197 protein-coding genes, 16 tRNA genes and 3 pseudogenes (1 of these 216 cut by a window edge) are annotated in these 230,686 nt (G+C 43.5%); 118 read left to right on the top strand and 98 right to left on the bottom strand.

The window, feature by feature from the left end; genetic code table 11:
• The 3 genes from nusA to L3V43_RS14930 all read right to left on the bottom strand — a co-directional run.
• Nucleotides 1-145: the 5' end (the start) of a transcription termination factor NusA gene (nusA, locus tag L3V43_RS14940; RefSeq protein ID WP_010607870.1), read on the bottom strand. It extends 1,355 nt beyond the left edge of the window; the window shows 145 of its 1,500 coding nt (coding positions 1-145); it begins with the start codon at nt 143-145; its stop codon lies beyond the left edge, outside the window.
• A 39-nt stretch (nt 146-184) separates the two neighbouring features.
• Nucleotides 185-640 (bottom strand): ribosome maturation factor RimP, encoded by a 456-nt coding sequence (gene rimP / locus L3V43_RS14935; RefSeq protein WP_010370818.1) that lies wholly within the window; start codon nt 638-640, stop codon nt 185-187.
• A gap of 270 nt (nt 641-910) precedes the next feature.
• Nucleotides 911-987 (bottom strand) — tRNA-Met (locus L3V43_RS14930).
• Between the two features lie 732 nt (nt 988-1,719).
• On the opposite strand from L3V43_RS14930, the gene L3V43_RS14925 reads away from it, so the two are divergent.
• The 5 genes from L3V43_RS14925 to L3V43_RS14905 all read left to right on the top strand — a co-directional run bounded on the left by L3V43_RS14925 (nt 1,720) and on the right by L3V43_RS14905 (nt 6,763).
• The gene (locus L3V43_RS14925) at nt 1,720-2,499 is read left to right on the top strand and encodes a delta-class carbonic anhydrase (RefSeq protein WP_102056360.1); all 780 of its coding nucleotides are present in this window, start codon (nt 1,720-1,722) and stop codon (nt 2,497-2,499) included.
• A 209-nt stretch (nt 2,500-2,708) separates the two neighbouring features.
• Nucleotides 2,709-3,179, top strand: a complete 471-nt coding sequence (locus L3V43_RS14920; protein WP_237116856.1) for a hypothetical protein — start codon at nt 2,709-2,711, stop codon at nt 3,177-3,179.
• 148 nt (nt 3,180-3,327) lie between these two features.
• The gene (locus tag L3V43_RS14915) at nt 3,328-3,840 is read left to right on the top strand and encodes a hypothetical protein (protein ID WP_010607867.1); all 513 of its coding nucleotides are present in this window, start codon (nt 3,328-3,330) and stop codon (nt 3,838-3,840) included.
• Nucleotides 3,841-3,899: 59 nt separating this feature from the next.
• On the top strand, nt 3,900-5,141 hold the full coding sequence (locus L3V43_RS14910; protein WP_237116855.1) for a DASH family cryptochrome: 1,242 nt from the start codon (nt 3,900-3,902) through the stop codon (nt 5,139-5,141).
• Nucleotides 5,142-5,203: 62 nt separating this feature from the next.
• Entirely contained in the window at nt 5,204-6,763 is a 1,560-nt protein-coding gene (locus L3V43_RS14905) for a cryptochrome/photolyase family protein (protein WP_237116854.1), read from the top strand.
• A 25-nt stretch (nt 6,764-6,788) separates the two neighbouring features.
• On the opposite strand, the gene L3V43_RS14900 is transcribed toward L3V43_RS14905, so the two are convergent.
• Together L3V43_RS14900 and L3V43_RS14895 are read right to left on the bottom strand one after the other, a co-directional pair.
• Nucleotides 6,789-7,187 (bottom strand): DUF3019 domain-containing protein, encoded by a 399-nt coding sequence (locus tag L3V43_RS14900; RefSeq protein WP_010607864.1) that lies wholly within the window; start codon nt 7,185-7,187, stop codon nt 6,789-6,791.
• Nucleotides 7,177-7,992 (bottom strand): MipA/OmpV family protein, encoded by an 816-nt coding sequence (locus L3V43_RS14895; RefSeq protein WP_237116853.1) that lies wholly within the window; start codon nt 7,990-7,992, stop codon nt 7,177-7,179. The genes L3V43_RS14900 and L3V43_RS14895 overlap by 11 nt, the downstream gene beginning before the upstream one ends.
• Before the next feature lie 212 nt (nt 7,993-8,204).
• Between L3V43_RS14895 and L3V43_RS14890 the strand changes: the two genes are divergently transcribed.
• The 3 genes from L3V43_RS14890 to L3V43_RS14880 are packed head-to-tail and all read left to right on the top strand — an operon-like array spanning nt 8,205 to nt 10,911.
• Nucleotides 8,205-9,215 carry a phospholipase gene (locus tag L3V43_RS14890; RefSeq protein WP_102056357.1) on the top strand — a complete coding sequence of 337 codons (1,011 nt, stop codon included), beginning with the start codon at nt 8,205-8,207 and terminating at the stop codon, nt 9,213-9,215.
• Nucleotides 9,215-10,393: a peptidylprolyl isomerase gene (locus L3V43_RS14885; RefSeq protein WP_237116852.1), complete on the top strand. Its 1,179-nt coding sequence runs from the start codon at nt 9,215-9,217 to the stop codon at nt 10,391-10,393. The genes L3V43_RS14890 and L3V43_RS14885 overlap by 1 nt, the downstream gene beginning before the upstream one ends.
• Nucleotides 10,390-10,911: a hypothetical protein gene (locus L3V43_RS14880; RefSeq protein WP_102056355.1), complete on the top strand. Its 522-nt coding sequence runs from the start codon at nt 10,390-10,392 to the stop codon at nt 10,909-10,911. Before L3V43_RS14885 ends, L3V43_RS14880 begins: the two co-directional genes overlap by 4 nt.
• A 56-nt stretch (nt 10,912-10,967) precedes the next feature.
• Here the strand turns inward: L3V43_RS14880 and L3V43_RS14875 are convergent, their stop codons facing one another.
• The 4 genes from L3V43_RS14875 to dapE all read right to left on the bottom strand — a co-directional run bounded on the left by L3V43_RS14875 (nt 10,968) and on the right by dapE (nt 14,008).
• Nucleotides 10,968-11,636, bottom strand: coding sequence for a hypothetical protein (locus tag L3V43_RS14875; protein WP_010607859.1), 669 nt, complete (start codon nt 11,634-11,636; stop codon nt 10,968-10,970).
• A gap of 27 nt (nt 11,637-11,663) precedes the next feature.
• Complete coding sequence (locus L3V43_RS14870) at nt 11,664-11,960, bottom strand: hypothetical protein (RefSeq protein WP_010607858.1); 297 nt, start codon at nt 11,958-11,960, stop codon at nt 11,664-11,666.
• A gap of 263 nt (nt 11,961-12,223) precedes the next feature.
• The gene (locus L3V43_RS14865) at nt 12,224-12,670 is read right to left on the bottom strand and encodes an Hsp20 family protein (protein WP_010607857.1); all 447 of its coding nucleotides are present in this window, start codon (nt 12,668-12,670) and stop codon (nt 12,224-12,226) included.
• Nucleotides 12,671-12,826: 156 nt separating this feature from the next.
• On the bottom strand, nt 12,827-14,008 hold the full coding sequence (dapE, locus tag L3V43_RS14860; protein ID WP_237116851.1) for a succinyl-diaminopimelate desuccinylase: 1,182 nt from the start codon (nt 14,006-14,008) through the stop codon (nt 12,827-12,829).
• A 259-nt stretch (nt 14,009-14,267) separates the two neighbouring features.
• Between dapE and L3V43_RS14855 the strand changes: the two genes are divergently transcribed.
• Nucleotides 14,268-14,918 (top strand): OmpW family outer membrane protein, encoded by a 651-nt coding sequence (locus L3V43_RS14855; protein WP_010607855.1) that lies wholly within the window; start codon nt 14,268-14,270, stop codon nt 14,916-14,918.
• A 74-nt stretch (nt 14,919-14,992) separates the two neighbouring features.
• Here the strand turns inward: L3V43_RS14855 and L3V43_RS14850 are convergent, their stop codons facing one another.
• Nucleotides 14,993-15,526: an acyl-CoA thioesterase gene (locus tag L3V43_RS14850; RefSeq protein ID WP_237116850.1), complete on the bottom strand. Its 534-nt coding sequence runs from the start codon at nt 15,524-15,526 to the stop codon at nt 14,993-14,995.
• 199 nt (nt 15,527-15,725) lie between these two features.
• On the opposite strand from L3V43_RS14850, the gene L3V43_RS14845 reads away from it, so the two are divergent.
• On the top strand, nt 15,726-16,292 hold the full coding sequence (locus tag L3V43_RS14845; protein ID WP_102056351.1) for a hypothetical protein: 567 nt from the start codon (nt 15,726-15,728) through the stop codon (nt 16,290-16,292).
• A gap of 29 nt (nt 16,293-16,321) precedes the next feature.
• Here the strand turns inward: L3V43_RS14845 and tyrR are convergent, their stop codons facing one another.
• Nucleotides 16,322-17,878 (bottom strand): transcriptional regulator TyrR, encoded by a 1,557-nt coding sequence (gene tyrR, locus L3V43_RS14840; protein WP_010607852.1) that lies wholly within the window; start codon nt 17,876-17,878, stop codon nt 16,322-16,324.
• A 290-nt stretch (nt 17,879-18,168) separates the two neighbouring features.
• Between tyrR and L3V43_RS14835 the strand changes: the two genes are divergently transcribed.
• From L3V43_RS14835 to pgsB, 7 genes are read left to right on the top strand one after another with little or no spacing between them, the layout of a single operon-like run.
• Nucleotides 18,169-20,373 (top strand): CapA family protein, encoded by a 2,205-nt coding sequence (locus L3V43_RS14835; protein WP_237116849.1) that lies wholly within the window; start codon nt 18,169-18,171, stop codon nt 20,371-20,373.
• A gap of 14 nt (nt 20,374-20,387) precedes the next feature.
• Complete coding sequence (locus L3V43_RS14830) at nt 20,388-22,361, top strand: hypothetical protein (RefSeq protein ID WP_237116848.1); 1,974 nt, start codon at nt 20,388-20,390, stop codon at nt 22,359-22,361.
• Nucleotides 22,362-25,466 (top strand): poly-gamma-glutamate biosynthesis protein PgsC/CapC, encoded by a 3,105-nt coding sequence (locus L3V43_RS14825; RefSeq protein ID WP_237116847.1) that lies wholly within the window; start codon nt 22,362-22,364, stop codon nt 25,464-25,466.
• On the top strand, nt 25,453-27,705 hold the full coding sequence (locus L3V43_RS14820; RefSeq protein ID WP_237116846.1) for a hypothetical protein: 2,253 nt from the start codon (nt 25,453-25,455) through the stop codon (nt 27,703-27,705). The genes L3V43_RS14825 and L3V43_RS14820 overlap by 14 nt, the downstream gene beginning before the upstream one ends.
• Entirely contained in the window at nt 27,692-28,444 is a 753-nt protein-coding gene (locus L3V43_RS14815; protein WP_237116845.1) for a hypothetical protein, read from the top strand. The genes L3V43_RS14820 and L3V43_RS14815 overlap by 14 nt, the downstream gene beginning before the upstream one ends.
• Nucleotides 28,423-32,646 carry a hypothetical protein gene (locus L3V43_RS14810; protein WP_237116844.1) on the top strand — a complete coding sequence of 1,408 codons (4,224 nt, stop codon included), beginning with the start codon at nt 28,423-28,425 and terminating at the stop codon, nt 32,644-32,646. Before L3V43_RS14815 ends, L3V43_RS14810 begins: the two co-directional genes overlap by 22 nt.
• Nucleotides 32,636-36,703, top strand: a complete 4,068-nt coding sequence (pgsB, locus tag L3V43_RS14805) for a poly-gamma-glutamate synthase PgsB (protein ID WP_237116843.1) — start codon at nt 32,636-32,638, stop codon at nt 36,701-36,703. The genes L3V43_RS14810 and pgsB overlap by 11 nt, the downstream gene beginning before the upstream one ends.
• Nucleotides 36,704-36,714: 11 nt before the next feature.
• Here pgsB and L3V43_RS14800 read toward each other — a convergent pair whose 3' ends face one another.
• Nucleotides 36,715-36,894, bottom strand: a complete 180-nt coding sequence (locus L3V43_RS14800; protein ID WP_010370747.1) for a hypothetical protein — start codon at nt 36,892-36,894, stop codon at nt 36,715-36,717.
• A 91-nt stretch (nt 36,895-36,985) separates the two neighbouring features.
• Here L3V43_RS14800 and L3V43_RS14795 point away from each other — a divergent pair, with 91 nt between their 5' ends.
• Nucleotides 36,986-38,032, top strand: coding sequence for a nitronate monooxygenase (locus L3V43_RS14795; protein ID WP_323054436.1), 1,047 nt, complete (start codon nt 36,986-36,988; stop codon nt 38,030-38,032).
• A gap of 113 nt (nt 38,033-38,145) precedes the next feature.
• Nucleotides 38,146-39,162 carry a UDP-N-acetylglucosamine 2-epimerase gene (locus L3V43_RS14790; RefSeq protein ID WP_102056344.1) on the top strand — a complete coding sequence of 339 codons (1,017 nt, stop codon included), beginning with the start codon at nt 38,146-38,148 and terminating at the stop codon, nt 39,160-39,162.
• 79 nt (nt 39,163-39,241) lie between these two features.
• Here the strand turns inward: L3V43_RS14790 and L3V43_RS14785 are convergent, their stop codons facing one another.
• The 3 genes from L3V43_RS14785 to L3V43_RS14775 form a co-directional block, all read right to left on the bottom strand.
• Nucleotides 39,242-39,400: a hypothetical protein gene (locus L3V43_RS14785; RefSeq protein WP_167310207.1), complete on the bottom strand. Its 159-nt coding sequence runs from the start codon at nt 39,398-39,400 to the stop codon at nt 39,242-39,244.
• A gap of 111 nt (nt 39,401-39,511) precedes the next feature.
• Complete coding sequence (locus tag L3V43_RS14780) at nt 39,512-39,679, bottom strand: hypothetical protein (RefSeq protein ID WP_017217813.1); 168 nt, start codon at nt 39,677-39,679, stop codon at nt 39,512-39,514.
• A gap of 244 nt (nt 39,680-39,923) precedes the next feature.
• The gene (locus L3V43_RS14775; protein ID WP_237116842.1) at nt 39,924-40,397 is read right to left on the bottom strand and encodes a VOC family protein; all 474 of its coding nucleotides are present in this window, start codon (nt 40,395-40,397) and stop codon (nt 39,924-39,926) included.
• A 197-nt stretch (nt 40,398-40,594) separates the two neighbouring features.
• On the opposite strand from L3V43_RS14775, the gene L3V43_RS14770 reads away from it, so the two are divergent.
• Nucleotides 40,595-43,147, top strand: a complete 2,553-nt coding sequence (locus tag L3V43_RS14770; RefSeq protein ID WP_237116841.1) for an Ig-like domain-containing protein — start codon at nt 40,595-40,597, stop codon at nt 43,145-43,147.
• A gap of 266 nt (nt 43,148-43,413) precedes the next feature.
• Here L3V43_RS14770 and L3V43_RS14765 read toward each other — a convergent pair whose 3' ends face one another.
• Together L3V43_RS14765 and L3V43_RS14760 are read right to left on the bottom strand one after the other, a co-directional pair.
• Nucleotides 43,414-44,478, bottom strand: coding sequence for a helix-turn-helix domain-containing protein (locus L3V43_RS14765; protein ID WP_235368727.1), 1,065 nt, complete (start codon nt 44,476-44,478; stop codon nt 43,414-43,416).
• On the bottom strand, nt 44,475-45,263 hold the full coding sequence (locus tag L3V43_RS14760; protein WP_102056341.1) for a CPBP family intramembrane glutamic endopeptidase: 789 nt from the start codon (nt 45,261-45,263) through the stop codon (nt 44,475-44,477). Before L3V43_RS14760 ends, L3V43_RS14765 begins: the two co-directional genes overlap by 4 nt.
• Nucleotides 45,264-45,642: 379 nt before the next feature.
• On the opposite strand from L3V43_RS14760, the gene L3V43_RS14755 reads away from it, so the two are divergent.
• Nucleotides 45,643-46,992 (top strand): MFS transporter, encoded by a 1,350-nt coding sequence (locus L3V43_RS14755; protein WP_237116840.1) that lies wholly within the window; start codon nt 45,643-45,645, stop codon nt 46,990-46,992.
• Here L3V43_RS14755 and L3V43_RS14750 read toward each other — a convergent pair.
• The gene (locus L3V43_RS14750; protein WP_174170757.1) at nt 46,973-47,878 is read right to left on the bottom strand and encodes a LysR family transcriptional regulator; all 906 of its coding nucleotides are present in this window, start codon (nt 47,876-47,878) and stop codon (nt 46,973-46,975) included. The two genes, L3V43_RS14755 and L3V43_RS14750, sit on opposite strands and share 20 nt — an antisense overlap.
• Nucleotides 47,879-47,969: 91 nt before the next feature.
• Here L3V43_RS14750 and L3V43_RS14745 point away from each other — a divergent pair, with 91 nt between their 5' ends.
• Together L3V43_RS14745 and L3V43_RS14740 are read left to right on the top strand one after the other, a co-directional pair.
• The gene (locus L3V43_RS14745) at nt 47,970-48,740 is read left to right on the top strand and encodes an NAD(P)H-dependent oxidoreductase (RefSeq protein WP_102056339.1); all 771 of its coding nucleotides are present in this window, start codon (nt 47,970-47,972) and stop codon (nt 48,738-48,740) included.
• 37 nt (nt 48,741-48,777) lie between these two features.
• The gene (locus L3V43_RS14740; protein WP_237116839.1) at nt 48,778-49,737 is read left to right on the top strand and encodes a hypothetical protein; all 960 of its coding nucleotides are present in this window, start codon (nt 48,778-48,780) and stop codon (nt 49,735-49,737) included.
• 7 nt (nt 49,738-49,744) lie between these two features.
• Here L3V43_RS14740 and L3V43_RS14735 read toward each other — a convergent pair whose 3' ends face one another.
• Nucleotides 49,745-50,977, bottom strand: coding sequence for an AraC family transcriptional regulator (locus L3V43_RS14735; RefSeq protein WP_237116838.1), 1,233 nt, complete (start codon nt 50,975-50,977; stop codon nt 49,745-49,747).
• Between the two features lie 50 nt (nt 50,978-51,027).
• Here L3V43_RS14735 and L3V43_RS14730 point away from each other — a divergent pair, with 50 nt between their 5' ends.
• The 3 genes from L3V43_RS14730 (at nt 51,028) to L3V43_RS14720 (ending at nt 53,758) form a co-directional block, all read left to right on the top strand.
• Nucleotides 51,028-51,861, top strand: coding sequence for a DUF2306 domain-containing protein (locus L3V43_RS14730; RefSeq protein WP_237116837.1), 834 nt, complete (start codon nt 51,028-51,030; stop codon nt 51,859-51,861).
• A 30-nt stretch (nt 51,862-51,891) separates the two neighbouring features.
• A complete protein-coding gene (locus tag L3V43_RS14725) occupies nt 51,892-52,461 on the top strand; it encodes a hypothetical protein (RefSeq protein WP_095727337.1) in 570 nt (189 codons plus the stop codon).
• 121 nt (nt 52,462-52,582) lie between these two features.
• A complete protein-coding gene (locus tag L3V43_RS14720) occupies nt 52,583-53,758 on the top strand; it encodes an alpha/beta hydrolase-fold protein (protein ID WP_237116836.1) in 1,176 nt (391 codons plus the stop codon).
• Here L3V43_RS14720 and L3V43_RS14715 read toward each other — a convergent pair.
• The gene (locus L3V43_RS14715; RefSeq protein ID WP_237116835.1) at nt 53,750-54,616 is read right to left on the bottom strand and encodes an alpha/beta hydrolase-fold protein; all 867 of its coding nucleotides are present in this window, start codon (nt 54,614-54,616) and stop codon (nt 53,750-53,752) included. The genes L3V43_RS14720 and L3V43_RS14715 overlap by 9 nt on opposite strands.
• A gap of 406 nt (nt 54,617-55,022) precedes the next feature.
• Between L3V43_RS14715 and L3V43_RS14710 the strand changes: the two genes are divergently transcribed.
• Both L3V43_RS14710 and L3V43_RS14705 read left to right on the top strand, forming a co-directional pair.
• Nucleotides 55,023-55,763 carry a VWA domain-containing protein gene (locus L3V43_RS14710; RefSeq protein ID WP_237116834.1) on the top strand — a complete coding sequence of 247 codons (741 nt, stop codon included), beginning with the start codon at nt 55,023-55,025 and terminating at the stop codon, nt 55,761-55,763.
• 195 nt (nt 55,764-55,958) lie between these two features.
• Nucleotides 55,959-57,734 carry a sulfatase-like hydrolase/transferase gene (locus L3V43_RS14705; RefSeq protein WP_237116833.1) on the top strand — a complete coding sequence of 592 codons (1,776 nt, stop codon included), beginning with the start codon at nt 55,959-55,961 and terminating at the stop codon, nt 57,732-57,734.
• A 54-nt stretch (nt 57,735-57,788) separates the two neighbouring features.
• On the opposite strand, the gene L3V43_RS14700 is transcribed toward L3V43_RS14705, so the two are convergent.
• The 5 genes from L3V43_RS14700 to L3V43_RS14680 all read right to left on the bottom strand — a co-directional run bounded on the left by L3V43_RS14700 (nt 57,789) and on the right by L3V43_RS14680 (nt 61,582).
• Entirely contained in the window at nt 57,789-58,691 is a 903-nt protein-coding gene (locus tag L3V43_RS14700; RefSeq protein ID WP_174170766.1) for a DUF808 family protein, read from the bottom strand.
• A 407-nt stretch (nt 58,692-59,098) separates the two neighbouring features.
• The gene (locus L3V43_RS14695; protein ID WP_237116832.1) at nt 59,099-60,034 is read right to left on the bottom strand and encodes an endonuclease/exonuclease/phosphatase family protein; all 936 of its coding nucleotides are present in this window, start codon (nt 60,032-60,034) and stop codon (nt 59,099-59,101) included.
• Nucleotides 60,035-60,046: 12 nt separating this feature from the next.
• The gene (locus tag L3V43_RS14690) at nt 60,047-60,685 is read right to left on the bottom strand and encodes a DUF1826 domain-containing protein (RefSeq protein ID WP_237116831.1); all 639 of its coding nucleotides are present in this window, start codon (nt 60,683-60,685) and stop codon (nt 60,047-60,049) included.
• Between the two features lie 23 nt (nt 60,686-60,708).
• A complete protein-coding gene (locus tag L3V43_RS14685) occupies nt 60,709-61,086 on the bottom strand; it encodes a MerC domain-containing protein (protein WP_102056328.1) in 378 nt (125 codons plus the stop codon).
• Between the two features lie 310 nt (nt 61,087-61,396).
• Nucleotides 61,397-61,582, bottom strand: coding sequence for a hypothetical protein (locus tag L3V43_RS14680; protein ID WP_029215937.1), 186 nt, complete (start codon nt 61,580-61,582; stop codon nt 61,397-61,399).
• Nucleotides 61,583-61,910: 328 nt separating this feature from the next.
• Here L3V43_RS14680 and L3V43_RS14675 point away from each other — a divergent pair, with 328 nt between their 5' ends.
• Nucleotides 61,911-62,882 carry a transposase gene (locus L3V43_RS14675; protein ID WP_237116830.1) on the top strand — a complete coding sequence of 324 codons (972 nt, stop codon included), beginning with the start codon at nt 61,911-61,913 and terminating at the stop codon, nt 62,880-62,882.
• Nucleotides 62,883-63,162: 280 nt separating this feature from the next.
• Here the strand turns inward: L3V43_RS14675 and L3V43_RS14670 are convergent, their stop codons facing one another.
• Nucleotides 63,163-63,627 (bottom strand): hypothetical protein, encoded by a 465-nt coding sequence (locus L3V43_RS14670; protein WP_235368647.1) that lies wholly within the window; start codon nt 63,625-63,627, stop codon nt 63,163-63,165.
• A gap of 1,002 nt (nt 63,628-64,629) precedes the next feature.
• Here L3V43_RS14670 and L3V43_RS14665 point away from each other — a divergent pair.
• From L3V43_RS14665 to L3V43_RS14645, 5 genes are all read left to right on the top strand, one after another.
• The gene (locus L3V43_RS14665; protein WP_102056323.1) at nt 64,630-66,051 is read left to right on the top strand and encodes a DEAD/DEAH box helicase; all 1,422 of its coding nucleotides are present in this window, start codon (nt 64,630-64,632) and stop codon (nt 66,049-66,051) included.
• Nucleotides 66,052-66,145: 94 nt separating this feature from the next.
• The gene (locus L3V43_RS14660) at nt 66,146-66,955 is read left to right on the top strand and encodes a peptidase S8 (protein ID WP_102056322.1); all 810 of its coding nucleotides are present in this window, start codon (nt 66,146-66,148) and stop codon (nt 66,953-66,955) included.
• Nucleotides 66,956-67,053: 98 nt separating this feature from the next.
• On the top strand, nt 67,054-68,442 hold the full coding sequence (gene dbpA, locus L3V43_RS14655; protein WP_010607250.1) for an ATP-dependent RNA helicase DbpA: 1,389 nt from the start codon (nt 67,054-67,056) through the stop codon (nt 68,440-68,442).
• 181 nt (nt 68,443-68,623) lie between these two features.
• Entirely contained in the window at nt 68,624-69,253 is a 630-nt protein-coding gene (locus tag L3V43_RS14650) for an SDR family oxidoreductase (RefSeq protein ID WP_237116829.1), read from the top strand.
• A gap of 398 nt (nt 69,254-69,651) precedes the next feature.
• Nucleotides 69,652-69,822 carry a hypothetical protein gene (locus tag L3V43_RS14645; protein WP_010607252.1) on the top strand — a complete coding sequence of 57 codons (171 nt, stop codon included), beginning with the start codon at nt 69,652-69,654 and terminating at the stop codon, nt 69,820-69,822.
• A gap of 61 nt (nt 69,823-69,883) precedes the next feature.
• Here the strand turns inward: L3V43_RS14645 and L3V43_RS14640 are convergent, their stop codons facing one another.
• Nucleotides 69,884-70,870 carry a tetratricopeptide repeat protein gene (locus L3V43_RS14640; RefSeq protein ID WP_237116828.1) on the bottom strand — a complete coding sequence of 329 codons (987 nt, stop codon included), beginning with the start codon at nt 70,868-70,870 and terminating at the stop codon, nt 69,884-69,886.
• Entirely contained in the window at nt 70,870-71,616 is a 747-nt protein-coding gene (locus L3V43_RS14635) for a hypothetical protein (RefSeq protein WP_237116827.1), read from the bottom strand. The genes L3V43_RS14640 and L3V43_RS14635 overlap by 1 nt, the downstream gene beginning before the upstream one ends.
• Nucleotides 71,617-71,808: 192 nt before the next feature.
• Between L3V43_RS14635 and L3V43_RS14630 the strand changes: the two genes are divergently transcribed.
• Both L3V43_RS14630 and L3V43_RS14625 read left to right on the top strand, forming a co-directional pair.
• On the top strand, nt 71,809-72,903 hold the full coding sequence (locus L3V43_RS14630) for a histidine kinase (protein WP_237123933.1): 1,095 nt from the start codon (nt 71,809-71,811) through the stop codon (nt 72,901-72,903).
• An 11-nt stretch (nt 72,904-72,914) separates the two neighbouring features.
• Entirely contained in the window at nt 72,915-73,556 is a 642-nt protein-coding gene (locus L3V43_RS14625) for a response regulator transcription factor (RefSeq protein ID WP_010607256.1), read from the top strand.
• 55 nt (nt 73,557-73,611) lie between these two features.
• On the opposite strand, the gene L3V43_RS14620 is transcribed toward L3V43_RS14625, so the two are convergent.
• A complete protein-coding gene (locus tag L3V43_RS14620) occupies nt 73,612-73,860 on the bottom strand; it encodes a DUF3297 family protein (RefSeq protein ID WP_102056316.1) in 249 nt (82 codons plus the stop codon).
• A gap of 132 nt (nt 73,861-73,992) precedes the next feature.
• Nucleotides 73,993-74,316 carry a hypothetical protein gene (locus L3V43_RS14615; RefSeq protein ID WP_010607258.1) on the bottom strand — a complete coding sequence of 108 codons (324 nt, stop codon included), beginning with the start codon at nt 74,314-74,316 and terminating at the stop codon, nt 73,993-73,995.
• 95 nt (nt 74,317-74,411) lie between these two features.
• On the opposite strand from L3V43_RS14615, the gene L3V43_RS14610 reads away from it, so the two are divergent.
• Nucleotides 74,412-74,597 (top strand): hypothetical protein, encoded by a 186-nt coding sequence (locus L3V43_RS14610; protein WP_010607259.1) that lies wholly within the window; start codon nt 74,412-74,414, stop codon nt 74,595-74,597.
• A 39-nt stretch (nt 74,598-74,636) separates the two neighbouring features.
• On the opposite strand, the gene L3V43_RS14605 is transcribed toward L3V43_RS14610, so the two are convergent.
• Complete coding sequence (locus tag L3V43_RS14605; RefSeq protein ID WP_029215910.1) at nt 74,637-75,050, bottom strand: GNAT family N-acetyltransferase; 414 nt, start codon at nt 75,048-75,050, stop codon at nt 74,637-74,639.
• A 102-nt stretch (nt 75,051-75,152) separates the two neighbouring features.
• On the opposite strand from L3V43_RS14605, the gene L3V43_RS14600 reads away from it, so the two are divergent.
• Entirely contained in the window at nt 75,153-75,989 is an 837-nt protein-coding gene (locus tag L3V43_RS14600; protein WP_102057846.1) for an SPFH domain-containing protein, read from the top strand.
• 71 nt (nt 75,990-76,060) lie between these two features.
• Here L3V43_RS14600 and dctP read toward each other — a convergent pair whose 3' ends face one another.
• Nucleotides 76,061-77,173, bottom strand: a complete 1,113-nt coding sequence (gene dctP, locus L3V43_RS14595; protein ID WP_235368644.1) for a TRAP transporter substrate-binding protein DctP — start codon at nt 77,171-77,173, stop codon at nt 76,061-76,063.
• Between the two features lie 168 nt (nt 77,174-77,341).
• Between dctP and L3V43_RS14590 the strand changes: the two genes are divergently transcribed.
• The 7 genes from L3V43_RS14590 to L3V43_RS14560 all read left to right on the top strand — a co-directional run bounded on the left by L3V43_RS14590 (nt 77,342) and on the right by L3V43_RS14560 (nt 85,020).
• Complete coding sequence (locus L3V43_RS14590; RefSeq protein ID WP_227387335.1) at nt 77,342-78,250, top strand: hypothetical protein; 909 nt, start codon at nt 77,342-77,344, stop codon at nt 78,248-78,250.
• 154 nt (nt 78,251-78,404) lie between these two features.
• The gene (locus L3V43_RS14585) at nt 78,405-79,037 is read left to right on the top strand and encodes a hypothetical protein (RefSeq protein ID WP_102056314.1); all 633 of its coding nucleotides are present in this window, start codon (nt 78,405-78,407) and stop codon (nt 79,035-79,037) included.
• 244 nt (nt 79,038-79,281) lie between these two features.
• A complete protein-coding gene (locus L3V43_RS14580; RefSeq protein WP_235368642.1) occupies nt 79,282-80,778 on the top strand; it encodes a cytochrome c peroxidase in 1,497 nt (498 codons plus the stop codon).
• A 20-nt stretch (nt 80,779-80,798) separates the two neighbouring features.
• Nucleotides 80,799-82,271, top strand: a complete 1,473-nt coding sequence (locus L3V43_RS14575) for an ATP-binding protein (protein ID WP_237116825.1) — start codon at nt 80,799-80,801, stop codon at nt 82,269-82,271.
• Between the two features lie 12 nt (nt 82,272-82,283).
• A complete protein-coding gene (locus L3V43_RS14570) occupies nt 82,284-82,982 on the top strand; it encodes a response regulator (RefSeq protein ID WP_039492087.1) in 699 nt (232 codons plus the stop codon).
• 132 nt (nt 82,983-83,114) lie between these two features.
• Nucleotides 83,115-84,197, top strand: a complete 1,083-nt coding sequence (locus L3V43_RS14565; protein WP_237116824.1) for an MBL fold metallo-hydrolase — start codon at nt 83,115-83,117, stop codon at nt 84,195-84,197.
• Between the two features lie 100 nt (nt 84,198-84,297).
• Complete coding sequence (locus tag L3V43_RS14560) at nt 84,298-85,020, top strand: hypothetical protein (protein WP_102056310.1); 723 nt, start codon at nt 84,298-84,300, stop codon at nt 85,018-85,020.
• 52 nt (nt 85,021-85,072) lie between these two features.
• Here L3V43_RS14560 and L3V43_RS14555 read toward each other — a convergent pair whose 3' ends face one another.
• Nucleotides 85,073-86,443, bottom strand: a complete 1,371-nt coding sequence (locus L3V43_RS14555; protein WP_235368638.1) for a hypothetical protein — start codon at nt 86,441-86,443, stop codon at nt 85,073-85,075.
• Between the two features lie 134 nt (nt 86,444-86,577).
• Between L3V43_RS14555 and L3V43_RS14550 the strand changes: the two genes are divergently transcribed.
• On the top strand, nt 86,578-87,963 hold the full coding sequence (locus L3V43_RS14550; RefSeq protein WP_102056308.1) for a hypothetical protein: 1,386 nt from the start codon (nt 86,578-86,580) through the stop codon (nt 87,961-87,963).
• A gap of 100 nt (nt 87,964-88,063) precedes the next feature.
• Here the strand turns inward: L3V43_RS14550 and L3V43_RS14545 are convergent, their stop codons facing one another.
• Complete coding sequence (locus L3V43_RS14545) at nt 88,064-88,312, bottom strand: hypothetical protein (protein ID WP_102056307.1); 249 nt, start codon at nt 88,310-88,312, stop codon at nt 88,064-88,066.
• 222 nt (nt 88,313-88,534) lie between these two features.
• A complete protein-coding gene (locus L3V43_RS14540; protein ID WP_237116823.1) occupies nt 88,535-91,216 on the bottom strand; it encodes a DUF2339 domain-containing protein in 2,682 nt (893 codons plus the stop codon).
• A 242-nt stretch (nt 91,217-91,458) separates the two neighbouring features.
• On the opposite strand from L3V43_RS14540, the gene L3V43_RS14535 reads away from it, so the two are divergent.
• A complete protein-coding gene (locus L3V43_RS14535) occupies nt 91,459-92,007 on the top strand; it encodes a carbohydrate binding domain-containing protein (RefSeq protein WP_237116822.1) in 549 nt (182 codons plus the stop codon).
• Nucleotides 92,008-92,203: 196 nt separating this feature from the next.
• Here the strand turns inward: L3V43_RS14535 and L3V43_RS14530 are convergent, their stop codons facing one another.
• The 3 genes from L3V43_RS14530 to L3V43_RS14520 all read right to left on the bottom strand — a co-directional run bounded on the left by L3V43_RS14530 (nt 92,204) and on the right by L3V43_RS14520 (nt 93,688).
• Entirely contained in the window at nt 92,204-92,770 is a 567-nt protein-coding gene (locus tag L3V43_RS14530) for a hypothetical protein (RefSeq protein WP_017217868.1), read from the bottom strand.
• A 128-nt stretch (nt 92,771-92,898) separates the two neighbouring features.
• Nucleotides 92,899-93,147 carry a hypothetical protein gene (locus tag L3V43_RS14525; RefSeq protein WP_010370628.1) on the bottom strand — a complete coding sequence of 83 codons (249 nt, stop codon included), beginning with the start codon at nt 93,145-93,147 and terminating at the stop codon, nt 92,899-92,901.
• A gap of 232 nt (nt 93,148-93,379) precedes the next feature.
• Complete coding sequence (locus tag L3V43_RS14520; RefSeq protein ID WP_237116821.1) at nt 93,380-93,688, bottom strand: hypothetical protein; 309 nt, start codon at nt 93,686-93,688, stop codon at nt 93,380-93,382.
• Between the two features lie 154 nt (nt 93,689-93,842).
• Here L3V43_RS14520 and L3V43_RS14515 point away from each other — a divergent pair, with 154 nt between their 5' ends.
• Nucleotides 93,843-94,979 carry a histidine kinase gene (locus L3V43_RS14515; RefSeq protein ID WP_233525211.1) on the top strand — a complete coding sequence of 379 codons (1,137 nt, stop codon included), beginning with the start codon at nt 93,843-93,845 and terminating at the stop codon, nt 94,977-94,979.
• Entirely contained in the window at nt 94,976-95,590 is a 615-nt protein-coding gene (locus L3V43_RS14510) for a response regulator transcription factor (RefSeq protein ID WP_237116820.1), read from the top strand. The genes L3V43_RS14515 and L3V43_RS14510 overlap by 4 nt, the downstream gene beginning before the upstream one ends.
• 160 nt (nt 95,591-95,750) lie before the next feature.
• Here the strand turns inward: L3V43_RS14510 and L3V43_RS14505 are convergent, their stop codons facing one another.
• Together L3V43_RS14505 and L3V43_RS14500 are read right to left on the bottom strand one after the other, a co-directional pair.
• Complete coding sequence (locus L3V43_RS14505; protein WP_010607278.1) at nt 95,751-95,933, bottom strand: hypothetical protein; 183 nt, start codon at nt 95,931-95,933, stop codon at nt 95,751-95,753.
• Nucleotides 95,934-96,145: 212 nt separating this feature from the next.
• Nucleotides 96,146-96,745, bottom strand: coding sequence for a hypothetical protein (locus L3V43_RS14500; RefSeq protein WP_237116819.1), 600 nt, complete (start codon nt 96,743-96,745; stop codon nt 96,146-96,148).
• Between the two features lie 393 nt (nt 96,746-97,138).
• On the opposite strand from L3V43_RS14500, the gene L3V43_RS14495 reads away from it, so the two are divergent.
• The 6 genes from L3V43_RS14495 to L3V43_RS14470 all read left to right on the top strand — a co-directional run bounded on the left by L3V43_RS14495 (nt 97,139) and on the right by L3V43_RS14470 (nt 106,643).
• Complete coding sequence (locus L3V43_RS14495; RefSeq protein ID WP_237116818.1) at nt 97,139-99,409, top strand: TonB-dependent receptor; 2,271 nt, start codon at nt 97,139-97,141, stop codon at nt 99,407-99,409.
• A gap of 2 nt (nt 99,410-99,411) precedes the next feature.
• The gene (locus L3V43_RS14490) at nt 99,412-100,362 is read left to right on the top strand and encodes an alpha/beta hydrolase (protein WP_237116817.1); all 951 of its coding nucleotides are present in this window, start codon (nt 99,412-99,414) and stop codon (nt 100,360-100,362) included.
• 9 nt (nt 100,363-100,371) lie between these two features.
• Entirely contained in the window at nt 100,372-101,613 is a 1,242-nt protein-coding gene (locus L3V43_RS14485) for a lipase (RefSeq protein ID WP_237116816.1), read from the top strand.
• A gap of 121 nt (nt 101,614-101,734) precedes the next feature.
• Nucleotides 101,735-102,787: a helix-turn-helix transcriptional regulator gene (locus tag L3V43_RS14480; protein WP_237116815.1), complete on the top strand. Its 1,053-nt coding sequence runs from the start codon at nt 101,735-101,737 to the stop codon at nt 102,785-102,787.
• 48 nt (nt 102,788-102,835) lie between these two features.
• Nucleotides 102,836-104,461 carry a Na/Pi cotransporter family protein gene (locus L3V43_RS14475; RefSeq protein WP_237116814.1) on the top strand — a complete coding sequence of 542 codons (1,626 nt, stop codon included), beginning with the start codon at nt 102,836-102,838 and terminating at the stop codon, nt 104,459-104,461.
• Nucleotides 104,462-104,603: 142 nt separating this feature from the next.
• Nucleotides 104,604-106,643: a prolyl oligopeptidase family serine peptidase gene (locus L3V43_RS14470; RefSeq protein ID WP_237116860.1), complete on the top strand. Its 2,040-nt coding sequence runs from the start codon at nt 104,604-104,606 to the stop codon at nt 106,641-106,643.
• Nucleotides 106,644-106,710: 67 nt separating this feature from the next.
• Here L3V43_RS14470 and L3V43_RS14465 read toward each other — a convergent pair whose 3' ends face one another.
• Nucleotides 106,711-107,376, bottom strand: a complete 666-nt coding sequence (locus L3V43_RS14465) for a hypothetical protein (protein WP_237116813.1) — start codon at nt 107,374-107,376, stop codon at nt 106,711-106,713.
• 200 nt (nt 107,377-107,576) lie between these two features.
• Between L3V43_RS14465 and L3V43_RS14460 the strand changes: the two genes are divergently transcribed.
• Entirely contained in the window at nt 107,577-108,755 is a 1,179-nt protein-coding gene (locus L3V43_RS14460; RefSeq protein WP_237116812.1) for an acyltransferase family protein, read from the top strand.
• Nucleotides 108,756-108,829: 74 nt separating this feature from the next.
• On the opposite strand, the gene L3V43_RS14455 is transcribed toward L3V43_RS14460, so the two are convergent.
• The 3 genes from L3V43_RS14455 to L3V43_RS14445 are packed head-to-tail and all read right to left on the bottom strand — an operon-like array spanning nt 108,830 to nt 111,240.
• Entirely contained in the window at nt 108,830-109,438 is a 609-nt protein-coding gene (locus L3V43_RS14455; protein ID WP_237116811.1) for a glutathione S-transferase family protein, read from the bottom strand.
• Nucleotides 109,439-109,461: 23 nt separating this feature from the next.
• Complete coding sequence (locus tag L3V43_RS14450) at nt 109,462-110,523, bottom strand: NADP-dependent oxidoreductase (protein ID WP_010607289.1); 1,062 nt, start codon at nt 110,521-110,523, stop codon at nt 109,462-109,464.
• A 24-nt stretch (nt 110,524-110,547) separates the two neighbouring features.
• The gene (locus L3V43_RS14445) at nt 110,548-111,240 is read right to left on the bottom strand and encodes a type 1 glutamine amidotransferase domain-containing protein (RefSeq protein WP_237116810.1); all 693 of its coding nucleotides are present in this window, start codon (nt 111,238-111,240) and stop codon (nt 110,548-110,550) included.
• A 158-nt stretch (nt 111,241-111,398) separates the two neighbouring features.
• Between L3V43_RS14445 and L3V43_RS14440 the strand changes: the two genes are divergently transcribed.
• Entirely contained in the window at nt 111,399-112,304 is a 906-nt protein-coding gene (locus tag L3V43_RS14440; RefSeq protein WP_237116809.1) for a LysR family transcriptional regulator, read from the top strand.
• Here L3V43_RS14440 and L3V43_RS14435 read toward each other — a convergent pair.
• The 3 genes from L3V43_RS14435 to L3V43_RS14425 form a co-directional block, all read right to left on the bottom strand.
• Complete coding sequence (locus L3V43_RS14435; protein WP_237116808.1) at nt 112,280-112,510, bottom strand: hypothetical protein; 231 nt, start codon at nt 112,508-112,510, stop codon at nt 112,280-112,282. The genes L3V43_RS14440 and L3V43_RS14435 overlap by 25 nt on opposite strands.
• Before the next feature lie 165 nt (nt 112,511-112,675).
• Entirely contained in the window at nt 112,676-114,520 is a 1,845-nt protein-coding gene (locus L3V43_RS14430) for a hypothetical protein (RefSeq protein WP_237116807.1), read from the bottom strand.
• 279 nt (nt 114,521-114,799) lie between these two features.
• Complete coding sequence (locus tag L3V43_RS14425; protein ID WP_237116806.1) at nt 114,800-116,326, bottom strand: LytTR family DNA-binding domain-containing protein; 1,527 nt, start codon at nt 116,324-116,326, stop codon at nt 114,800-114,802.
• Between the two features lie 146 nt (nt 116,327-116,472).
• Here L3V43_RS14425 and L3V43_RS14420 point away from each other — a divergent pair, with 146 nt between their 5' ends.
• The 5 genes from L3V43_RS14420 to L3V43_RS14400 all read left to right on the top strand — a co-directional run bounded on the left by L3V43_RS14420 (nt 116,473) and on the right by L3V43_RS14400 (nt 120,655).
• Nucleotides 116,473-117,945, top strand: coding sequence for an alpha/beta hydrolase (locus L3V43_RS14420; RefSeq protein ID WP_237116805.1), 1,473 nt, complete (start codon nt 116,473-116,475; stop codon nt 117,943-117,945).
• 128 nt (nt 117,946-118,073) lie between these two features.
• Nucleotides 118,074-118,382 (top strand): hypothetical protein, encoded by a 309-nt coding sequence (locus tag L3V43_RS14415; RefSeq protein WP_010607296.1) that lies wholly within the window; start codon nt 118,074-118,076, stop codon nt 118,380-118,382.
• Between the two features lie 297 nt (nt 118,383-118,679).
• Entirely contained in the window at nt 118,680-119,453 is a 774-nt protein-coding gene (locus L3V43_RS14410) for a hypothetical protein (protein WP_237116804.1), read from the top strand.
• 237 nt (nt 119,454-119,690) lie between these two features.
• On the top strand, nt 119,691-120,005 hold the full coding sequence (locus L3V43_RS14405; RefSeq protein WP_010370561.1) for a DUF6172 family protein: 315 nt from the start codon (nt 119,691-119,693) through the stop codon (nt 120,003-120,005).
• A gap of 146 nt (nt 120,006-120,151) precedes the next feature.
• The gene (locus L3V43_RS14400) at nt 120,152-120,655 is read left to right on the top strand and encodes an RNA methyltransferase (protein ID WP_237116803.1); all 504 of its coding nucleotides are present in this window, start codon (nt 120,152-120,154) and stop codon (nt 120,653-120,655) included.
• Nucleotides 120,656-120,676: 21 nt separating this feature from the next.
• On the opposite strand, the gene L3V43_RS14395 is transcribed toward L3V43_RS14400, so the two are convergent.
• Both L3V43_RS14395 and L3V43_RS14390 read right to left on the bottom strand, forming a co-directional pair.
• Nucleotides 120,677-121,684, bottom strand: a complete 1,008-nt coding sequence (locus L3V43_RS14395) for a fatty acid desaturase (protein WP_237116802.1) — start codon at nt 121,682-121,684, stop codon at nt 120,677-120,679.
• Nucleotides 121,685-121,801: 117 nt separating this feature from the next.
• The gene (locus tag L3V43_RS14390) at nt 121,802-122,239 is read right to left on the bottom strand and encodes a thioesterase family protein (RefSeq protein ID WP_095727389.1); all 438 of its coding nucleotides are present in this window, start codon (nt 122,237-122,239) and stop codon (nt 121,802-121,804) included.
• 410 nt (nt 122,240-122,649) lie between these two features.
• On the opposite strand from L3V43_RS14390, the gene L3V43_RS14385 reads away from it, so the two are divergent.
• Entirely contained in the window at nt 122,650-122,964 is a 315-nt protein-coding gene (locus tag L3V43_RS14385) for a hypothetical protein (protein ID WP_010607301.1), read from the top strand.
• Nucleotides 122,965-123,407: 443 nt separating this feature from the next.
• Here L3V43_RS14385 and gcvP read toward each other — a convergent pair whose 3' ends face one another.
• The 4 genes from gcvP to L3V43_RS14365 all read right to left on the bottom strand — a co-directional run bounded on the left by gcvP (nt 123,408) and on the right by L3V43_RS14365 (nt 128,700).
• Nucleotides 123,408-126,308 carry an aminomethyl-transferring glycine dehydrogenase gene (gene gcvP / locus L3V43_RS14380; RefSeq protein WP_237116801.1) on the bottom strand — a complete coding sequence of 967 codons (2,901 nt, stop codon included), beginning with the start codon at nt 126,306-126,308 and terminating at the stop codon, nt 123,408-123,410.
• Between the two features lie 182 nt (nt 126,309-126,490).
• Nucleotides 126,491-126,880 (bottom strand): glycine cleavage system protein GcvH, encoded by a 390-nt coding sequence (gene gcvH, locus L3V43_RS14375; protein WP_095727220.1) that lies wholly within the window; start codon nt 126,878-126,880, stop codon nt 126,491-126,493.
• A 76-nt stretch (nt 126,881-126,956) separates the two neighbouring features.
• Nucleotides 126,957-128,039, bottom strand: a complete 1,083-nt coding sequence (gene gcvT / locus L3V43_RS14370; RefSeq protein ID WP_237116800.1) for a glycine cleavage system aminomethyltransferase GcvT — start codon at nt 128,037-128,039, stop codon at nt 126,957-126,959.
• 85 nt (nt 128,040-128,124) lie between these two features.
• Nucleotides 128,125-128,700: a hypothetical protein gene (locus L3V43_RS14365; RefSeq protein WP_237116799.1), complete on the bottom strand. Its 576-nt coding sequence runs from the start codon at nt 128,698-128,700 to the stop codon at nt 128,125-128,127.
• A gap of 129 nt (nt 128,701-128,829) precedes the next feature.
• Here L3V43_RS14365 and L3V43_RS14360 point away from each other — a divergent pair, with 129 nt between their 5' ends.
• Nucleotides 128,830-129,675: a LysR family transcriptional regulator gene (locus L3V43_RS14360; RefSeq protein WP_010370532.1), complete on the top strand. Its 846-nt coding sequence runs from the start codon at nt 128,830-128,832 to the stop codon at nt 129,673-129,675.
• A gap of 356 nt (nt 129,676-130,031) precedes the next feature.
• Here L3V43_RS14360 and L3V43_RS14355 read toward each other — a convergent pair whose 3' ends face one another.
• The gene (locus L3V43_RS14355; RefSeq protein ID WP_237116797.1) at nt 130,032-130,340 is read right to left on the bottom strand and encodes a hypothetical protein; all 309 of its coding nucleotides are present in this window, start codon (nt 130,338-130,340) and stop codon (nt 130,032-130,034) included.
• Nucleotides 130,341-130,891: 551 nt separating this feature from the next.
• Here L3V43_RS14355 and L3V43_RS14350 point away from each other — a divergent pair.
• Nucleotides 130,892-131,524 (top strand): annotated as a pseudogene (locus L3V43_RS14350) (LysR substrate-binding domain-containing protein); the annotation flags it as partial.
• A 197-nt stretch (nt 131,525-131,721) separates the two neighbouring features.
• Nucleotides 131,722-132,153: a transposase gene (locus tag L3V43_RS14345; protein ID WP_237116796.1), complete on the top strand. Its 432-nt coding sequence runs from the start codon at nt 131,722-131,724 to the stop codon at nt 132,151-132,153.
• Between the two features lie 279 nt (nt 132,154-132,432).
• Here the strand turns inward: L3V43_RS14345 and L3V43_RS14340 are convergent, their stop codons facing one another.
• The 6 genes from L3V43_RS14340 to radA all read right to left on the bottom strand — a co-directional run bounded on the left by L3V43_RS14340 (nt 132,433) and on the right by radA (nt 139,179).
• Nucleotides 132,433-133,602 carry an FAD-dependent monooxygenase gene (locus L3V43_RS14340; protein WP_237116795.1) on the bottom strand — a complete coding sequence of 390 codons (1,170 nt, stop codon included), beginning with the start codon at nt 133,600-133,602 and terminating at the stop codon, nt 132,433-132,435.
• A gap of 10 nt (nt 133,603-133,612) precedes the next feature.
• Nucleotides 133,613-134,785, bottom strand: coding sequence for a 2-octaprenyl-6-methoxyphenyl hydroxylase (gene ubiH, locus L3V43_RS14335; protein WP_237116794.1), 1,173 nt, complete (start codon nt 134,783-134,785; stop codon nt 133,613-133,615).
• 12 nt (nt 134,786-134,797) lie between these two features.
• Nucleotides 134,798-136,108: a Xaa-Pro aminopeptidase gene (gene pepP, locus L3V43_RS14330; RefSeq protein WP_237116793.1), complete on the bottom strand. Its 1,311-nt coding sequence runs from the start codon at nt 136,106-136,108 to the stop codon at nt 134,798-134,800.
• A gap of 1 nt (nt 136,109) precedes the next feature.
• Nucleotides 136,110-136,673, bottom strand: a complete 564-nt coding sequence (locus L3V43_RS14325; RefSeq protein WP_026000986.1) for a UPF0149 family protein — start codon at nt 136,671-136,673, stop codon at nt 136,110-136,112.
• Nucleotides 136,674-136,869: 196 nt separating this feature from the next.
• Nucleotides 136,870-137,793, bottom strand: a complete 924-nt coding sequence (locus tag L3V43_RS14320) for a DUF945 family protein (RefSeq protein ID WP_237116792.1) — start codon at nt 137,791-137,793, stop codon at nt 136,870-136,872.
• Between the two features lie 15 nt (nt 137,794-137,808).
• On the bottom strand, nt 137,809-139,179 hold the full coding sequence (radA, locus tag L3V43_RS14315) for a DNA repair protein RadA (RefSeq protein ID WP_010370516.1): 1,371 nt from the start codon (nt 139,177-139,179) through the stop codon (nt 137,809-137,811).
• Nucleotides 139,180-139,307: 128 nt separating this feature from the next.
• Between radA and L3V43_RS14310 the strand changes: the two genes are divergently transcribed.
• A complete protein-coding gene (locus tag L3V43_RS14310; RefSeq protein ID WP_235368612.1) occupies nt 139,308-141,809 on the top strand; it encodes a PilZ domain-containing protein in 2,502 nt (833 codons plus the stop codon).
• Nucleotides 141,810-141,881: 72 nt separating this feature from the next.
• Here the strand turns inward: L3V43_RS14310 and ampE are convergent, their stop codons facing one another.
• Both ampE and ampD read right to left on the bottom strand, forming a co-directional pair.
• A complete protein-coding gene (gene ampE, locus L3V43_RS14305; protein WP_095727228.1) occupies nt 141,882-142,733 on the bottom strand; it encodes a beta-lactamase regulator AmpE in 852 nt (283 codons plus the stop codon).
• A gap of 6 nt (nt 142,734-142,739) precedes the next feature.
• Nucleotides 142,740-143,282, bottom strand: coding sequence for a 1,6-anhydro-N-acetylmuramyl-L-alanine amidase AmpD (gene ampD, locus L3V43_RS14300; RefSeq protein ID WP_237116791.1), 543 nt, complete (start codon nt 143,280-143,282; stop codon nt 142,740-142,742).
• 1,495 nt (nt 143,283-144,777) lie between these two features.
• Between ampD and nadC the strand changes: the two genes are divergently transcribed.
• The 6 genes from nadC to pilB all read left to right on the top strand — a co-directional run bounded on the left by nadC (nt 144,778) and on the right by pilB (nt 151,416).
• The gene (gene nadC, locus L3V43_RS14295) at nt 144,778-145,620 is read left to right on the top strand and encodes a carboxylating nicotinate-nucleotide diphosphorylase (RefSeq protein WP_237116859.1); all 843 of its coding nucleotides are present in this window, start codon (nt 144,778-144,780) and stop codon (nt 145,618-145,620) included.
• A 660-nt stretch (nt 145,621-146,280) separates the two neighbouring features.
• Nucleotides 146,281-146,694 (top strand): prepilin-type N-terminal cleavage/methylation domain-containing protein, encoded by a 414-nt coding sequence (locus L3V43_RS14290; protein ID WP_237116790.1) that lies wholly within the window; start codon nt 146,281-146,283, stop codon nt 146,692-146,694.
• A 19-nt stretch (nt 146,695-146,713) separates the two neighbouring features.
• Complete coding sequence (locus tag L3V43_RS14285) at nt 146,714-147,979, top strand: type II secretion system F family protein (RefSeq protein ID WP_237116858.1); 1,266 nt, start codon at nt 146,714-146,716, stop codon at nt 147,977-147,979.
• A gap of 133 nt (nt 147,980-148,112) precedes the next feature.
• Nucleotides 148,113-148,991, top strand: coding sequence for an A24 family peptidase (locus L3V43_RS14280; protein WP_237116789.1), 879 nt, complete (start codon nt 148,113-148,115; stop codon nt 148,989-148,991).
• A gap of 9 nt (nt 148,992-149,000) precedes the next feature.
• Nucleotides 149,001-149,630 carry a dephospho-CoA kinase gene (gene coaE, locus L3V43_RS14275; RefSeq protein ID WP_102056262.1) on the top strand — a complete coding sequence of 210 codons (630 nt, stop codon included), beginning with the start codon at nt 149,001-149,003 and terminating at the stop codon, nt 149,628-149,630.
• A gap of 109 nt (nt 149,631-149,739) precedes the next feature.
• Complete coding sequence (pilB, locus tag L3V43_RS14270) at nt 149,740-151,416, top strand: type IV-A pilus assembly ATPase PilB (RefSeq protein WP_237116788.1); 1,677 nt, start codon at nt 149,740-149,742, stop codon at nt 151,414-151,416.
• Between the two features lie 840 nt (nt 151,417-152,256).
• On the opposite strand, the gene rlmM is transcribed toward pilB, so the two are convergent.
• The 12 genes from rlmM to hemA all read right to left on the bottom strand — a co-directional run bounded on the left by rlmM (nt 152,257) and on the right by hemA (nt 163,677).
• Entirely contained in the window at nt 152,257-153,342 is a 1,086-nt protein-coding gene (gene rlmM / locus L3V43_RS14265) for a 23S rRNA (cytidine(2498)-2'-O)-methyltransferase RlmM (RefSeq protein WP_237116787.1), read from the bottom strand.
• Between the two features lie 13 nt (nt 153,343-153,355).
• Nucleotides 153,356-153,724 (bottom strand): DUF423 domain-containing protein, encoded by a 369-nt coding sequence (locus L3V43_RS14260; RefSeq protein ID WP_102056260.1) that lies wholly within the window; start codon nt 153,722-153,724, stop codon nt 153,356-153,358.
• Nucleotides 153,717-154,355 carry an alpha/beta family hydrolase gene (locus tag L3V43_RS14255; protein ID WP_237116786.1) on the bottom strand — a complete coding sequence of 213 codons (639 nt, stop codon included), beginning with the start codon at nt 154,353-154,355 and terminating at the stop codon, nt 153,717-153,719. The genes L3V43_RS14260 and L3V43_RS14255 overlap by 8 nt, the downstream gene beginning before the upstream one ends.
• Nucleotides 154,352-155,257: a transcriptional regulator GcvA gene (locus L3V43_RS14250; RefSeq protein WP_088531408.1), complete on the bottom strand. Its 906-nt coding sequence runs from the start codon at nt 155,255-155,257 to the stop codon at nt 154,352-154,354. The genes L3V43_RS14255 and L3V43_RS14250 overlap by 4 nt, the downstream gene beginning before the upstream one ends.
• Nucleotides 155,258-155,342: 85 nt before the next feature.
• The gene (gene kdsA / locus L3V43_RS14245) at nt 155,343-156,197 is read right to left on the bottom strand and encodes a 3-deoxy-8-phosphooctulonate synthase (protein ID WP_010370475.1); all 855 of its coding nucleotides are present in this window, start codon (nt 156,195-156,197) and stop codon (nt 155,343-155,345) included.
• A gap of 10 nt (nt 156,198-156,207) precedes the next feature.
• Nucleotides 156,208-157,458, bottom strand: a complete 1,251-nt coding sequence (locus L3V43_RS14240) for a DUF819 family protein (RefSeq protein ID WP_237116785.1) — start codon at nt 157,456-157,458, stop codon at nt 156,208-156,210.
• 36 nt (nt 157,459-157,494) lie between these two features.
• Nucleotides 157,495-158,361 carry a tetratricopeptide repeat protein gene (locus L3V43_RS14235; protein ID WP_017217935.1) on the bottom strand — a complete coding sequence of 289 codons (867 nt, stop codon included), beginning with the start codon at nt 158,359-158,361 and terminating at the stop codon, nt 157,495-157,497.
• A 149-nt stretch (nt 158,362-158,510) separates the two neighbouring features.
• A complete protein-coding gene (locus L3V43_RS14230; RefSeq protein WP_029215915.1) occupies nt 158,511-158,885 on the bottom strand; it encodes a SirB2 family protein in 375 nt (124 codons plus the stop codon).
• Between the two features lie 8 nt (nt 158,886-158,893).
• Entirely contained in the window at nt 158,894-160,435 is a 1,542-nt protein-coding gene (locus tag L3V43_RS14225; protein WP_010607350.1) for a response regulator, read from the bottom strand.
• A gap of 47 nt (nt 160,436-160,482) precedes the next feature.
• Nucleotides 160,483-161,325, bottom strand: coding sequence for a peptide chain release factor N(5)-glutamine methyltransferase (prmC, locus tag L3V43_RS14220; RefSeq protein ID WP_237116784.1), 843 nt, complete (start codon nt 161,323-161,325; stop codon nt 160,483-160,485).
• Nucleotides 161,325-162,413: a peptide chain release factor 1 gene (prfA, locus tag L3V43_RS14215; RefSeq protein WP_010607352.1), complete on the bottom strand. Its 1,089-nt coding sequence runs from the start codon at nt 162,411-162,413 to the stop codon at nt 161,325-161,327. The genes prmC and prfA overlap by 1 nt, the downstream gene beginning before the upstream one ends.
• 7 nt (nt 162,414-162,420) lie before the next feature.
• Nucleotides 162,421-163,677, bottom strand: a complete 1,257-nt coding sequence (gene hemA, locus L3V43_RS14210; protein ID WP_010370453.1) for a glutamyl-tRNA reductase — start codon at nt 163,675-163,677, stop codon at nt 162,421-162,423.
• 83 nt (nt 163,678-163,760) lie between these two features.
• Between hemA and lolB the strand changes: the two genes are divergently transcribed.
• From lolB to L3V43_RS14120, 18 genes are all read left to right on the top strand, one after another.
• Nucleotides 163,761-164,345 (top strand): lipoprotein insertase outer membrane protein LolB, encoded by a 585-nt coding sequence (lolB, locus tag L3V43_RS14205; RefSeq protein ID WP_158299104.1) that lies wholly within the window; start codon nt 163,761-163,763, stop codon nt 164,343-164,345.
• Nucleotides 164,342-165,190: a 4-(cytidine 5'-diphospho)-2-C-methyl-D-erythritol kinase gene (gene ispE / locus L3V43_RS14200; protein ID WP_237116783.1), complete on the top strand. Its 849-nt coding sequence runs from the start codon at nt 164,342-164,344 to the stop codon at nt 165,188-165,190. The genes lolB and ispE overlap by 4 nt, the downstream gene beginning before the upstream one ends.
• 92 nt (nt 165,191-165,282) lie before the next feature.
• Nucleotides 165,283-166,230, top strand: a complete 948-nt coding sequence (locus L3V43_RS14195; protein WP_010370444.1) for a ribose-phosphate pyrophosphokinase — start codon at nt 165,283-165,285, stop codon at nt 166,228-166,230.
• A 161-nt stretch (nt 166,231-166,391) separates the two neighbouring features.
• A complete protein-coding gene (locus tag L3V43_RS14190; protein WP_102056255.1) occupies nt 166,392-167,000 on the top strand; it encodes a 50S ribosomal protein L25/general stress protein Ctc in 609 nt (202 codons plus the stop codon).
• A 19-nt stretch (nt 167,001-167,019) separates the two neighbouring features.
• A complete protein-coding gene (gene pth, locus L3V43_RS14185; protein ID WP_010607356.1) occupies nt 167,020-167,604 on the top strand; it encodes an aminoacyl-tRNA hydrolase in 585 nt (194 codons plus the stop codon).
• Between the two features lie 96 nt (nt 167,605-167,700).
• Nucleotides 167,701-168,792, top strand: coding sequence for a redox-regulated ATPase YchF (ychF, locus tag L3V43_RS14180; RefSeq protein WP_010370435.1), 1,092 nt, complete (start codon nt 167,701-167,703; stop codon nt 168,790-168,792).
• A gap of 310 nt (nt 168,793-169,102) precedes the next feature.
• Nucleotides 169,103-169,179: transfer RNA gene (locus L3V43_RS14175), tRNA-Met, on the top strand.
• A gap of 200 nt (nt 169,180-169,379) precedes the next feature.
• Nucleotides 169,380-169,464, top strand: a tRNA-Leu gene (locus L3V43_RS14170).
• 39 nt (nt 169,465-169,503) lie between these two features.
• Nucleotides 169,504-169,578: transfer RNA gene (locus tag L3V43_RS14165), tRNA-Gln, on the top strand.
• 41 nt (nt 169,579-169,619) lie between these two features.
• A tRNA-Leu gene (locus tag L3V43_RS14160) sits at nt 169,620-169,704 on the top strand.
• A gap of 162 nt (nt 169,705-169,866) precedes the next feature.
• Nucleotides 169,867-169,941: transfer RNA gene (locus L3V43_RS14155), tRNA-Gln, on the top strand.
• 41 nt (nt 169,942-169,982) lie between these two features.
• Nucleotides 169,983-170,067, top strand: a tRNA-Leu gene (locus tag L3V43_RS14150).
• A 39-nt stretch (nt 170,068-170,106) separates the two neighbouring features.
• Nucleotides 170,107-170,181, top strand: a tRNA-Gln gene (locus L3V43_RS14145).
• A 2-nt stretch (nt 170,182-170,183) separates the two neighbouring features.
• A tRNA-Met gene (locus L3V43_RS14140) sits at nt 170,184-170,260 on the top strand.
• 9 nt (nt 170,261-170,269) lie between these two features.
• Nucleotides 170,270-170,354: transfer RNA gene (locus L3V43_RS14135), tRNA-Leu, on the top strand.
• Between the two features lie 217 nt (nt 170,355-170,571).
• A tRNA-Gln gene (locus L3V43_RS14130) sits at nt 170,572-170,646 on the top strand.
• A gap of 41 nt (nt 170,647-170,687) precedes the next feature.
• Nucleotides 170,688-170,772 (top strand) — tRNA-Leu (locus L3V43_RS14125).
• A gap of 86 nt (nt 170,773-170,858) precedes the next feature.
• Nucleotides 170,859-171,413: a hypothetical protein gene (locus L3V43_RS14120; RefSeq protein ID WP_206471296.1), complete on the top strand. Its 555-nt coding sequence runs from the start codon at nt 170,859-170,861 to the stop codon at nt 171,411-171,413.
• A 117-nt stretch (nt 171,414-171,530) separates the two neighbouring features.
• Here L3V43_RS14120 and L3V43_RS14115 read toward each other — a convergent pair whose 3' ends face one another.
• Nucleotides 171,531-172,697, bottom strand: a complete 1,167-nt coding sequence (locus L3V43_RS14115) for an FAD-dependent oxidoreductase (protein WP_237116782.1) — start codon at nt 172,695-172,697, stop codon at nt 171,531-171,533.
• Between the two features lie 230 nt (nt 172,698-172,927).
• Here L3V43_RS14115 and miaB point away from each other — a divergent pair, with 230 nt between their 5' ends.
• Genes miaB through lnt form a run of 5 tightly spaced genes read left to right on the top strand, consistent with a single transcriptional unit; the run spans nt 172,928 to nt 178,362 of the window.
• Complete coding sequence (gene miaB, locus L3V43_RS14110; RefSeq protein ID WP_010607359.1) at nt 172,928-174,361, top strand: tRNA (N6-isopentenyl adenosine(37)-C2)-methylthiotransferase MiaB; 1,434 nt, start codon at nt 172,928-172,930, stop codon at nt 174,359-174,361.
• 54 nt (nt 174,362-174,415) lie between these two features.
• Nucleotides 174,416-175,450, top strand: coding sequence for a PhoH family protein (locus tag L3V43_RS14105; RefSeq protein WP_010370423.1), 1,035 nt, complete (start codon nt 174,416-174,418; stop codon nt 175,448-175,450).
• A gap of 3 nt (nt 175,451-175,453) precedes the next feature.
• The gene (ybeY, locus tag L3V43_RS14100) at nt 175,454-175,912 is read left to right on the top strand and encodes an rRNA maturation RNase YbeY (protein WP_102056250.1); all 459 of its coding nucleotides are present in this window, start codon (nt 175,454-175,456) and stop codon (nt 175,910-175,912) included.
• Nucleotides 175,913-175,934: 22 nt separating this feature from the next.
• On the top strand, nt 175,935-176,813 hold the full coding sequence (corC, locus tag L3V43_RS14095) for a CNNM family magnesium/cobalt transport protein CorC (RefSeq protein WP_010607361.1): 879 nt from the start codon (nt 175,935-175,937) through the stop codon (nt 176,811-176,813).
• The gene (gene lnt, locus L3V43_RS14090; protein ID WP_237116781.1) at nt 176,791-178,362 is read left to right on the top strand and encodes an apolipoprotein N-acyltransferase; all 1,572 of its coding nucleotides are present in this window, start codon (nt 176,791-176,793) and stop codon (nt 178,360-178,362) included. The genes corC and lnt overlap by 23 nt, the downstream gene beginning before the upstream one ends.
• A 150-nt stretch (nt 178,363-178,512) precedes the next feature.
• Here the strand turns inward: lnt and L3V43_RS14085 are convergent, their stop codons facing one another.
• Entirely contained in the window at nt 178,513-180,669 is a 2,157-nt protein-coding gene (locus L3V43_RS14085) for a tetratricopeptide repeat protein (RefSeq protein ID WP_237116780.1), read from the bottom strand.
• Between the two features lie 101 nt (nt 180,670-180,770).
• Here L3V43_RS14085 and L3V43_RS14080 point away from each other — a divergent pair, with 101 nt between their 5' ends.
• Nucleotides 180,771-181,430 carry a hypothetical protein gene (locus L3V43_RS14080; protein WP_010607364.1) on the top strand — a complete coding sequence of 220 codons (660 nt, stop codon included), beginning with the start codon at nt 180,771-180,773 and terminating at the stop codon, nt 181,428-181,430.
• 18 nt (nt 181,431-181,448) lie between these two features.
• Here L3V43_RS14080 and L3V43_RS14075 read toward each other — a convergent pair whose 3' ends face one another.
• A complete protein-coding gene (locus tag L3V43_RS14075; RefSeq protein ID WP_029215916.1) occupies nt 181,449-182,174 on the bottom strand; it encodes a Sir2 family NAD-dependent protein deacetylase in 726 nt (241 codons plus the stop codon).
• Nucleotides 182,175-182,206: 32 nt separating this feature from the next.
• Entirely contained in the window at nt 182,207-182,713 is a 507-nt protein-coding gene (locus L3V43_RS14070; RefSeq protein ID WP_102056247.1) for a winged helix-turn-helix domain-containing protein, read from the bottom strand.
• Nucleotides 182,714-182,974: 261 nt separating this feature from the next.
• On the opposite strand from L3V43_RS14070, the gene L3V43_RS14065 reads away from it, so the two are divergent.
• Entirely contained in the window at nt 182,975-183,346 is a 372-nt protein-coding gene (locus L3V43_RS14065; protein WP_102056246.1) for a hypothetical protein, read from the top strand.
• Nucleotides 183,347-183,483: 137 nt separating this feature from the next.
• The gene (locus L3V43_RS14060; protein ID WP_010607368.1) at nt 183,484-184,077 is read left to right on the top strand and encodes a porin family protein; all 594 of its coding nucleotides are present in this window, start codon (nt 183,484-183,486) and stop codon (nt 184,075-184,077) included.
• A 55-nt stretch (nt 184,078-184,132) separates the two neighbouring features.
• Here the strand turns inward: L3V43_RS14060 and uvrB are convergent, their stop codons facing one another.
• Both uvrB and L3V43_RS14050 read right to left on the bottom strand, forming a co-directional pair.
• Entirely contained in the window at nt 184,133-186,136 is a 2,004-nt protein-coding gene (gene uvrB, locus L3V43_RS14055) for an excinuclease ABC subunit UvrB (RefSeq protein ID WP_102056245.1), read from the bottom strand.
• Nucleotides 186,136-187,512: an MATE family efflux transporter gene (locus tag L3V43_RS14050; protein WP_010607370.1), complete on the bottom strand. Its 1,377-nt coding sequence runs from the start codon at nt 187,510-187,512 to the stop codon at nt 186,136-186,138. The genes uvrB and L3V43_RS14050 overlap by 1 nt, the downstream gene beginning before the upstream one ends.
• Nucleotides 187,513-188,773: 1,261 nt before the next feature.
• On the opposite strand from L3V43_RS14050, the gene L3V43_RS14045 reads away from it, so the two are divergent.
• The 12 genes from L3V43_RS14045 (at nt 188,774) to nth (ending at nt 198,902) form a co-directional block, all read left to right on the top strand.
• A tRNA-Asn gene (locus L3V43_RS14045) sits at nt 188,774-188,850 on the top strand.
• Nucleotides 188,851-188,869: 19 nt separating this feature from the next.
• Nucleotides 188,870-188,946 (top strand) — tRNA-Asn (locus tag L3V43_RS14040).
• Between the two features lie 34 nt (nt 188,947-188,980).
• Nucleotides 188,981-189,057: transfer RNA gene (locus L3V43_RS14035), tRNA-Asn, on the top strand.
• A gap of 47 nt (nt 189,058-189,104) precedes the next feature.
• Nucleotides 189,105-189,181 (top strand) — tRNA-Asn (locus tag L3V43_RS14030).
• A 187-nt stretch (nt 189,182-189,368) separates the two neighbouring features.
• Nucleotides 189,369-191,312, top strand: coding sequence for a GGDEF domain-containing protein (locus tag L3V43_RS14025; RefSeq protein ID WP_102056243.1), 1,944 nt, complete (start codon nt 189,369-189,371; stop codon nt 191,310-191,312).
• A 598-nt stretch (nt 191,313-191,910) separates the two neighbouring features.
• Nucleotides 191,911-192,492, top strand: coding sequence for an electron transport complex subunit RsxA (rsxA, locus tag L3V43_RS14020; protein WP_010370383.1), 582 nt, complete (start codon nt 191,911-191,913; stop codon nt 192,490-192,492).
• Between the two features lie 2 nt (nt 192,493-192,494).
• On the top strand, nt 192,495-193,049 hold the full coding sequence (gene rsxB, locus L3V43_RS14015) for an electron transport complex subunit RsxB (RefSeq protein ID WP_010370380.1): 555 nt from the start codon (nt 192,495-192,497) through the stop codon (nt 193,047-193,049).
• Between the two features lie 9 nt (nt 193,050-193,058).
• Complete coding sequence (gene rsxC, locus L3V43_RS14010; RefSeq protein WP_237116779.1) at nt 193,059-195,785, top strand: electron transport complex subunit RsxC; 2,727 nt, start codon at nt 193,059-193,061, stop codon at nt 195,783-195,785.
• Nucleotides 195,782-196,843, top strand: coding sequence for an electron transport complex subunit RsxD (rsxD, locus tag L3V43_RS14005; RefSeq protein ID WP_237116778.1), 1,062 nt, complete (start codon nt 195,782-195,784; stop codon nt 196,841-196,843). The genes rsxC and rsxD overlap by 4 nt, the downstream gene beginning before the upstream one ends.
• Complete coding sequence (gene rsxG, locus L3V43_RS14000) at nt 196,840-197,475, top strand: electron transport complex subunit RsxG (RefSeq protein ID WP_102056240.1); 636 nt, start codon at nt 196,840-196,842, stop codon at nt 197,473-197,475. Before rsxD ends, rsxG begins: the two co-directional genes overlap by 4 nt.
• Nucleotides 197,472-198,170, top strand: coding sequence for an electron transport complex subunit E (locus L3V43_RS13995; RefSeq protein ID WP_010370368.1), 699 nt, complete (start codon nt 197,472-197,474; stop codon nt 198,168-198,170). The genes rsxG and L3V43_RS13995 overlap by 4 nt, the downstream gene beginning before the upstream one ends.
• Before the next feature lie 99 nt (nt 198,171-198,269).
• Nucleotides 198,270-198,902, top strand: coding sequence for an endonuclease III (gene nth, locus L3V43_RS13990; protein WP_237116777.1), 633 nt, complete (start codon nt 198,270-198,272; stop codon nt 198,900-198,902).
• A 39-nt stretch (nt 198,903-198,941) separates the two neighbouring features.
• Here the strand turns inward: nth and L3V43_RS13985 are convergent, their stop codons facing one another.
• The gene (locus tag L3V43_RS13985) at nt 198,942-201,152 is read right to left on the bottom strand and encodes a hypothetical protein (protein WP_237116776.1); all 2,211 of its coding nucleotides are present in this window, start codon (nt 201,150-201,152) and stop codon (nt 198,942-198,944) included.
• Nucleotides 201,153-201,279: 127 nt separating this feature from the next.
• Between L3V43_RS13985 and L3V43_RS13980 the strand changes: the two are divergent.
• A pseudogene (locus L3V43_RS13980) lies at nt 201,280-201,549 on the top strand (endonuclease III); the annotation flags it as partial.
• A gap of 149 nt (nt 201,550-201,698) precedes the next feature.
• On the opposite strand, the gene L3V43_RS13975 reads toward L3V43_RS13980, so the two are convergent.
• The gene (locus L3V43_RS13975; protein WP_237116775.1) at nt 201,699-202,694 is read right to left on the bottom strand and encodes a YncE family protein; all 996 of its coding nucleotides are present in this window, start codon (nt 202,692-202,694) and stop codon (nt 201,699-201,701) included.
• A gap of 300 nt (nt 202,695-202,994) precedes the next feature.
• On the opposite strand from L3V43_RS13975, the gene L3V43_RS13970 reads away from it, so the two are divergent.
• Nucleotides 202,995-204,905, top strand: coding sequence for an aminotransferase class V-fold PLP-dependent enzyme (locus tag L3V43_RS13970; RefSeq protein WP_010607380.1), 1,911 nt, complete (start codon nt 202,995-202,997; stop codon nt 204,903-204,905).
• A gap of 501 nt (nt 204,906-205,406) precedes the next feature.
• On the opposite strand, the gene L3V43_RS13965 is transcribed toward L3V43_RS13970, so the two are convergent.
• Nucleotides 205,407-206,117: an SIMPL domain-containing protein gene (locus tag L3V43_RS13965; protein WP_010607381.1), complete on the bottom strand. Its 711-nt coding sequence runs from the start codon at nt 206,115-206,117 to the stop codon at nt 205,407-205,409.
• A 145-nt stretch (nt 206,118-206,262) separates the two neighbouring features.
• Here L3V43_RS13965 and L3V43_RS13960 point away from each other — a divergent pair, with 145 nt between their 5' ends.
• Together L3V43_RS13960 and L3V43_RS13955 are read left to right on the top strand one after the other, a co-directional pair.
• Nucleotides 206,263-208,932, top strand: a complete 2,670-nt coding sequence (locus tag L3V43_RS13960) for a bifunctional acetate--CoA ligase family protein/GNAT family N-acetyltransferase (protein WP_010607382.1) — start codon at nt 206,263-206,265, stop codon at nt 208,930-208,932.
• A gap of 32 nt (nt 208,933-208,964) precedes the next feature.
• Nucleotides 208,965-209,912, top strand: a complete 948-nt coding sequence (locus L3V43_RS13955; RefSeq protein ID WP_237116774.1) for an ion transporter — start codon at nt 208,965-208,967, stop codon at nt 209,910-209,912.
• Nucleotides 209,913-209,927: 15 nt separating this feature from the next.
• Here the strand turns inward: L3V43_RS13955 and L3V43_RS13950 are convergent, their stop codons facing one another.
• From L3V43_RS13950 to L3V43_RS13940, 3 genes are read right to left on the bottom strand one after another with little or no spacing between them, the layout of a single operon-like run.
• Nucleotides 209,928-214,382, bottom strand: a complete 4,455-nt coding sequence (locus L3V43_RS13950) for an EAL domain-containing protein (RefSeq protein ID WP_237116773.1) — start codon at nt 214,380-214,382, stop codon at nt 209,928-209,930.
• A gap of 19 nt (nt 214,383-214,401) precedes the next feature.
• Nucleotides 214,402-214,797 carry a GNAT family N-acetyltransferase gene (locus tag L3V43_RS13945; protein ID WP_235387605.1) on the bottom strand — a complete coding sequence of 132 codons (396 nt, stop codon included), beginning with the start codon at nt 214,795-214,797 and terminating at the stop codon, nt 214,402-214,404.
• A 29-nt stretch (nt 214,798-214,826) separates the two neighbouring features.
• Nucleotides 214,827-215,030, bottom strand: coding sequence for a DUF3283 family protein (locus L3V43_RS13940; RefSeq protein WP_010607386.1), 204 nt, complete (start codon nt 215,028-215,030; stop codon nt 214,827-214,829).
• 167 nt (nt 215,031-215,197) lie between these two features.
• Between L3V43_RS13940 and L3V43_RS13935 the strand changes: the two genes are divergently transcribed.
• Complete coding sequence (locus tag L3V43_RS13935) at nt 215,198-215,887, top strand: hypothetical protein (RefSeq protein ID WP_010607387.1); 690 nt, start codon at nt 215,198-215,200, stop codon at nt 215,885-215,887.
• On the opposite strand, the gene L3V43_RS13930 is transcribed toward L3V43_RS13935, so the two are convergent.
• From L3V43_RS13930 to pdhR, 5 genes are all read right to left on the bottom strand, one after another.
• Nucleotides 215,871-216,119: a DUF1289 domain-containing protein gene (locus L3V43_RS13930; protein ID WP_010607388.1), complete on the bottom strand. Its 249-nt coding sequence runs from the start codon at nt 216,117-216,119 to the stop codon at nt 215,871-215,873. The genes L3V43_RS13935 and L3V43_RS13930 overlap by 17 nt on opposite strands.
• Nucleotides 216,120-216,261: 142 nt before the next feature.
• Complete coding sequence (gene lpdA, locus L3V43_RS13925) at nt 216,262-217,686, bottom strand: dihydrolipoyl dehydrogenase (protein ID WP_010607389.1); 1,425 nt, start codon at nt 217,684-217,686, stop codon at nt 216,262-216,264.
• Nucleotides 217,687-217,897: 211 nt separating this feature from the next.
• The gene (gene aceF / locus L3V43_RS13920; RefSeq protein ID WP_237116772.1) at nt 217,898-219,790 is read right to left on the bottom strand and encodes a pyruvate dehydrogenase complex dihydrolipoyllysine-residue acetyltransferase; all 1,893 of its coding nucleotides are present in this window, start codon (nt 219,788-219,790) and stop codon (nt 217,898-217,900) included.
• A gap of 11 nt (nt 219,791-219,801) precedes the next feature.
• Nucleotides 219,802-222,468 carry a pyruvate dehydrogenase (acetyl-transferring), homodimeric type gene (gene aceE / locus L3V43_RS13915; protein WP_206471282.1) on the bottom strand — a complete coding sequence of 889 codons (2,667 nt, stop codon included), beginning with the start codon at nt 222,466-222,468 and terminating at the stop codon, nt 219,802-219,804.
• A gap of 70 nt (nt 222,469-222,538) precedes the next feature.
• Nucleotides 222,539-223,288: a pyruvate dehydrogenase complex transcriptional repressor PdhR gene (gene pdhR, locus L3V43_RS13910; RefSeq protein ID WP_010370324.1), complete on the bottom strand. Its 750-nt coding sequence runs from the start codon at nt 223,286-223,288 to the stop codon at nt 222,539-222,541.
• Between the two features lie 237 nt (nt 223,289-223,525).
• Here pdhR and L3V43_RS13905 point away from each other — a divergent pair, with 237 nt between their 5' ends.
• Nucleotides 223,526-223,669 carry a hypothetical protein gene (locus L3V43_RS13905; RefSeq protein WP_157782819.1) on the top strand — a complete coding sequence of 48 codons (144 nt, stop codon included), beginning with the start codon at nt 223,526-223,528 and terminating at the stop codon, nt 223,667-223,669.
• Between the two features lie 202 nt (nt 223,670-223,871).
• Here the strand turns inward: L3V43_RS13905 and L3V43_RS13900 are convergent, their stop codons facing one another.
• Nucleotides 223,872-224,624 (bottom strand): transporter substrate-binding domain-containing protein, encoded by a 753-nt coding sequence (locus L3V43_RS13900; protein WP_237116771.1) that lies wholly within the window; start codon nt 224,622-224,624, stop codon nt 223,872-223,874.
• A gap of 229 nt (nt 224,625-224,853) precedes the next feature.
• On the opposite strand from L3V43_RS13900, the gene L3V43_RS13895 reads away from it, so the two are divergent.
• Entirely contained in the window at nt 224,854-225,972 is a 1,119-nt protein-coding gene (locus tag L3V43_RS13895) for a DUF1570 domain-containing protein (RefSeq protein ID WP_237116770.1), read from the top strand.
• Nucleotides 225,973-226,755: 783 nt separating this feature from the next.
• Here L3V43_RS13895 and L3V43_RS13890 read toward each other — a convergent pair.
• The 6 genes and pseudogenes from L3V43_RS13890 to L3V43_RS13865 form a co-directional block, all read right to left on the bottom strand.
• The gene (locus L3V43_RS13890; protein ID WP_102056229.1) at nt 226,756-227,016 is read right to left on the bottom strand and encodes a hypothetical protein; all 261 of its coding nucleotides are present in this window, start codon (nt 227,014-227,016) and stop codon (nt 226,756-226,758) included.
• A gap of 84 nt (nt 227,017-227,100) precedes the next feature.
• The gene (locus tag L3V43_RS13885; protein ID WP_102056228.1) at nt 227,101-227,778 is read right to left on the bottom strand and encodes a GAD-like domain-containing protein; all 678 of its coding nucleotides are present in this window, start codon (nt 227,776-227,778) and stop codon (nt 227,101-227,103) included.
• A gap of 106 nt (nt 227,779-227,884) precedes the next feature.
• Nucleotides 227,885-228,313, bottom strand: coding sequence for a hypothetical protein (locus L3V43_RS13880; RefSeq protein ID WP_237116769.1), 429 nt, complete (start codon nt 228,311-228,313; stop codon nt 227,885-227,887).
• A gap of 100 nt (nt 228,314-228,413) precedes the next feature.
• Complete coding sequence (locus L3V43_RS13875; protein WP_237116768.1) at nt 228,414-229,205, bottom strand: PoNe immunity protein domain-containing protein; 792 nt, start codon at nt 229,203-229,205, stop codon at nt 228,414-228,416.
• A 9-nt stretch (nt 229,206-229,214) separates the two neighbouring features.
• A complete protein-coding gene (locus L3V43_RS13870; protein WP_237116767.1) occupies nt 229,215-229,967 on the bottom strand; it encodes a PoNe immunity protein domain-containing protein in 753 nt (250 codons plus the stop codon).
• Between the two features lie 12 nt (nt 229,968-229,979).
• Nucleotides 229,980-230,686, bottom strand: a pseudogene (locus L3V43_RS13865) (hypothetical protein); the annotation flags it as partial.

The following is a 230,686-nucleotide window of genomic DNA, read 5'->3' as shown; positions in this document are numbered from 1 at the left end:
TAGTAACACGTACTTCGATCTCACCGCCGTGCTTCTTTTTTGTTGCTGTCGCTAGTGCGAACTCTAATGCTTCAAAAATCTTTTCTCTTGGGACCGCTTTTTCATTGGAAACAGCTTCTGCCACCAACAATATTTCTTTTGCCATAGGTAATGCCTCGCTTGCCCTTGTCCTTCGCACTCAAAGTTAGAATTTTGCGATGATATTGGCACGCTCAATGTTGCTTAACATCAGGATAAAGTCCTGAGCGTCAACTTTTAACGTGATCATATCGCCATTAACTGCTACTAAGTCGCCTTTAAAATTACGGCGACCTTCTTGCGGAAGTTTAGTACGCAAACGTACTTCCTCTCCCACTGCTGCTTCATAGTGAGCTTGTTTGAATAATGGTCTGTCAACACCAGGAGAAGATACTTCCAAACTATATTCGTTCGTAATCGGGTCTTCGACATCTAAAATTGCACTAACTTGACGACTCACTTCCGCACAGTCATCTACATTAATGCCGTTTTCATGATCGATATATACACGAAGTGTAGAATGACGACCAGCTTGCACAAACTCAAGACCGAGTAATTCAAAGCCACACGCAGCAACTGCAGGCTCCAACATTTCAGTCAAATCTTGCTCGAGTTTTGACACAGAACTCCTCCATACAAACAAAAAAAGGGCCTAAAGCCCCAAATCATAGCTGCTTGATCTTGGGCTCAGAATACACCTTGCGCCAGATACAACAACGCCCCGAACCAAGCGGGGCGTCACACGAATAACAAACTGTGTGGCCAAAGGCCGTGCTTGGTTTGCGAGCTATCTCAGCCAAATTAATCATCAACTTAAACAAAAAAGCCGATGCTTAAACGCAAAACGCGCATTACAAGGAATGCGCGAAATCAAAGAACTCAATCTTTAACTTGGTTGCGGGAGCCGGATTTGAACCGACGACCTTCGGGTTATGAGCCCGACGAGCTACCAGGCTGCTCCATCCCGCGCCAACACATAAAATTGTTTTACTTCTACTTTTCAAAGAAGTGGAAGTCGGATTTGAACCGACGACCTTCGGCACTTCACAAAATCAAGCGCCCGACCATCTATCAAGCAACTTCATTCTACACCGAAACATAAAATTGTTTTACTTCTACTTTTCAAAGAAGTGGCAATCGGATTTGAACCGACGACCTTCGGCACTTTACCAAATCAAGCGCCCGACCATATATCAAGCAACTCCATTCTACACCGAAACATAAAATTGTTTTACTTCTACTTTTCAAAGAAGTGGAAGTCGGATTTGAACCGACGACCTTCGGCACTTTACCAAATCAAGCGCCCGACCATCTATCAAGCAACTTCATTCTACACCGAAACATAAAATTGTTTTACTTCTACTTTTCAAAGAAGTGGCATCTAAAAAATGCCATTTTAATGGGCAATGTATTGCCCATGCTTAAAGCCAATTATACTGAAAAACGAAAGTTTCAGTTCGATTGACTAAATATGCTGCGTATTATAAAGACAGTATGCCTAGATAGCAACCTTGATTTAGAACTATCTTCTGACGTTTCAGCTCGTTGCTGAGATGTAATCAGGTATTTTACTTTTCACATACAACACCGTGATGCCCAACTCATCGGTCCAGTTTCGTCTCCTTTCATTTTTTTGTAACAAAAAAGAAATATTTAATCCATAATTGGGGACAAGAAAATCACGAAAGAAAGGAAAACCAAATGAGAACGGTTATAAAATCAAGCAAATTGACAGCGCTGTCTATATTTAGTTTTGAAGCGTTTGCAGCGCAATGTGAATCAGCAGGACCACAAACACCGAGAGATATTGATAGTTTGCAGGGTCACAACAAACGGGTTTTTGCTATGGCTCCACCAAAAGAAAAACTCAACCTATGTAACATCCACTTTCATAAAAATGCAGAACATAAAGCCAAAGACTTCTCTGTCGTTTCCAATGACCCAAAGTACGGCGGATTCCAATGTAATGCAACTGCAAGCCTCACCCCAGCAGAGCTTGCTCCTGTAGAAGATAAAGTATGTAACAACGTAAAGCCCGGCGATACGATTGAAGTACACTGGGTTCATAGCTCTTGTGATGTAAAACCGGGCCCGACCCTCGGTGCTTGCTTAAATGACAGCTGCGCCAACCCCGATCTACGCGTCGAAACTCAGGTGTTTTTAGTGGTTAATGATGAAAATGCGCAAGACTTCACTGAGCTTGATTATCAAGGCCAAGTTGGCGGTTACCATCAAGCAGGTGTTTTACCAAGTGATACAGGCACACCAGTTGAGTTTTTAGGTTCGACGACTGGACCTAGCTATAACAACCAACAGTGCTCACCTTTACAGGTAAGTTGGAGTGTACGCCCAAGCTGTGCCAAAGTTGATATAAATAGTCTCGCGCGTTGGTGTAAAGACAATGCTTTTGAAGAGGACCATGCGCATGGCATTCGTAAACTCGTGACAGATCCACAGTTGCTTTCACCAATTAAGCACTAATATTTTTAAATCAATGTGGGCCGTTACTCAATCTCGGCCTACTATAGCTAGGTCCAGCATATTGAAATTCAATTGATTATTGCAACGTAAGAAAAAGCCCACAAAAAAATATTAAAAAGTCTCGCATTTTAAAAAAACAGCTATACTCAGACTTAGGCTATTTGTTTTTGAGCAAAGGATCCGCTCTTCATCAGTTTGAAGAGGCGTCTATGAGCATTACTCCCTATCAATATCAACTTTTAACTCAAACGCTTGCGAGTATTCGTCCGAATTTCCATGGCTTTTGCACTTCTTGGTACAACCAAATTCAACATTACGATTTGCGCATGCAAATTCCAACAAATGTGGGACAACTCATAATCTGGGAGCATCAAATATTTGATTTTGTTCAAAATTGTGTGATGCGTATCCCACAGCAGTCAAACTTATTACATTATCTGCAAAAACAACGCTGTACGCTGTTATTTATGGGAACGTCAGAAAAAGATATCAGTGTCTTGTTGTTTACCTTTACAGCAACGCTGAAAAGTCATCTTGGCAGGCATTTTACCACAGCAGCAAAAAACGCTTGGAACAAAGCACTGTTACTCATCGAAAATATGCTGCGCTTTGAATTATTCAAAGAAACCAATATTGTTGGTCTACAAGAGTTCAAAAGAGCGCAGCAACAAGCAAACTAACTTGAGCTGCTAAACGAAGAGACAACGGTAGCCACTAAACATTACTCTAAGATCAAAGTCATGCAGAGCTTACAAAACCAAACTCTGCGTGACTTCTGGCTCTCAGCTCTTTAGACTTTCACAAAATCTTTATATAGGAAGTGATAAAATGCTAAGAGCGATTGCCTTTGCGTCTACTATGGTCGTTTCACTTACCGCATGCGATATGCTGGAAGACTCTAAAGCCCAAATCGAGGCACAATATTTATCTGAACATCAAGAACTACAACAAGTGGTTGAGCAGATCCGTGATAAAGGAATTGAGTCAGTGCAAGCATCAGCAGAGGCTGGCAGTGTTGCAGCTTGCGTTGCAAATAATCTAGATGCCGATCCGATGGGCGCGCTTATTGCGGTTGAAGGCGCATTGCAAGACAGTGCAAATTTAAGCGACCTACTCAACTCTATTTCTCGCCTAAGCCAACAGGAAATTTCCATCGAACAATTTCCTGATTTGCTTCAGCAAGGTGCTGATACAGTTAGATATTTAAGAACTTTGCTCGAGCAGTATGATTTGGCGGAACTAAAACAGCAAGCGAGCCACTTACTTGAGCAAGGCCAAACCAAAACACAAGACGTTGGTGCTCACTTGCGTACACTTATAGAATCTTGCCAAACTAACTGAGCAATTTAGTTGATCGTTACGTATAGAGTCTTATTCGTTCATGACTGTTAAGAATAAACGTGAAAGTAGGACTCTATTTATTTGCAAACGACTGCCGCCTTAGTGATAACCCCGCACTTACAAAGCTGGCGTCTCTAGTTGATACACTTATCTGCATTTATCTACCCACTGTAAACCTTTGGACGGCTCGCAAAGCGCAGTGCTCAACTTCTTTTGCTGTCGAATGTTATCGCAATCAGACGCTCAACGCCTTGCATCAGTCACTAACGTCACAACAACAGAAGCTGTATATGCTACGTAACACAGCTCAGCTCAAAGCACTGACTGAGATTATTCATACACAGCAGGTAACTCATATTGGCCGCGCAGCTCATCCAGGATTCGATGAACAAAAGCTTTGGTTAAAATTACAAGATAACTTTCCTTACATTCAATACGTTAGCGCTTATTCTAGTACGCTGTTTGAACCAGATACACTACCACTCAAAATCGGTGAGCTGCCACCGAGCTTTACGCCATTTCGCAAAGCTGTAGAGGAAATTGAACCTAAATCACCTATTGCAACCGCTACGCTTCCACCAAGACCGAATCGGGTTTTAGATTTAGCTGAATTTAAAGCAAACTCTTCATACAATATCAAAGTAGCCGCAGGCGAAGCGCAAGCCCAGCAACAGCTACAACAATACTTCCAAACGGATGCGGCTCTCACATACAAAGAAACTCGAAACGCCTTGTTCGGTGATCATTTTTCCACTCGGTTTAGTCCAATACTAGCCTCTGGCGCTATCAGCTCTAGACAGATCAAGCAAGCACTTACGCAATTTGAGCTACAAAGAGGCGCAAATGAATCAACCTATTGGATTTGGTTTGAACTGTTGTGGCGTGAGTATTTTTATTGGTATGCCCTCAAACATCAACACACGCTATTTTGCTTTTCAGGCGTCAAAGCCAAAACACCAAAAACCAGTTTCTATCCAGAGCGCTTTTTAAAGTGGTGCCAAGGCCGAACACCCAGCGCACTGGTCAATGCCATTATGCACGAATTGACTAAAACCGGCTGGATTTCCAACAGAGCGAGACAAATAGCTGCGAGCTACTGTGTTAATGAGCTACAGCTAGATTGGCGCTACGGCGCCGCTTTTTTCGAGCAACATCTTATCGATTACGACGTCGCAGCGAACTGGGGTAATTGGCAGTATATCGCTGGTGTTGGAGCTGATCCTCGTGGTGGTCGCCGTTTCAATATCACAAAGCAACAAGCACTATTTGACCCAGATGGTGAATATATAAAATTATGGTAAGGAGAAGCCACTCTACAACTCGACAGCCAAGATCATGTTGGTTGGCCTTTGGAGGATAACTAATGACACAACAAAAGCCTCAATATAAAGGCCTCAGATTAATTCTTGGCGACCAACTCAACGCCAAGCATAGTTGGTTTGCTGACGATAAAGCTGAGTACCTTTATCTGATTGCAGAACTCAAACAAGAGGCCGACTACACCAAACATCATATACAAAAAGTATGCGCATTCTTCAAAGCCATGGAAAATTTCGCCATCGCACTGAATAAGGTAGGCTTTCATGTGCTACATCTCACCCTCGATGAGACTCAGGACTATTCTGATCTCCCCGCTTTAATTGCTCATTTATGTGATAAATATCAAGTGTCGAGCTTTGACTATCAACGACCTGATGAATATCGCTTACTGAAGCAAATGATGGAATTAACACTCGACCAGTTACAGGTTCGTTGCTATGACACTGAGCATTTTCTAGTCCCTTACGAAGAGTTGGATGATTATTTAACGCCAGGAAAACACACCACAATGGAGTTTTTTTATCGCAAGCTCAGGCGCCGTTTTAATGTATTAATGGATGACGGTGAACCGCTTGGCAAGCAATGGAATTTCGACAGTAAAAACCGTAATAAGCTCAAGTCAAAAGACATAGACGCTATCCCACAGCCGCTTTGTTTTGCCAACGATGTTAGTGACATTTTAAAGCGGATAAAACGGCATAAAGTGAAGACCATTGGTAACAGCGAAGAATCATTGCTGTGGCCGGCTAACCGTGCGCAAGCTCACGATCTTTTGGCCTTTTTCTGTGAACACCTATTGCCTTTATTCGGTCAATTTCAAGATGCAATGACCTGTAAAAGTGTCGATAAATGGACACTGTATCACTCACGACTCTCTTTTGCGTTGAATACAAAAATGCTTCACCCCAAACACGTTATCGATAGCGCGATAGCGGCTTACCAAGACAACTCACAAATTGATATTGCACAGATTGAGGGATTTGTTAGGCAAATATTGGGCTGGCGAGAGTATATCCGAGCCGTCTATTGGCTTAATATGCCGGACTACCGTCATAAAAATTACTTGCTTGCTCAGCGCAATTTGCCGGGCTATTTTTGGCATGGAAAAACGAAGATGCGCTGTTTAAGTGAAGCTATCAATCAAAGCCTTGATTATGCCTACGCTCACCACATTCAAAGATTAATGGTCACGGGAAACTTTTGTCTGCTAACCGGAATACACCCTGATCAAGTGGATGAATGGTATTTAGGTATATACATCGACGCCATTGAATGGGTAGAAATGCCAAACACCAGAGGCATGACACAATTTGCAGACCACGGCATAGTAGCAACCAAACCCTACGCTGCAAGCGGTAACTACATGCAAAAAATGAGTGATTATTGTCAGCATTGTCACTACGACGTCAAGCAAAAATCTAGTGATGATGCCTGCCCACTAAATAGCCTCTATTGGCATTTTATGCACCGCCATGAGGATAAGTTTGCCAATAACCACCGGATTGGCATGATCTATCGAAATTGGCAAAAACAAGATGAGAAAACACGGCAGGAAGTGCTCGCAAGGGCTCAGTGGTGTTTAGATAACATCGAGCAACTTTAGGCTACGCTCGCACGCAGCCTTCGGATCAAAAGAGGCGCCAACGCCTTTTTTTTGTTTTTACTTTGTGAACCCAATTCACCTCAATAGTGGTCACAGCTAGCACATCTCGAGACTGTTTTGAGATAAGCTCATAGCTCAAACTTTCATCCGAACTAAAGTCTAGCTCATATTTAAAGGTATCCGCTTTGGCCCAACATTGCAGGATCTTCTTCGATAAACTTTCTCGAATGCAGTAATCCCCTTCAGAAGGCGCATTCACCGTTACTTTGACATCCGCATAGCAAGTTCGCCCTTGGTTCAGGGCTACACACTTGCTCGGCACGGCATGAAGTATTCCCACTGGATTAGTTTCAGCAGCACGGAGTTGTTGGCTCAGTGAAATACTCCAAAACAGCACTGTCCATGTGATTAATTTAGAAAACATATTTCACCCCAGTAAAGAATACTCTGGCGTGACGAGAGCGAACTAAAGGACTATCTAACGTGTCTTGAGAACCAACTAACCACGATGCACCTGCGCTAAACACCCAATCCTCTGCAATTGGGTAATTAAGTTGCATTTGCATAAACGCAGAAGCTGAAGCACCAGGTGTATAGGGGGTTAAATAATCATTGACTTCGGATTCTAAAACACCATAAAAGTAATTATGAAAATTACTAGAATAATAGTTAGCGCCAAAATTAAGCCATAAATCCCAGTTTCTCAGTTCAAAATTACGTGTCGCTTCGAGGTGAAAAACCCAACCGTTTGTTTCCCCAAAGACATCGTAAACAATCTCAGCAACAGCAAGAAATTCACCAACATGACGGTAATAGGAAAAGCCCAATGAATTATCTTGATCGCGTTTGCGTATTCCTCTCAGTTCAGGCACGACATCATCAGTGTCATAGTAACCACGTTCAGAAAAAGGCAACATATAACTGCCATAGATAGCATCTATACCCCATTCTCCATTATTGATAATTTGGTAACCTATATCCGAGCCACCAAAAAAATCACCAGAATGGGTATTCAAGTAAAAGCTTTTATACTCTATCTTTGCATCGACTAAAAAAGTGCCATGTTTGAATGTCGAGTCCGTGCCAATTAAAGCAGGCATTGTCATATCAACGTAAAAGGCACCGACACTCAGCTGCCAAGCAAACTCGTCATCAAGTTCGTCACTTTGTTCTTCGCAAATTCCATAAAACGGTAACAATAAACTGATTATTATAAGTAGTTTTTTCATAGTTCCATTCGTTTAGCGCAGGTGTGCCTAAATTCTCCCCGAGATCATACCTGACCCATTTGTGACCAACAAGCATCTTCTTTGAATTTTAACACAATCAAAATTTAACTTTATTTTAATTAAAAATTCACATAAATTATTTTAAATAGCGCACTTCGTTTTTTAAGTAGAAAAATTGCGTTCACACAAATTAAAATTTATAGAGGCAACTCATGAAAAATTATTTACTTCCTATAGCCCTTTTAGTCGCAGCAGGGCAAAGCCACGCGTTTAGTCAAGAGACACATAAGCGCATCGTCATCGACGCCGTAAATTACATGGCACAGAATCCAACTACAACACAGTACGCAAAGTTACAAGCATATGCTCAAGCTAACGGCATGTCAGTTTCTCAACTAGCCAATTTGCTGGGCCAAGCTGCGTATGATGTTGATGATTTTGAGGATACATTCTTCTGTGGCGCCATTACGGGTGACTGTGTACAAGCACCGCTTTGGGGTGCAGCTGAAAGCATCGTGAAATACACCAGTTACTGGCACTTCCAAAACCATACTCAAGGTGCTGATACTCACGGCAATGACTTCGGTGGTTATAATTATCAGAAACTTACCGTATCAGGCTCTGTTGATTCAATGGCTGCCACTTGGCTGAAAGGCGATTATTTAGACGATGGTCATGGCGGCGAAACAGGTTGGTTTAGCGCTGATGATACTGAATATGATAGTTATGGGATCACAGAAAAACACTATCGTATCGATAGCCACTCAACGTATAGCATGTACGATGATTTTGAAGAAATGCCTTTTCAGCCAATTGATAACTTAGGCCAGTACTGGTATCAAAGCTATGTACAGAGCGGTAACCCACAGGTACTAGGCTTTGTTTTTCACACTACAGATTTACTTCAACCGCATCATACTTGGACAACATCAGATTTGAATCATGCAGGTTGGGAGTCTTGGGTGAAAGACTACTATGACCAAGAATCATTGAACGATTTTACCTTAGTAAAGCAAGCGATGAATAGTTTCAGCGCTGTTGATAGCAACTCAACAGATATTCGCCCATTACTAACACAAGGCGGTTCTTTCTCTTATTCACAAGGTGGTATCGTGTTAAATTCAGAGGATCATTACGATCGTGTAAATACAGGTAAGCAAGTGATCCCTCACGCAATAGCCATGGTCGTTCATTTGATAAATCATGCGATGGACGTTAGGTAATGCGTCTAGTTCTATTTTTCTTGGTAAGTAGCTTTTGCTTACCAAGTTTTGCCTCACCGAGCATACCTAAATCTCTGACGCATTTAGTTCATCAACTCTATCTTGAGCAAGGCCGAGAGTTATCAAAAAAGCAAACTACTGCGCAATTGCTTGAAAATCAATTCTTGCTATTCCAAGCAAAGCAACTTAATCCAAGTATTTTAGAGCGCCAATCCAGAGTCGGTTTCAGCACCCAATATCATGTCGATAAGTTTCTCGCCAGTTCACTCCTTCACTGGTTTCCTGCACTTACTCAGCTTGAAAAGAAGCACTACCCTTTGGTATTTGATAAGGAGCAGATGCTGTCTTTACTAGGACAGTACCCCGCTGACGGGCAATACACTGCTGAGCAATTACTCAAATGGCAACAGCTGCAACTAACAAAATCAGCGCCACTGACACTTGCTCAAGTATTACATAGCCAATCAATGCAAAACCGCTTTAAACTTCACCAAGGAGAACTCTCGTTATTGCAAGCTATTGTCAATCAACATCTCAATCAACAGGCGCTATTTATTGCCGCAAAACCTTATGTGGCAAAGCAAGGTCTGACAATAGAACAGTTACGACAAGTGGTAACCGCAGAACTATTGAGGCCGAGCATGCTGGCATTTCTTGGTGTTAAGGAAGAGATGCACGGTGCAACGAGCCAGTATGTTGATACCCTAAGAAGTGAAATTCCAGAAAGCGCTATCGCGAAGTATTATGAGCGTCATAAGAAGAGGTTTAAATACATCAAACAAGTCAGTGCAAGCGCAGCAAAGTTCCCCGAACAAAAAGCCGCACAGCAATTTAACGAATATGCAAATGCACACTCATGGCAACAAGCCGTCGCTAAATATACTCCCAATTTAATATGGCAAGCCAAACTCATTCCGCTGACGCGCCAAAGCACGCCAAAATGGGAAACACAACTGGCATTTAGTAGTAAACAGGGCAAGATCACGCCTAGTATTCGCACGCCAAATGGCGAGTGGCTAGTATTGTATAGCCAGTCACCGGTATATGATTACTACGATGTGAAAAGTGAGACAGTACGCTACCAAGCGCTGCGAGCACTGACCCGAGAGTTTGCTCAGCACAAATTCGAGCGAGATTATATGGCTTGGAAAGCGGCAAACAACGGAGCGGTGATATGAAGTACTGGCAAGCATTGATTGTCATACTCCTTGGAGCAGTGATCGCTGTATTCACACTGCGTTTTGCCAACATAGGTTGGCAAAACCCCACATATAACGCCCCCTCGCAGGCTGAGCTTGAGCAAGAGGAAAAAGTTGTAGCATTAAGTCCCCCTATCAATACTTATACTGCTATCAAACCAAATGCCGAGACCTCACGCAAAGCCGTTAAGCCAATCACGAAACCTGAATATCTGCCGCCAATAAGCCAAGCCGAAAAACAAATAGATGATTTTCAGGGCGATTTGTCGGATACCGAAGCTTACCAAGCATATTTGGATCAAAAAGACACCAAGCTAAAACAACAGTATATTGCGGCTGTTGATGGCAAAGTAGAACAAATAGAAACGCTGCTAGCACGTGGGATTAAAGAGGGATTACCACAGCAACAGTTACAAGAAGCAAGAGATAAAATCACAGCACTTAAAGACATGCAAAGTAAACTACGTACTGAATTGAGCGAACGTGATAACAAATAAAGTTAGGCAGTGGCTCCTCTCGCGTCTCCCATACGCTCAGTCATAGAACAAAACGATTAACGTACCTGCAGCTGAACCTTGCCGCTAGCCACATTAGGGTTTTTCATCACCGCATTGAGGACTACATCTTGTTGTCCTCCGTGATAATAGCTAATAATTTCTTCTAGCACTTTTTTGGGAGTACTTGGATTCATGGCAAGTGCTAAGTGCGTAGCAAAGTCTCGTTTTAGACTCAAGTAAGTTAGCGTGTTTGGTGCCGTCGCGGGATTTTGTGCAACAGCAAGATCTATCACATCACCACTTTCAGGCAGATAAGAAACCAACGCTTCAAGTTGCTGAGCTGAAGTGTGGCTGTCTTTGGCTTGTTTTAACACCAAAACATGTTGATTCATGTGTAATAAGATATAAATCGCAATGCTGACAACACCTCCCCAAAGTACTAAGTGTGTATATTTTATGCTCAGAACTAAGCCATCGACATGCATATCATGACGGGCAGCATGCATTTTCAAAAAGAAATAGCTAAAAATGGCACTAAATAGAAAAACCAAGAAGCTATAAATTAGCATCGCGTTTACGCCAATATCCTGCGAGAAGGGCGAAAATTGCACTTGGTGATGAAATTGTGCAGACATGTAAAACAACAAAGTATAAAATCCACCCGCGATGAGTAACGATAACCCACCTGATTTCAACAACAATATCAGCTTATCTTTTAATTCCATTCTTCATCTCAACGCAATATTTTTCTTCTACCATACAAGTAACTCGCTAAAAACACTACTTAGATAAAAACTAAACACAATGATCGAACCGTTAAACAAAGGTGCAATGAGAAAGTGCTGACTCGAATAACGATAGCCCGTCACTTTGAATCCAAGCGCAGTAGCCCCAAGTACAGCAAAGAATGGGGTAAATGTAAAAATCGCTTCTCCCACCACTAATCCAACAATGACGTCATGCAATGCGCCACTCACTATGAAAGTAAACCAATAGCCAAGTTTTTCCCCCACTTTCGCTGCGCATGGACGAAATACGAAGCGCGCCAAGTAATAACTCCAGATAGGATTCCAATACACCCAGAAACCATCGAAAGACCGAGCGCCGAAAGCCCGCCGAAACATGTTTCCTAGTGACTGACTATGACCCAGTGGTACACCATTTCGTCTTTTTACGTATTGTCTTAGTCCAAGTTTCATTTTCTGGGGGATAACGACTGAAGCATAACTTTACTAATAACAAATGCTTTGTATTTAGGCAAAAAAAAGCCGCCTGACGGCGGCGGGTTGGAAATCAATAAATTAGATTGATATTACTTGCTTTCAAGCAAGTTGCCCGAGCCAATTTCTATTTTTCTTGGCTTCAGTGCTTCTGGGATCTCGCGTTCAAGGTCAATAACCAGTAAGCCGTGCGCTAAGTCTGCACCTAATACTTTGACGTGATCGCCAAGTTGGAATTTGCGCTCGAACCCGCGCTCGGCGATCCCTTGATGAATAAATTTACGCTCGTTGGCTTCTTCAGTTGCTTGCTTTTGTCCCTTTACGGTCAACGTATTGTTTTCTGATTCCAGCGTTAGCTCTTGCTCGGTAAACCCTGCAACAGCCATGGTAATTTGGTACTTGTCTTTACCTAGCGCTTCGATGTTGTATGGTGGATAGCTAGGTTGTTTATCTGTTCTTGCAGCAGCATCCATCATAGAAGCTAAATGATCAAAACCGATAAATGAACGATATAATGGTGATAAATCTACTGTACGCATAATTTTGTATCCTCTTAAAGCTATACATAGGTGCTCACTCTTCAAAAAAGAACCAATAAGCACTTTTAAAACAAATAGTTATTTAATTCATGAGGCCCTGTCGGCGTCCTCATAAAGCTATTTATGGTCAGCAAATTTATTTTCAAGAAAATTCTTTTAAAAATTTTCAACTTTTTTAAAAAACCTATTTAAAACAGATAAGTATATTTTTTCTATCGCATGTAGATCGCTGAGGGATAGATGTTCATTCACTTGATGAATTGAATCATTCTTTACCCCACATTCGATCACTTGCGTTTTTCCGGTCGCAAAGAAGCGACCATCGGAGGTGCCGCCTGCAGTACTTAAACTCGGATACTGCCCCGTTGTTTCCTGGATTGCTTGCTCTACCAGCGTTAAGAAACAGTTTTCTTGCCTCGCGCCGGTATAAAACGACTCACAAGGCCGCTCCCAACTGATCGCTAACATAGCACCGGATTTAGCCAGCGACTCTTGAATATAGTGCACAACTTCTTGGCTCTTATAGGCATGGCTGTAACGAATATTAAAGGTGATTTCACACTCTGCTGGTACTAAATTATCCACGATATTTGGAACAGTGATCCCAGTAACTTGCAGCGTGGTTTGCGATCCCGCTTCATCTTTCCACCAAGGTAAAAGCGCGAGTTGACTAACCAACTGGCCTGCGATGTGAGCTGCATTAACCGTTTGTTCTGGATAAGCCACATGCCCCGTTCTTCCTTTAACCTGAATACGCCCAGAAATCGCACCGCGACGACCATTTTTAACCGTATCTCCCACTACTTGATGTGAAGTCGGTTCACCTACCAAACAAGCATCTAGCTCGATGCCATTTTCAGCTAATCGCTCTGCAATCAATTTGGAACCAAACTCCGCTTCACCTTCCTCGTCAGAAGTGAGTAACCAGTAAAGGCTTCCTCGTAATTTTTCACGATGCTGTAGTAATGTTTTGGTTGCAGCAAGCATTGCCGCAACGCCACCTTTCATATCAGCAGCACCACGTCCATACATCACGCCATCAATAATCTGCGCACTAAATGGCGGCACAATCCAGCCTTTATTATTTGCAGGCACGACATCCACATGACCAGAAAAAGCAAAAGTTGGTCCCAAAGAGAAACGATAACTTGCAATCAAGTTTTTTACTCCCTGCACCTCAAACTGCTCAATAGTAAAACCCAGCGCGGCGAGTTGCTCTGACATAAAAGCGATAGTGCCTGCATCACACGGTGTAACCGAAGGCGCTTGGATCAAATGCGTTAATATCTCGGTTGCGTGAGACGCGCTAAGATTTTGATTCTGTGTTGCTAATGACATAACTGAGAATGACTTGTAAGTGAAATCTAGCAATTATTTAAAGATGAAACTTTGACCACAGCATTGCAGTTTTAATGCAAATTAATGACATCGAGAAAACTTAATCTAAATCAAACTTTCAAAAATTTCTGAAATCTTACAATTTAAAAATTGATCTAGAACAGTTTTTCATTTTTTGAACCCTTTTAAGATGGCTTCATTGAAAACACACACTGTTTCACAGTTTAAAAATGTCCTCACATAGGGTTAGGAGAAGAAAATGAAAACTTTAAGCGCTGCACTTTTATCTACTCTGCTAGTTGCTGCTCCCTTCGCACACGCAAATTTCAGTGTTAATGTTGGTGCTATTAATGTAAACCCTGACAACACGGCTTCTGCCATTGATCAAGATAACTCGCTAGGCTTAGTCGCTGATTCAAACACCCAGCTTGGTATCACTCTTGATTACCACTACAGCGATAACATCGTATTTGAGCTAGTTGCGGCAACACCATTTTCTCACACCGTAGACGGTGCTGGTGGCTTAGCAGGGGCGGAAATCGCTGACATCAAACACTTGCCACCAACGCTACTTGCGCAGTATCACTTCTTTGATGCGAGTGCTAAGTTCCGCCCATTTATCGGTGCTGGTCTAAACTACACAGTATTCTTCGATGAAGAGCCAAGTGCAGCACTAAAAGCAACACTAAAGACTAACGATGTCGAAGTTGATTTGGATAGTTCTTTTGGTATCGCACTACAAGTCGGCTTTAACTACGACTTAAATGAAAAATGGGGTCTACACGGTATGATCTCTAAAATGGATATCAATACCGATGCAACTGTATACGCAAATGGCGTAAAAGCATTAACTTCAGACGTAGAGCTTGACCCAATTGTGGCCATGTTCGGTGTGAAATATAAGTTCTAACACCTAAATGGTTTAAATCACAGATTTACTGTTACTTTCTCAATCCCCAAGGCCACTGATGTGGCCTTTATAGTTTATAGATTACTGTTTTTCTTTGCTTCTAACATAGCTTTCCAATGCATAATCTCAGGAGATAAAATAGGTGCTTCACCGTTAAACCCAGCCACTTCTAGCATTTCCTCAACAGAAACTACACCACCCTTACGCTTGAATACCCCACGAACATAGGCAATTGCATGCAGCCCACGCTTAGAATGAAAGCGCTGTTCAATGTAAAAATATTTGTGATCCCACCCAACAACTTTAGTGGTAATAGTAAATTTTTGCAGTGGTTTGATATCGCGAATATAAGTAATTGCCGTCGCGTTAACAATTGGAAACCAGCGGCGTTTCATCACAGCTGCAAATAACCCAACTCGCTGTGTCATCCAAGTGCGCGCCAAATCCATAAATGCTAAGTATCGTGAATTGGTCAAGTGCATATTGATATCGCAATCACTTGGCAGGGCGCGGTACTCGATATCTATCGGAGACAAAATGGAATCTGCGATTTGTTTATTTTGTCTTATTCTCCAAAACAGCAGCAGTAAACGAAAATATAAATTCATAACAATGGTCTTACCAGTTTATAATTTTTCGATTCTAGCATAGCAATTCATATTCTAAAGTGATTATTTTGCTACGCTTACGTCTATAACTGATACATTACTTTGCCCTTAGTTGCGGTAATGCTGTCAGTAAACTAGATTAATAACCTGAGCTTCAAAAAATGAACGCCTTTCTAGCATGACAAGAAAAGACCATAAAATGAGCTTAAAAACAATGAGTTCGGTTACTACATACGCGAACCTCAAATTAAGTAAAATAGCTGAAGTGAAGTCAATGAAAAAATTATCCCTTGTTACCTGTTCCACCTTATTTGTCTTTTCCAGTATGTGCTACGCAGACTTCGACTTTAAAGGAGAAGGCACGCTAACCTACCCAACCGGTGTAGAGAAAGCGTTTGAGTTTGGTTTTGCTTGGAACAAACAGACTGAACAGTTTCGCATCGGTGCAAATCATTATGACATGTCTGAACTACCAGAGTCTTACTCAGTTGCCATTACACTGAGTAAAGACGATACCCGCGTGTGGATCCAAGAATTCAATCAAGGTTTTATTTCTGAATTTAAGTGGCAAATTGCAGATCATCAAATCTCTCTTGTGAAAAAAGAATTTAGCGACTCTGTAAAGGGTAATTACGTCTTGACGGTAAATGGGATAGATTACTTCTTTGCGCGAGATAACGTGAGTATCACACTCTCTTTTGAAGAAGATGGCGTTAAGAATATTAAGGTAGATGGCGTGACAAAAGACATGGGAACTAAATCATAAAGGCCACACTCATTGCGTAGCCTTATATATCATACTTTGACTGTTTTTCTATTTATCCCATACTCACGCAGCTTGTTGGCAACGGCTGTGTGGCTTAATCCCAAACGTTTAGCCAGTTGCCTTGAGCTCGGATAAGCGGGGTAAAGCTTGCGCAACAAGGTTGCTTCAAATCTCTTCACGGCTTGATCTAACGTCCCTTCAAAATCAGACTCCAAATAACCTAAGTCATGGGTAAAGGTCGGTAGGTTTAGATGCTCAGTACGAAGCTCTTTATCATCAAGCAACGAAACCGCACGATAAATAGCGTTTTCTAACTGCCTCACATTACCAGGCCACGGGTAATTCTCTAAAAATTCAATGCATTCTCTGGCAAATGTTGGCGCTGGATGACCATTTTGCTGGGCATATTTTTGCACAAAGTGTTCAGCCAAAGGACCGATATCCGCTTTTCTATCTCTCAGCGGTGAAATTTCGAGCGTTAGCACGTTAATACGATAGTAGAGATCTTCTCTAAATACACCTTCTTGAACCATTGCTGGCAAGTCTTTTTGCGTTGCAGCTATGATGCGAACATTGACCTTAACTTCATTCTCATCACCGACTTTTCGGAAAGTACCGTCTTGTAAGAAACGCAGTAACTTAGTCTGTAACTGGGTTGACATTTCACCCACTTCGTCGAGGAATACCGTGCCGCCATCCGCTTGCTCTAATACACCGCGTTTTGGCGCTGCATTTTCTTCATATCCTGCATACCCAAACAACTCGGACTCAGCAACGTCATCAGGCAGCGAAGCACAAGAAAGTGCGATAAAAGGCTTTAATGACCGGTTGGAAGCATAATGACATGCTCTGGCAAGCAGTTCCTTACCAGTACCTGTTTCACCTGTGATCAGAATTGGCGCTTCTAGCTGTGCCATTTTTCTGGCTTCACGCACGACTCTACGCATGGCTGTGCTGTGGTTATGAATCGTCGCAAAACTTTCTTGACCATAACGACGAAACGCACTGACTTGCTGCCCTAATCGCGACTGCGATTTAATGTTAATCACCGCACCGGCTAATACATCGCCTTCGATCCCTTGGGGCACCGAAATTGGCAAAATATCAGCAATAAAATCTTCCCCGCCCACTTCTACACGGGTTGTCTGGCCTAACACCTCTTTACCTTCTAACCAACGGGTAAAGTTAAACCCTTTCAAAAGGTTGTTAATGTTGGCACCGATCACTTCCTTTTCAACCATGTTAAGGTCGCGACAAGCTGCGTCATTGCAGTGACGTACCCAGCCTTTAGCGTCGATAGAAATTACACCATCAGGCAACGCACTGAGCAAAGTATTCAGCTCATTATGTTCACGTTCTGACGGTAAAAACGCTGTAGTACGAACATCTTCAACGCCATCGATTAGGCGGATCTCAGGCATAATCTTCTGAAACTGTTCAAATTCGATGGGTGGAAAGCTCACGTACATTCGACAATTTACTGAATCGACTTCTATACCTTTCAAGTCGACACGGTAACTCACCAAGATATTGAGAATTTCTTGGGCAATACCAATACGGTCAGCGCAATGTATCTCTAGACGCATTTGTTCCTCAAAGCGGGTTTTCACAATTGACGAGATCATACTCTAAGAATAGCTGTCCGACTAGAAAAACGTAAAGAATATTGAACAGAATTTTAGCTATCTTCGTAAATTCTTGTCCTATACTAATGAAGAACTGAAAAAAGTTGTTTTTTAAGGCATTTTTCAGCGCTTGTTAAGTTTTTGATTTGGAAACTTACATTCCATTTCAAAGGATTGCAACACATAAAGAGTTACAGATATAATACTAAAGAATTAAATAATGTATCTTTTTTGAAAGCAGGCTGGCCACAATGAAAAAAATCTTAAATGTAGTATTGCTATTTGCACTCACAGCCTGCTCAGTCGAGGACCCAAATGAAACAGGTCCTTCACAAATAGATAAGGATGAAGATAAAAGCCAACAAGATAGGGATAGCGAGACGCCCAATTTAAGCATACTTTTGCACGACGCAAATGCAACCCCCATTGCCAATGCTAGCCTCACGATAAATGATCAGTTATTTACCTCAAATAACAATGGTATCTTTGACCTGTCGGCCTTAGCATACGGCGCTTATGTCGCAGAAATATCCCACCCAGATTATTTGCCCTTGGTTTTTACCTTAGCGAATCAAAATAACAATGAGCAGCAGCTCACGCTTGAACTAAAAGCTAAGTCGAGCACGCTAAAAACCTTACTTTTTGCCGGTGATACCATGTTTGGGCGTCGTTATTTCAACCCTGCTCTCATTACTATGGGGAATTCATTGCCCAGCACCCCTGACGGACTTATCCAGCCCCAAAGCGCAGGACCTGATGCCCAAGCCCTAGTGCAGTTTATGCATCCTTTATTTAAACATGTCGATTTCGCTTCGGTTAACTTGGAATCTCCAATCCTAAAAAACCCAAGCACGGTCCACCCAAGCAAAGAGTTCGCATTTTTTAGTCTGCCGGAGTCATTAATTGCCCTCAATGATTTGGGTATTGACTATGTAGCACTTGGCAATAACCACGTCTATGACTATCGAGCACCTGGACTGAACGATACCTTGAAGTATGTCGAGCAGGCAGGGTTTAAACACAGTGGCGCAGGCACAAGTGCGGCAGAGGCATTTAAGCCCTACAGCCTAAGCCTTGGTGAAACAACGATAGACTTTGTGTCTGCGACTTCTATTACAGGCGATCAACATACCGTCACTTATGTGGCATCAGACGCTAAAGGGGGAGCTGCCGATCTAACAGATACCAATGGCATGAAAGAAACGGTGATGCAAGCCAGTACCAACGGCCGCTTTGTTGTGGCTCAGCTCCACGGTGGCGATGAGTATTCATACGCACCAACGGCGTATATTTCAAATCGCTTTGATTTACTTTCCAAAAATGGTGCTAACTTGATGATTGCGCATCATCCTCACGTTGCACAAGGGTTTGGCTTATACAATGGCGTACCAAGCATACTTGGGCTAGGCAATTTTGTGTTTGAACAAAATCGTCTTGAAACCTTTTTAGGACTGATAGCTGTGGTAGAGTTAGAAACCGCAGGCACACCTAAAATCAGTGCATTAAAAGCCTATCCTGTTTATCTAGAAGACTATGTTCCTAAGTTTGTAAGTGGCGATCTTGCCAATGCCCTACTAAAACGCATCGCTGAATTTTCTTCACCCGAAGTTGGTATCTCATTGCGCTCGGGATTTGCAGAAGTCACCTTTGATAAACCGGTTCAAGCAAAAGCAACCGAGCAAAAAGTCATTACCTTGGAAGCTGGTGAGCATATTGTCGATTTACGCCAATATTCAAGCAGTGCTGAGTTCCTTAGCAAACTCACGGCTAGTGATCCTCAAGCAGAGATTGTGCTTGGACGGGACTTATTGTTCTTTGGGGATTTTGAAGACTGGGACAGCGATAACGAACAGGGGGAAGTCTCTCGTTGGTTAATTGAGGCCGACGATATCGCGCCCTGCTTAGTCGGCAAATATCGTGGCGTACAAGGGCTTTGTCTACAACGAACACAATTTAACGAAACGCCAACACGTGTGCCGTTCAAACATACAATTCGTACCATGCCGATTACGCCAGCGCCGAGCACGGCACAGGCTTACCATGAGCTCTCGCTCTTTGGTTATGCCAAAGGAGAGAACGCTGGTGAGTTTAAGGCTGATATTCGTATCTTAACATCAGAAGATAGCCTTATCTTTTCTGAGTCAACGCCCCAATTAAAACCTGCAGGTAGTTATGAGTGGCAAACATTTAGACAAGATATTACCTTACCTGACGATTCCGTTGTGCTTGGCGAAGAAGGATTGCCCGCTCGTGGCGTCCAGTTTGGCCTCTCCATGGCGCCACCAAGTAGCGGTGAAAGTGCCTTATTTTTAGATGATATTGCGATGATTTCGTGGCAGCGTCCAGTGCAACTTCAGAGCGCTCAGTGGCAAAGCGAGCAAATTCATGGCTTAGAATTTATTAAAGTAAAAACAACGAAGACGACTGAGCTGACTCTCACTTTCAGCCAGCAATAAGAGAGTGAAAAAGCATGTCGATTTTTAGTCAATTAAACTTTATAAAACGCCAACGTGAGTTTTGGCTATTTATGAGTTTATTCGCTATTTTGTTGATCGCGTCAGCATCAGGCTTATATAAACAGGTAAACCTAATTGGGTTACAATGGTTTTCCAAGCTCAACACCACGCAAGCAACGCAAGTAGTCGTGATTGAAGCGGAAAACTTACAGCAACAACATCAGCAGTTAGCAAAAATACTCTCTGGCTATCAACCAAAAGCCGTTGTGTTCTTTGCAAATACCGAACTTTCGCCACAACAAAACAATGACTCAATTTACTATCCATTCAATACGCAATCGGTTTGTTTATTGGAGACAGAAAATTGGTACGGCAGCGCAATTAGTCTCGCACCACCAGCAGGCGCGTGTGACATATTGTGGGATAAAATATTTCCGCAGCATGGTGAATACCTCAACAAAATCATAGACTACTCGCTGCCTTATTATTCACTACCAAAATTTAGTGCGCAGAGAGTGCTTGATGGTGACTTATTCACCGCACAACTTAGCGAAAAGGTCATCTTAGTTGCTCAGCACTCAAAATTTTCACGCTTGAATAGTAATGCTTATTTTGGGGCGCAAGAACTTCCGCCTGTTTACCTACAAGCATTTATTGCCAATAGCTTTGCATCCGACAGTTTTATCCAACCTTTAAATAAAGTGACAATAATCGCAGTGATGGTACTGGCATCAATATTTTTCTTAGTGGGCTACCAAAGAAGTGCGACAAAAACCAATGTAGTCATTGCAGTATTCACCAGCATGTTACTTATTATGTGTGGCATTGCTGCGCATCATTGGTATTCCGTGTTATTGCCGCTTGGTGAGTTGTTTTCCTTGATATGGCTATCGCTAATTTGGGTGTTTATTTCACTGAAGTGGTCAGAAGAGGAAAACTTAAAATCACTGATAGCCCTAATCCAGCAACGTATGATGGGTCGATACTTACCACGACATTTTCTTGAGCATAATGAACCTTGGGATGCAATCATCCAACTTGTAAATCAACAGCTCAACCTGAAAAGAAGTATCTTTCTCACCCGCTTAGAGGGGGACCACAGAGTAACTGAAATACGTGCAATACACTGTCAGCTCAGCGATATCTTAGAGATGCGGAGAGACTACGAGCGAGTACCCTATTCAGATGCAATCAAAGCGTTTGGTGCCATCAAAATTACCCGCCCTTTCTTCCAACATCTAGCTGAAGATGAGCAGCAGTACATCGCCCCCTTAATGTACGCAGGAGATGTTCGGGGTTTTTGGGCGCTAACCGTCACTCCTCAAGACAACTTTGATGAGCAAGCATTTATTAAAAATGTAAATCTCTTTGCGCATCAAATTGGTGAATTATTATTCCACTATAAGGTGTTTGCTGCTGAGCAAAAAAACCTCAAAAGCACACTGATTCGGGCGCTGACTTTTTCTCTAAAGGAGCCACTAAGTCATAAAATCAAAAATGCAATTAGTGAGATGGATCAAAAACTCACCTCACTGGAGCATGTCTTCAACCAGCTTCACAGTGCCAGTATTTTATATAACTTATTTGGCCAAATTGTGCAGGTAAATGAATCTCTTGAACGCTTTGCTAGAGAACATAAGCTGTCTATTTTCGACATGTCCGCCTTAGACTTACTTTGCCGCTGTACCGAGATGGATAGTGAACAAGCTAAAGGAAAGTTGCGCTATTTAACCCTAAAACGTGGCAAAATCGTATTACCTGTGTATTTAGACAATCGAACTTATTTACTAAGCATTCGAGCCTTACTCAAACAATCAACCAGCCTTAACACCAGTACCCCATTTGAAACCAGCGGGGTGTTGTTTGAATTTATCGACCTTGGCGAGCAATTATCTCAACTAGATGATAAAGAAGCTTTTTTAACACACTTGTCAGAGCAGCTTGCGGTTAACGAGCAACTTTTGCCTGAAAAGTGGGATGACGAATAAATGGACTGGACGCTAATGCTATTCCCAAGTGCGGGCGGACTTGGGCAATCCGTTATCACGTGTGTTTGGATAGGCATCGCGGTTGTCGCATTTTTCAATCTTAGGTTTGGCTTCCCGTTAACTGGTTTAGTGGTTCCAGGTTACCTAGTCCCTTTATTTATCGTGAGCCCAACATCGGCTTGGGTGATCATTGTTGAGGCCATTGTTGTTTATGGCTTAATGCGGTTTTTTGCCAAAACACTTGTTGAGCGACTAGGCTATGCAGAAATGTTTGGCCGTGACCGATTTTTTGCCATCGTTTTGTTAAGCATTATGGTTCGAGTTACCATGGATGTGCTATTTTGGCCGCTGGTCGCCGCGTACTTAACACAATGGGACATCACTTTTGATTACGCCGCACAACTTTATAGCCTCGGGCTGATTATCATCGCATTGACCGCCAATGTAATGTGGAATGGCGGCTTTAAATATGGCATAAAAGTCACCGCTATTCAGTTGGTTGTTACCTATATCATCATTCGTTTTGGATTGATGGCGTTTACCAACTTTAGCATTGCCAATCTTGCCGTCATGTACGAAGCTGTTGCAGCCTCAATTATTGCAGCCCCTAAAGCTTATATTATCTTGGTGATCACCGCTTTTATCGCATCAAGGGCTAATTTAAAGTACGGCTGGGAATTCAATGGCATTATGCTGCCAGCGCTGCTAGCACTACAACTGATGCAACCCACTAAGCTGCTCACATCATTCGTAGAAACAGCGATTATTTTGGTCTTTGGATATGTAGTCTTAAACTTTACCCGTTTAAAACACGCCAATATCGAAGGCGCGCGACTCATGCTGCTGTTTTTTAATATCGGCTTTGTCTACAAACTGATTTTAAACTACGTCGTCGTCGGTTACTTCCCAACCTTAAAAGTGACCGATACCTTTGCTTTTGGCTACATGCTATCGACCTTACTCGCCCTTAAAATTTACCAAAAAAATGCGCTAGGCCTTGTGATCCGTGCAACTTTTCAAACTTCAATTGTTGGTGGCTTTATCGCCATCTGTATCGGTTTTGCAATTATGGTTATTCCAAGCCTATTCGTACAAAGTAATACATTAGCGATAAATGAAACAGCCAGCGATTTAACGCTCGGCCAAGTGATCAGTAATTACAAGAGCCAGCTGTATACTCAAAATGCGGCTAACGTTAATGTCAGTCAATATGTGACCGAGCAGCAACGTAGCCACTTTAAACAAGCAATTAGGTTGCTTAAGCAGGATAGTGAGTCACACTATGTCGAGGCCGCCACCTTACTGCGTCAAGCCGACTTTTCTTTGCAACGTACAACACAATTTTTAGTAATAAAAGACAATCAACAAGATCACAAGCGCGGTCTGTTTATCATTAATTTAACTGCTCAAAAAGCCCATATCATCAGCGTCCCCTACCCCACTGCAGAGCGGCTTGCCAGTGAGGCGGGTGGGATATTGTTTTCCTATTGGCAAAGCCAGGCAATGGCGTTTGGCAATGCGCGACCTAACCAAAGTGGCGATAAGAACGGTAAACAAAGCGAGTTCTATAGTGACTTTTTTATGGCGATGGATATTCCAGAGGTCGTCCAACTCAGAGAAATTAATCGGCAAGTAAGCCAGTTGATGCACCAACACAGTTTAAAAGAAGACGCACAGATGTGGATATTTAACAGTGTGCCAAGCTCAGTACAACAATCTGAACTTGCTACCTTGTTTAACATCAACGATGCACACTTTGGTCTCGCGGCAAATGCACCTTTACCTTACAACCAGTTCCATGGCCAGATGATTGAGGCGTATTTAAACTCGGATAGCTATTCGTCGTTGCTAAGCGCATATGGCCTGCAACGTATCGACAAAGACATAGATAGAATAAGCACAAGTGATGAGAGCATACAGGCACTTATTGAAGCATTTTCTAGTCACATTAGCGCCAAGGGTAGCGGTGCATTTAGCGCACTGAGCGATACCAGTGCTGCACTGTGGGAATATGAAGTGTTAAGGCCGCTATTTGCCATCACCCAAAACCTCGAGATAGTAACAACGCCGGAAACGCTTGAGGTAAGGTTGAGCCAGATAAATCGCGTAGCAAACCTATTACAGTATCAATTAACTTTAGTTGAAAATAACCAAGGGCAATTCGTTGCAATTTCTCCTTTAGATACCAAATCTGCCTATAATTTGGGTCAAGGGGTGTACTTTATTGCCTTGCTGGCTAAACCATCCCTCACCATTGCGGTGCCTAGACCACTCTTTGAAAGTAACACCTTGGAGTTCTCTGGGCAGTTGTTTACGGCCACCCATGCAAAGTTACTGGCAATCGCTGGTGCTCATCCGTATACCAGCATAGATGCAAATGTAATGGCAGCCGACAACGTGCGGTCATTATTTAATGTGGTGTATCAAAGTGCACAGCGCTACTTTTACGACAACCCCTTACTTAATTTACAGATCCGCAGTCATAGCGCGCCAGCAAGCATCAGACCTTCAGCGCTTGCATACCAATTCACAACGCCTAACCCTATTCATAATGACACTATTGCTACACTACAAAGGGTGCTAGCTGATCTTGGTGTTAATACTCAAACCGTATTGGGACAACAAGCAACCAGAGGATTAGAACTCGGTACCACACCGCAGTCGGGGTATCAGCTGTTCGCGCCAAAAAGTGAGTTAGCAGCACTGTGGTTGGCATCAGATTTTAAATCGCACTTTGCCATTACCAACGATGCTTTATTGCAACGCCTTTTAGCCGTTGCACACACACCTAAACTCAAAATAATCGATTTGCTTGCCCTCTCTCCAAATGATTGGCATGAGGCCAGTGCACAATTTATTGACGCACTTAATGTGGCCACTGGGCGTTATGCCACCACCCAACATTTACCGGTGCTCCAAGCACTTTGTCAATTTGAAAGCCAATGTAAAATAAGCGCCTTTAGCACGCATAGAAATGGTGAGCTGGGATTAATGTTTACCCGTGACAACGCACTGCTCGCGCTATACTTACCAAGAAGAAATCGCATTATTGATTTAGCCACTTATGCAAAAGCGGTTCATGAGGGGCGTTATGTACTGGATTAAGCAGGTATTACGATTTGCTATTTTTACGGCTTTGCTGCTACTTTTTGTTTGGTTCGCCGTCACTTTATTTGTGTGGGTAAAATCGGCGGAGCCTTCAAATACCTCGACCTTGTTTAATATTCGCTCCAATGTTCATTGGCTAAAAACCGACAGTGCACTGAAGTTTTCCTTTTCTCCGTCTCGGACCATGTCTGTTCGGGTGTTGTCCAATGGGATATTCGAATCGCAACCACTGGATGATCAGCCCGTCAACTATGCTATTGAATATCAGTTACTTGATGCAAAAGGAGCGATTATTTATCGCGGTACTTATCACCATGCAGCTAAAGCCGCCTCGAACGACTTTCAGCAACAAGTAAAACAGATCATTGAAAACCGTGAAGCGTTGGCCGTGGCGTCTGGACAATCCTTTTATTTAAATCGTGAAGAGTTACAACAGGCTGCAACCATCACGTTAAAGCTAATACCAGAAAATGCTCAGCTTAAAGGCGTGGTAGTACGCGTCCATGCCCAAACCAGTAACAGTATTATCGACCCTGCCAAAGCATGGCTGAAAAGGCCAACTGAGTGGCGTGAACGCATGACGAATTACCACACCATAGGTGAAAACGCCTTAACCAACGAAGAAAAATACAATTCGGTCATGTTAGATTGGCAAAAGCTAGCGCCACAGGGCGTGCCTAACATCGACTTTCGTGCTGACTTGTTATATGAGTCACTCCCCTACAATGTGCTTAATCATGATTTTTCGACCCAGCTAGACTTAGACAGTTTGTTGATTTCGGAGCAGCTAAGCGCCAGTTTTCGTGTCTATGAACACACTGAATATTTATTAAGCCATCCCGAAAATGCAAATCTTACTTTTGTTTGGCATGATTTACGCCAACTCAGCGCGCCTAAGCGACTAACTCCTGAGATGCTAGCCACTACCCAATCTAGACTGAGCAACTTACCTACAGGCCTTGTTACCATTAGCGCAAACGCCCCCACCAGCATTCGGGTATTTAGCAATGGCGTCGACCCTATAGTCCCGCTGCATAGTTATTATTATATGCTCAACGCGCAAACGCCGGTTTACTATCAAGTCTCTCCTAAAAGCGATATCGCTTTAGAGTGGCGCGCGCCCATGGGCAGCACTCTCTCTGTGAGCCTCTATAACAACAGTGAGCGGATCAAGGACTACGTTTTTACCGCAACGGCGGAGCAAGCTTTGTTCGATAGACTGATAACTGAAACCACGGAGCGACAAACCTTACCAACCGCAGAGAAGCGTTATTTGGCAATACCAGATAACGTTAATCAAATCAAAATTGAAGCCGAAGATGCGATGGTGAAGCTGCAAGCCCGCAGCCCAACATTTAATTACCTGAGCCATCGTTGCTACCCAGTGTGTGACCCTGAAAGTCCAATTTATCAAGGTATTGACGCATGGTTTAGCCAAAAGGCCGACAACCATTACCTCTTTCACACACAAAAGCAGATAGCATCGGTGCGCTTATTTGAAGCACCACCAGAAGTACCTGAGTTGCTGCCTCAATACCGCTCCAAAGACTTAGATCAGTTTTTAGCTGTCTCGGATATCGCGTTGGTGCCCATTGAGCAAGCTTACTTTGATAACTCAGTACCGCAAATGGAGTTTGAATATCGTCAGGTAGCCAAATCTGCGCTCTTTAAGCTCGGTGAAGCAACAAGCTACCCAAGCAGTGTGATTGTGAAGCAAAAGCGTAAACCAACACTATTTGAAGTTCCGCTAAACAGCTTACAAATAGAGGAGTTAGCTAATACCCAAGCACTTTTCATCAATCAAGGGATCCCAAGAACCGTGCGGAAGATCCGCCTGTACAAAGTAGCGAAAGCAACGCCACTCACTGTTGCTGTTAGCGAGGATAACTTGCAACCTAACGCTTTGGTCGTCAAAGTGTTTAGTGCCGACCCTGAAGATGAAATTACGGTAGCAACCGCTCTGGATAGCACTAAGGTAATCACCCCAAGCGATGAATACACCATTTTAACTAAACACTTTGTACTACATCTAAACCCAGCACAAACGAGGATGTTTTTTAACCCTAATCACGCGGAGCTGTACGAGTACCCAAGTATTACTTTGCCGCTGTTTCAAGACTTAACATCGCCTAAAACCATGACGCTTCGCTTTTCACATGATGTTTGGATAAGTGTACTAGAGGAAAATGAACAGCCTGATGCAACATTAAACTGGTGGCAAGATGAGACACCTTAGTCGCTACGCACTTTACATGGCATTGTGCTTGTCATTGAATGTTAACGCTGCGGTTCCCGATAGCAGCAAAATGGCGCACTGGTTTAAGCAACCTGTAGCACTTGATGGCTGGCAATTTACGCACCAAGCAGAGCAGTTTACATTGACGCCAAAGCCTCAAAGTGAAGCGCATGGCGAAGTCACGTATGCGCCTAAGCACCGGCCTTGCGTGGTGTCTGTTCCACATCGCTTTCATGATAAACATACGCTGACCATTGGTGAGCACATTTTCCAGCACAGTTGCCAAGTGTTACTGAACAACACAAAACACAGATACGATAACAATGACACTGGTAAAACCTATGATTACGCCAAGCAACCTCACAATATTCACGCGTCAGCTATCATAGCTTTTACATCTTTACACCCAATAGCAAAAGTGTTCCAAATACATGGGTTTAGTCAGAAGAAGCGAAAAACCGACGCCGGTAAACTAAGCGAAATAATTTTAAGCCAAGGCAAAACAAATGACGACACACTATGGAAGTTGAAGTCTTGTCTTGTTAAGCAAGGTTATCGGGCGCTGATTTACCCTCAAGAAGTGCAAGAACTTGGCGGGACGCAAAATATCATGCATCAGCTTGCGCTTCCTGAATATAGCTTTATCCATATTGAGCTAAGCTATCAAACAAGAAAGCAATTAATTAATAACAATCAACAACTAGAGCAGTTTACTAAATGCGTGCAATCACTTTTATAATGACACTACTGCTGTTTGCAACGATATCCCGAGCCAATGAGGTAGGGATACAGACGGCTGCCCAATGGATTGATCTGTCACGTATGCAATTTATCCAAGCCAATGCTAACAAGCACTTTGCACCGCAGCAAAAAGCGTGGCTGTTTTTGCCAAGTCACGCGTGGTTAGTCACAACGCCAAGTGCCCTCGACACATTCGAATTTTTTGCGGGGCAAACCCCAGAGCTACGACGTGCCATTCCAACATCCGATTGGTTATGTATTCAATCCCGCTGCCAACTGAGTGCAATAGCACAAAACCGCTTAATTCAGGTTGCTTACACCGGTGATAACGCTCAATCTCTCGCGCTTTGGCAAGGCAGCATGCATAGCCACAGAGATCCGTATCGAAGCGCACTTAGACTGCCAGGGCTTGACGACCAAACACTGCAATTAGCGCAAGATACAGAGCGCTGGTTCCACCTACAACCTACACAAATGACAAGCTTGTTCTTTGAGCACGCCAAAAAGCTCAAACTAGAAGTTCGAAAAGATCTGCACGCGATTGCGCAAAATGGTACTGTCACAATTAAAGTCAACGGTGAGGTTATAAGCACCATTGCAATATCAGACATCCAAGCGGATGAGTACCTTGAGCCTAAAGTCGGCTTGTCTAACCAAGATTATATTGCTGTCCCGCAAGGTAGTTATCTCACTATCACAACATCGGTGCCTGCCTACCTTAACTTACTACAAATGCACCGTGGTATTTACGACGATAATGCAGGAATAAAGCAGCAGGAGTCGCTATTTAGTCCGTATTGGAATAAACAGCTGAACGAGCAGCTCAGCGCCCTTTACATGAATGGTGATACTTCTCCACTCACTTTTAACGCTTCTGACACGGCGTTAGCGGTCAAACGTAAGCAAATGCTTAACGATATTGCCTCTACGGTGTATTTTTTAACGCCAAGCTCCCCTCAACCGCTCACTCATCATGTTGCGATAAGTGGAGTAACACTGGGCAGCCGCAGCGCCGCTGGGCAAGTGCTGCTCACTTCAAGCGCTCAGCGAGTCAATTACATTACATCGCCTCAGCCACTGAAGTATCATCTTGAGAACATACTGAGAATTGATAATGCAATTACCTTGTATGTTCGAGCAAGAACACCAGAACGCTTAACCATCACCAGCGAGCATGGCCAACATACGCTGCTTGTTGCGCCTAGCAGTCATTTTCAAAGACTTACCCTACACATGAATCCAGCATCCAAAGTTGTGATGATTGAAGGGGCTAAGCAAGCGCTTGATATCGCTGTAGCAATAAACCGCGTACAACCATTTCCCGACTTCTTAACCATGACGCAAGAAGCGCTAGGCCAAGGGTCATTGGTTCAAGGTCTGCTGGCAAGAAGCAAACAAAATCGAGCGGACACTTACTATTTATCTCTTAGCGGGCTGAGTGCACCGGAACTAAGTGTTAAGACAGACAGCCACGGCCAGTTTACCGCCACCAAAGTGCTTGCGGAGCTGCAAATCGTAGCAAAGACCAAACCACTCATGGCACTTGCGAAACTGAAGCCGTATTTGAGTGGGCATAGTGAGCAAGTTGCGTTAATGGCTTGGCAACTGAATATTACTATTTTGACTCAGCTAGAACGCAGTGGAAACGCCGAGGTATTACTAAAATCACTGCTAAAAAGCACCGCTCAATCTTTAAGAGAGTACGCTGCCAATGAACTACTCGCGAGATATTTAGCACAGAATGAATATATCCAAGCTAGCCTATTATGCGCTGCCCACGAAACTGATATCACGCAATATCAATGCGATGATATCCTGTTGACGTACCTGCTTGACTCTGGGCTTCAGCAAGAAGCGCTGTGGACAAGCCAGCAAATGGCATTAACACCAAAACAGGCCGAACAAGTCGCGGCAATTCAAACAAACGAACTGACCCAGCCTCAATACAGCCTTAATCACTATGACCTACAAGCCGTGGAGTCACTGGATAATCAAACTGAGCTGTACCCGCTAGGTTCAGGTAAACCCATCAAACTGGTTGCTAAAACGCCTTTGACGGTCAAGCTAAGTGCACGTGCTGCGTACCAAGGACAAGAATACAAAAATACTCAATGGCTGCTATATGAACACAACGCCAAAACCCGGATTTTACCCATATTTAGTGATATTGCAGCAAACTTGCAATTGCAGCCACAAGCGACTCGATTATCTGTTGCATCGCAGCAATATATTCAATTAGCGGCAAATGAAAGCCTCACACTTTTCAGTAGTAATGAGTTGTTTGTAGAGATCCGGGTGCAACCAGAAACCGCTAACACTCCGGCTTTTGCAGATAAGTCTGCGCACTTGGTTAGTAGCACTGATGCGAACATAGCAGATGAGCTCAGTGCTAAAGAAATTGCGATAAATGCCTTGTATCAACTGAGTCAGCAAACATTGTCTAACGAAAGCTATAACAGGGTCCTTCAACGTCTGCACCCCAGTTTATCGGATGATGCCGTTTTAACCGATTTATATGCCCGCTTGATGCGCTATGGTCAATGGCTTGCTGCGGAACAATACACGAGTTATGTGGGCACACAAAAGGTAAAAGTTGATACGCTTGCGGCGCAAAGCGTTGGTGACCAGATCACCGCACACCTCACAGAAAATCAGCCGTCAGGCCTGCCACTCAGAGCAAACGAAATACTGACTATTGATTTTTCTGAGTATCAACAAGTTCAAGTAAGAGTAAAGTTTGCCTACTCTGCTGCCAAGCAAATCGTGGCACCGCCTGCTAATGTAGAGCTGGTGGGGCCAAGTCAAGGTGATGTGATCTCGCTGCAGCCAACGCAACCGCTCTATTACGGCATTAAACAAGTTGAGACGCGACAAGGACTATTGCAATTGCGTTGGCTCAACCCTTTATCGGGGCAAAGCGTTAGCGTACGTCCGCAATACTTTGGCCAAGGTCAATGGCATGATATCCCATTGGATACGAGGCAAATTTTTTATCGCTCTGATGAAACAACCCCAATCACGGCGAAATTAACTAGAGATAGTCTGATTAAAATTGAAACCTTTGCCAATGGTATTAGAAATGAAGCCACCTATTTTCACCCGGCAGGACAAGTCTCACTAACTGGCCAACAACAGCAAACGTTAGCACGCATGTCTATCTGGACGTTAAGTCCAACTTTGCATCGCGTTAACCTAGTACCTGAAGTGCCAATGTTCTTAAAAGCCAAACAACAGTTAACACCAACAAATGCTGAGCCCAAATTTCAGCAAGCTCGTATTGAAACTGATGAAAGTCGCACTGGCGTCGAAGGATTTTTGAATATTGATAGCGACGACATTGTACAGACAACGGAGCCTAGCCCCAGCCGTACCACACTCGATTTAGGTTTATCGTTGAGAGTGAAGGATGAGAATAACTGGTACCGCATCGATACTTTCTTCACGATGGATAATCATCACCAAGACACCTTCTCTATCAATGGTCAATACGATTGGCTCTCTCAGCAGTCGAACTGGTTTGCAGAAGCGAGGGTGCGTAATCGTTGGCAGGATGCAACGGCTATCAGTGAAACCCATTTAAGCTCTAGTATTTCGGCAAAGTTTGGCCAAATTCACCGTTATAACAGCGGTTTTAGAAGCATTTGGTGGTGGCAGCCTTTTTACACTTACACCAGTATCAGCAAGGACGAATTTATTGCAGATGAGCAAATTGGCCCTGATATGTACACCTTTTACCGTAATAATCATAAGCACGGCTGGCAAGCGCATGCTGGGCTGCGCTATCAGCCTTGGGTTGATAGTTACTTCAGCTCCGGCGTTACACTGACGTCAAATCAAGATTGGCAAACGCTCGACAATGCACTGTTTTCATTTGATTGGTATCAATTTTATCAAGGCCATATTTTCCACGCTGGATTAACATCAAGCTATGTATTTGCCGATCAGAACCGTCCTAATCCAACCTGGCAATACTTAACTCAATTGGGTTGGCAAACGGGTTTTGACTTTAGTCATAACACAGCGGGTTGGTTAGGTGTAACTTGGACTCAAGACTGGTTTAACAATACCCATCAGGTTGGGCTACAAGTACGTTTAGGCAATTTACAGCAAACCGCTTTTGCCCCCTATGCTCACGATGAAATTATTTTTGAATCGTTACAGCTAAGTCATTTATTAGAGCAAGATTTACATGAGCGTTGAAGCCTTAAAGAGTCAATTAGAAGCCCTATTTTTTGCCGAAACTGAAAAGTTTTGGCTGAACTTGTATCAACATAAATACAGTGCGTTGATCGACGAATTGTGCGCATGGGAACTCATTTACAATCGCCCTGAAAACGAGGATGAAACCGACTGGCTGGTACTTCAATCTATCGCCTTTTTGCGGCATAAAATTGAGACCCTACATGAGCAAATTTTGCTGCTCGAGGTATCCCACACCGGATTTGTACAGCGTATCGCTAAGTCTGAATTTGCCAGTGAAAAAGAGCTACATATTATCGCCTATGCTCAAGAACTTGGCACCACTAAAGTCGCGTTAGAACAAGATAAAAAAGCATTTTCGCGATGGTTTGACGAAGGCGCTGTAGTTGCTCGATATCAACATCAAGTTGCCACGATAGAACAGCAAATTAAGTTTTTAATTGCCAAACTTGGCGCCCTAACTAACCGATATTTACGTGCTCATCACGATACTCTAGAAAATGCTTGGCAACGTTTGGATTTGCAGCCATTTTGCTTAAATTTACTCGCCCATAGCCAAAATCAACATATTCGTCATGGCTTGATCCGTGCACTAGTCAATATGGTCGCAACCTTGAACAACTATGAGGTTGACTCGGAATTAGACGCAGAGCTTATCGCCAAACTTATTGAGTTGCTTGAGTCTGACAATATGCCCTATCAAGCCACCGTCGATATTCTAGAGATCTTAATACATCAACGCCCCACCTTTATTCGTGCCTACATGTGGGCTTTGCTTGAAGAAGCGAACGACATTGAAAATAGTCAGCAAGTTGATGCAGAAGTGCTCTATATTTTGAGTATCTTCCCTAAAATTATTGTCAGCCAGCCAAAGCTTACAGAAAAAGATCTCAATATGCTTTGTGCACTCAGCGAGCACACCTTGCCCAGAGTGCGCCAAGTTACGCTAGAGTTTGTCGAGTTTTATCCCACATCCTTTGCACAAGAGTTAATCGCCAAACGGTTTGAGCAAGAAAGTGAAAATGCCGTACTTTTCACCTTGATAAAACAGTTATCCGCAGACCGCTTTTGCCAGCAGAACTTTGCATTTTTACTGTGGCAACGTGTGCTAACAGGCGACTTTAGTATGCAGCTCAAGCGCTTAGCGCTTGAGCAAAGCGCACGTATTATGCTGAATATGCAACTTGAATCAAATCAAGCCGAACTCTGCTTCAAACGGTTTATTGATACCTTAAATGACTGCTTATCGAACGAAACAAACATCGCCGTTTGCCGTTATATCACCAGAGCCAGGGAACAGCTAGGTAGCTTCTATCATCAAGCCATCATCGCGCAGCTCAATGCTTCTCTTGAAGCCAACGAACAAAGTGACGCATTGGCAACTTGGTCTCGTGATGAACTGGGCCGCTCACTTTCTTATATTGCACAGCGCGGTCAAAGTCTTAATGCCTCAAAAACAAAAGCTGGCTGGCGTATCCAACAAGGATATCGTCAAGCAAGAAGATTATGGCGAGTAATACACGAAATAAGACAACCAAGTACCGATAAACGTCAAAGCTATTCCCATACCAAAGCGAAAAAGCCCAGCGTATCGATCCACGTCCCTAGCTGCACTACCGCGGAAATTAGCGAAACAAAAGTGCCGGGGGAGTTGCTCTTTAATATCGCCGAACAAACGAGTCGACCACATCTACCATTACTCGACTTTTTGCTAAGTGTACTGACTAATGACCACAGTAAAGAAGACGCCAAAACCTATACGCCGGATGGTATTTTAGCCGTTACTCCGCCATCGACTTTGTGGCGACGCCTTAAGGCGTACTGGACCATAACATGGCAGTTTGCAGAGCTAGACCGCTTACGAAAGGGCAACGAACTTGAGCAAGGTAAGTATTTGGATACACTTAACACGCTGGGGTTTTCTCTACACTTTAGTGCCTATGGCGACATCGCAAAAACGCCATTTCCTGTCGCGAAAGACATTCAGCAACTTTATACTCGCTCTGGTGTCACCTCTGCGCTACTCACCATTTGGAGCAGTTTTAAAGAATACGTCGATGCCATTTATCAAAATAGTATTTCGCAGCTGGTTTTCTTTGTGCTTGCATTTATTAGCTACTTTTGGACTCGGCATATTTATGTCAGTAAAAGAATAAAACAAAATCGAAAACACATTCCGGTGTCCATTGGCGGCTGGGGAACACGAGGAAAATCAGGAACCGAGAGGCTGAAGTCGGCCTTATTTAGCAGTTTGGCGCTGAGAGTCGTGAGCAAGACCACGGGCTGTGAAGCAATGCTTATCTATTCAAAAATTTCTGGTGAGCAATATGAGATCCCACTATTTCGGCCTTTCGACAAAGCGAGTATTTGGGAGCAAGCTGATGTGCTACATTTTGCAAAGCAGGTAAAAGCGGACGTTTTCCTGTGGGAATGTATGGGCCTGACTCCGAGATATGTAAAAATTCTAGTGCGCTGGATGAAAGATAACTTCGCCACCATTACTAATGCCTACCCAGATCATGAAGATATTTTAGGCCCAACAGGCTTGGATGTAGCAAAAGAGATGTCTGCCTTTTTGGGTTACAACACCCAAGTGTTCACCGCCGAGCAGAATATGGCTTCAGTACTCAACTTGGCGGCGGAGCAAAAAAACACGTCACTCATTCAGATTCATTGGGGTGATGGGTATCAAATAACGCCTGACATTCTCGCAAAATATCCCTATGTTGAGCATCCGGATAACATCGCCTTAGTCTGCAAAATGGCGCAATATATTGGCATCAATAAAGACTATGTGTTCAAAGAAACGGCTTCTAGGGTTATTCCCGATGTTGGCGTGCTTCAGCAGTTTACGACTGCAAAGATTGGTGCAATCAGTCAAAGTTTTATCAACAGCATGTCTGCCAACGAACGCCTAGCAACGATAGAAAATTGGAAACGCTTAAACATCGTCGAACAGGGAAAGCAGGCGCAAATTGTTGCATTAATTAATAATCGTAACGACCGTGTAGCGCGCTCGCAAGTATTTGCGAACATTCTGGCCAATGATCTGCATTTTGATGCCATTGTGGTGATCGGCACCAATATCGATGGCTTCTTTAAGTACTTTATGGTTGCACTGGAAAATCTCTTACACAGTATTTTCAGCAATAACGACCACAACGCACTGCGCGATTTACTCAGGCGCCTTAGGCTCACATTATCGCGAGATGCGCTGATCGCATCATTAAATACTACGACAGACAAGCTACCTGAGTCTGCGTTTTCAAGCCTCGACTCGCTGCAGTCGCAACTTAATAATGAGGACGACACACATCCCCCTACTCTAAAGCGTTTTGAAGCGTGGACAATTGCCCAGTCGCTTTTGGAAGTTGAAGACCTGAGCACTAGGCTTTCGCAAACCGCAGCGCTTGCAGAGCAACTTGCCTCTCTCAAATGTACGTTAGTGCATGATAGCGACATCAAGCCTGATGCTTTAAACCAAATCATCGCAAAACAAGCACTGCCAAATGAACATCAAATTATCGTCGGCATGCAAAATATCAAAGGCGCGGGACTGGGCTATGTTTACATGTGGCAAAAGTGGCAGTTGTTTAATCAGCATTGCGAGCGTCTGAGCCACCGCAGCGTGACACAAACTGAGTTTAGAAATGGCTTAAGTAGAATTTTACAACAAGAGGAACTCAGCGCGATTGAATGCCAATACTTAGCTGACAAGCTCGACTTGTTCGAAGCGTTGCCCAATGCCCAAAGCGAATTTAGCCAAGCCGAATTAACGCAAATAAAGCGCAAACTAGAGCAACAAATACAACGCTTAGGAAGTAAAGATAATACCCGAGCTCACTCGCCGCTAACACGCTTTTTGAATAAATTGGTCGAGTCATTTTTAGATGCCGGCGCGGCGGTAAAAAGAAAGAAAATAGCAGTTCAGGTATACAAAGATATCGCCGACTTTAGGATCACAATAGAAAAGGCAACCCTTATTTTAAGTGAATTAAATCGTTCGCAAAAACCAGGATGGTTGAAGTTACAAAATGGTAAGCGCCGCAAAAAATAGCTCGGCGCTTGTTACCCGACTACCAAAACGTAGATAAGTTTAATGATCAGCGTCACCATTAATAAAGGCAGTACATATTTGGCATACTTTTGCATTTTATCTAGCCCTAAGCGCTGCTGATACTTTTCCAATAACGGTATCAAGACAACCAATGCGATGACTAAACTCACTAATAATATAACTACGTTCATCTTAGCTCCTCTTTCTAAACAGGTATCTTACAACCAGTATTCACTTCAAGCAAAATTCCAGCTATGCTCATAAACACATCTGACCAGTAGAATAACAATGATGAAAACTGCTATCACCGAATTATTTGGCATCGAAAAGCCTATTATATTACCCGGCATGAGCTGGATTTCTGTCCCTGAGCTTGTTGCGGCAGTGAGCAATGCTGGTGGCTTAGGTATTTTAGCCACGGGCCCGCTCAGTCAGGACGAGACACGTCAAGCAATACGAAAAATTCGTGCACTCACCGATAAGCCTTTTGGTATTGGTGTGACGTTAATGATGCCAGGCGCCAAAGAAAATGCCAAAGTCGCATTAGAAGAGCAAGTGCCTGTTATCAATTTTTCTTTAGGAAAAGGCGATTGGCTAGTACAAGCAGCTAAAGCCTACGGCGGAAAAGTCATTGCCACAGTGGTGACGCAAAAGCATGCATTAGCAGCACAAAAATCTGGCGTTGATGCGCTATTAGTTACAGGTCATGAGGCCGCAGCCCATGGTGGTGAAGTGACTTCACTGTGTTTAGTGCCGAGCATAGTCGATATCGTCAATATACCTGTAATTGCCGCAGGGGGATTTGCCGATGGTCGAGGACTTATCGCCGCGCTAGCGCTTGGCGCAGAGGGCGTTGCGATGGGCTCTCGTTTTGCAACATCTAAAGAAAGCCCTTTGCATCAACATGTCAAAAATACCGTTGTGGAAAAAGACGTTGAACAGACGATTTATTCCAAAAACTTCGATGGTCTTTATGCTCGAGTAATGAAAACCCCCATGGCTGAAAAGGCAACGCGCCGCCCGATGAACTTTTTCATGGCCATCATAAAATCATTCAAGGCTGCAAAAATGGTCGACATGCCCTTATGGAAGCTACTACTAGGACTGTTATCTCAATTCGATAAAATTAAGATGCTGTCACTCTTTGGTGCCGCCACCGAAAAGCTTGAAGCCGCCACAATCCACGGAGATTTAGACCATGGCGTGCAATTTATTGGTCAATCTCAAGGCTTAATTCGAGAAATCGAATCAGTACAAACCTTAATGGATAACATGATGGCTCAAGCCACTGAGGTGCATTCACGTATCAGCAACAGTACAGCCAAGTAACGGATGTTTGGTATTGATGCGGTAAAAGCGGTATTATTTGCTTAATATCGCTCTGGCCCTAGCTGCGCCATTCAAGTGCTGGCCATAAACTCTGATTTTATAAGTGACTTTCAATGCCTAAACATTATCTTTTCTACATTGAGCAGCCATATAGCTTTGCCATTCTAAGACCCCTCCAAAATGCTATCCGTGCAAACGGTGATGTGGTGAAATGGTTTTTAAAAGGTAAAGATGTAAACTCAAGTTCACTTGCACCAGACGAATCAGAGTTACTGAGCGTAGAGGACGTCAAGGCGTTTAACCCCAGAGCAGTATTTGTACCTGGAAACGTTGTTCCTGACTTTTTTCCAGGCGCCAAAGTGCAAGTATTTCACGGATTGGAATATAAAAAGAAAGGTCACTTTGGGATCCGCGGTTTCTTCGATTTGTATTGTACTCACGGCCCAATTACCACTGCGCCATTTAACCAACTTGCACAAAAACATGGTTATTTCTCAGTGATTGAAACTGGCTGGCCAAAACTCGACCCTTATTTTGATTACACCAAGCAAGAGAATGAAAAGCCAGTCATACTGTACGCTCCCACTTTTTCACCCAATCTCACGTCGCTTGAAGCATTACATGCACAAATCAAACAGCTCGCAGAATCAGGAAAATACAAAGTCCAACTTAAGTTTCATCCTAAGACGAAACAGCAGTGGCAACAGATGTACATAGAACTTGAAACCATCAGCGACTTTGAAATCGCCGGAAATGACAATCTTATTCCACTCATTCAGCAAGCCGATGTGGTGATTTCTGATACCTCTAGCGCCGTTGATGAGTCACTATTAATTGGTAAACCGGTTATCACTTTTAATAATCACCAACCTCAAGATGCCTTAATCAATATTACCGACGCAGGCCAATTATCTGCAGCGGTTGAACAAGCACTCAACCTCTCCGACGCACAAAGTGAACGTATTGAGCAATATATTCAGCAAGTGCACCCTTACCGCGATGGTAAAAGCGCCGAGCGCATACTCGCTGCAACAGAGACCGTAATTGCTGCTGGATTAAAGCGTAAACCGCTTAACTTATTGAGGCGTTACAAAATACGTAAATCATTGAATTATATGAAAATAAAATAAAATAAAATAAAATGGTAACTTTCGGAAATAAAAAAGCTCACTTTACTGTGAGCTTATGCAAGTTAATTTATCACTAACCTTAACACTCACACTGCCAGTATTGGTTACCAGTTTCCGTCAAAGGCGGACGACAACGAATACCTGTCGCACCACCAGCGATGTTTGGTGTTTGCTCTTGAGGCAAGCTTTGTTGTTTATCTAATTGTTTTAATGCTGTTTTTTTAAATTTCAATTTCATCTTATTATCCTTGAGTTAATCTTAATTTATAAATTATGTTGTTTAAGGTTGATAGTCCAACAAGTAGATTCTCCACCTCATCAGGCTAACCTAAAACACTGCTCGACTATACTAACAACGGCACTGACCATAATCCGTACCAGTCAACGTTTCCGTTAAACGGCATGGGATTCTGGTATTTGGCTCAGCACCGCCAGCTACTTGAGGGGTTTGCTGTAAAGGTAGGTTTTGGTTTTTATCTAGTTGCTTCAACGCTGATTTTTTTAATTTTAATTTCATTATCATTTCCTTGAAATAGTCGTTTAGTGATCAAAATTTATCACTAATTCTTAAGCTGCCATGAAAAAATAAAAAATTCAACATTATTAACAATAAAATCAACTTTAAAATTCACTCACCACAAATACAACACTTAACCACATGTTAAATAATAACTTCTAACCAAGCACCTCAAAGAAACGCACCATCAAAAACAAACAAAAAATTAATAAATCTGCAATCTAATGAGATAAGCTTACCTCAACTAGGCATCTTGTTGCTTATCCATAAAATCAGCCATACGCGCGAGTAACTCGGTTTCTGTGAGATCTTCTTTATGCGTGCCAATCGTCCAGACATGACCAAATGGGTCTCGTAGCGTTCCCGCCCTATCACCATAAAACTGATCACAAATGGGCGTGACTTGCTGTGCCCCCAATTCAATTGCCCCCGCAAACACAGTGTCCACATCGTCAACATACAACATCAAGCTAACGGGCGTACCACCAAGCTCATTGGGATCTTTAAAGTGCATATCAGGGCACATATCTGAAAGCATCACATAAGAGTTACCAATCAGCAGCTCCGCATGTGCTATTCCTCCATCTGGTATAGGTAACTGAAGCTTTACGCTCGCGCCAAAAGCAGCTCGGTAAAATTCGATAGCTTTTGCTGCACCAGCCACAATGAGGTAAGGCGTGAGTGAATGATAACCGGAGGGAATTGAAGAAGTCGCCATTATATGGATCCTATAAAGTCCGTTAAATTCCCTCTAAACCTAGCCGATTATTTGAAATATGCGAATTAAAATTGCGATGCTCAGGTTATTGCAGCGATGAGATTTACTCATAACTCGAGTGTTGATTAACGAATTATTTACCTATATGCTAATTTGGTTTTGTTCATAAAACACACAACAACATGTAAGGGATCAGTATGAAACCAACTTCTATATTACGATTGGCTTGGACGAGTGGTGCTCTCATCCTCGCAGGCCAAGCAAACGCCTACGACTGTAGTAATTTAAGCCCTTGGTCTGAACAACAAGTCTACAGACAAGGGGATATCACACAGTCCCAAAACCAAGCATATGAAGCAAAGTGGTATAGTCAGAACGACAATCCAGCAGGCCACTCCGGTCCTTATGATGTCTGGCGGTCATTGGGGACTTGTGCAATGGGGTCAGGTCAAGCGCCGAGTGTCGTACTCACCAGCCCAAATAATGGCGCGGTGCTGGGCGAAAATGACAGCGCTGTTTTTTCCGCTGATGCCAATGATGTCGATGGTGACCTGGCTTATGTCGAATTCTTAGTAAATGGGCAAGTTATCGCTACGGACACTACCGCGCCATTTCAAACCACTTGGAACGCAGTACTTGGCGAATACGATATCAGTGCAATTGCCACCGATGCCCAAGGGCTAACCGGAAGTTCGCAATCAGCACGGATCACAGTAAAACCGGGCGGAGGAAATTTACCACCGAACGTATCCATTGTAGCGCCAGCCAACGGCCAGCAGTTCTATCAAGGCGATATGGTAGGGATCAGCATCACAGCTGAAGATAGCGACGGTACTATTGCGAGAGTGGAAATTAGCGTGAACAATCAGCTTGTCGCGAACCTAACAACCTCTCCTTTTGAGTTCCAATTCCAAGCGGAGCAAGTTGGCGTGAACCAACTAAATGTAAAAGCGATGGACAATCAAGGCTTGGTAAGTGAGGCAAACCTTGCCATCGATGTGCTAACAAAAGTGGGAGGTGGCTGCCTAGGCCTTAGAGCATACAGCGCTGGACAAAATTACCAGGCTGGTGAACTCGTCGCTCATAATAATCGTAAATATCGCTGTGATATTGCAGGTTGGTGTAGCTCAAACGCGCAATGGGCATATGAGCCAGGTGCAGGCCAGTATTGGAGCGATGCATGGAGCGATTTAGGGATCTGTGCAATCGCGCCAACCGTAACGTTCGAAAGCCCGTCCAATAATGGTACTGTTTTGGTCAATGCGCCCACCACTATCTCTGTCAGTGCTCAAGATACAGACGGCAGTATTGCTACACTGTCACTCTATGCCGACAACACACTCCTCGCCACAGCCAATCAGGGAACGCTTAGTCACAGCTGGACACCGACAGCCGTCAACCCGGTGAGCTTAAAAGCCATTGCCTTCGATAACGAAAGTAATCAAAGCGAGCAAACAATTACAGTGAATGTTACAGATAAACCGATTGCCGTTGATTTACTCGCCCCCACTAGCGGCAGCCAAATTACCTTGGGTAATTCCACTCAATTGATTGCACAAGCATCCTCTTTTGTTGGACAAATCACTCAAGTACAGTTTTATGCTGATGGCGTGTTACTCAATACAGACACAACGCCACCCTACGAATATAGTTATGCACCGGCCTCAATCGGCACAAAAACACTTTATGCCACGGCCATCAACGACAATAATGATCAGCTGTCCAGTAGCGGCGTGACTGTTCAAGTCATCGACAAACCCATCGGTAAAAAGCACAAACTGATTGGCTATTGGCATAACTTTGTCAATCCAGCTGGTTGCCCTATTCCACTTGATCAGATGTCTACTGCTTGGGACATCATAGATATTGCCTTTGCTGAAAATGATAGAAATTCGAATGGTACAGTGCACTTCACACCATTTGAAAAAGACATTCGCTCTAACTGCCCGCCTATCGACCCGGTAAAATTCAAATCCGACATGCAGGCACTACAAGCGCAAGGTAAAGTTTTTGTGCTAAGCCTTGGTGGTGCAGAAGGCACAATTACCCTCAATACGGATGCCGATGAAGCGGCATTTGTCAGTAGCCTCACCGATATTATTCAACAATGGGGATTTGACGGGCTCGATATCGACTTAGAGAGTGGCTCGAACCTTGTGCATGGCTCTCAGATCCAAGCTCGGCTGCCTAGAGCATTAAAGCAAATTGAACAAAATATTGGTGGCAATATGGTACTTACCATGGCCCCCGAGCATCCCTATGTACATGGTGGCATGATTGCCTATTCAGGTATTTGGGGCGCTTATATTCCACTTATAAACGAGCTACGCGATACATTAGATTTACTTCACGTACAGCTATACAACAATGGCGGCCTACCTAACCCATACGAACCGGGAAGCGCCCCTGAGGGCTCAGTGAACATGATGGTTGCCCATGCAAAAATGTTGATTGAGGGATTTGATCTTGCTGATGGCACCCGCTTTGCACCACTTAGGGATGACCAAGTAGCCATCGGTCTACCTTCTGGTCCACAGTCGGCAAATTCAGGTCAAGCGCCTATCGGCAATATCATCAATGCCTTAGATTGTTTAACCAAAGGTACAGGATGTGGCACTATCCAACCAAGTAAGACTTATCCGAACTTTGGTGGCGTGATGACATGGTCGATTAACTGGGACAAATACGATGGCTATAACTTCTCTCAACCCATTGGTGATAAATTAACGCAGATGAATCAGGGGAATTAATACCAACTGCTCAGGGTGAGATGCCCTGATTGTGTGATTTTTATACCAGCTATTTTAAGTATTGGAGTATTACTTCAATTGGTATTATTCCTCGAACAGGACTGATACTAAGCCACATAAATATCACTATTGTTTATGAACACAAGGAAGTGTTCATTTTCAAGCTGGCTTTTACAACAGTCCACTCAGCCCGGCAGGCTGGCAAAATGTAGAAATGCCAATCAAGCACAGCTCTTGAAATTTGCAAACTAGCCTGTCATCTTAAGCTAATTCAATACCGACTTTTTACGGTACTCTGTAGGCGTGCAACCCACTCGCTGCTTAAAAATATTATAGAAACAAGATTTAGAGTTAAACCCTGATTCATAAGCTATTGTTGTAACTTGTTGGGCTGGTGATCGCAGTAATAAACGCTTTGACTCTTCTACCCTAAGGTTGTTCATATAATCATAAAAGTTTGAATGATAGATCAGGTTTATCGCTTGAGACACTTCGTGGGTAGTCATCACACACGCATTGGCTAACTCGTTAAGCGTTAAACCGTTGCGCAGATACAATTTCTGCTTCTTAACTTCGCTATCTATTTTAGTAAACACCTTCTCAATGCCCTTTAACGCCTCCTTTTCTACCGTCACTTGAGTATCTAAAGGGGCAATTGCAGAAGGAGCAATAAAATCAACTTTGGTGCTTAGTAACAGAGCAAAAATAAACAACAGCCAATGTGTATCAAGCCAAAAGAGCTGAGGCATAAATGGCGATGTACAGACTAAAATCGCCATCGCCGTAATTAAGTAGAGCCACCACTTAAACCAGCTAACATCATGACGTTGCACGTTTGAGAAGTGTGCCTTAATAGAGTCGAGATATTCCTTCAATAGTGCAAACGTAAACATGAGATATGGCAATAAGCTTCCCAAAAAAAGTAAACTAAAAAAAGTGAGAAACAACCTATTTTGCTGTAATTCTGGATATATCTTTTGAGCGCAAATACTCAGTATGAAAAACATCATAATCGGACTTAGGTGCAGTACCACTTTACTCCAACTAAAACGTTTACATAGTGCCGATGCATATAAATAGGTCAAAGGCCCGAGTACTAGGTTTAGGCTGGTAATAAGTAACGCCCAATAACCCTGACCTTCCGTCAAAAGTCTGTTTTGAACAAAAAACTCATCCGCCAACAAAGTAGCCAAAACAACAAACAGTCCAATCAGGTGACCCGAGGTATGCTCATCATCAAGCTGAGCATACCTCAATCGCATTAGTCGCACAGCAAGTAGTATGTATAAAATACTGGCAATAAATAGCGGCAAGGTCTTCCAATCTATCAATTTACTTCCTTATTCACTAACCAACGCTTGAGCACCGCTTCTTCCGATTTATAAAGGATCATCACGCCGTAAACAAACAGCGGAAAACACACAATGATAGCAGGAACGGTGGCAATAAAAGAGGCAGCTTCAGCCTTCGTAGGATCATGACCCATAAAGCTAAACCAATTAATGAGTATATGTATAACAATAAGCGGAATTAAGCTTCTAGTTCTTAGGTAACATGCCGCAAACCCCATACCAATAAAGGTCGCATAAATAACCTGTCCAATTATTACACCAATTGAATCCGGTTTTTCAAACACGTTCACCAAATGAACTATACCAAACGAAAGCGCAGAGAAGAATGCAGCTTTCAACACTGGACGCCGAGCGCCACCACTGACATAACAGCAAAGTAATATGTACACTACAATACCTCGGCATAACACCTCTTCTAAAATTCCAGTGAAAAGGGTTGAGATACTACCAATAGCAATTTCCGAAAACGAATGCGGGTACCACTGAGAAATATTGATTGATACGTATGCCAGTGGCAATACAAAAAGATACCAGTATTGTTTGGCATCTACGGTTAACCAATATATTTTTTCCCAGACTTTTAAGTATCTAGCAATCAAAATGACAAACACTACACCGAGTAAATTCTCAGTAAAGTTACGCCAATGTGGAGATCCACTAAACCATCCTGCTAACTCCCACCCTAGTCGCTGTACTAAAATAGCTCCAAGATATGCTAGAAAGACCTGAATATAAATTGCTCGCTGCGAAAAATTGAAACGCATTCTGTTACTCCTTTATAAACTTGAGCAAAGAATCTACCGCACTAGCTCAGTTTATACGTCCTGCTAGTTAATTGGAGTAAATATAAAAAAGTAACTTTCTATTTCAATTAGTTAAAAGAGCTTTAACTCATACATTTTCTCCGCCTATGCACTCGTTACTTTGGTTTTTGAGCACAGTTATTTTTAAATGCTAGCCCTAAAGAAGGTTCACTCTCGTTATTCAACGCCTTATCAGATACCCCAGCAACAAGCTGAAAACCTGAACAAAAATGTACTAGGTAGAACCTAAGCCAAACACCAAAGATTGCTTGGAAATAAACTATTTGTCCCCTACTATTATAGCGTTACACGCAAATCCATAATGAGTCCCAAGGTCGATATGAAATCTTTTCCATCGCTTTATTTAACAAATCTATTCTTAGTCGGTGGGACAGGCCTGCTGACTACTTACTTAGCGCTTTATTTAGGCCAGCACGGCGTCAGTACGTTTTGGATTGGCTTGCTTACCTCGTTTTATTACTTAGGTTTGTTGCTCGGTGCCAAATTAGGCTATCACCTGATCAAATCAGTTGGACATATTCGCGCGTTTGCGGCAAGCACAGCGGCAGTGACAGCCTGCGTAGCAATACATGGGGTGAGTGACAATATCTATCTTTGGCTTGGACTACGACTTGTGGTGGGTCTTGGCATGATGTGTAACTTTATGGTGCTCGAAAGCTGGCTAAATGAACAAGCAGCGCCTGAGCAGCGGGGACGAGTATTTTCTTTTTACATGCTCACCTCCTACCTCGGTATGGTAACAGGGCAATTTGCGCTTTCTAATTTTCCTGAGCTTGGCTATGCGCCGCTGTTTTTAATTGTTGTTGCCTTATCCTTTGGAATTATCCCTATTTCAACGACGAGGCGGATCCACCCTAAGCCACTTAAGCCTATTCAAGTAAGTCTGTTTACCTACTTCAAAAAAGTGCCTCAGTCTCTCACTGCGGTCTGTTTTGCCGGAGTGATTAATGGTAGTTTTTATGGCCTTGCCCCGACTTTTGCCAGCCAGTCAGGATTTAATGCCGAAGAAATTGCTATGTATATGTCGGTAACGATTTTTGCAGGTTTGCTTGCGCAGTGGCCAATGGGCATTATCTCTGACCGAGTTCGCAGAAGTATCTTACTGCGCAGTAACGCTGTTTTTATCGGTTTGATTTCTCTTTGTATATTTTTGCTTCCACTGAGTCCAAGCTACAGTCTCTGGCTGACTTTTGGCTTTGGGTTATTCGCATTTACCATGTATCCACTTTCTTCGGCACTAGCAAACTCCCGCGTTGATGATGAAGACCGTGTTGGCGTTTCTTCTGCACTGTTGGTGGCATTTGGCGGAGGTGCCTGTGTTGGCTCGGCCGCTATTGCACAGATCATGTCCCATTTTGGTCATCAAGCCCTATATGCTTCGTTAAGCGCACTAACCGTTGTCATGTTCTTACTGCTCCACTTTATCAACGCCAGACAAAAAGCTGAGCAACCAGAGCCTAGCGACTATGTTGCTGCGACTTCTGATATTACCAGCTCACCGCTCGCAGCCACCATGGACCCGCGTATCGAAGAAAAAACAGCACACGAACAGCTGCTTGTCGTTGACGAAGACAGGCCTCGCGATAACGACGATGAACTCGACGACAATGAGCAAAATAGTGAGCCAACCGAGGAGCTGGACGAAATAACTAACAAACCTCAGCCATAGTCTGACTGATAAACGCTCGTAACCAACGAAGTGCAGGATATTGATGCTGTACTTCGTGCCACACCATAGCGACGTCAAAAGCACAGTCAGGTATCGGATTTTCAACGAGGGTAAAATCTGCTTCGAGTTTTGATGCCTGACGAGCCGGAATCAGTGCAACCAACTCGGTATTTCTCACCAGTTCCGGCACCAATAAAAATGAGGGCACTGACGTCATCACCTGCCTCGATACACCATATTGCTGCAAGATTGAATCAACGAATGTTGAGGTGCTATTTCCTTCAAAAGACACCACAATATGCTCAAGCTTTACATAATCTGCTATTGTCATTTCTGACGTTAGCTGTGGATGGTGTTTTCTGCCAATCAAGACATACTTCTCTTGATATAAGGTTTTAAATCTTAACGAATCAGGCCCACATTCCGGCGACATTAATGCCAAATCGAGTTCTGAGTGTTGTAGCTGGGCTGCAAGTGTTGCTATTGTTAAGTGGCAAAGCACGACCTTGATATTGGGCGCAGCTATTTTTAAACGCCGTATCACCTCTGTCATCACCACCAGCTGTAAATAGTCGGTACATGCCACTTTAAAGGTTAAATTGGCCGTTTCAGGGATAAAGTCTTGATGCTCTACTAACACGTTACTTACAAGCTTCATCGCAGCGCGAAGTTCCGGCAGCAAAGCAAGCGCTTTGGCAGTTGGTAGCATGCCTTTATGAATAGGGACTAATAACTGATCATCAAATAGCCCGCGCAGCCGACTTAGCTGAGTGCTTACTGCTGGCTGGCTGAGGTTCAGCCTATCTGCCGCTTTGGTCACATTGCACTCTTCCAGTAGCACCACCAAAGTCTGAAGCAGGTTTAAGTCCACCTTTTTGCTATCCATTTAATTTATACCTAGGGTAAAAATATTCAATTTCATTTATAGCAAGATTACAGAGATAGTAACAACTCCTATTCGTTACAGAGCACTTATCATGACCAAATCCGCACTAGTGGTATCGGCACATCCAGAGCCGACTTCCTTAACCCAGACACTCGCCAAAACAAGTGTCGAAACCTTAACGCGCATGGGCTTGCAAGTTCAAACTTCAGATCTATACCAAATGGACTGGAAGGCTGTGGTTGACGCAACCGACTTCCCGCAAGATGACTCTCAAGCACCACTTGCGATTATTGCAGCGTCTGGCAAGGCATATCACTCAAACACCCTAACCGAAGACGTTATTCAAGAGCAGCAAAAATTGCTGGCTGCCGACTTGGTTATTTTTCATTTTCCGCTTTGGTGGTACAGCGTGCCTGCCATACTTAAAGGCTGGTTCGATAGAGTCTATGCCTATGGCTTTGCTTACGGCTATCAAAACAAAGGGAATCAATTGCGCTACGGCGAGGGAGTTTTACAGGGAAAACGAGCGTTAATTTGTGTAACCACAGGTGGTGGATATGAGGATTACTCTCCTTTAGGGATAAACGGCACAATGGACGAATTACTATTTCCGATCACGCACGGGACTTTGTTTTTCCCAGGTATGGACGTTCTACAAAACCATGTTATTTTCGACGCAAAAGGCGAGCCTAATCAACGTATAACTGATGAAATTGCCAATTGGTCAGAGCGCTTAACACACGTATTTAGTGAAAAGCCAATCCCCTACCGAAAGCAAAATAGTGGCGATTACATCAACGGCCAAGTACTAAAAGCCGAAGTCGCTATGGGAAAATCGGGTATTGCTGCACATATTGCTTAATCAAGGTGTTATCAGCTATGTTTATAGAATGTAGCTGATGACTGATGAGTATTGTGATTTGCAAAACACTTGGATTGCCTTTGGTGGCGTTATGTTGCTCGCGGCTTGTACCATAGCCAATAGCTGTGAGCTTGCTGTACTTGATGGTAGTGTCGTGCTCAATTCCTCAAAGATACAGCCTAAATGTCGTTTTAAACAAGATCAAACCGGCCTGTTGTCTGCTGCGGCTAAGTTCACCTCAGCGCTAACCCATCAAACGCCAAATTCTAAAATAAAGCGGTTATCACAGGAGCAAGTTCAGCAATCATGCAACATCGACGCTACACAAGGCAGTTTGACTTGTACATTTAATGGTAAAAGCGACCACTTCACGCTGACTAACACCGTTAAACAGGGGAAAATCGCATCAATAAACTGGCAAGATGATGAATATGTTTACCTTGGCTGGATGACCAACACTGAGGTATTAATGGGCTATATTGCGTTTGGCGCGCTTAACAAGCACAGCGCTCCCTTTTTCATTCCCGCCTCCCAGTTTTGCCAATATGGTCTAAGCTCGCATATTATCGACCTTGGTAAGGGCGACTTATTGTGCCAAAACCACGAGGGGCTTTGGTCTCATAGCCGTTTACTGCCCCTACCACAGCCCTGCCAACAACCACAACAAATGATCCAAGATAAAGGTGGGATTTGGGCGCTGGAGTTTATCAAAAGTAGCTATCAATGGCGGATCTGCAGATACAACGATAACGCAGGTAGCCTATTAGCCGCATACGAATACAGTATAGACTTAAAGGCAACGCTGGCTCGGTATGACTTACAGCCCAGTGATTACACCCAACTTACTTTTTTATCCAATGGCGATACAAACGCTATCGCGAATGCGGTGGAAATTGATAACGTCTTTCCGGTCAGTGATATTACGCCAGAGCTTGACCCACAGACGATAGAGCTACCTATTCAGCAGCTACAATACAAACTGACTAAGCTAGATTAATCGCCACTTACTCTTGTGCTTCACGTAGCACCTGCGTTTGGCTATTTTGCTTTCTAAATTGGTTTGGTGTGGTTCCCGTAGCGATTTTAAATGCTCTAGTAAATGGTCCAACCGACGCAAAACCACTTTCCAGGCCAACGACAAGCACTGGCCAATGCTGTTTAGCGGGGTCTTGTAACAGCACTTTGGCATGCTCAACCCGCAACTCATTGACCAATTGGCTGAAATTTCGCGCTTGCAGGTTTTGTCGTATCACTCGACTTATCTTGTATTCAGGTTCATTAAATTGCTGAGCTAAGTCAGCAACTTTTAACCCTTCTTTGAGGAAGCCTTTTTGCTCGATAAGAAAATGTTCCACCTGTTGCTGGAGCGCAATATCATCCTCGGTTTGTGTTGGTTCATTTGATTCGACGCACCTAATGGATGTACTTGTACGTTGAGATGAAAATCGCCAATACAGTAACACTTGCGCCGTCAATATAATGAGGATAGCTGCGCTTGTCATCGCCCATTCTTGAACCTCACGATTATCGGCAAAGCGATTTTCGATTAGTTTAGTGCCTGCGACGCAAATAAAATAAGCGGATAAAAATAGCACCCTTTGTGCTTTTTCTTGCCCTTGAGACTGCGAGAACCCTCGGCACCCTTCCCAAAATGCCAGCATGAGTACACTAGATGACAACAACAAAGTAAGCTCATACGCCGCAATGTTAAGCCACTCAACTAATCCGCTAGCAGCCATGTGTAATTGACTGTCGATAAACAAATAGCCTTGCCGCCACACGACTAAGGCAGCAATGGCGATTGCAAACACAATATGCCTTTTTAAAATGGCATGTTTTTCTCTAAATAATGCCCTTGCAAGCAACCAAAACCCATTACAGGTCACACAAGCGCCCATGCCAATTAAATACTGATATCCATTTAAGGAGTCCTGCGTCAGCTTTTTGGTGGTGGCCAAAGCTATTGAGCCGCATACTAAAGCAAAGAGTAAATGTGCTGCTTTTTTCTCTTTTACAAAAAGCTGAGCAACAACCAAAGTGCAACATAGGCTAAGCAAAAGTAGGTAATAGTTTTCAATAGTCATGGCGATTGAAGGAATATTGATAGACGCAGAAACTCTAACAGCCACACCAAAAGCATTCAAATTAACTTTGTAAGCAAACTTAACACCAGCATTTTTAAAATTCGGTCTACTTTCTTTGCTTCGATTTTCAAAATCAAAGCGACGAGATAGCAAAACCTTGTCATTTTATATACCAAGTTTATTGATTTATAAGGATAAGTATTTTGTCTTCCCTCAATCTAACCAAAACAACAGGGGTTTTCTTTAGTCCCTTTAGCGTATTGAATGGTGCCGCAAAGAGCTGGGTGTGTGTCGCACTGCTCGGGCAATGGATGTTTGCTGTTTATATCTTAGGCCTATATGCCATCCCGCTTATCGTGGGACTCACAGAGCATAGTGCAGCGGTTTCACCAGCAAGTGGACACACAAAAGATGCCAAGGTGTTTTTTAGCCATGTTTTACCCGCTGTGATTTTAGCCACCAACGGTTTATTACAGCTTATTCCTGCGGTGCGAAAACGCTTTCCACGCTTTCATCGCTACAACGGACGCGTATTTTTTATTCTCGGTATTTCGGGCGCACTCACAGGGTTATATCTCACTTGGGTAACCGGTCTTAGGCTAAGCGATGTTGGTGCCATTGGGATAACACTCAACGGTATATTAATTCCCATTGCGATATTTTTTGCTTGGCGCGCTGCCATACAAAAAAATATCGCCGCACATCAACGTTATGCCGCACATAGTTTTTTCTTGGTTAATGGGGTGTGGACGTTTCGTCTTTATTTGTTTGGTTGGTACATGGTCAATCAAGGCTTCAATGGCAATACCGTAACCTTAGATGGCCCTGTCGATATATTTATTTCGTTTGCCTGCTATCTGCTACCAATGGTACTCGCAGAGCTCTACTTTTGGGCAAAACGCCAAACCAACGTCAGCGCACCGGTTTGGATAATCGCGGTGATGATGAGCCTAGGTTTTGTGATCACCGCGATTGGTGTCTGCGCGGCCGCTGTCATGATGTGGTGGCCACGCATTTCAGCCGTCTTTTTTAGTTAAATTACAGTTTAATCAGTTAGGAGTAGAAACATGCTTTCAGTCAAAGCGAACAAAATCAACAAAGGCCTAATTACATCGGCAATCTTGCTCGTGATATTAACGCTGATGTGGCAACATTTAAATGGCGGAATAGTGAGTCACCACTTACTTCACAGAGCTGATTTTCCAGCAGTATCTAACGCATGGGGCATTATCATAATTCCCGTATTAGCTTGGCTTACTGCACTGCGGCTACATAAAGCAATTGGCACAGAGCGCATTAAAAAAACAGCACCCGTGGTTATTCCTACTGAGTTTTTGGTCGCATTCTTTGTGATGTTACTCTTTAGCTTGTTGCAATCAGCCCTTTGGGAGTTCGGTTATCAAAGCCTCACCATGTATACAGCCTTAGGACTTTTGATAGCTGGATTATTTTATCCAATCTACCGCGCAGAATGCATATTGGGACACGTGGTCGGTGCTAGTTTTACCTTTGGTTATGCTATTCCACTAGTTGGCATTTTAGTGATGGCAATTGTTTCAGTGTTTTCTCTTTTTTGCTTAAAACCTATCTTTTCTAAATTACTTAAGAAGACACAAACACCAATGAGAATGGAGTAATAGTGACCTTAGAAGGCTCAAGACAACACAAATAATTCCTAGGCGCTGCTATATAACTCGTTCCTTGTCGTTTTGACTCGTGTTAAATTAGTGATGATTTTTAAGCAAGGAACGAGCGGTTATGCAAGCTAGGTTAGTTACTCACATTGTTATCGTGGCTATTTTTACGTTGCTGTCAATTGGTAGCGCTATTGCTAATAAATCAGTAGATTCGAACTCGACACTGCAGCTTTCGTCCGCTTATTTTTCGCAAAAAAGAACGGTTCATATCGTCCTGCCACCAAGCTATGAGCAAGGCAATACAGGCTATCCAGTGTTATATCTAACTGATGGTCAGAGCAATCTTGAACATACCGTTTCAGCGGCTCGCTTCTTGGCACAACAACATAAAATACCGGAACTTATCATTGTTGCCATCGAAACCAACGAACACCGCACTCGAGATCTGACCCCGTCTTATCGCAAAGGCAGCCTTGCCGTACTGGGACATTTTGCAGCTCCAACACGGCAGCAAAATCCAGGCGGTGCAAAAATGCTACTGCAATTTATCGACAAAGAACTCATCCCTTACGTAGACAAGCATTATCGCACATCAGGCTATCGCGCGTTAGCAGGACACTCATTCGGTGGGCTGTTTGCAACCTATGCGCTACTTGAAAAACCCGATTTATTTAATGGTGTGATGTTGGCAAGTCCAAGCCTTTGGTGGGATAAAGAGCGATTATTAAATGACTTACTGGCAAAAGCGTTAATCAACAAGTGTATCTACATCAGCATGGCTGACGAAAGCGCAATCATAACGCAGCCATTTCAACGTCTTAATGATGCTTGGCGAAAGCCAAATGGAATTGACTTCAAAGCGCAGCACTTTAGCGGCGAATCCCATATGAGCGTCGTCTACCCAAGCTATTATCATGGTCTGCAGCACCTCTTTAACCATTATCAGCCATCCTTGAAGGTAGCCGCCGCGGGTGTCACTCAGCTGGAAAATCATGTTGCCATCGCTAAATCGCTATACGGACTCAAGACTTACCCCTACGACGCACTGACTTCGCTCGGGTATGGCGCCCTATTCGAACGTAACTTCACTGCGGCCATCAACCTGTTCAGCTTTGTGAGCCAGCACAACTCAGCGTCCCTCAATGCACTGCAGCAATTGGCCATGGCTTATCACCAAAAAGGAGATAAGCCATCACTATTAAAGACCTACCAAGCCATGCTTAAGCTTGAAGGGCTAAGTGAAAGTGAACAAAAACATTTGCTCTCTGAAATCAAAGCATTGCAACACTTACATTAACTGATTTTTTCTAAAGTGATGATACTCACTCAAGGCAAGTGGCACGGAAACCACTGGATTTTGTGAATGCCCCGCGCCCTCGCTAATGCTGTGTCCCCAACGCACATTGGCAGGCGCATGCTGTTCAAGTGCCTCTAATAAACCGCGAAATGACCCCGTAATGATGTCATTCTCAGCACCGCCTATGGAGAGGTAAATATACTTAGGTTTGCCTTGAATATTGGCTAGGCTTTTTGCGAATTCTTTTACGACAACCGAGTCGTCATACCACGCAGCGGGACTAAAAGCAAAGTAGCCATCAAAAAGCGCAGGTTTAGTCACCATGGTATAAAGTACAAAACTTCCACCAGCAGAGAACCCACTTAACACACGGTTGTCGTTAATTGAGTAGTTAGCTTCTAAATAGGGTAACAGCTCGCTTTCAACAAATTGCAAAAAACGATCTGCACGACCAAAAATGGCAGGATCATTGTCACTCTCTGGACGAGCCTCAATCGCAACATCTTGTCGAGCATAAGGCGGTACTAAGTCGCGGTTGCGGGTCTCAGTCCAAAATTGATTGGGAATAGACACTAAAATGGCATCTTCTACCCTACCTTGTTCGGCAAGGCTGCTTAGTACCTCATCCCACCGCGCGAGATTAAAGTTGCCGTCGGTGCGAATAATGAGTGGATAACTATGTGCTTTGTCATATCCTTTTGGGAGGCGAATAAAGACCTTTCGATCTTCATTAAGCACTTGTGAAGACAACACTACATCAACATAATCTGAAGTGTAATAAGACTGATACTGGGTAAACTTCCAACCAGCAGCGACGATTGCAATTAAACCTAAAAGAGAAAATAGATATCGCTTCATAAAACTTCCTGTCATTGTTTTTATTATTTCGTACTTTTGAATACAGCTTACTTCATCCTACTGTATATTTTTTAGAAACTAAATCGCAACCGCTATAATATCAAGCAGCTAAACATAACATACTGAAAACACTGAAACTTACTTCACAATTCAATGTAACATTATGTTTTAAAAATAAATTATCGCTGTAATGTGGTGTAATGGATAAAATTAGAATCTACCCTACCCTTACGCTGCGCAACAAATTTGCAACCAATCAAGCTCATTTTTTTTTACTTGCGCAAATCATGTATCTGCATCAGCAGTACAGCCAGATACTTCTTACACCATTTGAACAATATCTTGTCGCTGCCGTGAGGTTCCCGATTAGATAATGCAAATGGTATCTTTTGACATGGAGTTCACGATGATGAAAATCTTAGTATCTGCCATTGTATTGGCAACCACAATGTCGAGTTTCAATTCGCTCGCTGCGCCTGAATCTTATGGCGTGCTTTTTTTAGACCGCAGTAGTTCAATGAACACGTTGCGCCCAGATGGACAAAGCCGATGTTCATTCTCAAAGCAACAGGCAGTGCAAAAAGTATCAAAGTTCTTTTTAGATGCCACAATTAATGGCCAACAGTTAAATGTGAAAACGTTTGCTAGTGGCGGTCAAATTCAATCTCTAACTAACGGGTTTGTCGGTTTCAATGCGGCAATGATGGCACTCTATCAACTAGATCCAGAAGGGTGCACGGGGCTAACTGCACTTGCACAAGCTATGTGTGATGGCGCTGATGAGTTAAGAGCAAATTACTCAACGGAAGCCGCTAATGGCGCACTGCTAAGAGTGTATGGTTCTACTGATGGCGGCGAAAATGACAGTCCAGTCTCTAGCTGTGGCGGCTCAAATTGGCAAACGAGCGTAACCTCTAAATACCTGTTTGAGTTACCACCAGTGCAATTCAATGCCACAATCTATACAGGCACAGTGCAAAATATTCTGGCTAATAAAGATAAGATGTATGTATTAGATGTTTCATCTGCATCTCAGTCGGTATCTAGTCCCCCTACATTTCAGTTTCTTAAACAGCTGAGTATTGACACCGGCGGTACTTACGAAGAGATCAGCGACTCAGATGGCGGCGACCCAGGCGATTGGTAACTCACCAAATACCAAAGCATATAAAAAGGCCGATAAGGCCTTTTTTCTATTCGCCGTTGAGAAAATACAGAATGTTGTTTTTACACATTATTTAAAATAAAAAAACAATTAAATTACACAAAACGCAAATACCTAAGGATCTTCAACTACACTCTCCGTGGGCATTTGCCCTGTGCAAGTTAAAAGGAGATTGTAATGAAGATTAATGGCAAACAACCGAATTTTCTAATCATTACCACAGATGAAGAGCGTTTCCCTCCGCCTTACGAAAATTCACAAGCAAAAGAGTATCGACTCAAGCACAGTGCGTGCATGGCAGAAATGCGCCGCTGTGGCATGGAATTCATGAATCATAATGCAGCAGCGACGGCATGCGCACCAAGTAGAACATCCATTTACACGGGACAATATCCATCCCTACACGGCGTGAGCCAAACTCCAGGAATTGGCAAGTCGTCATTTGATCAAAACATGTTCTGGCTGACTCCCAATACTGTGCCAACCATGGGATCTTGGTTTCGCGAAGCGGGTTATCAAACCTATTATCGTGGTAAATGGCACCTCTCCGATGAGGATATTATCGTGCCGGGGAGTCAGCAAGCGCTGTATAGTAACTCTGAAACTGGAGAGCCTTACCCAGCAAAACAAGCTCTCTATGAGCGCGCAGAGCGTCTAGATAAGTTTGGCTTTAGTCAATGGATAGGTCCTGAACCTCATGGCGCTGCAGAGAACAATTCAGGTACGTCTCGAGATCCGGGATTTGCCAATCAAGTTTGTGAAACCCTTAAACAACTTGAAGAAAAGGCACAAAACGGCGACCAAACACCATTTTTACTGGTTTCTTCATTCGTAAACCCTCATGACATTGTATTAATGGGACAAAAAGATTGGTTTTCCAACTTTTATGCCGAAAAAGAAGCCGGTAACCTTCCAAGTGTTGCGCCAGCCCCAAGCCAAACTGAAAGCTTAATGGACAAGCCTAGATGCCAAAAAGACTATCAGCTTATGTACCCGCATATGTATCTACCACAGCCACCAGATGAAACCTATCGACAGTTTTATTACTACCTTATCGCAGAAGTGAACAAGCATATAGAACAGGTATTTAACGCATTAAAGCAGTCATCTTTTTATGAAAATACTATTGTCATTTTTACCTCAGATCATGGTGAGCTACTGGGTGCTCACGGCGGTCTACATCAAAAATGGTACACCGCGTATCAAGAAGTATTAAACGTGCCGTTTATTATTTCTAATCCTGTGCTTTTCAATCAACCTAAGCAGCTTGATATCACCACATCGCACATCGACTTACTGCCTACCCTGCTTGGTCTAGCGGATATAGATATTGAGCAAACTCGTACTCAGCTTGCTAAAGATCACAGTGAGGCACAGCCACTCGTTGGCAGAAACCTAGCCAACGTCATTTTAGGTGAAGCGTCGCCCAAAGAAGAAGCCATTTACTTTATGACCGATGACAACATCGAAGTTGGCAGTGATATGACGAATATGCTTACCGGTAAAGCTTACAATAGTATTATCCAACCGAACCATATCGAAGCTGTAATAACGCAACTACCGGATATCAGCGGTGATACGAAATGGAAGTTTGTGCGTTATTTTGATAACGCTCGATTCTATGAGCAAGACCCGAATTTAGTTGATCTTGGTGGTAACGATGAGCCTACCACGCAATCGTCTGTGAGTAATGTCATTGGCGTCAGCAACCCAGACGGAATAACAACCACTCAGTTCATTCCCAGTGAATACGAGTGTTATAACTTGAGTGAAGATCCGACGGAAGAGAACAACCTGTTAAGCCCGTTTTGCAAAACGCCATTGGATGCGCGGATTTTAAAAGCGCTGCAATTTACGCTACGGGAGCAGCGTAAAGCCAAACGTTTATTACCACAAAACCTCAATGAAGCACCGCAAAAGCCAGTCAACCAGCAAGTGCCGATTAGAAGGTAATCGAAAGGCTCTGCAAGTAGCCCTGAAATATACGGCTACTTGCGATATAGATATTTATGCTTTTTTAAACATTGCCAACAACTGACTTAACACCGCCGCAATAATGACACCAATCACTGCACCCAATCCAAGCTTGGCGATAATACTCAAAAGCCAGCTCAATGCAGGGATCAGATTTTCAATAGCGTGAACAATTTCTTCAAGTAAGTGGAACTGGTGAGCCAAAATATCAACGCCAACTAAAAGCATTGCCAGCACACCGGCGACTGACAAAAACTTCATCAGACCGTTAGCAAAATAAAGCAGCCCTTTACCCACCCCACGTTTTATCGCTGCAAGTGTAGTCTTACTTGCGTCCTTAATCATGGCTAAACCAATATCATCAAGCTTAACAATCAGGGCCACAATTCCGTAAACCCCGATTGTCAGTGCAAGTCCAATTAACGAAAGGACTATTGCTTGCTTTTCAAAAGGCTGATCAGCAATCGCCCCCAGCGCAATAATGATAATTTCCGCCGATAGAACAAAGTCGGTAACGATAGCGCCCTTGATTTTGTCTTTTTCAAACTCGACTAAGTCAACACGCTCATCCTCAAGCGCTTTGACAAACTCATCGGTTTCTTGCTGTTGTTCCCGACGGTGAAAAATAGCGTGGAGAATTTTTTCGCCACCTTCAAACAGCAAGTACAGCGCCCCCAAAATTAGCATAATGGGGATCATAAACGGCGCAAAGTAACTGCAAGCCAAAGCAGCGGGCACTAAAATAAACTTGTTTAGCAAGGAGCCTTTAAACACCTTCCATACCACTGCAAGCTCCCGATCTGGTTTGATCCCGCCCGAGAGTTGCTCTGCGTTGACGGCGAGATCGTCTCCTAACACCGGAGCGGTTTTGGTTGCGGCTAATTTTGTTAGCGCAGCGACATCATCGAGCAAGGCAAGTAAGTTTGCGGATGGCATAGCACACTCCTTTCGTTTAAGTTATTCATTAAGTGCGGTTGTCAAATAGCTGCTTATGTTAGCAACAGGCCCTAATACACAATATTTTTATCATAGGCCAAACATGATATTGCAGGCATGACCGCTTCAAGACAACTTAAATGTTGTTTTAATTCTCTCGGCTCGGTAATTTTTTATACCGGATCCAAGGGATCAAAGGCGTAGTGTCGCCCTGCTATGCCGTTAGATAAGCCTCATACCCTTTTATCCAATCATGACAACAGAAGCCGTTAGCAAAAGCAAATAAGGTCTAATTTCAACACTAAAGTTACCATTAAAGATGCTGCTTTTGGTGATTAGACCTTGATAATATTTGCACGGCAGCGGTTGACTATATGCGCTCCCTTTTAGTACAACTAGCAACAGTCTTAACGCATGCTAATTGACACCGAAATAGCGCAGTGATCGCTGAGCATTTTCTCTTCAGACATATCCGCAAAAAAGTGTACGCTGGGGGCGAATTTTACCGTGTTTGCAAGTTTGTTGCTCAGTAATATATGGTCAATCGGCACAGGGTAACGAGGGTGACAACCTGTCAGCGTCTTAGTTGCATTTATCAAAGGTGTAGAGGCGTTATTTTGGTGCTTGGTTAACTGCTGCCAAAATTGATTGTCGCCATGGCTTAAACGATGATTAAAGTCGCCCAACACAATGGTGTTGCTATTTGCGTGTTTCTTCAACCAGGACTTGAGTACTGGTAATTGCTCTGCCAGCAATCGACAGGCTTTTTTATCCGATGTCGAGTAGTTATCAACAAAACAGCCGCTTTTAAGATGGACATTAAGCAGTGAAAGCTCACCAAACTGAGTATCTAAGGTCACAACTAGACCATGTCTTAGCCCTTCAACATCCACGCTAAGTTCGCTCACGTTATCCACTTTGCTTGAGGCAAGGCTATTTTTAATTGCAAAAGCGGTTTTCTGCTGTGTAGAGACGTTGCCACTTCCTCTACAGTCGTACGTCGCGCTATCAGCTCTACTTGAAATCAGTAATTGCCACTCACTACTTGGAAAGACCTGCTCTAATGCTTTAACCGATGCGACTTCTTGCAGCGCAATAACATCTGCATTAAGCCCTTTTGCATAATCGCGCAGTGCGCTTATCTCCTGCTCATCACGAGGCCTACACCCTGTGTTCGATGGATATGCTAAATGCTCCATGTTCCAAGTCGCGATTTTAAGCGGAGCGACGGTTGCTTGGCCACTTACCGCGGAGGTACCGATATTTGTAGGCTCTGACTGGCATCCCAAAAGCGAGAGGCTAAAAATAGCGCTAAATACAAATGCAGTTAATTTTGTTGTCATAATAAATCCAGTCTATGCGATAAAATCTAATGTCAGTAGCAATCGTCTTTCCCCTGTTACTACTGCTGGTGAGCGATGCACTAAGCCACGGCCTTCATTGCCTTCCCAACGCTCACCTTTTAATAATGCCACATCCCCACAGGCAAGCTGTATTGCATCAGCTTCAGGAGAAATAGTCAGTTTGTTGCGATCCCTTGATACATGCTGGTTTCTAAGCCACTCGCTGCCAGCGCCTGCGAGTGTAGTCACCAGTCGTACTGGCACTTTATCAACATGAAATTTCGGGCACATTGCAGTCTCGAGCATTTTTAACCGTAAACCAACGACGCGAAGTTCAAATAAGCAGCTAAACATATCTACTATTTCAATAATATGCGCCACCATCGCATCACTAAAATTCAAACGCTTTAACGACTCACTGACTTCGCAAGTGATCTTGCTAGTCGCAATTTGTAGCGCTAACTCTAGCTCTTTTGCTGTTTCTAAGTAGCGGCCAAACTCTGCTTTTAAAGCAGATGATAATGCATGTTGCCAAATCACAATATTGGTGTTGGGCTCATAAATTTTGGTTAACACGGTGGCATGTTCTGACTGCTGATGATGCACTGAGTCCACGTCAAGCAAGGGTTCTATAGGCATAAGGCTATTCATAGTAACTCCAAATAGGGTTTTATTTAGTGAAAATTGCGACGCAGCGCATAGTTTCGAAGATGAGCGTAGGTGATGAGCATAGAGCCAAGCACTGTGAACAAGGTTTCTCCGCGTTGTTCACCTAAAATAGTTGCTAGCACCAAGAATGTGCAGCCTACTAACCCCATGCCCACAACAAGACCTGACTTATGCCGCAAATAGCCAAATCCAAGGGCCAATACGCTAATGGGTAGCACGGCTATGAGTAACCATTCGTGAAAAGCTTCATCAGAAAGCGTTAATAACCCCGCTAAGGGAGGAAGTACAAATAATAACAAAGGTAATATTAAGCAATGGACTAAGCACAACATAGATAACCCAATTGCTGCTTTGTCTCCAAGCGACTGTACTTTTACGTTCACGCTTTCTCCTTTGTCATGCTCGCCCGCAATTGATACAATATAACATACCAATCAAAAAAGAGTAAAACGTTAAAAGCCATACTACAAAAGAGTGTTCGATACAAAGCCCAACATATAAAAGTGACGTATATTTAAAGCACTCAGAGAGTCAATCTCTACTTGTCGTGATTTTTCTGTGTTGTAGCAAGTACACGCAAAGGCACTTTGGAAGGTGTTTGATAAAATAGGAATGCACTGAATTACAATTCATAAGTTTGAGATTCAGAACAAACCTATGAATTGATGAGTAATCGCCAACTATGGAGCAAGGTTACGCGTTACACCCCATAGTTTCACACTCTGGATACGCAGATGGACAATGCGTTGTCCCACAAAAATAAAAGTCTGTATAACCTCGATTATAACCACCAGCAATTTGCAAAGTGACATTTTTAACAACGTGGCTATTGTCTTTATTGAGTACTTTCATGTTCCTTTTCTTAAGGCTTAGTTTCATTTTATTTCCTTGATAATCATTGTTTAAAGTTTCCAAATCGGAAACTTACTAATGGCTATACTGGCAGCGAAGAAACAAAAAATCAATATATAAAACATTTATTAAACACATTAATAACGTGATCTCCAAGCCTAAACAATGCTGTAATGTGGCAAGCGCTAAAAGCCCCATGTATGAGCACTTTTGACTCCCTATGAATTAAATAGCTTAATTGAATTAAATAGCTGACACCCATAATTAAATAGCTGACACCCATCACTAATTTGCACCTTCCTAAAATTCCGCCTAAGCTTAAATTCTGCACTCAAAGGATTGAGGAAACCAAACTATGGCAACTGCCCGTAAAAAACAAATTAGTTTAACCGACACCAAATATTATCACTGTATCTCCCGTTGCGTGAGGCGCGCCTTTCTGTGCGGTGAAGATAAATTTACTGGCAAATCATACGAACACCGCCGTGATTGGGTTGAAGAAAAGCTCCTGATGCTGGGCTCCGTGTTTTGTATTGATATCTGTGCTTATGCCGTGATGAGTAATCACACCCACATTGTTTTATATGTTGATGATAAAAAGGCTAAGCGCCTGTCTGATGAAGCGATTGTGATACGGTGGCACAAGCTGTTTAAAGGCAACTGGATAACCCATAAGCTCGTTGAGGGTGAACCACTCAATGAATCGGAACAATTGATATTCGATGAGCATGTCGCCAAGTACAGGGAAAGGCTCGCAGATATTAGCTGGTTTATGCGAGTGCTTAACGAAGACATCGCCCGCCGAGCAAATAAAGAAGATAATTGTACAGGCCGATTCTGGGAAGGACGATTCAAATCCCAAGCATTACTGGATGAGGCAGCACTGGCTGCTTGTCTCGCTTACGTAGACTTAAACCCAATTAGAGCCAAAATCGCTGCAACGCCTGAGACCTCAGACTACACCAGCATCAAAAAGCGCATCGACCACGCTAAACGGGGTAATCAACCAAAAAGTCTACTACGTTTTGCTGGCAGCCCACGAAAACATATGCCTAAAGGCCTGCCCTTTGAACTCAAGTCCTATATTGAATTAGTTGAGCTCACGGGCAAATGCATTCGGGTCGATAAACGCGGTTATATAAACGAAGCACAAGTCATTCTCACTCGATTAAATATAGAACCAGAGAACTGGATAAAACTCACCACGCAATTTTCACAGGTATTCCACGGTGCAGTTGGTCGAGAGCGGACAATAACCGCTTACTGTGAAACACTGCAAAAAAGACGGCGGGCAAACCTAACAAACTGCGAGCGTTTGTTGGCTTAGCAGAGCAAGCTTTTCAACTCTAGAATTTCTTACTGTTGTATTTACAGCGCCTTGTCGTGCGCGATAAACCTGTTTTGTTGAATAGATACGCCTGAGCGCTAAAAATTAGCCTATCTATAAACGTTTTTGACCAAAGTGGTTGAAGTATTTTTATACTTTTTTACTTCACTTCCTCAGCTTGGATATTAATAGTGATGGATGTCACTTATTTCTTTTATCTATTTATTAGCTTTTCATTGGCCAACTCAATCTGACCACTATTTTTAACCTCAGATGCAGCCTAAATTTGATAAGTCTTTAACTGGCTTTTTAAAGCCTTCAACTTTGCTTCTAGATCACCGTAGATATCCGCATCCTCATTAAAAAAAATAGTGTTACGCGTTAAATAGTCCACCGCGCCTTTGGATTGCCTGACGAGTTCTGAGCTAGCAATAGAGTTTGAATCCAGCTTCTCTTTGAGAAGGGATGCAAAACAGCTCGCTACCTCAGAAGCGTCGAATGGTTCATGATCTGTGTTCATTAGGAAGTCAATGAAGAAGTAAAAGTACTTATTAAATAACACATTAGGCATAACTCTTAGTTCATTTGCCCTTTCAATTACGCTGCGAGAAAATGCTGCTGAAATAGACTCGTTAGACTGGTTAAAAAACGTATTTTTGGCATAAGCTAAATCGGGATCACAGCCATAACCTGAAAGCTGCTCTTGCCAGATACTTTCGATTGATTGTGTTTCTGTATTATTCATAAAACCTCTTAATAAAAAGAGTAGAAAGCCTACTCCTGCAGCAATTGATAATTAAGGCTAGTCAAACATGCAGCCGATTTATAGTGATGGGTGTCATTGATTTATTCTTATTGATTTATTCTTTCTTGTTTTCTGTTTTTGATGCAAATAGTAGTGGGTGTCACTTGTTTTTCACTTCACTTGTTTTTCACTTGTTTTTCATCACTTGTTTTTCATCACTTGTTTTTCAACTTGTTTTTCATAGGCAAGGCATTCAATGCCGCGTGGGCGTATTCTACTTTTTGGGTGACTAGGTTCGAAACTCATTAGGGGCGCTGAAATTCAGTTAAGCCCGAATATATGTCAGAGCAGCACCTTATTTAGGGTGACTCAAAGTGACTGTTTATCAATACATACAAATAGTAAATGAGAGATAAATAAAAGAAGCAACAAGGCTGTTAAAACAACCTTGTTGGATGAGTATTACTTGACTGCAGCTGAGCGTCCATATATGTCACTTATTTTTCCTACTTGTTTTTCTTGTTTTTACTTTCACTTTTTTACTTGTTTTTTGCTTTGGCTATTAAACTTGAGTTTATTGTCTTTCAGCTGTTCCACCTGGAAAATGTTTTTTGCCAAGTCGATAGCAATTAAATTAGACTGTGTCATGTATGGACTCCTTATTTGGTAAAAGTGTTTTGCAATATCTTTATACCGTACTCTCCCGATAAGGGGGAGGAGTCCATACATCTCCTAAGTTAATCCAGTTTGCCAAATTAGTGACTCAGATACAGAGCAAACTGGTCGTGAATAACTAATGCCATCAATAGACCTCTAGTACGAACGTTTCCTTTCACTTATTTTGATTGTAATCCTGATGTTTACATTCTGCTTTTAACGCTATGCCTTGTTATCTACCCGCCTATCGTTATTTAACCTGAGGCTATTTAACAACACGGCGAAATTGCTTAAGCGGAGTAAATACTGTACTCTTGCCCGCCGCCCAATACAGAGTACAAAATCATGAGCTTTAGCCACCTAGGTTTAGCCCCAGAAATAAATCAAGCCGTTGTCGAACAAGGTTACGACAAACCGACTCCCATTCAAGAACAAGCCATTCCTGCCATTTTAGAAGGTAGAGACGTGATGGCTGCAGCGCAAACGGGAACGGGCAAAACAGCGGGCTTTACATTACCTTTGTTGCAAAAGCTGATTGCCGGTACTAAACCACGTGCGAATAATGTACGCGCGTTAATTCTAACACCAACCAGAGAGCTTGCTGACCAAGTATGGCAAAGTGTTGCGCTTTACAGTAAACACCTGCCTATCAGCTCTGAAGTCGTTTACGGCGGTGTGAAGATCAATCCGCAAATGATGAAGCTGCGTAAAGGCATTGATGTTTTAGTGGCAACACCTGGGCGATTACTCGACCTTTACCAGCAGAATGCTGTCAAATTTGATGACCTTGAAGTACTGGTATTGGATGAAGCCGACCGTATGCTAGATATGGGCTTTATTCACGATATCAAACGCATCATCAAAGTATTGCCAAGCCGCAGACAAAACTTGATGTTCTCTGCAACATTCTCTGAAGAGATTAGAGCCTTGGCGAAAGGGCTAATTCATGATCCGGTAGAGATTTCTGTGGCACCAGCAAACAGCACCGCAAAAAGCGTGACTCAGTGGGTGTACCCGGTAGACAAAAGTAAACGCACCAACTTACTCAAGCATTTAGTGCAAACGCATAATTGGCAACAAGTGTTGGTATTCACCCGCACAAAACACGGTGCCAACCGCTTGGTAAAGGATCTAGAAAAAGACAAGATCAATGCCGCAGCAATCCATGGTAATAAAAGCCAAAGCGCTCGCATGAAAGCCCTTGCTGGCTTTAAAAATGGTGAAGTGCGTGTACTTGTTGCCACTGATATTGTAGCAAGGGGCTTGGATATTCAAGAGCTGCCTCATGTCGTGAACTTTGACCTGCCAAATGTTTACGAAGATTATGTTCACCGTATCGGCAGAACAGGCCGCGCTGGTGCGACAGGTGAAGCTATCTCGTTTGTTACCCAAGAGACCGCAAGCGACTTATTTGGCATTGAACGATTAATTCAACAGCTGGTGCCACGTAAAGTGGAGCCAGGGTTTGAGCCGCAACTTGCCGTACCTGAGTCAAAATTAGATACACGCCCAATCAAGCCGAAAAAGCCAAAGAAACCTAAAAAGCCAAAGGCGACAGACGCTGAGCAAACACCTTCCGCTCAGCCGAAAAACAAACCTAAGCAAAATTCAGGCCCTCGCAACAATAAGCCAAGTAGCAACGGTAAACCTGCTGGTAATAACAATGGCAACCGTAGACGCCGTCCATCATCGTCTGCAAACAAGCCAAAGAGCCAACACGCTGGAGAAAAGCGTACACCACGTCAGAAGCCCACTTCTGGCAATTAATGGTGTAAGCAGGTGTAATAGCATTTGCAACTCCTTCTCCTAAGCTAAAAGGGCTGTTAATCGTAACAGCTTTTTTAGTCAAAGGAGCTAGACAATGAATATCTTGAAATTGATACTGTTCACATTGTTTGGTAGTACATTTTTAGCGCACGCTGGTACGCAATATGTGACCCAAGCTGCGAGCAATATCACAGAAACCTCCGCTCAATTAAACGGCTATTCCGCCTCTACTATTGGTTTAAGTGGAGAAACGTTTGATTATGGCCCAACTACTAATTACGGCTACAGCGTACTCGCAACACCGGGTGGTGTGAATGGCCCGGTTAGCGCACAAATAGCGAACCTAGATTGCGGCAGCGAATATCATTTTCGTTTTCGAGGAGATCCAAAGCCACCTCGCACCACCATTCAAGGGGAAGACTTAACCTTCACTACAGCCCCATGTGGCCCGACGATTTTTACTAATGTGTCGTTTGAAACCGGCGGACAATACTACTTCGTTGCAGAAAACAATGGCGGTAATACAGTAAACGCCAATCGTATTGCGATTGGCCCTTGGGAGCGGTTTAATCTTATCGATGTCAACGGCGGTAACCTGTTTGATGGCGACACCGTCCACATTCAAACAGCCACTGGCTATTACTTTGTTGCAGAGCAAGGTGGTGGCGCTGAGTTAAATGCCAATCGAACGGTGGCTTCTATTTGGGAAACCTTCACGATTGAGTTGCCGAATAACCCCGGTGCTTTGATCCAAAATGGCGATAAAGTGGCGCTTAAGTCAATCAATGGTCACTATATCCAAGCCGCAGGTAATGGTGGCGCGGGAGCCAATGTGCATCCTACCGTCATAGGCTGTAATGCCACTTATCCCTGTTCATGGGAAATGTTTAAGATTATTTTTTAACGCACTTGGCCGTGGTAAAAATTTTATCACGGCCTTACACGCGCTATCCGTTCGAGCCATGTTATAATTGCTGTTTTAGAACTACAGAGACAGCGACTTTGACTCAGCCACTTTTTTCAAGTACCTCACTTTCTAGCGCCTTACTCGATAACCTCGCGTCATTGGGGTATCACACCATGACTGACATTCAAGCACAAACCTTACCGCTTATCTTGGCGGGTAAAGATGTCATTGGCCAAGGTAAAACGGGCTCAGGTAAAACCGCCGCTTTCTCTTTAGGACTATTACATAATTTAAACGTGAAACGCTTTCGCGTGCAGGCGCTTGTGGTATGCCCAACTCGAGAGCTTGCCGATCAGGTTGCGGCTGAAATTCGCAAGCTTGCCCGTGCAGTTCATAACATCAAAGTGTTAGCGCTGTGCGGTGGTGCACCTATGGGTCCACAAATTGGCTCTCTTGAACACGGTGCGCACATCATTGTGGGTACGCCAGGGCGTATTGAAGAGCACCTCCGCAAAGGCCGTTTGTCGCTAGATGAAGTGAATACCTTTGTACTGGATGAAGCGGATCGCATGTTAGAGATGGGTTTTGAAGAGTCGCTGCAGTGCATCATAGATCACTGCCCTACAGCACGCCAAAACCTGTTATTTAGTGCAACTTTCCCGCCAAAAATAGAGCAGCTCGCGCAGCACATCATGAAAGATGCAGCCAAAGTCACGGTTGAAGCAACGCATGATGATAGCTCAATTGAACAGTACTTCTATGAAGTCGACAACAACGATGCGAGATTGCCTGCGGTACAAAAGCTGTTAATGCAATTTCAACCAAGCTCAGCGGTTATCTTCTGCAATACCAAGGTAGAATGCCAGAACGTATGCGACAGCCTATATAGCCTAGGTTTTGATGCAGCAGCACTTCACGGTGACTTAGAGCAAAAAGACCGTGACCGCACATTGGTTCGTTTTGCGAATAAGAGCGTGACCATTTTGTTGGCAACGGATGTCGCAGCCCGGGGTATCGACGTCGACCATGTAGATATGGTGATCAACTACCATATCGCCCATGACCCAGAAGTGCATGTTCACCGCGTTGGCAGAACCGGACGTGCAGGCAATAAAGGCGTGGCATGCTCTTTAATGAGTTATAAAGAATCGCATAAAGTAAATGCCCTCGAAGACTATTTAGGTAAGACAATTGAGCCCAATACCCTGCCAAGCGACCAAGTGTTAAATAACAAAATTAACCGAGCGCCGATGGTAACCATTCAAATCGACGGCGGTAAGAAAGCGAAATTAAGACCGGGTGATATCTTAGGTGCACTGACCTCAAATCAAGCGTTAAAAGGTGATCAAATCGGCAAAATCAAAGTCACTGCGATGTCTTCATACGTTGCGGTTGAGCGTAGTATTGCCAACGTGGCGCTTAAAACAATCTCAGAAGGAAAAATGAAAGGCCGAAATTTTAGAGCTCGCAAAGTAACAAAGTAACAGGTCACTCTCCCCTCGCCCTAAGGTGGTCAACTTTTCCCTGACCACCACGTCTTTAGATTATCCCAGCAATTACTCGCCTATTAATAAGCTATTTGTAACCTATTTCCACCACAGGGGTTTAAATCTGCGACATGATCCCAAGGTCTTAGTTAAGCAAACACTTTAAAGGAGTTTATCTATGAAGACCTTAATCATTGGTGCCAGTGGTCAAATTGGAAAAATGACGACAAAGAAAATGCTGGAACAAGGCCATGACGTCGTGGCGTTAGTGCGTAATAAAAGCAAGCTAGCTGATATTCAGTCTGAGCAACTTACTATCATTGAGCAAGACCTTGAAGGCGATTTTAGCTCAGCCTTTGACAACGTCGAGCAGGTAATATTTAGCGCAGGCTCTGGTGGAGAGACTGGTGCGGATAAAACCCTACTTATTGATTTGTGGGCCGCCATTAAAGCCATTGACTATGCTGTGAAAGCAAACGTTAAGCATTTTATTATGGTCAGCTCTATTGGCGCCGACGATCCTGATAACATTGAAAGTGAAATCAAACCATACTTGGTAGCCAAACACATGGCCGACCAACATCTACAAAGAAGTGTCGTAAACTACACTATCGTTCGGCCAGGTGCATTACAAAATGAACCTGCAACCGGGGGGTTCTCTACTTCACGCCCTACAAATAGAGAAGACGCCGTAATAAGTCGAGAGAATGTCGCAGACGCGCTAGTTTACCTTGCCACTCAACATCCTCAGAATCTAACGTTCGAGCTATTTGACGGCAAGCAGTCAGTCGAACAAACGCTGTGCTAATAGGGCAGCTATGTCTCGGGGTTTAAAGCCTCGGGGCAAACTTAGGTGCTTTAATTTGGCTAAGTGTTGAGAGTATTTATCGCTCTGCCGACATAAAAAGCTTGCTTTAAAAAATGCAATTCTATATTATCCCTCCCTTGCTTTAACTTCCTCTCAAAATAAAGCAAACCTCAAGTAATGCCTCCTTGCCTTGATCCAGTAAGTCCGCATAAAAAATACAAGTAGAGCTTAATATAGTCAGGCGAAAATCAAGCCAATCAAGAAAATTGGTATAAGCTGTTATACCCGTATCGGGTTGTTGCGAGGACAGTGTCTTCTGTTCGCTAAACTGTAATGAAGCTCATCTACTATCAAAAGCATCAGCTAATTTGCTGTGCATTATAAAAGTGAGTTTTATTATGTCATATACATATAACGGAACAGAGATCCGTGTTGAGCAACCAATTAGCTCAATTTCGGTGAACAAATCTAAAGTGATCTTTGCTGACGGCACAGGCCGTAAAATCACACAATTCGCCAATGGCGGCGAAGCACGTCAATTTCTGAGCTGGTTAACTTCAGCTCAGTAATCGCTAAAACGTCGAGCTTGCTCGACGTTTGCCATCCTAATAAAACAAATGAACTAAATACTCAGATTCGCAGCTGTCTAATCGCTTTGATTAGGTCTTTGTCGCTGATTCGCGTTGACTTTAATTTGCCGATTAACTTTTTAGCACCTAGGGTATTTCCTTGGAGCGTATAGAGCTGGCTTAAACGTAACCGTGCCCAGTTTTTATCTGGACCATCTGTACTGATCTCAAGTGTTAAATACGTTTGTAATGCTGCGATCCCCTCGTCTACATTAACCTCTGAAAACACCGCCGTCCGACCAATTTGGTAAAGCCCCGCAGCGTAATGCTTTGCTTCCTTAATTACTATTAAAGTTCTAAAAAACGCAAATGCACCATCGTAATGTTTGATACTCTGTAGCGCTATTCCAGCTTTAAACAACACTGTTTCATCAATAGTTTTGCGTTCGAGCAAGGTGTTAGTATATGTTATCAACGCTTCATCATTGCCAGTCTGCAAATAAAAGTCGATCCATAGTTTCATTGCGGCATGGGAAGATAAGGCTTCTATAGCCCTTATCTGTCGCACCGCCTTGGCCTCAGAGCCACCTGCAATGCTTGGTGCTGAAAGGTAGAAATAGAACAACCCTTGCAGCGCTTTGATATGCGTTGCGTCTTTGTCTATTGCCGCTAAAAACGCATCTTCTGTGTTGCTGGCATAACTCAGTTTTGAAAATATAGAAGCATGCTTTATCTGCTCTGCATTTACCTTGGCGTACCAATAATACTCATCCGCACTGTTAGGCTCGAGACGCAGTGCTTTTTCAAGGTACTCTTCTGCTTCATCAAATTGATTCGACGCCAACTTAACTCTGCCAAGATAATAGAACGACTCATTTGGATGCGTTTCTTGCAGCGCCAGAAAAGCTTGCTCAGCATCCACTATCGCCTGTTGCTCAAATAGTATTTTGGCATGCTCCAATGCATCGGTAATATTCGGCATCGCAAACACTTTTGGAGTTACCACTAGTATCATCATTAAACAAAGTACTTTATTCATCTGAAACATTATTTGCTCCCCCTTGCTTGACAGTGATTAAGCTGTTTTTTGTAAAACAGGATGCCCAAGGTGCCAACCACAGCGGGTAACAACCATGGTACTAGCTGCCAAGCCCCAGGCATTAGCTGCGCTAACCAATGACGTCCACCCACCGCAAAAAATGCCGTATATACTGCAATCCCAGCGCCTAAAATGGTACTCATATGCTCCAGCACCCACTCTCGTGGTTTGAGTGTTGGTTTAAATATGTAGAACAACATAGTAGCGACGGTAGAGAACACAATAAGTGAAAATATTAGATAGAGCGTACTGCCAAATGTAAGCGCAGTGTACAACACTCGCCCACCCGTTGCCGCTAAGAGCCCAATCAGCAATAAATGAGACCCGCTTCTTAATCGCTCTCGGTGTTGTTTAGCCGCTAAAACCAAGCTCGAATGACGAATATTTGCCAACACCAATACTGACAGCATCAGTAAAAATTCACTTAATTGACGTTGCTTCAATACCAGCTGTTGCCCTAGCGCCTGATCAATGTGTTGAGAGGGGTAACGGATCGCCAATGGGTCGTAGATCACAATTAGGCACATGACAATGCCACTGACGGAAACTAGCCATATACACCAAGTAAATATTTTTCCCCATAGTCTATGCTGTGGGCTGCCTTTTACGGTCACGACTGGAACCCAAAATACAATTAGCGCAATAGCACCAATAATTATGTGCAAATACAAAGCAAACTGATGAACAATAAGCATAACAATTTCTCTTTTACGATTTTGGTCTTTAGCTTAACGTCACTACATTTGGAGTGCCTGTCCCAGACGTCATGATGTAAAACCATGACTTTTGGCCTATAGGCACAACCTTGTTACTTTGTCATACTTAGTGAAGAAAACGGCACGAGGACATAAGCGTTGGCATTCAGCACATTAATCGCAAATCGAGATATGAGAGATTTACTAGCGCTGATCACATGGGCTGCCCTTTTCGCTATTTCAGTTTACATAACGAATCAACAGCCTGAAGCGCCCGAAATATCTCTCTTTAGCAGCTTCTTCTGTTTTTATGCGCTTGGCTATCTCATTGGCACCTGCGAGCAATGTCAACACAAATTACGATGGCTTGCCCTAGTCCTCATGCTATTTTCAGCCTTTGCCTGTGGCTGGATCCTGCAATTTGGATACCTATCCATTCTTACCATTATCTGGGTTGCCGTTGTCGCTTATTTGCTCCCCATTCGCGTATCAGCTTGCTTCACCCTCATCATCGTATTGGCCTGGTTTACAATGCAGAGTGTAAAGCAACAGCATCTACTTTGGATTGAGGGATTACTATATGGCTTGTTTCACTTATTCGCCTTGCTATTAGCCACCACCCATCAACGAGAACAGCAAGCTAGGGTTGAGCTACAAAATCAACATGCTCAGTTGCAATCCACACAACACTTGCTTTCTGAGCTGTCGAAGCACTCTGAGCGCACCCGCATCGCGCGGGACTTACACGATCTGTTAGGTCATCACCTCACGGCACTCAGTATTAAGTTGCAAATAGCGCAAAGAATGACTGCCGACGCACCAGCCCAGCAGCAAATCCTAGAATGTCAAAGCGTAGCTAAGTTACTACTCAATGATGTACGAGATGCCGTGGATATGCTCAGACAGCACAGAGATATTGATTTTCATCAATCGCTTACCTTACTACTCCAACATACTCCTGAGCTAAAAGTGCATGCAACCATTCCACAACATATTGCTGTTGACGATAGCCATATAGCACAAGTGCTGCTGCGCTGTGTTCAAGAAGCAATAACCAACAGCCTAAGGCACAGTCATGCGAAGCAATTTTGGATTGTAATGACGGAAGATGAAGAAAAGCTTTTCGTCAATATGCATGATGATGGCTATATCACTGAACAATGGCAAAAAGGGAATGGTTTAACGGGGATGTCTGAACGCGTATCTGAGTGTGGTGGCCACTTGCATCTCTATGAGCACAATCGTGCCCTACACTATAAAATTGAACTCCCGTTAACTCCACAGTAAGGACGATATTGATGAAAGTAGTCGTGGTTGACGACCAGAAACTCGTAAGAGAAGGCATTGTCACTTTATTACAATTTAACGAAGAAGTTGAAGTGATTGCCCAGTACGACAATGGTCAGACGTTACTTGATGGGCTATCAGAGGTTTCACCTGATATTATTCTACTGGATCTATCGATGCCAATTATGAACGGTATCGCTACTTTGAAGCAGCTAAATAGTCGCGGTATAACGATCCCAGTATTAGTGCTAACAACCTTTGATGACCCCAAACTCGTTCTGGACAGCTTAAGTAATGGAGCCAAAGGCTTTGTACTTAAAGATATCGCTCTGGATTCGTTGGTGAATGCAATGAAAACCATCCTCAATGGTGAAACCTACTTTCAGCCGGCAATTACAGAAACCCTATTAAAGTATGCACCAAAACTCGACAATGATTTTTCTGAGTTCAAAGCCACAGAGACGCTTAGCGTACGAGAAATAGAGGTATTGAGACTGGTTGCAAATGGTTATTCCAACAAGGAAATAGCCGAAGCCTTACACAAGTCAGAAGGCACAATCAAAAATCACGTCTCCAATTTACTTTCTAAACTGGGTGTGAGGGATAGAACCCGTGCGGTGCTATTAGCAATCGAGATGGGAATATTACAGTAGCTTAAACAAAGCGCACCAATTTACCCCTGAGCAGATTGGTGCATCGTCACAGCGCTTAGCAATAGTAAGCTTCAACCGTTCCTTTTGATTTAATTAGCAAAGGCTGACCTCGGCGATCTAGCGCTTTTGGCGCAGCGACTTTGATCCAGCCTTCACTAATGCAATACTCTTCAACATCGGTACGTTCTTTTCCATTAAAACGAATGCCAATGTGGTGCTCTAGTATTTCTTTAGCATAATGTGGGCTTCGAGGATTGATAGAAAGTCTATCTGGTAGTGCTGGTTTTTCGATTGAATCTGTCATCGTTTTTCTTCAATTATTTAAGCATGCTGTATTGTAGGTAATCCCACGCGTGCGCTCAATAGCTGAGCGTCTTATAATCGCAATTGAATTAAAAACTGTATCGATTTAAGAGCACTATGAGGCCTCTGAAGTTTAGCTAACGTTATTACTTAGAAATGCCTTGGCACATTCACCCACGTATCGACGGCCAGGATTATCTCCACTCAACCATTCTTCCACAGTAAACAGCTCAAATAGACCGATTTTACACAGCGTTGGGATTGCAAGCTTTAGCTCGTCCTCTACTTGTCCTCGCTCACCAGCATTGTAAAGGTCAATGTTATGCAACATAGTTGCTACTGTACCCGTTTGCACTCTACTACCATCTTTTAATTGTACCGATGGTAAGCACTCACCTTCTCTTACTACCTTTTGATTTACCGCAGCCAACTGCTCAGTGTTTTCTACATTTTTCATCAATATATGCTTCCTATAAATAAAATACCCATCCCCCTTGCACTCTCCACTTTTCTCGATAAGATAAACAATGAAGTTAACACAAGGAAACAAGTATGAAACTTAAATTAAACAAAAAGGCGATTAAGTCCCTTTCAAAAGATTTACAAGACTTACCAATGGCGCAAACCCCAAATATTGCAGGTGCTGGCAATCCACCTTTATACCCAGAAAGCAAGTTCGATCAAGGCTGTCCTTGGTTTACACACTTTCAGGTTCGAACTTGTCCAAATCCGTATTAATGCGCCATTGTGGGTAAGTACTCTTACCCACTAAACTTGTTATAACACCTTTACCATAAAATACTTACAGCCATCTTTAGGGTAATGTTCTTGGATCCATTGGGTCTCATAGCCATGCTTTTCATAAAATGGCATTGCCTGAAAATTTAAGGTATCGAGTAAGCATTTCACGCACCCTCTTTGTTTGGCTGCCGCTTCTAGGCTTTCTAGTATCTGTGAGCCGATATTTTGACCCCTTAGTGTCTCAGAAACCCACAAAGTATCAAGCAACAACCAGTTGCCAAAAGTACGCGCGGCTGCACCTGCAACAACCTCTCCAGACTCACCCTTTACTTCAACCGCCAATGGAAGACGCTCTGTGACCTCCCAATTAGCCCAGTTAAACTCGCTAATTTTACTACTTAAAAAATCGACAAATTGTTGCTCAGGATTTTCTACCACGGATATTTTCACTACTGCGCTCCGGTTGATATCGTTGAACTAAGGTAATTGTTGTTCGCTTTAGTATTGTCACCTATCATAGCGAACAAAGTACCTATAAAGGAATCATCTATGATGAAATCAAAATCTAGCATTGGAAGCTCAATTATATCTATTATCGTGATTGGCATTGTGTTACTTTTTTCCATCACATCTTGCACTAACCCCAGCACACCCGCAGGACATGAAGGCTATGTTTTTGAGCAACCTAGATTTTTTGGTTCTGGTGGTTACCAAGGTAGCTTAATCGGTCCGAGCAACTATGGTTTTTCCCCGCTTAGAAATCAAGTCGTCAATATCGATATGCGTCCAAACACGTATACTGAGCGCTTTGAGATCTTAGCCAAGGATGACTTGAATATCAGTTTTGATTTTCATGCAGTCATTGCAATTAAGCCAGACACAGTAAAAGATGTCGTCGAAAATTATGGTGCAGAGAATTGGTATCAGCGTTTTGTTCGCGAAACTTTCAGAACCTATGTTCGCGACGAAGTCCAACAATACGACAGCGGCGCATTAAAAAGCAAACGCGAACAAATTGCTGAAATCGTCACAAAACGTTTAAAAGGCTACCTACAGTTAGCGCCATTTGATATCAAGCAAGTGGTGATCGGTAACATTAATTATCCAGATATCGTGGCCAATGCTGTAGAAAAGAAACTCGCTGCGCAACAGCTGCTAGCAGAAAAAGAAACTCAAAAGGCCATTGCGAAAAAAGATGCGGAAATTCGGATTGAAGAAGCAAAAGGTATCGCTGAAGCGCAAAAGATCATCAACGCCACACTTACTGCAAACTACTTACAACATGAAGCGATAAATGCGCAGCTAAAAATGGCAGAATCTCCTAACCATACAACGGTTTATATTCCGGTTGGCACCAACGGCATTCCACTGGTTAAAGAGAGTCGATAACAGAGTACCAATAATTCGTTTGAGTTGGGAGTAACAATAGCGAGAAGGCCAGTTGTTGCTCTCAACCAGGGCTATTGAGTAAACTCTTTTTCTGTCGCATTTACCAGCTGTTGAAATGCGCGAGTACTGCCAAGTAGCTCTCGCTTTACCTTGTTCCACTGTGCATTGTGATGACCAAACTTTAATTGCCATTCGCGCTTTTCGTCCACACTTAAAGGGTGCAGCTTTGCGCCCAAGGCCATGAGCTCGCGCTCACAGCGTTTTTGCAGTTGCTCAATCTGCGCAATATGAGTATGAAATGTTTGCTTACTCGCGTCCTCGATTTCCCCTTTTAAGCGCAGTGGCAAACTATCTAACCAATGCTGATTTGCGACGGTCACCCAAGCATCGGGGACACTTTCGAGTAAAGCTACCTGCCCTATCTCGCTTTTAAGCAGATCAGGACCTGCGAACAAACCAATAACGCTAGGGTCAATAACCTCTATATGTTTTGTTCTTGCCATTTTGGCCACTTGCGCCCAAGGCACATCAATAACATTTGCCGACGTCATACTGTAAAAATGACTCAAAACCATAGAAGCAGGTACTCTTAGCACCACTCCTTTGAGTTTTTCAGGCAAGTTAATTAAGCGGTTGAACTGTTTTGTGCTTGTTAATGTGCGACCCCCAACGAGATGATGCATTAAGATATTCAGTTTTCCTTGTTCACTAATAGGCTTAATAACAAGTGACTGCCATTGTGGCGAACAAATTAGATTGAGAAACTCGCGATTTGAGCTCGCCCAAAATGGGATATTAAGGATATCTAGCACAGGTAACGCCCGAGACAGATTTGACACAGAGATAAGTGCGGCCTCCACATGTCCACGAGTCACTGCCGCCATTAACTCGCGGCCACTTCCAAGCGCGCCACTATGGTGAACATCAACATAGATTTTACCGCGAGTCATAGACTCAACATTCTTCTTAAACACTTGATGCATGTGCGGGATAAAGTCACTTTGATCCGCAGGGTATGGGGAAGCTAATCTTAAAATATGGAGGGCAGCACTGCGCTTAGCCATTTCTTGTTCTCGTTCATCTTCTGAGAGTAAATTTAGTGCAAGTACTTGGCTAACCGGAAATGAAGCACTCAAACATGCCGCTAGTGAAGCTTCAAGAAATTGACGTCTACTCTTGGACATGGCAGTACAACCTAAATTCCATACCTCAATTAAAGATAGCTGTTTGCTTTGCTGTTTCAACCTATAGTTACATAGCTTTAGCCGCACCTATCACAAAATTCATGCTCCTCTTACAATTGCTAACAGCGCCAGTCTATCTTCTAATTTATGGAAAATGGAGCCTTATCTATGCGTATGCCTCTTTGCTTTTTTGCTGTTCATTGTGCTCTGAGCTTCAGTGTGCTGGGATGTGAATTAGCTGTTGTAGCAAAAACGATTGCCGTCATCCCTTCTGTTTCAAAACCTGATTGCTATTTTTCACAGGATAAAAATGCAAACCTGCGCCCAGTGCGACAATATGTAGAACCTCTAACGCCAAACTATCCAGATGCTGCAATACCTCTCAATTTCGATAAGGTTCAGTCAGCCTGTAAACTGAAGAGTGACACCATCCATTGCCAGTTTGCTGACCGACAAGGCGCTTTGCCTTTAGCTAGTCAATACCAACGAGGTCGGTTAAGCTATGATCAGTGGCGCGTAGACAACCACTATTTTATTGGATGGACCTCGCACGACCCAGAAAGACCTGCCGGATTTATGGTATTATCCACCACCAAACCCGCTTATTGGTTACCAGTGGAAGATGCTTGTAAAGCAAGGCTCAGCACACGAGTCGTGACGCTTAATAGCAAAGAGAATCTCTGTCTGAATCATCAGGGTATTTGGCAGCGCAGTAACACACAGTCACTACCTGCGCCTTGTGAAAACCCATACTCTGTTGCTACCGATAAAAATGGGGTGTGGGCTTTGCAGCTAAACAATGAAAATCAAAGTTGGAATATTTGCCACTTTGATCACGCATTACAACTCGTGAAAGCATATCAATATCAACTTGACATACCGCAATCGCTAGCGCCATACAAGCTTGTACCTACGTCTTTTTCTCAGGTTACCGCCTTATTCGGCGAATATGACAATGCGCCAGCATACGCATTTGATATTAGCGCTGTTGAGCCGATGATTCTATCAGCCTTCCCAAGCTCAATACGTCGCATACAAATCCCACTTACACGAGCTAAATATCGGTTAAGCGAATGACTCAATAAAATACGTGGTGGGACTTCTTTAGCTTTAAATAGGAAATATGAATAAGATCTTAAAAACAAATAATATTCATTTTATTTACATATGTAAATAAATATGAAATGATGCCAAACTTCTTTGTTCATATTTTAATTAAAGGACTTATACTATGAAAAATAAACATATCTTGCCGGTCGCGGCTTTATTACTCTCACCGTTAGTACAAGCAAATAACTCGGGTTACTATATTACTGATGTCGATGTATATAAGTATGGTGAACGTGCAACTATGGTTCCTGAGCAAAACCCAATCCCAATGTTAATTCCTGATCACGTCTTAGTTGGCATTGGTGCTCGAGCCGGAAAAACAACGGTAACTACCATCACCTTGTGGTATCGTCAAATATTAGGCAATGGTGAATTTGGTCAGATTTACAGCAAAAACTACGGCAGCAAACCAAGTCACGAACTTGAATGTCAGTACGTAAATACATCCGACAATATCGCAATTACAGGTATGGAGTGGCGCATCAATGGTTCAGATGATATTGCAGCGCTGCGGGTGAGTTACCGAAAATTTGATAGTCAAGGAAATCTAGGCTCTGAGATATTCTACGGAACGGGAGTTAAATCAACGAACCAATCAAAAACCTGCTATGACCCAGGAAGTGGCGGTATTGAAGTTTCATATTTCCCACCAGCATCAGGTAATAACTCTGTTGTTACAGGTGTTGGCCTTGTTAATCACAATGAAAACATGGATTCAATGTGGCTATATCGCGGAAACTATGTAAACAGATAATACAGTGTAATTCTTTGCTAATTGCATAAGATCTTCACGCCACGAACAAAGTTAATCATCATAAAGCGTTCGTGGCTTATGCTAACACAATGTTTTAGCTAAAATAAAAACTAAAATACAAATCACTTCTAAATATTTTACGTTCGATAACCCTTCATCCAAAACAAAAATTTCCATTTTCACATTCTCTGCACTTTTGCCTGCCAATTTTAAAACTCGAATCACAATAAGGTTTGGAATAACGATGAACAACGCGAACTTTCTACGTGCAATGGCACTTGTTACCGCTGTGGCAAGTTTACCAATAGCAGCACAACATAAGCCTCTACCACCTCCGCCTCCAGGCCAGCCACAACCAAACTCAGCACTGGATGATGAACTCTCACAAATTATGCGCGCTCGCGGTATTACTGGCAGAGTCGCAGGTGCGCAGCAACTACCGAGGATCTCAGATCCCATTGCTCAGCTCGGCATGCAGTTATTCTTTAGCAAGGCCCTTGGGGGAGAAAAATCAGTCGCCTGTGCGAGCTGTCACGACCCAAGGCTCGGTGGTGCCGATGGCCTTTCGTTGCCAATAGGTACAAACGCACTAGAAAGTGATGTGGTAGGCCCAAGTCGCCAAGCAGTCAACGATAACATCAATATTCCACGTAACTCTCCCACCATTTTTAATACCGGATTTGCCAACAACGCTTTATTTTGGGATGGCCGTGTTCAACGTGTGACTATCACTGACGACCAAGGCAATGAAAGCAGTTTTATCAGTACGCCTGATTCAGGTTTTAACCAACCAGATGTAAACGCGGCAGATTCACTAGTTGCAACCCTGTCTCGCTTTCCTGTCACCTCTCGTGAAGAAATGCGTGGTGAGGCTTTCGAAAGTGCCGAAACCAATGAACAAGTCCGCTCACACTTAGCCCAGCGTATTGGCGATTACGGTGAAGAAGCAGGAGGTTTGGCCACCAATGATTGGCTTCAAGCCTTTAGAGAAGCATTCAACTCGCAAGCTGACGCGCAAACCTTAATTACCTTTGATAGTATCGCTTTTGCACTCGGCCAGTATCAAGCGTCATTTGTGATGGTGGATACCAATTGGCATCGCTATGCCCGAGGTGACCGTGGCGCACTCAGCGACAAACAAAAACGTGGTGCTAAACTCTTTTTTACTCCTATAGCTGAAGGCGGTGCAGGATGTGTTGGGTGCCACAGCGGTGAACGTTTCACTAACGATGGTTTCTTTAACCTCGCCTTTCCACAGTATGGTATTGGTACACAAGATAATCAGGCCGATATCGGACGCGCTGCAATTGACCCTTCGACTCGCAACCAATTTGCGTTTAGAGTCCCAAGCTTAATAAATGTTGCCCTGACTGCGCCATATGGTCACGCAGGAGCCTACGAGTCGTTAGAACAAGTGGTCAATCATTACTCAAACCCTGAGCAAACCGTCGAGCAATTTTTTCAACGTGGTGGTGCTTGTGGATTAAAGCAGTTTTCCTTAACCGCTCAGTGTGACACACTAAACCTACAAGCGAGAGAAAATAGTGAAGCGGCGTTAACGTTACTGCGCCAATCACCCTTTGTTGCCGCCAATTTAGCGCCACAACAAAAGCAGGATCTCGTTGCGTTTTTACATGCCTTGACAGACAAGTGTGCAAAAGACCAACGGTGCGTAAGAAAATGGATGCCAAACCGTCGCACACCAGACCCTGATAATTTACGCTTGCATGCACAACGTTAACCGGTGGAATAACAACAACCATGAAAATGACCATTCGCGTCAAACTATTGCTGATAATTTTGATAGCCAACACCACATTGGTGCTGGCTATCTATATCGCCAATAAATTAGCGTTTGAAAAGAGCTTTACTGCCTATCTTGAAAATACCTCTCGAGCACAGCTCAAAGAGGTGGTAACGCAAGTTGCCGAGACTTACGCACGCCATGGTTCTTTGGACTGGGTGTATCGAGGCTCAGAAGATTGGGACAGCATAGTACGTAGCTTTTATGGTCTTTCTGAGGATGAGCGACCGCGAGACAGGCTACATTCTCGTCCACCACCAAGACATCGTGAAAGAGGCGAAGGAGGGCCAAGAAGACGTGATGGCCCCCCACCGCGTTTTGACAATAAAAAACGCCTGCTGATCAAAGACGCACAAGGCAATATTATTATGGGCACACCGAAAAGTAAGCAGACTTCGCTGTGGTTCCCAGTCTATCAAAGCGACCATTTGGCGCAGCCTAAACGCAAACAGATTATCGCCTACTTAGGTGTCGAGCAAAGTGGCTTGGTACGCAATGACTTCGACCAACTGTTTGCAGAGCAACAACGTAAACAGTTCATCATCATTGCGCTCGTCGCCCTGTTGGTTACTTTAGTGATTGCCGTGCCTTTTAGTAAATATATGGTCAACCCAATCGTGTTGTTGCGCCGCAATGCAAAAACACTGACACAAGGAAATTACGATGCTCGCGTCGATATCGCGAGTAAAGACGAACTCGGTTTGCTTGCCAGAGATATGAACCGTTTGGCAGACACATTAGCGCAGAACCAAATAGCTAGGCAGCAATGGATAGCGGATATTTCGCACGAGCTACGCACGCCGATTGCCGTGATCCGCGCAGAACTTGAGGGAATGATTGATGGCATTATCGCAAGCGATCCTGAACAACTGATGTCGCTTAACGAAGAGATCCAACGATTGACTCGGCTGGTGGACGATTTACATCAACTATCGCTGTCAGACCGCGGTGCACTTACTTACAACATGGATAAAGAAAACCTTTACGACCTGCTATCACGCACATTTGCGAAAAGTAGTCACCAAATTGAAAAGCACCATCTTGCTTATTCCTTGCAATGCGATGAGCATATTACCTTAGAATGTGACGAGCAGCGCCTTGGGCAGCTATTCGATAACTTGTTGCAAAACACCTTGCGTTACACAGACTCCTCAGCTGAACAACCGGGAAATCTCGATGTAAAAGTCATACAACGACAAGATAAAACGATAATTTACTGGCAGGACAGCGCACCTTCTGTACCACAAGAACAGCTAAACAAACTATTTGATAGGCTCTATCGAGTAGAGGAAGCGCGGAGTAGAAAAACGGGTGGCTCTGGCCTTGGTTTAGCCATTTGCCAAAGTATTGTTGCTGCCCACAACGGAAAAATCACTGCGGACTTGAGCGAACTGGGTGGTCTCGCTATTATTATTGAACTGAAAAGATAATGAGTTTCCCCCGTGCCAAACAAACATATTTTAATCGTCGAAGATGAACCAAAACTTGCCGATATTTTAAGTAAGTATTTGGCTCAAGCCGAGTATACCAGCCATTGTGTTCACGATGGCGCTTTGGCTGAAGAGGCTTTTAAACAACAGCAACCTGCCCTTATCTTACTCGACCTCATGCTGCCTAATCTTGACGGTATCGAAATTTGCAAGCGGATCAGAGCTTATTCAAACGTGCCAATTGTCATGATCACCGCCAAAGTAGAAGAAATCGACCGTCTCCTTGGTCTTGAAGTGGGTGCTGATGATTATGTGTGTAAACCCTATAGTCCAAAAGAAGTCGTCGCAAGAGTGAAGGCGATTTTAAGACGCGTGACGCTAAACGAGCGCGGCACAGTGTCAGAAACCGAGAGCAAACTTAAATTGGACGAAGAGAGCTTGTTTGTCTCCTTCCTCGACGCGAGAGCGACACTCACTTATGTCGAGTTTATGCTCTTAAAGGCGATGTACGGACACCCATGCAGAATTTATAGCCGCGACTTATTGATGGATCACATCTACGATGACAGCCACATTGTTAGCGACAGAACCATAGATAGCCATATTAAAAATATTCGTAAAAAGCTGCAAAGCATCGCGCCTAAATACGACTTTATCCACTCTATTTACGGAGCGGGATATAAGTTTGAGGCGCAGGAACGTAATTCCTAGTCTCTAACCCACAATGAGCGTTGGGTTATGCACTAATCCAACTCCCACCTAAGGCTTAATTCACCGCTACACCCCATTCCCTTTTATTGGTAAACTCCAAAAAATAACTAATAATTATAAAAAGGAATGGGCATGAAAAGGCTTACTTTGGCAGTCATAATCACATTAACAGGCTGCAGTAATAGTAATGTTGTAGAGCGAATAAAATCTGAGTCTTCCGTGGTAAAACATAGCTCTGTAGAAGGGTATGAAGATAGATATTCCAACATCTACAATAAGTTTAAAGATTATCCCGTGACCTGCGAAAAAAACTGCTATCCAGTCACCCAACAAATTCAATGTCAGTCCGAAATGCAAGATTGCACGTACGTTGGCAACAACCCCACTCTCTCGCTCAATACCGGCTTTGCTATCCAATGGCTCGGACATGCGAGTTTTAAAGTCAACACCAAAGATGGGCAACAGTTTTTGTTTGACCCCGTCACGGCTCAATTTGACTGGCCTGTAAACTGGGCATTTCGCCTCTCAGAAGGGTTTAATCGCAATCAACCTGCACAGCTCAGTCAAACAGAGTTACAACAAACCAATGCCGTAATGTACTCCCACATTCATTACGATCATTTTAACAAGCGCGATATCGAAGCGATTGGTACTGGGCCAAATTACCTCACCCCACTTGGATTTGCAGAGCACTTTCCTGAAGATGGATACAAGGTTTCTGAAATGGAGTGGTATTCAAGCAAACAACTTGGTGAAGTAACTGCACACTTTGTGCCTGCAAATCACTTTAGCAGCCGTATTTGGGTGCCGTTTTTATACGAAGATCATGGCGCTGCACTATGGGGTGGCTGGATATTAGAACACCAAGGCAAGACTCTATTTTTTGCTGGAGATACGGGATATTCACCACATTTCAAAGATATTCAAGAAAAATATGGTGATATTGATGTGTGCCTACTTCCAATTGCCTCATACTACAGCGAAGAACATCCTGATTGGTATCGTAAAGTACACACCACACCAGAAGATGCACTGACTGCCGCAAAAGAGCTCGGCTGTAAAGTCATGGTGCCTTGGGGCTATGGCAATGCTAGTTGGAAAATGGGAGATAAAACCTCACATTCAGCGCTTTTCCGCTTACTGCATATGCAACAAGTGCTAAAAGCCAAAACGCCACTGTATATTTTAAATGAAGGCGAAAAAGTCCATCTCTAATCCAAAAAGGCACCATAGTCAGATTACATAAAAATAACATTAAACTATAATTCTAAGTTGTCGATAAAAGATCGTTACCTATACGTAGATAAGGAAATATATGAAGATTATAAATCAACCAAGAGAAACGTTGGTAAACAGTCTATCAACTGTAAGCTCAGATACAGTTGCTCAGACTAAAGTCGAGAGATCCGGAGACGCACTGAAAAATGATACATTTTCTCAAACAGCTAAGCATGTGACCCCACCAGTTTATGAGCGACCAATAACGATAGGTGTATCAAAAGAGGTCGAGCAAACGATAAAAAGTGCAAGCGTTATGACTGGTGAAGCAATCGCCGAGCTTTATCTGGGTGGCAGCATGTTTAAATCGGCGGATAGCATGTCTAAAGAATATGACAAAACACTCTCGGATATTGCCACTGAACGACCTGAACTGACTGAAAATGAGTGGGGGTTTTCAGTCAACGAACAGGGCGAATTGAAGGTGACAGGTAATATCTCGGCTGAAGATATTACTTATTTAGAAGGAAAGCTCAATAGCAATAAGGCACTAGTCAACCTTGCAAATGAAGTAAAAGCCAACTTCTTACAATATACGCAGATGGAACGAGACGATAATGGCGGCACCAGTAAACTCTGGGGAAAGTATGATGTTACTAGCGAAAATTTCGCAGATATAATCGACTTCAAAGCACTGATGGATGGTCCTAGAGAAACACAACAAACGACTCTAGCACTAGGAAGACAATTGACTGGGCATGGATTTATTCAAAATATTGCTGAGCAGCTGGGACAAAATGCAACGGTTAGGTATTCTTAATCTTTAATCAAGAGGCTCTAATATCCGTTAAAGCCTCTAATATACCTTTGGTCTATGAAGGCGTACTGGAAACTAACCTTTGGTAACATATATGTGCGAAATGTACCCATGGAAAGTTATCACCGCCAACACCTATCAAATCCACTTTTTCATCATCATTTAAGTCAACATTGGTAGGTATCTCGATTCGCCATGCACCTCGTTCAAATTGCGACTCCCAAGTATTTTTATAGCCCATACTATAGTCGACATGCCTAACTCGCGCTTCGTTTTCATCGCAGAGATTCAGATCAACTAGCCCGGAAATTATACCATCCGAATTAGAGGTTTGCTGATAACCTACCATACTGTCAACTGGGTTGTACCAATCCTTTACAAACTTCAATGTAGCCGTAGCTCCCTGAACCGGTGCTCCTGTAGAATCTTGTAGCACTAATGACCAATTCAGTTTGTGATAAGCTTGAGTTGTGAGGTATGGGTTACTAAATGCGGAATAAGGGATGCGAATTACACCATTTTCCCCAGAAACAACGTGATTGCTAAATGAGGTGATGATAGAAGCAACTTGCAAACTGTAGGTGTTACTCGGGTTAGCCGAAATAGCTGTGTTAGCCCTAACCCTGATGTTGATTGGTTGATTTTCCTGCAGACCTGTAACTGGGATATATTTACCTTTATCTATTGGCATCCACCCATTATTGTAAATCTCGAAAATATATTCATTAATGTTTGTACTTTCAAGCTTCAAAGAAAGATCTTGTCCTCGAACAGCTGTAAACTGAAAATAATCTATGTCCGTAATACTATCCATGTTCCCGACAATATTATTTTGTCTATCAGGTAAAATCGTTGATGAAGCGACTGTATCATTGAATTCATTTGCATCAAGCTCAGTTGCAACTGCAGCACCGAAGTTAAATGGTGTACCATCTGATTCCACAACTTCGATATACCAGTAATAATGCCCAGGTTCCGTCAATATAACAACTGATTCATCCTGATTTCCGGGATTTTTCGAAGAACCCAGTAACGTATATGTATCGTCATTGTTATGGCGTAGAATAGAAAGATCTACATTAGTAGCACCAACTTGATCCACTAAAATAGCAGTGGTCTTACTTCGTTCCGTAATTTCAAAATGGTAGCAATTTATATTCCCAGCCTGAGAATTTGTTAACGTATATAGGTTTCCAGTATGTAATGTTGGACATGCTGGTGTTATTTGCGCCACACTCTCTTTAATCGCAAATGATACTTTCTGAAGCGGCTTAACGTTTGATGGATTTGTAAATAGAGTTCGCATTCTTTCATCTACATTAAACTGTCCAATCTCTCCCATTGATGGGAGTTCATGCGCAGCAGCGACACAATTAAAACCCACACCAAAAGCCAAGAGACCAACTAGATGATATGATAATTTCATTTAACTTTCCTTTTAAATATAAGATTACATAAAATAAACAAAAAAAACAGGTAATTACAATTTAATTACACTCATTTTATCTAATATTTTATGGTAATATTTAAGCGCACAATATCAGGAGGCACCATACCCGAGTGAGCAGAGCCAAACTAAGTCAAGACGAAAGCTTATCTTTTAAAATCAACTATCAACTCCTTCCCAAAGAGACAAACCAACTCGACCTGTATTTTTCAATCCCAACCGATATGGGGATTAATACCAACACATTGAACGAAGTAGACTACTTTAATGCCAATATAAAAAGTCACAGTGCATATTACTCGGAGCAGCTTCATCTCCCCTTGGTACGTAGCCGCTTTATCAGCCAAAGCAAAGGTCAAAAAACCGATTACCGCGTTAATCTAAACCTATTTTGCTACCAGATCCGCATTGCGCTAGATGCCGATGTAAAACAGACATTGAAGCTAAAAGAGGCTGATGAGTTTTATCCAGCCGCACAATTATTAGTGGAAGAAACCGAACGCCTATTGAAAAAACTCAGGCGTTACACCCCGCCAGATAATAAGCTTAAGCCTTACTATCAAAACGCAGATAACTACCTCAGTTGGCATACTGAGCAAGCGTTTTTAAAACTCATCGCTAGCGGGCCTAAGTCAAGCGACTTTAGTCATGAGCGAAGCTGTATTGTTAGTTTCTGTCAACGAGAGAGCCAATACCGCGAGGAGCAGAGCTACAACTCGCAAGTCACGTTGGATGACCCAAACCGCATTACCAATAAAATGAAGTTGCTTGAAAGACTCATTGAATATGGTGTTGTTTTTAACAAACAAACCATCGACTTAAGTACCAACCTAAAGCGTTTAGTTCGCGGAGTGGTTACTGGTATTATCATGGCCTTTGTGATGTTTATTGTGCTCAACGCCCGCTCTAACTTTCAAGAAGTCACCGTCGCCCTTATTGCTTTGCTTGGCGTAATTTATGGCCTTAGAGAAACGTTCAAAGAAGACTTAACCCAGTGGGCATGGCGTCATATTCAACGCGGCCGGCCAAAGTGGCGCAACAAGTTTAAAAACTCAGTAACGGACGCCATCGTTTGTACACAAACGATATGGCTGGAACATATTCGCAAAAAAGACCTACCAGAAGACGTTGATAAGCTGCTAAAAAAACGTCGACAGCAAAATAAACAAGCTGCGCATCTACTGCATTTTTGCTGTAAAAACCAAGTACATATTGATGAGTTTTTACCCGGTTACGAAGAAGTACAGCAACGTATCACCTTTAACATGAGTTCGTTTGTACGCTATCTAAAAAAAGGCGCAGGAAAGCTTTATAGCCTTGAAGGGAAAAAGGTCTCGAAAAAGTCAGTTGAACGTCGCTATCAAATCAACTTGGTAATGCGGTTTAAATCTTCTCAAGGAATACAGTTAGAAAGGTATAAACTCACCATGAACCGCTCCGAAATCGTCGCCATAGAGCTTATGGCAAGCGATTCCGTCTATATTGAAAACGACGCTTAAGCACTGACGCAGCTTCGTATAACCACCGACAAAACGGATTGGAAGCAGGTTTATCCTGCACTCCAATCTTAAATCCAGCCATGCGGCTACTCAAAGGATATTAATGTGCTTTCTTTGGTCCGTAACGAACCATGTCTCTGCCGTTTTCATACACGTCTTGAGATACCCAACGACCCAACAACAATTGGTGTTTATCATCCAAAATCGCAATAAATGGTCTGCCATCGCTGTTGTTCGTTGCCAGTGCCACACCGGCCACGTTTTGCAACCCTAAGCCATCGTTATCAATTAGCAACAAAAAAGCTTCCAGCTCGTCCAAAGTTTCAATGATATCTTTATCGTTGATCATCTCTTTACTCTCACTTACTCAGTATGCCGCGTAGAATACCAGTTCTGCTGAAATGATTGAACCCAACACCAAATGCCGTTTAACCAGAGTGACCCATACAGAAATCCAAAACAAAGCAAGAATAAGCGAGCAATAAATAGTCGGGTTAAACGTAGGGTCAACAGCAATGCGCGGCGCGCACATCACTGTTGACGGTGGTTACTGCTTGTAAAAATGTAAGGATCAGTCCACCGTTGGTTTTACCTCTCTGGGCTGATCCTGCATTTTTTGAAACAGCCAACCAATTCCCACCAAACATAAGCCTAAACCGATAAAAGACAAGGCGCGCAGCAAGCCTTCGAGGTTTGCCATATCGACCACAAAAGCTTTTAAAATAACAATGGCTAGCCCTGCAAAACCGGCATTAATCAGCACTTTATGCTCTATCCGCTTGGCAACAAAAATTAATACGGTTGAAATCAATAGCCAAACAATCGAATAGGTATATAACTCGGATTGCTCCATCGGCATCGACAGCACAAGGAAACCCTCATGAAATAACGCCCGAATTTCACCATTGATAAACAAGACCCCTAGCAAGGCTATCAGCCCGTATACCAAACGCTTAAATTGCGGTGGTATTAACTTAAACTGGAGCATGAAAGCGAATACGCATGCTGGTACCAACCACTGCAAAAGTAACCAATTAAACACGCCGTCTCCAATATATTGCCTGTCAAAAAACGGATTATTGGCAAACGAAATATCGGCGTGGAGCAACGCGCTTCCAAGTAATAGCAAGCTAGCTGCAAGCGGATAAAGTCTGTTGCCCTTGTCGCTGAGCTGCCCTCGCCACAGATATACAGCGCCAAGCACCAGCCAATTCAAAGCAAGCAACACGGATTCTTGGAAACCGAGATTAGTAAAATCAGGGTAGTCACCAATCACGAGATAACTTGTTTCGGTCGTAACCAGAAGCGCCACAATATGCATTGCGACGCCCATAAACCAAGTGTTCAGGGCCTTTGAAGGGTTGTGTTTGGTAGCAAACCAAATGATGCCCAGCACCAGCGGATAGACCACAAGTGTCCAATGTATAGTTAAAATCGTTTCGTGCTTGTAATCTGCAAGCCAAGGCGCAAAAGTAAGACGGGTAACAACGGCAATAAGTGCAGCCTTATACAACCAATCAGGTATACGCACTTTGTACTTCCAGCTCAAATAACTCATAGACGCCACTTGTGCCGCAATCGCTAAAGTCAACGAGCTTGCCGAGAGTAACATCGTAAAACACAAACTCAGCATGGCATTCGCCAAAATAAGGTAAGTGACCTGCTGAATATTAGTATCCGTTTTCATCGCACAATACGAAGCGAAGAGCCCGATGGCCAACATCTCAACCGCCCATACAGGATATAAAATTGCTTCTGCGACTCTAGGAGAAATAGCGTAGCTTACACCGTAAAGCGCAAGTGGTGCCACGTTCAACAGCATCAAATAAGCGAGTCTTGATGGATATCGCTTAATCATCATCATGCTAAATAACATCGTGATGACCACTGCTACTTGGATAAACAAATACTTACCGGTGAAAGGAAAAAGTACGTCGTCGTAAGTGCCCACTTTGGGCATCAAGTAGAATGAGAGAAGTACAAACAATAGTAAATAAAATGGCCAACTATCCAATGCACTATGTCTATAAGCCGCACACAAAACCACGCTAGCAAATAAGACATTAGCCCAAATAAGCGTATCGATTTGGGTTTTTATTATTAGCGCACATGCGATAAGTAACAGTGGGAGTAAAATTCCCAACTGCTCTTTCCTTGGCATTAATAAATCTTTGACAGGCAACGGACTTATCATTGAATTCGTCAGTCGCCAACCCAGTACGTCTACCAACACATATAAGTACATAGAGATAAGCGCAAAAATCAGCAGCACCCAAAAGTCGCCGCTTCCACCAACCGCAACCGCGGTGCAAAACCATAAGAAATGCCCAACAAAGCTTTGCCACCACAGCCATTTGCGCTTCACATAATCCGCAACCCAAATCGCAGAGAGTGAAACAAAGCTGATATACAGCAGTAACGCACCGATATTATTAGAACCGGTCGATACCAAAGCAGGCACGACATACGCACCAACGATGCCGATACCTGCGAGCACAGGGCCAAATCTCAGTGCCAAAGAGGTCGCAGCCAATGAAATAATGGCGAGTAAAACAAAGGCCATATTAGCCGGTATAAAATGATAGAAATCAAAAGCAACCAATGTCATGGCAAAGCAAGTGATCACGCCACCACTGGCAAGTGCTGCAGAAATGTATGGCGTATTAATTTTTAGCTTTTCTTTGTAGCGATTTACAACTTCAGCGGCAGTAACCAAGCTAACTCCAAAAAGGGCCCCCAGTATCACTCGCACACTAGGGGGAAGAAGTCCGGCTTCAATAGAGTACTTCGCTAGAAAAACGCCGCCCAAGGCTAGCACTACGGCACCTATCCAAAAAAGTCCATTCCCTTTTAATAAAGAATCTAAAGTAAAGTCAAATTCAAAGGCTGGTTTACTCTTACTAGGCTTGGCTCTTGCGATAGTCACCATACTGTCGCTTTCAGGCTGCTGAGGTTGTGTAGGATTGGCTGTTGCCGTGGAGCCACCCAATGCTGTTCGTGCAGTTAATGATGTGCTATCAGCTGTTTCGTCATTCCTTTGTCCACGCACAGAAAGCTTCTTCTCTGAACGTGCTTGATCTGAGAATTCACGACCTTCAAGTGTCGAGATCCGGCGACTTTGCTGCTCTATCGTATTTTGTAACTGATGTACTTTTTTGACAAGTTGCTTAAGCCTTTGTCTATCTTGTAGAGCAAAAACAGCGCCAATAAATACAAAAAGATAAAAAATAAAAGAGATAAACTCCGTTTCCATACGATTCCTTATTTGTTTGCTAGACCCTAGCTAACCTGTATTAGAAACAGTATGAGATCAACCACACCAATAAATCAATCTCTCATGATAGGTGCCATAACTTTAGCAAGCCACATTAAAGTATGATGACTTGAAATTTTCTAACATTGGCCAAAAATGCACATGCGCCCCGTTGTCATATTACCCCCTTGTAAATAAACTAAAAAATTATATTTTAGGGACGTTGTTCTAAGGATCTTTCTATGCGTTTTTTATCACTTTTATTCGTTATAGCGGTTTCTGGCTGTAGCTATACTCAGCCGAACTTAAAGTCAAAACAATGGCGTTATGCGACCGATCCGCATGGCAGCCAAGCAATTCTGAATGGCCCACTTGTTCATGAAGATCAAGTTGCTATTCAGTTTAAACGCGTGCCGCGAGTCGATAAACAAAACAACTCTTGGGTAGAGCTTATTTACGACTTGCCCACTAAACAGCTCCCCTCTCAATTCAACATTGCACTGACGTATAAAAGTGATAACGCTTTGATAGTTAAGTTATCGCAGCAGGAGTATGGCGGCTCAGGTGATAAAAGCTATGCTCACTACCAATCTAAATTACCAGCATCAGATACTTGGCAAACAATCAACGTAGCTCTGAATGATTTTGCCAGACCCAACTGGACACCTGCTTGGTCAAAAGACAAAGGGGTCATACTCAAGCATGTTTCCGCACTTTACTTTGTACCAGACTTGACAGACACAGAAGGTGGCGAAGCAAGCCTTGCAATAAAGAGTCTTCGAATTGAGTAATTTAGCCAATTAAATTGATGTGCATCTACATGTGGGGTATTCCACTTTACTAAACAATCGCTGCCAATTTAAGGTTAAAGCGAATAACGTAAACGCAATGATTTGAATATGATTTTTCAATAACGCAGAGTGTAGCCAGCTCATATAATTGTTAAATTATTAGCGCTGGCTAATCAGGGAGTAATTAAGCGTTAGATTACGCACCTAACGCAGTTAGCTTTTCTTTTAATTCTTCTTTATTGATTAGACCCATTTCGTGCTGCTTTTTGGTTTTACGAATTTCATCGAAATTGTCCAGTTTCAAACGTGCTTTAGCCAGCTTAGTATCAAACTCGTCTTGTGAGATAACATCAAGCTTTAGCGCTTTTTCTAGTTTCTCTTTTTCACCATCAAATTCTTTTTGGAAAACCGCTTTTTCCTGGATAACTATCTGATCTTTTAGTTGCTTCTCGATAGCGATAACTTCCGCTTCCAGATCGTCTTTACGCTTAATTAACGGATCGATACGCTCGATAGTGTCTTGCAATACAGCTTCAAGATTTGCACCATCGTTTTTGATTAGGTTTTCAATATATTTGCGGCCAATATCTTGGTATGCAATATTAAGTTGACCATCGATTGACGCGATATCTGATTTCAAACCTGCAAGCTTTGCATTGTCTTTCGTTGAAGACACAATATCACCGCTTAGTTTACTGGTAGATTCACCAATACTACTGCCAATAGATTGCGCTTGAGTTTTGAATTTATTTAATAGACTCATGGTTATTTTTCCTTAAATAGATTGAGATTTTCAATTTATGTAATATCTAATACGGCAGACAAACCGAAAAAATATATTTCAGATTAATTACGTAATAATTATCAAGCCCAGAGTATCTTGATTTAACTTTAAGACACTCGTTTCTTGCGCTTCGACATGATGCGTTTAGTGCCACTCCACGCCATCCAACAGCCGAATAACACAGCTCCCACGACCAAAGAGTAAATAGCAAAAGAGGCGACTTTAATAATAAAAATGACGAGCAAGGTGATAAATAGCACAACAAACAGCAAAAGTTTTGGTGATTTAGCTAGTTGCTTGGCAATAAAAGAAGGTAAAAACGCACTTAATATGCGCTCCAATCTTTGAGCATTCATAACACTATAATCCTTGTGTTTAAGTGAGATTATTTTGAGACGGGCAATAGGTTATCAGCTTTATTTCTACCTGCCAAATTAATTATAGGTTAATTATCAAACTGAACAATCCCTTTCTTCAAACTAGTTACCAAATGAAACCAACCAGGAAAATAAAAATTAAAATTAAAAATTTACAACAACTTAAAGAAAGCCATCTATAAATTATGGGGTTTAAATCCTTTTCATTTAATCAACAGTCAATAGAATTGAACCACCTTACCCATGATTCAGGTTCTGATAAAATAAATTTGAACGTTTGATTACTCTTTAATGTAATTTGGATCGCTTGAGTTGTAAGAGGAAGCAGTCCTGCGCCTTTGCCAAGGCACTGTTCAACCTTAATCACATCAACGATATCAATTTGATATGGACCTAGCCCTAGCAAGGTATTGAAAGGAGTAAAATGCAGTGTATCTGCCGTCGCCCATAATCTTCCATCAGCACGAGCGACGCCACATTGAACAGTAGCCATTGAAGAAATCGATGCCATATCCGTCATAAATAAGCCTCATATGAATTACCGATATCCATCACTATCTTAGTAAAGTGATGTCACGTCACCAGTGATAAATCTCATATTTTGACTATGACAATTATCACTGTTCTCACCATAGCGATTCTGTAATAATCAAAAATAAAAACTTTGCGCAGAAATGATGGACTCTCCTATCCGCCATACAACAGACTGGCGTTTTTCAACACTTGCTTCTTGGTTAGGTGTCACACTTGCATGTATGTATTACCGTAACTCTCAGCTCGCATTGGTCGGCCAGCTAATCATTAGCGGTGCCATTTTGACATTGCTGTTTTTTATCATTCACAACCCAAATAAGCGAGTCCATGCGGCAGCCTGTACCTACCTAGTATTGATAGCGCTACTTATGCAGGTATCAACAACTTCATTAGTTTTTATTCATTTGGTCATGTTTTCTGCAATTTTTAGTCCGCACTTTTCATTCCCTAAAGTTCTGTCTGCCGTGTTACTTGCTATGCTGGTATACGGATTTACACACTATACAAGGTGGGAGGGTAGCGTACCTTGGATCACCTTTGCTGTTTGGCTATTTTTTTGTGCAATGAACTGGTTTGTCAGCAGACGCATAGTTGAGAGCCTCAATATGCACTACCAATCTCGGCAAAATTACAAAGAGCTTAAAGCCGCGCAACACATGATGGGAGCCATGTCAGCAGCGCAAGAAAGACTCAATATTTCCCGAGAATTGCATGATTCACTAGGCCATAAACTCACAGCACTGAGTATTAATCTTGATTTCGCAAAAAGAACGGCAAGCGAAGATATGGAGCCAACCCTAGCGAGTTGCCATCAACTAAGCCAAACTTTGCTTGAGGAAGTAAGAAGTATCGTATCCACTCAGCGCCACAATAAAACACTCTTGAAACAAGCACTAGAAGCAATTTTCACGGCCACACCCAATTTGCGCTACACCTTAAAGCTAGACCGTGGATCAGAACAAATCTCGCAAGCGCATTCACTCTGCGTGATCCGTTTTTGTCAAGAAATGGTAAGCAATACGCTCAAACATACCAAAGCAAATCATATCAATTTTGAGGTCGTAATTGACACAGCAAACCATAATCTAAAAGCTAGCGCCTTTCACAACCAAAGCGAGTCTAGCTTGCCAAAACAAGGCAATGGCTTATCTGGGCTACATGAGCGACTAGCACTACTTAACGGCTCATTCACACAAAAAATTGAAAATCAAAAGCTCATCAGCTCAATAACCATACCTGTACCCGAACTTAACCTTTTATCCGAGAATATTACATGATCAATTGCCTACTCGTGGAAGACCAAACCTTGGTGAGGTTAGGCCTAGCCAACTTGCTTAACCTTGACGAAAACATTTGTATAAAAGGGCAAGCTGAAGACGGTATACAGGCACTTGAGTTACTCGCTTCACAACAATTTGACATCATCTTACTGGATATGCGCATGCCTAATTTAGATGGACTAGGTGTACTTAATGCATTGCGCACTAACGCAATACCCACTCCAGTTTTGATTATCACTACCTTTGAAGATTGCGATGTATTGGTAAAGGCCATTAATCTTGGTGCACGGGGCTATGTACTTAAAAATATTGAACTAGAGGCATTAATCGACGCCATCCAACAAGTGATTGCAGGGAAAAAAGTGCTACAAAGCGCTTTGACGGCTTACCTTCTAGATCAGCAATTAGCACCACAAGAAAAATTGACTGAAAAAGAACAAGCAGTGTTGCGCTGTTTATCTCTCGGCATGTCAAACAAAATCATCGCCAACACCTTACACAATTCCGAAGGCACCATTCGCAACCATGTCTCTCAAATACTCGCAAAACTTGAAGTTAAAGACAGAACCCAAGCGGTCATAAAGGCGATTAACCAGAGTTTGATTTAAATGAAGCTTAACCGTGACGATAGCTGGTTATTGAAAGTGAGCTCAATCCGGTTAGCGCCAAAGCTGACGGCTAGGATGGCATTAACTATCCGAAGCTAAGGTTATTTATACAAAAAAGCATAAAACGTGATACGAACTAGGTCCGCATCACGAATCAATATTACATTTCCGTACAGGCAACTTTATCCGTAGGATAGCAAGTGCCGGTAACTAAACATTTTGGACCCATGCTGCACCACTCAGTTTGCTTCACGCCACCTGCAACTTGAGGAGTCGCTTGCGCATTGAGTTCGGTATTATTAGATAGAGATTTAAGTGGTTTTTTTTGTAATTTCAATTTCATTCTTTATTTTCCTTATTGATAATTTGTACCCTTTTTAAAAGAGTACCCCAAAGTATCACCTTTAGAGATAAAGAACAATAATTCAGCAAATACTAAAATTGTAAATAATTCTTTCGCTCAGTTTTAACTAAGGGCTTAGCATGCAATCTTTACATATCGGATAATTTGTTGCGTGCAATGGACTGAGCTCAACCCAGTCCAATGCCTTTAAACTAGTATAGTGCTCGGTCTCTTTGCCCATACCCATAATATGGAAAAATATCCCAGCAAAATAAACCATCTTCTCCCACCGCACAGGTTGAGTCTTCCATTAATTTCGTCACATTTTGAATCGAAGGAAGCGTTATCCCCTTTCCTTCATTACTCCCTAAGGGCCAGCAAGATAGACCGTTATCATCTACTGCACAAGCTTGGTAAGTGTATACTTTGAGTTGCGTCGGATTAACGAGTGGTTTGCTATATACATCATTAGCGCGATTCCAGCACACCGCTCTATCAAGTTCTAAAACACATGTTTCTATAGCACCAACTGAGACACTTTTTGTAGTTAATAAGTCACCAGGAACAAACAGTTCTTCATGAGTTCCCTCCTTGATACATTGCACAAAGCGAGAATTAATCTGCTGATAACCTCTAACCATGCAAATACGGTCCTCACTTAAATCCAGAGATAATATGTTATCAAAATACATACTAGGATAACTCCAATCAGCTCCAGAGTTGTCGCTGTCACACAAAAAGCCGCCTGTGTATAAAGCGCATACGCTAATACCTTCCCAACTAAGGTTGGGATTTTCTTGCTGCGCTTCCATTACTAATAGAATCTAAATTTGTTGGACGCGCTTGCAGTCGAATTTTAGGGTCTTCTTGGCTCCATTCTTTTACCAACTCGAAACACTCCAACTTACCATTTTCAACGATACATAAGTTGTCATCTCTCAAAGAAATGTCATCAGGATAGTATTGTTTATCAAACAAAACCTGACCGTAAGAATTACTTGAACACTCTAAGCCACTTTCATCAGCATCATAATATAAACACCCATTGAGCCGTAGAACAGGTTTGAGTTGAATGGATGAATAAGATATCCATGTTCGTAATGAGCTAATTTGCTCATTAAGTTGACTGTTTTTGTCCTAGCTATTGAATTTTCTTCATTCCTATACTGGAGAACATAATAATAACGACGAAAAGGTTACTCAGCATGATTGCAGCAACTCAATCACATAGAGTCAGTTCAACCAAAGGTATACCACGGCATACACTATCACTTCTGATAGCGGCTGTATTATCAGGCCATAGCTATGCCGAAGCAGAGTCCACGCTTAGCACTGAGCAAAACAAAAAAATTGAGCGGATCAGCGTTACCGCAACGCGGCAAACCGAAAATCTACAAGATGTCGCGCTTGCGGTGACCGCCCTCTCCGCCTCAGAGCTTGAGAAGATGAACGTACAAGATCTCGGTGACCTGGCATCTCACGTTCCAAACCTTAACCTGCACTCAGGTGATGCTTCCAACGCCGTCATTTATATTCGCGGAATTGGCCAAATTGACTCTATCTCGTTTAACGATCCCGGCGTTGGTGTGTATCTCGACGACGTATATCTTGGGCGCGTTCAAGGTGCCTTTTTAGATGTGGTCGACCCGGAACAAATCGAGGTATTACGTGGTCCACAAGGCACCCTTTACGGTCGCAACACCATAGGTGGCGCGGTGCGTTTCAGTAGTGCCAAACCTTCGCAAGACAACGAAGGATATGTCAGCGTGGCACTTGGAAATTATAATGCTCGGACGATAAAAGCTAGCGTCAACGGCGCATTGATTGAAGACACGCTCTCTGGGCGTTTTGCAATTGCCAAAAGTAGTCGAGATGGTTTTAGTGAGAATCGCTATAACAATAGTGACGACCACGACAAAGATACCCTAGCATGGCGCGGCAGTTTACTTTATCAACCAAGTGAGAATTTTTCGGCCTATTTAGTCGTCGACGGCTCGAACGCATCCCCCTCAAGCTCACGCACTCCACATCGAGAAACGCCTATCTATTCGGTGATAAAAGAAGGCTATTATGCACCTGAGGAAGACCCATTTGTCGTCGACGTTAACTACAACGATTTAGAAGAACTGGATACCTCGGGAGCGAGCTTAACGCTTGAATATCTCAAGGGCCACTCGGTATTTAAATCCATCACTGCTCGACGCGAAATGGAATACCGCACGCACTTAGACTTAGATGCCACCCCCGATGCATCATTTGGTATTTTTAATTTCGAAGATCAACAGCAAATAAGCCAAGAATTTCAATGGTTATACAAAGACGACCAGTTCTCCTTGGTATCTGGGCTCTATTACTTTAATGAGGACGATCTGAGTTTTGGCGGCTCCGTTGCTCCGGACTTTTTCGTTATGGTGGCACCAGACGTTTACCTGCCTTGGCCTGTGATTAACGCAGGAGAACGCGATCAAGAAAATACCAGCTCAGCCCTCTACGCTAACCTCTCTTGGTCTTTGACTGAAAAGCTCGACGTCACGCTTGGCGCACGCTACACCATAGAGAAAAAAGAAGTCACGTCCAAAGGCGAGGAGTTTTTTGGCACCGGTGTAACAACGGCTGAGGAAATGGAAGCGGTATTCGGCACAGGCATTGGCTATAGCCCTACAGGCTACAGCGCATCCAAGGAGTGGAAAGAGTTTACCCCAAAAGTGGTGTTCGATTACACCATATCTGACGACAGCATGGTTTACCTGAGCGCCGGAAAAGGGTTTAAAAGTGGCGGTTTTAACGGCCGGATCACCTCATTTGCACAACCTTTTGAACCAGAAACCTTGTGGAGCTATGAAATTGGCTCTAAGTCCTTATTAAATAAGCAGAATATTCGCTTAAATACCGCGGCTTTTTTCAATGACTACAAGAACTTTCAGCTCAGCCGCTTTTCTATCGACCCCGACACCGGCGCGTTTTTATCACTGTTTGAAAATGCAGGTAAAGCCACCATTTATGGCGCTGAAATGGAGCTCGAAGCCGTGGCTTCCGATAACCTCACTCTGAACCTCAACCTAGGCTATTTAGGGGGCGGTTATGATGAGCTCATCGGCGACTTTGGGAAAGAAGTCAGCGATGAAAGAGAGCTGGTTAATTCACCCAAATGGAATGGCCGTGCAGGCTTTGAATACTTCTTTAGCGCTTTTACGCAAGGCGAATTTTCGCTACGTGGTAGTGCCGCCTATCGCAGTAAAACCTATCTCACCGTGAGCAGCTCTGAGGTACTCGCACAGTCAGGCTACACCCTCTTTGATATGTCACTACACTACCGCTCCGCGGACGACAGTTGGGAAGCCAGTTTATACGGCAAAAACTTAGGCGATAAACGCTATCGTCAACACGGCTTCGATCTTAGCGCAGCACCTGGGGTTCAACTTGGTTATTACGGCGCGCCTAGAACGTACGGTATCAACCTTAAATATAAGTTTTAATTATGAAATTAGACAAACAAACACAAGCACTGTTAGACGACCTCGCGGCTCAAGCTGGCGACATTCATGACATAGAAATCTCCATTGAGACCTCTCGACAAGGCGCAAGAGCGATGTTTTTAGGACTCGCGGGAGAGATTGAAGCACAAGTAAGTAGCCAAGACCTACACATTGAACACAATGGTATTCACGTGGGCGTTCGCTGTTACCGCCCAGCGCAGCCTTTGGCAAGCCCCAGTCCCGCGGTGGTGTTTGTCCACGGCGGCGGCTGGTCTTTAGGAGATGTCGACTGCTATGACGGACTGGTAAAAGACTTATGCCAGCAATCCGGTGTCGTTTTTTTCAGTGTCGAATACAGCCTCGCGCCTGAGCATAAGTTTCCATGCGCCCTGCAGCAAGTGCTCGCCGTAGTAGATTGGCTGCAAGAAAACCACCAGCAGTTGGAGCTAGACCCCACTAAGATTTCACTGATGGGCGACAGTGCAGGTGGTAACTTAGCGCTTGTTGCAGCGCATAACTTACATCAACAACAGCCAAACACCCTAAGTAACTTATACCTAGTTTACCCTGTGGTTGACTCTTTTTCTCCCCATGAAACCTACCCGTCGCGCATGCAGTATGGCGATGGAAACTTGTTGCTAACCAGAGAGGCAATTAAAGACACCTGCAACTGGTATCTCGCACCCGAGCAAAGCGCGGCGGACGTCAATGTCTCGCCATTATTTATTGAAGACATGACGCACCTTCCTGCCACTAGTGTGTTGCTTGCCGGCTGCGACCCACTTTACGACGAAGGAATACTGCTCGCCAAAAAACTAAAGCAAGCGGGTGTGCTTAATACCCTAACCTGCTTTGAAAATACCATACATGCGTTTTTCTCCTTTGCCGTGCTCGACGTCTGCAAGCTCGCGCGCAGTAATATCGCCAATCAGTTAAAACATGACTTGACCTAGGATAAAAATATGAAAATCACAGACACAGCGTTGCGCGCTCACACTTATGGGTTGCTCGTTTCTATCTCACTCGCAGCAAGTGGTTTAGCGCACGCATCAGCGATACTTGAAGCCACCTATACCACGGGTATTAACAATGGCTGGCAAAAGATCGAAAGGTGGCGAGATAGCTCAGGGCATATCGGCAATGAAAGCTTTCCTGCCGACGGCCGTGGCGATCAATCAGGTCAGCGTGCTACTTTCTTTGCATCTAGCCAACCAAGTTCTGCGCAGTTTCTGCTTTATCATGCGCCGGGTTGGGATAGTAACAGCCGCCAAACACCGGTGTTGCTGATCCACGGTGCCAATCAAGATGCCGATTTAGCTTGGGCAAATCCAAACGAGGCAGGTAGTTACGGTTGTGGTCGACAAAACTGCCCTTCGCAAGGCTTAATGCAAGCGCTTGCCAATGATGATTACAAGGTTTTTGCCTTAAATCTGGCGCATAAAAATGGCGATGGCTTTATCTGGGCGGAGCAGATAGCCAATGCCATCGCTCAGGTTAAAAATAAGACGGGGGCAACGCAAGTCGATTTAGTCACTTGGTCAAAAAGCGCGTTTAATGCCCGCATGTATATTTCTTCTTTGACCAATGCTTGGAGCACTAAATTTAACAGTGATGTACGCAAACTGGTGATGCTCGGCGCCCCCAACTATGGCATTGATTGGTCATTTCGTCACGGCGTTAATCATACCTATGGTGCTTATTCGCAATGTGGCGGCAGCATAAATGGGCCTACTGCGCATGATCAAATATTATGTTTTGGCCTGTGGTATTCGAGTTCCGAGTGGGTTTACGACTCGCCTTACTTTCCCGGCTCCGCGCAGATGTTAAAAGCACTAGATGATAAATATGCACTGCCCACCACAGAGCAAGATTGGTACACCACTTACTACGGTGGCTTAGGGTTTGTGAGCAAAGGCCGAGGTATCGCAACGTTTACAGTCAACTCACTGGTAGACCAAGTTCGTAGCGCTGGCACCGACAGTAGCGTTCAAGTTTATAATCTTTGTGGCGATCAGGCCGATATGGCATTTATTCACAATGAACATACCGGCCCTTCCGATGGCGTTGTATTTATCAGTAGCTGCATCGACAGCACAGGAATAAGTAACTTGGCGGGCTCGGCGGTTGTGGCCACCAACCACCTAGAGCTTGGCTGGGAACCCAGTGCAATCAACCAAATCAAAAATTGGTTAAGTGCACCCTAGCAGCCCCCTCGGCGGATGGTGACAAAATACTGCACTAAAGTTGCAACGCAAAACTATTGCTATCTTGAGTTGATGTTGATTAACTGAATTGTTGAGAGTGACAGGATGAGCTTACGTATTTATGTCAAACACCGCCATTGCACCTTGCTACGTGCAATTGATGCAGCACACACTCACCGCAGCAAAACTGGAATTTGCTGCGGTCGCGCAGTATTTGGCTATCAATAAAGCTATTGACGCCCTAGATGCCATTGAGTTTATGCGCGTGATGGAACACTGTGCTGTCGAGCTCAATGACGAAAGCCTAAACCTCAACCGCAAAAAGCTTCTGCCTGGCACTAACGAATTTGTATTCAATAGTCTGCGCCATTGCCGCACCATTACTCAGCTCTTACAAGAGCTTGCCCGTGGCTATAACTTTATCCACGCGGGGACCTACAATTTCTGCGAGGTGTCACACTCTCAAGTGAGTTACATAATTGATGATGCAGCCTTTGACTACGCCACAGCCGCTGACGCACAATTTTCTCGCTGTATGTTAGATAGCATGCTGATATTGATCCATGGCCTCGTAAAATATGTGTGCGCCGAAACCACCCGAGTTCAACTGACACAAGTGCAGACCAAAAGTGACTCAAGCTCGCTGCTAAACTCGGTTATCACCCACATTCCCATTAAACCCTTAAGTAATCGCTACTTACTCACCTATCAATACCAAGAAACGAATCAATCATTGGATTTGGCGAAGCTAGAGCACCTAACACTCAGTACCATTTATCATTCGCTCGCAAACACACTCCATCACCAGCAATCGATCAACGACCATGCTAACTTGCTCGATAAAGTCTATAGTGAGCTTAACGCGGGAACACTGTGCCAAGAACAAATGGCTGACAAGCTCAATATCAGTCCGGCAACATTAAGACGAAGGCTCGCTGAGTATCAAACCAGTTTTAGACAACTCAAAAATAACGTACAGAACAAGCAGGCCAAACTGCGACTGACTCAAGGCAGTAGTTTTTATGAGGTGGCGCACACGCTACAGTTTTCAGATGAGCGTAGCTTTATCCGTGCGTTTAAGTCGTGGAACGGCGTAACGCCTATGCAATTTCTGCAGAGTTTGAGTTCTACGGTAAAAGTTGACGTTAAACAAAGCAAAGCACAACAAAAGTGATATTGTGCAACAAGCAAACAGAGTAAAAATGTAATACGTGGAAGGGATATGGAAACACTTCAACTTGCAGGAACGCTACTCGGCGGTTTGGGGATATTTTTAGTTGCGATAAGCATGATGACAGACGGCCTGAAACTAGCGGCCGGATCGTCACTGCGCCGAGTGCTTGGAGTGTGGACCAAAACCCCTCAGCGCGGTATTGCATCTGGCTTTTGCATGACAGCCTTAGTGCAGTCATCCAGTGCGGTTACCGTGGCCTCTTTGGGCTTTGTAAATGCCGGTCTTATTACCATGCATCAGGCGCTTGGTATTGTCTATGGCGCCAATGTTGGCACCACCATCACTGGCTGGTTGGTAGCCGCGGTTGGATTTAAATTTAATATCCAAGCTATCGCACTCCCCTTGATAGGCATTGGTGCCTTAATGAAGTTGCTACTTCCTCGCTCGCGACTGGCATCGGCAGGCATGGCCTTGGTTGGTTTTGGGCTATTTTTTATCGGTATTGATATTCTCAAAGGCGCATTTGAGCATATTGTCGCTGCGTTTGATTTAAGCCAATTTACCGCAGAGGGAATAAACGGCATGTTGACCTTTTTGCTGGTAGGTATGGTGATGACAACCCTTACTCAATCCTCCAGTGCTTCCATCGCCTTGACCATTACCGCCGCTGCTAGTGGTATGATTGGATTATATGCCGCAGGCGCGATGGTCATCGGTGCAAACGTCGGCACCACGTCAACATCTATGCTGGCATCCATTGGCGCAACGGCTAATGCCAAACGCGTCGCGGCGGCTCAGGTAATATTTAATGTGTTCACCGCGATGGTCGCTTTTGCGGTGTTACCTGTGCTGTTTTATCTCATCAACCATTTTACCGCGCTTTTCGGCGTCACTGCTGATCCTGCGTTGTCATTGGCACTCTTTCATACTTTGTTTAATATTTTGGGCGTGCTACTCATCTTTCCACTCAATGACAGGCTCGCGGGCTTTTTAATGAAACGCTTTTGCAGTGCCGAGGAGACGGCTTCGAGGCCACGCTTTTTAGATAATACCATCGCCCAAACGCCAGAGCTTGCAATCAATGCGTTATTGCTTGAGTCCAAACTCGTTGCAGATAAGGTGTTGGCCCAATTTGATAAATGCCTACTCCCGACCGATAAGCTCGCGGTTGAACAGGCACTTCATGCAGTTCAATCTCTGTGTCAGCAAATTAGCCTTTTTATTGTGTCGGTAGAGCAATCAGCATTATCATCACAGACTACCTCACTACTCGCTAAACTCATGCGTATTGAGCAGTATTTGTTTACTTGTAGCCACTGTGTAGAACAATTAACGGAACACGCTCCATATAAGCAACTCGCAGAGCATCATGACTTGCATGCACAATTGAATGAATACCAAGCCCAGCTTAGCCACTTCATGAAAACCAGCTTACATGGGCAAAGCGTAACACCTGCAGAGCTGTTGCAGGCGCAAGAGACATTGCAACGTTTACATGACGATGTGAAGGACGACTTAATTCTAGCAGGTACTCACGCATCACTGGCGATAGATAAGATGGTAAGCAATATCAATACACTGGCGGAGATGTGGCAACTTTCACAGCAGTGGCATAAAGCGATGTTGCTGATCCACGCCATTGAAGCACAACTCTCTCCATCGCAAGCAGATTAAGTGTGAATCGATGTAAGCAGATCACGTTTTTTTAATCAGCACACATTCCTATTTTGACGACTTGATGATAAAACGTAATAAATAACTATAAAATAGGGACTAAGTTTTGAGAAAAAAAATTACTAATATTGCGACACTATGTATGCTCACCACCTTTGCTGGTAAATCGATAGCATTAGAAAAAGATCCATACCTATGGCTTGAAGAGATTGAAGGCAAACAAGCGCTAGAGTGGGTAACGGCACAAAACGATAGCTCACTAAAACAACTCAAAAGCCACAGCCAATATAATCATATCTTTCAAAATACATTAGATATTATCAATGATCGGTCTCGTATTCCGTACGCAACTGAACGTGCAGGTTATTACTATAATTTCTGGAGAGATGCGGAGCATGTAAGAGGCATATACCGCAGAACAACTCTTGAAGAGTATAAAAAAGCGGATCCTAAGTGGGAAACCATTCTCGACTTAGATGCGCTAGCAAAAGCTGAAGACGAAAACTGGGTTTATGGCGGAATGAACTGTCACTATCCAAAGTATGAACGCTGTTTGGTATACTTATCCCGCGGTGGTGCTGATGCAAAAGTCGTGAGAGAGTTCGACATTCCAAGCAAATCTTTTGTAAAAAATGGGTTTTATTTACCTGAAGCAAAAACCTCAGTATCTTGGTTCAACGAGAATTCAATATTTGTTGCAACAGATTTTGGAGAAGGCTCATTAACTGACTCAGGTTATGCTGGAACGGTTAAAGTGTGGCAACGCGGTACGCTGCTGGACGACGCTAAAACGGTCTATCAGGCAAATAAAAGTTCTATCAGTGCCGGAGGCTTTACGGTATACGATCAAGGCAACACAAATCACTTTCTATACGATTCTACAAGCTTTTATACTCGCGACGTCTATAAACTCGAAGGTGATAAGCAGATAAAAATTCCAGTGCCTAGCGATGCAAGCCTCCTCGGATTAAACAATGGCATGCTCTTTATCCAGCTAAAATCTGCTTGGAAGCACTTTTCACAAGCAGAAGTAATATATGCCAACATTAACGATTTGGGTTCTAAAAATATCCAGTTTACAAGCTTAATCAAGCCAACAGCAAATCGTTCAATAGAAAATTTGAGTTTTACCAAATCAGCCATACTAGTTACCGTGTTAGATGATGTAAAGAATAAGGTTTTCCGCTATATGCCTAAAGCTAATGGGCAGTGGAAAATAGACCCAGTGAACTTTCCTGATACCGGTTCATTATCCGTTTTTGATACTGATCCCAATAGAGACGACTTTTTTGTCACCTACACGGACTTTTTATCACCGACTAGTCTTTACTTAGTCGATGGTAAATCACTTGGAACAACCAGACTCAAAGGTAATAAATCACATTTCGACGCAGATAAGTTTGTTACCCAGCAAAAATTTGCGACATCAAAAGACGGTACAAAAGTGCCTTACTTTATTGTTCATAAGAAAGATATCAAGTTAGATGGTAGCAATCCTACTTTATTATATGCCTATGGTGGCTTTGAAGTTTCTATGCAGCCGTACTACTCGGCATCAACTGGTAAAAACTGGTTAGAACAAGGCGGTGTTTATGTGCTTGCGAATATTCGTGGCGGCGGTGAGTATGGACCAAGCTGGCACCAAGCAGCACTAAAAGAAAATCGCCACAAGGCGTATGAAGACTTTGAAGCCGTAGCAGAGCAGCTGATAGCAGATAAAGTAACCAAGCCTCAACATTTAGGTATTAAAGGTGGTAGTAACGGCGGATTGCTAGTGGGCGCCGCTTTCACTCGCAGGCCTGAACTTTACAACGCCGTTATTTGCCAAGTGCCATTACTCGATATGAAGCGTTTTAATAAGCTACTCGCTGGCGCAAGTTGGATGGGCGAATATGGTAATCCAGATGTTCCTGAAGAGTGGGAATACATTAAAACGTACTCGCCTTACCATAACCTAAGTAAAGACAAACAATATCCGAAAGTATTTTTCACAACCTCAACCCGAGATGACCGTGTTCACCCAGGCCATGCACGTAAAATGGTTGCTAAAATGAAAGATATGGGATTTGAAGTTCTGTATTTTGAGAATACCGAAGGTGGCCATGCAGGCGCTGCAAACAATGAACAGCGAGCGATGGTAAATAGCCTTGAGTTTGTTTACCTCATGGACAGGCTCAAATAGCTTTAAATTTTACTATCTAGTACGTTAAAAGCGCTCAACTTCATATTGAGCGCTTTTCTCATTTCACCTACTCGGCAAAACTAAGCTCCTGAGATTCAAGCGAAAATTGCTCGCCGGTATCCAGTGAAATTTCAATATAAAATACATGGTTCTGTTTGTAAGTAGGTTCACTGTTCAGTGCAAACTGGATAAATTCGCTCGCATTTTTATCTTCCATATCTAAAAACTCGGATATTGAAAAGTAGTCATTTTCACCATTATCCAGCCTACGATAATCAACCTGATTAGAGTAATCGGAACCGATATACACGATGTCGAACACCTCATTTAAGCTTGAACCTGCAGGTAACTCGTCACTAAACGCAGCGCTAGAGGTAATATTTATATCCGTGATTTTTTCATTGGTATACGGGGGAACAGGTGAGCAGGCATAAGCGGTGCTAATTAAAGAAAACTTAAAACTCGGTGCACTTAACTGCGCTACAGACTGCGTGTCAGCTTTAAGCTGAAATACGAGCGTTTGATACGAAATAGGTTCAACGCCATCATATTCAGTGTTCACCCACTCATCTACCTGATCAGCGCTAAACTCACCGAGGTTAAAGCCGGTTATATCAAACCTTGAGTTACCAACACCACCACATTGACCATCATCAGGACCACTACTGTCGCTATTACACCCCACTAACCCTACTGCTAATGCTACGCTTGCAAATATCAATTTTGCTTTCATTCTGGCTCCGTTTCCAGCAAGATAAAGTCTCTATTTTGAGTCCAAGACAGGATAAAAATAAAGTCGGTCAGCCACTTTATTTGTTATTAAATGTTCTCGTAACAACGATTCAGCCTGAAGAGTCGCTTTTCTTCAATATTTTAGTAGGCAGAAAATATAGTATAACCACCTGATAAAGCATCCAATGTAGGGATAACAGAATGCACAATAACGCGCGGTTTCATTATATTGATAATATGCGAGGCTTGGCACTATTGCTTGGTGTTGTTTTTCATGCGGCCTTAGCATACGGCCCTTATTTTCATAACCTTTGGATCAGTGTCGATCCAGACAAAAATGTCTTTTTTAACTACCTCGCCATGTGGACGCACCTATTCAGGATGCCACTATTTTTTATCATCGCCGGCTTTTGTGCCGCCCTGCTTATTCAAAAACGTGGTGGTAAAGCTTATATTCAAAACAGGTTAAAACGACTACTCATTCCCTTTATTATTTTCCTACCGCTCACCTTACTGGTGTTATTACATGCGATGCATTGGGGCAGCAGTGTTGCCAGCACCCCACCACCGTTATTTGGTGTTATGCAGCAGATAAAAGAGCCACAGGTGACAAGCATGCATTTATGGTTCCTATGGTATTTAAGCCAGTTCTGTGTGTTATTTTGGCTGTTACACAAGTTTCCAAAGTTTTATCAACACACTCTCGCTATCGTTGTTAAACCAGTCTTTTTATGCGTTATATTGCCGGTTATCATCACGGCATCTATGTCCAATTTGATGGTGCCATTTCCAGCTCCTGATAAACTGCAACCTCATTGGTGGGCTTACGGGTTTTATGGCTCTTTATTTTTGTTGGGAGCAGGACTATTTCATCATCATGAAGTGGTAACTCGCTACTCAAAACAATTCAATTGGTTATTAATTACTGCCTGCACTTCATTGGTTGCATACTTTTACTTTTTGCCGCTATCACCGTCGCTTGAAAAAGTCATCATCGCGGTCAAAACAGGCGACGCAACGCCTGAAAAAATCAATTTGATCAGCGTTGTAGTTCAAACCATCGCCATTCTCAGTTGGACTGCTGTCGCTTATTTAGCTGGGTTCAAATGGTTAAATCAATTTAACAAACAAAGTCGCTATATTTCAGACGCATCCTATTGGATTTATCTCATCCATATTCCGCTCCTTGTGTATATTCAACTTCCTCTTACGAACCTTGAAGTACCTGTCTTCATCAAGTTTATTATTGCTCTATCTCTGACGGTGACGATAGGCATTATTAGCTACCATTATATGGTTAGAAATACGGTGATTGGTATCTTATTAAACGGCCGAAAAGCCAAGCAAAAAAATGTAAAAGCAGGCATGTTGACGGAGTGAACTTTAGTAGAGGAAGTCGGCGTGCGAAAGTTACTTTCGCAAAAGCCAGAGCAAACCTCTGGCTTTTAAACAGCCTAACCGTAGCTGCGTGCAGCTTGATATGCGGCGCGAGCTTGCACTTTTTCAAGATAAGCCTTGATATTGACATGCGCTGTGAGCAAACCGACTTTGTCTGCGATTTCTAGCATCACCGTCATCATAATATCGGCGGCGGTAAAGTCGTTGCCTGCGAAATAGCTTTGCTTGGCGAGTGTGGTGTCTATATAAGAAAAGTCGACATTGACTTCTTTAGCAATGTAACCATCCATTGGTTTATCGCCTGTACGCTGCTCCATCTTCATCATCAAAGATGCGATCACCGGCAGTGCCAATGATCCCTCAGCAAAGTGCAACCATTCTTGATATTGATAGTACTCAGGAGTCCCCGCACTTGGTCGCAAACTACTGTCTTCTGCCTTATCTAGCAGATATTCCATGATGGCTCCAGACTCACATAAAACTAGGCTGTCATCGACCAACACGGGGGCTTTTCCAAGCGGATGCACCTGTTTTAGGCTTTCGGGTGCAAGACGCGTTTCAGAGTTTCGCTCGTGCTCCACAAGGTCATAAGGCATGTCGAGTTCATGTAAAAGCCAAAGTACTCTTGTCGAGCGTGATTCGTTTAAGTGGTGAACAGTTAACATCTAATTTTTCCTGATAAATCTAATTATACGAGTTCGTCTGGACCTAAGCGCACGACAAGTTTGCCGAAGTTTTTACCTTCCAATAAGCCAATAAATGCCTCCACTGTGTTATCCATCCCTTCGACTAAGTGCTCTTTGTACTTAATCTTGCCCGCGTTTAACCATGGCAGCATCGCTTCACTGAACTCGTTGTATCTATGTCCATAATCGTCGAATACAATAAAGCCTTGCATTTTCACTCGCTTAATCAGCAGTGTCGCCATCAGCATCGACATACGATCAGGCCCCGATGGCAACTCAGTGGCATTATATTGAGAGATCAACCCACAAAGTGGAACCCGAGCACTTGAGTTAAGCAATGGCATAACTGCATCGAACACCTTGCCACCCACATTTTCAAAATAGACGTCAATTCCCGATGGGCATGCCTGCGCTAACTGCTCAGCGAGATCATCCTTGCGGTGATCAAGACAGGCATCAAAGCCAAGCGCCTCGGTAGCGTAACTGCATTTTTCGGCGCCACCAGCAATGCCTATTACTCTACAGCCTTGCAGTTTTGCTATTTGTCCAACAAGGCTGCCTACAGCACCGGTTGCTGCGGCAACGACTACAGTTTCTCCAGCTTTTGGCTGACCGATATCCATCAGTCCCATGTAAGCGGTAAGGCCTGGCATCCCTAACACGCCCAAGCTATATGATGGGTTAGGTAGATTGTTGTCTAACTTAAGTAAGCCAGTGCCATCCGAGACGCTATAGTCTTGCCAGCCACTCATCGCGAGTACCCAGTCACCTTTGGTAAATTTAGGGTTATTTGACGCTTCAACTCGGCATACTGTGCCACCTACCATCGCTTCACCAATAGCAACCGGCTCAGCATAAGATTTTGCATCGCTCATACGGCCACGCATGTATGGATCTAACGACAAAAAGACGGTACGAAGGAGCACCTCGCCCTCTTTTGGCGTTGGGATCTGTGCTTCTTCATAATTGAAATTTTCTTGCGTTGGTGCACCATGTGGGCGTGACGCCAAGGTAATGCGACGATTCGTTTGTGCGTTTTGAGCTTGGTTTATTGCGTTACTCATGATTTATTCCTTTTAATAAGCAGGTTACAGCTGGTTTAGGTACGTCAGCATTTTCTCAGCGACAAGTTCAGAGCTTGCTGGATTCTGCCCTGTAAAAATTAAGCCATCTCTAACAGCAAACACATTCCAATCATCGACTTTCTGGAAATCAGCACCTCGTTTAACCAGCTCACCTTCTAATAAAAACGGTACAACATCAGTCAGCCCAACGGCCGCTTCTTCGCTGTTCGTAAAGCCAGACACCACTTTACCTTTTACTAGATACTCACCCGACGTGGTTTTTACATCCATCAGCACAGCGGTTGCATGGCATACCGTACCAACTGGTTTATCTGCTGCTAAAAAGGCACTTATCAATTGGATTGAATTGGCATCTGTTGCTAAATCCCATAATGGTCCGTGACCGCCAGGATAAAACACAGCGTCAAAATCTGCCGCGCTCACCTCAGTTAGTGGTAGCGTATTTGCCACCAGTTCCCGCGTTTTTTGATCATCAAAATAGCGTTTAGTACTGTCGGTTTGGAAATCAGGCTGTTCACTTTTTGGGTCAATTGGCGGCTGACCACCTTTTGGTGAAGCAAGCGTTACTTCTACCCCTGCATCCACAAAGGCATAGTAAGGTGCGGCAAACTCTTCAATCCAAAACCCTGTCTTCTCACCTGTATTGCCTAGTTCTGCATGTGACGTTAGCACCATTAAAATTTTCTTTGCTGTCATCAAAGTTACCTCTCATTCTTTCTTAAAACTTCAGGCTATTTAACCTGCGGATAAATATAAAAGTATGAACTTAAGACAAGTTAAACAATGCAGACAAAAGCTAACTCTTTGTTCAAACAATTGATACAATCAATTCATCTCAGCCTGTGGAGTAATGCGTGGATATTTCGTTTGAGCAACTTAAAAGCATGGTCGTTTTTGCCCAAGTTATTGAGCAAGGCACCTTAAGCGGCGCCGCTAAGCATTTAAACTTGTCTCGTGCAGTGGTGAGTTATCATGTCAAAAAACTGGAGTCACAGTTAGGCATAAAATTGCTCAATCGCTCGACCCGCACCATTTCACTTACAGAGGCAGGCCGCGAATATTATCAGCGCTGCCGTGTGATTGCAGAGCAAGCCTTTGCTGCAAACCAGCAAATTGAGAATTTAAAGAAAGAACCAATCGGTCTAATAAAGCTTACCTGCCCTGTGAATGTTGGCCTGCAAACCATAGTGCCTGCACTCAATGAATTTAGAGCTATGTATCCAAAAATTCAGCTCGATATCATGCTTACAGATGAAGTCGTCAATATCATCAAAGAAGGGATTGATCTGGCCATTCGAGGCGCCCCACTTCCCGATTCAGGTTTGCAAGCCAGTAAACTTTCAGTGCTAAAAACCTGCCTGTGCGCATCACCCGACTATTTGCAAAAGTACGGCGTCCCCAAACACCCTACCGATCTCTACCAGCATCAATGGGTGATTTACAAGCTGACATCGGGGGCACTCACATTGAGTAAAGGGGCTCGAGCTTATAGCATCACGATGAAAGGCGATATAAGCACCAACAATGCCGCCGCTCGCACCGCTTTTGTGGAGGGAGGTCATGGTCTTGGACGAATTCCAACTTACGATGCATTACCAAAAATACAGGCCGGAACTTTAGTGCCTGTATTAGAAGATTACACGCTGCCAGACATACATGTTTATGGCGTTTTCCCAAAAGGCAATGCCAACTCTAAAAAAGTGCGACTACTGCTCGATTTTCTAAAAGGGTATTTTCAGCGCCAATTGGTTGAAGCGTAAAACATCACAACTATCGAAATAAACAAGGCACCTAAAATAGCAGCTCCAACACCTGTGCCGTATTGCTCAGTTACCCCAATATAAATGAGTAACCCACCAGCAACATAAAATGGAATACCAACGGAGATAAAATCCAAATGCTTGCCAATTGCAGCAAGCAAAAACTTCAGCTTGGTAGAGAGTGAAAACGCTCCTTCCTTGGTCATAACAAACAATGCTCATTGCATAAGATTTATACTGTTGTGATAATAAAGTGTTTAACCACTTTGGTCGAGTAGGTATCTCAGCTGGTGGATGAGATACTAATGTTGAGTGATCAATGAAATCACAAAGGTTAGAAGCTACTTTCTGACTTCATTGACTTTTGACACTTAAATGTTCTTAGCTATTAAATCGGCTTTCAACAAGCCACCTTTAGTAAACAATTTTGCTGAAAACTTAGGTTTTCTCCGTGCTCTATAGGCATCCAGAATTCGCTTAAGTCCATCAGCCTCCAGCAAAGAGATATTTACTTCAGTATCCATTTCCGCACTCTCAACAAAGTCATCAGAAAACGAGGGAGCAACGATTAAAACTTGAGCAACTCTTTTACCAGCACCTTCACATCTCCCTACGTATGACTTTACTTGTCTTGAGGTCGTCGAGTACTTTGCAAAATCCCCGTTTTTGCACGTCTTCGCTTCACCTACAATTACATCATCCTCACTCAATGAAATGAGAATATCAGCCTTATCTTTCGAGGTGTTGATCGAACGTCTCAAATCTTCATCTACTTCAAGACCTAATTGTTCAAATATTGCCTTAGTTACTTCTTCGAATTTAACTCCTAATTCGGCTTCAGCTACTTCTATATTTTCACTTTTCAATTTAGCCAAATCTCGTCTCGCTAGAGCACCATAATTATCAATCAGTTTGTCTGTTGCATCAGCAAAGCTGCTAAGGATATTTAGCCTTAAGTTTCCTCGTTTTTTAATCCCCATACTTTCAACAACACTTTTCACTTCATCATTGGTCAACATATATAAAATATCATATGGTGTAATACTCAGCGCCCGCAATTTCTCGACATCTAGCTCCTCTTGTTCTTCAAGCTCGAATTCTTGTTTCAATATTGTAGCTAATGAAGGGAAGTGATTTTGCAGCGTCGAAAATAGCTCTTTAAATCCTGTAGCACTTAAAGCATTAAACTCTCTCTCCGAGCTTTGATTTAGAGCATTTAAGATTAGATCTATACGTTCTTCTATCGTTGAACCAAATTTATCCAATTCTAGATCTAGATCTTGTATCAATGTTTTTAAGCGATCTTTACAATCGTTGACTGGCGTACCCTCGCTAAACATGTCCACTTTTAGGATTTGAGTGGCCGACAGCCCCAACTTGATTATATTTACGATCTTATCTTTTCTCTCAACACCACGAATTTTCTTTCTGTGGTTTTTAAGTACGTTTGAGAGCTCCGCATCAGTAAAGGTTCTAAGAATTCTTAGCAGATGCTTGTCGGCAAGTTCCTTTCCTTGTAGTCGGTGAAACAAACTTACAATTTCATCAGGAACGTATACGGTTTGCCTTTTTCTACTTACAAAAACCAGTCCAATTTCTCGTAAATCATTAATCGCATCTTGCACACCATTCTTGGGGATTTGATCAATCAAATGCTCGATTCCAGCTTGATTATCTGAGGTAACATCAAGGTGCTTAGCTAATACATTAAGAATACCGCGTTCATCATCCGTGATTTTCGCTTCTCTATTATTTCTTTCATCATTCGAATATGCTTCTTTTAGGCAAGCATGATAGATTCCTAACCGTTTTCCCTCGGAGAATATGTCATCATCACTGATACTTGCAATTTCAGAACGCAATTCGTTAGCTTTGGAGTCAATGAGTTCCCATTCTTTTGTATATAAAGACTCGATCCAATTAACCCTAGCAATGCAGTTTCCATCTCTACTTAGAATATTTGTCAAAAGAGTAGCTTGAGCTCCCAACATCGCTAATTGTTCTTTTACCGACTTTTCAAAGTGAGGTAATACAATTTTAAATAGCTGAGTAATATCATTACTTGTTGCATTTTTAATTTGACCATCAAGTTTATTTAACTGAGTTGCTATTTTGTTGTCGTGCTTTACAGCTTCTAGACAAATCCTATCTATAGCATTTATAAATTTTGACTTCTCGACTTGATTGACCAGTGAAAGTACACTCGATAATTTCATGCGTTTCCTTAGTTTTTGTTTTCCTTGGTTCTTCATTACACAACGAAACTTTAGCATCTTAGCTAGTAAGGTTGCGCTTATTTACTAAATACACTACTAAAGCCGCGACGCAAATTCACTATTTTTTTACATTTACATAAATAAAATTAGATTTAGATCTAACCAGTCAACTTTAGAGGCACAAAGATATATTTGTGAACAGAAAATGTCATATGAGAAACTTAAATCAAAAACTGTAATGTACTTTGTGATATGTGGTCTAATTACAATATTCAAGGTTTAACTGACGTTATTAGACGCTTTAAGCGTTGCCCTAACCGACGAGACAAGCCGACGACTGACGGGAACACTTGCTCCATTGGTTAATTTCAAGTTGCTCTGATTATTATCACTTTCTAATGACACCACTTCGTTTAGATTAGTTAAATAAGAACGATGTGTTTTTACAAAAATAGAGGGCAAAGTAAGTTCGAGTTGTTTTAGTGAGCCTGTAAACAGCTTCTGCGTGGTATCTTTCATGTGCAGCTCAACGTAGTCCCCTGCGGCTTTGCAAAACGCGATATCCGTGAGCACAACATAGTCAGTTTTACCTGCAACACTGACTTCCAGCTTAGAAGGAGATTGAAGTTGTTTGTTCTGCGCGAGTTTGAACTCAAGCTTGGCAATATGAGCTTGATCACTACTCAACTGTACTTGCTGAGCACGATACTCTTTAGCTTGACGAATGAAAAGGTAGACTAGCAAGACTGCAATGATCACAAAGTGAGTAATTTCGTGGAAGCTTGATGCAACAAAGAGTACGGTTGCAGCCACCAATAACTGCACCACAAACCAAACCGCTAAATTATTGTTTTTGGCGCGTCGCCAACAATAGCCTAGCAGAACTAAGCTAACGAGTAATGGCACAAAGACTCCGGCAGTGGTTTTAGCATCAAAGCCTGGTGCAAAAATAATAACAATAAGCGTGACAATAGTACCAATATAAATCCAGTGAAGAGCGTGCTTTTTTGCAACTTTTAAGGAGCTATATACAAGCAACAAAGTGCCAAATAAAAACGACAACGCCGTCACAGTCAACAGTCGAATATCATGCCACACATAGCCATAGTCAACTAATCCTCGCGATATTTCAGCACTGAGCTGCATTGTCGCAAGCAGGCACAGTGCGGAAAATATCCGAACGCTTGTATTGCCATAACGACCAAAGCTCAGACTTATAAAGTACAACGCGCCCAACAAAAAGGCACCAACCAGAATCAGGCCCAAACCACTAAATGATTGAATATACTGCTTAGGATCGCCAAATTGCCCTAGCCCAATAAAATGAATTGGGTATCCTAATGAAATAAGGCTATGCTGTGCAGACAGACCAAACACCAGTTGATTGCTTTTCTTTATAAGTGAGTCTGGCAAATAAAATACGCTGTCCATTTTGCCTATTTGCTCAGTTTTATCTACGGCAGGAAAACCGCTGCTCCCCACCTTACTACCATTTAAAAAGACTTCGCTTGATGTTTTAGCAAATAAATACAACCCTACGGGCCTTGGTATTGAGGCTAATTTCGCTCGCTCAAATTCGATTAACACCCAAACAGCCTGATTTTGCGGATCAACCTCAGATAACTTCGCTCGGTGACATTGCGGCTCAGTAAACTGTGGAATTTCTTTTGCCGAGACTGACCATGGGCAAACCGTCACGGCTTGCTCATAAGAAAATGGCAACAAAGGTTGACTGGCATAAGCCTTACCTAGAGCGCCCGAGCAACACACAGCCATCACTAAATAAAGTACAAGATTAATATTCACACTCTACCGCTTTTCCTTTTACCGTTCGTCGGCTTTTTACTACCGCTGAGCCTACAAGCCAATAAATATCGGCCTCTCATAGAAGTTCACTACCCCATAAAGTTGCCATGGTATTCAATAAAAACAAACTATTAAGGAGTAATACTATGCGATCAACACACACATTAATAGCCGCGTTAAGCTTATTCACTTGCTTATGCGTAAGCGCAGAGAAAGGTAGCGATAAGCAAGTGCTGTACAGCAATGAGCAACAAATCGAGTTTCAAGCCAACAGCGGAGAAACAACGGATGCCATAGCTGGGCACCTCTGGGTGCCTGAAAACAGGAATAACCCCAACAGCAACAAAATTAGAATTAACTATGTGCGCTTTCCTGCAACCGGCAGCAATAAAGGTTCCCCTATCGTATATTTATCTGGTGGCCCAGGCGGTTCAGGGATCGCGACTGCCAAGTGGCGAAGATTTCCGTTATTTCAAGCGCTAAGAGAGTTTGGTGATGTTATTGCGCTAGACCAAAGAGGTACGGGGCAGTCAGAGCAAACTGCTCCTTGCGTGTCTAGTGAACACATTGCGCTTAATGCTGTTACCACTGAAGCGCAAATTGCAGACCGTTACCGCAAAGCTGCATTAGAATGCTTTACTCAATGGAAGTCTCAAGATATTGATATATATGGTTATAATACCGCTCAGAACGCGCTAGATATAAACGACTTACGAAAACACCTAAAAGCTGACAAAGTATCACTTTGGGGGATCTCTTACGGCAGCCATCTGGCACTCAGTGCCATAAAAGCGATGCCAGCGCATCTTGACAAAGTAATTATCGCCAGTGCTGAAGGGCTCAATCAGACCGTTAAACTACCTCACCAAACCGATCAATACTTTGAAAGAGTTCAAGGAATTATCAATCAGCAAGCACTTAAACAACAAGTTTCGGATCTACCCGCTTTGATGCGCCGAGTGCACAGTAAACTTGAGCAACAGCCTATTGCACTTCAAATTACACAAAAAGACGGCTCAAAAACACCCATGTTATTTCAAAAGCATCATATTCAGTCGTTAGCTAGCATGATGATTGCCGATCCTAACCAATATCTTGCCATGCTAATTCATGTTTATTTAGGTTTAGATAACGGCAATACCGAGCTGTTAAAGCATGTTTTGCAGCGTGGAATGTTTACCGATGAGCCCATTACATTCAAATTGATGCCACTGGCGATGGATGTAGCTTCAGGGATCACCGCTAAACGCCTTGCAAAAATGACAAACCAATCGCCAACAGCCTTGCTTGGCGACAAGCTTAACTTTCCAATGCCAACACTTCACTTGATAGATAAAAAACTAGATTTAGGTGATGATTTTAGAACCGCTCCCCTATCCAACATCCCAACTTTATTGTTTACAGGTAGTCTAGACGGTAGAACGTATCCGGAAGAACAACTTGAAGCTGTGAGAGGACTTACAAATTTGACCCAGATTATGGTGAACAATGCGGGCCACAACCTTTATACAAGCTCACCCTTGGTGCTCGCCAGAATGCAAACATTCTTAAGCGGACAACCCGTCAGTGCAGAAGCAATCCAACTACCGCTACCAAAACTTGCGCTGTCAGCACCGTAATTCGAAAAAAACGACTCTAAGTGAATTGAAAAAGCAATTCGCTTTGAGCGTGCAATCATCGACAAAGTTGTTGATAGCCCACAAGCTTGAGTATAATTAGGCTTTTGGCCTCTTACATCCATAGCATTATGAAAAAGCTCTCAAAAGTACAAGAAAAACAACAAGCCTTGGTACTGACCATTGCAGACAAACTCGAAGAACAAGCTCGTGCAGAAATTCCCGGCATGGCGCAATGTTGGTTTGATGTGGAATATCACTTGTTCCCCGGCTCATTAATACTCTTTTTCCAATTTGAGAATGAACAAGCATTAGAAGCCGCAAAGCCAGATCTCCTTAAATGGCAAAAGCGTTTAAGCGCTGCCATGCTGAAAAAAGGGGTGATTTTAAAAGATATGCGTAAACATTTAACCTTTACTTTGCTTGGTCCCGAGGATTAAAACTGCCGATAAAATCTAGCCGGACAACTGAACGCTATTCGGCTAGTCGATATTAACAGCTCTCATTCGCCATAGTGTTGACGCCACAATTGATTGCTAAAACGATGATTGGGAATGAGTTCTTGCTTTAAAGCAAAAAATGCTTTTGCATTTGGATTGGATTGGATTGGATTTTTTCAGCTTATTGACTGCAATCCTCCAGCTCCAAAGGTTCTTATCGATTGCAAATTCCATATTGCGTTATTTTCAAGTAAGCTGCTAAAGCTCCTTATAAATCTCAAAAAAGAGGAAAGTACGTTGGATAAGAGAATTGAACCTGAGCTTCCCAGTATTACGCCAGATTTAGATCAGGTTGAAGCCTATAAAAACTCCACCACCCAAGCGAGCCGTAAAACCTCAGCACCAAAAGAAAGTACCAAACAAACAAGCCAGCCCGCCAAAGGTATGGGGATGATGAATTGGTTGGGTGCAATCTCGATTATTGCGTTGGCTGCTGCGGCGTTTGCGCTCTACCAACAAAACTTAACAACCCAGGCACAATTACTCGAGTCAACAAATCGCATTGCCGAGCTTGAACATACCCTCACCGCCACAGATGAAGAGATGGACTTGTCCGCGGGTGCAATGCAAGCAAAATTGAACACACTAACCGAGCGCACAGACGAGCTTTGGTCACAGATGGATAAACTATGGGCGTCAGCGTGGCGAAGAAACCAATCAGACATCAAAAAGCTCGAAGAGCAAGCAAGTAATAACGCTAAAAACCAGACCAGTACGACTACCAAAGTAGAAACACTATCGCAGAGTCAAACAGAGCTTGCTCTAAAACTATCGCTATTAGAAGAACAACAGCAAGCCGCTAGTATGCTAAAAAATCAAATTGCAGCCATTAATGGCGATGTTGATCAGTTAAAGTCTCAAGCGCAAAGCAGAGACTCTAAACAGATAGAGATCGGCGCAAGCCTTACCCAAATAGAGATGACACAAACCGCACTGGCAGAAAAATTAGAACGTTTGGAGCGTAAATTGGCAGCAGCCCCCACAACTCAAACGCAACCAAAAGCGAATTAATCCGTCATTATCAATGGTACATTAGCAATATGAGTTGGTAGCGAACTCGCGCAACCAACTCAGCTTTTATTCTCTTCGGCATTCACAAAGTCCCTCGCCAGTTCACAAAATATAACGTAAAATATCCTATTACATTCCTGTATTTATTCGCGCGTAAGCTTTACGCTTAAATCAATACACATTATCTACTCAGGCATACTGTTTTGCCGATTGAGTATTTCTTGCTTGAAGGCAACTATGAAAAAGACATTTGAACTAATTCACCCTAAAATCAAACTTGAAAGACGCGTTGACGCGGTTAAGCATGAGCTTAAAAAATACCTAAAGCGCGAGCGCAACAAAACTTTACCCGCGGGCGCTGATTATTGGGATTTTGATTGTAAGTTTGGTAACACAGAAGCTGAAGCCGAGCCGGTGCACCTATCACAACTAAACAAGTTGATTGATAAAACGCAAACTGAAAACCTCACTTCCTTTTATGTTGAGATTTTAGCAAAGCCAGGCTATAGAAAATCAAACGATTTATCTGACGATGAGTTAGAAGACTACTAAGCCCAACTTCTGTAGGTCGAGCTTTAGCTCGACAACATCACCTGCTCTCCCCCAACAATACCAACTGGCACAAAATCACGCGCATGATACAATCGCTCGTCGAATTTTTGGTGGCGCTACTGCCGGTATAGTGAGAATTAAAAAGTATGAGCGAGTCATTTGTAGCAATCGGATTAGTAAACCCTAAATCACCAACCAATGTGGGTGGCGTATTACGGGCCGCAGGTTGTTATGATGCGCAAGCCATCTACTTTAGCGGCAATCGTTACGCAAGGGCTGCAAAATATCATACGGATACAAAAAACGTTGCCGACAACATTCCCATCAAACAAGTTGATGATTTCATCAGTTTAAAAGTAGCAGGCCGTGCACTTGTCTGCGTTGAGCTGGTAGAGGGCGCAACCCCACTGCCACAGTTTGCTCACCCCGACAACGCGTTATACATTTTTGGTCCTGAAGATGGCAGCCTGCCACAAGAAATCGTGGATGCCGCTGATGCCGTGGTGTATGTACCAACCACAGGCTGCATGAACTTAGCCGCGACAGTCAACGTGTTGTTATACGACCGTATGGCAAAACGCTCAACGGGATTTGATGTTAGTCAGATACTCACCAGCCGTGATATCAATAACCGCCTAACAATTGGATAAGTTTTTGCTGTAAGCATCTTTTTATTTTTGACTAACCCGCTCTTTGACCGGGTAGTGATTTGCATTTTTTAGGCTTTGTAAGTCATCAAAACGTACTCCGTGCTGAGCCATAACTGGGCGTACTTTTTTACTTATCAATTGCCGAATATAAAACGGTTGATTAGGAACAAAGTGATGGATCGTGTGCGTACGGCCAAAATCAAAACAAAATAACTGAAACGGTAAAAACCAGCGACTGGTAATCACATGGGTCTGCTCTAACACATTACTCACGCCGCCATAATAATGCATTGAAGATGTGACGAGGTTTAAAGATGCTGAGCGGATCATATTAGGCACAATCAGCACCACCATTAAGAACTCAGCAACCGCTAGTAAATCTGCTCCCCATTTAGGTAATTCAAATAGTTGTATAAACTGCAGCACGTAGTAAGCAATCACACCATATAAAGTCGCAAAATAAGCCGTGGCAAGCGGAAAACCAGCATTAAAGACCTGCAAAAACTTAAAACCCTTGATTTCTCGACTAAACCGCTTGGCATTCAATAATAAACCTAGCAATCCATCTGTAACCACCACAGCTCGCAACCAAGGAGATTGGATACCATTACCCACCAAGCGCTCCTCTAAGTCTTGTTCAGTACCAGAAACTTTATGGTGATGTAAATGAATTTGCCTGCGATACCAAGGGTTCACCGTATTTGGCCGCATAAGCCACACCGTCAACATCATAAAATGATATACAAATGGGCGGTCACTAAAATACTGTTTATGGATCAAATCGTGCTCAAGTTCATGAGAAATAGAGGTAATAAAAGCCGCCAAGATAATACACAGCCATGCAGGAATAACGGCAAAATAGTAAAGCGAGGCAACGCCAATTAGCGCACTTAACGACAACAGCAAAATCACCATAGCAATACCGTTTTGCTGATTTAAAATAGGATAACGCGTTCGAAGCGTTCGCTCTTCAGCTTGGATAGCAGTCACTATCGCTTTGATATTCTGCCTCGCCGTTAATGTTGGCATAGATAACTTAATTCACCTTTTGATATCAAGATCATAACGAAAACTCCTACTACCGTAGCAGCGGCTTTACGCCGCGACAACTTTAAAACAGCAACGCAACACCTAAACTCCGCACTTCTATTGACTATCGTCCATCTCGTATTGCTTCAAAATGGCCAACATGCTCTCTGGAATTGGCGATTTTTTCCCTGTTTTCATATTAAACATCACCACATTCGCATACCCCGTTGTGCATACTGCTTGTTGCGATTCGCTAAACGCTTCATAGCGCATGGTAAAGCGATCTTCTTTGATATCAGTGATATATGAACCAATATGCAAGGTATCTGGAAACGTAACTGGTCGTTTATATTGCGCGTACGTATCACGTAAAACCGGACTATGGGTAGGTTCTGATAATACAGAAAGTAAGCCCGTTTGAGTCAAAAAATCGATTCGCGCGGTTTCAAAATAGCGAAAATACGACACGTTATTCACATGCCCCAACGCATCCATTTCTCCCCACACCACATTCACTTTAGTGGTGATTGCAAACTTTTCTAAAAATTCCTGCATGATGTTGCCTTTAATTTTGTTTATTGAACTCGAGAGTAACAACTCATCGTACCAGCAACAAGGTTAACGAGATAGTTTAAGGCAACTTGTCAAAACAAAGAAAGTAAAGCCAGCATTTCGCAGTGCAACCTTACGCCCCCCGTAGGTCGCCATTTATGGCGAAAAATAATGCCTCAGCTCCCTTCGTTTTCAGCGTAGCTTTAGATACAAACACAATTCAAGCGCAATCCCTATCATTCCATCTCACAAAAAATTGACGCCTTTTATAGGATCAACACCTAAGATAAATCACCAATGATTTTTCTCAATACTTTCAATATATAAGCAAACAGCAGAGCAATATTTATAAGCTTGGTTTAAAAAATGCATCTGAAATCAAAATCAGAATTAAACTTAAGCATGTCACCAATATGAACAAAAGCACAAATACAGTTTATGTGTTGAGCGGTTACGCTAAATGCGCCATCACTCAGCAAGGGAAATACAAACCCGGTAACAAACACTCCATCGGCCTGCTAACCACAGACGAAAACTATGAAGATAACATCAATAAACTTGAGGCCTTTATTAAAGATTTAGGTTGGGAGTCTATTACGTTTTGCATGGTCGAAACCGTTAACGACATCAGCACCCTATCCAACGACGTTTTGGTATCCAGTTTTCTTCGAGCTCAGCAAAATGGCCAATCGTTAGTAGTAAACGATCTCCCTATTACCGTCCATTAAGGCGGTAAATGCACACTACAAGGCCTGCAACTAAAGTATTAAGCAATTCTACATCGCGTTGAGCCAAACCGAGTAGGAGCGGCTTCACGCCGCGATCTTCAGGAGCTTGCCAGCGACTACGAACAATTTGTAGCAGCGACTTTATGTTGCGACTTGTTTTTGAATCCAGCCTTCAACTTTACCTGATATCGCTTCGCCGGCAAGGCAAAACCAGAGTGGTATATTATTTGTCGCCATAAATCGCGACCTACGCAGAGATTTGGTGTGAAGTCGCAGTTATGCGTCGTTATAAGAGATCGCGGCGTGAAGCCGCTCCAACAAACCAAGAAAAGAGTCAAACATGAGTCTTCACCATATTCACACCCACAAAAAAACCGCCCTTTTTTACAAAGGGCGGCTTTTCAATATTTGCTAAGTCGCGCTAAAGCGCGATTTACAAACCCTTACGCATCGCGGTAAGTATCAACCGCTGGGCAAGAACAAATTAGGTTACGGTCGCCGTATACGTCGTCGATACGGGTTACTGTTGGCCAGAATTTGTCTTTTGCTACGCTTGGTACTGGGAATGCAGCTGCGAGGCGATCATATGCACGGTTCCAGTCGTTGCTTAGTACGTCTGCTTGCGTGTGTGGTGCAAATACTAATGGGTTGTCTTCGATAGACCATTCGCCTGATGCAATCTTGTCGATTTCACCTTTGATAGAAACCATGGCTTCGATAAAGCGGTCGATTTCTACCTTAGACTCAGATTCCGTTGGCTCAACCATAAGTGTGCCCGCTACTGGGAACGACATAGTTGGTGAGTGGAAGCCGTAGTCTTGTAGACGCTTTGCAACGTCCATTTCAGTAATACCTGTGGCTTCTTTCAGTGGGCGAAGGTCAACAATACATTCGTGGGCAACACGGTCGTTACGGCCACGGTATAGAATTGGGAAGTGCTCGCTCAACTTAGCCGTTAGGTAGTTAGCGTTCACGATTGCCATTTCTGTTGCTTGTTTGAGGCCTTCGCTGCCCATCATCGCGATGTATGCCCACGAGATAGGTAGAATTGCAGCAGAGCCGTAAGGTGCCGCAGAAACCGCGCCGTTACCTACGTTTGTGCCTTCTACGTTGATCACGCTGTGGTTAGGCATAAATGGCGCTAGATGCGATTTAACACCGATAGGACCAACACCTGGGCCACCGCCACCGTGTGGAATACAGAATGTTTTGTGTAAGTTTAAATGTGATACGTCAGAGCCGATTGAACCTGGGCTAGTTACCCCAACCTGCGCGTTCATGTTTGCGCCGTCCATGTATACTTGGCCGCCGTGCTGGTGCACGATGTCGCATACTTCACGGATAGATTCTTCGTACACACCGTGTGTAGACGGGTAAGTGACCATGATGCACGATAGGTTTTCAGCTACGTCTGCGGCTTTCGCGCGTAGGTCTTCCATATCGATGTTACCGTTTTTATCACAGTCAACCACAACCACTTTCATGCTTGCCATTTGTGCAGACGCTGGGTTTGTGCCGTGCGCTGAACTGGGGATCAAACAGATGTTACGGTGGCCTTCACCGCGAGACTCATGGTACTTACGGATCGCGATAAGACCTGCGTATTCACCTTGTGCACCTGAGTTTGGCTGTAGTGATACTGCGTCGTAACCTGTGATGTTCACAAGCCAGTCATGCAGCTCAGTCATCATGATCTTGTAACCTTGTGCTTGATCGATTGGGCAGAACGGGTGTAGCTCTGCAAACTCAGGCCAAGTCACTGGGATCATTTCAGCGGTTGCGTTTAGCTTCATGGTACACGAGCCCAATGAGATCATTGAGTGGTTTAGTGCTAAATCTTTGTTTTCAAGACGCTTGATATAACGCAGCATCTCAGTTTCGCTGTGATAGCTGTTGAAGTTAGCATGCGTTAAAATTTCGTCGTCGCGCACTAGGCTTGCAGGAATACCTGTGATGTTCTCGCCTGATACTTGTGCGTCTAGCGCATCTACATTTAGGCCGTGGTCGTCGCCTAAAATGATGTCAAATAGCTCAGCTACGTCCGCACGCGTTGTGGTTTCGTTTACTGCAATTGAGTATTCGCCGTTGTGGTTAAGGGCAAAGTTCACGCCTTTTGCTACGGCACGCGCCACAACCGCTTGCTTGTCAGCGTCGTCCGCTTTAACAGTAATAGTGTCAAACCACGTATCGTGCTTAAGTGCCACGCCTTTTGCTTTAAGACCCGTTGCAAGAATGCTTGCAAGACGATTAATACGCTCAGCGATGATCTTAAGACCTTGAGGACCATGGTAAACCGCGTAAAACGCAGCCATGTTCGCAAGTAACACCTGTGCAGTACAGATGTTTGAGTTCGCTTTTTCACGGCGGATATGCTGTTCACGTGTTTGCATCGCCATACGTAGCGCGTCGTTACCTAAACGGTCTTTAGACACACCAATAATACGGCCTGGTAGTGAACGCTTGTAAGCATCACGCGTGGCAAAGAATGCCGCGTGTGGACCGCCGTAACCCATAGGTACACCAAAACGCTGTGCAGAACCAAGCACTACGTCTGCGCCTAGTTTACCTGGTGCTTTAAGTAGCATTAAACTCATGATGTCTGCGGCAACACAGGCAATCGCTTTTTTGTCTTGTACTTGTGCGATTAGGTCAGTAACGTCAACCACTTCACCTGATGTTGAAGGATACTGGAATAACGCACCAAAAATCTCGTGGTTAGCAGCGTCGCTAGCAGGGCCTACTACTACTTCAAAGCCAAACTGCTCAGCACGCGTAGATACTACGTCGATAGTTTGTACGTGTACGTCGTCGGCAATAAAGAAGATGTTTGCTTTTTTCGCTTTAGATACACGTTTTGCAAGCGCCATTGCTTCTGCCGCTGCGGTGGATTCGTCAAGTAGTGATGCACTGGCTAAGTCTAGGCCGGTAATGTCCATAGTCAGCGTTTGGAAGTTAAGTAGTGATTCCAAGCGACCTTGCGCAATCTCTGGCTGATAAGGGGTGTAAGCCGTGTACCAACCCGGATTCTCAAGTACGTTACGTAAAATAACATTAGGTACGTGAGTTGGGTGGTAGCCTTGACCGATATAAGATTTGAAAACCTTGTTTTTGCTTGCTACTGACTTCAGGTAACTTAGGGTTTCCACTTCTGTGCGGCTTTCACCGATCTGTAAGCCCTCTTCTAAACGAATTGAAGCAGGTACAGTTTGACCGATCAGCTCTTCAACACTAGATACTCCAAGAGCGCTTAGCATCTCGCTCACCTGTGCTGGGCTTGGCCCGATATGGCGGCGGATAAAATCTTGCTTTTGCTCTAACTGTTCAAGAGATTTGGCGTTTGACATTAGTCCAGGTTCCTATGATCCAAATGAAAAAGGTGAATACTGTTTTTATCTAAATGAGATACCTTGGTAACGGCAGTATTCTAAAAACGTTGGCATGATCTCGTCATACCTTGAGCAAGCACCCTTGCCCAAAAAGCAACAATAAAAGCCCCTAAAAAGGGGCTTTTATTACTATCAACAAATTAGTCTTCGTCGATTGAATTTGCGTAGCCTTCAGCGTCTAGTAGGTTATCTAGCTCAGACTCATCAGACGCTTTAATACGGAACAACCAACCGTCGCCGTAAGCATCGTTGTTTACAGTTTCAGGCGCATCTTCTAGGTCTTCGTTTACCGCAATGATAGTACCGCCGATTGGTGCGTAGATGTCTGATGCTGCTTTTACAGACTCAGCAACTGCGCAGTCTTCACCCGCGTCAACTTCATCGTCTACTTCTGGTAATTCAACGAATACCATGTCGCCTAGAAGTTCTTGTGCGTGCTCAGTGATACCTACTGTGTACTCGCCATTGCCTTCAGCGCGAACCCACTCGTGTGAAGTAGCGTACTTTAACTCGCTAGGAATGTTGCTCATTTTTTTGTTCCTTTGGTCGGTTGCGATGTCACCCCGTGAGCGACATCAATGTTATTCTATTTAGTATCTATAAAAACTAGATAATTGACTTGCCGTTACGAACGAAGCTTGGCTTAACTACTTTAACATCAACTAGCTTCTTACGCATTTCAACTTGTGCAGTCTCGCCAATTGAACGAGGTACACGCGCAAGCGCTACACTGAAGCCTAAAGTTGGTGAGAATGTACCAGAAGTAATAACACCTTCGCCACCTTCTACGATAACTTTAGAACCACCACGTAATACGCCTTTGCTTTCTAGGACTAAACCTACCAGCTTATCAGTGCTTTGCTCAGCACGTTGTTTAGTGATAGCTGCACGACCGATAAAGTCACGCCCCTCTGGCTCCCATGCAATTGTCCATGCCATGTTCGCTGCAAGTGGAGACACCGTCTCGTCCATGTCTGAGCCGTAAAGGTTCATGCCCGCTTCTAAACGTAGCGTATCACGTGCACCTAGGCCAGCTGGACGCACACCTGCGTCTAATAATTTTTGCCATAAGTCCGCCGCACCATCGTTGTGTACTACGATCTCATAACCCTCTTCACCAGTGTAGCCCGTTGTTGCGATAAATAGGTCGCCAGCTTGCACACCAAAGAATGGCTTCATGCCTTCAACAGCCGCTTGTTGTTGTTCATCTAGGATAGTTGCTGTTTTTGCTTTTGCGTTTGGACCTTGTACCGCAATCATCGCGTACTCAGGACGCTCAGTAACTGTCACTTCAAAATCTGCTGCTACCGCACCGATATGTGCAAGGTCTTTTTCGCGTGTTGCAGAGTTAACTACTAGGCGATATTGCGTTTCAGTGAAGAAGTAAATGATAAGGTCATCAATTACACCGCCCTGCTCGTTTAGCATGCCTGTGTATAGCGCCTTACCAGCCACAGTAAGCTTAGCTACATCGTTTGCAACAAGCTTTTGTAAAAATGCTTTTGCGTCTACACCTTCGATATCAACAATCGTCATGTGTGAAACGTCAAACATGCCCGCGTCAGTACGCACCGCGTGGTGCTCCTCAATTTGTGAGCCATAATTGATTGGCATTTCCCAACCGTGGAAGTCTACCATTTTCGCGCCAGCTTCTAGGTGCTTCGCGTGTAGTACTGTTTTAGAAGTCATACTTATCCTTCACTTTTTTACTCAGCCGCCATCGGTTGGCGCTGAGGGGGTTATTGTTATCGCGCTTACGATAACTGCACGGAATTTATGAAACGAGTTTAAAACCAGCGTCAGTGAGCGTCGTTTGCCACTTATCTAACACAGCAGCTTGCGCAATCAACTGATACTGTTGCTGTTCGTCCACCAGCAAGGTCGTAATAAATACTTCACCGCTTTGCTTGCCATAGCAGGCATTTTTATCTGAGATCCTAAGGCCTGGCGTTAACGTAAAGTCACTGACTAAACGCTCAAACGCAAGCTCACCGCTTATGGTGGCGGCAACTAAATCATGACGGCGAACCAGTTCAATATCAAACTCGTCAGCATGGCTATCAATCAGTGTTACCAGCTCAGCGGCTGCACTTTCACTTGCAACAAAACGGTAAGCCGTTTCACTAAAATAGTACACGGCGAAATTTTCGCCACTGTCTAGTTTGCCTTGAAAACCCAAGCCAGGTGCCATTAACTTATTCAAGTTAAGTGCAAGAATTTGGCTTAAGAAAGGCGTGGTCTCAAAGCCGCTGAAATCAAGTACAACAACAGCATCAGTTGGCATGTAATGGTTTTGCGCCGGAACACTGCCCTGACGGTGCTTTGCAAAGATAATTGGCGTGACGCTCATGGCACTACCTTAGTGAAATTTCGATGAGCAAAAGTATAAGGATGCGCAAACTCAACAACAAATTGTATTTACTTATCAATTGATAAATAATATTAATGTACTTGGGTTTTATAAATTGCATTTCCTTATATGAAAAACTTATCAATTGATGGATTAAGAACGCTGGTCACTGTGGTTGATGTCGGTGGCTTTGCCAAGGCGGGTGAGTTGCTTGGCTTATCTCAGCCTGCTGTTAGCTTGCAAATCAAACGCTTAGAAGACATGCTAGGTTGCAAGCTGTTTAAAAAGCAGGGTCAAAGACAGGTATTGAATCAATATGGTGAGCTACTTTTGCCCCTAGCCAAACAAATGTTGCAGCAGAACGATGCAATTATTCAACAATTTACCTCTGAGAGTGTGACAGGCCGAGTGCGTTTGGGCATTCCCAGCGAATTTGCAGCGAGGATCTTACCCTCGATTATTGGCGATTTCGTTTCTTTATATCCTGATGTGGCGCTGGAAGTTAAATCAAGATTGAGTAAACACTTACTTTCTGTAGTAAGGCAAGACCAGTTTGATTTGGTGCTAGCGCTTAATGAAGAGCTTAGCTCATCCAAGTACCCGGTGTTTATGCAAGACCAACTGGTCTGGGTTGGCGATTTATCGCTTGCGCAGCATTCGGTTGTCACTTTAGTCACCGCCCCGGAGGGCTGTATTTATCGCCGCCGCGCTATCGAGGCGCTGCAGCAAGCTGGATTACAATACCGTATCGTATATAGCAACGCCGACTTAACTGGCCTTACCGCCGCTTTAAAAGAGGGACTCGGGATCACTGTGCTAGCCAAAAGCACCGTGCCAGCAGAGCTGCCTTATCAGACCCAAACCCAAATATTACCCGAACTCGGTCAAATCGGTATCAGCCTTGTCAAAAACACCCAAGAATCCGCCCACGCCGTAGATAAACTCGCAGAGTTTATTGCATTGAGGTTAGGTTGATCACAATCTCAGGCAAGCTCATAAAGAAATTCAACAGCATGAGTACTGATTGTAGCAAGTACCAAACTGCAGAAGATAATTAAGAAAATTTTGAAATTCCCATAGAAGTCATCTGGAAAAGGCCAAGGCCCGAAAAGGCTGCATTTATATAGCTTTTTAAAGCCAAAAAGAATTACAGCTAAAAACATCAATTTGACAATTATAAAAGTTACTTCACTCATCATAAATACCTACCTTTAAAAAGGTGTATGGCTAAAAACACCAGACACCTATAGTTTAATACACCCTAAATTAAACTGAGCGTTGGGCGAGGCACAACTAAAAAGTGCTTGCTAATTACCCCAACCTCTTATTAATCAATAAGCTCTACTGAATGTCTGGAACATCCAACGATCAGAGTGGCGACCCAAATCACCAGCTGCTCCCCCACCAGCAGCAGCTCCACCTATAGTGGCAACTGCTCGCCCAACTGAGCTAACTGGACTTACCGCTCCCGCCACTCCTCCGGCAACAGCACCTCCAAGTATATCAGATCCAGTCGCTTGATTTCCTTTAGCTGTTATCGCTGCTAACCCTCCACCTATAGCTCCAACTACAGCGCCTACAACATTAGCCCAAATAGCACCATTTACTTCTTGAATTTCGTTTGTGTTTAATTCTTTCATATCATTACCTTTTATCTACCATTTATTAAAATAAAGTTATAGCAGCAAAGTCTCTCTGTACAATACTACAACTTTAAAAATGATAACCACATTTAAAAATAAAACACGGAAAAACAAACAGTTATAACTTAAAAATAAGATTCCAAATCCAAGCGAGCAAAAATAACCATTCTATAATTACTCTATAACATGTTAATAATACGAATTATCTTGACCAAGTAATATATTTTGAACCGTTAACACCCTATCGATAACAAGACGAAAATTTTGCCATTAGTCGACCCTGAGTATTAACATTTTGATACTCAAACTAACGGAGCTACATCAAGCCAAACTTAACATTAACTTTATCTACTAGTTCTGTTGCTACACGGTACTTTTCGCTCAGAGCAACCTCATACTCATGAATATTTATTAGCCACCTGACAACCGTAACTGATACCCCTTAAAGATACTATGTCTTCATACATAACATATTTCACTCCTTAGAATACTTAACTTTTAGCCTTCAAGATTGCAATATATTCAGTGTCAACTGCTTAAGAGCTGTCAAACAAATGCTGCAGCAGAACGATGCAATTATTCAGCAATTTACCTCTGAGAGTGTGACAGGCCGAGTGCGTTTGGGCATTCCCAGCGAATTTGCAGCGAGGATCTTACCCTCGATTATTGGCGATTTCGTTTCTTTATATCCTGATGTGGCGCTGGAAGTTAAATCAAGATTGAGTAAACACTTACTTTCTGTAGTAAGGCAAGACCAGTTTGATTTGGTGCTAGCGCTTAATGAAGAGCTTAGCTCATCCAAGTACCCGGTGTTTATGCAAGACCAACTGGTCTGGGTTGGCGATTTATCGCTTGCGCAGCATTCGGTTGTCACTTTAGTCACCGCCCCGGAGGGCTGTATTTATCGCCGCCGCGCTATCGAGGCGCTGCAGCAAGCTGGATTACAATACCGTATCGTATATAGCAACGCCGACTTAACTGGCCTTACCGCCGCTTTAAAAGAGGGACTCGGGATCACTGTGCTAGCCAAAAGCACCGTGCCAGCAGAGCTGCCTTATCAGACCCAAACCCAAATATTACCCGAACTCGGTCAAATCGGTATCAGCCTTGTCAAAAACACCCAAGAATCCGCCCACGCCGTAGATAAACTCGCTGAGTTTATCGCATTGAGGTTAGGTTAAAAGATCGCGGGGTGAACCCGCTCCTACCAACGATATAAAACCTTTGTGGGAGCCGCTTTATGCGGCGAGATTGTTGCAATGATCGCGGGGTGAACCCGCTCCTACCAGCAATATAAAATCTCTGTGGGAGCCGCTTTACGCGGCGATCTTGTCCTATACTTACGTGAGCACTTATTAATGAACTCAAGGAGGGAGTCATGCCACATAGCTGCCGTTTAAGGAAAGGCCGAGTTTCATCGGCTGGTCAATACTATGCAATCACCATTTGCTGTAAAAACAAAATAGCTGTTTTTAATAACCTCGCAGTCAATCAAGTTGTTATTCGCGAAATTTATCACCTTGAGCAGGATAACTTTATCAAATTAATTGCCTACACACTGATGCCAGATCATTTACATCTCCTGTTTCAACTAATGGATGTGTGTTCTTTGTCTGATGCCATTCGGTCTTTAAAAGGAAGAACGGCAACTAAGCTAAGAACAATGAACATTCGGCAGCTATGGCAAAAGGATTTTTATGACACCTGTATTTTGCATAACACTATGTTAAGAAACCAAGCAAGATACATAGTTGCAAACCCGCTTCGGGCAGGGTTGGTGATTATCCTTATTGGAATTGTATTTATTTAAGTAATGGGATTGGGGATTTATAAAGTTGGTGATACCTGTTTTAGGAAAAGATCGCGATGTAAAATCGCTCCTACCAGCAACACAAAATCTCTGTGGAAGCCGCTTTACGCGGCGAGATTGTTGAAATGATCGCGGGTGAACCCGCTCCTACCAACGATATAAAACCTTTGTGGGAGGTCCTTTACGCGACGATGCTGATTTAAGAAAAGATCGCGATGTAAAATCGCTCCTACCAGCAATATAAAACCTCTGTGGGATCCGCTTTACGCGGCGATCTTTTTATTTACCGCCTATCGCTTCTTTGGCGAACAGGTGTTTGATTGGGCCGAGGTTGTCGACCAAACTCAGGCCTACGCCACGTACTAGCTTTTTCAACGGGTGATTGCCTTCAAACAGCTCTTTAAGTCCTTGCATCATGGCAATATGCTTTTGAGCATCTGCTTTTCTGCTGCGCTCATATTGGCGCAGTATCCGTGTGCTGGCAAATTGCTCTTGCGGTGCTGATAACAAGGTGATCAAATAGGCAGCGTCTTTTAGCCCTAAATTCATGCCAAGACCTGCAAGCGGGTGAATGGTATGTGCCGCGTCGCCCATTAAAACGATGCGCCCTTGCCCCCATTGTTTTGCATAGCGCATGGTCAATGGAAAAACATGTCTTTCGCTAATCAATTCACACACGCCGCACTGCATATCAATTGCAGCACTCAACGCTTTATTAAACGCCTCTATCGGCATGGCTTGTAGCTGCTTTGCTTTATCCGGTGCGGTAGACCATACAATTGAATGGGTATATGGGTCATCAAGCGGCAAAAAGGCCAGCGGTCCATCAGGGAGGAACACTTGTCTTGCCGTTGCATCATGTGGCGCTGCGGTTTTTATCGTTGCAACCAGCGCATGGTGGTCATAATCCCAATACGTGATTGGCATATTAAACTGCTGGCGAATAGCAGAACGTGCGCCATCAGCCGCCACCACTAGTTTCGCCATCACAGGTTCACCAGTCGCTAAGGTTAACAGCACATCGGTGTCTGTTTGGTGCAAGCTTTGGTATTTTGTGTTCCACATCAGCTTGGCCGATTGCTGTGCTTCGAGTGCTGTTAACAAGGCATAGCGAATGGCGTCGTTTTCAATGATGTGACCAAGCTCAGGTAAGTCTAACGAGACATTATCAAAGGCAATTTTACCAAAGCTGTCTTTATCGCGTACATCCATACGAGTATATGCTGCGGCGCGCTGCGCTTTAATATCAGACCACACGCCCAAGCGCTCAAATAAAGCCTGACTTGCAGCGCTTATCGCGCTCACGCGTGCGCTGTATTCTTGTGCCAATGGTGTTGGCTTTTCACCACTGTCTAGCACTAATACCGAGATATTTTGCTGCGCAAGCCCTAGCGCCAGCGTTAAACCAACACATCCACCACCAACAATACAAACTTGAACTTGTTGCATGCCAACTCCTTTATCCTTTATATCCCATCAATTGCTTGGCCAACGGCGCCCTTGCTGTTTTGGACAGCGCCATGGTGAGTAGACCTAAACTACGGCCTAAGGCTAAGGTTCTTGATGAGTTTGAAAATAGTCGAACGAGCGCATCGGTTAATGTCATCACCGTATTAATATCTTGCGCTCGCGCCAGTTGATAAGCACGCGTAAATTGAAAACTTCCCCACTCATCAAGCACGTTCGCCTGACATTGTGAGGTTAGGACTTGAATATCTCGTAGACCTAAATTAAAGCCCTGTCCTGCAATGGGATGAATGGCATGCGCCGCATTGCCAATCACCACCACGCGATGATGAGTGAGTTGCTCTACTCGCCCAAGCACTAGCGGATAGCTTGCTCTCATACCCACTTGCACAAAGCGCCCGGCGCGATAACCAAAGGCTTGCTGCAATGCAGCTAAAAACTCGTGTGCTGTCATCGCTTCAAACTCGCTAAGGTGTTCATTTGGCATACACCACACCAGCGAATAACGATTATCACTCATTGGCAGCAGCGCCATCGGGCCATGTTTGGTAAAACGCTCGAACGCCTGACCACCATGAGCCGTGTCGATTTGCACATTGGCAATCAATGCGCCTTGCTCGTAGCCTATGCTATCAAAGCCGATATTGAGCTTAGCCCGCGTGGGAGATTGCGCGCCATCCGCAACAACCAATAATCGGCTTTGTAATTGCTCACCATTATCGAGGGTCAGTTCAACCTGTTCTGGTTGTTGATGTATATGCGCCACTTGGTTTGGGCAAAACAGTGCAATATCAAGATTGCTCAACTGCTCGTGTAAAAAGCTGCCATAGGGATTGACTTCAACTACATAGCCTAACGCTTTTTGGTTGTAGTCTTCAGGGTTTATCCACGCTTTACCGAAGTGACCTCTGTCTGAAACATTCACTTGTGTGATTGGCTCAACGTACTGCCACTCGGGATTAAATAGATTTAGCTCGCCCAAAAATGCGACCGATTGCGCAGCAAGCGCAATACTACGGTCGTCAAAACTTGGATGCTGTTTACCTTTTGGCGCAAAGGCTTCAATAACCGCAATCTTTGCCTGCGGAGAGACTTTTTTTATGGCGATGGCGGCGCTGGCTCCTGCCATACCACCACCAACCACGACGACATCAAACTGTTGCACGCAAAGTGTCCACTAGTTATTCATTAATGCTTCTATTTCTGCGATGGTTTTTGGCACCAGTGCGGTTAAATTTTCATAACCTGACTCGGTGACCAACAGATCATCTTCGATACGAATGCCAATTCCTTTATACTCGTCAGGAACTTGCGCATCTTCGTCAAAATACAGACCCGGCTCAATGGTAAGTACCATGCCAGGTTCAAATGGGCGATCCGCTTCATCTAACTTGTATTCACCGACATCGTGAACATCAAGACCTAGCCAATGACCTAAACCATGCATGTAAAATGCTTTGCATGCCTGTGCCTCTACGAGTTCATTAACGTCGCCCGCAAGAATGCCCAAATCAACTAGCCCTTGAGTCAATACAGTCATCGCCACTTGATTCGCTTTAACTAACGTACCACCCGGTTTTACTTCACCAAAGGCCGCATTTTGCGCCGCCAATACCAACTCATAAATCTTGCGCTGCGCATCAGTAAACTGGCCGTTTACAGGGAAAGTGCGAGTTATATCAGCCGCATAGCCTTCAAGTTCACAACCCGAATCAATCAGTACTAAGTCGCCGTCCTGTAGCGCATCACAGTTGTCGGTATAGTGTAAAATCGTCGCATTGATGCCGCTGCCAACAATGGTTCCATAGGCTGGGTGACGCGCACCGTTCATTGCATAATGATGATGAATTTCGGCTTCAAGCTGATATTCCGTTGCGCCCGGCTTTGCAAACTGCATGGCGCGTTTGTGCGCCTCAGCACTAATTCTGCCCGCTTCGCGCATGATGGCGATTTCAGCATCCGATTTAAATAAGCGCATTTCATGGACGAGTGGGCGAATATCTTTGATGATCTCAGGGGCACGATAGCCCTTTTTCGGTGCGCCACGCAATGTACTTAGTAACTGCCAAACCTTATCATCAAAGGCGTTATATGTGCCTTGTCCGTAGAATAATATCTTGCGACCATTCACGAGATTTAATAGCTCGTCGTCTAAGTCACTCAGCGCAAAGGTTTGGTCAAGTTCAAGTTGCGATTTAGCTTGCTCATAGCCCATACGGCGACCATGCCAAATCTCAGCAACCTTATCTTTATTACGACAGAACAACGTAGACTGACCATTACCCTCACGGTCTTTTGTTAATACTAAAACCGCATCAGGCTCTTTAAAGCCTGTGAGGTAAAAAAAGTCGCTATCTTGGCGAAATGGAAATTCAGTGTCGCGGCTACGGGTTAACTCTACGGCCGCAGGAATAATCGCTACGGCGTTGTTATCTAATGCCGCAATAAGACGCGCACGGCGTGCTACAAACTCGCTGTTTTTTATCATATTAATGTATCGTCTTTGATGTGCTAACGGACTGGGGTTCTTTACCCATCTCGGCAAAGCATAGCAGTGTAGAAACACGCACATATTCTACCACTTCGAGCAGTGCTTCTTTATCGTCATTGCTGTCTTCAAAACCAGTATCAAGCTTAGTTATTTCGCTAAAGTCGTTAATCACTTCTTTAACATCAGCAGATAACTTACCGTAATCTTTTTGCTTTAAACCAAAGCCAAGTAAAAAGCCTGATACCCAAGCAATCAGTGCATTAGCTTGGTCATGTAATGACTCATCTTCTGGCGGTAAATATAGTTCAAACTGGAACTCGCCGTCGTTGAAGTGCTCGGCAACTTGCTTATATAAATCGATGCAAAATTCTCTAATTGGCGCTGAAAATTTTTGACCGTCGTTGAATACGTCGCTCAATAGCCCTAAATACTCTGAATCTTCGATATTCAGACCACAGGCCAATAGCCCAGAAATGGTGCCGTGAACTTCGGCGGGGGCAATAAATAATTCGTGTTTTTCTAATAGCAATTGAGCTTGCTGGTAGTCTTTGAATTCGCTCATAAATACATTCCCAAGCAATTGATACTCCAATGCTACCACCGCAGCCTTTGCAACTCCAACGAATTGTATGATCAACCTCAAGGCTGCTTTAGATTTCACCAATTTGGTAAAACTAATATTGCGAATGAGTGGGCTTATGAGAGATGAAGGGATTTAGGAGCAAGCCCAAAATCCCTTTAACCATGCTGGATTAGCTTTACTTACCGCTCGCGTTGATCTCGATAAGTTCCGACAGTGTTTCTGGATTTTGCGCCATAGCCATAGATAATTGCTGCCCCAGAGCCATCATACTTTGACTTTGTGGTATCGAAACAGATATAGAAAGTGACTCCATTCCATTGGCAAAGTCATTCACAGCCGTTTGAATTTCAGCAGGTAGCATCATCATTTGTAGTTGCTGGGCAACAATCGCCTGAAAGTCAGCCTTGCTCATACCCTGCTGAGCAATTTCAGACTCAAGTAACTGAGGTAAGCTGCCTGCATTGTCAATATTAACAGCCAGCGATTTTAATTCGAGCGATTGCATTGCCGCCATCATTTGCGACTGCACTTGAAGCTCTTGTTCAAGGTTTGGTGTATCACTTTGAATTTTTGATGCCGCTAATGAAGCATCCATAAGGGCCTTACTGTTTCCAAGCGCAGCATTAAAAGAGCTCTTTGCAATGCCTTCTGCAGAAGATGCGAATGTAAACTCGCTGGCGCCAGATGCTTCATCATAAGCGAGACTTGTATTCAAATGGTACGTTGCATTCACCAGCTCCGGCGACATCCCTTGGGTAAACTCTTCAGCTTCTTTTGCTAATTTTAAACCGACTAGGTCAAGCTCGGTATAGGGGCTGATTTTGTCTTGCTCGTAACCCACAACATTTAACTTCTCAATGGTAAATATGGGAATATTTTCATCGGCATGTGAAATTGTTAGGTCGGTAATTTCTACACCACGGGTAAACAAATCAACAGAGCTGTTTGCAAAACTCACCGTAAGGCCACTGTCTTGTTCGAAGTTTTCTATTTGCTTGGTGATTTCTTGCTTCACTTGCTCATTTACATAATAGTTGGCGCCAACATACCCTGCGCCCGCTAGTACCACAACGGCAACTGCTAATGTGGACTTATTCATATTTCACTCCATTATTTAAAAAAGTGCCTCAAGCGCTTCGCTGAGGCTAGAGACGGCAACAATTTCCATCCCTTCAATATTTTCTTTTGGTTTATTTGCTTTTGGTACAATTGCTCTTGTAAATCCATGCTTAGATGCTTCACGCAATCGCTCTTGCCCACTTGGCACCGGGCGGATCTCACCTCCTAACCCCACCTCACCAAATACCACCAGCTGCCTGTCTAAGGTTTGGTTTTTAAAGCTTGAAACCAGTGCGGCTATCAAGGCTAAATCAGCACTGGTTTCGGTCACTTTGACACCGCCTACGACGTTTACAAACACATCTTGATCCGACACCTGCAAACCACCGTGACGATGCAGTACCGCAAGTAGCATGGCTAGGCGATTTTGTTCCAAACCAACAGTGACGCGACGCGGGTTGGCGAGCTGTGAATAGTCGACTAGCGCTTGGACTTCCACAAGGAGTGGCCGCGTGCCTTCCCAAATAACCATAACTAATGAGCCTGGTGTTTGCGCTTCACCACGATTTAAGAAAATGGCCGAAGGATTGTTTACTTCCTTTAGACCTTGGCTTGTCATAGCAAACACACCTAACTCGTTTACGGCACCAAAACGGTTTTTATTGCCACGCAATGTTCTAAAGCGGCTGTCGGCACTGCCTTCCAGTAAAATAGAGCAGTCAATACAATGCTCCAGCACCTTAGGGCCAGCCAGTGTACCATCTTTAGTTACATGCCCCACCATGATAATGGCAACCTGATTGGTTTTGGCAAAACGCGTCAAATAAGCAGCGCTTTCACGTACTTGAGAAACCGACCCGGGTGCCGATTGGATATCACTCATATGCATTACTTGAATCGAATCGATGACCATAATGCTTGGTTTTTCACGAAGTGCGAGCTGGCAAATCGTCTCAACATTGGTTTCTGCGAGTGTTTTTAACTTATTTGTAGGCAGCCCCAATCGTGTCGCACGCATGGCAACTTGTTGCAGCGACTCTTCACCGGTGACATACAAAGTGTTCATGGTTTCGGCAAGGCGACACATGGTTTGCAGCAGCACCGTACTCTTACCAGCGCCGGGGCTACCACCGATTAATATTGCACTTCCCGGTACAACTCCACCACCAAGGACACGGTCAAACTCTTTAAAGCCAGTTGAAAATCGCGGTAACTGCTCTAGGTTAACTTCATCTAAGGTTTGTACTTTAGCTTCAACAAGGCCGGCATAGCCTGACGTTGAACCGCCTTGAGGGACCGATTTTGCTGACGGAACGCGAAACTCCGTTACGGTATTCCATGCCTTACACTCCGAGCATTGGCCTTGCCAACGCGCGAATTCGGCACCACAATCGCTACATACAAATGCTGTTTTCTTTTTTGCCATAAATTACAGGTATATATCTTGCTTAAACACAATAATAGGTTAAGAATAAACTAATAAAGCGCCAATGTTGACATAATATTGGCGGTGACCCAACTGGTCACATAAAATGAGCGCGTGTAAAACTGTTTATGCCTGAAGATAGATTACAAAAATATCAAAGCTTAATTGAGGATTTAAAACTGGATCTTGGCGATCCGGCTTTTGATCGCATATTTAAGCAACGTACTGCGGACCTGTCCAAGCCGGACCAATTTCTATTAAAAATGGAAATGTCGCGGCTATCTCAGCCCGTGGCACGATTTATTGACCTCAGAGGACAAGTCGCAGGTCAAGTTAAGCCTTATGAATATGAAGGCAAACAGCATTTTATGGATGACTTGGCCATTGAGGTATTCGAGCGAGAAGTCGCTAAACACGGGGGTTATACCCTTGCAGTTTACGAATCCGTAATGAGTACCGACAATAATTATAAGGTCATGCAAAAGCAGGCCCAAGCACGCGAAGAAGAGGTAGAAAAGGACGCGGTCAATCATAACTACACTAAACTCGTTCGTTTCGCGTCATACGAAAGTCGCTCTGAAGAGCGCATGAATTACTCCATTAAGATCACAGTGGAACTGGCAAAAAATCGTCCTAAGGTTTCCGCTACTACCTCCGATATTTCCCTCAGCGGCGCTAAAATAAAATTACCGACCAATCAGCAAGTAGATCCCGGACAAATCATTTCGATCCGCTTGGTGGGTCTCGAGCAAGACTTTGAACTTGGCTTGAAAGAAGGTATTCAGTATGAAGTCGTCGCCGTAGAACCGGGTACGATTGAATATAATCAAGTTCGCTTAAAACGTACATTTATCGAGAAAAACCAAGGGTTTGATGACTTTTTAAATAGCTTTATTCACGGTAATAAGCGCCGTTATAAAATAAATCTCGACAACACTCTGGACGCCGTTGTTTGTAAGGGCTATGAGCAATACTATCTACCACGGGTCTGCTCTTTGTTTGTTTTCATCAGTGAGAAACAAAAACAACTTTATCCAAGCATGGTGCTTACCAACGAAAATAACGCTTACATCAATTACTACTTTGAAGACGAAAGAAAGCAATCAAGCCTATATTCCGTCTTCAACCAAAAACGAATGCAGCGACTGCTAACGCTTTGTGGCGCGGTAAAAGAAGCGGTATGCCATGTGTTTACTCACTCTAGTCAAGGTAAAATGTACTTTTACTCAGCCTTTGACTTTGAGCTGGAAGAAATGCAGCAGCTAAACGATCTGTTTTTTGCCTTTGGCAGCCAAAAAGACAGCTGGCGCACGTTTAAAGTTCAGTTGATGCCAAGTCACCATGAAGACGCCTTTATCCCACTTTCGCTTCCTGCAAGTGCAGGTAAAAATGTCGAAAAGCTAAATAAACGCCCCACGCCAAGGGTGCAAGGCTTTATCCAAGACGTAAAATATCTCATGTTACTGACAGATATCGGAAACCCGTCTATCACTGAGCGATTCCAACGTCTAAGTTATGAACAAAGCTTAGTTAATCAATTAAAGAAGTTCGGTCACGGCAAATCAGCCACCCCCCCGCCACTTGAGGTGGTTGCGTTAGAATACGTTAACTTGCGTGCACACAGGCGCTATCTTTATAAAACCAATGTCGTCGTTCATATTGATGGTCAAGGCACTTTCAACTGCGTTACCCGTGATTTTTCTGTCATGGGTTTACAAATAGAGTGCGGCCAAGAAATGCCGCTTAATAAAGGTGACTCGATACATTTGGACTTAGTTGATTTACAAAAATTGACGAAGCAGCATAATTTAACGAATTTGCGCTATGAAGTGATGATGGTCAATAAAACTAAAACTATCATTAACTTGAAAGTGCAGAAAATAGGTCAACTCGACCATTCTGCCATGGGGTTCTTTAAAGCCCTTATTGAGAGTAATAAAGACAAGCTAGTTGCTTGTGATGAAGCACCAAAGGTACCGGGACTATCACTTGCACTGCGTAACATGGTGACTAAATCCGTTTGTCAGTTTCCACTTTATTTACACAAAGAGACCTCACATAATGCGGTGGGAGCAATTGGACAGGGGCTTTACCCGACATCCCTTCACCACTTATTGCATTCGTTTAGTGATAATGACGATAACACTTTGGACGCCAAGGCGATTTTCCCTGAGCGTTTCGTCGAAGAAAAGCTAACAGAAATTCTAAAGGCGAAATCGCGACAAGATAAACCGCTTAAATACTTGGTGTTTATTAAGTTCAATCCAAACCAAACCAATCAACATGAGGCGGTTGGTGCGCAAGTTATCGCTCATGATGAGTCTATTGACAGTTTGTACTTGTATGCTAAAAAAGCACTGCGCAACGACTTACTCTTCGTCTATCAGCTCTATGTATCAAAAACCGGCCGCCCAGATATGGATTATCTTGCGAATGAGCTGCGCTATGTAAGCCACTATGCAATCCACAAAGCAAAAGACCTAGAAGAAGCGCTTTGGTCAGTAACTGGGGTGTGTGATTTGATAGACGTTACGGATTATGTGATTCGAAATATGGGCTTTGATGCGCCGCTTGTTACCAAAATGGAAGAGCAGAAAAAACGCTGGTTAGAGACCAACTTTAAACACTGATTTCAAATGCTCCCTATACGCTTACGGTATATGGAGCATTGTTATAAAGGTAGGTGTGATTTGCAGCTAGGGCTACTCCACCCAACCAAATAAGGTTAATACAGCAATAATCACGAGATAAAACAAAATATTGCGCTTCACGAGGCGCATCATACAGCTTGCTTCAAAGGTACAACCTAAAAACTGCTGTTCAATTTGCTCAGCCGCAAGTGCAGTGCTTGTGACGATTTGACGATTTGTGGTTTTAAAATCTAGCACATACTTCAACCAACTTGATGTACCTTTACTAAAGTTACCAATGATCAAAAAACCAAAGCTTGCGATCCGTGCCGGAAGCCAATTTAGCCAATAAAATAACCGACAAAACTGCTCAAACACATGCTGTAGCGGCGGATTTTCTTGCTCATGATGCCAATGCACAATTTGCCTTACCATCGCATATAGCACAGCACCCGGTGCGCCCAACGCCACAAACCAAAAAATAACTCCGCAGTAATGTTGAAAGTTGATCCACGAAAGCGTCTGACCAAACGTCTCGCCGCCCGGCTCATCTTCTAATTTGTCTTGCCCCATTTGTAACGCATAAAGCGTAGCCGCTTCGTTATCACCTCTGGTCAGCGCATTTAAATAGCCTTTATAAAGCTTGCGATATTTTGCACAACCAAAACAGACTAAGAGCACACAGATATTGATTGCAAACTGCCAAAATACAAAGTCACTTAGACTGTAAATAAAAGCAACGACCAATGCAGGAATAACTAACCAAAGCATCACACCGAAATGCGAGCCCAACATGGCATTTGGCTGGGTCCAAGATTTGGTTTTCGCATAGTAACTTTGCAGGTAATAGTCGACTTGCCAGTAGTTCGCCCGCGCGCCAAGTCGTTCAATAATAAGCGCGATGATGATAGAAATTAAGATCATGCTTGCCTAGCTCTCTTGGTTATTTAACAAGGTAAAATAATGCTGCCAATCAAATGCAGCCCCCGGATCTGTCTTTCTTCCAGGAGCAATATCATTGTGCCCTACAATACGATCATTCGTCAGCTTTGGATAGTGCTGCTGCAGCCAACGCGTTGTTTTTACTAAACTCGCATATTGTGCTTCGGTATATGGCGTGGTGTCTGTGCCCTCCATTTCAATACCAATTGCAAAGTCATTACAACGCGTTCGACCTTGCCACTGCGACACTCCAGCATGCCAAGCCCGTTCAATGAAGGGAACGTATTGGGTGATGCTACCGTCACGACGTATAACGCAGTGCGCCGACACTCTTACTCCCTCTAAGTCAGAAAAAGTTGGATGTGCGCCGCAGTCCAGCGTGCCCATAAATAAGTCTTCCACGTACGGCGTGCCAAAGCACCCTGCAGGCAGCGAGATATTGTGGATCACCAGTAAATCTATCTCACACGCTTGTGGTCTTTCATCGTAATACGGGGATTGCTTGTGTTTAGCAAAAGGTAGCCAATTCAAAGTATTAGTTCCAAGCCTTGGTTTGCATTCGATTATAAAGACAAAATAAGACAAAAGGTAGGGATGGGTTTAGTATAACAATAGTGTCGCGACATCAAATCACAACAAACAACACATAACCGTAGCAGCGGGTTTACCCCGCGACCTCCGTTTTAGCCGTCAACTCACTCTCTACAAACAAAGCTTTGTATTTCAAATATTCTATCGCGACATAAAGTCGCTGCTACGAAAACACACAAGGGTTTCGACATAAAGTCACAGCAAGCAATACATAATCGTAGCAGCGGGTTTACCCCGCGACCTCCGTTTTGGCCATCAACTCATTCTTTACAAACACGGCTTTGTATTTCAAATACTCTGTCGCGACATAAAGTCGCTGCTACGAAAACACACAAGGGCTCAACAGCAAACCACAACAAGCAACACATACACGTAGCAGCGGGTTTACCCCGCGACCTCCGTTTTAGCCGTCAACTCACTCTCTACAAACAAAGCTTTGTATTTCAAATATTCTATCGCGACATAAAGTCGCTGCTACGAAAATACACATTGGTTTCGACATAAAGTCACAGCAAGCAATGCATAATCGTAGCAGCGGGTTTACCCCGCGACCTCCGTTTTACCCGTCAACTCATTCTTTACAAACACGGCTTTGTATTTCAAATACTCTGTCGCGACATAAAGTCGCTGCTACAAAAATACACAAGGGTTTCGACATAAAGTCACAGCAAGCAATGCATAATCGTAGCAGCGGGTTTACCCCGCGACCTCCGTTTTAACCGCCAACTCATTCTTTACAAACACGGCTTTGTATTTCAAATACTCTGTCGCGACATAAAGTCGCTGCTACGAAAACACACATTGGTTTCGACATAAAGTCACAGCAAGCAATATGTACACGTAGCAGCGGGTTTACCCCGCGACCTCCGTTTTGGCCATCAACTCATTCTTTACAAACACGGCTTTGTATTTCAAATACTCTGTCGCGACATAAAGTCGCTGCTACAAAAATACACATTGGTTTCGACATAAAGTCACAGCAAGCAATACATACACGTAGCAGCGGGTTTACCCCGCGACCTTCGTTTTAGCCGTCAACTCACTCTCTACAAACAAAGCTTTGTATTTCAAATATTCTATCGCGACATAAAGTCGCTGCTACGAAAACACACAAGGGCTCAACAGCAAACCACAACAAGCAACACATACACGTAGCAGCGGGTTTACCCCGCGACCTCCGTTTTGGCCATCAACTCATTCTTTACAAACAAAGCTTTGTATTTCAAATACTCTGTCGCGACATAAAGTCGCTGCTACGAAAACACACAAGGGCTCGATATCAAGTCACAGCAAACAACACCTAACCGTAGCAGCGGGTTTACCCCGCGAAATAAAAGCCACCCCGCCAAATATCGTGAATTTTTCTCCATCAATTGTACTCCTAGGCAAACGCGCGTAAAATTCGGCCATTGCAGAAAAAATGAAAAGACAACCTATGATTGACCAAAACCTTATCAGCCAAATGGTAAAGCAGGCGCTAGACGAAGACCTTAATTATCAAACACCAAACGAAGGTGATATTACCGCAGCCCTTATCCCAGAGACGCAGCACGCAAATGCCTATGTGATCACAAGGGAAGATTGTGTATTCGTTGGCAAGGCGTTAATCGAAGAAGTTTTTCAGCAGGTCGACCCAAGTGTTAGCGTCAACGTACTTGTGAACGACGGCGACTTTGTTGCCGCCAACACTCGCTTGTTTACCGCAAGCGGCTCAGCCAGAGCGATTCTGACCGCAGAGCGCACGGCGCTTAATTTTGTACAAACGCTATCGGGCACGGCAACCACCACAGCAAAATATGTTGAGGTTTTAAGTGGTACGCAAACTAAACTGCTAGATACACGTAAAACCATCCCTGGATTAAGAGCACTACAAAAATACGCCGTTAAATGTGGCGGTGGTAAAAATCATAGAATTGGCCTCTTCGACGCGTATCTTATTAAAGAAAACCACATTGCCGCCTGTGGCAGTATCGCCAAAGCCGTTGCGACTGCACGTAATAACCACCCAGACAAACCGGTGGAAGTTGAAGTAGAAAACCTAGGCGAATTACAACAAGCCTTAGATGCTGGCAGCGATATTATTATGCTGGACAACTTCAGTGTAAGTGAAATTCAACAAGCGGTTGAAATCACGCAAGGCAAAGCCAAGCTGGAAGTCTCTGGTAATATGACCATTGAAATTTTGACGACTTACGCACAAGCCGGTGTTGATTTTATTTCAAGCGGCGCACTGACCAAACATGTACAAAGCATCGACCTGTCGATGCGCTTCGAATAACTTTCGCTAAATTTAAAAAAGCGCTCTGATAGGGCTGATTGCCGGGCCCTTTCTTTTTTTATAGTGCTATCAAGTAACCAGTAAATCACTCACCTCAGTTGATTTTTCCGCTCCTTAAGATATCGGATTTTTCATTTTTAAAAAGAATACCACTTTGTACCAGCAAATAATGTTGCACTCATTCTGTAACCCTCCGTAATAGAGAAAGTTTTCTATTTCGTTGACAAACCTACTTAAAACCCGTTAAATACGACAAAAGAACTAGAGTGTAACAAGATCTTAATGTTCAGTAACGATTAATTCCGTTCGTTTTTTGAACCGATATTAGGAAAGCTTGAGCTACCGCAAGAGAATCAATAATTTATTATTAAAATTCAATTGCTGAGCTCAGCGTTTACTATTAAAGTAAATGTTAATTGTGATCGCTGAAACTAAATCGGTGCTACACTTCTAGTTGATTAGGGAACGGTCACAAACTTAACGGGTTTAGCTTTTAAGATTTTTGAATGATGAACTTGTTACATCTTCTAGGTCACCGTTAAGTCAATTTGAGCACACCAGTTTGTTGATTCGATGGATTGGTAATTATTGCAAAGGTTTTAATAAACGCTTAACTTAAACATTGTACGGTTAAGTCACTTAAAATTTAGGAGACACATCATGACTCAAAAACAACAGGGTGGTTTTACCCTAATCGAACTAATGATTGTAGTAGCAATCATCGGTATTCTAGCCGCAGTAGCTTTGCCTGCTTATCAACAATATTCAGATAAGGCAAAATACACTGAAGTTGTTATGGCATCAAATGCTGTAAAAACAGCCGTGGAAATTTGTGCACAGGTTGAAGGTGGTTTAACTAATTGCAAGCAAGGTACGAATAGCGTTCCAGCTGATAATACCACTCCACAAGGCTATGTTACATCAGTAAAGTGGGACGAAGCCAAAGGAGAGATAACAGTTACTCCAGTTGCTACAGGTGGGATAGTCGCAACAGATACCTATGTGCTGAAAGCAACCTACGCCAACGGAAGAGTTACTTGGGCAGATAACTGTAGTACAACTCAACTTTGCTAATTTAAAACACCAGCCAATGATGATTATTTATTGGCTGGTACACTTTCAAACGATAGAGAATACCTTGACTAAACTGGACGAATTAAACACTTATATTTGGACTGGTGTAAATAATAGAGGCAAGAAATTAGAGGGTGAGCTAACAGGTCAAAGTGTAGCCTTGGTAAAAGCACAGTTACGAAAACAAGGTATCACTCCCTCCAAAGTTAAGAGAAAACCCAAACCTTTATTTAATTTTGCGGGCTCTCAAAAAATCAGTTCAGCTGATATAGCTACCACAACTCGCCAAATCGCAACAATGTTAATGGCGGGTGTATCTTTAGTGCAAACGTTAGAAATGCTAGCACGAGGCATAAAAAACAAAAGCCTATCAAAATTGATCAGTCATATTTGTGGTGAAGTCAAAGCAGGCCAGCCCTTTGCTAAATCCCTAAGAGCTTATCCAAGATATTTTGATGAACTCTATTGTGATCTTGTCCATTCAGGGGAGCAGTCTGGTGCACTTGATACCATATTTGACCGCATCGCACTCTATAAAGAAAAAACAGAAGCGCTTAAATCTAAAATCAAAAAAGCACTTTTTTATCCAATTGCTGTGATTGTTGTCGCGCTAATTGTTACTTCAATATTATTGATATTTGTTGTACCTCAATTTCAAGATATTTTTGCTGGTTTTGGTGCTGAACTCCCTGCCTTTACCCTAATGGTTATCGCGATTTCCGAATTTATGCAGGAATACTGGTGGGTATTTGTGCTTGGTATTGGCCTTTTTGGTTATACCTATAAAGAAATGCTTATTCGCAGTGCTGCGGTAAAGCATTTTAACGATCGTATGGTTTTACGTATTCCAGTGATTGGCGAGATCCTTAAAAAAGCCGCAGTAGCACGTTATGCTCGTACCCTTTCGACCACCTTTGCCGCAGGTGTTCCACTTGGTGATGCACTCGATTCTGCTGCAGGTGCATCAGGCAATATTATCTACAAAAATGCAATTAAAGAGATTAAAGCAGAGGTTAACTCGGGTAATCAAATGCACTGGGCAATGCATAACACCAAAGTCTTCCCAGATATGGTGGTGCAAATGGTGTCTATTGGTGAAGAATCAGGCTCTTTAGATGGTATGTTAGCAAAGGTTGCTAACATCTACGAACAAGAAGTCGATGATGCGGTGGATGGCCTTTCTAGCCTATTAGAACCACTCATTATGGTGGTACTCGGCGTACTGATCGGTGGCCTGATTATTGCCATGTACTTACCGATATTCCAACTAGGTTCAGTTATTTAATTTTGTTCACAAAATTACACTATTTAGAGGTGCAGTGCTGTGCCTCTCAATAGTGCTGTGTGGTAAACTGCAAAAACCTATACCGAGTATGCCTCGGTAATTTAAACAAAAAATATAAGCAAGCGCCCAACTTATGCAAGATATTATCAACTTGATGCAAACCCAGTTATGGTATTGGTTACTCACCGTAGGACTCGTTAGCCTTTGCATCGGTAGCTTTCTCAATGTGGTTATTCTTCGCTTACCTAAAATGATGAAGCAGAGCTGGCAATCAGAATGTCGCGTGTTGCTTGCCGATGAGCTACCTAAACAAACCACTGAAGCACCCGTATTTAATTTAATTAAACCAAATTCTCAATGCCCGAGCTGTAAAACGCCGATTAAAGCGTGGCAAAACATTCCACTGATCAGCTGGCTATTATTAAAAGGCAAATGCAACCACTGCGACGCGTCAATCTCTGTACGCTATCCTTTGGTAGAGCTAACAACCGCCCTACTCTCCATATGGGTTGCGTGGTATTTTGGTGCCACTTTAGAAGCCACTCTATATATTTTGATTACTTGGGTATTAGTCGCACTTACGGTTATCGATATCGACGAAATGTTGCTGCCCGATCAGTTAACGCTACCAACCTTATGGTTAGTACTGGTTGCCAGTTGTTTTGGTGTTGGCATCAAGCCCAATGATGCCATCATTGGTGCGGCCATAGGTTATTTGAGTTTATGGAGTGTGTATTGGCTCTTTAAATTACTTACAGGTAAAGAAGGCATGGGCTATGGCGACTTTAAACTGCTAGCCATCTTTGGGGCATTGATGGGCTGGCAAGCAATTCTAACCATAGTGCTACTTTCAAGCCTGGTCGGGGCAATTATTGGTAGCCTCCAATTAAGTGTTCAAGGCAGAGATAAAGCCACCCCAATCCCATTTGGCCCTTACTTAGCCATCGCAGGCTGGATCACCTTAATGTACGGCGAGCAGCTGCAGCTGTGGTACGTAAACTTAATAATGTAAAGTAAGACAATGCTAAAAACGAATAATTGGATTTTAGGGGTGACGGGCGGTATTGGTGCGGGTAAAACGGCCATCACTAACCACTTGCAGCAAAAAGGGATAGAGATTGTTGACGCCGATATCGTCGCACGAGAAGTAGTCGCGCTTGGCAGCGCTGGCCTGCAAGCAATTGCTGATGAGTTTGGCAGTGCCATTTTACAGCCTGACGGCAACTTAGACAGGGCCAAGTTAAGAGCCATTATTTTTGCTGATGCCGACAAAAAACAGTGGCTTAATGAGCTACTTCACCCACTTATCCGTAATGAAATACTCACGCAGTTAAACGCAGCGCAAAGCGATTACGTGGTTTTAGCGGCGCCCCTGCTGTTCGAAAATGGCTTAGAGCGCTACTGCGACGCCACTTTACTTGTTGATGTCGCGGTTGATACGCAAATCGCAAGAACAACCAGCCGTGATTCGGTAGATGCAGCGCAAGTAAACCGTATTATCGAGTCGCAGTTACCGCGCTCAGATAAACAAGCAAAAGCGGACTACATACTAGACAACGACCGACCGCTACTTGAAAGCCTGCAAGAGGCAGATAGATTACACAGTGAGTTTATCAATCTAGCAAAAGTGAAAGTAAGACTAAATAATTAGGCTAGACTTGGCTGTAAAACTTAATCTACACTCACAGTGATAACTTGGCATTTTTCCAACTTAATGATAAATATTGAATATGCATTCAATGTGAAGGCAAAGAGGTACTATGGAACATCATTCCCCGCTACTGCGTAAATTTATTACCTTAGGGCGAGTTACTGCTGAGCAAATAAAGTCTCGCCAGTCAGAAGCAAACACCACCGCCGAGTTGATTTGCCTAAGTTCAGGAATGAGCTCCAAAGAGCTAGCTGAAGAATGCCTAGACTTATTCAAAGTGCCCTTTTTTAATCTTGATCACTTTAACGTTAGTGAAATTCCACCGGCGCTAGTCAAAGAAAAACTGATCCGTAAGCACCATATTTTACCGCTGGTACAAAAAGGTAGAAAACTCTATGTAGCGGCTTCCGATCCTACTGATTTTGGCGCATTTGAAAACTTTGAGTTTAGTACTGGATTACAGTGTGAAGTCTTAGTCGCCGACTACAAAAAGCTCGAAGCAAAGATTGAGCAGCTGTTTGATGCAACGGGCGGTCTCTCGATCTCTGAAGAAGAATTTAAAGAATTTGCCGACTTAGAAGTTGATGACGAGCCTAAACAGCAAAACACCAACGAAGATAAAGACGATGCGCCAATCATCGTTTATATCAATAAAATCTTAATGGACGCGATAAAAAAAGGCGCGTCGGATCTGCACTTTGAGCCCTACGAAAAAAAATACCGCGTGCGTTTTCGTATCGATGGCCTGCTGCATGAGATGGCAAGTCCACCAAACACACTAGCGACTCGCCTCGCCGCCCGTATCAAAGTGATGGCACACTTAGACATAGCAGAAAAACGCAAACCGCAAGATGGCCGTATTAAATTAAAGATTTCCGAGCGCAAAAGTATCGACTTTCGTGTGAGTACGCTGCCTACCATGTGGGGCGAGAAAATCGTAATGCGTATTCTAGATTCGTCCAGCGCCATGCTCGGCATTGACGTGCTAGGTTATGAACCTGAGCAAAAGCAGCTTTACCTCGACGCACTAGAGCAGCCTCAAGGCATGATTTTGGTAACCGGCCCAACGGGTTCCGGTAAAACCGTGTCACTTTACACTGGCCTGAATATTCTTAATCAGCCAGAGCGCAATATCAGCACAGCGGAAGACCCTGTCGAAATAAACCTTGAGGGTATTAACCAAGTACAAATCAATACCAAAGCGGATATGACCTTCGCCAATGCCTTGAGAGCATTTTTGCGTCAGGATCCTGATGTGGTGATGGTTGGTGAGATCCGTGACCTTGAAACCGCTGAGATCTCAATAAAAGCCGCCCAAACTGGGCACTTAGTACTGAGTACGCTGCACACCAACTCTGCGCCTGAAACACTCACCCGTCTTTTAAACATGGGCGTGCCAGCGTACAACGTAGCAAGCTCGGTGAGTTTGATTATTGCCCAGCGTCTCGCAAGACGTCTTTGTCCTAAGTGTAAAACACCTGAAACGCTGCCGGAAGAAGCCTTGTTAGGGCAAGGCTTTACTGCCGAGCAAATTAAAGAGATTACCCTTTTCGCGCCTAAAGGCTGTGAAAACTGTACCGACGGTTACAAAGGCCGTGTGGGTATTTATGAGGTGGTAAAAATCACGCCAGAGCTTTCGCACCTGATCATGGAAGGGGGCAATTCTCTTGAGATTGCCGAAAAAGCAGAGCAGTTAGGTTTTGATAACTTACGTAAATCTGGCCTGAAAAAAGCCGCCGCAGGGGTGACATCGCTTACAGAAATCAACCGCGTAACGAGTTATTAAGACTGATTGATTAAGACAAAAAGATCGCGATGTGAAATCGCTCCTACAAATAAGCTAACCCCCGTGTGGGAGGCGCTTTACGCGGCGAGCTTTATGAAAAAGATCGCGATGTAAAATCGCTCCTACAAATAAGGTAACATCGATGTGGGAGCCGCTTTATGCGGCGAGGTTGGTGAAAAATATCGCGATGTAAAATCGCTCCTACCAATAAGCTAACACCCGTGTGAGAGCCGCTTTATGCGGCGAGTTTGATGAAAAAGCTCGCGATGTAAAATCGCTCCTACAAATAAGGTAACATAGGTGTGGGAGCCGCTTTATGCGGCGAGCTTGATGAAAAATATCGCGATGTGAAATCGCTCCTACAAATAAGATAATACCCGTGTGGGAGCCGCTTTACGCGGCGAGCTTGATGAAAAATATCGCGATGTGAAATCGCTCCTACAACTAAGCTAACACCCGTGTGGGAGCTGCTTTACGCGGCGAGCTTGATGAAAAATATCGCGATGTAAAATCGCTCCTACAAATAAGCTGACATCGGTGTGGGAGCCGCTTTACGTGGCGAGCCTGATGAAAAATATCGCGATGTGAAATCGCTCCTACAAATAAGGTAACATAGGTGTGGGAGCCGCTTTACGCGGCGAGATTGATGAAAAAGATCGCGATGTAAAATCGCTCCTACAAATCAGCTAACACCCGTGTGAGAGCCGCTTTATGCGGCTAGCGTGATGAAAAAGATCGCGATGTGAAATCGCTCCTACAAATAAGCTAACACCCGTGTGGGAGCCGCTTTATGCGGCGAGCTTGATGAAAAATATCGCGATGTAAAATCGCTCCCACAAATCAGCTATACAAATTTTGCGGTACTTTAAGCACATTAATATGTACTGTGACTTCCTCACGGTCATGATATAGGTGTTTTGCTTGGATCTCGTAATCCACATTGTACTTTTGCAGCTCTTCATGGATAAGCGTAAGACATTCATACACGCTATCGAAGCGTTTTTTCATCGGTAGCTTTAAGTTAAAGATCAGTTCTCGAGCGAACGCATTCACCACCCAGTCCACCATTAAATCTGCAACACGCGTTGGCTTTTCGACCATATCACACACCAGCCAATCAATATTGCGTTTTTCTGGGCGATATTTGAATCCATCTTCACGATAGTGCTTCACTTGTCCCGTTTCCATCAGGTCATCATTCATCGGGCCATTATCGATTGAGGCGACGAACATGCCACGGCGTACGAGTTGGTATGTCCACCCCCCAGGACAAGCACCTAAATCAACGGCTCGCATCCCCGCACGCACACGTGTTTCTTGCTGATCTTTAGGCACAAAGACATGGAATGCCTCGTCTAATTTTAGCGTCGAGCGACTTGGTGCGTCGGACGGCATTCTCAGACGCGGGATCCCCATAAAGAATGGCGAATTGTTATCACTAAACGAATAACCAACATAAGCGGTGTTATTGGCAAGGAACAATACATGTAATACAGGCTTGGCAGGTTTTACCTCACGAGTCAGCTTGTTTTGCTTCTCGAGCGCCTTAGACAAAGGCGTTGAAAACTTTTTGCAGAATTTAGAAAGTTCCTTTCCTTCATTAGTATCTGGCGTTTCAACGCGCAGCTCACCACACAAAGGAAAATCTTCCACAGCCGCTTTTATCACGCTCACTCTGTCTTCAATCGGCATATGGGTATGTAAAGAGCCAACAAACCACTGCCTTGCAAACACCAGTTTCTTAAAGTCGATTTTTTTCGCTAAGGTCTCAGCATCATTTGGCGAAAAACACTCAAATGTTACAAAAGCAGTATTCGGCTTAGCTTTTACGTAGCCAGCAATTCCATGCTTTGCAGCATAATGATTAATTTCGGCTGCGGCGTCACTTTCAAAACCACCGCGACAATAGATAACGATACTCGACATTAGATTCTCTAGATTAAAAGGAAGATTTAGCAGCTTGAACTATCAATAAAATCCAAGCAATTAAAAAACAGGTACCACCAATTGGAGTGATAGGCCCTAGCCATTTCATACCCGTTAAGGCAAGTAAGTACAAACTACCACTAAATAGCAGTACACCAGCAATAAACAGGCCACCAGCAACTTGTACCTTGAGGCCCCATTTGATTAAAAACGCGGTGGCAATAATGGCAAGGCCGTGAGTCATTTGGTACTGTGCCGCCGTATTAAAAATACCAATGGCATAGTCGCTCAAACGTCCTTTGAGACCGTGAGCGGCAAACGCGCCTAGAGCCACAGACAATAAACAAAACACACTGCCAATAATCAAGTAGAGCTTAGCCATGACAGCGCTCCTTAATAAAATTCGCCGCAATCACGGCAGCATTCGCGCGGCTCTCTGACTCGCTTACACCACTCACCTTACGTGGCTTGAGTGAATGGTCGCCATCTTTGAGCCATTTCACCATGACTTGCTCTGGAAAGCACATGGCATCAACCTCTGTGCGGTTGCCAAAGGTATCACGTTCGCCTTGTAAAATGAGCAGCGGGCATTTCAGCTCAGGAAAATGGTCCACTCTGAGCTTTTCCGGCTTACTAGGCGGGTGGAATGGGTAGCCAAACGCAAGTACTCCTTCCACCTTTACAGTGGTTTCACAGGCCAGCATAGATGCCATACGCCCGCCCATTGACTTACCACCAATGAAGAGCGGTAGACTTGGTTCTACTGCTGCCAGTACTTGTTGAAAATACGCGAGCAGCTTAGGGGCACGCTCTGGTGGGCGTTTTTTCCCTTCTTGTTTGGCTTGCTGCATATATTCAAAATCAAAGAGCCCAACTTGAACGCCCTTAGAAGCAAGCAATTTAGCCATTTCTTGCATAAAATCGCTATCGCTTCCAGCACCTGCACCATGGGCAAAAATAAACTGTGCAACTGGATTTTCAGCATAGTGCCATTCAATATTTACTGCGCTCATAAACTATTTAACTCTTGTTCGTGTTCTACCATACCGAGCATCCATTCTTTGAATGAAACTATTTTACCCAGCTCTGACTGCGACTCTCTAAATACCAAATAATAGGCATTTTTACTTTCGAGGTGGTGACTAAACGGAATAACCAGTCGCCCTGCATCTATATCCGGTCTTGCCAGTACGCTATTTCCCAGCGCCACACCTTGGCCGTGAATTGCTGCCTGTAACACCATAGAAGAGTGACTGAAGATAGGCCCGGTATTTACCGCCACATTTCTGACCCCAGCGGTTTTCATCCATGCCTTCCAAGCGCGACGCGTGGTGTCATGGAGTAAAGTATGTTGCGCTAGGTCGCTTGGCTGATTTAACGGTTTTGGGCCGGTTAATAAAAATGGACTACATAACGGCACTAAATACTCAGTATGTAGCTTATGGGTTTGCACCCCATTCCAATTACCACGACCGTAGTAAATCGCGACATCAACGTCATCCGTTAACGAGTTGTCGTCGTGATCTTGGGCTTTGATCCGTACGTCGATTTCAGGGTGCAACTCATTAAAGTTACTCAGCCTTGGTACCAACCATTGAATTGCAAAGCTTGGCGTCAAACTCACCGTTAGCGACCCTTTTGCGCCTCGTGCTAGGAGCTTTTCAGTCGCATCGATTAATTGTGAAAAAATATCTTTAATATCGAGGTAATAGCCCTGCCCTTCCTCAGTTAACAGTAAGGAGCGATTTTTTCGCAAAAACAGTTTTAAACCTAGATGTTCTTCTAAGATTTTAATTTGATGACTAACCGCAGCTTGAGTGACGTACAACTCCTCTGCTGCTTTGGTAAAGCTCAGGTGTCGTGCCGCCGCCTCAAAGGCTTTTAATGCATTTAATGGTGGAACTCGTCGTGACATTCATTCATGCCTATAAAAAACCCGCTAACCGCGGGCAAGTAAAATCCCCAAACAACATCTAATTATGAGGTCGCTTGGGTATAGATTATAAATCAGCTGCGCTGGTGTCCAGTGGCGCAAAACTCTTAACTAGTTCATCTACCGCTTTCATCTGCTGTAGGTAGCCTTCAAGTTTAGCCAATGGCAATGCACAAGGACCATCACACTTAGCTTCATTTGGATTCGGATGCGCTTCAATAAAGAGTCCAGCTAACCCAAGTGCCATACCGCTACGAGCAAGCTCAGCAGCCTGAGCACGGCGGCCATCGGCAGAGTCGCTACGACCACCTGGACGCTGTAGCGCATGTGTCGCATCAAAAATAACAGGAGCCATACGCTTCATGTCATCCATGCCCAGCATATCTACGATCAAGTTGTTATAACCAAAGCTGCTGCCGCGTTCACAGAGGATAACTTTGTCATTGCCCGCTTCATTGATTTTCTTAATGATATGACGCATTTCATGTGGCGCTAAAAACTGTGGTTTTTTCACGTTGATCACCGCGCCAGTTTCTGCCATAGCGACAACCAAGTCAGTTTGACGGGCAAGAAACGCAGGTAACTGGATCACATCAGCAACTTCCGCAACGGGTTTTGCTTGGAATGGCTCATGCACATCGGTGATAACCGGTACATTAAAGGTCTTTTTGATTTCTTCAAAAATCTTTAAGCCTTCTTCCATGCCAGGGCCACGGTAAGAATTAATTGACGAGCGATTAGCCTTATCAAATGACGCTTTAAATACGTATGGGATCCCAAGTTTACTTGTGACCTCAACGTAATGCTCTGCGATTTGCATTGCTAAATCACGAGATTCAAGCACATTCATTCCACCGAACAGTACAAACGGCTTATCGTTTGCGACTTCTCGTCCCGCAACGTTAATAATATCTGTATTCATTTTTTATCCTTTAGCTGCCTATTACACGAAGCAATTGTCCGCATAACCAAGCCATATAAGTACCAAGGGCATAACCAAGCACCGCCAGTAACACACCGACCGGAGCAAGGGCTGGGTGGAACGCCGAGGCCACCACCGGCGCAGATGCCGCACCACCAATGTTTGCCTTACTGCCAACGGCAACATAAAACACAGGTGCTTTAATTAATTTAGCAACGATAAATAACAAACCAACATGCACGGCCATCCAAATAACACCAATAACGACGTATTTAGGTGCCTCAACAATTTTGGTGATATCCATGTGTAGACCAATGGTTGCTACTAAAATATATAAAAAGCTTGAGCCAATTTTTGACGCGCCAACCGCTTCATATTGACGTGCTTTGGTAAACGAGAGTGCCAGACCTATGGTCGTAACGAGAACAATGATCCAAAATAGTTTGCTATGAAGAGAAAACTTCTTCAGCTCTGGGTAATTACTACTAAAAAATGGCACCAGTAAGTCTGCAGCAAAATGCGCAAACCCCGTTGCACCAAAAGCAAAACCAACTAGGATCATCAAATCTTTGAGCTCGGGTTTTCTTGCGTGCTCAGCTTCAAATGCTTGTACTTTGTCAATTAGGCGGTTGATTGAAGAAGTATCCGCCCCTGTTCGCGCATCAATTTCTTTATTGCGCGCCGCCATATAGAGCAAGCACGCCATCCACAAGTTTGCGACAACAATATCAACCGTTACCATGATGGTGAAGATTTCTCCGCCCGCGCCGTAAATCTCTTTCATCGCCACCATATTGGCACCGCCACCAATCCAGCTTCCTGCAAGCGCGGCCATACCACGCCATACGGCTTCTGGGCCTGTTACACCAAGTAGCTCAGGCATACAGGTAGCAGTAAGTAAAAGCGCAATTGGGCCACCAATCACCACACCGACCGTTCCCGTTAGGAACATGATAATCGCTTTTTTACCCAAGGCCGCTATCGATTTTAGGTCAATACTCAGTGTCAATAACACCAAACAAGCGGGTAACAGATAATACTTTGCTACCGTGTAAACATCATTATTGTTGCCATCAACGATACCAAAGGTATTTAACAAAGATGGTAAGAAATAACACATCAACAGCGCTGGCACGTACTTGTAAAACTTTGCCCAAACTCCGCTTTTTTGACTCGATGTGTAAAAAACAAATCCCAGAATAACGGCCAATAGGCCCATAATTACCGCGTTATTGGTAACGAGCGCAGCGCTTTGCTCCATAAATCCTCGCTGTTATTATTTTCTATATAACTATTTTTAATGCAAAATATTATTATGATCGGCCAACTCTTTGATCTGATGCTGGATCACTTCAATGGTTGGGTCGTCCGGACATTCATCAACAAAAAATTGTAAGTCGTCTTTTGCCATCTTCGGACAATTTAATTGGTTGAGTAGATAGCCTCTATCACGACGTTCGTAAGGATCATCGCCTAAGATATCCATCAATTGCTCGACGCAACTTAGCGCGTGACCAAACTTTTCAGCCGCAATAAACGCCCATTTTTGCTGAGACAAATAAAGCTTTAACGACTCTTCGTTAAAAATAAGCTCCATCGGCTCTTGGTCTTTTTCTTGCTCTTTGTCTTGGTTGTTTTCGTTTTCTGGAATTATGTACCAGCTCTGATGGCCTGAGCTTGGCTCAATGACGTAACCTTCTTCTTCGCTAAAAGCGACGTGTACGACAATCTCTCCTTGGCTTAGGGCAAGACTGGCCTCTAATTTCGCTCGTTCAAGCAGATGCACTAAAACAAGACCCAGTGCGGTATTGGTACCACTGCGCATAGAAAGTGCGTAACAAACGCTATTGAGCTTATATTCAGGCACCTTTTGACTGCTACCACTGAATAGCCACAAGGTATAAAAAGCGTCTAAGATTTCATCCAAACATTTATGATTGTTTGTATGCTTATGGCGAATTTCATCCACGGCAAATTCAAGCTCTGCTAACTGACACAAAGTTTCATTGGTGTCAGCTTGTGCATCCCAACTTTGCTCAGCCTTGATACAGCGGATCAACGGCGGATAGGAAAATGCATCTGAATTGTCATCGAGAGATAAGTCATTCTCATCTAACCAGATATCATTCTTCATAGAATTCGGTTTCTCTTGAATTGCTTTCATTTAGAACGACTAGTTTACCACTTTTTGTCATATTCCCAAGGGGGGAAATTTAGTAATACCAATCTATCGTTCGCTGAAATAGTAAAAATGTTTACTTATTATGGAGATATTGAAGCGCTCGGTGATAAACCAAGCGCCAATTGAAATGGTTAAGCAAAGAAGCCTTGCTTGCTTACGGCGAGATGCGCGATGGCCATTAGTACCAATGTTGCAGCGCCTAGCGCCAAATATTTGGTCTTTTTAACACTTGCTTTTGCAATTACAAAGCCCAATGCGATATAACCAAACACCAATACGATTTTTTGTAGTAGCCAAGGTTGTTGTGCAGGATTGAGCCCCGCCGTTACCGCCAAAATGACCGCTGTAACTAACAACAAAGTGTCTACGCTGTGGCTGGTAATAAACACGCCTTTGTTTGTTGCTAATTTACCTGAACCCAAACGCGAAAACGCGCGAGTGTAAAAAAGCACTATGCTCAATACCACAAATAGTAAGTGCGTATGTTTTAACGCCATGTAATCCATATTATTCTCTAATCAGGGAAACGTTGTAGGATCAATTCTAACTCATTAATACAACGGTTGAATACATCCACGAGTTTGGGATCAAAGTGTTTTCCCTTTTGCGCAGTAATCTCTTTTTGCGCTTCTTCTTGGCTCCATGCCTCTTTGTAGCAACGTTTATGGCGTAACGCATCATACACATCAGCTAGCGCTACGATGCGACCATAAAGGTGTATTTCATCGCCTTTTTTACCTTTCGGATAACCGCTGCCATCCCATTTTTCATGGTGGTCACGAGCGATTAGTGCGCCCGCACTGACAATCTCACGGCGAGAGTCTTTTAACAAGTCAAAGCCTTTGTCTGTATGGGTTTGCATGACTTTCCACTCTTCGTCATCCAGCTTGCTAGGCTTATTTAAAATCGCGTCAGGAATACCAACTTTACCCACGTCGTGCAGTGGTGACGCCATTTTCACCAGCTCAGCTTCTTTATCAGAAAGACCCATTTCTTTGGCAAGCGTATGACAAAGATATGCAACGCGCTTAACATGATTGCCGGTATTGGTGGAATGAAGCTCAAGCGCTTCACTTAAACGGATCACCAGTTCTTGCTGGGTATCTTCAATCTCGGCTTGTAGCTGTACATTTTCGTACGCCAATTGCATATTCTGGGCAAAAATATCAATTAAATGACGCTGAGTTTCGGTTAAGAATTCAGGAATACCAGACACAAATAGCATTGAGGCGTGGTTATAGTCACTGGAGCAATAGGCAAATAGGTAATTGTCTTTATATACAATATCTTTATCTTGTAGTGCTTTTAAGCAGGCATCCATTTGATCGCTGCTAAGCACTTCAGAAATCGGCTTACCTTCACTACTTTCAAACTCTCCACGCCCTGCAAATACAACCAGTTGATCGTTCGTTTGGCCAGCTTCTTTACCCGCCGCAAGTGACGTTGCATACATAGCTTGGTCGACCGTGCCTATCAGCGAAGTAAGTTGCTGTAGCACGCCCTCAATAAAACTCTCAATTGAGTGAGTAGCAAAAATATCGCGAGAGGCTTTAATGATTTTCTCAAGCCCTTGTCTTGATTGATCGATGGCGAGAATGTCACGATATGAACGTAAACTCGACATGACGACAGTAAAGAGCTTTTGCGCGGTGAGTTCTGTTTTTGACTTATAGTCGTTGATATCGTAGTTCACGATAACTTGGCGCTCAGGCGCTTGGCCCGGCTGACCAGTTCTTAAAATGATACGGATATGATTGTTTTTGGCGGTTTCACGAATGTATTTTGCGACCTGCAAGCCAGCATCGTCGGTTTCCATGACAACATCCAGCAAAACCACCGCAGCATCGGGGTTGGCATCGACGATTTTCTTTGCTTCTTCCCCCGAATAAGCGCTAATAAATTCCAGACGCTTTTTTTGAAACTCAAAGTCACTCAGTGCTAACTTTGTCACTGCATGCACTTCGGGCTCATCATCGACAATAATAACCTTCCAAGTGCCTACTTTTTCAGGTTCAACTACGTCAGCGGGTTCGTCTGAAAACAAAAAATCATCCATATTGCGGATCCTATTGAAGCGCCTAACTTTCGTGTGAGTTCGTGACTTTACGGCAACATTGCCAACGTCACTCTATCACACCCTGCCATATCTTTTATTGTAAGTATATTAATATACGCCATTTCTGCAAAAAACTGTTGGATCTTATCTGCTTGCTCAAAGCCATGTTCAAGCAGCAAATATCCCCCCGAGTTCAGATGTTGCTTAGCCGTCCTGATGATATGAAAAATATCCGCATAGCCATGGTCATCCGCGACCAGCGCACTGAGCGGCTCAAATCTCACATCCCCTTGTGATAAGTGATGATCGGCTTCATCAATATAAGGTGGATTACTCACAATCAAATCAAACTGTTGCTCTGCAACTGCGCTAAACCAATCACTTTGCAAAATCGAAACGTTTCTAAAGCCCAACTGAGATTGATTAGACTTTGCAAGCGCCACGGCGTCTGCTGAAGCATCTACTGCGGTGATTTGCCAAGCCGGATATTCACTCGCCAGCGCCAGTGCAATCGCGCCAGTACCTGTGCCTAAGTCTAGCACCTGAGCGTCATTTGGCATATTGAGTGTTAAAACATGCTCAACCAGTGTTTCAGTATCAGGTCTTGGAATAAGTGTGCTGTTGTTGACTTTTAAAGGCAGGCTCCAGAATTCCCTTTGACCTGTGATGTGTGCCACGGGCTCTCCCGTAACACGGCGTGCGATACATTCTTCGAATTGCTGCTGCTCTAGTGCAGAAAGCTCTGCTTCGGGCCAAGTAAAGAGATAAGTGCGGTTTTTATCGATAACATGGAGTAATAGCACTTCGCTATCGAGCTTTGCTGACTCGGAGTGTGGTAACAGTTCAGAGGTTGCCCAAGCAACGGCTTGGGCAATGTTAAGTGTTGGCATTAATCGCTTTCGCTCATAGCTGCCAGTAGATCAGCCTGATATTCAATAACCAGCGGATCGATAACAGCACCCAACTCACCGGAGATCACTTCATTAAGGCGATATAGCGTCAAGTTGATACGGTGATCGGTAATACGGCCCTGCGGGAAGTTGTAAGTACGAATACGCTCAGAGCGGTCACCGCTACCTACTAGATTACGACGTTCAGAAGCTTCTGCTGCTGCACGTTTTTCATCTTCTGCTTGCTGTAAGCGCGCACTTAGTACAGACAGCGCTTTCGCTCTATTTTTATGTTGTGAACGTTCGTCCTGACATTCAACCACAACGCCTGTCGGCAAGTGAGTGATACGAATAGCAGAATCGGTTTTGTTTACGTGCTGACCACCTGCGCCCGAAGCACGGAAAGTATCCACTTTTAGGTCAGATGGATTAATTTCAATTGCTTCTGCCTCTGGGATCTCTGCCATCACGGCAACCGTACATGCAGAGGTGTGAACACGGCCTTGAGATTCCGTTTCAGGCACACGTTGTACACGGTGAGCACCAGATTCAAACTTAAGTTTGCCATAAACACCGTCGCCACTAATGTTAGCGATAACTTCTTTATAGCCACCGTGCTCGCCTTCGTTAGCGCTCACGATTTCAACGCGCCACTTTTGCGTTTCTGCATAGCGGCTATACATACGGAATAAATCGCCAGCGAAAATCGCGGCTTCATCACCACCTGTTCCCGCACGCACTTCCAAGAATACGTTGTTATTGTCTTTTGGATCTTTGGGTAACATCAATACTTGAAGGTCATCTTCAAGCGCAGCAATGGCAGCTTTTGCTTCTTTATACTCTTCCTGTGCCATTTCACGCATGTCTGGATCTGAGTCTTTTAGCATTTCTTCAGCAGTTGCGACGTCTTCCTGAGCCTGTTGGTAGGCTGTAAACGCTTTAACTACATCTTCCAATTCTGAAAACTCTTTTGACAAGGCGCGAAAGCGGTTCTGATCGCTAATCACCTCAGGCGAGCTTAGCATCGCTTGAACTTCTTCATAGCGCTCTACTAAGGTTTCTAACTTACGATATACAGACTCTTTCATTTACACGTTATTCCTGCTCAATACCTAATGTTTGCTTGAGTTGCGCTAACTTATCTATATCGCCTTCTTTCGCAGCCTCTTGAATGGCGCGCGTTGGTGCGTGTGTTAGTCGATTACTCAGCTTATTTGCTAATTCAATAATAATTTTATCTGCTTCTTTGCCCGATTGTAGCTGATTTAGTGCTTTGTCCACGAGCTCATTTTTAATTTCTTGCGCGCTTTGGCGATACTGTCTAATCACATCCACTGAATGCAGCGAACGTTGCCACTCGGAAAACTCTTGCGTGCGTACATCGATGATCTGCTGCGCTTCAATAGCCGCCTGTTCACGACTGGCCAAGTTTTCATTGACTATCGCCTGCAGGTCATCAACTGAATAAAGATAAGCAGCATCCAACTCTGACACTTGGCTTTCGATATCGCGAGGCACCGCGATATCAATAAATAACATTGGTTTATGGCGACGTTTTTTAAGCGCTTGCTCGACCACTCCTTTACCGATAATTGGTAAGGTGCTCGCAGTTGAACTAATAACAATGTCTGCACTTGGTAGCGCATCTGGTAACTGTGCCAGTGAAATAACACTGCCGCCAACTTCTTTTGCTAGGTTTTGTGCGCGCTCAATTGTGCGGTTCGCGACTGTGATTGACTTTGGATTATGCTGCGATAAGTGTTTAGCAACTAACTCTATTGTTTCACCGGCACCAATTAACAAGACCTGAGTTTTATCCAATTGACCATAAATATGCTTTGCTAAATTAACAGCGGCATACGCCACTGAGACAGCACTTGCACCAATATCGGTTTCGGTGCGCACTTGCTTCGCCACCGAAAAAGTTTTTTGGAATAAACGCTCAAATGTTGGCTGAATTGCATGGTGTTGTTTGGCCGTACTAAAAGCTTGTTTAATTTGGCCAAGAATTTGTGGCTCACCTAACACCAATGAATCAAGACCGCAGGCAACTCGCATTAAATGGTTCACTGCATCCTGATTCATATGCACATAGACATTTTCTGTTAAGTCTCGTTGCTCTATGTTATGAAAATCTGACAACCAACCGAGTAGTGCTTGGGGATCAGCAGACTCAAGGCTACAATAGATCTCGGTTCGATTGCAGGTCGACACAATCACAGATTCTTTAAACTGCGAAGAATGTTGGAGTTGGTGCAATGCTTCTGTAAGCTGTTCTGGAGAAAACGCCACTTTTTCACGTAATTCTACAGACGCGGTTTTGTGATTGATACCAAGTGCGATGATGGTCATAGATGCCAGTATTGCTCGAGCCCTGCTTTAAAGCCGGCAATTTTACCAAAAATCAATCGAATATGGAAAGTAAGGAAAGGCCTTTGAGACAACTTCATTTGATTTTACTCATATTTTTATTAATTTTAACCGGTTGTGCGCAACAATTACCTCAGCAAAACGTAGCACAAGACTGGCAATCTAGGCTAAAACAACAAAAAAATTGGCAAGCGAGAGGTAAACTTGCATTTATTGCCCCAGACAATCGTCAATCAGCTAACTTTAATTGGTATTTAAAAGAAGAGAAACAAAATCTGATTTTAACCAGTTTTGTGGGCACTCGCATATTCGAGCTAGAAGAATTAGACACACATTCGGAGCTGACCTTTGAAGACAATGTCCATAAAGGCATGGACAGTAGCGATTTGGTTAAGCGTTTAAGTGGTCTCTCTCTTCCGGTCAATCAAGCCCCTCAATGGCTAACGGGCTTAGTTGAAGCACCAGCCAGTGAACTTGATGATCTTGGCAGAATAAGCAATGCACAGTGGCAAAGCCCATCTGGCCGAGTGTGGCAAATCACCTATCAACAATATAAAATGCAAGACGGAATGTGGCTGCCTAGCCGCATGAAACTCTCGTCGACCAATATTGAGGTCAAAGTATTAATCACTTCATGGCAGTTTAAATGAAGACATTGACGCTAAGCGCACCGGCAAAATTAAATCTTTTTTTGCATATCAATGGCCGTCGAGAAGACGGCTACCATGAACTAGAAACTTTATTTACTTTCTTAGATTTTGGTGATGAATTAGCATTTACGCTAACCAGTAACCAGCAGGAAATCGTCATTTGTGGTGACACCGCAGGTATTCCACTTGAAGATAACCTCATTTATAAAGCCGCCAAAATTCTTGAGCCCTATAAAAAAATAACTGCTGGTGTCGATATTCAGTTAAATAAACGGCTTCCCATGGGTGGAGGTGTTGGTGGTGGCTCCTCCGATGCCGCGACAACTTTATTGGCACTCAATACGCTGTGGCAATGTCAGCTTACTATCCCAGAACTTGCAAAACTCGGTCTCCAACTAGGCGCCGATGTGCCTGTTTTTGTTGAAGGTAAAACAGCTGTAGCCCACGGCGTTGGCGAGCAACTTGAGCCAATTGACATCGAAAAAAAATGGTATTTGGTGGTTGCCCCCCCCGTTCATGTCAGCACCGCGTTAGTCTTTACCCACCCAGACTTACCGCGCAATACGCCTAAGCTAAAAAACGGTTGGAAACTCTCGGATACGGGCAACGACTGTCAAACTCTTGTCAAAAAGCTTTACCCCGAGGTTGAAAAGACCCTCGCGTGGTTGCTAAAATATGCACCAACCAAAATGACTGGTACTGGAGCTTGTTGTTTCGCGGAGTTTAAAAATCGTGAGGCAGCGCTGCGTGTGCTCGAAACTCTACCTTCATCTTGGCAGGGCTTTATTGCCCAAAATACAAGTGAGTCAATTTGTCATCGACAATTGCGCGCTTGGCAAAACTAGAAGTAAATTGTTTAAGTTAGCTTGTTTTGACTTTTTTATTTCATGGTCATTGCATGTTAGTCCAAAAAATTCAGTGCCTGAGGAACCCTACCGTGCCCGACATGAAGCTCTTCGCTGGTAACGCAACACCTGAGCTAGCTCAAAAAGTTGCAAAACGTTTGTTTATTGAGTTAGGTGATGCCGTTGTTGGCCGTTTTAGCGACGGTGAAATTAGCGTTCAAATCAACGAAAACGTTCGTGGTTCAGATGTATTCATCATCCAATCAACATGTGCTCCTACAAATGATAATTTAATGGAGTTAATCGTCATGGTTGATGCGCTACGTCGTGCATCTGCTGGTCGTATCACAGCCGTTATTCCTTATTTCGGTTACGCACGTCAAGACCGCCGTGTGCGCTCTGCTCGTGTTCCAATTACTGCTAAAGTTGTTGCAGACTTCCTTTCAAGCGTAGGTGTTGACCGTGTTCTTACCGTTGACCTACACGCAGAACAAATCCAAGGCTTCTTCGACGTACCTGTTGACAATGTATTCGGTAGCCCAGTGCTAATCGAAGACATGAAAGAGCGTAAGTTCGAAGATGTAGTAGTAGTTTCACCTGATATCGGTGGTGTGGTTCGTGCTCGTGCGATTGCAAAACTGTTAGATGATAAAGACCTAGCGATCATTGATAAGCGTCGTCCACAGGCTAACGTTTCTCAAGTTATGCACATCATTGGTGATGTTGCTGGTCGTGACTGTATCATTGTCGATGACATGATAGATACAGGCGGTACTTTATGTAAAGCAGCAGCAGCACTTAAAGAGCATGGTGCAAAACGCGTATTCGCTTACGCAACCCACCCAGTACTTTCGGGCAATGCTGCGGAAAATCTACGCAACTCAGTTATCGATGAAGTTATCGTGACTGATTCAATTCCACTTTCTGATGAATTGAAAGCGCTTGATAACATCAAAGTACTAACACTTGCAGATATGATGGCCGAAACTATCCGCCGTATCAGCAACGAAGAGTCAATCTCTGCGATGTTTCAACACTAATCGGCACCAAAACTGATTAGCCAAAAAGCACCTCTGGTGCTTTTTTTGTTTTATAGGTTTCATTGCAAGTGCGTTAGTGGTATATTGGCGCGCCTTTTTTAGGCAGGGAGCTTGGTCGCGAGCTCTCTGACACATTAACTTAAATTATTTTGGAGACATCCATGTCTGTATACAAATTAGACGCTGAAGTACGTTCTGACCTAGGTACTGGTGCGAGCCGCCGCCTACGTCGCGCTGACAAAGTTCCTGCAATCCTATACGGTGCTGGTAAAGATGCAGTTTCACTAACTTTTGATCACAACAAAGTATTGAAAGCGCAAGAAGACGAAGGTTTCTACACTCACATCCTAACGCTAAACATTGGCGGTGAGTCTGTTGAAGCAATTCTTAAAGATATGCAACGTCACCCGTACAAGCCTAAGATCACTCACTTAGACTTCCAACGCGTTGATGCTTCTCAAAAGCTTCACACTAAAGTTCCTGTTCACTTCATCAACGAAGAGAAAGCAACTAAAGGTGGCAACACTATCGTTCACCAACTAACTGAAATTGAAATCACTTGTCTTCCAGCAAGACTTCCTGAGTTCATCGAAGTTGACGTAGCGACTCTAGCTGTTGGCGAAACTCTACACCTATCTGATATCAAGCTTCCAGCTGGCGTTGTTTCAGTTGAACTTGCTAAAGGTGCAGATCACGACCAAGCGGTTGTTTCAGTAAACGCTCCTAAAGCAGCTCCTGCTGAAGAGTCTACTGAAGACGCAGCTGAGTAATTGTTCAGGTGTTAACACCTTGAATAATATTCAAATGCTTGTGGGCCTGGCAAATCCAGGCCCCGAATACGCAAACACCCGTCATAACGCTGGCGCTTGGTTTATCGAAGAACTAGCCAGAAGATACAACTGCCTCCTAAAACCAGACGCTAAACATCACGGCCTCACCGGCAAAGTGCTCATCAATAACCAAGAGTTTAAATTGCTGATCCCTACGACTTATATGAACTTAAGTGGTAAAGCGGTCGCGAGTCTTGCCAATTTTTATAAGATCCCCGTCGAGAGCATTCTTGTTGCTCACGATGAAATGGATTTAGAACCCGGTATCGCCAAACTCAAAAAAGGTGGTGGTCACGGCGGTCACAATGGCTTAAAAGACATAATCGCTAAAATGGCAAATAACAAAGAATTTATGCGATTGCGCGTTGGTATTGGTCACCCAGGACACAGAGACAAAGTCACGGGGTGGGTTTTAGGCAAAGCACCACAAGCTGATCAAGAGAAAATTGATGCCGCTGTGGATGAAGCAGTCCGATGTATGGAAATACTCGCAAAAGACGGTGTGTTAAAAGCGCAAAATCGACTACATTCATTTAAACCGTAACAGTTCACTGCTGCGATTGATTGAGTAATACCTAAGCTTCTCGTTCGCCATGATGCGTGCTTGAGATAATACGGTAGAAATTTAGGAATAAACACTATGGGTTTTAAATGTGGCATTGTTGGTTTACCTAACGTAGGTAAATCTACTTTATTTAATGCGTTGACTAAAGCGGGCATTGAGGCCGCAAACTTTCCTTTCTGTACTATCGAACCGAATACCGGTGTAGTACCAGTACCAGATGCTCGTCTTGACCAGCTAGCTGAAATTGTAAATCCTCAGCGTACTATCCCAACTTCAATGGAGTTTGTGGATATTGCCGGTTTGGTAAAAGGCGCTTCAAAAGGCGAAGGTTTAGGTAACCAATTTTTGGCAAACATCCGTGAAACGGATGCTATCGGTCACGTAGTTCGCTGTTTTGAAAATGAAAATATCGTTCACGTTGCTGGTCAAATCGATCCTGCTGAAGACATTGATGTAATCAACACTGAGCTGGTACTTGCAGACATGGATACTGCTGATCGCGCAGTTTTACGTAACGCGAAGAAAGCGAAAGGCGGCGATAAAGACGCGAAATTTGAACTCGTTGTACTTGAAAAAGTGAAAGCGCACTTGGACGAAGGCTTAACGCTTCGCTCACTTGAGCTAAATAAAGAAGAAGCGGCAGCAATAAGCTACCTAAACTTTTTAACGATCAAGCCAACTATGTACATCGCCAATGTTAACGAAGATGGCTTTGAAAACAACCCATTCCTAGACAAAGTACGTGAAATTGCAGCAGCAGAAGACGCGGTTGTGATCCCAGTATGTGCAGCAATTGAGGCTGAACTTTCTGAACTTGAAGAAGAAGATAAGAAAGAGTTTATGGATGACTTAGGCTTAGAAGAGCCGGGCCTAAACCGCGTGATCCGTGGTGGTTATGAGTTGTTGAAACTGCAAACTTACTTTACAGCTGGCGTAAAAGAAGTACGTGCATGGACTATCCCTGTTGGCGCGACAGCACCTCAAGCTGCTGGTAAAATCCACACAGACTTTGAACGTGGTTTTATTCGTGCACAGACTATCGGCTTTGATGATTATATCGAGTTCCGTGGTGAATCTGGTGCGAAAGACGCAGGTAAAATGCGTCAAGAAGGTAAAGAATACATCGTAAAAGATGGCGATGTGATGAACTTCTTATTTAACGTGTAACCATAGTTACTACACGCTATTTCAATAAAAGGAGCTTCGGCTCCTTTTTAGTTTTATCAACTCTGCTTGTTAATCAAATAAGTACCCTGCTCTTCAGAGTAAGTTATAGACTTCAAAGGAATAAAAATTCACAGGTTTTGTTAAAAATTTGCAATTGCCCCGCATGATTTGATATAAAAACAAGCCGTTTCGCTTAATTTATCTGCAAACAAACTGTGTTAGCAGATTTTTTGCAAAAAAGGTGTTGACGGCTTGGGGGCATATACGCATAATACGCCCCGCATCAGCGATGATGAGAAGTTAAAGAGATGGCTATGTAGCTCAGCTGGTTAGAGCACATCACTCATAATGATGGGGTCCCCTGTTCAAATCAGGGCATAGCCACCATGCTTTAACTACTACCAAAACTCATCGATTTGTTGTCGCAAAAAATATGCGTAAGTAATGGAATTGGCAGTTGTCTTAATATAGACGCTGGATTTAGGTTCCAATATCTAATGCTAAAAGATGTGCGGAAGTGACGGAATTGGCAGTTGTCTTAATATAGACGCTGGATTTAGGTTCCAATAACTAATGCCAAAAGATGTGCGGAAGTGGCGGAATTGGTAGACGCGCTGGATTTAGGTTCCAGTATCTTCGGATGTGAGAGTTCAAGTCTCTCTTTCCGCACCATGTTCTTTTAAATCAGAACTCAAAAAGATTTTACTTCGTTGGAGTATCGCCAAGCGGTAAGGCAGCGGGTTTTGATCCCGCCATTCCCAGGTTCAAATCCTGGTACTCCAGCCATCTCTTTTTGAGATGTTAGCTACAAATAAAATATCTACTGTGCGGAAGTGGCGGAATTGGTAGACGCGCTGGATTTAGGTTCCAGTATCTTCGGATGTGAGAGTTCAAGTCTCTCTTTCCGCACCATGTTCTCGATTGGAACTAAAACAATCAAATTTTCGTTGGAGTATCGCCTCGACATGAAGTGGAAGCGGTAAGGCAGAGAAGAGAGAGGTTTTGATCCCTCACTCATCCACCCCCAGAATCAAATCCTGGGTTCAGCAATTTAAGTTAGATTTGAGTTTTCGTTGGAGTATCGCCAAGCGGTAAGGCAGCGGGTTTTGATCCCGCCATTCCCAGGTTCAAATCCTGGTACTCCAGCCATCTCTTTTTGAGATGTTAGCTACAAATAAAATATCTACTGTGCGGAAGTGGCGGAATTGGTAGACGCGCTGGATTTAGGTTCCAGTATCTTCGGATGTGAGAGTTCAAGTCTCTCTTTCCGCACCATGTTCTTTTAAATCAGAACTCAAAAAGATTTTATTTCGTTGGAGTATCGCCAAGCGGTAAGGCAGCGGGTTTTGATCCCGCCATTCCCAGGTTCAAATCCTGGTACTCCAGCCAATGGCTATGTAGCTCAGCTGGTTAGAGCACATCACTCATAATGATGGGGTCCCCTGTTCAAATCAGGGCATAGCCACCATTTACAAATGCGGAAGTGGCGGAATTGGTAGACGCGCTGGATTTAGGTTCCAGTATCTTCGGATGTGAGAGTTCAAGTCTCTCTTTCCGCACCATGTTCTTTCAAGTAGAACTCAAACGCTTGAACTTACCTCTACTGCTGGGTGTTGCCTCGACACGAAGTGGAAGCGGTAAGGTAGCCTAACTCAAATCTGGGCTAAATAAGATTTGAACTTACCTCTATTGCTGGGTATTGCCTCGACACGAAGTGGAAGCGGTAAGGTAGCCTAACTCAAATCTGGGCTAAATAAGATTTGAACTTACCTCTATTGCTGGAGTATCGCCAAGCGGTAAGGCAGCGGGTTTTGATCCCGCCATTCCCAGGTTCAAATCCTGGTACTCCAGCCATCTCTTTTTGAGATGTTAGCTACAAATAAAATATCTACTGTGCGGAAGTGGCGGAATTGGTAGACGCGCTGGATTTAGGTTCCAGTATCTTCGGATGTGAGAGTTCAAGTCTCTCTTTCCGCACCATTTAGTAACAATTTCTTTTCTCTTTATTCATTCCTAGCTCATTTTCCTAATGTTACTTTTATACTTTCTCCGTGTTAGGAAAGAAAGTGCTAAAGTCTTTATTTCTTTTATTTTCATTAATTATTTTCAGTATACCTAGCTTTGTAGAAGCGAGGGCTAGCTCAATTTGCTCTCCATCACACATAGAAATAGCACTCAAGCATTTTAGCTACTGTCAGCCCTCGGAGCAGGCAAATAAAGTTTCATTTCAAACTTTTATTAACGATACCTACTCAGTTGTGATTCGCGACAACTCTTCTGAACTAACGTTAAGCTGGATAACTGGCGCTACCGCGCTTGCTGGTCTACCTAACAAGTACGATTTAACACCTCTTGAGTTTATGACACGAGCTTTCAATGGTACGTTTGATATACAGAGTGAAGACATGCAGAAAGTCAGTGCTGAGCTTGGCGTTATAGACGAAGCAAATGTATTTACCGCTACTCACGGAGCAAAACATATTTTTTCTTCTATCAGACCTTCAGGGGTTCAAACTGCTTACATTTTGCAGCCCAACAGTGATTGGTTATTAAGGCTAGATGGCAAATTTGATATTAATACCTTGATGTATGTCGTCGATAAGCTAACACTGATGAGATGATCTCGGCACTAAATAATGAAGCGTGCAGTAATACCAATTTATCTTAATACTTGCTCCTTCAAAAAGATCACTTAATTAAGTAAATTGGTATAACACGCTCAGTGTAGAGAACAAAGATTAAAAACCAACTCCGCCCATGGCGTGCTTAAGCACTTCTGTTTTTATCGGTCCAGCTTTATTCGCCACATTCAGCGCCAGATTTCTCAAATGCTTTAACGGTGTTACTTGATTCGAAAAGCCAAAATAACACGCATCCATCATACTCATCATCAAAAGGTTGTCTTTCCTACGCTTTGACTCGTAATGATGTAGTGCACTGCTGTCACCAATATCTTCTTTTGCCTCAATCGCTTCGGCAAGTGCCGCTACGTCTTTAAAGCCAAGATTTACTCCCTGCCCTGCTAACGGATTAATGGTATGAGCTGCATCTCCTACTAATACCACTCGTTCGCTCACGTATTGGTTAGCATGTTGCCTTGCTAAAGGAAAAACCGCCACTTCTTCAATCTCAAAGTCACCGGGTAGCTCAAAAAATGCAGCTTTTACTTCTTGTTTTAGCGCCTGCTTATCTAGTTGCTTAAGTAAATTGAGTTTATTGCCGTTGTCATACCAAATCAGATTGGCATACGGATACTGCATAGGTAAAAAGGCAATGGGACCTGATGGCTTAAATTGCTGCCATGTTTTTTCTTGCTGCGGCGCGTCGAGTTTAATCAGCAGCCCCATACAATGTTGCTCATATTGCCACCCCGTCACGCCTATGCCACTCATTTGTCTGACGATAGAACGGCCACCATCAGCTGCAATTAACAAATCGGTGGTAAAGGATGCTGCTTGATACTCAATCGTCACGGAATCCTCATTATGAACAATGCGCTTTGGGATCCCCTCTGGTGAAACCACTTTGATATCAAATTCCTCAAACTGTTGCCACAATGCTGCTTGAATGAGGTTATTCTCAATTAAGTGGCCTAAGTGCGAGGCGTTTAGCGCTTCACAATCAAATATCAATTGCCCTGGCTTATCCTCATAGGCTTCTAGCTGCTTGTAAACCGCGGCTCTGGTGCTTCTTAACACAGGCATAGCACCAAGCTCATCTAGTAACTGCTCGGAAAAGCGATTGATAGCAGAAACGCGAATATCTACCTTATCACTTGCGAGTATTGCATCAGGTGAGATGGGAGAATGTTCAATAATGGTTACGTCAACACCTTGCTTCGCTAGCTTAACAGCACACGCTGCACCAACCATGCCACCACCGACTATCAGAGCCTTGTTTTTCATGCCATATTCCACTTAATTGAGTCTTTGCGCATTGTAACGCATATAAAAACAGATGTTTGCTTAAAACACTCTGTATTGATCCACATTTTGAAAGTTAAAATCTATACTTGGCTAGACAAGATAGGTCATATAAAATACGCGTCCTTTAGGCATAATGATATCAATTCAGCATCGCCTGCACGAGAAACGCGTAGTGCTAAACACCGAGTTGTAAACGAGGCAATATTTAAATGAGTAAAAAACTGCATATTAAAACCTGGGGTTGTCAGATGAACGAGTATGACTCCCAGAAAATGGCGGATCTTTTGGATTCAACAAATGGCTATCAGCTTACAGAAGAAGCTGAGCAAGCTGATGTGATCCTACTCAATACTTGCTCGATTCGTGAGAAGGCACAGGAAAAAGTATTCCACCAACTTGGTCGTTGGAAACTACTAAAAGACACAAACCCTGATCTTGTTATCGGTGTTGGTGGCTGCGTAGCATCACAAGAAGGCGACACCATTCGTCAGCGCGCTCCATTTGTTGATATCGTGTTTGGCCCACAAACATTGCACCGCCTACCAGAGATGATCAAGCAGGTGCAAAGCAAAGAAGGTGCTGTCGTTGATATTTCATTCCCTGAAATTGAAAAATTTGACCGCCTCCCTGAGCCAAAGGCTGAAGGCCCGAGTGCATTTGTTTCAATTATGGAAGGTTGCTCTAAGTACTGTACGTTCTGTGTTGTACCATACACGCGTGGCGAAGAAGTAAGCCGTCCTTTAGATGATGTGATCCTTGAAGTTGCTCAGCTTGCTGAGCAAGGTGTGCGTGAAGTGAACTTACTCGGTCAGAACGTAAATGCTTACCGTGGTGAAATGCACGATGGTGAAATTTGTTACTTCTCTGACTTAATTCGCTACGTTGCAGCAATTGACGGTATTGACCGTATTCGTTATACAACATCTCACCCGGTTGAATTTACACCAGATATTATTGAAGCCTATGCGGATGTGCCAGAGCTCGTTGACCATTTACACCTACCGGTACAAAGTGGTTCAGACCGTATTCTAAACCTGATGAAACGCGGTCATACTGCGCTTGAGTACAAGTCAACGATCCGCAAGCTACGTAAGATCCGTCCGAACCTAAGCATGTCTTCAGATTTCATCATTGGTTTCCCAGGCGAATCAAACGCAGACTTTGAAGCGACGATGAACCTGATTAATGATATCGGCTTTGATATGAGCTTTAGTTTCATCTACTCGGCGCGACCTGGCACACCAGCAGCCGACTTACCTGACGATGTGGCAGAATCAGAAAAGAAAGAACGTCTGTATCTTCTACAGAACCGTATCAACCAAATGGCGCAGGATATCAGCCGCAAGATGCACGATACCGAGCAGCGTATTTTGGTTGAAGGCCCATCGAAGAAAAACCCAATGGAACTGCGTGGTAGAACCGAAAATAACCGCGTAGTAAACTTCGAAGGTCCACACTCAGTGATTGGCCAATTCGTCGATGTACGTATTACTGAGGCGTTACCGAACTCGTTACGTGGTGAGCTTATCCGTACTGAAGCAGAAATGGATTTACGTCGTGACGTAAAACCGTCGGATATCCTAAATAAAGCACCACAAGAACCTGAAATTAATGAATTAGGTGTTGGTACTTTTACCCCCTAGCATTTTTAAATTGTGCGCTAGCTTCGGCTAGCGTCATTTTTATAGGAAGACATTTTGAGTAATCAGATAAAGAATATAGAAATTTACTTAGAACCCGCAGATAATCACCGCCTTTCTTCACTTTGTGGTCCGTTCGACGAAAATCTAAAACAAATAGAACGTCGCCTTGGAGTTGAAATCGCACACCGTGACAATTGGTTTAAAGTTACCGGACAAGCGGTAACGGCAAAAGCAGCTGTGGATATTCTAAAGTCTCTATATGTTGATACTCAGCCTGTGAAAGGAAAAATGACAGAAATCGAACCGGATCAGGTTCATCTGGCCATCACAGAAGCGAACGTACTCGAACAAGACGCCCCAACCGTATGGGACAAAGAAGTCTATATTAAGACTCGTCGCGGTGTAGTTAAGCCTCGTAACCCAAATCAGAGCCAATATGTCGCTAATATCTTAACTCACGATATTACCTTTGGTGTTGGTCCTGCAGGTACTGGTAAAACCTATCTTGCTGTTGCGGCAGCGGTTGATGCGCTAGAACGTCAAGAAATACGTCGCATCCTACTCACTCGTCCAGCGGTTGAAGCTGGTGAAAAGCTGGGCTTCTTACCGGGTGATTTAACACAAAAAATCGACCCTTACCTTCGTCCACTTTATGACGCCCTATTCGAGATGCTTGGTTTTGAAAAAGTTGAGCGCTTAATCGAAAAAAATGTCATCGAAGTTGCACCTTTGGCGTATATGCGCGGTCGAACACTCAATGACGCGTTTATTATCTTGGACGAGAGCCAAAATACCACGACTGAACAAATGAAGATGTTTCTTACGCGGATTGGCTTTAATTCAAAAGCGGTGATCACCGGTGATATCACGCAGATCGATTTACCTCGTGGTGCGCGCTCTGGACTTCGTCATGCGATAGAAGTGCTCAATGATGTAGAAGAGATTTCATTTAACTTCTTTAAATCTCACGATGTAGTTAGACACCCTGTGGTTGCTCGTATCGTCGAAGCATACGAGAAGAAAGAAGAACAAGAGCGTCTCGCTAAAGCTGAAAAGCATCAAGCGAAACAGCAACCTTCTGAGGAATAAACCATGGACTTAATGCTAGATTTGCAATTGGTTTGTGAGTTTGAAAACTTACCATCCGAAGCACAATTTCAATTATGGGCAGAACATGCATTAACGCAATTTCGCGAAGAAGCGGAATTAACGATTCGCATCGCTGACGAGCACGAAAGCCAAGAGCTCAATAGCCAGTACAGGGGCAAAGACAAGCCAACCAACGTGTTGTCTTTCCCATTTGATGCGCCACCGGGAATTGAGTTACCACTTATTGGTGATTTAATTATCTGTCCCCAAGTGGTATACCAAGAATCCATAGAGCAAGAAAAGACCTTTCATGACCACTTCGCCCATATGGTTATCCATGGTTGCTTGCATTTACTTGGATTTGACCATATAAATGAACAAGACGCGGTAGAAATGGAAACAATAGAGAAGCAAATTCTCGCTTCTTTGAATATCGCAGATCCTTACAGAGACGATTGTTAAATTAACGGAGCAGACACAACTAATGAGCGACGATAACTCGCAAAGTAGTCAGGGTTCTTCTAGCAAGACCTGGCTGGGACGCATCACACAGATGCTGCAAGGGGAACCCCAAAATAAAGAAGAATTGGCTGAAGTCATCGCTGATGCGCAAGAGCGCCAGCTGATTGACCCAGAAACCAAAGACATGATGGAAGGTGTACTCAGCGTTTCAGAGCTGAAAGTACGTGACATCATGATCCCACGTTCGCAAATGATTACACTTGATGTAGATGAGCCGCTCAGTGCTCAACTCCCTATGATGGTAGAATCTTCACACTCGCGTTTTCCTGTGATTTGTGAAGACAAAGACCACGTAGAAGGCATCTTACTTGCCAAAGATCTCTTACCTTTGATTTTGCGCGAAGAGCGCGATTTGCCAAGTATCCGCGAATATCTTCGTCCCGCTGTGGTCGTGCCTGAAAGTAAGCGTGTCGATACCCTGCTCAACGAATTCCGTCAAAAACGTTACCATATGGCTATCGTGATTGATGAATACGGCGGTGTATCTGGACTGGTTACTATCGAAGATATTCTCGAAACCATTGTTGGTGAAATCGAAGATGAACATGATGACGACGAAGAACAACAAGATATTCGTCAGCTGTCTAAACATGTTTATACCGTGCAAGCACTCACGCCCTTGGATGAATTTAACGAATTTTTCAAAACCAACTACGACACCCAAGAAGCCGATACCATTGGCGGTATTATTCTTCATGCATTTGGCCATATGCCAAGCCGTGGTGAAACCATAGACATAGATCCCCTTCAGTTTAAGGTAACTAACTCCGATAACCGGAGGATCTTACAAATTCAAGTAAGTGTACCTAAATCTGAACATGTTGAAGACTCTAGTATCTAACCTGAGTAACCTCGCAAAAGATAAGTTTGCATGGCTGGCACTCATTTCTGGCTGTGCACTTACTTTTGCTTATTCCCCTTTTGGTTTTTGGCCCATCGCGTTTGTCAGCTTGATTATAGCGACTTGGCTTACCGATAAACCCAGTCCAAAGCTCGCGGCTAAATATGGCTTTTTATTTGGCTTTGGCTGGTTTGCCCTTGGCATAAGCTGGGTGCATGTCTCTATCGCTGAATTTGGTGGTTTACCCTTACCTGTCTCAGTGCTGTTGATGGCATTACTATGTGCTTATCTTGCCATCTACCCGACATTGGCATTTGCTTTTGCCAGCTACTTTACTCGCACACCTTGGCAACGGGTGCTGGCACTTGTTGCGGGTTTTGCCATTACCGAGTGGCTGCGAGGCCATATGCTCACGGGCTTCCCTTGGCTTAGCTTCGGTTACACATTAACTGACTCGCCATTGGGCAGTTTAGCCCCTTGGATCGGTGAATTTGGCTTAACATTGCTAGTTATTCTAGCGACAACAAGCCTTTACTATCTACTTAAACAACGTGCGATTTATCTCACCATAGTCTGCTTTGCTGGCATTGCCGGTTTATACAGTGTGCCAATCATTCAAGGCCCACTAAAATACTCGGGAGATGAAATCACCACCTTACTTGTACAAGGTAATATCAAGCAGAGCCTGCGCTGGGAGCCTGAGCAATTTTGGCCTACCATGTCTAAATATCGAGATATGACTAGACCTAACTGGCAAGGCGTTGATTTAGTGGTGTGGCCAGAAGCGGCTATTCCTGAATTTGAAGATATCGCCTACCCATTTTTAGAAGGGCTGGACAAAGCCGCCGCGTTTAATGGCACGGCGCTGATAACGGGCATTCCCGATTATCAGTTTGATACCAGAACTGCGTACAACACGCTGATCACCCTTGGTAAAAAGGAAAAAGAAGACAGCGAAGGGCAATATCACTACCTGCACAAAAACCGCTACCAGAAGCACCAATTGTTACCTATTGGTGAGTTTGTACCGTTCGAAGACCTATTGCGTCCTATAGCCCCTCTTTTTAACTTAGCGATGTCGTCATTTACTCGAGGTGATGCGGTACAACCAAACCTACTTGCAAACGGTTTGCATGTGTTACCCGCTATTTGCTACGAAATCGCGTTTAGCGAGCTTGTCAGAGGTAACTTTACATCTGAGTCAGATATTCTTTTTACTGTGAGCAACGACGCTTGGTTTGGAGATTCCCACGGCCCGCATCAGCATATGCAGATCGCTCGCATGCGTGCCTTAGAATTACAGCGCCCATTAATTCGAGTAACGAATAATGGTATCACTGGTGTTTACGATCCACTTAGCAAAGTTCAGCATGCCATTCCACAATTCGAAGCCAATATACTGAAAAGTGATGTAAAACTAATTAGTGGAGTGAGCTGGTATGCAGAGCATGGTAATCGCCCCATCTGGTTTATTGTCGCTTTTATTTTGCTGATACTCACCGCCGCAAAGTCCATAGTGCTTAAGCGATTTGAACGCAACTTTTTGTAGTTGCGGTGTTGTACCTGTCGCGATGTAAAATCGCTCCTACACGTAATATATAACCTCTGGTGGGAGCCGCTTTACGCGGCGAGCTTTTACCATATCACAACGTAAAATCGCAGTGAGTATTTTACCTCAGGTAAAAGCAGGTTTGCGTTTTTATTCACAAGGTATGATAACACTCACTTTCAACCCACCTAATTCGCTGTGCACAACGGCAATGCTACCACCGTGCAATTCAACCAGTTTTTGACAAATAGATAAACCTAAGCCGGAGCCACCAAGATCTCGGCTACGGGACTTATCACAGCGGAACAAACGTTCAAACAATCTCCCCAAAGCTTCATCGCCCACGCCTGGGCTTGAATCTTCAATAACACATTGGATTTGCTGGCTTTGATAGCTAATATCCACACAGACTTCTCCCGGCTTGTCAGTATAATTCACACTATTACGAGCCAAGTTATTAAATACCTGAGCGAACCGAGTTACGTCAATGTCGATTTCCAGCTCATCAGGTAGTTCAATATGGGCATTAAACTCAAGCCCTTCATCCGTCACAAAGTCATCAATATCTTCAACAAGACCAATAAAGGCTTGTTTGGCATTGACGCGCTCTAACGCCAAGTTAAGGCTGCCGGTATCTGCCTGCGCGAGTTCGTAGATATCTTTAATTAATGTGTTAAGAGTATCAAGACGGCGGTTAAGCACTTTGTAGCTCTGCTGGGGATTTTCCACCAAATTATGTTCAAGAGATTCAATATGTAGCTTAAGTACGGTAAGTGGTGTTCTTAATTCATGAGAAATATCTGCAAGTAGTTGCTGCTTTAAGTCCAAGGTTTTGTTGAGAAGCTGCTTCTCGAGTTCCAGTGAGCGACGTTTGTTTCTCGCAAGTAGTAAAAATGCGCTCAGTAGAACGACCAAAACTCCCACCACTGCTGCCGTTACTATTTGTTCTACGCGCTGTTCGGCCAGCTCTACATCACGCTGTGTTTTTAGACTTTGTAGCTCATATTGATTTTTCTGGTACTCGGTATCCATCTGATAGGCCAAGGCTTTTTGACTGGCTTCTTTTTCAAGCTGAGAAACCTTAGATTCCGCATATTGTAAGTGATAATTAAGCGCAGACTCAAAATCACCTTTCGCGCTGTAGGCGTCCTTTAACACTCGTAATGCGGTTTCCTTGAGGCCAAGATAAACCTCATCTTGAGCAATAATTTGCTCCATACTTTGAATAAAAAAATCAGCTCGTTCAGGTAAAACAATTTGCGCATAGGTAGTCATCGTCTCTTGATAAAGCACTTTACTTTGTACCGGATCAATTAACTCTAGCGCCTGTTCAACATACTCTTGGGCCTTAGCTTTTTCATTTGCTTTTAATTTAACTTCAGCCAAATTGCTCAGGGCCCAGCCCTGATTTCTGGTGTGGTCATTCTCCTCGAAAATCGTAAATGCTTTTTCAAATGACGCTTGTGCATTGTCATATTGGCTGAGTTTCATTTGTTCACGACCAATGCGGATCAACGTGTAAGCTGAATAAACGACATTGCCCGCTTTAATGTCATAGTCATATGCGGTTTGATAAGCTTCAAGCGACTTTGCATGGTCGCCAATCACTTGATGCGCACCACCTAGGTTATAGTAAACTTGTCCAAGTAAAACCGTATTTTCCTGTTTTTGGCTTTTTAGTACCGCTATCGATTGCTGCAGTAATTCAAGTGCCTTGTCCGGTAATGAAAGATCCGAGTAAACATCTGCTAACTGAGTGATCGCAGACACTTGCAAATCTGGGAGTTCATACTTCTTTGCCACTTCAATTGAGAGTTCGTAACTCTCTATCGAGTCTTTATAACTGCCATTGCTTTTGTAAGCAGCAGCCCGAAAGCGATAAGCGTGGCTTAACAATCGATGCATATCAAGCGCCGATAGCTGAGACACGGCTAGGTTTAAATAACTAATCGCATCGCTAAACTTTCCCTCTTTAAGCATGAGGTCACCATACGTTAACGAGTATTTAGCTTCATATTCGGGTAAGTGATGTGAGAGTAATACCTGTTTAAAACGCTCCACCCATTTATGTGCCTCTTCGAGCTGGAAACCGTTTTTTAATGCAACTGTGGTCTTATGGTGAACGTCAGCGATTTCCTCAGGCGTTAAGCCTGAGTCTAATACTTGGTCGACTTTTTGAAGCGCGCTATCACGTGTTTCTTGTTGCTGAATTTCTTTTATAAAAGCATCATATAAACGCTCACTAGCGTGAACTAGTGGGCTTAGTAGTAGGCAACAAGTAAGCAGGATTATCTTAAAGTGCAACACGTTATCGTCTCTTTTTTATTATCATTATAAATTGAGCAAAACAGCTGGCGAATAGGCTATCATATTGCGTGAGCATTAAATAATAAATTGTGGTTCTATGTATGTCGAATAATTGTCTAACTCAGTTTTTGTTAGCGTTAAAAAGCGCGGATATAGAAAAAATAAAAGCCGTGTATGCACAGGTGACCAAAGACGAGCAGATTGAGGTCCTCAAGTTTCTTTTTCAAAGTGCGCAGAGTAACACTGTACTCTATGGCCACTATCAAGATATAGCGAGTGTTTGCTTACAAGCAGCACGCTTTCCAGAGGCGATGATAGCTGCGATTAACTCCTTGGAGAAGTTTGCCTTTTTTTCAACACCATTGATCCAAGCTGAGCAAATCAATAACCTTAACCCGCAAGGAAATAACATACTACATATCCTTTTATCGCAAATGTCCGCGAAAGATAACGGTCTAAATTACCTTAGAACCTTATTGCACTTTGAAAGCAAAGAGCTACTTCAAAATGCGCTGAGTCAAAGAAATGCAAAAAAGTTAACACCTCTAGAATGCTACTTAGCTTTTAATAGCCATACTGCGCCACTGAGCATTCAAGAATTAAGTGCGTTACTTGGCTTGATGGAAATCGAAAGGCGACATATAAGCGCAGTGGAACCCCACAACGCTAAAGTGATTGAATCACACCTCCAACAACAACACCGGCTCAGTGAATATAAACAATTTCTGCTAGCCACTTACTATCAAAGCAATGCAGGCTAACTTTCCTCAGGCTTTAAATTAAGAGGCAGGCAAACTGGCGATGTATTCACTTGCTGTCATGCGGTGATAGGTGACTTGTTTGTAAAGTAAGTGCGCAGGGTTTGGGTCAACCACTTCAATTGGAATTGCTTTGTGCCTTGCTATTTCCAAGGCCATTTGAGTGATATTGACACTAAAGGAAGTGCCCATAAAAATGATTCTATCCGCAGCATACATTCGTGACTGTGCTTCGCTAATACGATACAGATCGGTGTAGTATTCGTCGAATAACAATACATAGGGTTTAAGTGACACGCCTTTTTCTGGGCCTTGTCGCGCGATCTTGAAAAGTGCTAACAACGACTCGGCCAATCGACTTTCGTCTACCTCATCCCAAGGGGCAGTAAAACACGCTGTGGGCTCACCTTGGGTATGAAAGGGAGTCACCTGATCAACGCGTCCATGGATCGCAATAAAATGATTATTTCCCGCTTTACCATCTAAACCGTCGATATTTTGCGTGATCACATTTTTATCACTAAGCCATTGATGAACCTGATTGGGGCCGTGATTACGGTAAGCCACAAAACGATGGTAGTACCATTTTAAGAATTCCGCCGGTTGCGATTTATACATTGCTCGCGTTGCCATTTCTTGAGGAGTGTAATTAGCCGAACCTATCGTCCAAAAACCATCATCTCCTCGAAAAGTCGGAATACCACTTTCGGCACTCACCCCAGCACCTGTGATATACAACGTTTGCAACATGACACAACCTCAACTCAAGTAAATTTGACTCACGATAACGTAAAGTAGATACCCAAGGCTAGCAACACAAGTGCACCCGCAAGCCCAAACATAGGCAGTTTGCTACCAATAGATTCTGGTCTTTCGAACACTTCAGAAGGTGATTCAGTCACTACTGTTTCTTCTTCCACCGTTTTTACATCCGGTTTAGTCGACTCATGGGGAGTAGTCTGAGGTGAAGCCTGAGCTTCCGCAGTCCCTTCAAAGGCCGTACAAGGGATCTGCCATTGATACCCTTTTCGTGAAAAGGTTTTGATGGCATCATCACCAAACAAAGCACGTAAATGGCCAATATTTTGAAATACCACCTGATCGGTTACTTTTCTATCTGGCCATACCTTCTCTAAGATGTCTTCTTTACTGTGGATGGTTTGAGGAGCAGATAAAAATAGCTCCAATATCTGAGCAGGTTTTTGTTTTAAATTGAGCTTTCTGTCGTCTTTATAAAGCTTCAGTTCTTTGCTATCAAACAAAAAATCCTTAAAAGCGAATTTCATTTCCCTAGTTCCCAACTTGGTCTTAATTACTGTAATAGTTATTGTTTTATTCGAATTTACTACAACTTAACATTGCATTTATAACGAAACATGCCGCGAAAATATAGGGCAATGTTACATCGGTTTACAAACTATTGATAAAATCGGCTTTAGTATAGAGCGATCACTCAGAAAATCACTACCTAATCCTTAGAATAATTCGAATAGACTCAAAACCTAAGCATATATAAACTACATTTTCTGTAATTGTTAGGCTGACTCATGTTACTTGCTTTTATCTACTCCATCGTGTTGATAAAAACCTCATTACTCGGGCTGGGACTTGTCAGTATTGTGCTCTCAACAGTCTTTATTCTCGCGCTACATCTCAATATACCCACCCTCTCAACCAATGCAAAAAGCGAATTTATTAAATCCTTTAAGTTTGTGACCTTCTCGCACCTGCTCGGTTACTTGTTGTTATTGGGTAAACTTTTGTTTATTGATGGCTGGCAAGACGTACCTATGTTCATTGCAAGTCACTTGATCATGCATCATATATGGAGCGGACTTATTGCTGCGATTTTGACATTGACGACCTTACTAAAATATCAAACGTTCATTGCAAAATCTAAGGCAACTAAAAGCACTTAACAAGTGCAACTATTTATATTTGTAAAATAAAGAGAACCAAACTAGACGCCTTCTTACACTTTATGACAGCCCCCCAACAGACCTTGACACCTACCCTATTTATACTGTCCTCAAGTTAACCACAACGGACATTGATTATGAAAATTAAAGCGCTTTTATCTCTTGCATTACTCACAACAAGTTTATCGTCTTTTGCAGAACAAAATAACGAGACGCATCGCGTTGGTTTAGACATCTCTGGCGGCGGCGCTTCTTATAAAAGCTCAAGCAAAGATGGTGATGGTGTAGGCCAAGCATACCTGTATTACAACTATCACTTTACGCCAATTTTGGCGCTTGAATTAGGTTATAACAGCGGTGAAGACTTAGATGATTGGAAGTGTGAGGACGAAAATGATCGCAAGTTTACCTGTACGCAAAACAACAAAACTTTGTTTGGCCTTGGCGCTAACAATTTAGAATTTGATAACTTTGTTGTTGCCGCAAAAGGCTACTATCAAATTTCTGACAACAGCTATTTTTACGGCAAATTAGGTGCGAACTACTACGATTACGAAATCACTCGTGGCCGCACTAAATTAGTTACCGACGATGGCATCGGTTTTGTCGCTGAAGCGGGTTGGCAATATGACTGGGATAACGGCATGGCAGTTAACCTTGGCTATAAGTACCTTGATATGGGTGACTTGGATACATCGAGCCTATCTCTAGGTGTCAGCTACCGCTTCTAATACCCAACCAATAAAAAAGCATGTGAGTCTCATATGCTTTTTTATTCTTTAAAACCTAGGCTTTAATCAAACGCTTTTGTAAGATTTGAACTTGATCGCGCGCTTGAGCTGCTTTTTCAAACTCAAGCTCTTTAGCAAACTTCATCATTTGTGCTTCGAGTCGGTCTATTTCTTTAGCGATCTCTTTCGCATCCATTGCAGGCATACCTGGTTTAAATTTGGCATCGATATCAACCACTTTGTCATCAGCCACTTCCTCACCGAGATCCATCACATCCGTGATCTTCTTATTGAGTGCCGTTGGGGTAATGCCATTGGTCTCATTGTACGCCTCTTGCTTTTCTCTACGTCTTTGCGTTTCATCTATAGCTTGGCGCATTGAGTTCGTCACCCTATCACCATATAAAATCGCTTTACCATGTAAGTGACGTGCCGCGCGGCCAATTGTCTGAATAAGAGAGCGCGTCGAGCGTAAAAAGCCTTCTTTATCTGCATCAAGTATGGCAACCAATGAAACCTCAGGCATATCCAAGCCCTCTCGTAACAAGTTGATGCCGACTAATACATCAAAAACGCCTTTGCGTAGGTCTCGAATGATCTCCATACGCTCAACGGTATCGATGTCAGAGTGTAAGTAACGCACCTTAACGTTATGATCGTTAAGATAATCGGTCAGATCTTCTGACATGCGTTTTGTTAGCGTAGTAACCAGTACACGCTCATTCACTTCCACCCGTTTGTAGATCTCAGAGAGCAAATCGTCAACTTGAGTTGCAACTGGACGCACTTCTACTTCAGGATCTAATAGCCCTGTTGGGCGGATCACTTGCTCGGCAACATCACCCGCAGATTTGTTCAATTCATAATCACCAGGAGTCGCCGAAACATAAATAGTTTGCGGCGAAATCGCTTCGAACTCTTCAAACTTTAGTGGCCTATTATCTAGCGCAGACGGCAATCTAAAACCATATTCAACCAAGTTTTCTTTACGACTGCGATCGCCTTTGTACATCGCACCAACCTGCGAAACAGTAACGTGAGACTCGTCGATGATCATAAGCGCATCATCCGGCAAATAATCTAACAAAGTTGGTGGTGGCTCGCCTGGTGCACGTCCCGATAAATATCGACTGTAATTCTCAATACCAGAGCAATAGCCAAGCTCGGTCATCATTTCAATGTCGTACTGTGTACGTTGAGCAATGCGCTGCTCTTCGACTAGGCGATTTTTATCCAATAATTGAGTACGGCGGTCTTTTAATTCCACCTTGATACGCTCAATGGCATCAAGGATCTTTTCTCTTGGCGTCACATAGTGGGTTTTTGGATAGATAGTTGCGCGAACTAGGTGTTTCTCAACGGCACCAGTCAAGGGATCAAACAAACTGATCCGCTCTATCTCATCGTCAAACATCTCAACCCGTACCGCAATGGTTTCCGATTCGGCAGGAAAAATATCAATAACTTCACCGCGAACTCGATAGGTACCACGGCTAAAATCCATGTCATTACGCGTGTATTGTAGTTCTGCCAAACGCCTTAACATGTCGCGCTGATCGATAGTTTCACCGACTTTCAGCAACAGCATCATTTTCATATAAGAGTCGGGATCGCCAAGGCCGTAAATCGCTGAAACGGAGGCGACGATGATAGTGTCTCTGCGCTCAAGCAAAGCTTTGGTCGCAGATAAACGCATTTGCTCAATGTGATCATTGATAGACGCGTCTTTCTCAATGAAAGTGTCGCTGGCAACGACATAGGCTTCGGGTTGATAATAGTCATAATAAGAGACGAAATACTCAACCGCATTATGAGGGAAAAACTCTTTCATTTCGCCGTACAATTGCGCCGCTAGTGTTTTGTTATGCGCCATAATGATTGTAGGACGGTTAAGATTATTAATGATGTTGGCCATGGTAAAGGTTTTACCTGTCCCCGTAGCCCCCAGCAAGGTTTGATGTGCAAGGCCCGATTCTAAACCATCACACAGCTGAGCAATCGCAGTTGGTTGATCTCCGTTTGGCTGAAACTCAGAAACTAGCTGAAACTTATCTTCCATTACGCCTCCTTTTGAACCTCGCTTGCTGCAATTTCATTAATTACTTTCTTAAACCAATTGTAGGCTATGGCTGCGGTAAATAAATTCCCCAAAGCAGCGCCTGCAAATAGCCCTGGTAATCCTGCCAACTGTGAGCCTATATAAGCAATAGGTACATAAAATATGAACAACCGGATCACACTTAGAATGAGCGCATTCATCGGTTTATGCAACGCATTAAATGACGAATTGGTTAATATGATCACGCCTTGAAGGCCGTATCCTAGCGGCATGATATAAATAAATAACTGTATGGTTTCAACGACAGCAGGTTCATTACCAAAAGTATGACTGATGTAGTAAGCGCTCAATACCAGTAATAGATAGACCGCAAATTGAAAAGCAAGCACAAATTTAAGTGTTTGGGTATAGGCATCAGACACACGCTGGTATTGTTTTGCACCAAAGTTCTGACTTACAAAAGGAGGCAAAGTCATAGAAAGCGCCAAAACCACGAGACTTGCGATAGACTCGATACGACTCCCAACGCCAAATGCGGCCACAGCTTCTGGTCCATAACTGGCAATAAGTGCGGTCATTACCGCCATTGCCAACGGCGTCAGCATATTTGCGCCAGCTGCAGGCAGGCCGATGGTGAGAATTTTTTTTGCCGCATTTGTGAAGCTGGTGTATTTTGCAGACAGTGAGATAAGACGTTTTTTAACTATCAGCAAATATAAAATAATAGTTACCCCAAGACTCCAAGATAACACACTGGCCACTGCAGCCCCTTTTACACCCATTGCATCAATTGGCCCAAATCCGAAGATTAATATCGGGTCCAGCACCGCATTTACTAATCCCCCGAGTCCCATGACTAAACTTGGCGTTTTGGTATCACCACTGGCACGCAGCACTGAATTACCAATCATCGGCGTTATCAATAAAATCGAGCCAATGAACCACACGGACATATAGTCGTGTATAAATGGCATAACCGCTTCACCTGCCCCGAGGAGAATAAAGATCTCATCGACAAAAATAAAACCAAGAATAGAAAGCAGCGAAACAAAAATGGCAGAGATAATAATAGCCACTGCGGCATCAAACTTAGCTTCGTCGAGCAAATTGCTACCCAAAGCCTTCGCGATAACGGCGGATGTGCCAATACCTAGCCCGATGGCTAAGCTAATTACAGTAAAGGTAACTGGAAAGGTGAAGCTGATTGCTGCGAGCGGCTCGGTGCCAAGCATACTAATAAAGAAAGTATCAACGAGATTAAACATCATCAGCGTGATCATCCCGAATATCATGGGGATCGTCATTCGCTTTAAAGTCGCCCCAATATCACCAAAAAGGATATCGTTGCCATTGGAATTTGACTTAGCTTGAGTCATAACAACCTATTTCTGATACTTTAAGCGGCTCATTGTATGCTATTCAAGATGTTGACGCTATGTGGGAAACGTTAAGAGTCGTTATAAAGTCTAAATTAGCAACAGTTACCTATAAAAAGCTTGTGTTACGTCACAGGATTAAGGTTTAGTGTTGAAAATAACGATTCAGTAAGTTTTGACAAAAAAGTTACAACCTCGCTTGCAAAGTAGCATGTTTTTTGCACAACCAAAAAGGTAAAAAGTTCATAAAAGCTTCACACTGAGCAACAAATAAACAAAAATAACCAATCAAATATAACCTATTGATATTGTTGAAATTAAATATTTATCGAATTTTACTTGAAACGGCTGCAGCGCCCTAATTTCATAGTCTTGCAATACTTCTCAAATAATAATAAACAATGTTATCCACAGATTCCGTGGATAAGTCGCTCCAAGCCAATAGAATAAAGGTTTTCAGCTTGGAGTAATTTTGATCAACGGCGAGTTTAGTGTGATCATTCTTAAAACAACAACTGGATCAATTTAGATCTCTAGACTAACCTTGCTTCTGGAAGTAAAAAGCATCTAGCTACTAAAAATAACGAGGATCACATATACAACTGTTTTAATTGAACTTTTTATTAATTTATTGATTCTCACTTTGACGATAGTAACTACTTACTGTTTGCTACACCGCGTTTAAATAGAGATTATCAATATCACACTATTCATGCTCATTGATCTCATTCACGTGACAATTGCAATGATTTAAAGATCTCAAGAAAACATCATAAAATGAGCAGTTAGGGATATAATTCAAACAAAACGTTCAAAAAATACATTAAACAGAATATATCACTGTATAGATAAACAGTAAACACTGTATATGTTAATTTTATTCGACATCCCCCTACATGATGATTTAGGAATTTTATACAACAGCTTCTATTTCATATTTTGCAGCTCTTCATGATATGAGGTTTTTAAAACCGAAACTCGCTAAGAGTCATTATATTAACGATGATAAATTACCTATCACTCAACTTTTGCTTAGATTACTAGGCGGCAAGTCGAGCGCCGCGCTCAAAACCCACTCAGGGGAACAAAAATCAAACCGCAAAGGTCAACAGGACCTATATCAATAATACTAAACAAGCTAAAAAGCCAACAAATAGCGCATTAATTCATCGCTTAGTAGAGTTTTTTACGTTTCTGTGATTTTAGTGGTTGACACCTTGCAATGTCGTCATTAATATTTCGCCCCGTTGAGAGATACGCTTCCCCCTTAGCTCAGTTGGTTAGAGCGACGGACTGTTAATCCGCAGGTCCCCCGTTCGAGTCGGGGAGGGGGAGCCAAATTCTCACACTTGACTATTCCCCCTTAGCTCAGTTGGTTAGAGCGACGGACTGTTAATCCGCAGGTCCCCCGTTCGAGTCGGGGAGGGGGAGCCACTCCTTCACCGGAAAGTCAACATTTTATTGTAGTTCCCCCTTAGCTCAGTTGGTTAGAGCGACGGACTGTTAATCCGCAGGTCCCCCGTTCGAGTCGGGGAGGGGGAGCCAATCAATAAGATAGTGCTCAAAAGAGCATTTCTAAAGTTCCAAATTGTTCCCCCTTAGCTCAGTTGGTTAGAGCGACGGACTGTTAATCCGCAGGTCCCCCGTTCGAGTCGGGGAGGGGGAGCCAATTCCACGAAAGCATTAGACTTTTTCCAGCATTTACACTACTCTACAAGCAATATTCTCACTGCATTTGCCCGAATAACAACCTTCTCTGCAATTTATCGACCAGACAAAAATCAAACCGATGAATTTGATAAAGAAATTGGCAATGCACCCGATACTATGGAATAACTCTCTTTAAGAAGCGTACTATGGCTGGTTTTAAAAAACTTATCGTACTCCAAGTCACCTCTTGGCTATTATTCTCCTTGATTGGTAGCTTTTTTTTCGCAACAAGTTTTGACTCTGCAATCAACAAAGCACAACAAAGTGCCCATACCATGGTGACAGAGTATATAAAGGATAAGAAACTCACTGAAGTTACTCCTGAACATATCCGTCAGGCCTTAAATAGCGGGGATGTTTTCTCAACTTTTATCGTACGAGACTTTGACGGCCAAACTGTTTTGCAAGTCAACACACCAAGCAACCTCCCCTTTATCGCCGAACTCATAGAATCAAATATCAATGCTATTCGCCCCCAATTTGCTGTTAACGATACCAAAGACATCAAAATTGAATTCTTGATCAATGCACAAAGTCAGGCGCAATTACTACAACAAGCCCTACTGCTACTTATCGTTATTTCAGCGCTAGTTGCCTTTATTCCTGTTTTCTTTATGCAAGGCGTCTATAAGAAGCTCAATCGCAACGTCAGTATGACCGTGGCCAGTGCGGTAGATTCATACATCACACAAAACCAAGTTACCGACAATATTGAGTTTGATTTTAATGATGGCAAAGTGGCGGAACTCGGGCATGATTTAGTCCCCTCTTTTAAACGATTAGCTAGCTTTTTAAAGTCAAAGCAAGAAGACATTAAAAATGCCGCTCACACTATCAAGCAAGAAGCGTATAAAGATGTAGTCACCGATCTTGGCAACCGCAATATGTTCGTTGAACATTACGAGCAGTATATCGAGTCATCAGCTAAAAAGGCATTTGGCTCGTTGGCGATGATCCGCTGTTCTGAATTGCAGGTCATTAACCAAACTCGTGGTTATCAAAAAGGTGATGAATACATTAAGTCGGTATCGGATATCATCAAACACGTCACCGGTACTTATGCCGGCAGCCAGGTGTTCCGTTTAAATAGTTCCGATTTTGCAGTGATCTTACCCAATGTGCCAAGTAAAGAAGCGGAAGAGTTTGGTGAAACACTGCAAGCGCGTTTTACTCAGTTCCAGCAAAACCAAGAACTATCATCGGTTGCAAACACTGGGATTGTACCTTACGAGAACGGTAAACCACTTGGAGAGCTACTCTCGGTTGTTGATAATGCCATGAGTATGGCACAAAGCAAGCAAGCCAATGCTTGGCATATTCAGCGTGAATCTGACCTAGTGAATAACGTTAGTGCTGGATTTGGCAATCAAAACTGGCGTCGCGTGATCCGCGATGTGATCAACAGCAAACGTGTTAGCTTGATGATGCAAAATATCATGCCAATTGGTAAAAATTCTAAGGCCTATGCTGAGATCCAGTCTCGCTTCAAAACTGAAGAAGGACAGATGCTACCAACGGCTTCTTTCCTTGCCATGGCGGAAAAGCTGGAAATGGCCATCGAGATTGATCAGCTGATCATCGACACCTCGCTAGAACTTATCAAAACGCGTAACTTTAATGAAAAGTATTTTGGGATCAATGTCACCGCATCGAGCGCTCATAACGATCAATTTGTGATCTGGTTAGAGCGTCGTTTGTTAAAAGAAACCAATCTCGCCTCTAAACTGGTATTTGAAGTTAGCGAGTTTGGCTTACAGCAAAATATTAAAGCCAGTAAGCGCTTTATTGATATGGTGCACCGTGCCGGCGCTCGTATCACCGTTGAGCGTTTTGGTGTGGGTTTAACGTCGTTTAAGTTTTTTAGAGACTTAAAGCCTGACTATATCAAAATGGATGCAAGCTATACTCGTGGTCTTGAAGAAGACAAGAATAATCAATATTTTATGCGTTTAATGGTTGACCTTGCGCACCGTATCGGTGTCAACGTATTTGCCGAAGGTATCGAGAGCCAAGAAGAGAAACATATAGTCGAAACGCTTTGTTTGGACGGTGTACAAGGCTATTACATCGAAAAACCAAAAGAAATCTAAGTAACCTGAGCTTGGATAATTCTCCCCTTATCCAAGTTTAACGAAAGTTCCAAGGGCAACGTATTTGCCCTTCCCTTTCCCGCTGCCATTGCGCTGACTTTCGCACACTATCATTTGCCACACCTGTTACAATCTGTGTTACTATTGGCAGGAATTATCATTCAAGTTTGTCCATGGGATCTTAAGAAGTTCACAAAGATAAGCTTGAAGATTATTTCGGCGCTAGCGGTAATCCAATATCTAGCAATAAAATCACTCTATCACCATGATTTTATTGCTAAAAAATCATATATTTAGCCTGATAAGCAAACTCTGAATTAGGATTACTTGCTAATAACTGAATGAAAACTGTCAGCATTACATGACAAGCTACAGCCTCATAAAATGTGAGACGCTAGCTTAAATGATAGCAAAGCACATGTTTTCACTTAAAAAATTCAAAGCGGAACGGTGCTATCGGTTTAATTCTACTAAAAAGTATTTTTAGCAGAATTAAATCCAGTCAAAACTTGCACCTAGTAAGTTCTTTAATACAGTTAACTATCACCTCGATTTGACGGGAAAACCCGCATAAAGTGAATAAGTTATAGAGGCAGGAATGACCGAATACATTTTGTTGCTCATTGGCACCGTGCTGGTGAATAACTTCGTTTTAGTCCAATTTTTGGGCTTATGTCCATTTATGGGGGTATCTGGAAAATTGGATACCGCAGTGGGAATGTCGTTAGCGACCACCTTTGTTCTTACGCTAGCCTCAGTCACCAGCTATTTGGTCAATCAGTATATTTTATTGCCGCTCGATCTCACTTTTTTAAGAACGATGAGCTTTATTTTGGTTATCGCTGTGGTTGTGCAATTTACAGAGATGGTGGTACGTAAAACCAGTCCAACCTTGTATCGATTACTGGGAATTTTCTTACCTTTGATCACCACCAACTGCGCTGTACTAGGCGTCGCACTACTTAATATCAAAAAAGACCACACCTTTTTAGAGTCTGCAGTCTATGGTTTTGGCGCTGCGGTTGGCTTTTCTATGGTTTTGGTGCTATTCGCCGCTTTGCGTGAGCGTTTGGCTGTCGCTGACGTGCCGACACCCTTTAAAGGCGCATCGATAGCGATGATCACCGCAGGACTTATGTCGCTTGCGTTTATGGGCTTTTCTGGATTGGTTAAGTTTTAGATATGACATTACTTTACGCATTACTTGCACTGGGTGCGCTGGCGCTTATTTTTGGTATTGTGCTTGGCTATGCAGCAGTGAAATACCGAGTTGAAAGCAACCCAATTGTTGAACAAATAGACGCTATTCTGCCACAAACTCAATGCGGCCAGTGTGGCTATCCCGGCTGTCGACCTTACGCTGAAGCGATTGCGAATGGCGATGACGTAAATAAATGCCCTCCCGGCGGTGAAGCTACAGTGAAAAAACTGGCGGACTTAATGGGCGTAGAAGCAAAGCCACTGGCTGGCGGAGAAGACGCAGAGCCGGTCAAGAAAGTGGCTTACATTCGTGAAGACGAATGTATTGGCTGTACCAAATGCATTCAAGCTTGCCCCGTGGATGCTATCGTTGGTGCAACCAGACAAATGCACACCGTGCTCATCGACGAGTGCACAGGCTGCGATCTGTGTGTCGAGCCCTGCCCGGTCGATTGTATTGATATGATCCCGGTTGCACAGACCAAGCAAACGTGGAAGTGGCAGCTAGACGCCATTCCTGTGACACAGATTGATTAAGAGGTTTAAGTGGAAACATTACTTGAACAAATAGAAAGCGGAAAACTGTGGCAGTTCCCAGGTGGCATCCATCCACCAGAGCAAAAGACATTATCCAACCAACAACCGATTGCTCGTTTACCTTTGCCTGATAAACTAACCCTGCCACTAAAGCAGCACATTGGTGCCAATGGTAGCCTGTTAGTTAACTCTGGCGATCACGTCCTTAAGGGTCAAGCATTGACGGCTCCAGGCACGAACTGGTCGCTGCCCATTCACGCCCCCACATCTGGCACCATTGAAGCGATAAAACCGATGCCGTCGGCGCATCCATCCGCGCTACCTGAGCTCAGTATTATTTTGCGCCCAGACGGTGAAGATAAGTGGACACCACTGAACCCAATTAGCGACATTAGCGCGCTTGATAACAAACAGCTTATCGATATTATCCACCAAGCTGGTATTGCCGGTATGGGCGGTGCGGGATTCCCAACCTATGTCAAAGCAGACAGCCCAAAGCCCATTGAGTTTTTAGTCGTCAATGGCATTGAGTGCGAACCATATATTACAGCCGATGATCGTTTGATGCGTGAGCACGCCAAAGAAATCATCGCAGGCGTCGAAGTGCTACAAGGCATATTGAAGCCACAAAAAGTGTTATTTGGCATTGAAGATAATAAACCTGAAGCCATTGCGGCGATCACCGCAGCAGCTCAACATAATCAGGATATCTTAGTCCGTAGTGTGCCAACCAAATACCCCTCTGGTGGTGAAAAGCAACTGGTCAAGCTATTAACTTCCAAAGAAGTACCAAGTGCTGGAATACCAGCAGATATCGGCGTTCTGGTGCAGAACGTTGGAACACTGTTCGCAATTTGGCAAGCCATTTTTGAGGGTAAACCCCTTATTGAGCGCGTAGTTACCGTAACCGGTAATACTATTGGTCAGCCAAGCAATGTGTGGGCTTTACTCGGCACTGAAATAAAGCACTTGCTAGACTCACAAGGCTTTTCGCCAGTAGAGGCGCAGCGTGTAGTCATGGGCGGTCCAATGATGGGCTTTACCTTGCCATCTGTTAGGATCCCTGTGGTCAAAACCACCAACTGTATACTCGCGCCAGACAACCAAGAACTTGCGATCCCGGGGGACGAAAAGGCATGTATTCGCTGTAGTGCCTGTGCAGATGCCTGCCCTCAAAGCTTATTACCACAGCAGTTACAATGGTTTGCTAAAGGCAAAGAGTACCAAAAGTTAGAGGAATATAACCTCTTTGACTGCATCGAATGTGGTGCGTGCTCTTATGTTTGCCCAAGCGAAATCCCCTTGGTGCAATACTATCGTGTAGCCAAAGCCGACATTCGCGAACAAAAGCTTGAACAAGTCAAAGCAGAGCGTGCTAAAGAGCGTTTTGAGGCAAGAAAAGAGCGCTTAGAGCGCGAACAAGAAGAACGCCAAAATAAACATAAACGCCGTTCGGCGGGCGCTGCACCAAAAGCCGCAGATAAAGAAAAAGTACAAGAAGCACTCTCACGCGTTAAAGATAAGCAGTCAGATAAATCCGCGGTCCAAGCTGCGATTGCACGCGCCAAAGCCAAACGAGGTGAGAACGGCGAATTAGAGCCAGATAACAGCGCCATTGCTGAAGAGCGTGCAAAACGCAAAGCGCAGGCGCGTAAATATAAAGAAGAAAAAACTGATCAGCCTGAAAGCACAGATAAAAAAGATGCAGTAGCCGCCGCCATTGCCCGTGCAAAGGCGAAAAAGGCCGCAGCCCAAGCGTCACCTGAGTCTGAGCCAGCAGCAACAGATGATAAAAAGGCAGCCGTAGCTGCTGCAATCGCCCGGGCTAAAGCCAAAAAAGCAGCCGCAGAAGACACAGCTGAACCAGAAGCCAATGCAGCGCCAAGCGATAAAAAAGCCGCTGTTGCCGCCGCAATTGCAAGAGCTAAGGCCAAGAAAGCCGCTAAAGAAGCAGGTGAAAGCATAAGCGAGCAAGCTGAAGCTTCACACAGTGCTCAAACCGATAACGCTGACGAAGATCCACGTAAAGCCGCCGTTGCTGCCGCAATTGCTAGAGCTAAGGCCAAGAAAGCTGCCAAAGAGGCGGAAGAAGCTGGCGAGAGCACAAGCGAGCAAGCAGAAGCCGCTCCAACGGAAAGCGCCGAGGAAGATCCACGTAAAGCCGCCGTTGCAGCCGCAATCGCCAGAGCTAAGGCCAAGAAAGCCGCCAGAGAGGCGGAAGAAGCTGGTGCAAGCGTGAGCGAACAAGCAGAAGCCGCTCCAACGGCAAGCGCTGAGGAAGATCCACGCAAAGCCGCCGTGGCCGCCGCAATCGCCAGAGCTAAGGCCAAGAAAGCTGCTAAAGAAGCTGGCGAGAACACAGACGAGCAAGCAGACGCTGTTCAAAGCGCTCAAACCGACAACGCTGAGGAAGATCCACGTAAAGCAGCTGTTGCCGCCGCAATTGCCAGAGCTAAGGCCAAAAAAGCCGCTAAACAGGCAGAAGAAGCCAGCGAAAGCGAGCAAGCCGAAGCTACTCAAACCGAAAGCGTGAGTGAGCAAAGCAAAGAGGCAAATGAGCCAACGGCGGGATCAGAAACAGACTCCAGCCGTACAGAGCAAGATGCTGAGGGCACATCTGAGCAGCAACAAGCTCTTAGCCCTGAAGCACGTAAAAAAGCCGCCGTTAAAGCCGCAATTGCAAGAGCAAAAGCGAAGAAGCAAGCGAAAGAACAAGAAGGAAATGAACCGTCATGAAACTAACCATGGCCTCATCCCCGCACAATCACAGCCATAAGTCGGTCAACAAAATCATGATGACCGTCATGGCAGCCTGTATTCCTGGGATCTTAGTCCAAACCTACTATTTTGGTTTTGGTGTATTGATCCAATTGGCTTTGGCGCTTATTACCGCAAGCCTTGCTGAAGCGCTAGTGCTAAAGCTAAGAGGTCGAGCGATATGGCCCAGTCTCAGCGACGGAAGCGCTTGGCTTACCGCCGTGCTGCTGGCTATCAGTATTCCGCCGCTAGCCCCTTGGTGGATAACCGTCATCGGCGCATTTTTTGCCATCGCAATTGTAAAACAGCTATACGGTGGCCTTGGCTTTAATCTTTTCAATCCGGCCATGGCAGCCTATGTATTACTGCTGATCTCCTTCCCTGTACAAATGACTTCATGGTCACCTATTCAAGCGCTCACGTTAGAGTCGCTAAGTTTTGTCGACCAACTTGCGATGATCTTTACTGAGTCCACCAGCCAAGGTGTCTCACTTGACGTATGGCGTGCGGGCGTGATTGACGGTGCAACTGGTGCAACGCCATTAGACTCGGTAAAAACCGCAGTCTCACAAGGCTTAACCGTGAATGAGGCAATGAGTAAAAAGGGTTTTGGAGAACTTGCAGGACTTGGTTGGCAATATGTTAACCTCGCCTTTTTGCTAGGCGGCCTTTATCTGCTAAAAGCCAAAGTGATCAACTGGCATATTCCTGTGGCCTTTATTGCCAGTCTTGGCCTTGCTAGCGCAGTTGGCTATATCATTGCCCCTGAATCAGAGCCTGGCACCCTATTCCACTTGTTAAGTGGCGGCGCTATGCTTGGTGCCTTATTTATTGCCACCGATCCCGTGTCTGCCTCTACCACTAACTTAGGTCGCCTGATTTACGGCACGGCAATCGGCTTAACTGTCTATGTGATTCGCCAATTTGGAGGCTACCCAGACGCGGTGGCATTTGCGGTTGTGATCATGAATATGGCAGTACCACTTATCGATCATTACACTCAGCCTCGTACTTATGGTCATGGAGCTAAATCATGATAATTCAATCGATGCAGAAAAATGGCATCATCCTCGCGGCATTTGCACTGGCAACAACAGGAGCGGTCGCACTGATTAATGACCTCACTAAAGATAAAATTGCCAGCCAAGAGCAGCAGCACCTGATGCAACTACTTTCTCAGGTGATTGCAGCAGATAAGTACGACAATACTCTGTATTTGGATTGCACCACCAGCAACGCCTTAGAACTCGGCCCAGGCGGCCCGCACACCATTTACAGAGCCAGACTCAATGGCGAACCCTCAGCTCTTTTAGTGAGACACATCACCCCCAAAGGCTACAGTGGCAATATTGATGTCTTAACCGCTATCGATAGACAAGGTCTGATCTCAGGTGTGCGTGTAACGCGCCATGAAGAAACCCCAGGCCTTGGTGATAAGGTCGAGCTGGCAAAATCGGCTTGGGTAACGACTTTCAACGGTGTTCAAGTTGAAGGTGAAGCAGATCCTAAAATGAATGTGAAAAAAGACGGCGGTCAATTTGATTCATTTACTGGCGCAACCATTACCCCACGTGCCGTGGTAACCTCGGTAAATCAGGCCGCATGGTTTGCCAAAACGCATTTTGATGCGCTATTTAACGCGCCTAATACTTGCGAGGTGTCGCAATGAGTCAGTTAAAATCGCTCTTTCAAGAAGGTACATGGCAAAATAACCCTGCACTGGTACAGCTTTTAGGGCTGTGTCCGCTCCTTGCGGTGACTTCAACGGTAACCAATGCCTTAGGGCTTGGTATTGCCACATTACTGGTACTGGTTGGTTCTAACTTTACCGTATCGGTGGTGAGAAACTGGGTGCCAAAAGACATTCGTATTCCCGTGTTTGTCATGATCATCGCCGCCTTTGTTACGGTTATTCAACTACTCATGAACGCTTATACCTTTGGTCTGTATCAATCCCTTGGTATATTTATTCCGTTGATCGTGACCAACTGCGCCATTATTGGTCGTGCCGAGGCATTCGCTTCGAAGAATAGTCCGCTGTTATCGGTTTGGGATGGTTTAATGATGGGGCTGGGTTTTGCACTGGTGCTATTTGTACTGGGTGCAATGCGCGAACTCATTGGTCAAGGAACACTATTTGATGGTGCCGAGCTACTCCTTGGCAACTGGGCAAGTGTATTGCGTATTGAGATCTTCTCGTTCGATCATCAATTTTTAGTTGCTATCCTGCCACCAGGCGCCTTTTTAGGGCTTGGCTTTTTGATTGCCGCTAAAAACATTATCGACGCCCAACTCAAAGCCAAAGCAGCGCCAACAGCCGAAGAAGTAAAAGGTCCTAGAGCACGGGTCACTAACTTAAACTAATGTGGTAATAATAAAGCCAGTTTGCAGCGATACCGTCACTATCGCTGCTTAATGAAAATAACCGCATGCTACCGTCATTGAATTTAGCAAGTAAATCTTATGAATAAACAAAAACGTATAGAAATACTCACGCGACTCAGGGACGAAAATCCTCACCCTGAAACCGAACTAGAATACTCGTCACCATTCGAGCTTTTAGTTGCCGTTACCCTCTCAGCACAAGCCACTGATGTTGGGGTAAACAAAGCGACACGCAAACTCTTCCCTGTTGCCAACACGCCAGAAAAGATCCTTGAGCTTGGCCTTGAAGGCTTAAGAGACTATATCAAAACCATTGGTTTATTTAATTCAAAAGCCAATAACGTCTATAAAATGTGTCAGATCCTCGTCGACAAACACGGCTCCGAAGTTCCTGAAAACCGTGAAGCACTAGAAGCACTGCCGGGTGTCGGCCGAAAAACCGCCAACGTGGTACTAAACTGCGCTTTTGGCTGGCCCACTATTGCTGTAGACACCCATATATTCCGCGTCTCCAACCGCACCAAATTTGCCATGGGTAAAGATGTAGTAGCAGTCGAGCAAAAGCTGGAAAAGGTTGTACCAAAAGAGTTTAAAGTGGACGTCCACCACTGGCTTATTCTCCATGGCCGCTATGTGTGTACAGCAAGAAAGCCCAAATGCGGCAGCTGTATTATTGAAGACTTGTGTGAGTTTAAAGAGAAGACTGATTAGCCTTCTCTTTTTATGGGACGTTAATTTTTTAAAAAATAATTAATCTACCGCTTCAATTGGCCGATTAATTTTCTCATGAAAGTGACTAAGAGACCTCCCCCCCGTTTGAACTAAAATAAACTCACCTAACTTTGTTTTTATAATATAACCATTTCCTAAATTTATAACCTCTGAAACGCCCTCTATTTGATTAATGCCATTTGAAAAGTAATCCGCATCTAACTCTCTTTCGCTATCACGTTCATAATAGGTAATGAGCTTATCTTCTTTGTCCGTAATTAGCATAAAATTGTCTACGAGGTTTACATCTTTAACAGAAGGTAATGTCTGTGGATTATTTTGTGTAATAAGTAAAGCCGAACCGTCCTCTTTAACAACTACGCCATTAGAATGATCAGAAGGAACACTATACGCTATGTTATCAAAAGAAAACTCTGGGAACTGTTCAGGTAAGTATTCGCTCCAATAGCTATCTAAATAATGAATATTACCTTCAACATCCAACAGAACATACATCCAACTAATTTTAAGTAAGTCTTTTACCTTAATCTCAGTGTTTAGACTCGAAACATGGTAGGTTAAACCAGAACCTCTGATTGAAAAGCTACCATCTTTTTTTATCGCAAGAATAGCTTTTGAACCTAACGGACTGATAATACGGGCTACATTTTGTAAATCTCCAAAACCTGTAGCATATTCTCCATTTTCTAGTGTAGATAAAAACGGCTCATTACTACATGTCCAAATTTCTACATTATCTTGTTCATCAAATATTGCGACAGCATCGTACCCACCACCGCCAGCATAGCTAACAGCTTGAATCTTACTTACACCCGTTTTTTCTACTCGCTTATAACTATGTTGGTGCGAGCCTTTTTTATCCCACCAAAATCCGTCGATAACAAGAAGTCCAGAGTTGTAAAGCACTGCTGAAGTATTTGCAGAGCTGCTACAGTCATAAAGTGAATGTAAAACTTGTTTTACATCGTTAAGCTCTGTTTGGGATAATTGGGCTTTACTGTATTCAAAATTACCTGAATCATCGAGAGTGTTATCCCAAGTAATAACTTTTCCATCACTTGTTAAAACGTGCTCACCGTAGAAATCTAGCCAGTAACTTTTCACGTTATTTATTTTTTCTTTTATATCTTCAAAGCTACTTTCTTTTTCATGAGAATAAAATTCTCTGCCGTCACCATATTTAAAAAATTTCCCTTTAGTATCTTGAGCTAAAACCGTCCCCCATACATGTTTTCCATAATAAGCATTAACGAAGTCACTCTTGCCATCTTCCGGCTGTATTCCATGGCTACTATCAAAAATTAGCTCGCCGTTAGACATCAAAATATATTTATCTGATAGGTATATATTTCCACTGATTGGAGTCGGCTTGATAAAGTCAAATGAAGTCGTTTCACTAACAATGTTATCAATACTAGTCACCTTTGCTTTTATAGTGATTGGCTTATCAAAGTTATTTAAGTCTGGTGTAAACGACGCTCCAGTTGCAACTAACTGCTCGCCTATAAACCATTGCATTGATATTGTTTCTGACAGGCAATTATCACAGGTAAAATCCGCAAGAGTTGTCGTGTTTGGAGTATGCTTCCCTATAAGTTCTAGCGATTCGACTTTGGTTTTGCGTGAAATAATCTCAGCCTGATAGGAAATTTCATCACTCATCACCTGATCAATACTTGGTACTTGAACCGTGATCACAACCGTCTTATCCAAATGCTCAAAATCAGGAGTTAATGAACTCGATTGACTCACAATAACATTATCAACTTCCCAGCGATAAATGGCTTTATCTTTCAAACAATCAACACACTCAATTATTGCGCTGGTACTTTGGCCCCTTATCAGTTCAGAGTTTAAGCTGATTTTTTCTATTTTAGTTTTACGTGAAATAACCTCAGCCTGAAAGGAGACTTCATCACTCATCACCTGATCAATACTTGGTACTTGAACCGTGATCACAACCGCCTTATCCAAATGCTCAAAATCAGGAGTAAATGAACTAGATTGACTCACTACAACATTATCAATTTCCCAGCGATAAATGGCTTTATCTTTCAAACAATCAACACACTCTATTATTGCGCTAGTACTTTGGCCTCTGATCAGTTCAGAGTTTAAGCTAATTTTTTCTATTTTAGTTGTAAGTTTAGGTTCATCCGAAGACGAGCTACCTCCACAAGCTACCAAAAGGAATGTGGTGATTAATATAATATATTTGAAAAGTTTCATATCTAAGAGTCCATTACAGTAAGTAAATAGTGTGCAAATCCGGTTTATATCTTTAAGGCGGCTTAGTGTATATTTTTATTAAAAAATTGACAATATTCATACAGTTAAAGCAGGTGATTACGAACTTAGTTATCTACTTTCCTTATACTTCGGCGGGCCGACTATTACTGTAGACACCCATATATTCCGCGTCTCCAACCGCACCAAGTTTGCTATGGATAAAAATGTGGTGGCAGTCGAGCAAAAGCTGGAAAAGGTTGTACCAAAAGAGTTCAAGGTAGATGTCCACCACTGGCTTATTCTCCATGGCCGCTATGTGTGTACTGCGCGTAAACCTAAATGCGGCAGCTGTATTATTGAAGACTTATGTGAGTTTAAAAAGAAGACTGATAGTTAATCTTTGTTTTAGCATAAGCACAACTTTTATTTGTGGTGGTTACCGTGAATTTGTTGTTTCGTAAAATTGTTCAAGCGATATGAAAGCACAGATCGCTGCGTAAAGCAGCTCCTACTTCAAGCCACATTCGTATCGACGTGATGGTTAGCCTAAGGCAATACCACTGCTGAATACCCTATTCCATCTGGTCCGTTACCAGTAGGGAGTTCAAATAAGGTTTTGCCAGATACAATATCTATAACAAGGACCTTATTTTTTTGGTAAGCGGATAAAAATAAAGTGCGATCGTCTGGATGGAGGATCACGCCTTTTGGTCCTGTTCCCGGCTCAAACTTTATTTGACGCAGCTTTTCTTTGTGCATTGCATCGATCACATCAAGGGTGTGATTCCTATAGTCTGAGATCACAGCAAACTGCTCATCGCGGGTAAGTAACACACGGTATGGAAAGCTATAGCCTTTCCATTGCTTAATTATACGCTCATTTGCTACATCAAACACGGTAACTAAGCCATCATCGTTGCTACCAACCCAGAGCTCTGAGCCACTTTTATTTATGGTGATAGCCTCTGGTACTTTTGGCATTGAAATTTTGCGAAGTAAGGCACCTGACTTTACATCTAATTCAGACACTGAATCTGCGCGCATATTTGTGGTGTAAACACGCTCGCTAGACGCCGGCAGCGCCACCATATGAGAGCCTCTTTGCTCTGTTGCTATTACTTTATCAATTTTCCCCGACTCTATATCAACGATTACCACACTGTCGGAGCCTTCAGACGATACTGCAACGCGTTTTTGGTCTTTTAAAAACAACACGCCATGTGGCCTTGGATAACGAGAAAAATCAATGGTTTTAACTTTTTTTGCTTGCCGAACGTCAAAAACACTTAGACTATTGCCACGTGCATAATTAGTGACAACAGCCGTATGCCCGTCGGCACTCATTGCTAATTCATGTGGTCCTCTGCCGGTTGCGAGCGTCAGCTTAATTTTTCGGCTGCTAAGATCGATGAAACCAACCGAGTCCCCCTTTTTATTTACAACAACCAATGTTCCCGACAAGTTATTTGTATCAGCCCATGAAGGGAAGCTGATTAAACACCCAAATAAGAACACATACACAACATAATTAACCAATCTCATTTTGACTCCTATTGATCTGTTAGCTAATACTGTTGTTTTTATCACTACTGTATTTATCATTGAAAAGCAATCGTAATACAGCCTTCAAAAACACCCTATCCCAAATTTAACTCAGACATGCCTGATACTCGAAACCTTCCTGTTTCCTATGTTGAATAGCACACTTTCCATCACTCGCAACAACTTCCTCGCCTACATCCGTTTTACAATTTCTAGAACATTTTCAAAGTATTGATTTCACAAATCACTACGCTTTCTTTATGCTAATGAAAGTCTTTAAATTTTAATGCCAATATCATTATGCTACCTGTCCTTCGTATCTTGTTAATAGAACAAGAGCCAGCTGTATTGCAAGCGCTCTCAAGCAATCTGTCAAAAACGATCCCTAATTTTGAGCGAGAGGATGTTCAAATCGATATTATTGAATGTCTCGAGCTTTCAAAAGCCTTGGAGCATGTCACTGAAGATGGTGATATTCAAGCTGTCGTGCTGAGTTGGGATGTGCAACAGAAAAGTGGCGAACAAACCTATAGTCGCTTTATCGAGCAATTAAAAAGTATTCGTCTAGAATTACCGGTTTATGTTATTGGTGATGACACTAAAGGGCTTGAGATAGTCAACGAATCCGAGGAAATCGAGTCTTTCTTCTTTAAAGATGAAGTTATCTCAGATCCTGAAGCCATTTTAGGTTATATGATCAACGACTTTGATGACAGAGCCGAGACGCCATTTTGGACCGCGTATCGCAGTTATGTCGGCGAAGCGAACGACTCTTGGCATACTCCAGGTCACAGCGGCGGTTCGAGCTTTAGAAATTCTCCTTATATCAAAGATTTTTATCAATTCTATGGCCGTAATGTATTTGTCGGAGACTTGTCTGTATCGGTTGATTCGTTAGGTTCACTGTCAGACAGCACCAATACCATTGGCCGCGCTCAGGAGTCCGCTGCAGCAACGTTTGAGGTTAAACGCACCTACTTCGTGACCAACGGTTCGTCCACCTCGAATAAAATTATTTTGCAAACCCTACTTCGCAAAGGTGATAAGGTGATCATCGACCGCAACTGTCATAAGTCTGTGCACTATGGCATTTTGCAATCGGCCAGTTTCCCTATCTATTTATCGAGTATCTTAAACCCCAAATATGGCATATTCGCACCGCCTTCACTGGCTGACATCAAGCAAGCGATTGAACAAAATACCGATGCAAAACTACTGGTGCTCACAGGCTGTACCTATGATGGTTTGCTGAGCGATCTGAAACAAGTCGTAGAATTTGCCCATCAGCATGGCATCAAAGTCTTTATTGATGAAGCTTGGTTTGCTTACTCGCTATTTCACCCTAGCTTGCGCCATTACTCCGCCATTCATGCAGGTGCCGATTATGTCACCCATTCGGCGCATAAAGTCGTATCAGCATTTTCGCAGGCGTCTTATATCCATATTAACGACCCTGATTTTGATGCTGATTTCTTCCGTGAGATTTACAGTATCTACGCCAGCACCTCGCCCAAATACCAACTTATAGCGTCTTTGGATGTGTGCCAAAAGCAGTTGGAGATGGAAGGCTATAAATTACTCAATGCACTGCTGAACCATGTTGCAGAATTCAAACAGCAGATGGCCTCGCTCAAACATATAAAAGTGCTTGATAAGCAAGATTTTATGAACATATTCCCACATTTTAGTGGCGATAATATGGGTCATGATCCGCTTAAAATCCTCATCGATATTAGTGAACTACCATACTCATTAAAGGATATTCATAAGTTTCTGCTAGACGAAATTGGGCTGGAGATTGAGAAATACACGCACAGTACCATCTTAGTCTTACTAACCTTGGGTGGTACACGCTCAAAGATCATTCGTTTATACAATGCCTTAAAGAAGCTCGATGGCGGCAAGGTAAAACTATCGAAGTCAACGCGACGCTCACGCTTACCTGAGAATTTACCCGCTATTGACCTTGCTTGTATTCCTAGTGATGCCTTCTACGGTGAACGTGAATCTGTGCCTATTAGCAAGAGCAACAACCGTATTTGTGCAGGTTTAGTCACCCCGTATCCTCCGGGTATTCCGCTTTTGGTGCCGGGTCAACATATTACCCAAGAGCATATTGAATATCTCAAGGAACTGGCAGGCCAAGGATTGACCATTCAAGGTAGTTTCGATGGTGAGATCTACGTGCTTAAGGAGCAAGAGGAAAAATAAAGCGAGCCACTATCGTTAGTTGACTCACTGAGCAGCGATGTCATTAGACATTGCTGCACCAGCATTACATAAAAGATTATAAAGAGCTGTTAACTCACTGAGTATAGCCTTAACTGAGAAACAATTTGTTTATCAGGCTAATTACTACTAAGAATTATGATCCACCTGAGAACACATAAAAATTTAAAAATCAAATCGTTACCATCAAGTCCTGTATTATTACCCTTTAGCCTAAATTGACTAGCTCTACCCATCTAATCAATACACGCTGATAGAAAGGCACTATCTTTGGCTCAGCTTAAGATATTCCACTGATGATACAAAGTAATCAACCTGAGTCTTGGATAAGGAATAAGCTAACTTATTGTTTTTAAAGTTCACCTTAATTTCCCCCTTGTCCAGCCAGAGAGTTTTAGTGGTAACACTGCTTCCTGTAGGCAAGGCAAATTTACGCACCAATAGCTGGCATAGGGAGTGAATTCAATGCAGTTAGCGCTAATACTAATCCGATAAATAGTATTCTACGCTCGTGACCACACGTACAATTTTGATCTGCGGTGTATTACTGTCTCTATCGCGAATGCTAAATTGCCCTTGTCTTGCTGATTTTATTTTGCCAAGTACAGAGTCGGAATCTTTAGCAAATTTGACCGCCACTTCTCGTGCTTTTTGTGTGGCTTCTTGCACCATTTCAGGCTTAATATCATTAAGGCCAGTAAACAAATATTCAACTCGATTTTGATAATCATCTTTGGTGATGGCAATACCTTGTTTGGCCAGCTCACTTAACTGCCCTAGCGCTTGCGATACCTTATCTGGATTATTGGAGTACACTGTCACACCAGCTTTTGCCACATACCGAAATCCCTGATTATTTTGTCCGTACTCTTGGGCGTATTTATCTGTAATAGAAGGCGCTGATATCGAAAGCTCGGAAGCATCAAAGCCATGTAAGGTTAAGAACGCGCGGATAGCTGCGTTTTTCTTTTCAGTGCGCTCAACCAACGCTTCCAGATCGTTATCTGCATCACGATAAAATACAGGCCAAATCACCGTATCTGCCGTTACTTCCTTTTCCGATAACCCCTTTACACTTACCGTTCGCTCCATTCCTTTTACTTCTAGAATGGTCGATTTTACCATCCAGCCACTCACTATCACCGCCAGTGATAGCAAAGCCGCAGGAGCTAAATATTTACTCATAGTAGACATATCTTTGTCCTCAACGTTACGCCTCAGTCATGGTTTTCGTACAATTATTATAGGGATAGATCAAAGTCTACCTTAATTGCACTCGAAAACTGCGAGCAAAATGGTAGAGTGGTGCTTATGAGCTGCGGCTGAACTAGGAAACAGTATGAGCGTAAAGCGTATTAGCCAATTTTTTAACCCCCAATCTATTGCGGTGATTGGTGCTTCTAACAATCCAGATCGCGCCGGCTTTATTGTAATGCGTAACTTGCTGCAAGGCGGCTTTAAAGGGCCCATTATGCCCGTCAGCCCAAAACATACCGCAGTGCATGGAGTGCTTGCTTACAATACTATTAGACAGTTACCCAAAGTCCCTGATCTCGCTGTTATTTGTACCAACAAACAAACCCTAGTGCAAATCATCAATGAGCTTGGCGAAATTGGTTGTCAGCATGCAATCATCATCGCAGCAGGTCTCGATAATCAGCATAAACAACTATTAAAAGAAGCCGCCAAAATAGCCAAAGTCACCTTGCTTGGTCCTAATTGCCTCGGTTTACTCATTCCTCACTTGGGTATTAATGCTAGTTTTTCTCATACGGTTGCAGCACCCGGTAAGCTTGCTTTTATTTCACAATCGGCGGCGGTATGTTCAACCATACTGGACTGGGCACAACATAAAAAAATCGGCTTTTCTTACTTTGTTTCCGTTGGGGATTGCCTTGATATCGATTTCGACGAACTACTCGATTTCCTCGGACGGGATCCAAAAACCCAAGCTATTTTGCTTTATATTGATAATATCGACGATGTTAGGCGCTTTATTTCCGCAGCTCGAGCCGCTGCATTTAGTAAGCCCGTCATCGCCATAAAAACCGGTAAAACCAAGGCTGGCGCAATCGCTGCGCTGAATCACACCGGCGGCAATACCTCCGATGACGCAGTTTATGATGCCATGTTCCAACGTGCAGGTATGCTGAGGGTAAACGATCTTAGGGAGCTATTTGCTGCCACTCAAACCCTTGCTTTACACCCCAAATTGCTGCAAGTAGAACAGCTGACCATTTTAACCAATGGTGGCGGCCCTGGCATTATGGCGGTCGATACCTTACTACAGAACTCAGGCAAACTGGCGGTACTAAGCGAGCAGACCAAGCAAGCGCTCAGCGCCCTGATCCCACAAACGGATCATGCTTGTAACCCTATAGATATTTTTGGTGATTCCTCGCCAAAACGTTACCAACAAGCACTAGAAGTTCTGTTAAAAGCTGACGAAGTCAAAAACTTATTGATAATTCATACTCCTTCAGCGCTTGCGCCAAGTACCGCTTATGCCGAGATCATTGCACAGACCCTAGCCAAAATTCCAAAAATGGCACGCCCTTATGTGATGACAAACTTTATGGGTGAAGAAGCGGCATATGCTGCAAGGCTTGTATGCGCAAATGCTAAGATCCCAACTTATCGTACACCCGAAGGTGCAGTTGGTGCCTTTATGCACTTGGTGAGCTACCGCCGAAACCAAAAACATCTCACACAGACACCAGAATCCTACAGTGATGAAGACCAGCTGCAACACCTGCAAAGCAAACGTTTAATCAATGACTTTTTAAACTCTGGCGCCAATAAACTCGCGACCCATTTAGCTTCTCAAGTGCTGGCTAATTACGATATAGAATGTATAGAGACGCAAATTGCACTCACCCCCTCAGAAGCAAAAGAGCAAGCTCAGCAGCTTGGCTTTCCCGTTGCACTTAAGCTGATAAGTCATGACATCCCCTCTAAGTCGGAAGTGGGTGGGGTTGTGCTCAACCTCAATGATGCCGAAGAAGTAGAGCAAACCGCATTTTCGATGTTACTACGGATCCGTGAGGCTGCCCCCGAAGCTGAAATAGAAGGCTTCTCTTTACAACGCATGGCAAAACGCGCAGGAGGACAAGAATTACGGATAGCAGTAAAAACCGAACCTGGTGTTGGCCCTGTTATTTTACTGGGTGAAGCGGGCACCGGGCTTAATTTCTCGCAAGCTGCGGTGGCATTACCGCCACTGAATATGAACCTTGCAAAGTACCTGATTGCAGCCGCCCATGACAAAGGCTTTATCAAGGAGCGAGCACTGCCTGAAAAGGTCGATAAATACCGTCTGTGCGCCCTACTCACTCGTGTCTCTCAAATGGTAGTCGACCAACCCGATATTATTGATATGGAACTCAACCCTATTTTGGCCTGTTCGGGTCAGTTCCAAGTGCTCGACGCCAGTATTACGCTAAGACGATACGAGCCAGTATCAGGCCGTAAACGCTTGGCCATCCGGCCTTACCCCCGAGAGTTGGTAAAAACCGTGACATTAAAAGATGGCCGCCCTGCAACCTTGAGACCTATTCGTCCTGAGGATGAAAGAGCGCACCAAGAATTTGACCAGTCTTTAAGTAAAGAAGATAGATACCGCCGCTTTTTTGGCGAGCTGCCGCAATTTAATCATGAGCAACTCGCCAAAATGACGCAAATTGACTACGACCGAGAAATGGCGTTTATCGTCACTGTGCCGAATAAATCTAGCTACCAAACGCTTGGGGTATCACGCGTATTGATGGACCCAGATAACCAAGTGGCTGAATTTGCCGTAGTGGTACGCTCAGACTGCCAAGGACTTGGGCTTGGACGAATACTCATGGAAGCTGCTATAAAACACTGTCGTAAACAAAACGTACAAAGTATAGAAGGGATCACTCTGCCAGAAAATAGCGGTATGATAGGTCTTGCCAAGAAGCTCGGATTTACCGTATCTCGAGATTTTGAGGAAGGCACCATTCAGATGGTGTTACACTTAAACTAAACACAAAAAAGATAAGGGATGCTGGCAACTTGATGCAACTTCACATCAGAGAAAAAACGGCTGCGGTGCTCGAGGCTACAGGGCAATACCGCCGACTCGGGCGGGCAGTTGATATCTTCCTCATCACGCTGATTTTAACCAATGTCGTTGCCATCGTGTTGGAATCTGAGCGCGACTTAGCAACTGTGTACCATCACTACTTTCTCACCTTAGAGTTAGTCAGTGTGACCATCTTCGCCATTGAATACTTACTGAGATTTTGGTGCTGTGTCGATAAGCTTGATTACCGCCATTTGGATATACCAAATTGGAAAAAGCGCCTAAAGTATCTGATATCACCGCTGGCGGTGATTGATCTCATCGCTATTTTGCCAACCATATTAATGGCCTTTATCACCTTTGATCTGCGTTTTTTACGTGTTATTCGATTACTCAGGATCTTTAAGCTGACGCGCTACTCTCGGGCCATGCAGTTGCTACTCGCAGCATTTAAAGAAGAATCGAGTTCATTACTTGCCGCCTTTTTTATCATGAGCGTTGTGCTAATCATGGCCTCTTGCGGAATTTATCTTATTGAACACGATGTGCAACCGGATAAATTTGGCTCCATTCCTAAAGCGATGTGGTGGGCGATGGCTACTCTAACCACCGTGGGTTATGGCGATGTTGTGCCTATCACCCCGCTTGGACAATTTTTTGGTGGCCTTATCACTTTACTCAGTATGGGCATGGTCGCGATCCCCACCGGCCTCTTGGCCTCAAGCTTTGCGGACCAAATGCGCAAACGTCGAGATGCATTCAATGAGGCGGTATTGCATGCGTTAGTCGATGGTGATGTCGACAAAAGTGAACAAGCCCATTTAGAAGCCCTTCGTGTAGAGCTTGGCTTAAGTCAATTGGAAGCAAACCAAGCAATTAAACTAATGAGTAGTCAACGCGTCCATCATATGTACTGTCGTCACTGTGGTAAAAAACTGTAGCCAAAGAGACTACAGCTATATTTCAGAGAGTAGCTGCGCGACTTGTTCGCCACTAATCGCCGAGCTGAAACGGTAACCTTGATAATAATCAACTTGCTCTGCTTTGATGCGTTGATACTGTAGATCGTTTTCCACCCCTTCTGCGACACATTTTAATCCCAATCCATGCGCTAAATTTACACATGAGCGAATAATTAAATAGCTTTCAGGATCCTCAGCAATTTGCTGTACAAAGCTTTTATCTATCTTGATGACATCAATAGGCAATTGTTGCAGATAGGTCAAAGAGGCATACCCCGTCCCAAAGTCATCCATATAGATACGACAGCCCAGTGCTTTTATTTCTTTCATCACTTTCACCGCGCTCTCAACGTTAGAAAGCAGAGCTGTTTCTGTTATCTCAAAGGCCACAGAATGACCCGACACTTTACTGCGGCACAGTGCTTGTTGAATATCCTCGACTAAGCTTGAGGATTCAAAATCAATGGCCGAGAGATTAATGGATATATATAGGTCTTGCTTCATGGTTTGCCAGTGTCTCAATTCAACTAATGCCCGAGAAAGGGTTTGTAAGGTAAGCTCGGTAACGACACCGGCATGTTCAGCAGCAAGCGCATACTCCTGCGCACAAAACTCGCTATTTTCAGGCCAGCGTAATAGCGCTTCAAAGCCAAGCAGAGTATCGCTTTCTACATCGACAATAGGCTGATAATGATTACTAAATTCACCATTTTTTAAGGCCCTCATAAGTGCTTGCTCGACTTCTCGTGAACGCCTAACCTTGCCATTCATTTCTTCGCGAAAAAACTGATAACTGGAAATTTGCTGTACATTAACATGCTCAAGCGCAGCCTTTGCAGCTTGGTTTAACTCAAAAGCGTCTGACGCATCGTCGGGATACATTGCAATACCAATGGCAGGTTGCATAAGTACGGTATGCCCTGCGGCTTCAATTGGAGTACTAAATGAGTGAACCAAACACTCAACATACTGATGAACCTGTTCAGGGTTGTCGAGGTGCTCCATCAACACATAAAACGACTTATCATGCCCCGTCGCTAAGCTATCTAACTCACGGAAGCAGCAGCGTAGCTTTGTTGCAAGCAGAGGAAGCAACTCAGCGACAAAGTCTGCACCATAGATATCGTATAGGTTCTGCAAACGGTTAAACTTTATGACCAAAAGTGCGAAATGTGTATGTTGCGAATGCACGATTGCGTGCTGCACTCTATCCATCAATAACGCTTTATTTGGTAACTTAGTTTGTAAATCATAGTTAGCAAGCTGGTATAGCTCTTTTTCTGTGCGCTTTTGCTGGCTAATATCGGTAAGCACCACCACATAACTGTATAGTTCACCATCGCTATTCGCCACGGCACTAATTTTTATAAGTACGTCTCTTTCATCACCATTGGGCAAACTCACCACTTCCTCAGAGCTTAAATGCTGATGCACAGCCAGCGCCAACGTCTGGCGTAGATACATCATACGTTTTTGTCTCGACATCCCAAGCTTCACCGCAGTGCTTGATGATGGGATAGAGTCAAGGTTAAAGGCATTTTGCATCGCCCGATTACAAGCCTGAATACGCAGTCTTTTGTCTAAGATCATTACCCAGTCACGGGTCTGCTCAAACGCCGCCCCAAATAATGCGGCTCGCTCTTCAAATAAACGCTCACGCGTTAAGTTGGTATAGGTGCCTGCCACCTGAGTTGGATTACCTTCATCCCACTCAAGTACCTTGCCAAAGTCCTTATACCAACGCCACTGACCTTTGCTGTCTTTTAATCGATAAGTACAGTCGATAAAGCCTTTGTTCGTTGTGACGAACTCAAGCCACTGTAAGCGAAACATGGCTCTATCCGAGGGATGTATCTTTTGCAGATAGTCATCCAAGCCGACACTCTCAAGTTCGTAATCGAGCTCCGTAACTAATCGAGGCTGATAGATTAAGGTACTACCCGCATGCCACTCCCATACGCCGGAGTTACTTCCCTCTAGCGCCATTTTCAACCTAGCTTCGCGGTCTTGTGTTTCCTTATGAGCGGCAAGAATAAGTTGCTCAACGCGATACTTTCGATAGCTCCAAAGAGACAGTAGTAAGAGCGTAAGAAAAACATATCCGGCAATCGCAACAGGTGAGCGCCACGCGGGGTAATTTACATTAATGGTTAATTTTGCAGGCGGTGTATAATCTCCCGTTAACGGATCTTTAGCCCAAACTTTTAACGCATATTCACCGGGATTAAGTTTAGGAAATACCACGCGATTTTGATTACGACTCAGGATCTTCTGACCACCAGATATTTGATACTCATAAATAATCCGATCCTGATAACTAAATGCCATTGCAGAGAATGACACTTCGAGTCCAATGTCATCATGCTCAAGCTCGATGTGATCAAATTGCTTTAATCCGGCTTTTTGATTTGGGCGAGAAATTAAATCCACGCTGGTGATATTGACATGATCAAGTAATGGCTTTTTAGGTCTGTTGTCATCAGGAGAAAACACCACAAACCCTTTCAACATACCATAGGCTATGCGACCGTCTTCCAACATCACCGACGCGCCACCGTTAAACTCATTAGAAAGTATGCCATCTTCGGTCGTGAATTGTTGTAAATGCAAATTATCTGGGTCTAGACGCCAAATACCTTTATGAGATGACATCCAAATCATACCTTCCTTGTCTTGGCGCATTTCATACATCAAAGTATCTATTTTGTGGGCTTTTAAATCGATGTTATAAATTGGCTCGTAACCATCTAACGTCAGACCAATCAAACCAAAGGATGATAGCGACAACCACAAGATATTATTTTTATCTATGGTGTAGGTAGTGATATCGACCGCTAAATGCTTATTTGCTTTCGGCGCTTTATAGATCTCAGTTAGCGTTTCCAACTGCGGATCATATTGCAGCAATACGCCAGCATAGTAGTAAAGGGGTTTAAGCGGTTCGTTTGGAAGTGGTGGGTAGAAGCCATAAGTAAGAAACGGATCGACATTTTCAAATGACTTCGTCAGGTGTGTCAGCTCTGCTGTATTAATATCGTAAACGAACATCCCAACGTCACTATTGACGAAATAAAACTTACCATCAGATAACAACTCCCCACCTTTCACAAAGGATGTCAATATCTCTTTATCTTCTGGATTGTTAGCCTTGGGCCTTGTTACTTCGTGAGTAATAGGGTCAAAGACAAACAGTCCTTTTACCGTCGTGAGCCAAAGCTTATTTTTATACTCCGCAATCTTCCAGATAATAAACTCTGAGAGAATTTCGTCACCCAAGTAACCCTTTAGAAACTGTTTAGTCTCTCTGGTTTTTGGATTGTATCGTGTTAGGCCGTCATTCGTTGCCAGCCACAAAAATTGATTAGATTCATGCATCGCCCAGACATTACTGTGAGAAAAACCTTCACCTTCAACGGTAAGATCACTAACATTATCAAACGCCAGCGTACTGTCTGGTAAGTAAAATGCACCGTCTTCTTTTGTGGCGACCCAAAGGCCACCATAGTTGTCTTTAACAATATCGATAATACTGGTATTTGACGGCAAAAATACGCTTGAAGACAAACGCCTATCTCGAACCGCATTACCATCTTCAATCGTGTAATAAACAAGACCTTTGTCAGTACCAAGCAGCAAGGTATGTTCATCATGCCTGAGCATTTTCCATATGTTTAGTTCGGGAAGCAGCGTTTTAAACTGTACCTCTGCGTCAAAATCTTTTAGTAGTTGAGAAATATCTAGCTCATACATCCCCTGAACCGCACCCACGAGCAAGGTATCCTGGTCTAAAATAAATAGTGATTTAGTATTTGTTTGATAAGGATGTTCAATGGGAGCAAGGTGATCGAGGGTTCTTAATTTTTTCGTTGTTAAATGATATGCAAACAAGCGCTCTGAAGTGGCGATAAACAAGATGTCTTGATGTTGATAAACAGCGCGTATAAAACCACTTTCTTCATCTAACGGTAAAGTCACCTCACTCTTGAGCTTACCTGAGTGGATATTGAGGGTCGCAACATCATTGGTACGCACAACCCACATATGATCATCATCTTTGGTCAAAACAATATTAACCAAATTAGAATAAAACTCGTCCTCTGTAGACGGTGGTTCTATATATTTTCTATACTCATCTTTCATCGGATCGTATCGCAGTAACCCTGCAATACCCGTCGTGATCCAAATCCCACCAAGGTTGTCCTGATAGATATAATTTACCTGCACTTTATCAAGTACGCCATCGGGTCCATTTACATCCAATACCTGATAGCCATCGTAACGGTTAAGCCCACCTTCAGTGGAAAGCCATAGATACCCTTGCTCGTCGATAAGCAGTGTATTGACGTAGCTTTGTGATAACCCTTCAGCAGGTGAAAGTCGTGAAATTTGCGCGGCATTTACCAATGCAGTAAATAGGCAAATGCAAAATATAAAACACAGGCGAAACATAAAAGGCCGAGATTGTTAATTAGACGTAATACATTGCCACGAGTTGACGGTTTTGTCCAAGATAACTAGATAAGCGAGAAGCGAGTTCAGACGGTAATTGGCATGAGTTATTTTGAAACCCAAGTGCGGTATAAAAATGACAGAGGTGGCGATATGCAAAGGTATAAACTGTTTGCCCAGGGTTTACACTGCGAAAATGATAAACAGCTGATTCAATTAATTTTTTTGCAACACCTTTGCGTCTAAACTGCGGTGCAACATAAACGCCTACAAGTAACCAATAGCCATCTACAGGCTGTAAACGACAAGCCGCTATAATTTTACTATTATCTTTAACTACCCAAACGTTGTCGTGTTTTGCAGCTCGTCCTCGTGCTTTTTGAGCATCATAAAACTTATTAACGAGCGGTGTCATTATCGCTGGGAGTAGTTCAACCGAATACATCAAGCAAGCATCAGGCTCAAGTAAAATTCAAACTTTTGCTTCAACGTATCCTGTTCAGAGAGTGGCCTTTGATTGATCGCATCATAGATTGCTTCTCTACTTTTTTTGCCTCGTTTTATTTGGTACGCCCAAAACGATGCTTCATACTCAAGTTGAATTTGGTATTTTTCTTGTCTAGGTAGCAAACATAGGTTGTGGCTCATTACACATCATTCAATTTTAAGTGAAGGGAACCACAAGTGTATCACAAGCCAACACACCTATTGCAGCAAAATCTAGTTTTGATTAAACCGAGATGCTGTGCACTTTTTTGTAAAAATTATGTATACTAATAGCCTCTACTTCTAAGTAATCAGTTGACGGAGTTGGATTGAAAACCGCATTACTATGTTTAATTATGATGATTTCAACGGCGACTCAAGCAGCCACAGACACGCCAAAAGTTATGCATTTCAATCAACCGCCAAAGACCCCGCAAGCACTCTATGTAATTGAACTTATGGGAATGGTTTATCAATCTCTCGACATAGAGCTACGCCTTGAAGAATTTAATCACAAAGGCTCTCTAATTGCAGCTAATGCAGGAAACCTAGATGGACAGTTAGCTCGAGTTGCGAGCGTGGAAAAGGAGTATCCAAACTTGCGTCGTGTTGATTACCCGTTATTTCAGTTTAACTTGCAGCTATTCACCCTTTGTGGCGATTGTAAACTTAGGGAGCTTCAATCCTTAACGGTTCGCAGCGGCTATCCTGTAGCGACCACATATTTGGCTGAGCACCAAATCCAAGCTTATGTTATCGGGGTGAAAAGCGCGGTCGCACAACTCAATTTAGTCATGCAGAAGCAAGTTGAAGGAGCACTTATTCTCGACTTTCACTTGAAGCCACATTTAAAAAATATCAATGAAGAAACCCTACAAATAAAAAATTTAGCCGTGGTTGAGAGCTTTCACTTCGTGCATAAGCGCAATGAACAATTAATTCCACTAATCAAGGCAAAACTAGAGGAATTCGAACGAAAGGGGGTAATAAAAATGCTCAAAGCTAAATATCAAATTTAAAGTTTTCTCCTGTTTGCTCATCTGCTTGCTCCGTTTTTGATTTACGTTGCAAGTACCTTTTATATCGTTGCTGACACAGCGCAATAACTTTACGTTTTTGCTCGTTATTAAGATTATTCCACTCAAAGCGCTCTTCGCGACTGCGATAGCAACCTTTACAATAACCGCGATTATTTACCTGACAGATCCCCTTACACGGACTTGGGATCTCAAATATCTCAATTTGTTCCATGTACACTCAACACTTTTGCCCCTTTTCTAAGCATACTGTTTAGTAACTAGTCTGCCAAGGTTATAAAGAGCGAGTTACAACCTAGGGTCCCAAAAACAAAAAAACCCAGCACAAGGCTGGGTTTTTGAAAGCTCAGAAAAACTTACTTTTTCTTCACTGCTTTTTTGTTTGGAAGGTCAGTGATTGAACCTTCGAAGATTTCAGCAGCTAGACCGATTGACTCGTTCAACGTTGGGTGAGCGTGGATAGTAAGCGCTAGGTCTTCACCGTCAGCACCCATCTCTACTGCTAGGCCAATTTCACCAAGCATTTCACCTGCATTGATACCAACCATAGCACCACCAATCACACGACCTGACTCTTTATCAAAGATAAGCTTAGTAGAACCTTCAGTACGTGCAGAAGCGATTGCACGACCAGAAGCAGCCCACGGGAATACCGCAGTTTCAATGCTTAGACCTTGCTCTTTTGCTTCTTTCTCAGTCACACCAACCCAAGCGATTTCTGGATCTGTATATGCAATTGAAGGAATACACTTAGGATCGAAGTAATGCTTCTTACCAGAGATAACTTCAGCAGCAACGTGACCTTCATGAACCGCTTTGTGTGCAAGCATAGGTTGACCTACGATGTCACCGATAGCGAAGATGTGATCAACGTTGGTTTTCATTTGCTTGTCAGTGCTGATAAAGCCACGCTCATCAACATTTACGCCCGCTTTGTCAGCGTCGATTAGCTTACCATTTGGTGTACGACCAACAGCAACTAGTACTTTGTCATAACGAACTTGGCCTTCTGGTGCTTGCTTGCCTTCGAAAGATACGTAGATACCGTCTTCTTTCGCTTCAACAGCAACAACTTTAGTAGAAAGCATCACGTTAAACTTGTCTTTAACGTACTTTTGGTAAATCTTGATAACGTCTTTGTCAGCCGCTGGTACTAGTTGATCAGCAAACTCAACTACGTCAATCGCTGAACCTAGTGAACGGTAAACAGTACCCATCTCAAGACCAATGATACCACCACCTAGTACAAGTAGCTTTTCAGGCACGTCTTTAAGCTCAAGTGCACCTGTAGAGTCGATGATACGCTCGTCTTCAGGAATGAAAGGAAGGCTTACAGGCTGAGAACCCGCTGCAATGATTGCGTTATCAAAGGTCACTGTTTTCGCACCGTCAGCACCTTCAACTGCGATAGTGTTAGAACCTGTGAACTTACCGTAGCCGTTAACTACAGTTACTTTACGCATCTTAGCCATTCCGCCAAGACCACCTGTAAGTTGACCGATCACAGACTCTTTCCATGAACGGATTTTGTCTAGGTCAATTTGTGGAGCACCGAAAGAAACACCGTGAGAAGCCATTTCTGCTGCATCATCAATTACCTTTGCAACGTGAAGAAGGGCTTTTGAAGGGATACAACCAACGTTCAAGCACACACCACCTAGCGTGTCGCGAGATTCGATTAGTGTAACGTCTAAACCTAAGTCTGCTGCACGGAATGCTGCAGAGTAACCACCAGGACCACCGCCTAGTACAACAACTTGAGTTTTGATTTCGTTGCTCATGTTATTACCTTAACTGTTATTTGAACGGGTTTACTCGTCGAGAGTAGCCGACCCAAAGTGCCTGCCAAACACCCGATTCGGGGCACAGGGCAGAGAGAGTTATTATTGCTCGAAAGTGTATCATTCACACTCTCTATTGTCCCGCCTAATTATCAAGCGGAACAACAAAATACAAGAAAACCGCATCACCTAAGTCATGCGGTTTCTATTCTTACATTACTAGCTGGCGAATATCGCTTAGGTAGTTTGCAAGTGTCACAGTAAAGCGAGCTGCTAGCGCGCCGTCAATGACACGATGGTCGTATGAACAGCTTAGCGGCACCATTAGGCGCGGCTCGAACTCTTTACCATTCCATTTCGGTTTGAAGTCTGACTTAGAAACACCCAAAATCGCAACTTCAGGAGCATTTACGATTGGCGTAAACGCCGTACCGCCGATACCACCTAGGCTTGAGATAGTGAAACAGCCGCCCTGCATATCAGCAGACGTCAGTTTACCGTCACGTGCTTTCTTGGAAATTTCCATCAACTCGCGTGATATCTCAATGATGCCTTTCTTGTTCACGTCGCGAACAACAGGAACCACTAGACCATTTGGTGTATCAACCGCGATACCGATGTGAACATATTTCTTCAAGATTAAGCTCTCACCATCTTCAGATAGTGAAGAGTTAAACGTTGGGAACTCTTCAAGTGCTTTTGCAGCCGCTTTCATCACGAATACTAATGGCGTGATCTTCACACCCATTTTCTTCTTCTCAGCTAGCACATTCTGTTCTTTACGGAACGCTTCAAGCTCAGTGATATCTGCTTCGTCAAACTGCGTAACATGTGGGATTTGTACCCAGTTACGATGAAGGTTTGCACCCGATAGCTTATTGATGCGAGAAAGTTTCTTCTCTTCTATTTCACCAAACTTGCTGAAATCTACTTTTGGCCAAGGAATAAGACCAAGCTCACCGCCGCCAGTGTTGCCACCTTTTGCGATTTGACCAGATTCAACTTGCTTAACCAGCTCTTTCACGTAGTTTTGTACGTCTTCTTTTAGTACACGGTTCTTACGACCTGTACCTTTAACGCGAGCTAGATTAACTCCAAACTCACGCGCTAAACGACGTACCACAGGTGATGCGTGGGCATACTGATCATTCGCTACAAAATCATCTTTTTGTGCAGAGGCTTTTGGTGCTTCAGATTTTGCCGCTGAAGCCGCAGGCTGAGCTGGTTTTTCTTCAGTTTTAGCAGCTGCCTGAGGTGCAGGTGCCGCGCCTTTCACTTCGAATACGAAGATTAAAGAACCCGTTGATACTTTGTCGCCGGCATTGACTTTGATCTCTTTAATCGTACCTGCAAACGGAGCTGGTACTTCCATTGAAGCCTTGTCGCCTTCAACCGTGATAAGCGATTGCTCTTCTTCAACGCTGTCGCCAACAGCAACCATGATTTCAGTAACTTCAACTTCGTCGCCACCGATATCTGGTACATGCACTTCTTTTTCAGCTGATGCAGCAGGTGCTTGCTCTTGAGCAGGCGCTTCTGCAGCTTCGGTAGTCGCAGGTGCATCACCGCTACCTGCCACTTCGAAGATGAAGATCAATGAACCGGTTGACACTTTGTCACCCGCGTTGATTTTCACTTCTTTGATAGTGCCTGCAAATGGTGCTGGTACTTCCATTGAAGCCTTGTCGCCTTCAACCGTGATAAGCGATTGCTCTTCTTCAACAACATCGCCCGCAGCTACTAAGATTTCAGTTACTTCAACTTCATCGCCACCAATATCTGGTACGTGAACTTCTTTCACTTCTGTCTTGCCAGAGGCGTTTGCTTCTGGCTTAGCTTCTTCTGCTGGTTGCTCTGCCGGTGCTTCTTCACCTGCCGCTTCAAAAACCATGATCAAAGAGCCAGTCGATACTTTATCGCCTTCCGCTATTTTGATTTCTTTAACTGTTCCCGCCACAGAGGCAGGTACTTCCATTGATGCTTTGTCGCCTTCAACAGTGATAAGCGATTGCTCTTCTGCAACCGTGTCACCTACGCTTACTAGGATCTCGGTTACTTCAACCTCATCGGCACCAATATCTGGAACATGAATTTCGATTGCCATCACTCGTCCTCTTATGCGTAAAGTGGGTTAGTTTTGGTGGTGTCGATATCAAATTTCTTGATAGCGTCAGTCACTACTGATTTTTCAACTTTGCCTTGCTTAACTAGCTCGCCAAGTGCAGCAACTACCACGTAACCGGCATTCACTTCAAAGTGACGACGTAGGTTTTCACGGCTGTCTGAACGACCGTAACCGTCTGTGCCAAGTACTTTGTAAGATGCGCTCGGCATAAATGCACGTACTTGATCAGCGTAGTTTTTCATGTAATCCGTAGCAGCAATTGCTGGCGCGTCACCAAGTACGCTGGTGATGTAAGCCACTTTTTGCTCTGCTTCTGGGTTAAGCATGTTGAAACGCTCTGCATCTTGACCGTCACGAGCAAGCTCGTTAAATGACGTTACAGAGAATACGTCTGAACCGATACCGTAATCGTCGCTTAGGATCTGCGCCGCTTTACGTACTTCGTTCAGAATAGTACCCGAGCCCATTAGCTGAACCTGTGCTTTATCGCCTGTGTAGCTTTCAAGCTTGTAAATACCCTTACGAATACCTTCTTCAGCGCCTTCAGGCATTGCTGGCATATGGTAGTTTTCGTTCATGAGCGTTAGGTAGTAGAACACGTTCTCTTGCTCTGGACCGTACATACGACGGATACCATCTTGTAGAATAACCGCTACTTCAAATGCAAACGTTGGGTCGTAAGAAATACAGTTAGGCACTGTACCTGCTTGAATGTGTGAGTGACCATCTTCGTGCTGTAGACCTTCACCATTTAGCGTTGTACGACCGGCAGTTGCCCCTAATAGGAAGCCACGCGCTTGTTGGTCGCCCGCCATCCACGCCATATCACCTACACGTTGGAAACCAAACATTGAGTAGTAGATATAGAACGGGATCATTGGTAGGTCGTTCGTGCTGTATGACGTTGCCGCTGCAACCCATGAAGACATCGCGCCTAGCTCATTGATACCTTCTTGTAGTACCTGACCTGACGTTGCTTCTTTGTAGTAAGAAACGATATCGCGGTCTTCTGGGCTGTAGTTTTGGCCGTGCGGGTTGTAAATACCGATTTGACGGAATAAACCTTCCATACCAAAGGTACGTGCTTCATCAGCAATAATTGGAACAATGCTCTTGCCGATATTCTTGTCTTTTAACAAGATATTAAGCGCACGAACGTATGCCATTGTGGTTGAGATATCACGCTTTTGTTCTTCTAGAAGCGGTTTAAATGCATCTAGTTCAGGTAGCGTAAGCGTTTCTGTGAAGTTAGGTAAACGCTTAGGTGTATAACCGTGAAGCGCGTTACGGCGAGCATGTAGATATTCGTGCTCTTTTGACCCTTCTTCTAGCGTCAAGTAAGGTAGCTCTTGTAATTGCTCATCAGATACCAAGTCATCTAGGCCTAGACGTGAACGTAGGTGTGCTACGTGTGTCATGTCCATTTTCTTAACTTGGTGAGCAATGTTTTTGCCTTCAGCCGCAGCGCCCATGCCGTAACCTTTTACAGTTTTAGCTAAGATCACAGTTGGACGACCTTTGGTTTCTTGTGCCGCTTTAAATGCAGCGAATAGTTTAGATGGCTCATGACCACCGCGCTTTAACGCGAAGATTTCATCGTCAGTCATATCAGCAACAAGCGCTGCTGTTTCTGGGTAACGACCGAAGAAGTGTTCACGTACGAAGGCACCATCTTTTGCTTTGTAAGTTTGGTAATCACCGTCAACTGTTTCATTCATCAGTTGCAGCAATTTACCCGTAGTATCTTTGGCAAGTAGCTTATCCCAACCAGAACCCCAAACGACTTTGATCACGTTCCAACCAGCACCTTTAAATAGGCCTTCTAGTTCTTGGATGATCTTACCGTTACCCATTACTGGGCCGTCAAGACGCTGTAGGTTACAGTTGATTAGGTAGCATAGGTTGTCTAGTTTTTCACGGGCAGCGAAAGAAATCGCACCACGTGATTCTGGCTCGTCCATTTCACCATCACCAAGGAAGGCGTAAACGCGTTGCTCAGACGTATCTTTTAGACCACGGCCATCTAGGTATTTAAGAAAACGCGCTTGGTAGATAGACGCGATTGGACCTAGACCCATAGAAACCGTTGGGAACTGCCAGAATTCAGGCATTAACTTAGGGTGTGGGTATGAAGAAATACCGTTACCGTCTACTTCCTGACGGAAGTTATCTAGCTGCTCAGCGCTTAGGCGGCCTTCAACAAATGCACGAGCATAAATACCCGGAGAGATGTGGCCTTGGTAATACACTAAGTCACCACCGTCTTTCTCGTTTGGTGCACGGAAGAAGTGGTTGAAACACATTTCATAGAATGCAGCTGACGACTGGTAAGAGGCCATATGCCCGCCCAGCTCAAGATCTTTCTTCGAAGCACGAAGTACGATCATGATCGCATTCCAACGGATGATAGAGCGAATACGACGCTCAAGGTTCACATCCCCTGGATACGCAGGCTCTTGATCTGCTGGGATAGTGTTGACATAGTTAGTCGTAGTGCCTGTTGGCATATCTACGCCATCAAGACGCGCTTGCTCTAATACTTGCTCTAACAAGAACTGAGCGCGCTCTACGCCTTCTTCTTTTACGACCGACTCAAGCGCCTGTAACCATTCTTGGGTTTCTAGCGCGTCTACGTCAATTTTATTGACTTCAGACATATGGAGTGTTCCTTATGTTTAAAATACGAATTTATTCTATTTGTGCCAATTCTTACTGAATCAAGTCCGATTACTGCTGTTTTGTTCTACGCAGTGAACGTTCTATTCGCGAACGCTCTTTACCGGCTTCTAATAACGCTTCTTCGATAAAGGCTAAGTGGGCGTTACTAGCAAGTCTTGCTTGTTCAGGGTTACCATTGATCACCGCATCTAATAACAACTTTCTGTGCTCACCGAGCTGCTCACTCACGTCTGATTTTTGCACCAAGACCGTTAAGTTTTGCAACACGTTTTGCTCAAGCAGTGACTGCATCCCTTTTACAAGATGAAGCAGGACGACGTTATGTGACGCTTCTGCAACGGCAAAGTGAAAAGCATTAATTGCCCTTGCCTTTTGCATCAAGTCATCACCTATCTCTGCAATATTGTCAAAGCTTTGTTGTACCTTTGCAAAGTCATTCTCTGTGCCCCTGAGTGCCGCATAGTAGGCGGCGATGCCTTCTAATGCATGACGAAACTCAAGTAAATCGAACTGAGATTCTGGATGCTTACTGATCAAGTCAAATAACGGATCAGTCAGCCCTTCTTCTAGCTGATTTTTAACATACGTGCCACCACCTTGCCGACGGGTAACAAGCCCCTTAGCTTCCAATTTCTGGATAGCCTCACGAAGTGATGGACGCGACACTTCAAACTGCTTAGCTAGTTCACGCTCAGGCGGCAACTTTGCACCGGGTAATAACGAGCCCTCGAGGATCATATTCTCAAGCTGTTCTAGTATTACGTCGGATAATTTTGCTGCTTTAATCTTTAAAGACATTGAAATAACGCCAATTTTTTATGATGTGACCTAGCCAGACCGCTGACTTATTTTAATCAATTTGGTAAGAATTAACTTCATAGGTAAATTGGTCATACCAAATTTGCACAATACGTTATCAAAATCCATGACAACTGTCAAAATTCAGCCCAATTCAATAATTAGCTGAGTGTAAAAACAACAGTTGGCGTGCATAAACTTTAACCAAGAATCGGGCAAATTTAAAAGGTGATTTAAATGGTCAGACCAGATAGACATATACCATTTAACGCTAAATCAAGCTGCTGGAAAGGCGGTTTGGATAAGGCAAGTCTAAATCTAAAGCAGCCAATGACGATTCAAGATAGTCTTTACGATTGTTGGCTGCAAAGCATGCTCTAAAATCCCACTGAATACACTATTAGGCTTTATGTGTAATAACATTCTTTATGCTTTATATACCGTCAAAATAGCCAACAGGCTATGAAAAACATTAAAAACATTAAAAACATTAAAAACATTAAAAACAAATTTAGATTCTAACTTATGAATGATTTCGCAACGGATCAGGACATTATTTGGTTTTAGCAAAACCAAAAAGCAATCAATCAGTAAACACACGAGAGCAGCGAGCACGATACTGAGCAACATAGTCTTCATCCGCCCATAATTTTTTAAGCCCTTCGTTATACAACTCGACATATTCACTATGATGCTTATTGATAAGCAAATAGCCTTTTTGGATAAAAGCGGGGATCGCTTGCGCAGCTAATAACTCCGCTTCTTCCGCAGGCAGTTCCTGCTGATAGGACTTCGCCGATTTTTCGTCCATAATCATAATATCCGCACGGTTTCGTAGGATCAGTGCCACATTTTTACTGGTATACGTGGCATATGAAGTTTTGATTTCAAGCGTCTCTATCGCCTCTAGCAGAGAAGGCGGATAAGTTAACCCTTGATTGAGCAACAATCTAAATGGCTTGAGATCTGCGTAACTCGTATAGGTAAACGCTAAATCTCGATGATGATAAAAGCGTGCTGTTTCTTCAGTGAGTGGGTATTGAGTGTAAATATAGTCTTTGCTCCTTTGCTCACTGTAATACCAATAAGCACTACCAATGTAAGCCGCCTTCATTCCCTCTTGATAGGCGCGTTCCCAAGGCATAAATAAAAATCGGACTTTGATATCAGAGAGCGCAAAGACATCTCGGATCACAGCAGCCACACAGCCTTGATCTTGTTTCGCTTGATCTAAGTACGGCGGCCATTGCCCCGTCGTAATATTCACCTGAGTATCAAACGCGCTCGCACTCCCGCCCACACAACACAGTAAAATCAACGGCCAAACTACTTTCATCTGTATGCTCTGTTATTTTTTCAAAAAGTATAGGCAACGAATTAGATTATGGGTACATTGTTGTAGAAAAAAGAATGGCAAATCATGCAAACGATACGCTATGACACACTAAAGTAGATGTTATTTAATGCCATGGGAGTAAGCCGATAATCAAATTACCCATTGCCAAGTTTACCAATAATCGAGTATAACCAGAGTCTCTGGGCATGTATTACACAAGGATATCACTTTGGTTTGGCGGGTCTTTGTCCTACTACTTATCATCACGCTGATATTGTTTGCGCTTTATTTTATCTACCCAAGTGCAGCAGCAAACTCGATGCGGTCTATCAAACCTTTATTGACTGAATTAGGCATACAGCTAGACACCCATACCGAAAAACGTTTAAGTCAGCCAGACACCACTCCTCACCTAACGGTTGCACCACCAAAAGTAACAAGACAGCAGCTACCTGAAATACCAGAAAAAACCTTTTATAACCTAAACGGGCACAGTGATATTGTTAATATGTTCAGCGGTATCTCAACACCTACCTGCGGAGCACTAAAGCGCGAAGTATTTTCCTTGCAAACGCAATTCAACGACATTGAAAATTTTAAACTTAATCTAACGGGTGAACCCGTGAGCCCTTATGTTGAATATCAGGCACAGCAAGCCCTCAACGTGGTGTATATGATGTTTAAGCACTTTTTTAACCAGTTAGCGCATAAAAAAGCCTTATCTCCCATCCAGTTGAACATGCATATTGCCGCCAATGACGCTGACTACAATGAGCTAATCCTCTCTCGCGATGCCGAGCCCGCTGGCACCTTGGGCATGTACTTCTTGTTTCAAAACCAAGGCTTTATCAATGGCGGTCGCACTGAAGAAGAAACGCTAAGAACGCTCATTCATGAGTCAGTGCACGCCCTCGTTTTTTACTATTTCGGCGTAACCCCTCGATGGGTAACGGAAGGCTTAGCCGAGTATTTTGAGCACCTAAGAATTACCGAAACAGGTCAATTTTCAGTTTACCTCTCTGACGAAGATTGGTTAACGAAAGAAGGGATTTTGAAATCGCGCTTTGCCAAGCTTGATATTAACACCCTATTCAATAGCGAAAATCAGTGGCAAACCATGCAAAGTACCACCTTATATGCCAATAGTTATCTGTTTACGGGATTTATGGTCGAGCACAACAGCAACGCTTTTTTCGAGTATTTACGACAAGAAAGCAGCAACCCGTGCAATATTGTACCTGCACAAAACATCGAGCTACTCTTTCGTAATTTTAATGAAAACGTCGAATCACAATTTGAGGGATGGCGTAACACACCTCGCCAAATTCAACGTGGCGCATGGCAATAACTCTCCCTGTGAGGGTATAGCAATTAAGCTGTTTGTAACAATGACAAAAAACTATCAGCATAGCCTCCTAATTAGCATTGCAGATAGTTTTGTAGGGAGGCGGTTCACCCTCCGAGAAGTGTGCTTTTCGGGTAGTCGTAGCCCACGGATAGGCGTCGAAACCAGTCAGGAGGACGGGCTGACTTTACGGTAAATTCCGAGCTACCAGCCGTTAGCAACATAAACCTCCATGTTTAATATCAAAGCGCATCCATGCGCTCCTCGTTCATTCTTTTTAAACGACGAAAAAGAACGAACCAAGAAAACGTCGCCCCAACATCACACTTAATCCTCAAATCCTAAGCCGATATAGTGCAACCGTCTTGTAAGGCACGTCCCTGTACCAGACAAGACTTGGCCGACATCCTGTCGGCACTTTGCATATCGACTTAGGATTTTCGGGTGTGATGAAGGGGGAATAAAGTTGCTTGTGGAATTTCCACTTTCTCAGTAGCAATAGAGTAGTTTATAAGCTCAAAAGCGGCTCCAGCCTCACAGTGTAAATAGCGTTGTGGGAGGCGGTTTACCCGCCGAGAAGTTATGCTTTTCGGGTAGTCGCAGCCCATGAATGGGCGTCGAAAACTGTCAGGAGGACGGGCTGACTTTACGATAAATTTCGAGCTATCAGCCGTTAGCAAAATAAACCTCCATGTTTAATATCAAAGCGCATCCATGCGCTCCTCGTTTATTTTTTTTAAACGACGCGATCGAGCGAACCGAGAAAACGTCGCCCCGGCATCACACTCAATCCTCAAATCCTAAGCCGATATAGTGCAACCGTCTTGTAAGGGTGAGGTTGCCAAAGCCACTGCCTTTTACTGTGATATTACCTTGGCTTTGAATGAGTTGACTTCCCGCCGGGGCGGTGATGGTAAGGTTGTTGTCTGCCTTGAGCTTTATATCACTTTGGATAACACTGCGATGGCTGCGACCCGCCTTAAGGGTGATATTTTGTGTGGCACTTACGTCAATTTGATTGGCGATGAGTTCAAAGTTAATCATCATCGCATTTTCAATTAATAAGTAAGTGTTTTTAGTGGTAAGGAGTTAAGTGGTTTTTATTTGCTACTTTAATAACAGGAGCATTTATTATGAATAAGCCTTAGCTATAAGCCCTTGTTGGTCTAGTATTTCTTTCTGACCAAATGATGCTAATACACTTAGATGGGCGAAAATATTTACTTTACTGACATTGTCAATGGTAGGCTGCCCACCAAGAAAAAAAGCGGGTTCAAAAGCATACATTTCGTTATATTTTAATTGAGATAATCGAAGTTTACATTTCTCAAAAAGTAAGCCTCCACTCGTATCATCTATATCCAGCGATGTTGGCCTTTTTGCACTAAAGAAAAACTGTATGGCATCGTTTTCTTCTCCAACTGCTATGTCTTCGGCATTACCTTCTTTCTCTATAATCCAACCGTGAGATGGGTCGATTAGATATTTATGTCCAAATTTCTCTCCCCATAAGAATAGCTCACCAAATGCACTGCGAGCAATTACATAATATGTGTCTTGCTCGACGATAACTGTATCTCCAAGCCATGCATCTAAGGTATCATCATAATCATCGGGATTAGTTAACCAAAAAAGCCCTTCCCCGAAACCAGAAAACCCGTATTCACTCCAATATTCTAATAATCTAGTAGGCAGTTTACCTTCAAACTTTTTTATTATTTCTGCTGGGGCTTGATGTTTTTCAGTAGGCTCTTCAAATTTTTCAAGAAACCACTCGAAATCTTCATCTATTTCAAATTGTTTGGTCATTATTCTAACCTCCTTACTTACACCGTTCTAATTCTATATTCACTTGGGTGGTAGGGCCCATTGTTCTCAACGCAAACCTTGCTGCCTCATCCATACCGGAAACTCCCTATAAACTGAAACGTTTTACCGTGGCTTGCATGCCTTCGATGGCGGCGTCTGGAAGTAGTAGGTCGTAGTGCCAACTGCTAGACATTTCATCGAGTGAATCGCGCAGGCCTTTGACGATGTTTTTAACTTCCGTGGCGGATTGTTTTCCTAGGTCTTGCCAGTTGATGTCTCTTAGGTATTTAACTGGGTCGCCTTTGCCGAGCTTGCGTAAAACGGCAAGCGCAGCCGAGAGGGATTCTCCAGTATTTTTTAAGATAACCTTACCTACGCCTTTGACTGCTGAGCCCACAACTGGCACTAAACCAATACCCGTTAGGGTAAAGGCAAGCCAAGCGTCGGTGTCGTTGGCTTCATCATCGTCGGTCAGTAACATGACATTGGCAATGATATCTCGTAAATCCATGACTTGGTCGATAATCGGTATCATGGAAATCGAGGGGCGACTACTGTCGGTGAAGGTTAGCTGCCTAGCCCAGCAACACCCAAGTGGTTCAGCCTATCCTTTCTTAAAAATCATGCGCAGAAGTTTATCTGATTAAATCAACCGGAACATAAACACTATCTTCTAAGGATTCTCTTGGTATTTCTAGAATATTAGCGACTAAAGCTAATTCAAAGCACCAATAGCCAATGTAATAATCCGTGTACTCGAATTCGCATTCACAGGTGTGATTATCATGCCAGTCCGCCAAACCCTCTAACTTGTTGTACCAACTTTGTGCAAATTGGTTGAGTAAATCAGGCTTTTGTTCATTGGGTACTGTAAAAGCGAGTGAAAGGTTTTGATAGATTTCAGGGTAATAGAGTGTGGGCGAAATAGGTCTATCGTTATCACCAAGTGCAATGGCTACATTATCAAGTAAGGTGTCTTTGCCGCGTTCGCCAATAACATCGAGCACTTCTTGAATATGAGCTGGAGCGACATCACAGGCTTGTAAAAGTGCCAGCCACCACAAAGTGTAGATATAACGATTGATATTAGGGGAGCCGACAGCATCGATTTGCCCGCCCAACTTTTCAAAAGCATGGCGGTATATTTGATGATTTGCAGGTAACTTATCACAGTAGTGAGTCAGTTGTTTGCGATACGGCAAAATCGCTTCGGTATAGCGCTTAACATCCCCAAGGTGAGCACCATATGAGTAGTGCGCTATCGCTCGCATAATCGCGAGCTGATATATACGCTGGGCAACATCGACTCGCTCGCTAGGTGTGGTAAAATTACCTGCATCGAGGGCTTCCTGTGTTTCTTTAATGCCAACTTCGATGTCGACTAAGAACTCTTCGAAATAATCGTTACTTCTCCGTGTATCGCGCACCTTTATCTCCTACTGATTATCTTGCCAATGTACGAGGTCTTTGGGGTAGTATGGGTGGTCAATAAAGCTGCTGTCATCAATATTGAATAATTTAACAACTAAAGCAGCTCCCCAACACCAATAACCAATATAAGCATCATTGTCCATTAAATGATAATCGGGGTTACCCTCTGCCTTGTACCAAGCGTCAAGGTAAGCTTTAACTAGAGATGGCCGCTGTTCTGGACTTCCTTCTACAACGTTATATAGTTTACCGAAACGCTTTTTGAATAGAGTATCCGTAGCGACCTCGCGATTGGTGTCACCTAATTCAACAGCTAATTTATCAAGTAAAGCGTCTTGTCCTTGATTAGCAATCAGTGTTAGTGCTTGCAAGTAGTAATCTCTTCCCATATTTAAACAGTAAGCGAAACTGAGCCAGATAATAGTTCTTCTCATATCATCTTCATGTAACTCTTCCGAGTCAATTCGCATAACTTGTTCATGTTCAGGCAGAGCATCGGCATAATCCTTTTGCCATTGACGATAAGTTAGTGTATCTAGCAATAAGGGTTTAAATTCTGCTAGATTATCACCACGAGAGTACTTTTGATGGAGCAAATACGTAGAGTCACTAACAAGCCCAAATGCAATTTGCATTTTTGAGCTCAATGACAATGAGCCATCGTTTTTTAAGTCCTCTATATCTTCCTCTATGCACTCACGCTTAAAAGCAACTCTATCATCAAAGTAATTTTTATCTTTTATTGTATCTCTTAACATATGTTCAACTCATTAAAGGGTTATGGGCTTTACAATTTTTTTGGCAACACTATCAAGCTCAGTTACAATCAAACTATCATCTAATGTGTTCCTAATTAGAAGTTTTTGTACAGTGCCATCATTCCTTCTTAATCCTTTTAAGATTTTTCTGCGGTCTTGCTCGCTAATCCCTGCTTTTTCTAATCGCTCATCCGTGACCCAATTATTATGCATCTGCTTACCATCATCAGTCATACCCAAAGGGGAAGTATTATATTTAGCTTCTGTAATAACAAAATCAGGTGGTGGGTTTGGATGTAAATAAATTCCGTCAATACCTTGTTCACCTGGCTTGTAATTACCATCGGTTTTACCTAGTGGTGTATAGCCATTCTCCAACATTAATTGGTGTGCATTGTACTCACCAGTAGCACCTTTTCTATGGTTTAATGATTTATGTTGCGTAAAGTCACTAGGTGTTTTGCGTGATGGCGGATTAACTTTGTTAACTGGGGCACCTTTGAGATCGTTTCCTTCTGGAGCTGAAAGCTCTGGCGCTTTAGATTTCTTCGGCACATTGGTAACACCAACCTGTGGTAACTCCCCCTGATACTCATCCAGTGCTTTATTAACTCGCTGCCCGATTTCTTGGGCGGCTTGTTGCATATGCTGGTCGATTTTGGGGGTGACGTCGTCTAGGCGTTTTACCGTGGCTTGCATGCCTTCGATGGCAGCGTCTG

The organism is Pseudoalteromonas sp. L23, assembly GCF_021728455.1.
Taxonomy (GTDB): domain Bacteria; phylum Pseudomonadota; class Gammaproteobacteria; order Enterobacterales; family Alteromonadaceae; genus Pseudoalteromonas.
This window is presented reverse-complemented; position numbering and strand designations above follow the sequence as displayed.

Excerpts from the sequence above, each read along its gene's own strand:
- L3V43_RS14365 (WP_237116799.1), bottom strand. The coding sequence starts at position 128,700 with ATGAGCGTCACGCCAATTATCTTTGCAAAGCACCGTCAGGGCAGTGTT.
- L3V43_RS14790 (WP_102056344.1), top strand. The coding sequence starts at position 38,146 with ATGCCTAAACATTATCTTTTCTACATTGAGCAGCCATATAGCTTTGCC.
- L3V43_RS14675 (WP_237116830.1), top strand. The coding sequence starts at position 61,911 with ATGGCAACTGCCCGTAAAAAACAAATTAGTTTAACCGACACCAAATAT.
- L3V43_RS14325 (WP_026000986.1), bottom strand. The coding sequence starts at position 136,673 with ATGAGCGAATTCAAAGACTACCAGCAAGCTCAATTGCTATTAGAAAAA.
- L3V43_RS13945 (WP_235387605.1), bottom strand. The coding sequence starts at position 214,797 with ATGACACCGCTCGTTAATAAGTTTTATGATGCTCAAAAAGCACGAGGA.
- L3V43_RS14340 (WP_237116795.1), bottom strand. The coding sequence starts at position 133,602 with ATGCAACAAGTTCAAGTTTGTATTGTTGGTGGTGGATGTGTTGGTTTA.
- rsxD (WP_237116778.1), top strand. The coding sequence starts at position 195,782 with ATGAAACTAACCATGGCCTCATCCCCGCACAATCACAGCCATAAGTCG.
- L3V43_RS14235 (WP_017217935.1), bottom strand. The coding sequence starts at position 158,361 with ATGAAAGCAATTCAAGAGAAACCGAATTCTATGAAGAATGATATCTGG.
- L3V43_RS14905 (WP_237116854.1), top strand. The coding sequence starts at position 5,204 with ATGACACAACAAAAGCCTCAATATAAAGGCCTCAGATTAATTCTTGGC.
- L3V43_RS13950 (WP_237116773.1), bottom strand. The coding sequence starts at position 214,382 with ATGTTTCGCCTGTGTTTTATATTTTGCATTTGCCTATTTACTGCATTG.
- pgsB (WP_237116843.1), top strand. The coding sequence starts at position 32,636 with ATGAGCGTTGAAGCCTTAAAGAGTCAATTAGAAGCCCTATTTTTTGCC.
- L3V43_RS14070 (WP_102056247.1), bottom strand. The coding sequence starts at position 182,713 with ATGAAATTCGCTTTTAAGGATTTTTTGTTTGATAGCAAAGAACTGAAG.
- aceE (WP_206471282.1), bottom strand. The coding sequence starts at position 222,468 with ATGTCTGAAGTCAATAAAATTGACGTAGACGCGCTAGAAACCCAAGAA.
- L3V43_RS14845 (WP_102056351.1), top strand. The coding sequence starts at position 15,726 with ATGAGCTTAAAAACAATGAGTTCGGTTACTACATACGCGAACCTCAAA.
- L3V43_RS14460 (WP_237116812.1), top strand. The coding sequence starts at position 107,577 with ATGCACAATAACGCGCGGTTTCATTATATTGATAATATGCGAGGCTTG.
- L3V43_RS14285 (WP_237116858.1), top strand. The coding sequence starts at position 146,714 with ATGATTATTTATTGGCTGGTACACTTTCAAACGATAGAGAATACCTTG.
- L3V43_RS14585 (WP_102056314.1), top strand. The coding sequence starts at position 78,405 with ATGAAAAATAAACATATCTTGCCGGTCGCGGCTTTATTACTCTCACCG.
- rsxB (WP_010370380.1), top strand. The coding sequence starts at position 192,495 with ATGACATTACTTTACGCATTACTTGCACTGGGTGCGCTGGCGCTTATT.
- L3V43_RS14610 (WP_010607259.1), top strand. The coding sequence starts at position 74,412 with ATGAAACTTAAATTAAACAAAAAGGCGATTAAGTCCCTTTCAAAAGAT.
- L3V43_RS14495 (WP_237116818.1), top strand. The coding sequence starts at position 97,139 with ATGATTGCAGCAACTCAATCACATAGAGTCAGTTCAACCAAAGGTATA.
- L3V43_RS14115 (WP_237116782.1), bottom strand. The coding sequence starts at position 172,697 with ATGAAAAACAAGGCTCTGATAGTCGGTGGTGGCATGGTTGGTGCAGCG.
- prfA (WP_010607352.1), bottom strand. The coding sequence starts at position 162,413 with ATGAAAGAGTCTGTATATCGTAAGTTAGAAACCTTAGTAGAGCGCTAT.
- miaB (WP_010607359.1), top strand. The coding sequence starts at position 172,928 with ATGAGTAAAAAACTGCATATTAAAACCTGGGGTTGTCAGATGAACGAG.
- L3V43_RS14885 (WP_237116852.1), top strand. The coding sequence starts at position 9,215 with ATGCGTCTAGTTCTATTTTTCTTGGTAAGTAGCTTTTGCTTACCAAGT.
- rsxA (WP_010370383.1), top strand. The coding sequence starts at position 191,911 with ATGACCGAATACATTTTGTTGCTCATTGGCACCGTGCTGGTGAATAAC.
- ispE (WP_237116783.1), top strand. The coding sequence starts at position 164,342 with ATGAAGACATTGACGCTAAGCGCACCGGCAAAATTAAATCTTTTTTTG.
- dctP (WP_235368644.1), bottom strand. The coding sequence starts at position 77,173 with ATGTCCAAGAGTAGACGTCAATTTCTTGAAGCTTCACTAGCGGCATGT.
- L3V43_RS14390 (WP_095727389.1), bottom strand. The coding sequence starts at position 122,239 with ATGCAGGAATTTTTAGAAAAGTTTGCAATCACCACTAAAGTGAATGTG.
- L3V43_RS14515 (WP_233525211.1), top strand. The coding sequence starts at position 93,843 with ATGATGGACTCTCCTATCCGCCATACAACAGACTGGCGTTTTTCAACA.
- ychF (WP_010370435.1), top strand. The coding sequence starts at position 167,701 with ATGGGTTTTAAATGTGGCATTGTTGGTTTACCTAACGTAGGTAAATCT.
- L3V43_RS14640 (WP_237116828.1), bottom strand. The coding sequence starts at position 70,870 with ATGTTTCAGATGAATAAAGTACTTTGTTTAATGATGATACTAGTGGTA.
- L3V43_RS14720 (WP_237116836.1), top strand. The coding sequence starts at position 52,583 with ATGCAAGCTAGGTTAGTTACTCACATTGTTATCGTGGCTATTTTTACG.
- L3V43_RS14855 (WP_010607855.1), top strand. The coding sequence starts at position 14,268 with ATGAAAACTTTAAGCGCTGCACTTTTATCTACTCTGCTAGTTGCTGCT.
- L3V43_RS14915 (WP_010607867.1), top strand. The coding sequence starts at position 3,328 with ATGCTAAGAGCGATTGCCTTTGCGTCTACTATGGTCGTTTCACTTACC.
- L3V43_RS14635 (WP_237116827.1), bottom strand. The coding sequence starts at position 71,616 with ATGCTTATTGTTCATCAGTTTGCTTTGTATTTGCACATAATTATTGGT.
- L3V43_RS13995 (WP_010370368.1), top strand. The coding sequence starts at position 197,472 with ATGAGTCAGTTAAAATCGCTCTTTCAAGAAGGTACATGGCAAAATAAC.
- L3V43_RS13885 (WP_102056228.1), bottom strand. The coding sequence starts at position 227,778 with ATGACCAAACAATTTGAAATAGATGAAGATTTCGAGTGGTTTCTTGAA.
- L3V43_RS14555 (WP_235368638.1), bottom strand. The coding sequence starts at position 86,443 with ATGAAATTATCATATCATCTAGTTGGTCTCTTGGCTTTTGGTGTGGGT.
- L3V43_RS14400 (WP_237116803.1), top strand. The coding sequence starts at position 120,152 with ATGAGCGAGTCATTTGTAGCAATCGGATTAGTAAACCCTAAATCACCA.
- L3V43_RS14565 (WP_237116824.1), top strand. The coding sequence starts at position 83,115 with ATGAAAAGGCTTACTTTGGCAGTCATAATCACATTAACAGGCTGCAGT.
- radA (WP_010370516.1), bottom strand. The coding sequence starts at position 139,179 with ATGGCAAAAAAGAAAACAGCATTTGTATGTAGCGATTGTGGTGCCGAA.
- rlmM (WP_237116787.1), bottom strand. The coding sequence starts at position 153,342 with ATGTCGAGTATCGTTATCTATTGTCGCGGTGGTTTTGAAAGTGACGCC.
- L3V43_RS14450 (WP_010607289.1), bottom strand. The coding sequence starts at position 110,523 with ATGAGTAACGCAATAAACCAAGCTCAAAACGCACAAACGAATCGTCGC.
- L3V43_RS14850 (WP_237116850.1), bottom strand. The coding sequence starts at position 15,526 with ATGAATTTATATTTTCGTTTACTGCTGCTGTTTTGGAGAATAAGACAA.
- L3V43_RS14190 (WP_102056255.1), top strand. The coding sequence starts at position 166,392 with ATGTCTGTATACAAATTAGACGCTGAAGTACGTTCTGACCTAGGTACT.
- L3V43_RS14445 (WP_237116810.1), bottom strand. The coding sequence starts at position 111,240 with ATGACAGCAAAGAAAATTTTAATGGTGCTAACGTCACATGCAGAACTA.
- L3V43_RS14360 (WP_010370532.1), top strand. The coding sequence starts at position 128,830 with ATGAAAAACTTATCAATTGATGGATTAAGAACGCTGGTCACTGTGGTT.
- L3V43_RS14530 (WP_017217868.1), bottom strand. The coding sequence starts at position 92,770 with ATGAGTCTATTAAATAAATTCAAAACTCAAGCGCAATCTATTGGCAGT.
- L3V43_RS14525 (WP_010370628.1), bottom strand. The coding sequence starts at position 93,147 with ATGAATGCTCAAAGATTGGAGCGCATATTAAGTGCGTTTTTACCTTCT.
- L3V43_RS13955 (WP_237116774.1), top strand. The coding sequence starts at position 208,965 with ATGCAACTTCACATCAGAGAAAAAACGGCTGCGGTGCTCGAGGCTACA.
- L3V43_RS14545 (WP_102056307.1), bottom strand. The coding sequence starts at position 88,312 with ATGATCAACGATAAAGATATCATTGAAACTTTGGACGAGCTGGAAGCT.
- L3V43_RS14435 (WP_237116808.1), bottom strand. The coding sequence starts at position 112,510 with ATGACCAAGGAAGGAGCGTTTTCACTCTCTACCAAGCTGAAGTTTTTG.
- ampE (WP_095727228.1), bottom strand. The coding sequence starts at position 142,733 with ATGATCTTAATTTCTATCATCATCGCGCTTATTATTGAACGACTTGGC.
- L3V43_RS14240 (WP_237116785.1), bottom strand. The coding sequence starts at position 157,458 with ATGGAGCAAAGCGCTGCGCTCGTTACCAATAACGCGGTAATTATGGGC.
- L3V43_RS14535 (WP_237116822.1), top strand. The coding sequence starts at position 91,459 with ATGCGTTTTTTATCACTTTTATTCGTTATAGCGGTTTCTGGCTGTAGC.
- L3V43_RS14785 (WP_167310207.1), bottom strand. The coding sequence starts at position 39,400 with ATGAAATTGAAATTTAAAAAAACAGCATTAAAACAATTAGATAAACAA.
- L3V43_RS14420 (WP_237116805.1), top strand. The coding sequence starts at position 116,473 with ATGCGATCAACACACACATTAATAGCCGCGTTAAGCTTATTCACTTGC.
- L3V43_RS14650 (WP_237116829.1), top strand. The coding sequence starts at position 68,624 with ATGAAGACCTTAATCATTGGTGCCAGTGGTCAAATTGGAAAAATGACG.
- L3V43_RS14280 (WP_237116789.1), top strand. The coding sequence starts at position 148,113 with ATGCAAGATATTATCAACTTGATGCAAACCCAGTTATGGTATTGGTTA.
- L3V43_RS14485 (WP_237116816.1), top strand. The coding sequence starts at position 100,372 with ATGAAAATCACAGACACAGCGTTGCGCGCTCACACTTATGGGTTGCTC.
- L3V43_RS14680 (WP_029215937.1), bottom strand. The coding sequence starts at position 61,582 with ATGAAACTAAGCCTTAAGAAAAGGAACATGAAAGTACTCAATAAAGAC.
- L3V43_RS13985 (WP_237116776.1), bottom strand. The coding sequence starts at position 201,152 with ATGAAACTTTTCAAATATATTATATTAATCACCACATTCCTTTTGGTA.
- L3V43_RS13930 (WP_010607388.1), bottom strand. The coding sequence starts at position 216,119 with ATGGAACAAATTGAGATATTTGAGATCCCAAGTCCGTGTAAGGGGATC.
- L3V43_RS14025 (WP_102056243.1), top strand. The coding sequence starts at position 189,369 with ATGGCTGGTTTTAAAAAACTTATCGTACTCCAAGTCACCTCTTGGCTA.
- L3V43_RS14670 (WP_235368647.1), bottom strand. The coding sequence starts at position 63,627 with ATGAATAATACAGAAACACAATCAATCGAAAGTATCTGGCAAGAGCAG.
- L3V43_RS13870 (WP_237116767.1), bottom strand. The coding sequence starts at position 229,967 with ATGTTAAGAGATACAATAAAAGATAAAAATTACTTTGATGATAGAGTT.
- L3V43_RS14590 (WP_227387335.1), top strand. The coding sequence starts at position 77,342 with ATGCGTATGCCTCTTTGCTTTTTTGCTGTTCATTGTGCTCTGAGCTTC.
- L3V43_RS13960 (WP_010607382.1), top strand. The coding sequence starts at position 206,263 with ATGAGCGTAAAGCGTATTAGCCAATTTTTTAACCCCCAATCTATTGCG.
- L3V43_RS14260 (WP_102056260.1), bottom strand. The coding sequence starts at position 153,724 with ATGGCTAAGCTCTACTTGATTATTGGCAGTGTGTTTTGTTTATTGTCT.
- L3V43_RS14520 (WP_237116821.1), bottom strand. The coding sequence starts at position 93,688 with ATGACGGATATGGCATCGATTTCTTCAATGGCTACTGTTCAATGTGGC.
- uvrB (WP_102056245.1), bottom strand. The coding sequence starts at position 186,136 with ATGGAAGATAAGTTTCAGCTAGTTTCTGAGTTTCAGCCAAACGGAGAT.
- L3V43_RS14645 (WP_010607252.1), top strand. The coding sequence starts at position 69,652 with ATGTCATATACATATAACGGAACAGAGATCCGTGTTGAGCAACCAATT.
- corC (WP_010607361.1), top strand. The coding sequence starts at position 175,935 with ATGAGCGACGATAACTCGCAAAGTAGTCAGGGTTCTTCTAGCAAGACC.
- L3V43_RS14865 (WP_010607857.1), bottom strand. The coding sequence starts at position 12,670 with ATGCGTACAGTAGATTTATCACCATTATATCGTTCATTTATCGGTTTT.
- L3V43_RS14770 (WP_237116841.1), top strand. The coding sequence starts at position 40,595 with ATGAAACCAACTTCTATATTACGATTGGCTTGGACGAGTGGTGCTCTC.
- pepP (WP_237116793.1), bottom strand. The coding sequence starts at position 136,108 with ATGATAAAAAACAGCGAGTTTGTAGCACGCCGTGCGCGTCTTATTGCG.
- L3V43_RS14775 (WP_237116842.1), bottom strand. The coding sequence starts at position 40,397 with ATGGCGACTTCTTCAATTCCCTCCGGTTATCATTCACTCACGCCTTAC.
- L3V43_RS14405 (WP_010370561.1), top strand. The coding sequence starts at position 119,691 with ATGAAAAAGACATTTGAACTAATTCACCCTAAAATCAAACTTGAAAGA.
- L3V43_RS14665 (WP_102056323.1), top strand. The coding sequence starts at position 64,630 with ATGAGCTTTAGCCACCTAGGTTTAGCCCCAGAAATAAATCAAGCCGTT.
- L3V43_RS14320 (WP_237116792.1), bottom strand. The coding sequence starts at position 137,793 with ATGAATAAGTCCACATTAGCAGTTGCCGTTGTGGTACTAGCGGGCGCA.
- L3V43_RS14630 (WP_237123933.1), top strand. The coding sequence starts at position 71,809 with ATGAGAGATTTACTAGCGCTGATCACATGGGCTGCCCTTTTCGCTATT.
- L3V43_RS14560 (WP_102056310.1), top strand. The coding sequence starts at position 84,298 with ATGAAGATTATAAATCAACCAAGAGAAACGTTGGTAAACAGTCTATCA.
- L3V43_RS14660 (WP_102056322.1), top strand. The coding sequence starts at position 66,146 with ATGAATATCTTGAAATTGATACTGTTCACATTGTTTGGTAGTACATTT.
- nadC (WP_237116859.1), top strand. The coding sequence starts at position 144,778 with ATGATTGACCAAAACCTTATCAGCCAAATGGTAAAGCAGGCGCTAGAC.
- L3V43_RS14480 (WP_237116815.1), top strand. The coding sequence starts at position 101,735 with ATGTCAAACACCGCCATTGCACCTTGCTACGTGCAATTGATGCAGCAC.
- L3V43_RS14505 (WP_010607278.1), bottom strand. The coding sequence starts at position 95,933 with ATGAAATTGAAATTACAAAAAAAACCACTTAAATCTCTATCTAATAAT.
- L3V43_RS14835 (WP_237116849.1), top strand. The coding sequence starts at position 18,169 with ATGAAAAAAATCTTAAATGTAGTATTGCTATTTGCACTCACAGCCTGC.
- L3V43_RS14065 (WP_102056246.1), top strand. The coding sequence starts at position 182,975 with ATGTTACTTGCTTTTATCTACTCCATCGTGTTGATAAAAACCTCATTA.
- L3V43_RS14290 (WP_237116790.1), top strand. The coding sequence starts at position 146,281 with ATGACTCAAAAACAACAGGGTGGTTTTACCCTAATCGAACTAATGATT.
- L3V43_RS14575 (WP_237116825.1), top strand. The coding sequence starts at position 80,799 with ATGAAAATGACCATTCGCGTCAAACTATTGCTGATAATTTTGATAGCC.
- L3V43_RS13940 (WP_010607386.1), bottom strand. The coding sequence starts at position 215,030 with ATGAGCCACAACCTATGTTTGCTACCTAGACAAGAAAAATACCAAATT.
- gcvT (WP_237116800.1), bottom strand. The coding sequence starts at position 128,039 with ATGACTTCTAAAACAGTACTACACGCGAAGCACCTAGAAGCTGGCGCG.
- L3V43_RS14465 (WP_237116813.1), bottom strand. The coding sequence starts at position 107,376 with ATGAAAGCAAAATTGATATTTGCAAGCGTAGCATTAGCAGTAGGGTTA.
- L3V43_RS14895 (WP_237116853.1), bottom strand. The coding sequence starts at position 7,992 with ATGAAAAAACTACTTATAATAATCAGTTTATTGTTACCGTTTTATGGA.
- coaE (WP_102056262.1), top strand. The coding sequence starts at position 149,001 with ATGCTAAAAACGAATAATTGGATTTTAGGGGTGACGGGCGGTATTGGT.
- L3V43_RS14705 (WP_237116833.1), top strand. The coding sequence starts at position 55,959 with ATGAAGATTAATGGCAAACAACCGAATTTTCTAATCATTACCACAGAT.
- L3V43_RS13880 (WP_237116769.1), bottom strand. The coding sequence starts at position 228,313 with ATGATACCGATTATCGACCAAGTCATGGATTTACGAGATATCATTGCC.
- L3V43_RS14700 (WP_174170766.1), bottom strand. The coding sequence starts at position 58,691 with ATGCCATCCGCAAACTTACTTGCCTTGCTCGATGATGTCGCTGCGCTA.
- L3V43_RS14310 (WP_235368612.1), top strand. The coding sequence starts at position 139,308 with ATGCCTGAAGATAGATTACAAAAATATCAAAGCTTAATTGAGGATTTA.
- L3V43_RS14920 (WP_237116856.1), top strand. The coding sequence starts at position 2,709 with ATGAGCATTACTCCCTATCAATATCAACTTTTAACTCAAACGCTTGCG.
- prmC (WP_237116784.1), bottom strand. The coding sequence starts at position 161,325 with ATGCCAACACTTAACATTGCCCAAGCCGTTGCTTGGGCAACCTCTGAA.
- lnt (WP_237116781.1), top strand. The coding sequence starts at position 176,791 with ATGTTGAAGACTCTAGTATCTAACCTGAGTAACCTCGCAAAAGATAAG.
- L3V43_RS14815 (WP_237116845.1), top strand. The coding sequence starts at position 27,692 with ATGAGACACCTTAGTCGCTACGCACTTTACATGGCATTGTGCTTGTCA.
- L3V43_RS14230 (WP_029215915.1), bottom strand. The coding sequence starts at position 158,885 with ATGGATTACATGGCGTTAAAACATACGCACTTACTATTTGTGGTATTG.
- nth (WP_237116777.1), top strand. The coding sequence starts at position 198,270 with ATGAATAAACAAAAACGTATAGAAATACTCACGCGACTCAGGGACGAA.
- L3V43_RS14615 (WP_010607258.1), bottom strand. The coding sequence starts at position 74,316 with ATGAAAAATGTAGAAAACACTGAGCAGTTGGCTGCGGTAAATCAAAAG.
- L3V43_RS14925 (WP_102056360.1), top strand. The coding sequence starts at position 1,720 with ATGAGAACGGTTATAAAATCAAGCAAATTGACAGCGCTGTCTATATTT.
- L3V43_RS14345 (WP_237116796.1), top strand. The coding sequence starts at position 131,722 with ATGCCACATAGCTGCCGTTTAAGGAAAGGCCGAGTTTCATCGGCTGGT.
- L3V43_RS14750 (WP_174170757.1), bottom strand. The coding sequence starts at position 47,878 with ATGGATAGCAAAAAGGTGGACTTAAACCTGCTTCAGACTTTGGTGGTG.
- L3V43_RS14385 (WP_010607301.1), top strand. The coding sequence starts at position 122,650 with ATGAACAAAAGCACAAATACAGTTTATGTGTTGAGCGGTTACGCTAAA.
- L3V43_RS13905 (WP_157782819.1), top strand. The coding sequence starts at position 223,526 with ATGGTCAGACCAGATAGACATATACCATTTAACGCTAAATCAAGCTGC.
- L3V43_RS14510 (WP_237116820.1), top strand. The coding sequence starts at position 94,976 with ATGATCAATTGCCTACTCGTGGAAGACCAAACCTTGGTGAGGTTAGGC.
- L3V43_RS14050 (WP_010607370.1), bottom strand. The coding sequence starts at position 187,512 with ATGACTCAAGCTAAGTCAAATTCCAATGGCAACGATATCCTTTTTGGT.
- L3V43_RS14890 (WP_102056357.1), top strand. The coding sequence starts at position 8,205 with ATGAAAAATTATTTACTTCCTATAGCCCTTTTAGTCGCAGCAGGGCAA.
- L3V43_RS14725 (WP_095727337.1), top strand. The coding sequence starts at position 51,892 with ATGCTTTCAGTCAAAGCGAACAAAATCAACAAAGGCCTAATTACATCG.
- L3V43_RS14430 (WP_237116807.1), bottom strand. The coding sequence starts at position 114,520 with ATGAAATTATCGAGTGTACTTTCACTGGTCAATCAAGTCGAGAAGTCA.
- tyrR (WP_010607852.1), bottom strand. The coding sequence starts at position 17,878 with ATGCGTCTAGAGATACATTGCGCTGACCGTATTGGTATTGCCCAAGAA.
- L3V43_RS14255 (WP_237116786.1), bottom strand. The coding sequence starts at position 154,355 with ATGAGCGCAGTAAATATTGAATGGCACTATGCTGAAAATCCAGTTGCA.
- L3V43_RS14475 (WP_237116814.1), top strand. The coding sequence starts at position 102,836 with ATGGAAACACTTCAACTTGCAGGAACGCTACTCGGCGGTTTGGGGATA.
- L3V43_RS14695 (WP_237116832.1), bottom strand. The coding sequence starts at position 60,034 with ATGACAACAAAATTAACTGCATTTGTATTTAGCGCTATTTTTAGCCTC.
- hemA (WP_010370453.1), bottom strand. The coding sequence starts at position 163,677 with ATGACCATCATCGCACTTGGTATCAATCACAAAACCGCGTCTGTAGAA.
- L3V43_RS14800 (WP_010370747.1), bottom strand. The coding sequence starts at position 36,894 with ATGAACGTAGTTATATTATTAGTGAGTTTAGTCATCGCATTGGTTGTC.
- gcvH (WP_095727220.1), bottom strand. The coding sequence starts at position 126,880 with ATGAGCAACATTCCTAGCGAGTTAAAGTACGCTACTTCACACGAGTGG.
- L3V43_RS14710 (WP_237116834.1), top strand. The coding sequence starts at position 55,023 with ATGATGAAAATCTTAGTATCTGCCATTGTATTGGCAACCACAATGTCG.
- L3V43_RS14625 (WP_010607256.1), top strand. The coding sequence starts at position 72,915 with ATGAAAGTAGTCGTGGTTGACGACCAGAAACTCGTAAGAGAAGGCATT.
- kdsA (WP_010370475.1), bottom strand. The coding sequence starts at position 156,197 with ATGAATACAGATATTATTAACGTTGCGGGACGAGAAGTCGCAAACGAT.
- L3V43_RS14355 (WP_237116797.1), bottom strand. The coding sequence starts at position 130,340 with ATGAAAGAATTAAACACAAACGAAATTCAAGAAGTAAATGGTGCTATT.
- L3V43_RS14080 (WP_010607364.1), top strand. The coding sequence starts at position 180,771 with ATGTCGAATAATTGTCTAACTCAGTTTTTGTTAGCGTTAAAAAGCGCG.
- L3V43_RS14455 (WP_237116811.1), bottom strand. The coding sequence starts at position 109,438 with ATGTTAACTGTTCACCACTTAAACGAATCACGCTCGACAAGAGTACTT.
- L3V43_RS13975 (WP_237116775.1), bottom strand. The coding sequence starts at position 202,694 with ATGAGATTGGTTAATTATGTTGTGTATGTGTTCTTATTTGGGTGTTTA.
- L3V43_RS14225 (WP_010607350.1), bottom strand. The coding sequence starts at position 160,435 with ATGGATGATTTTTTGTTTTCAGACGAACCCGCTGACGTAGTTGAACCT.
- L3V43_RS14745 (WP_102056339.1), top strand. The coding sequence starts at position 47,970 with ATGACCAAATCCGCACTAGTGGTATCGGCACATCCAGAGCCGACTTCC.
- L3V43_RS14690 (WP_237116831.1), bottom strand. The coding sequence starts at position 60,685 with ATGAATAGCCTTATGCCTATAGAACCCTTGCTTGACGTGGACTCAGTG.
- L3V43_RS14780 (WP_017217813.1), bottom strand. The coding sequence starts at position 39,679 with ATGAAATTAAAATTAAAAAAATCAGCGTTGAAGCAACTAGATAAAAAC.
- L3V43_RS14490 (WP_237116817.1), top strand. The coding sequence starts at position 99,412 with ATGAAATTAGACAAACAAACACAAGCACTGTTAGACGACCTCGCGGCT.
- L3V43_RS13965 (WP_010607381.1), bottom strand. The coding sequence starts at position 206,117 with ATGTCTACTATGAGTAAATATTTAGCTCCTGCGGCTTTGCTATCACTG.
- pilB (WP_237116788.1), top strand. The coding sequence starts at position 149,740 with ATGGAACATCATTCCCCGCTACTGCGTAAATTTATTACCTTAGGGCGA.
- L3V43_RS14755 (WP_237116840.1), top strand. The coding sequence starts at position 45,643 with ATGAAATCTTTTCCATCGCTTTATTTAACAAATCTATTCTTAGTCGGT.
- gcvP (WP_237116801.1), bottom strand. The coding sequence starts at position 126,308 with ATGTCAAACGCCAAATCTCTTGAACAGTTAGAGCAAAAGCAAGATTTT.
- L3V43_RS14810 (WP_237116844.1), top strand. The coding sequence starts at position 28,423 with ATGCGTGCAATCACTTTTATAATGACACTACTGCTGTTTGCAACGATA.
- L3V43_RS14900 (WP_010607864.1), bottom strand. The coding sequence starts at position 7,187 with ATGTTTTCTAAATTAATCACATGGACAGTGCTGTTTTGGAGTATTTCA.
- L3V43_RS14820 (WP_237116846.1), top strand. The coding sequence starts at position 25,453 with ATGTACTGGATTAAGCAGGTATTACGATTTGCTATTTTTACGGCTTTG.
- L3V43_RS14825 (WP_237116847.1), top strand. The coding sequence starts at position 22,362 with ATGGACTGGACGCTAATGCTATTCCCAAGTGCGGGCGGACTTGGGCAA.
- pdhR (WP_010370324.1), bottom strand. The coding sequence starts at position 223,288 with ATGTCTTTAAAGATTAAAGCAGCAAAATTATCCGACGTAATACTAGAA.
- L3V43_RS13900 (WP_237116771.1), bottom strand. The coding sequence starts at position 224,624 with ATGAAAGTAGTTTGGCCGTTGATTTTACTGTGTTGTGTGGGCGGGAGT.
- lpdA (WP_010607389.1), bottom strand. The coding sequence starts at position 217,686 with ATGAGCAACGAAATCAAAACTCAAGTTGTTGTACTAGGCGGTGGTCCT.
- L3V43_RS14740 (WP_237116839.1), top strand. The coding sequence starts at position 48,778 with ATGACTGATGAGTATTGTGATTTGCAAAACACTTGGATTGCCTTTGGT.
- L3V43_RS13890 (WP_102056229.1), bottom strand. The coding sequence starts at position 227,016 with ATGATGATTAACTTTGAACTCATCGCCAATCAAATTGACGTAAGTGCC.
- L3V43_RS14470 (WP_237116860.1), top strand. The coding sequence starts at position 104,604 with ATGCTCACCACCTTTGCTGGTAAATCGATAGCATTAGAAAAAGATCCA.
- L3V43_RS14580 (WP_235368642.1), top strand. The coding sequence starts at position 79,282 with ATGAACAACGCGAACTTTCTACGTGCAATGGCACTTGTTACCGCTGTG.
- L3V43_RS14760 (WP_102056341.1), bottom strand. The coding sequence starts at position 45,263 with ATGCGTTTCAATTTTTCGCAGCGAGCAATTTATATTCAGGTCTTTCTA.
- dapE (WP_237116851.1), bottom strand. The coding sequence starts at position 14,008 with ATGTCATTAGCAACACAGAATCAAAATCTTAGCGCGTCTCACGCAACC.
- L3V43_RS13970 (WP_010607380.1), top strand. The coding sequence starts at position 202,995 with ATGCTACCTGTCCTTCGTATCTTGTTAATAGAACAAGAGCCAGCTGTA.
- L3V43_RS14600 (WP_102057846.1), top strand. The coding sequence starts at position 75,153 with ATGAAATCAAAATCTAGCATTGGAAGCTCAATTATATCTATTATCGTG.
- L3V43_RS14540 (WP_237116823.1), bottom strand. The coding sequence starts at position 91,216 with ATGGAAACGGAGTTTATCTCTTTTATTTTTTATCTTTTTGTATTTATT.
- rsxG (WP_102056240.1), top strand. The coding sequence starts at position 196,840 with ATGATAATTCAATCGATGCAGAAAAATGGCATCATCCTCGCGGCATTT.
- L3V43_RS14060 (WP_010607368.1), top strand. The coding sequence starts at position 183,484 with ATGAAAATTAAAGCGCTTTTATCTCTTGCATTACTCACAACAAGTTTA.
- L3V43_RS14715 (WP_237116835.1), bottom strand. The coding sequence starts at position 54,616 with ATGAAGCGATATCTATTTTCTCTTTTAGGTTTAATTGCAATCGTCGCT.
- L3V43_RS14880 (WP_102056355.1), top strand. The coding sequence starts at position 10,390 with ATGAAGTACTGGCAAGCATTGATTGTCATACTCCTTGGAGCAGTGATC.
- L3V43_RS14875 (WP_010607859.1), bottom strand. The coding sequence starts at position 11,636 with ATGGAATTAAAAGATAAGCTGATATTGTTGTTGAAATCAGGTGGGTTA.
- L3V43_RS14395 (WP_237116802.1), bottom strand. The coding sequence starts at position 121,684 with ATGCCAACATTAACGGCGAGGCAGAATATCAAAGCGATAGTGACTGCT.
- ybeY (WP_102056250.1), top strand. The coding sequence starts at position 175,454 with ATGGACTTAATGCTAGATTTGCAATTGGTTTGTGAGTTTGAAAACTTA.
- L3V43_RS14500 (WP_237116819.1), bottom strand. The coding sequence starts at position 96,745 with ATGGAAGCGCAGCAAGAAAATCCCAACCTTAGTTGGGAAGGTATTAGC.
- L3V43_RS14830 (WP_237116848.1), top strand. The coding sequence starts at position 20,388 with ATGTCGATTTTTAGTCAATTAAACTTTATAAAACGCCAACGTGAGTTT.
- L3V43_RS14250 (WP_088531408.1), bottom strand. The coding sequence starts at position 155,257 with ATGTCACGACGAGTTCCACCATTAAATGCATTAAAAGCCTTTGAGGCG.
- L3V43_RS14415 (WP_010607296.1), top strand. The coding sequence starts at position 118,074 with ATGAAAAAGCTCTCAAAAGTACAAGAAAAACAACAAGCCTTGGTACTG.
- aceF (WP_237116772.1), bottom strand. The coding sequence starts at position 219,790 with ATGGCAATCGAAATTCATGTTCCAGATATTGGTGCCGATGAGGTTGAA.
- L3V43_RS14620 (WP_102056316.1), bottom strand. The coding sequence starts at position 73,860 with ATGACAGATTCAATCGAAAAACCAGCACTACCAGATAGACTTTCTATC.